Source organism: Cohnella sp. OV330, from assembly GCF_900112065.1.
Lineage (GTDB): Bacteria > Bacillota > Bacilli > Paenibacillales > Paenibacillaceae > Cohnella.
Genome location: NZ_FOKE01000004.1, coordinates 171,402 through 398,582 on the forward strand (window position 1 = coordinate 171,402; position 227,181 = coordinate 398,582).

Here is a 227,181-nt window from a genome sequence, read left to right on the forward strand (position 1 = left end):
CCCATCGGCTCGATCGTGCCGCTGATCATGATCGGCAGCGTGCGGCCCATGAGATCGAACGCCGCCCGAACGCCGATGCTCGCCGCCTTGACGTTAAGCGTGTCCTGACATGTCTCGATCAGGATCGCGTCCACGCCGCCTTCCATAAGCGCGACGACCTGCTCGCGATAATCCTCGACGAGCTGATCGAACGTCACGCCGCCCGTTACCGACAGCGTCTTGGTCGTCGGACCGAGCGCGCCTGCTGCATATCTCGGCTTGTCCGGCGTCGAATACTTGTCGCAAGCTTCGCGGGCGAGCCTCGCCGCGGCCAGGTTGATCTCTCTCGCCTTTTCGGGAATATCGTATTCAGCCAGCACGACCGACGTCGAGCCGAACGTGTTGGTCTCGATAATGTCGGATCCCGCCGCGAGATACTGTTCATGTATGCCGCGGATGACGTCGGGACGGGTCAGCACGAGCATTTCGTTGCATCCCTCGAGCTCTTCGCCTCCGAAATCTTCCGCCGTCAGGTTCGCCTGCTGAATCATCGTGCCCATGGCGCCGTCGAGGATCAGAATCCGCTTCTTCAACTGCTCTTGCAATGGGGCTTTCTTATCGGTTAAAGTCATATTTAGACGTATCATCCTTTTCCGGGTAACTTCATGGGTAAAAGCATTAACTTCTATAGTAGCAGAATGTTTTATTCACGAAAAGATCCGGTTGGATGTGTCGACAAATGGCGTAGCAAGGATTATAATTTAATCAACAAATACTTAAATTCATAGTGGGAAAGAAGGAATTGTAAATGGCAAAAGTTCGCGTGCGCAATACGAACGTATTGATCGAAGGGGAAGCCAACGTCCGTTCCTTCCTCGACAAGCAGGGCGTGCTTTACGAACACTGGAATCCGGCCAAGCTGCCTGAGCGCCTGCAAGAAAACTTCGACCTGAGCGCCGAGGACAAGGCAGAGATCCTGTCGACCTTCGATACCGAGATCCGCGACCTAGCGGGACGCCGCGGCTACAAGACTTGGGACATCGTCGTGCTGTCCGAGTCCACGCCGAACATCGAAGAGCTGCTGAAGAAGTTCGAGCAGATCCACACCCACACCGAAGACGAAGTCCGGGCGATCACGGCCGGCGAAGGCATCTTCATCATCCGCGGCGACGAAGAGACCGGATACTTCGACGTCATCCTGAGCGCAGGCGACGTCATCTCCGTACCGGAGGGCAGCGTTCACTTCTTCACCCTGACCGAGTCCAAGAAGGTCGTCGCCGTTCGCCTGTTCATCGAGACCGAGGGCTGGATCGCGCATCCTTACGAGGATCCGGCGTTCGTTAAATAATTCGTTTTTTCGCAACAAAAAAGCGCCGGCCCCGTTCACATCGGGGATCCGGCGCTTTCTTTCATTCGGCGGACAATTTGTCCAGAAGCGGCTGCAATTCGTTCAAGCTCGCGATCTCATAACTCGGCACGATCTCGTCGTTGCGAACGGCACCGTGCCGGTTGATCCAGATCGAGATCATCCCGACGCCGTTGGCGCCCTTGATGTCGGTCGTCAGCTTGTCGCCGACCATGACGCAGTCGCCTGCTTGAAGTCCAAGCCGCTGCAGCGCGTGCGCGAACAATCTCGGAGACGGCTTGCCTTCTCCGAATTGCCCGGAGATGACGATCTCGTCAAAGTAGGGGATCAGCTCGGGCGTCATCGCGAGCTTCTCCTCCTGCAGATCGGGCGAACCGTTCGTCAGGAGAAGGAGCTTGTAACGGCTCTTGAGCGCGTCAAGCACCTCGAACGTCTCCTCGTAGGCGAGCGGCAGCTTCCGGCGATGAGCCGGAAATTCTTCCGCGAGCTTAGCGCCGAGCGCTGGATCGTCTACGCCGAGCGCCTTGAGCCCGCGCGTCCAAGCTTCGCGCCGATAGTCCGGCACGATGGCCTCCATCCGCCTGAACATTTCATGCTCGCCGGCCTTGAAGTTTCCCCATAAGCCCTCGAACGGGTTGATTCCGATCATCTGCGTGAAAAGAAACGTCTCGTACGTCTCGTAGAGCGCGCGCGCTTCGCGTCTTACCGCCTCTTCCAACGCTGCCGCATCGACGCCGGCTACCTGCGAAGCCAGCTCGCATGTCGCCTCGAAGGCTTGCTTAACGCTGCGGTCATCCCAAAGCAGCGTATCGTCCAAATCGAACATAACCGCTTGAATCTTCATTCCCGTCCATCTCTCCCGTGCGCGATTCTTGAAAAGCATGTTTATTGAAATTCTTGCTTCTGGCTCTTTTACTTGGCGCGTGTCTCCCACTCGATCTGATGCTGGCCTGCGAACTCCTTGAGACGAACGGACATCGCGTCCAGCGGGTACCGGTTCATCAGCTTGGAGAACACCCAGTTGCCGCCTTTGACCGGTTCGATGACGATGTAGCCAGGCATCTGAACGATCTTCCGCACTTCGAGCGGCTTAAGCGTCTTGTATCCCGCGAATTTGCGCGTCTCCAGCCTATCCTTCGAGACGGCTAAATAAGGCCTGCGAAGGAAGTAAAACACGGCGAGGAGCACGTAACAACCGACCGTCGCCCAAAACATGCCTGCGCTCTGCTTAAAGTCGGCGGACCACGGCTGGAACATTAGAATGTAAAACACGATCAGCAGCACAAGCGTAAACGGCATGATGAAGCTCCGCCCCTTGAAGCGGTCGACCTGAGCCGCAGGCGCGGACAAGCCTTGCTTGCCCTCTTTTTTGCGTCGCTTGTTTATTTCCTTCGTATTGCGCTGTACGGCGCGTTCCCATGAACGTGACACTGCATTCCCTCCTATGTATAGGCAAAGCCGGCGTTAAGCCGGCTTTGCCGCGTTGCCGCATGAATAAGGCCGCACATCTAAAATTAACGCCATTAATTTTTGCGCTTGCAGAGGGCCGTATTAATGCTTAATCGTATCTGCCGGAGGTTCGTCCGTCCATTCGATCTGATCGAGTTGTTGCTTGAAGTTACGCTTGAAGTTATCCAAGTAAACCTGACGCAGCTTTTGCCGCTCGACGGCCTCTTCCTCGGTCAATCCGGTCGTCTTGTGCTTATGTGCCAACTCGTTAATCCGAGCGATCAGCTTGTCGAATTCCATAGGGTCACCTCCCGTGTTGCCTCTTCTCATTTGACAATATCGCAAAGGGAATGTCAAGGCGAGGCTAAAGCAAAAAGACCGATATGCATCGGTCGATTAAGATAGATTATTCGAGAAATGATGTATGGCGATCAAAGCGGCGTTAAGAACATTTGTTCTCAATGAGATGAATCTGACAATTTGGCCGGAAGCACCAAGCGTTGGCCGGAAGAGATGGAAGATGAAGTCAGTCCGTTGCGCTTCATGATCAGGTGTACGGCGGCCACCGTCTTCATGCCGGCGGGCTTGGCGCCTTCGGCAATCGACCAAAGCGTGTCCCCGCTGTCGACCGTCACGGTCGATTCGGATCCCATCGCCGGACGAACGGATTCCGGTTCTGCGGAAGCGGACATCATGGACAGCCCGGCGTATATCAGCAGCGCGACGATCGGAATCAAAATCAACCGAAGCCCTTTAATGGTAACGAACGATTGAAAAACGCGCGCCGAAGCCCCGCTCTTGGCCCGTGAAGAATCGACGGAGGCTCGCCCTGTTCCCGTCTTCCTATTCCCATATGTATAATCATTGGACTTCAACGAATCCGAACCGATAAGCTGTACTTGTACCATCTCATCCACCCCAAACGTTTGTTCTGATATGAGAATATCACGAACATATGTTTGAGTCAACCATTTTGCGAACACAAGTTCTCTAAGAACGAATGTTTGTACGAACTCCGGTTCTGTGTTATAATTTGTCATATGAATTTTTAAGTCAGTAGGAGGGCTTCGAGGTGTCGAAGATGTCCAACCGTCAATCCGCCATATTGGAATTCATTAAGAACGAAGTCAAGGACAAGGGCTATCCCCCGTCCGTTCGCGAGATCGGCGAGGCCGTCGGACTCGCGTCGAGCTCCACCGTGCATGGCCATCTCGACCGTCTTGAAAAGAAAGGCCTGATTCGCCGCGACCCGACCAAGCCTCGCGCGATCGAGATTACGGACGGCGAGCAGGATCCGGTCATCCAGTTCGCGCAGTCCGTCCGTTCCGTCCCGCTCGTGGGCAAGGTCACGGCAGGCGTGCCGATCACCGCGACGGAGAATATCGAGGAGTACTTCCCGCTTCCCGCCCAGATGGTCGGCGAGCAGACGGTATTCATGCTCTCCGTCAGAGGCGACAGCATGATCGACGCCGGCATCCACAGCGGCGATTATGTCATCGTACGCCAGCAGCAGACCGCCACGAACGGCGACATCGTCGTCGCCATGACCGAAGAAGACGAAGCGACGGTCAAGACGTTTTACAAGGAGCGCGACCACATCCGCCTTCAACCGGAGAACAGCACGATGGAGCCGCTGCGCCTGAACAACGTCAGCATCTTGGGCAAAGTCATCGGTTTAATTCGCAGCATTCGTTAAGCGTTCGACCCAGCAGCTTAACGCAGAACAAAGAAGCCTCGGCATCGCTAAGCGATCGCCGAGGCTTCTTTGTTCCGTCCGAATATCAATAAGTCGTCAAATACTGATCCCGTTCCCATTGGTGAACTTGGGTGCGATAGATGTCGTACTCGATTTCCTTCATCTCATAGAAGTGCGTAAGCGCGTGATCGCCGAGCGCTTCGCAGACGACCTCGTCGCGCAGCATCTCGGAGAGCGCTTCGCGCAGGTTGAGCGGCAGGCTCGGAATGCCGGCGTCGATCCGCTCTTCGTCGCTCATGACGTAGATATTGCGGTCTACGGGCGCCGGAAGCGCCGTCTTGTTGCGAATGCCGTCGAGTCCCGACTTCAGCATGACCGCCAGCGCCAGATACGGATTCGCCGCCGGGTCCGGGTTGCGTACTTCGACGCGCGTGCTGAGACCGCGCGAAGCCGGAATACGGATCATCGGGCTGCGGTTGCTCGCCGACCAAGCGACGTAGCAAGGCGCTTCATATCCGGGAACAAGACGTTTGAACGAATTGACGGTCGGATTGGTGATGGCGGCCATGCCTCGCGCGTGCTGCAGAATGCCGGCCATATAATGACGTGCCACCGTGCTTAGTCCGAGACGGTCGTTCGCGTCGTAAAACGCATTTTCCGAACCCTTGAAAAGCGATTGATGGCAGTGCATGCCCGAGCCGTTCATGCCGTAAAGCGGCTTCGGCATGAATGTCGCGTGCAGCCCGTGCTTGCGCGCGATCGTCTTGACGACGAGCTTGAATGTCTGGATCTGATCGGCCGCTTTGATGGCGTCCGCGTATTTGAAGTCGATCTCATGCTGTCCCGGAGCGACCTCGTGGTGAGATGCTTCGATCTCGAAGCCCATCTCCTCTAGCATGAGCACGATGTCGCGGCGGCAGTTCTCGCCGAGATCGGTCGGCGCGAGGTCGAAATATCCGCCTTGGTCGTTGAGCTCGGTCGTGGGATTGCCCTTCTCGTCGGTCTGGAAAAGGAAAAACTCGGGCTCCGGTCCGACGTTGAACGACGTATAGCCGAGCTCTTCCGCCTCTTCGAGCGCACGCTTCAAAATGCCGCGCGGATCGCCCGCGAACGGCGTGCCGTCCGGCATATAGACGTCGCAGATCAGGCGCGCGACGCGATCTTCCGTAACCCAAGGGAAAACGACCCAGGTGTCGAGGTCCGGATATAGATACATGTCGGACTCCTCGATCCGGACATAGCCTTCGATGGAGGAGCCGTCGAACATCATTTTGTTGTCCAACGCCTTCTGGAGTTGGCTTACGGGAATTTCCACGTTTTTGATGATGCCCATCAGATCGGTAAATTGCAAGCGGATGAAGCGTACGTTTTCTTCCTTGGCGATCCGAATGATATCCTCGCGCGAGTAGCTCATGACAGCCTCCTAAATGGTCGTTGTGGGTACAGTTACTATGCTACTTGTTCTTGTAAAATCGAGACAGCTCGCCCTGAATAAGCGATACTTGGCCCGGGCGCTTATTGCCGGACATGATCTGCTGCTTGAGCATCCGGTGAAGCTGGGATTCGGTCATCTCGCGACGCTTGACCTCGGACAGCTCGTTGATGATCGTCGCGTCGTCCGCGCTCTCCCCGACCGGATTCATCACCTGCTTGATGCCGGCGATGTTGACGCCTTTTTCGATCAGCGCCTTGATCTCGAGCAGACGCTCGACGTCGTTGAACGAGAACAGACGCTGATTGCCGGCCGTCCGCGCGGGTTGAATCAATTCATGTTGTTCGTAATATCGTATTTGCCGGGCGGTCAGATCGGTCAGCTTCATGACAATGCCAATCGGGAACAGCGCCATATTTCTGCGTATTTCGTCGCCAGCCATTTCGTATCAACCTTCCATCTGGGCGCGGAATTTTGCAACCTCTTCCATTGTAACCCCGGGCCGCAAAACGTGTCAAGGAATGTAAGGTTTAATTCCAATGAGCATACGCGGCCGCCGGCTGGCCTGACTATGGATCCCTCCGAACTGACATCCCTTCGAGCATGCCGCGATCCCTCAGCGTCTCCCACGCTTCCCGCACCGCCAGTTTCACGTGCGCGTAGGTCAAGCCGCCCTGCATATAAGCGATATAAGGCTCCCGGATCGGGGCGTCCGCGGACAGCTCCAGACTGCCGCCTTGAATGAAGGTGCCCGCCGCCATAATGACCGGATGCTCGTAACCGGGCATGTCCCACGGCTCAGGGACGACATGAGCGTCTACCGCGGCCGCGCGCTGCACCGCTTGGACGAAAGCGATCAGCGGCGCCTCCGATCCGAAGGCGATCGCTTGGATGAGGTCGGTGCGGGGCTCGTCCCATCCGGGCTTCGTCTCGAAGCCGAGCTGCGCGAATACGGCGGCGGCGAAGATGCTGCCGCGGACCGCCTGCGAGACGAGCAGCGGCGCGAGGAATAAGCCCTGGTAAATCGAGCGCGTCGTGCCGAGCATGGCGCCGACTTCCGCGCCGATGCCCGGCGCCGTCATCCGGAAGGCGGCCTGCTCGACGAGCTCCTGCTTGCCCGCGATATATCCGCCGCTCGCGGCAAGCCCGCCCCCCGGATTTTTGATGAGCGATCCGGCGATCAGGTCGACGCCGACCTCGCACGGCTCGCGGTCTTCCGTAAACTCGCCGTAGCAATTGTCCGCGAAAATAACGGCGTCGGGCTTCAACTCCCGCAGACGGCGAACTATTTCCGCGATCCGGTCGATCGTGAACGAAGACCGCCATTCGTAGCCGCGGGAGCGCTGGATCGCGAACACGCGCGTGCGGGGCGTCACGGCCGCGGCGACTGCCGCAAAGTCCACGCCGCCGTCCGCCAGCAGCGGAATCGACTTCGCTTTAATGCCCCAGTCGGCAAGCGAGCCGATCCCGTCCCCCGGCTTGCCGACGACCTTGCGCAGCGTATCGTAGGGCTCGCCGGTCACGAACAGCATCTCGTCGCCCGGACGCAGCACGCCGAACAGCGCCGTCGAGATCGTGTGCGTGCCCGAAGCAAAATGAGGCCGCACCAGTGCGGCCTCCGATCCGAACACGTCCGCGTACACGAGATCCAGCACCTCGCGCCCTCTGTCGTTATAGCCGTAGCCCGTCGAAGAGGCGAAGTGGTAATCGCTCACTTTATGCTTGCGAAAGGCGCGGATGACCTTCCAGTTGTTCCGTTCCGCGATGCGGTCCGTCTCCGCGAACCGACCTGCGACGAGCGTCTCCGCCCGGTCCGCCAGCCGCTGCCATTCCTGCTCCGATTGTAGTTCGTTCTTGCCGTCGTTTGCCCTCATGTTTCCCTGCTCCCATTTCCGAACCGGCTCGCGCTTACGATTAGACCGAATTCATGTTTTCTACAAAATAATGTTCAAGCGGCCGTCCGTACTTCTCCAGGTCGGCCGGGTTGATGCGAAGCTTAAGCAGCAGACGATCCTCGTCCGTCCCCTGCTCGAGCACTTCGCCTACGCGGTAGGCGAGGGCGGCCAACTCGCCGCGTTCCGCGGGGAGCGACAGCAGCCGGACGTCGCCGAGAAGCTTGTCCTCGATGCGGCGCACGAGCGTGTCCATGTCCCGCGCGCTGAACGCGCTGACGCGCAGCGCGTCCGGGCCGCCGGCGAGCAGTCCGATCGCCGCGGGCGGACATTCGTCGATCTTGTTGTACACGAGCAGCGTCGGCTGGCCGCCGGCGCCCAGATCCGACAGCACCTCGTCCACGACCGCACGCTGCCGGTCCCGCATCGGAGACGAGGCGTCCACGACGTGCAGCAGCAAATCCGCTTCGTTGACCTCTTCGAGCGTCGCCCGGAAAGCCGCTACGAGATCGTGCGGCAGATTCTGGATGAAACCGACCGTATCGGTGAGCAGCACTTCCTTGCCGCTGGGCAGCGACAGCGCGCGGGAAGTCGGATCGAGCGTGGCGAACAGCTTGTTCTCCGCGAGCACGTCCGCGCTCGTAAGCTGCCGCAGCAGCGTGGACTTCCCGGCGTTCGTGTAGCCGACGAGCGCGACCTGGACGACGCCGTTTTTTTTGCGGCGTTCCCGGTGCAGCTTGCGGTGCGCCATCACGCCTTCGAGCTGACGCTTCAGCTCGGATACGCGATTGCGGATATGACGGCGGTCCGTCTCGAGCTTCGTCTCGCCCGGTCCCCGCGTCCCGATGCCGCCGCCGAGACGGGACAGATTTTTGCCTTGTCCGGACAATCTCGGCAGCAGATACGACAGCTGGGCCAGCTCGACTTGCAGGATGCCTTCTCTCGTCTTGGCTCTGCCCGCGAAAATATCGAGGATGAGCTGGGTGCGGTCGATGATCTTGACATCCAGCTCTTCTTCCAGATTTCGAACTTGCACGCCGGACAGCTCCTGATCGAAAATCGCCGTCGTCACCGCTTCTTCGGCAATCCTCGCCTTGATCTCTTGGGCTTTGCCCTTGCCGACGAACCATCTCGTATCCGGGACGTCCCGGTTTTGCATCATCCGTCCGACGACCTCGACGCCAGCGGTATCCGCCAAATTCGCGAGTTCGTCCATCGAATGCTCGGGATCCGCGCCCGATTGACGCACGGCGTCGGTAACCAGGCTGACGAGCAGCGCTCGCTCGCCACGATCGGCACCCGTATCGTAAGTATTAGGCTTCATCTCTATCGGCTGCCTCCAGTGCTTCGAATCGTCACCCTATACTATACCCGCATTGCGGCCGTCTAATTGAACCCCCAGCCGAACGCGGGTCCCGTTGGAGCCCCGGCCGCGGGCAGCGGCTTCAGATCTTCCGGGCGTATGCCGACCAGCTCCTGCCTCGACGGCGAAGCGGACGGAAATTGCTGGAGCAGCCGCACCGCCTGGTTGCGAATCGCGCGTTCCAGCATATTGCGCACGTACCGGGCGTTGCTAAACGGATGTCCCGCCGCTTCTTTTTCCTGCAGCACGTTCTGCTTCAGCTTGGCGACCGCTTGGGGCAGCAGCACGTAATCGCGTTCTCTTGCCATCCCTTCGGCGATCTGCAGCAGCTGGTCCACGGTGAAGTCCGGAAAATCCATCTGGATCGGGAACCGGGACGGAAGCCCCGGGTTCGTCATCATGAACATGTCGATCTCCATCGGATAACCCGCCAGGATCAGCACGAACTGATTGCGATGGTCCTCCATCGCCTTGACGAGCGTATCGATCGCTTCCTTGCCGAAGTCTTTTTCCCCGCCCCGGGCAAGCGAATAGGCCTCGTCGACGAACAGTACGCCGCCGAGCGCCTTTTTCACGAGATCCCGCGTCTTCTGCGCGGTATGGCCGATATACTCGCCGACCAAGTCGGCGCGTTCGACTTCGACCAAATGGCCTTTGGTCAGCAGTCCCATGCTCTGGAAGAGCTTGGCGAGCAGCCTGGCGACGGTCGTCTTGCCGGTACCCGGATTGCCTCTGAAAATCATATGGTATACGTGCGCCTGGCTATGCAGCCCCGCATCGCCCCGGTACTGCGCGATCTGCAGCAGCGCGTAAATCTCGTAGACGAGCTCCTTGACGTTGTCGAGTCCGACCATGCGCTCCAGCTCCTGCTGCCACATGGCCCAAGGACCGGAGGACGGCAGACCGCGTCCCGAGGCCAGCGCCTCCGGACTGGATGCGGCACCGGTCGGCGACGCGTCCTGGCTGCGAAGCACCACGTTGATCTGTCTGGCGGGTCTCGCCGCGGCGGCGCTATCCCGCTCGCCCTGCGCTCTAGCATTCATGACTGGCTCACACCCCGCGGACGAAAAGTCGGCGCGTACGCCGCACTATCAGTCTATTCGAGCCGGTCAGGCATCATGCAACGGCACGTTCAGAGCCACTTCTGAAGCAGCCACTTGGTGTAGGCCAGCACTTCGCGCGACCGATGATAAGCCATATTCATGACCTTCGAATCCGTGACGCTTACCTGCGGACGCTCGTAATCAAGCGCCTCGGCGATGTCGAGCGATCTGGACCCGTGGTATTGATGCGTAACGATGACCGCGGTGCGCCAACCGTGCGCGTCCATGATCGCTTTTGAAAATTTCAGGTTTTCGTACGTACTCGTCGCCTCGGGCTCGATCAAAATCGCCGAAGCGGGCACGCCCCGCTGCCGCAAATAATCGCGCATGCCTTCCGCTTCGGTCAGAACGGCGCCTCCCGCGTCCAGTCCGCCCGTCACGATAAAGCGGCTGAATACGTTCGCCTTGTAGAGCGTCATAGCCTGGTCGAGACGCTCCTGCAACCCGGGACTCGGCTTATTATTCCACAACGACGCGCCCAGCACGATTCCGACGTCCGAAGTTGCAGGCAACCCTTTAGCGGGTTCGCCGTCGAATCGCCCGATGACGACAAACAGGCTGCCGCACCAAAGAAAAAGCGCCAGCAAGCCGGCGCTAACTACATAGACGGCCGTCCGAAGACGCTTTCGGCGCGGACGGACGACAGGCTTGGACGCGCTAGGTCCGGGATGCGAGGCCCCGCTCACGGCGTACCGCTCTCCCAGCCGAGACGTTCGAGAAACAGCTTGCGGTGTTTAAGGCTCATATCGAAATAAGGAAACTTTTTCTGACGGATCAGCGACAGCAGCCGCTGCGCGGTCCGATGTGCCATAGCCGAGTCGCGGGGGGTAATATGGCCGTCGTCAAGCGCCTCCTCCAGCTCGTCCTCGTCCAGCAGCAGCGTCTCTCCGGTCGGCAGCACGACGATGTCGAGATACAGGTCGTCGAACCAAGGCACCTGCTGGTCGGTCAGACCTTGCGTTTTGCAAATATCGATATACCATTGAACGACCTGGCCGCGCTGATCGAACATCGTCGTCACGACGAAGTGCTCCCCCCGCGGATAATGCTGCGTCCACAGATATCCTTTGTCCGCAAGGCACATCCGCTTGCCGTTATACTCTTTCCAGAGCGGATCGCGCAGGTCTTGAATCCGGTACAGCGTCACAAACCCGCGGAAATAAGGTTCGTCCATGGGGATGCATGCATAATTTTTTTTCAAGATGCGGCGCCAATTGGCCCGGTCGGAAAATTTTCGTTTCATAAATCCTCTCTCGTTCACGATAATCAGGTTTACACAAAGCTTACCACAACTTGCCTTCTTGAACCAGTTAAGCCCACCCTGCGCGACGGCAAGCGTCTGCCGGATTTCCGATCGACGGCAAAATTACCGCAGCGCCTTGCTCATCCTGACATGCAAAATGCCGGCGTCATAGAACGGTTCTTCGGAGATCGTCGTGTACCCCAGCTTCGCGTAAAAAGGCTCTGCGCTGCATTGCGCGTCCAGGATGGCGCTCTCGTATCCCATCTCCGCCGCGTCCCTCTCCATCGCCGTCACGATAAAACGGCCGATCGAACGGCCTCGGTAGGGGAGCCTGACGGCGATGCGCTGCAGCTTGGCTACTCCGGGCTCAAACGTTTTCCAGCGGGCGGCAGCTACGGGCTTTTCGTCGTCCGTCGCCAGAAAATGCCTGCAGGCACAAGGGGACGCATCGTATTCGTCAACCTCTTCCTCGGGCGAAACGCCTTGTTCCTGCACGAATACTTCCATCCGAACGGCCAGGCTTTGTTCCAATTCGCTTTGCTCGGTTATCAATTTGCATTCCACGCGCGATTCCTCCCGCTTATTCTCTCTCTGCAATGAACCTATTTTGTACAATAAACGAAAAAAAGACAAGCGCGGACGCGCTTGTCTTAAGCAGAGCGGGTTCGATACGGATTTAAGGAGCGACCTGACCCGCAGCGTCGGTCGCGGCGTCGGTTGCTACTCCGGTATCGTCTTTGTACTTCTTCTCTTTTTTGCCCTTCTGGTCGGCGGTCGCCGTACTGGTCGGCAGCACCGTCGGCGAGGCCGTCGCTCGGGCCACTGGCCCCGTCGACGCCGTCGCCTGCGGAGATGGCGTCGGCGTCGCCGAAGGTGTCGGGGTCGGGGTCGCGGAAGGCGACGTCGTATCCGTCGGCGTCTGTTGTCCGCCGTCCGGCGTCGGGTCGCCTTGATCGCCTCCGTCTCCTTCATCCGGAACGTCCGTGCCGTCGCTCGGCGGTTCGGTCGACTCTTCCGGGGTTGGCGTCGGCGTCGGCTCCAGCTCGGTCGTCACATCTACGGTGACGCGATTCGATTCGGCCCCCTCCGTTCCGGTTTTCGGATCGTACGGCTTCACGTAGTACGTGTACGTCGTGTCCGGCAGAATCGACAGATCTTCGGCCGACGGCGTCACGGACTCGACCAGCAACTTGAACTGGGATTCGCCGCTCGCCTGACGGTAAATCTTGTACGTGATATCGTCGCCCGGCACCGCGGTCCAGTTCAATGCGACCGATACCTGCTGGGAGTCGTAAACGCCGGTCAGATCCGTGATCGCCTGATCCGCCGTCGGCGTCGGGGTCGGCTGCTCCTGCGCCTGATCCGGCACGGGGAACGATTGCTTCGCTTTGCCCTCGAGCGCCTTTTTCATGACTTTGGAGAACAAAGCCGCCGCCTGGCCGCTGCTCTTTTTGACGTAATGGTCCTTGTCGGTCTTGTCGTAGCCCATCCAGACGGCCGCCGTGTACTCCGGCGTATAGCCGACGAACCAGACGTCGCGGTTGCCGCTGGAGCTGACGCCTTTGAGCCCGAGCTGCGTCGTGCCGGTCTTGCCGGCGACGGTCCGGCCGCTGATCTGCGCTTTCGTGCCCGTACCGCCGCTTACGACGCCCTTCATGATCTCGGTCACGTAGTAGGCGGTCATCGGCTTGATCACTTGATTGTCGCCGGGCGCCTTGAACGTATAGACCGCCTTGCCGGAGGCGTCGGTGATCTTCAGCACGGCGTGCGCGTCCTGCAGCTGTCCGCCGTTAGCGAACGTGCCGTAGGCGCGGACCATCTGAACAGGGGTAACGCCTTTGGTCAGCCCCCCGAGCGCGATTGCGAGGTTGCGGTCGTCCTTGTCGAGATCGATGCCGAGCTTGGCGGCGAATTTGACGCCCGTGGACACGCCGATCTCGTTAAGCAGCCAGACGGCCGGCTGGTTGATCGAGCCTTTGATCGCATCCTTCATCGCGATGGCCCCGACATAAGGGTTCTTGTTCGAATCCTTCGGGCAGTATTTGCCGTTGTTGTAACAGATCTTGTCGTCACGCAGCGTCGAATCCGGCGTATAATTCCCGGTCTCGAGCGCCGGTCCGTAGGAGACGATCGGCTTGAACGAGGAACCGGGCTGCCGCTGGCTCTCCACCCGGTTGAGCCCGCTCTTCTGGTAGTCGCGGCCGCCGACCATCGCCTTGAGCGAGCCGTCGTGCTGGTCCATGATGACCATCGAGCCCTGGATCGGGATGTCGTCATTGCTTGTCTCGAAGTTGGCGTCCTTGGAAAACTCGCTCTCCATCGCGCTTTGGGCGGCCGTGTCGATCGTCGTATAGATCGTATAGCCTCCCGACAGCAGCTCTTCCTCCGTCAGATTCAGCTTCTCGAGCGCTTCGTCGATCGCATAATCCGTGTAGCTGGCGAACTTGCTCGTATTCGTCATCGCCATCGAAGGCTTGTAGACGATCGCCGCGGCCGCCGCCCGCTCTTCCTCCGTGATGAGGCCTTGATCCGTCATGAGACGCAGCACGACGCCGCGGCGTTCCATGGAGTTGTCAGGATGCTTGTAAGGATTGTAAATGCTCGGCCCCTTCGGGATCGCGGCCAGCGTGGCGATCTGCCATGTCTTCAGCTGATCGAGATCGCCGACGCCGAAGTAAAACTTCGCCGCCGTCTTGATGCCGTATTGCCCGTTGCCGAAGTAGATCCTGTTCAGGTACAGCTCGAGAATCTCTTCCTTCGTCTTGTGCCGCTCGAGCGCGAGCGCGATCGACGCCTCCGTGCCTTTGCGGAACCACGTTTTGTCCGCGTTCAGGAACAGATTGCGGGCGAGCTGCTGGGTGATCGTGCTGGCGCCTTCGACCATGCTGCGGGCGACGACGTCCTTCGCGAGCGCCCGGCCGATGCCGAACAGGTCGACGCCGCCGTGCTCGTAGAACCGTTTGTCCTCGACCGCGACGAAGGCATCGCGGACGGCTTGCGGAATATCTTTGTACTGCACGTATTCGCGGTTGCCGCCCGCGATCGATATTTTGGCGATTTGATTGCCGTTTGCGTCGGCTACGATCGTCGAGCGGTCGAGATCGAGTTTGTTGAGGTTGGCCGACAATACGCGTTCGCCGTTTAAAATGACGAGCAGGTACGCGACCGCCGCGGCAAGAACAGCCAGTACGGCGATGCAGATGATCCAAATGAGAGCGACTTTGCCCCGACCGCGCTTGCGCGGGGGCTTGCCGCTTTTCCCGCTGCGGGACGGTTTCGGTGCTGACTGAGCCAATGGCTTTTCTCCCCTTTTACAGTACGATTTTTCTCTGTCTATACCATACCCGCTCAAAAGAAGAACAACCCAAGTGTTGGGTTGCCCTGTGGCCTGGCTATTCAATTAGACGCTGAAGGGGGGTGAAAGGTTTCGTTAACGGAGCTGCGCGCGCGCACGCGTCAAGCGTTGGCCCCGGCGTCCTGCTGCTGAAGGGATACGTTGCGCTGCGGCATGAACGTGCTGATGGCATGCTTGTACACCATCTGCTGCCGGCCGTCGCTGTCGATGACGATCGTGAAGTTGTCGAAGGCGCGGACGACGCCGCGAATCTGAAAGCCGTTGGTCAAGTAAACGGTGACGGGCACGCTATCCTTGCGCAGTTGATTCAGAAACGTATCCTGGATGTTTATGGACTTGTTCATTACCGGTATCCCCCATCGCCATTAATTTCTTGTGTAAGATTATATTCAAAGCTCATTTTAACTTTCCTGCTATTATAGCATAGATCATTGGATAAAGATCGGAGATTTTTGCGGCGCCGTCGGCGTCGATCCAAACCAAGTCCTGCATGTGGCGGAACCAGGAGAGCTGGCGCTTGGCGAACCGCCGCGTATCCCGCTTGAGCATCGTTACCGCATCTTCGTACGCGATGCGGCCTTCGAGGTACGCGGTCATCTCCTTGTAACCGAGCGCCTGCATGGAAACGGACGACGAGGACAGTCCTGCCTCCAGCAGCCCCCGTACCTCCTCCTCGAGCCCTTGCGCCAGCATGTCGTCGACCCGTTGGTCGATGCGCGCGTACAGCTTGGCCCGATCCATATGGAGTCCGAGCAGCACGAGGTTATACGGCGATTCCTTGCGGTCCCCGCGCGCCTCGCCAAGCTGCTCCGACGCGGGACGTCCTGTCGTCGCATGGATTTCCAGCGCGCGGATGACGCGCCGGACGTCGTTCGGATGGAGTCTCGACGCGGTCGCCGGATCGACGGCCGACAGCTTCGCGTGGAGCGCTTCGGCGCCTTCCGTATCGGCGATCGCCTGCATCGACGCTCGGAATTCGGGATCGCTGCCCGACGGCTGAAATCCGAACCCGTAGCAGACCGACTCGACGTACAATCCCGTGCCGCCGACGATAAAAGGAATGCGCCCGCGACCCTGAATGTCCCGGATCGCCTCCCCGCAGGCCGCCTGGAAGTCTGCTGCCGAGAACGGCTCAGCCGGATTCTTGATGTCGATCAGATGGTGCGGGACGCCCTCGCGCTCGGCGAACGGCAGCTTGGCCGTGCCGATATCCATCCCCCTGTATACCTGCATCGAATCCCCGCTGATAATCTCGCAATCGAACGTCTTGGCGATCGCGAGGCTCGCCGCCGTCTTGCCGACGGCCGTCGGTCCGACCAGCGCGATCAGCGGAGGCTTGTTGTTCGTCATTGAATCCCGATCACTCCATAGTCCACGGCCGAATAGGAAGTCCGGACGCGCCGGAACCCGTGCCGTTCAAATTCGCCGCTCGTCTTGTGGTCCTTCAGCACGACGGCGCGGCGGGCAACCCGTCTCGCCTCCGCGATCGCCTCGGCGGCGAGGGACCGGTCCTCCGCGTGAACACGGAGCGGCCTTAAGGAAGCCGAACCGAGGACGGGCTTCGCGAACATCGGGTCGAAGTAGACGATATCCGCGCTGCGGTCTTGCATGCCGCGCAGCGCCTGCAGGTGCTCGCCATGCCTCACGTTCACCCTGCGCATCGCCTCGTCGAGCTCGGGCATTCCGCTTTCGTACGCCTTCAGCCCTTCTCTGACGATCATGTACAGAATGCGCGACGCTTCGATGGCAGTCACGCTGCCGCCGTCCCCCGCGGCGAAGGACAGGACGAGCGCGTCGGCTCCGAGGCCCGCCGTGCAATCGACGACGACGTCGCCGGACCGCACGCCCGACGCTTCGATGAGCGCGTCGCCGCCGCCCTCGAGCAGTCGCTTGACCCTGATCTGCGCCATGCTTGGATGGTAGAAAAGCGGCTCCGCGCCGTCCGCTCTGTACCGCAAGCCTTGCGGTCCCGCGACAAGGATGCCGCCGGCGGCATCCTTGTACTTGCGGGCGAGCCCTGCCAGCGTCTCGCGGCGCCGCTCGGCGAAGCGGCAGCCGAGTTCGACCGCCAGCCCGCGAGCGTAGGCCGCCAGCGCCGGGTCCGGCTTTTCCGCGGTCGTCACGATCAAGACATCACCCGCTTGAACATTTTCTCGAGCTCGTACGTCGTGAAGCTGACGACGATGGGCCGGCCGTGCGGACAGGTATAAGGCTGCTTGCAAGCGGCCAGCCTGCGGAGCAGCGTCTCGCCGGCTTCGCGCGTCAGCGCTTGGTTGGCCTTGATCGAAGCTTTGCAGGAGCACAGGATCGCCGCTTTCTCGCGGATCTTATGAAGATCGATGCCTCGCTCCTTCAGGATCCACTCCGCCATCTCCCGCACGATGTCCGCCTCGTCCCCTTCGGGGAGCCAGTGCGGCACGGCCCGTACGATAAAGGTATTGCCCCCGAAGTCTTCGAGATATACGCCCGCGAGCTCGAACCAGGGGAGCTTGCCTCGGATGGCCGCATACTCGTCCGGCGCGAAGGAGAGCGTGACCGGGAGCAGCAGCTCCTGGCTCGCGGCCGCCGGATCGCCGAACTTTTCGTAGTAGATCTCATAATGAATGCGCTCGTGCGCGGCATGCTGATCGATCAGGTACAAGCCGCCGTCGTTCTGGGCGACGATGTACGTGCCGTGCAGCTGGCCGATCCAGTAGAGCTCGGGAAACTCGGGCTTCGTATCCGCGGCCGCGGCGCCGAACGCCGCCCGCCACACTTGATCGGGCAGCTTGCCTTGCTCCTGTCCCCGACTTCTGTCGTTCCAGGGATCGCGCGCCGGCGCGGCATAGCCGCCGCCGGTCGGACGCGCTTCGCGAACCGCGTCCTGGCGCGGGCCGGGCGAAGGCGCAACCGAAGGCGGGACGTACGGCGGTCGGCTGGCGGCGCTGTCCCGTTTTCTTTCCCCGTTTCCGGATAAAGTTGAATCCGCATTTTTTGATAAAGCGGACGATTCGTACGGCTGCCGGCCCTCTGCAGGCAATATTGGCTCGGCTCTGGCTGCCTCGCCGCTTGGCGCAGCCTCCAGTCGGGCTGTCGACGGTTGTTCGGCGCCCGTCTGCGTATCGCCCCGATCCGCTGCCGGTTCCGACTCGACCGGGGGAAGCTGGAACCGAATTTGCTCCTGCTGCCAGGTCTCGGGCTTCGGCTTGCGAACGGCCGTGCCCGAAGGGATATAGGCATATGACTCGAGCGCCTGCTTGACGGCCGCCTCGACAAACGCGCGCAGCTCGGTTTCTTTGCTAAAGCGGACCTCGAGCTTGGCGGGGTGAACGTTCACGTCCAGCAGCGACGGATGCATCCGCAGGTGCAATACGGACAACGGATAACGATTGATCGGAAGCAGCGTGTGATAAGCCTGAAGCAGCGGCTGGACGACGGCCGGGCTGCGCACGAACCGCCCGTTGACGATGATCGTCACCGCTGTTCGGCTCGCGCGCGTCTCGATCGGCATGGCGGTAAGGCCGGACAGCGAAAAATCTGGGCCGTCAGCCTGCACCTCCAGCATCGCCTTGGCGGGTCCCGAGCCGTAGATGGCCGCGACGACCTGCCGCAGATCGCCGTTCCCCGGCGTCCGCAGAAGGACGGAGCCGTTGTGCGAGAACGTAAACGCGACGTCCGGACGCGCAAGCGCCTGCCTGTAAACGACGTCGGACAGATGCGACAGCTCCGTCTGGATCGTGCGCATATATTTGAGCCGTGCCGGCGTGTTGTAAAAAAGCTCTTTGACCGACATGTCCGTGCCTTGCGGCGACGCTGCGTCCTCGTGGCGCTTGACCGTGCCGCCCTCGATCTCGAGCAGCCGGCCGAGCCCGCCGGATTCGGAGGCGCTCAGACAGCGGACTTTGGCGACGGACGCGATACTCGGCAGGGCTTCGCCCCGGAAGCCGAGCGTCGAGATCTGGAACAGGTCGCGTCCGCTCGCGATCTTGCTCGTCGCGTGGCGCTGGAAGGCGACGAGCAGGTCGTCCGCTTGGATGCCCGCTCCGTCGTCCACGACCCGGATCAGCGAGAGGCCGCCCTCCTCCGCGGTAATGTCGACGTGCTTGGCGCCGGCGTCTACCGCGTTCTCGATCAGCTCCTTGAGCACGGAAGCCGGACGCTCGACGACCTCGCCGGCCGCGATCTGATTCGATAGATGCTCGTCCAGCTGGATGATGATCCCCATGTTCGTCCCCCCTTCCTAGCTTTCGGCAGCGGTCGTCAAGCCGCCGAATCGTAAAGCGTGACCGTGCCGTCGCCTACTGCCGCCCAGGTCAGATTGGCGAACCACTTGGACAGCAGCCGCACGTCGATGTAGCTGACGCCGTTTTTGACGATGACGTGGCTGTCCGAAGCGGCAAGCCGATGCGTCGTTCCGTCCTTGTCGAGCACGATCTGCCGGGCTTTGGCATCGTAGCTCAGCTTCGCTTCGGAGGCGAGGGCCCCCAGCTTCGAGCTAACGTACCAGACGCCGTTTTTCTTGATGACGGATCCGGCGTCGGCCGTGCGAATGCCGTTGACGACGAGCGCGCCTCTGCCGACGGTCAACCTGACGTCCCCGCCTCCGGCAAGCCGATAAGCCGCAAGCAGCTGCTGGAGGCCGCCCGTGACGGCGACGTCGGGCGTCAGCCCGACCTTGTCCACCTTTTTGCCGCCTGGCGTCTTGTATTCTTGCACGGTCACCTTGAGCGTGCCGCCCGAAGCGACGGGAATGAGCTGCTGAATGACGCCTTTGCCGTACGTCTTCGTGCCGACCAGCTTGGCGACGCCGTATTCCTGCAGCGCGCCGGACAGCAGCTCCGTCGCGCTCGCGCTGCCGCCGTCGACGAGAATGTAAACGGGATAGTCGCGTTTCTCGCCGTGCAGCTCGATCGGGGTGTCCTTGCCGTCGCGGTCGGCTACGTGCGCCAGGATGCCGTCGGCGACGAACAGCGCGCCGATCTGCTGGGCTTGGTCCACGTAGCCGCCTCCGTTGCCGCGAAGGTCGACGACGAGGGACGTCATTCCCTGTCCTTCAAGCGATTGCAGCTGCGCTTTGAACTTGGCAGCGGCATCCGCGGAGAAGGAATCCAAGCGAAGGTAGCCGACGCCGGCGCCCATCAGGCGCGACGTCGCGACCGGCAGCTGCATCGAGGTCCGCGCGACCAGAAACTGCAGCTTGACCAACCCCCGCTTGACGCCGACGTTGACTGTCGAGCCTTCCTTGCCTGCGGCCATGACCTGGATCGCGTCGATCGACTTGCCCGCGGTCGCCGCGCCGTCGATCGAGACGAGCGCGTCGCCCGGCATTAGGCCGGCCTTGAAGGCCGGGCTGTCCGGCACGACGTTCTCAAGGTACGTGATCCCGTCGTCCTGAGACATGACGATGCCGATGCCGACGAACGACTGGTTGATCGCGTTGGAGAAGCTTTGCAGCTCTTCAGGCGAGAAATACTGCGTATACGGATCGTCAAGCGAGCCGATCATCGCTTCGATCTCGGACTCGTTCAGTTTATCGTCCGTAGGCTTGCTGATATGGTACTCTTCCAGCAGCTGGCGCACTTCGTTGACTTGATCCTGGGTAGCGGCGCCGGCGACCGCCGGAAGCCATAGGACGGACAATGCCAGACACAAAGCCGTCTTGAGCAGCATGCCCGCCGTTCCTTTTTGTTTTTTCAAATTCAATCCCCTTTTCCGATCAGTTGATTGCGAGCGTCGTTCAGCCATTCCAGCGCCTGCAGCGGCGTCATGCGCATGACGTCGAGCTTGCGCATCTTGTCGAGCAGCTTGTCCGCTTCGGACGGTCTCGACTTCGCCGTTTTCGCTTCGGCTGCGGCGGCGGCTTCTTCAAACATCGACAGCTGTTGGATGCCGCCGGCCGCTACCGCTGCCGCGGCCGGTTCGCGCTCCGCGACCGAATCTGCCGCCGCTTGTTCCGTAGACGAAGCAGCCGCGGCATACGCCGGGAACGAAGCCGGCGAAGCAACGGCGCCGTCTGTCGCGTCCTCCGGCGGGCTTGGCGCCGCGCCGGCGGCTTCGAGCAATCCGTACGCTCTCTGGACGATCGAATCCGGCAAGCCGGCGAGCTGCGCGCAGTAAATGCCGAAGCTGGAATCCGCCGCGCCGGCCACGAGCTTGCGAAGGAACGTGACGCCGTCCGCGCTTTCCTTGACGGCCATGCAGCCGTTGCGAAGCCCCCCGAGCGTCTCCTCGAGGTGGGCCAGCTCATGGTAATGCGTGGAGACAAGCGCCTTGCAGCCGATCCGGTCGTGCACGTATTCGATGACGGATTGGGCGATCGCCATGCCCTCGTCCGTCGAAGTGCCGCGGCCGAGCTCGTCGATGATAACCAAGCTGCGCTCCGTTGCCTGTTCGGTCATGATCTGAATGTCCTTCATTTCCACCATGAACGTGCTCTGCCCGCCAACGAGATCGTCGGCCGCGCCGATCCGCGTGAAGATGCGGTCGACCATCGGCAGCTCGGCGCGGGCCGCAGGCACGAAGCAGCCGATCTGGGCCATGATGCAGATCATCGCGACCTGCCGCATATACGTGCTCTTGCCCGCCATGTTCGGACCCGTGATGAGCAGGATCGGACCGCCTTCGCGCGTAAGCGATGCGTCGTTCGAGATGTAGGCGCTCCCTTCGGTGACGGCTTCAACGACGGGATGCCGGCCTCCCGATACGTTCAGGTCGTAGCCGTCGCTCCAGGTCGGCCTGACGTACCGCCTCTCCGCGCTGACCTCGGCCAGCGACTGCAGGACGTCGAGGCTCGCCACGCGTTCGGCCAACTGCTGCAGCCTGGGGATATGAAGGGCGATCTCGTCGCGCAGGGCGGCGAACAGCTCGTACTCCAGGTCCACCATACGCTCCTCCGCCTCGAGGATGAGCGATTCCTTTTCCTTCAGCTCCGGCGTGACGTAGCGCTCGGCGTTGGCCAGCGTCTGCTTGCGCTCGTACCGGCCCTCGGGCAGCGTGCCGAGATTGGCCCGCGTCACCTCAAGGTAGTAGCCGAACACTTTGTTGAAGCCGATCTTCAGCGACTTGATGCCCGTCGCCTCGCGCTCCCGCCGCTCGAGCTCGGCGATCCAGGTCTTGCCGTTCTTGCTCGCCTCGCGAAGCTCGTCCAGCCGCTCGTGAAACCCGGGACGGATCAGTCCGCCCTCGCGCACCGACACCGGCGGCTCTCCCGCGATCGCGTCCGCGATCGAAAGCGCGAGATCCTCGCAGGCATCAAGCGACCGCGACAATGCGGACAGCGGCCCGGAACCGAGCTCCGCGCAAATGTCCTTGAGCGCCGGAATGCGCGAGAGCGACGCCCCGAGCGCGTTCAGGTCACGCGCGTTGGCCGTGCCGTAGGCGATCCGCCCGACCAGCCGCTCAAGGTCGTAAATCTCCGACAGCGCGGCGCGCAGATCCTCGCGCAACATCCAGTTGCCGTGCAGCGCCTCGACGGCGTCGAGCCGCTCGTCCGCGGCCGCCCGGTCGAGCAGCGGCTGGTCGATCCACCGCTTGAGCTGGCGCGCGCCCATCGCCGTGCGCGTGCGGTCGAGCAGCCACAGCAGCGAGCCCTTGCGGGCGCGGTCGCGCACCGTCTCGGTCAGCTCGAGGTTGCGCCGCGTGAAGGCGTCGAGCGCCATGAATTGCTGCGGATCGTAGCTCTTGACCGCCCGCACGTGGGCAAGCGACCGCTTTTGCGTCTCGCCGAGATATGCGGCGAGACGAGCGACGGCCAGCTTTCTTACCGGCTCGTGCCTTTCCCACCGCTCTTCGGGGAACTGCTCGGCTAATCGTTCGCCCGGTTCCTGCGCTTGCGATCTGACCGTCGTGACCAGCGCTCTGCCCGACGCCCGGGACGCCTCTTCCAAAATGGCGAGCGCCCGCTCGTCGCCGACGGCCTCGGAAGGCCGATAGACGTTCAGCTCGTTTTTAACCGGCTCCGCGGACGCGGCGAACGAAGTCACGTACATCTCGCCTGTCGTCAGATCGCACGCGGCGAGTCCGAATCGGCCTTCGAGCTCGGCGGCGCCGACGATAAAGTTGTTCGCGCCGCCCGTGAGCGACTTCGTCTCCATCACCGTGCCCGGCGTGACGATGCGCACGATCTCGCGCTTCACGACGCCCTTGGCCGCCTTCGGATCTTCCACTTGCTCGCAAATCGCGACTTTGTAGCCTTTGTCGACCAGCCTTGCTATGTAACCTTCTGCCGAGTGATGGGGGACGCCGCACATCGGAATGCGCTCTTCCTGCCCCGCTCCCCTGCCGGTCAGCGTAATCTCGAGCTCGCGGGACGCCGTAAGGGCGTCTTCGAAAAACATTTCATAGAAATCGCCCAGGCGGAAGAACAAAAGGGCATCCTTCGCCTCTTCCTTCACGGACAAATACTGCTGCATCATCGGGGTATAGCCGGCCATAGAATCCTCCAATTTGTCGCACTGAACTCATCTATCTATTATACCAAGCTTTGCGAGGTTCGTCGTGGTCGGCGCGGAAACTGGCAGAAACTAGGGGCGAAAGGCAATTCGCGCATCGAAAAAAGCGGCTGCGCGTCCCCCGCCAGCCGCATGCTCCGTTTTGTCGCTTGCAGTCGCTTGCAGTGGCTTGCAGTCGCTCTTCCTCGCTCTTCGCCTTAGCGCTTCGCCCTTCTTAGACGTCACTCCGGAATCCGCCACTTGCGCCGGATATCCTCGCTCTCGTCCCACACCTTCCCGGCCTCGATCGCGTCGAAAAGAAAGCTGATCGCTTCGCCGTGCCTCGCATAAGCCGGCAGCGATTCGAGCGCGCCGCGGACCGCTGCGGCCGCCCGCCGCAGCGGCGCCAGCCGCCCTTCGTAGAAGGCGTCGCGCAGCGCGTCGTCGTCGAGCGGGCGACCGTCCCGCATCTCGCGCGAATGCTCGACGGCCAGCTTCGCGAGCGACAATACGCCGAGCGCGAGCCGCGGCGACACGAGCCAGCTCGGCGGCGTCCGGTATTCGAAGCCGCCGTGCGACTTCGTCCTGACGTCGCCGAGCGCGCCGTAGCGCGGCCGCCGACGTCCGGCTCCATTCGGCTCGAGCAGCCGCAGCGGCAGCGCGAGCGCGTTGTCGAGCGCCCGCAGGCGCTCGGCCGTAAGGGCAATGCCGCTGAAGTGCAGGTGCCCGCCCAGCGGCAAGCCCTTGACCGGCGCGGCGCCCGCGCGCCAGCGCAGTCCAGCGCCGGCCGTTCGCGCGGACGCCTCCTGCAGCAGGCGCCGGATGCGCTGCGCGAGCGCGGCGGGTTCCCGCGACGGCCGAGGCCGCAGCTCGGCAAGCGGCCATCGCTGCACGCCCCGCACGAACACCGAATCGCTGCCGGTCCGCTCCCCCGGACCGAAGTAACGCGAAGCCGGCACGATCCTTCCCGCGTCCGTGAGCATGACGAATTCCGGATCCGCGCCGATGAGCGCTTCCGGCGTGCCGTCCGCTGCCTCCTCCGCCCACCGTGCCGCGAATGCGGACGCCGCCTCGGCCAGGCTGCGCGCCCCCGCCTCGTCGGGTTCGCCGATTTCAATGTCCAAGCCGACGATGACGCCTCGGCGCCCCGACCCGTCGATCTGCCAGGTCACCGTACCGAACTCGAGCCCGAGCGCATAGATCGCGCGCGCGGAAGCTCTGCCCAGCCGGCGGGCCAGCTCGCGGCCGGACGCATGCTCGCCGGGCTCCGGCCGGACAATGGGCGCGTCCAGGCCGAAGACGGTGACGACGTACGTTTGCGACGGAGCGCGAAGCGTCCCCGGCGCGCCGACGCGATGCCGCCAGCCTGCGTTCCCGCCGATCGCGCCGCCGCTTTGAAGCGCCGCGGCTAGTCCTTCGCGCGCGAGGCGCCGATCGAGTTCCGCGGCCGACAGGGAACCGACCGCGCCGGCCGCCGCGTTCCAGGTCCAAGTCCCGGCATGTCCAGCCGCTGCGCCTCCCTTTTTATCCACGCAGCCTGTCCTTTCGCCCGACAAGCGCACGATCACGTCCGAAGCCCCCGGCCGGCTGTCGGCGCCTAGACGCTTCAGTCCGGCCGCCGCGAGCAGCTCGCCGATCGCGCCCTTGCCGTCGACCCATACCGTCCCTTGCTCGGCCTGACGGCTTTTAACGGGCCCGGCCTCAGCCGTCCCTGCGCCGTTATCGCCAAATCTTGCCGCGTTCATGCCGTGCTTCGAGCCGGATTCCCTCATCGCCGTCCCCCCGAACAACACGGGAAGGGCCGTCCCGCCGACGGTTGTACGTCGAAGCCGGATGACCCTTCCCTGATTCTGTCCCTGCCCCTGAGACCGGAACGCCGCCGGAACCGCGTACGGGCAGTAGCCCGAGCGATCCGCGCGATTTTTCCGGCATCGGGACGATTTTACCGAACGAAGCAGGCATCCGCCCTCGACACTTCCATCGCTTCTGCATAGACATAAGTATCGGCCGCGGCGGGCCGCTTACAGATCGTCTTCAAGCAGGTCGGCATCGAGGTCTTCGTAATCGCCGTCGTCCAGTGCAAAGTCCGCGTCCTTGCCGTCTTCGAAGTAGTTCGGATCCACGACCACGCAAACTTTGGTTTCCGCGACCATTTCGACCGCGTATTCGCGCTCCACGCGAATAAGCACGGAAGTTCCGCCTCCGCCGATCAACGCTTCCACGCAATTCGGTTCCTGCGTCGCATCCGCAGAGACCTCTTCCGTGGAGCTCCGATGACGGGGGTCTACATACGAGAGCGGCACGAGCTCCGAATACGAGACCGTCTCCTTGGCGACGTCGGTCTGGGAGTTCTTGTCGTACGAATACCAGATGTTGATATCGTAAGACCCGACCACCTCGATGCCGTCACCCGAACGAACCGCTTCGTACTGGTGATTGATGATCCATGCCCCGAGAATGCTGGTGGGATGGTGCGGCGGCGTGACCGAATGGGTTATCGTCGAGAATTTGCGGCCCTTGCCGCAGACTGCCTTCGTGATGATTTCCCTTCGCTGCAGCCGTTTATCCGCGAGCGTCATGCAATGACCTCCTCCATACAATCAATTCAATTAAAGTCTATGCAGGACATTCGTCTAGAGTGACAAAAACGTATCCTTGCATTGACGCTTCGTCTCTATGATTGTATGCCGGTCCTTGTTCATGAAGACCTGCGCATTTTTCCTCTTCGGCCCACTGTCAAATATCGCCGGAGCTCCCTGCACAGATGCAGCAGCGCCGCCCTGATCTCGAACTCCTCCCGCGTCGCGGGGAGCGGCATCGCCTTAAACTCCCGCTCCAGGGCGTCCAACGCCCGTTCGGCCTTGCCCTCGTAAAATTCGGACCGCACGTCCTGGATCAGACGGTCGAGCAGCGACGCGATCGCTTCGGACTGCGGCACGCTCGACGATACGAAGGCGATGTTCTCCATCATGAGCTGAATCATGTCGAGCTGCTCGCGCCGCATGGCGAAGTACGACAACCACGGCTCGTCCTGCCGGTTCAGCCGGTTTTCCTGCGACCGCTTCGCCGCCTGCAAGCCTTCCTCGATCGCGGCCTCCGCCCGGAGCAGCTCGTCGCCGCCCCAGACGGTCCCGGGATCGCGCAAAAACTTGGCCAACTCGCCGAGCGTCGCGACGAACATATCCTCGGTCGTCTGCCGCAGCGACTCGAGCGACTTGCGCTGCTTCGGCATGTACGCGAGATTGAACGCCGTCGCCGAGCCGAGTCCGATCGCGAGCAACGCCAGCTCCGTGCCGATCGTATGCCAGGATACGACCTCGCTGTGGAACAGATGGAATACGATGACCGCCCCCGTCACGATGCCTTCCTTCATCTTAAAGCGCGTGAGCAGCGGGAACGCGATCAAAATATAGAGCGCCAGCGTCCACACGTAAAATCCGGCCAAGACGAACACCGCCGATGCGACGGCCAGTCCGATGACGGATGCCGCGAATCGCGCGTATACCGTCATGATGCCGCGCCAGCGGGTCGTATCGACGCCCAGGATGGCGAGGACGCCCGCCGCCTGCGGATTGTCCACGTGCAGCAGCATCGCGATGTAGATCGCCGCTACCGTGGCGAGCGCTGTCTTCATGACGCGCAAGCCGACAAGGCGGTAAAGCGCGCGCGCCCCTTTCGTCACGTCCATGCCATTTCCTCCGATGTCGCGCGAATGCTTGTTTCCTCCATCGTACCCGTTTTTTCCGCATAAAAACAGACCCTCCGCCCCCTCAAGGACTTCAGGTCCGATTATCCGCGTCGCATTCGTCGCGTCGGCAACGTACTATTTCAATTGATATTCGGGCTGATAAGCCTTATAAACCGGATTTTCACCGCAAACCATCAATCCCTGGCCCCAGTTCACGTGCACGTCTTCGGTCGGCAGATCCATCGGATCGCGGTACTGGAAGAGGACGTTGCGCCGATTGCGCGTACTGCGGTTCACGTCGGAGCCGTGGATCGTCAAATAGTTGAAGAACAGCACGTCGCCCGCCGATGCCGGACAAGGGGTCGCCGCGGACAACGGGTATTCCCGGTGATCGAGATAATAACGGCCGACATGCGGCAGCAGCCCTTGCTTATGGGAGCCCGGAATGACGCACAGACAGCCGTTTTCCATATCCGAATCGTCCAAATGGACGCTGGCCGCGAGCATCGTATGGTCGGCATGCGGAAAGTAGGGCGTGTCCTGATGCAGGGGGAATGCGGCGCCTTTTTCGGGCGGCTTTACCAGCATCTTGCTGTGATGAAGCTGAACGTTCGGGCCGATCAACTGCGACAAGACGGCCGTCATGTTCGGGTGGACGGCTGCGCGGGTGAACGAAGCGTCGTGGTAATGGACGTCGTGGAAGCCTTTGAGCACCAGCTTCTTCAGTTCCTCCGGCGGCAGATAGTCGCCCTGCCAGGTCGCGTTGCCGTCGTACTTCGATTTGGCGGCACGGTCGATAATGCCGGTCACGGCGTTACGCATTTCCTCCACTTCTGCGGGAGAGAAAACACCGCGGACGAGCAAATACCCGTTATCCTTGTAAAATTGTACGTCTTCTGCTTTAATCAGCATATCCATTTGAATGGCCTCCTTCAATGTAAACGCTTGGAATACGATCAGTTTAGGAAATTTTCGGCCTCTTGTATTTGCAGAAGCCGGACGTCCGTTTGCACAATCGCGCCAAGAGGTGACATCTTTGACCGAAGACAACTTCCTTTTCGCAACCCGGATCTTAAACGAGAACTACAGAAGGTGCACAGACGGCGACGGCGTCGCCTTTCAGATTTATAACTGGGGACTCGATTGGCAGCATTACGACAATCCCGTTCACCGGCATTCGTTTTACGAAATATGCTACGTACTCGACGGAGCAGGCGAATATGAGGACGACGACATCACCTACAAGCTCGAGAGCGGCTCGCTATTCGCTTCTCTGCCAGGGCATTGGCACCAGATTCGCAGCCGGACGGGCCTGAAGCTTTTTTTTGTCGCCTTTGAGGTCGTCTCGGCCGCGTCGTCGCCGCAGGCCAGACAGTATGACGAAGCGCTGCTCGGCAGCCCCTCGCCGGTCGTCTCGATCCCCGAAGGAGTGACAGCGCTGTTGTGGCGTGCGTTATTCCGGCATGTCCTGCAGGATCAGGCTGAGAGCGAGCCGCTGACGAACAGCATGTGCGCGCTGCTGCTCAGGTCCTTTCCGGTGACGTTCGGACGACAGGACGGCACGCCCGTAACCACAGCGAGGGCATCCACCCGCTCCCGCACGCATCTCGTCCAGCTCGCCAAGCGCTATATTCGGGATAATCTCTCGGGCTCGCTTGGCCTGACGGAAGTGTCAGCCTACCTGAACGTATCCGCGCGCCATCTGTCCCGTATTTTTAAGGAAGAGCTCGGCCAATCGCTCGTGGACTACGTCACCCGGGAACGAATGCTCACGGCGGAAGGCTTGCTCAAAACGACGCTCGGCAGCGTCAAGGAAATCGCCGACCGCACGGGGTATCAGTCGGTACACTATTTCACCCGCGTATTTTCCGATCGCTACGGCATTCCGCCCGCCGAGTACCGCAGAGCGAAGATGCTTTCCGATTCTTAATGATCTCCCGAGGCCAGCCAACTCAAAAAGGGTTGAACAGGTTCGCCCTGTTCAACCCTTGCCGTTTCTATCAGCTTTTAACCAAGCCGGTAGATCTCCTTGTACTTCTCTTCTAAGTAATCGCACAAATAATCCGATCGCAGCGGCTCCCCGGTGATCCGCTCGATAATCTCGCCCGGCTCGAGCATCTTGCCGTGGCGGTACACCTTCTCGGTGAGCCATTCCTTGAGCGGCAGCAGGCGTCCGGCTGCGATATCCTCGTGCAGCGTCGGCAGCTCGCGCTCCGCCGTCTTCAGCATTTGCGCCGCGTACATATTGCCTAGCGAATACGACGGGAAGTAGCCGAACATGCCGCCCGACCAGTGGACGTCCTGAAGGACGCCTTCGCCCGCGTTCGAAGGCTCGATGCCGAGCGCCTCCTTGTACTTGGCGTTCCATACTTCTTCGAGCCGTTCGGGGTCGAGGTCCTCATTGAACAACATCTTCTCGATCTCGTAACGGATCATAATATGGAGGTTGTAAGTCAGTTCGTCCGCCTCGATGCGGATAAGCGACGGCTCGACGACGTTGATGCCGCGGTAGAACGCCTCCGCTTCGACGCCTTCGAGCTGCGCAGGGAACTCCTTCTTGAGCTCCGGCAGATAACGTTCCCAAAATCCGCGGCTGCGTCCGATCATATTTTCCCACAAGCGCGACTGCGATTCATGTATGCCCATGGACGTGCCGCCGCACAGCGGCGTGCCGTTCAGCTTGGGATCGACGTTCTGCTCGTACAACGCATGCCCGCACTCGTGGATCGTGCCGAACAGCGCGCTCGTCAGATCGTCCTCCAGATATCGCGTCGTGATCCGAACGTCGCCGGTGCTCAGGCCCGTCGCGAACGGATGCACGCTCTCGTCGAGCCTGCCCGCTTCGAAGTCGTAGCCCATCTGTCCGAGCGTGTAGAGGCTGAAGCGCTTTTGCGCGGCCTTGTCGAACGTGCCTTGCAAAAATGCCGTATCCGGCTTGTCTCCGCGCTGCGCGATATCCGCCGCGAGCGGCACGAGCCGATGGCGCAGCTCGCCGAACAGACGGTCCAGGTCCGCCGTCGTCGTGCCCGGCTCGTACATGTCCAGCAGCGTGTCGTACGGCGTTCCCTTCACGCCCCAGAGCGCGATAAAGCGGCGGTTATAGTCGATGATTTGCTTCAAATAGGGAAGGAATCCTTTAAAGTCGCTTTTGGCCTTGGCTTCTTCCCATTCGGTCTCGGCCTGGGAAGTGAGCACGACGTATTCGCGGTAAAGCTCCGGCGGAATTTTCAGGTTCCGCTCATAATCCTTGCGCGTCTCTTTGATCAGCTTGCGGTCGACGTCGGACAGTTCGCCGTCCGCGTCTGCCCCGTCCAGCTCGTCCAGCAATTCGCCCATCTCCGCGGACGTGGACAACCTGAACATCTCCGAGGATAGCGTACCGACGGCCTCCGAGCGCTGGGCGATGCCCTTGCGCGGCGCCCCTGTCCGCATGTCCCAATAGACGACGCCGAGCAGCTCCTCGTAATGCTTGATCTGGGTCGTCAGCGCACGAAACCGGACGATCGCCGAATCCTTCGTTGCGGCATTTTCGCTCATTCCGATCTCATCCCTTCCATTTCCAATTGAATAGCAGACCCCTTGATCATACCTGCCGCGATCTCTATAATCAACATAACGGTCTTATAACGCTGGCCGAAAGGAGCGAAGAGCGATGAGAATCGAATGGACGATCGAGGCGGCCGCCGCGCTGCAAGCGAAGTTCGACCCGCCGGTCCGCGTCTGGAAGCTGGTATCGGACAACGAAGGCTGCGGCTGCGCCGTGAACGGCGTGCCGTTTTTATGGGCGGTCGACGAGCCGGCCCCCGGAGACCTTCGCGCGGACGGCGAGCCGATCGAGCTATGGTACGAGCCGCGCCACGCAGTTTATTTCGACGATGTTCTGCGCATCTCTTACGACGGCGCGAACCGCAGCTTCAAGCTGTCGAGCGACGGCCAGATCTATACGAATTCGCTGGGCATCGTCGACCTGAGAACTTCCGCAAGCACTCATACTCGCTGATAGGAGCCACTCAAGATGACCAAATTGGATGAAGTACTTAGCTACAACCAAGAGTTCGTCGCCAACAACGAATACGAAAAGTACACCAACAACAACGCGCCGGACCGCCGTCTCGTCGTCGTCACGTGCATGGATACGCGACTGACGGAGCTGCTCCCGAAGGCGCTCAACATTCGCAACGGCGACGCCAAGATCATTAAAAACGCGGGCGCCATCATCACCGCGCCGTTCGGCAACATCATGCGCAGCGTCATCGTCGCGCTCTACGAGCTTAAGGGCGACGAAGTCATGATTATCGGCCACAAGGACTGCGGCATGACGGGCATCGATCCGAAAGTCGTCGTCGGCCATATGATGAAGCGCGGCATCCGCCAGGACACGATTCGCATGCTCCACAACTCCGGCGTCGACTTCACCCGCTGGCTGACCGGCTTCGAAAACGTCAAAAGCAGCGTGGAAAACAGCGTCGAAATCGTCCGCAATCATCCGCTGCTGCCGCCGGGCACCCCGGTTCACGGCCTGATCATCGATCCGGTGACGGGCGAACTCGAGCTTGTCACGGACGGCTACGCTTACCTGTCGGCGCAGACCGACGCAAGCGCGCTGCTCGACTAATCGGCCATCCCGGCATTCCGCTCCTTTTGCCGGCTGAGGATCGAGGCTTCTCTCGCTACAACGACGTCCGTCCGGTCTCTAACGAGATGACGATGAACGACGTTCGCATCCGCCGACTCGCCCGGGGACAACCATATGGCGCCGAGCGCCTCGGTCCGGCGTACGGCCGCCTCCAGCAGCGCGGGGTCCGCGATCGGGAGATTGAAGTCGTCGTAGACGACGCGGTCCGCGTCGGTCCAGCGCTCCCTTCGCTCTCCCAGCATCCGCTTGAGCTGCCGGCCGTTCAGGCCAAGCTCGTCCATACGGTCCGGCTCGATCTCCGAATCGGCCTTCGCGAGCAGCTTCAGGGCTCCGCTGCCATTGCCCCTGCGCGCATGGTACTGCATGACCGCGATCCGGATCAACACCAGCCAGCTGCCTTCATAGGCGGCTTCTTTTTTTTCCTTCCAATATTCCTCCATGATCTCGTGACACTCGAAATAATCGCGCGTGCCATGATATTGTGCCAAATAATGTACGAACGGCTCGGGAATCGGGAATAATGACATCATATCGCGGTCGTGCTCCTTTTTGCGGTTCCGATAGGAACTAGCATACGAAAAAACGAGGTAAATTGAAACCGAACGCGATTTTTCCCGTATTACCGATCGTATCTCATTCACACAGGAGGAATCGCACCGTATGTGGAAAAAAATGTTGCTCGTGTTTACGCTGTTCGCCTTCACGGCGGCCATCGTCATTCCTGCCGACGCAGCGGACGCCGCGCGTAAAGGATTCAGCTCCAGCAAGCGTTCGTATACGAAGACGCCGGCAAAGGCGCAGGACAACGTGTCCAGCAGCACGAACAAAAGCTCCGGAACGACGGCGGGGGCCGGCACGACGCCTAAACGCGGATTTACGAGCGGAGGCAGCTTCATGAAAGGCCTCATGATCGGCGGCATCGCCGGCATGCTGTTCGGCGGTATGTTCGGCGGCATGGGCTTCTTCGGAGACATCCTGGGCCTGCTCATCAATCTGGCCGCCATCTTCTTCGTAGTCGTCCTGATCATGGGTATCGTGAACGCCTTGCGCCGTCGCAGACAGCATCAGCCGCAAGGTCCGAACGATTCCCATCGCCGCTGGTAATCCGCTATGCGGCTGACGACGGACGAGATCGTAAACGCCGTATGCCTGCATACGTCGGAGCGGCAGCAAATACCCGCCACTTCCGTTGAAGTCGAGCTCTCGTGGGACGACGAGCAAGGCTTCACGGCGGAAGTGTGGGTCGAAGGACGCAGCCGCTACCTGGTCGAAGCCAATCTCAAGGAATCGATCGTTCGATATATGCTGACCGAGTACGGACGCCGCGTCTATCCCTCGTCCATCACGATGGTGGCGGACGAAGAGCTTGAAGAAATATTCGCGGACGTCATCGAAGAATAGCGGGTTATACAAGAAGGGCAGGCGGTCATTGACCGCCTGCCCTTCTGTCGTTTGCGTCAAGCTCTCAGCTTGCCCTCGCGCAGCGGCTCGAAGAAGCTGCGTTCGATCTCGCCCGCCGGAATCGGCTTGCTGAAGTAGTAGCCTTGTATCTCTCTGCAGGACTGATCGCGCAGGATGTCGAGTTGCTCCTTGGTCTCGATCCCCTCGGCAATGATGTCCAGCTTCAAATGCTCGGCCATCGATATGATCGTCGCGACGATCGCCCGGTCGCTCTCGCTCACCGTAATATCCCGAATGAAGGAACGGTCGATCTTGAGCTTGTGGATCGGAAAATGCTTCAGGTAGCTGAGCGAGCTGTAGCCCGTCCCGAAATCGTCCAGGCTGATGCGTACGCCGAGCGCGCTGAGCCGGTTCAAGATCGCCGTCGACACCTCCACGTCCATCATCATGCTCTCGGTAATTTCCAGGTCGAGAAAATGCGGCTCGAGTCCCGACTCCGACAAGATGTTTGCGATATGCTCGTCCAGGTTGGACTGATAAAATTGCTGCGAGGACAGGTTGACGGACACCGGCACGAGCGGTCCGCCCGCCAAGTGCCATTCGCGCATCTGGCGGCAAGCCTCGCGTAGTACCCAATCCCCAAGCGGTCCGACGAGCGCGATCTCCTCCGCGAGCGGGATGAACACGCCCGGAGAGATCATGCCTTTGCGGGGGTGATTCCAGCGCACGAGCGCCTCTACGCCGATCATGACGCCGTCCGACGAGCGAACCTGCGGCTGATAGTAGAGCTCAAGCTCGTTGTGCGGCAAAGCCTGCCTGAAGTCGCGTTCGAGCTCGAGCTTCTCGGTAAGCTTGTCGTTCAACTCGGGCTGGTAAAACCGATATCCGTTTTTCCCCTGCTTTTTGATCTCGTACATCGCCAGGTCCGCGTGCCGCAGCAATTGGTCGGGTTGTTCGCCATGCTCCGGGCAGACTGCGATGCCGATGCTGGCCGTCACGTAGTAATCCTGGTGTTGCAGCGGATAGGGCCGCTGGATCTGATGCACGATCTCTTCGGCAAGCGAGGACAGCTCCTCCCTGCTGCAAGCATCCATCACGAGGATCGCGAACTCGTCGCCGCCGAGCCGCGCGAGCTCCGCGCCGCTGCCCTCTAGCGCCAGCGCGATCCGCTCCGACACGTCCTTCAGGAATTGGTCACCGTACTGATGTCCGAGCGAATCGTTGATCAGCTTGAACCGGTCGATATCGAGCACCATGACGGCGAAGCAGCTGCGAATTCTGCCCAGCTCGGACGCGGTCTCGGCCAATCGCTCCTGCCACATGCGGCGGTTCGGCAAGCCCGTCAGATCGTCCTCGTACGCCATTTTGCGAATATGCTCTTCTTTGGATTTGTCCTCCGTAATATCCCGCAGCTTCATGTACATGCCGACGGCCCCGTCGCCGGAGCGAACGGTCGCGATTGAAACTTCCAGGCTTAACCGTTCTCCCTTGGCGTTGACGACGGTCGACTCGTACTGCTGTCGCTTGCCGTCCTTGACCAAAGCGAGAATATTTTCCAGCTCGTCGGTACGTTCGGAAACCGCGACGCGAAGAAGCTCCTCCAGCGGCATGCCGATCAGCGCGGACTGATCAACGCCGACGATGCGTTCGGCCGAAGGATTCAGGCCCGTGATTTTCCGGTCGAGGCTGAGCGTGATGATCCCGTCGGTCATGCTGTCGTAGATCGCTTTGTACCAATTCTGGCTCTCTTCGATCCGCAGCTGCTTGGCGGCGAACCGCTTGGCGATGACGATGCCTCCCAGCGACAAGCCGAGCGTCAACAGCGTGCCGACGACGACGCCGTACGCCATCATCCGCTGGTTCGAAAACATGTCCATGTTGCCGTGCATCATCGCGTGATCCATCTCGAAAGCGGCCGCGCTCATGCCCGTATAGTGCATGCCGGCGACCGCGGCGCCCATGATCAGCCCGCTCGCCAGCTTCTTGCGAATCGCGTAGCGCTTCTGCTGGCGATGATAGACGAACGCGAGCCATAGCGCGGCTATGGATGCGAGAAGCGCGATGACGACCGACAGCGTCACGATGAGCGGCGAATAGTCGATCTGCATCTTCATGGCGTCCATGCCGATGTAGTGCATCGCGCAAATGCCGGAAGCGAGAAAAACGCCCGCCAGCAATAGACGGCGATATCCCAAATTAGGCTTGGCCGCCAGGTTAAGCGCGACGAAGCAGCCTGCGATCGCGGCTGCGGCGGATATGAATACGAGCGCGCCGTCATACTTGACGGTCATCGGCAGGCGCAGGGCCAGCATCCCGACGAAGTGCATCGACCAGATGCCCATGCCCATGATGGCCGCGCTGAAGCCGATCCAGAGCGTTCTGTAGCCTGAACTCGCCTTGCCGATGCGGCCGGCGAGATCGAGCGTCGTATACGAGGCGAGCACGGCGATCAAATAGGAGAGCAAGACGAGAGAGAGATCGTATGATCCGTGCGTATGCGTCATGTTGGTGGCCTCCCTGCCAAATCTTGCGCTGCGAAAAATGAATCGCTCTTTTACCCATTATACGTGGAATCGAAGCATAGTACACCCAATTCTTGGCGTAATTCAGCATAATTCATCGATATTTGTCGATCAAGTGTTCCGTTTTATACTTTAATCGGAAATAAATCGCGAAAAAAAAGCCGTTCGCGATCGCGAACGGCTTCAAGCTGTTCCTATCGATTACCAGGCATAGGCGCGCGGCGCTTCGCCGGGTCCCGGGAAAATCTCGTCCAGACGCTTCAGCGTCTCTTCGCTAAGCTCGATGTCGACGACGCGCAGCGCTCCCTCGAGCTGCTCCATCGTGCGAGGCCCGATGATCGGCGCGGTCATCGCGGGATGCGCCAGCGTCCAAGCCAGCGCCAGATTCGCCTCGGATTCGCCCAGCTCCGCAGCGAGCTTGGCGAACGCTTCGAGCTGAGGACGATACTTGTCCACGCGCGATTGATCGCTCGCCCGCTTCGAGCCCGGCGCCGGGTTCAGCGCGCGGCCGCTCAGCAGGCCGCCGTCCAGCGGACTCCAGGCGATGACGCCGATGCCGTGCTCTTGCGCGGCCGGCAGTACTTCAAGCTCCGGAAGGCGCGTGATCAGGCTGTACTTGTGCTGCTCGGACACCAGTCCGAGCATGCCCTTCGATTTGGCTTCGTACTGGGCTTTGACAAGATCGCGGCCCGCGAAGTTGCTCGAGCCCACGTATCCGATCTTGCCCTGATACTGCGCGATGCGAAATGCGTCCCACAGCTCGTCCCACGATACGTTGCGATCGACGTGATGCATTTGATACAGCTCGATATGATCCGTCTGCAGCCTGCGCAGCGAGCCTTCAAGGTGGCGACGCAGCTTGTAAGCGGACAGTCCCGTTTCGCCGTTCGGCCCGTCGCTCGCGTCGCTCATGTCTCCATAGAACTTGGTCGCCAGCACGACGCGCTCTCTGCGTCCCCCGCCTTGGGCGAACCAGCGTCCGATAATTTCCTCGGTGCGGCCAGCGTTTTCGCCCCAACCGTAAATATTCGCCGTGTCGAAGAAGTTGATGCCAGCGTCGAGCGCGGCGTCCATCATTCTGAACGCTTCCTTCTCGTCCGTGTCCACGCCGAAATTCATCGTTCCGAGGCACAGCTTGCTGACCTTAAGGCCCGACTTTCCCAGTTGACTGAATTTCACTAGCGAATCTCCTCCTCGATATGAATTCCTTACTATTGTAACCGATCCCATAACAGTTAGGCCAATACCGGCCGATTTTCGTTGCTACGCCGCCGGGACGCCCGCTGCATAATCGCTCGGTAAGGGTAAACATTAACATCACTGGAGGTGCAGCCATGATTGTCACATACACGATTATGTTCGTCTTAATGATCGTCGCCGTCGGGTGGCTGATGTTCCGCGCGAGAGAGCTGAAGCGCAAATCGGACAGGCATTAACGCGCGAACGGCCCTCGCAAGGCCGAAGCTGCCGCTTATCCCGCGTGGGCCGTTTCATTTACTATCGATGCGAAACCATATCGCGAATCGGCTTGCGAGCCGGTCAAGAGACGGCTTTACTCGCCTTTTTGCATCCTTCCCGTCCGCAGTTTGCGTACGTGCCCGTGAATTCAAGACGATGGTCGGTCACTTGAAACCCGTATTCCCGCGCGAGACGCTGTTCCAGCTCTCCGAGCCAGTCTTCCTTGATCTCCTTCAGACGCCCGCAAACGGTACAGATCAAATGGTGATGCATATGCGCGCTCTCGTCGCTCCGCAGGTCGAACCGAGCGACGCCGTCGCCGAAGTTCATTTTTTCGACGATATGCAGCTCGGCCAGAAGCTCCAACGTACGATACACGGTCGCAAGGCCGATGTCCGGATGCACTTCGCGAACGAGCATGAACACTTCCTCCGCGCTGAGGTGATCCTGTTCGTATTCGAGCAGCACGCGAACCGTAGCCTCGCGCTGCGAAGTCAGCTTGTAGCCTTTGCTCAGCAGCTGCTTATTTATTTTTATCAGTTGGTCGTCGAACGTCGTCATCGGGATTGCCCCCTTCGTCCGCAGAACGGTTTAACGCCATGCAGATTATAATGATTCTAAACTATTATAACCGATGGTTTCAATAAAAGAAATCGTCGCGTTCGAATGAAAACGCTTGACATGATACATATTGTATCATACAGTTATAAACAAATAGTCCACTTAATATTAGCAAGGAGCTAAGCGATATGAGCATGGGAGACCGCCTTCGACAGCTTCGCCTCGAACGCCATCTGTCCCAAGAGGAAGTGGCGCGACAGGTCGGCATTACGAGATCCGCCTACAGTCATTATGAAATTAACAATCGCCATCCGGTTTACGAGACGCTCATCAAGCTGGCGCATTACTTCAACGTCTCGCTGGACTACATCATCGGCGGCGCCGGCGCGAAACGTCCCGAGCATCCGTCCGAACCCCAGGAGCACAAGATCCTCGAGCTGTTCAAGTCCATGGATCAGGAGCAGCGCCAGCAGTCGATCGGACTCCTGCTCGGCATCGTCGAGGGCGATCGAAAGAAACCCGTCAGGTCCGTCGCCAAAAGCAAATGATAGCGGCCGCAAGCGCGCAAAGCCCGCCGACGCACAATCCCGCGCATACGTCCGACAAATAATGGACGCTGAAATAGATTCGGCTCCAGCCTGTCGCCGCGATGAGCACGATCGAGAGCGCAAGAACGACGATTTTCCAAAAGCGGCCGCGCAGCGCGAGCGCTCCAAGCAACAGCCACCAGCCGTACAACGCTGCTGCGATCGTCGCGTTGCCGCTCGGATATCCGTTGCCGTCATGCGCGATGCCCCATGCGCCGTCCGGACGCTCGTATCCGAATGCGGACTTAAGCAGCATTTGCAGGACGTATGCAGCCAGGACGACGCCAACGAATGAGACGGCGATTTTCCAAGAGCGAAGCCGCCACCAGCATGCTGCGGACAACAGCGTAATCGCCGCGATGACTGTCGTCGAGCCCATGTCGTTCATCGTCCGCCACAAGCTCGTCCAGCCAGGCGCGCGGGTGGCCGACGCCGCATCCGCAGCCGCGCCGTCCCACGCGGCATAGCCGCCGGCCCTCAAGGACGTGATCGTCGCGAACAGCGCCGCCAGCGCGGCGATCGCGATCAAGATCGTTCTTTTTTGCGCGTTTGTCAAGGTCATTGCTCTTCCTCCCCATTCATTCGTACGGCAATCGGCAGCGTGATCGCGAAGGCGCTCCCCCCTTCCGGACGGATGCGCGCCTCGATGCGGCCGCCGTGCGTCTCCACGATCTCGCGCGCGATCGCGAGGCCCAGCCCGCTGCCGCCGGAAGAATAATTTCTCGCCTTGTCGTTTCTGTAAAATCGTTCGAACAGCTTCGGCAGATCTTCGGGCAACAGGCCCGAGCCGTTGTCGAGCACCGCGATCTCCGCCTCGAACGGCCACTCGCCGCGTCGCGCTTCGATGCGAATCTCTCCTCCGCGAGGCGTCGCTTGGATGGCGTTGTAGATCAGGTTGGACATGACTCGGTCCATTCGCCCCTCGTCGATCTTCACGCAGGCGGTCTCGATTGCCGGACCATGGGCCCGGCAGTCGAACGCAATGCCCTTGGTGATCATTTCCATGCGATAGTTCTCCGCAAGGCGTTCGAGCCAAGCGGGCAGCGGGACGAGCTCGTACGTCATTTGGGCTTGACGCGCCTCGAGCATGGACAGGTCGAATAAATCCCGGATCAGCTCGTTAAGCCCCTCCGCTTTTTTCAGCATGGCGCCGATGACCGCCTCCCGCTGCTCGGGATCGGAGATGACGCCGTCCCGAAGCGCCTCGAGGTACCCTTGAATGAGCGTCATCGGCGTCCGCAGGTCATGCGAGATATTGCTGACGAGCTGCCTTCGCGACTGCTCCGCCGCGTGCAGCGCCTCCGTACGCTCCGCAATGCGTTGTTCGAGCTGTCCGTTCCATCTGCGGAGCTCCGCAGACAGCTTTTCGGCCTTGGCGAACGTCCTGGAAAACCTCAGCGAGATCAGGAAGGAATTCATGACGACCAGGAACAGCAGCCCCAACGGAACCATATCGGGCGCGCGCCACCAACCGTTGTAAAAGAAAATGTCGCTGAGCACGGTGCCTACGAGCCCGGCCACGCCGATCAGGGAGAGAGCGGCGCCCTCACGCCCTCGTATCAGCGCCACGATAAGCAAGTACAGCGATGCGACGCTTAAGACGACCACGAACGCCTGATAGTAAAGGATGAGCGAGCTCGACTCGAGCAGCGGCAGCCCCCAGGTCAACGCCATCAAAGCGCCGGCTGCCGTGCACGCCACGAACGTCCATCTGCGCGTGATTTCTTTGCTGTACGTCCGGCGGAAATACGCAAAGCCGCTGAGGGCGCTCAGTACGAAAAAGCTGTACTCGAGTCGCCCCGCCGCCGTCCACGTCATTTCCGGCACAAACCTAGGGAGCAATCCTTCGCCGATGACGCTCATCCGGCCTGCGACGCAAATGCAGAGCATGGCGAACAGCAGATTGTCCAGCTCTTTTCTCCGCAGCGCGTACAACCCGATATGATAGATGCCGATCATAAGGAGGCAGCCCAGCACGATGAACTCCCTGGCCTCGTGCACGAAGGCGACCCGCTTGATCTGCTCGGGCGTGCCGAGAACGAGGGCGCTGCGGATGCCGCCCGTCCGGTGATGGAAATTCGCCAGCTCCAGCGTGAGAACGGCCGAGTTGCCGGAGGGCTGGAAGAAGACGATGTCCGGCATCTGGTAAGGCTTCGTCGAAGACTTCGATTCGCCGGGTACGCCCTTCGATCCGATAAGGGCGCCGTCAACGTACAGCGCGTAAGCCGTCGATAAATTCGGCAGCCGGATGCCGAGCATGCGAGACTCGGTCGGCAGATGGCGCAGCTCCAGCCGGTACGTGCCGTAACCCTGGCTCGGCAATCGGCCGCCTTGCCCGTCCGGCTGACCGCTCCATATGCCGGGAACGCGAATCGTCCGGTCGAACCCACTCCCTTGGCGCAGCGAGCCCCATGAAAAGCGCCATTCTCCTTCGAGCGAGAGCGTGCCGCTCTTTTCAAAGGAATAACCGTCGAGGTCGACGATGCCGTCCTTCGCGTCAGGCTTGCCGCTCGGACCGCCCTCGCCGAGCGCGAAGCCGCCCGCCAATCCGGCCAGCGCCACGACGAAGACAAAGACAAGCAGCGCACCTTGTCCCCGCCTCGTTTTTTTTGCTTTCATTTTCCATTCGCTCCTGCCTTGAAACGCTGTCCTCATCGTAAACGCGCATTGCTTATGCGTCAACGCTTTCAGTATAATAAGGTACAGTCGAACGTTGACATGGCATGGGAGGGAACTATCTTGAGCAAACCGATTGGCACCGTTCTCGTCGTCGACGACGAGCGCGAGATCACCGAACTGATCGGGTTGTTCCTGACGAAAGAAGGCTTCGCGGTGCATGCCGCGGAGGGCGGAGAGGAAGCGCTGCGCATCGCCGAAGCGCTAAGTCCGGATCTCGTCATCCTGGACGTGTCTCTCGGAGACATGGACGGCATCGAGGTGTGCAGGCGGCTGCGCGAAGGCGGCTGCGCGGACGTGCCGATCCTCTTCCTTAGCTGCAAGAGCGAGGATGCGGACATCGTCCTCGGTCTCACCGAGGGCGGCGACGATTATATTACCAAGCCGTTCAGTCCGAGGCAGCTCGTCGCCCGCGTACAGGCCCATATCCGCCGCAGGCGTCAGCGCGAACGGCCGCAAGCGGAAGAGCAGCATGGCCTGATGGCGTTTGGGAGCCTCGAGATCGATCCCGACCGCTTCGAGGTCCGGCGGGACGGCGAGACTCTCCCGCTGTCCGCCAAGGAGTTCGAGCTGTTGTGCGTCCTCGCGCGCCAGCCCAACCGGATCTTCGCGATGAACGAGCTGTACCGGCTCGTCTGGCATACGGACAGCATGGGCGACACCCGGACGTTGATGGTGCATATCAGCAATCTCCGCAAAAAGATCGAGCCCGACCCGTCGAATCCGGTGTATATCCACACGGTGCGCGGCTTCGGGTATCGCTTCTTGACGGATTGCCAATCGCTTCAAGACGCGCGCTGACCGATTAATTCGAATAGTAAAGGAAGTTAAACGGAACATGAGAATGGCAACCGACTGGCAAGACTACGAGCTCATCGACACCGGCGCGGGGGACAAGCTGGAGCGCTGGGGCGACGTGATCCTAAGACGCCCCGACCCGCAGATCATCTGGCCGCTCGCCAAGGAATCCGCCGACTGGCAGCGTCCGGACGGCCACTACTTCCGCAGCTCCTCCGGCGGCGGCCAGTGGCAGTTCAACAAGCAGCTGCCCGAGCGCTGGACGATCTCCTACGGCCCGCTCCGCTTCCACATCAAGCCGACCAACTTCAAGCACACGGGTCTCTTCCCCGAGCAAGCGGTCAACTGGAGCTGGATGATGAAGCGGATCAAGGAAGCCGGCAGGCCGATCCGCGTGCTTAATCTGTTCGCTTATACCGGCGGGGCGACCGTCGCCGCGGCCGCCGCGGGCGCGGAAGTGTGTCATGTCGACGCCGCCAAGGGGATGGTCCAATGGGCCAAGGAAAACGCGGCTCTCTCGGGCCTCGAATCCGCGCCCGTTCGCTACATCACGGACGACGTGTTCAAGTTCGTGCAGCGCGAGCAGCGCCGGGGCAAGCAGTACGACGCCATCATCATGGATCCTCCCTCCTACGGCCGCGGGCCCGGAGGCGAGACCTGGAAGCTCGAGGACAGCTTGTACCCGTTCCTTGAGGAGTGCAAGACCATCCTCTCCGACGATCCGCTGTTCGTGCTCGTCAATTCGTACACGACCGGCCTGTCGCCGACCGTGCTGCATAACCTGCTGCACATGTCCATCGGCCGCCGTCACGGAGGCAAGATCGATGCCGGAGAGATCGGCCTGCCGATTACGCGAAGCGGTCTGACGCTGCCTTGCGGCATATACGGACGATGGGAAAGCGCGGAATAGACGATAAAAAACCGAACAACCGCTCCAAGCCGAAGGCTCGGGCGGTTGTTCGGTTTTTTATAAGGTTTATAAAGTTTTCAAAGTCTTGTCCTGGCGGCGGACCACAGCTTCGTTCGGCCATGCTCCATCGTCCACAGCCTGTCTACCGGAAGCCCCCGCCGTTCCCATTCGGCGTCGAGCCGGTCCAGCGCCTCCTTGGGCGTATCGTCGGCCAGCCGGAACGATCCGTAGTGCATCGGTACGAAATAGCGAGCGCCGACGTCCGCGAATGTCTGTATCGCTTCTTCTGGCGTCATATGCGAGCCCCCCATGAACCACTCCGGTTCATAAGCGCCTATCGGGATAAGCGCGACGCGAATGTCTCCGTACTTCGCGCCGATCTGGCGGAAGCTATCGTCGTAACCGCTATCGCCGGCAAAATACAAACAGTCGGAATCATGGCGCATCACCCAGCCGCCCCAATGCGACGAATTGGTATCCCATGGCGTCCGCCTCGTCCAATGCTTGGCCGGCACGAAGCCGAACGTTACGTTGCCTACGCGCGTCTCGGACCACCAAGAGAGCTCTTCGACGCGCCCGAAGCCTTTACGCCTGAACCATCCGGCCAGACCGACCGGCACGAGCGCGATAAAATCGCCGGGCAGACGGCGCAGGCTGCCCAAGTGAAGATGGTCGTAATGCGCATGGGACAGGACGACGACGTCGATCGGCGGCAGCGACTCAATCGGCAGACCCGGAGGCGACAGCCTCGGGGCGAAGCCCATCCGCAACGCCCATACGGGGTCCGTCACGATATTGAGTCCGCCGAGCTGAACGAGAAAAGTCGAATGACCGATGAACGTCACGGTCGGCTCGGTGCGGTTCGCGGACAGCAAGGTCGTTTCCGGCTCTGCGCGGGGCACGACAAAAGACAGGTCTTTCTTTTTCGATCGGCGTTCCTTCTGCCACTGCCGCAGCTCCGCAAACGATTTAACGTTCGAAGAGCCGTCGGCATTTTCGTACTTTTTCGTCATCGTAACCCGAAGCTCCTTCTGAACGCCGTCATATTCCCTTCTATTTCCCTTCTATTGTAGCAATCCGGCGGCAAAGTGCACAGTCTCGCGGCAACTCTCCATCGGTCAGCAAAAAAGACGGCGCCGGATCGGCGCCGTCCCTTATCGAAGCGCAGGCTGGTGCCGGCGCCGGCCTTTCAATCAGCTTTTCGCTTGCTTGACGCGGTCCGCCAGCTGCAGCAGGTCCATCCCTTTTAACGCGCCTTCGATCAGCTCCGGCAGTTTGTCCGGGGAGCAGCCGAAGCAAGGGATGCCGAAGGTGGAGAGCTTCCGGGCGACATCCTCGTCGTAAGCGGGCGCGCCGTCGTCCGAGAGGGCGAGCAGGCACATCGTCCGCACGCCGGACTCGTGCATGTCGCGCAGCCTTCGGATCATCTCCGTTCGGTTGCCGCCCTCGTACAGATCGGAAATGAGCAGGAACAACGTTTTCTTCGGCTCGGTCACGAAGGATTCGCAGTAGGCGACCGACTTGTTGATGTCCGTTCCGCCGCCCAGTTGAATGCCGAACAGCAGATCGACGGGATCGTTCGCGCAGGCTTCGCTCAAGTCGACGACTTCGGTATCGAACGCGACGACGCGCGTCTCGAGCGAAGGCATGCTGGCGAAGATGGATCCCGCGATGGACGCATAGATGACGGAATTCGCCATCGAGCCGCTTTGGTCGATATCGAGGATGACCGTCCATTCCTTGCTTTTGCGCGCGCGGTCGAAGAAGTATACCTTTTCGGGTATTAGCAATCGGCGCTCGACGTCATAATGCTTTAAATTGCTGCGGATCGTCTTGTCCCAATCGAGTCCCGTCAGCGAAGGCAGCGGAGAATGTCGTCTTTTATTCAGGGAACCGGTCACCGCGCGGGTCAATTCCTGGGCAAGCCGCCTGACGATCTCGTCCACGACTTCACGCACCAGCGTCCGCGCCGTTTCCTTCGTCCGCTCGGGAATTTGCCCGCGCAGCGACATGAGCGTCGCCACCATCCCGATGTCGGGCTTCACCTGGGCGAGCAGCTCGGGCTCGAACAGCAGCTTGGTCAGCCCTTTGCGGTGAACGGCATCCGCTTGAATGACCGACACGATATCCGAGGGGAAAAAGGACCGCACGTCTCCCAGCCACTTCGCCAATCTGGGCGCAGAGGCGCCCAGGCCGGCTGCCCGCGGACTTCCGCCCGCCGCACCCGTTCCCGGCCCCCCGCCGCCGACTTCTCCGGCGGTTCCGTCGTAGATCGCGGCAAGCGCCTCGTCCATCAGCAGACTCTCTTCGTCCAGACGCGCGCCGCCGCCCGACGTGCCCCCTGCAGCGTCCAGCTTTTCCTCGGCCGCCGCGCCAAGAATCAGTCGCCACCGCTTCACTTGCTCCGCATCCATCGTCGGCTACAGGTCCCCGAAGTCAAAGTCGTTAAGTTCATCCAATCGCTCCTTTTCTTCCTGGTCCAGCGGGCGCTGCAGCGCTTCGCCGGATTGCTCCGCCCCCGTCCCCCAAATCTCGCCGAGCAGTTCGGCGATCGCCGCCTTCTCCCGCGGCTCGAAGCTGCCGAAAGCGCGCCGCAGAAAGACGAGCGAGCGTTTGAACGGTTCGGGATCCAGACCGCGGATATATTCATCCAGATGCCGCCACAAATAGTCGCGCGACAGCAGCGCATACCGATTGCGCATCGACAAGCCTTCAAACCATCCCGCTCCAAGATCGACCTCCATGCCCGGCGACAATCGGCGGGCGACCTCGTTCGAAAACGCCTCTTCGCCGGCTTCGTTGCGCTCGAGCAAAATGGAAAACGCATAACCCGATAGCCTCGGGTTGCGATCGTCGCGGACGGCAAGCGCTTTGAGCTTCTCCAGCCAGAGCCGCTCGTCAACCTGTGCGTAATGCTCCTGCGCGACCGCATTCATGGCGTGAATGGCGGACATCATTTCCGTAGCCGCGTCGTCGTTGCAGCCGGACGCTTCGAGCAGCATCAAGCAACCGCGCAGGAATAACTGCCGCAAGATCGGCAGCAGCGGCTCGGTATCGATGCGCCGTACCGAGCCGTACTGCATAAGCACCGACAGCTCGCGCTGCGTTTGGGCGATTTGCGCGAAGCTGCCCGCATCGACGGCGAGCCGCTGCAGCGCAGCGACCGCTTGGCCCGCGACCTGCGGAAGGCCGCATTCGCCCGCCTGCCGGATGAGTCTTGCGGCATGCGCGATATCGTCGCAAGCGAGCAATTGCTCGTGAATGGCATAGGCCGCCGCCAGCTCGACAGTCTCGCCCTTAATCGTCGCTTCGACGATCTCGATCTCCGCTTCCGGCGACCACTGCAGTACCCAATGCTCGGCCCAGGTCGCGTCCGTTTGCCGCCTATGCTGCTTGCGGGCGAAGCGAATGCCGAGCAGCGCCAATCGGTGGAGCAGGACGGAACGATGGAGATCGAGAAAAGCGGAATCCGCCGACTTGACGCTGCGATTTTCGCGCAGATCCAGCTCCAGATCCGCCGCGACGAGCGTTTTGTATTTGCCGAGCTTCAGCCGGGCAAGCTCGCGGTTCAGATCGTCTTGGATCGGCGTCTGACTGACGCCCTCGGGCAGGCTGCCGATCGCCGTGCCGATATCCGTCCTGGCCAGCGCTTCGGCGACGACGGACAGCTCGCCGTGTCCGAACAGAACCGTCGCCGCGTCCCGCAAATCCTTCCAGGTCGGATATTCGCCGCCCTGCATCGCGGAAAGCGCGTTCGCGAGCCGCACGCCTTCGATGACCGAAGCCGTCGAACGGTAGGTACCCTGCTCTCTCAGCCTTGCGGCGACCGAGGATAAATATAAAGCCGGGAGCCGATCCATCTCGCGCTGCCGCATGCATTGCCACATCAGCTCGAAGTAAGCGGGCGCCGCGTTGCCCGCTCCGTATCCGGAATGCGAGGACAGCTTGTAATAGGAATAAGGCATCAACGTCATCTTGGTCGGCACGCGCGGCAGAAACGCAAGCTCCTCGTCGGTTATCGGCGGCAGACGAAGGTCCAACGCCGACGTATGATAGGCGCCGGTCAGAACGACGACCCTGCCGGGATCGTGGCCGCCGTCCAGCGTCTCGCGAATTTTGCGCCGCATGTACGCCTCGCGAATCTCGTTATATGCCGCTTCATGCGGGGCTCGTCGGCGCTCTTCGCCTGCCGTCCATGCCCTCATTTCATCGGAAAATTGCGAGATCGATAGCCGATAAGCGCCATGGCGAAGCCGATGCTCGAAATGGCGCTCCCAGTACGACTCGAAATCAGGTTCGCCGGAAAGCTCGGCGATGCGCGCGTAAAAGTCTCGCTGCAGCGTCCTCGCCTCCGTCCGGCCAGGCATGCCGTCAGAGGTATCTCCCTTCGAAGCAGTCTCGTCGTCGTGTCCGTCGGCCTGCAGCGGATCCGCGTCCGCCGACCGCTCGTGCCGAAGCGCGTTCAGCGCCAGCGATACGCCGGTCGGCAGGTCGATGAATTCGGCTTGGCTGCCATTTCGCGCCGCCCACCGCAGTGCCTGGTATTCGGGCGAATACTCGGCAAACGGGTATAGCAGCGTACGCACGGGCAGCTGCGCCGTATAGGCGAGCAGCGCGACCGGCGGCACGACGCCCCGCGCGACGAGCTGGCCAGCCAGCTCGCCGGCGTCGCCGGGGCCTTCGATCAGCACCGCCGTCGGCTTCACTTCGCCCAGCAGCGCGAGAAGATGATACGAGCCGGCCGGCGACAAATGCCGAATGCCGAAATAATGAGGCTCGCGCGCGCCGTTCACCGGTTCATCTCCGAACAGGCGCCGTACAGGCTCCGCCAGGAAGCTCCCCGCTTTTTCATGACGTTTTCCAAATATTCTTTCCAGGCGACCCGGTCCTTTTCCTCATCCTTCACGATGGCGCCCTGCAAGCCTGCGGCCACGTCCTCGTCGCTGATCCGCCCGTCGCCGAAGCTCCCCGCGAGCGCCATGCTGCCGGTCAGCAGCGAGATCGCTTCGGCCGTGGAGATGACGCCCGACGGCGGCTTCACCTTCTCCTTGCCCTCGAGCGTCGTGCCGCTTCTCAGCTCCCGGAAGATGGTGACGACCTTCCGGATCGTGTCGTCGTCCGGCTGCGCCGCCTTGAGTTCGTAGCTGGACGAGATCTCGCTCACCCGCCTGCGCACGATGTCGATTTCCGTTTCCAGGCTGGACGGCGCGGGAAGCACGACGATATTGAAGCGGCGCTTGAGCGCGGCCGACATTTCGTTCACGCCGCGGTCTCTCGTGTTGGCCGTCGCGATGATCGAAAACCCGCGTTCGGCAGACGCTTCCCGGTTCAGCTCGGGAATGGCGATCGTCTTTTCCGACAGGATGGATATGAGCGCGTCTTGCACCTCGGAAGCGCAACGGGAAATCTCTTCGAAGCGGGCGATGCCTCCGCACTCCATCGCGCGGAAAATCGGGCTGCGGATCAGTGCTTGGTCCGACGGCCCTTGAGCAAGGAGCATCGCATAGTTCCAGGAATAACGAACGTGCTCCTCGCTAGTGCCGGCCGTTCCCTGTATCACCTTGGAGGAATCGCCGTGAATCGCCGCGGTCAGGTTTTCCGATAGCCATGACTTCGCGGTACCGGGCTCTCCGATGAGCAGCAGCGCCCGGTCGGTGAGCAGCGTCGCGATCGCCACCTCGACGAGCCGCTTGTTGCCGATATATTTGGGTTTGATCGTCGTGGCCCCTGCCTGGCCGCCCGTTATAAACGTGAGGACGGACTTGGGGGACAGCTGCCAGCCCGCAGGCTTGGCCTCCTTGTCCGCTTCCTTAAGCGCTTCGAGTTCCTCCGCATACAGCCGCTCAGCCGGCAATCTCAGGACATCTTGCTTTTGAGCCATCCCCATACTCCCCTTCCGTTTTCCTCTTCGGTCGATGTCGGCGCCTGTTCGATCTCTTCGATCAGCGTCATCCATTCATTGCGCAGCGATTCGTACGTCAGCTGTTCCCCGAACGCCCGCAATCGCGGCACGTACGATTTCGGCATGCTGGCGACGAGACGGCGCAGCTGCCCGTGCATGTAATACATATTTCTCGCAGCGCCTTTATCAAGCAGCTCCATGAAGCGCTCCGGCGCTTCCTTGTACCGGATTCGGAATAACGTCGCCAGCATATCCGAGACATCCTTGCCGCCCCATTTGGCTTCGCGCAGCTTGCCCGTCAAGTAAACGGCGATTTCTTTGTCGGCTCGCTGGGCGAACATGCACACGAGTCCCGGCTGATCCAGGCGGATAAATAGGGAAACCCATCGCGAATCCCACGCTTCCTCGCGCACGGCCGGCTCGCCGTAGCGGTCTTCGTCTTCATCGTAGGCATCATGGTAGACGACCTCGCGGATCGCGGCAAGCAGTTCCTTGGCCACCCGGGATTTGCCGCCGTTCATTTGGCCTGCATAACGATCGTACACCTCGGACGGTGATAACGTTCGGAACGCCGCCCGGAAGCCGTACCGGACAAACGGGCCTTTGCCGCCGTTCCCGAGCTCGATGGCCAGTTGGTCCGCTTCCGGCAATTCCATCTCGAGCAGCAGCTCGGAGGCCGCTTCCTGCGCGTTTTCCGTCTCGGGGACGAGATACGCGGCTGTGGTTAGCAGCTTTTGCGCGAACGGGTAGGCTTCGGCCGCCATCTTCTTGCCCGACCCCTCCAAAGCATGCAGCACGATCAGAAGCTGCTCGGACGCCTCCGTTCTCTCTTTGGCTTCGCCGTTCAGGTAGCTCGCCAACGCTTGCTCGCCATGACGGATCAGACGGGCCAATAGCTGCGGCGAACCGTTCTGCCTGATCGGCCCGACGGCGATTTCGCCGTCTTTTGAGACGGCGGCTTCGAACAATCGGTCCAGCGCCGGCGCCGATCCGATGCTCGCCAGCGAAGCGTATGCGGCCGCGCGAACGTCCTTCCGCTTATCCCGGCTGAGCGCGAGCAGCAGCGGCTCTTGATCGGCATACACGCCCAAGATCGAGATCGCCGCCAGCTTGACCTCCGTCGAACCGGAGGAGGCGCCTTCCGCGACGAGCCCGATCATCGCTTCGCCAAGCTGACGGTGGAGGAGCAGCAGCCTGCGACCGTCGCCTTTCCCGCCCTGCAGGTCGAGCTGGCTCTGCAGCACGGGAACGGCGCTCGCTCCGAAGGCGGGGATCAGCTTTTCTTGCACGAAATCGGGAATCTCGGCGTAGCTGTCTTCCAATGCCGCGCATACCGCCGGCAGCGCGCGCAGGTCCAGGAAGCTTCCGTCCTCGTAGGAAACCCGGATTTGCTCCAGACGCCCTTGGCCTTTGGTCGTCAGCGCTTCGATGAACGGGTGGAGCTTGCGGTACGGAATGTCCGTCGCCAGATCGACGCCGGCGCCTTGGATCGGCTGCGGTTCGCCGTCCACATCCGTTTTTCCCTGCGTATAAAGAACCGCGACGAGCAGCGTCGACAGATCGAGCAGCTTGGCCGGGCTGTCCTCCCTGCTCGCCGTCAGCAGCTCCTCGGCCGCCGCCGCCAGACGGTTAAAAACCGGCGCGGATTCGCCCAGCTTTTTAAGCCCGGGCAGCAGCCTGTTCAGCCGGAGGTCGTTGGCGGCCATGGCGCTCCCCGCGATGAACAAGCGGCGCGTCTCTTGCTGAAGCTCGAACAGCAAATCTATGCTCATAATCGTTTCTCCTCTAGTAGAGCAGCCGAATGAATCGGCTGTCCGTGACGATGCTCATCAGCTGCACGCTTAAGCGATTGTCGTCCAGCCGATGGCTGAACATGACCAGCGCCGCTTGGTCCCTTAGATCCTTCTCGTCGAGCAAGGCGATCAAGGCGGAGGTCGCACTTCCGTTGGTCTTCAGATCCGTGACCGGCAGCAGCTTCCCTTGCGCATCCCGAAGGCAGAGACCGTCCGCCGTCTTGTCGATGGAACGAAAAGCGACCAGCATGACGGGCGTTTTATCGGCCAGCGGATTTTTGATGATGTTTTTCACCTGCTTGACGACGTCCGCATACGACGCCGCCGCCGCCGCTTTGACTTTGCTATAATCGGCTTCGCCCGCTTCCCGCTGCGTAGCCGTCTCCCAGCGCACTCTGGCATTGACCTCGCCCGGATAGACGAACAGCTCCTCCGTCCGAACGACCGCGCGGACGGTATCCTCTTCCTTGAGCGCGCGGGCAGCCCGAAACGGTCGCAGGTGGCGGGTGCTGCGCACCGTGCCGTCGCTAAGGTCGACCCACCAGCCCGCATCCACGTATTCGCCGCGCGCCGCATCCGCGTACGACAAAAACGAGAGCTGAAGCAGCTCGGCGCCAGACTGCGCGCGCCCGTATTCTCGGAGCTCCGCCAGCTGCCAGGCGTGGCCGAGCTGCTCCTCCAAGGACGTACCCGTCTCCATCGGCAGCTCCGGATTTTCCATTCTCTTTTCCAGGTAGGAGACGCCCTTCTTCACCAGCGAGTGCATCAACAGAAGCTGCTCCATCGCCTGCGAATAAATCGCCTCGCGATCTCCTTCCGTCTGCATCGTATGTACGAACGCCCTGAGCTTAGCCTGAACGCCGGGGATAAAATGATTGCCGAGCTGCTTGGCTTGTTCTTCGATCATCTGGACCGTTTTTTTGTCCACGCTTCCCAGACCCGATTGGACGAGCTGCAAGACGAGCTTTTCCAGCAAACGAAGACCTTCGAGCTGACTGGCGAATTTTTTGACGAGCGCGGATTTGTTTACTTTGCGTTTCGCCGCAGGCGCATTCCCTTCGGACTCCGCCGCGTCCTTTTTCTTCTCCTCGCGCTTTTCCGCCTTGTCCCTCTTGTCGGCAATGTCTTGCGGGACTTCCGCGGGCGTAAAGGGACTGCCCATCGCGCGCGCGTAAAGCAATCCGAGCGCGTGCTTGCATGGAAATTGCCTGCTGGGGCAGGAGCATCGAAAGACCGGGCTCGCCTCGTTGACGAAGTCCACTGAGCATCGGTACGGTTCTTTGCCGCTGCCATTGCATTCTCCAAAGAGCAGCGTGGCGTCGGGACTTTCGTTCAGGACCGGAAAGCTGTTTTTCTTGATCAGGTCCCTCCCGTTTTTAATCGCGCCGGCGTTCGGCGCCAAGCTGTCGACGTAGGCTTCCGTAATCGTAGGCATGGTTGACCTCGCAATAGGTTGGGATGGCTATTCATTTAAATTATATGCTAGAAATGGATCGCTAAAGCTATAACTTCTTCTATTACCCTCTTAATTGGAAAAATAATCAGGAGATATCCACGCGAAAATTGCGCGCAGAACGATTTTAGCGAAAAAAAAAAGCCGAAGGCTCGGCTTGGGAATGGCAGTGTATTCGCGAACTGATAGGTGACGTTTGGTCCTCTTCGACTTCAGGATGTCGCCTGAATGGCGGTCGCTTCTTCGCCGGACGCGGACAGCTTTTTGTCTCTCGTGCCCGACACCTTGCCGATCAGATAGACGAGCAGCTGACGGTTGTGGGCGGACAGCCGGTCGAGCGAGCGGTTCACGATCTCGCTGCGGATGCGAAGTCCGCGTTCGCGCTCGGTGTGGCCGAAGTCCGTCGTACTGATCCACACGATGCGGCGATCGTTCTCGTCTCGGGTACGCTTAACGAGGCCGTTGCGTTCCATGCGGTCGAGCAGCGTCGTCACCGCCGCCGGCGTCGTCTCAAGATGCGGCAGCAGCTCGGAGGGCTTCATCGGCTCGTTCGCCTGCAGCAGCTCCAATACTTGAAGCTGTCCTCCGGTCAGGTGGGGGGACATCTCCGCCTCCATCTGCGATTGCCAATCCTTCGAAAGCTTCATCCAGCTCTTCACGAACTCTGCAGCCGGTTCCACCTCTGGATCACCTCTCCTCTTCAGAATGATGCCCGTGAATCTCTACTCCTTTAATTATATGCAAACCCGATGTCGAAAGATAGATTAAGCGCATTAATGATTTACGCCATAAATCCGCAAGGTGTGGTACGGGACGACAGCCTATGACATATAATGCTGACAGCTGGCGGTAACGGCCGCCCGGCGTGCGGATTGAAAAGAAGGAGAGGTCTTCTATGGCTGTGGAGGACGAACGCATACGGATGATCGGCATCATGGCGCGCGAAGCCGGTATTATAGATGATCCGGGGTGGCTAAGCCGGCTGACGGAGCCGGTCCCCCTTTGGTTCGTGTTGGAAATGATGCTGAAGTGGATCGACCGTTACGATCCGCAGGACGGTCCGTACGATTGAGGCAAGCAGACGAACACAGCCCCGGTCGCGAAGCGACCAGGGCTGCTTTTGTTGCTATCTGGAGTCTCGCATGCTGCTTTGCGCTGCAGTTACATGGTTTTTTCGGCTAACTCAGCACCACGAAACTAACAACCAGCAGCGAGTTATTAATGCGTCTGCGGCGGCAGCGGCTTGAGGAACGTCTCGACCAACGGATCGGTCCGCTCGATCGCGCCCACGGTTCTGCCGGTGCCTCTTCTGTCCTCGAGCGGCGTACCGTCGGAACGGAATTCGCCGTACGTGCCTCCGGCCGTCACCGTCACGATGCCGACGTCGTCCTTGACGTAATAGGCGGCGATGAGACGGGTGCCGTTCGGACGAACGCGCTTGCCTTCTTTAATCTCGAACGTCTGGATCCCCTTGCCGCCGCGACCCTGCGGCGGATAGTCGAGCAGCAGCGAGCGCTTGGCGTAGCCGTAATCGGAGATGACGAGAACCTCGCCCTCGTCGCCCGATACGTGGAGTCCGTCGGTAACGGCGTCGCCCTCGCGCAGCTGGATGCCCCGGACGCCTCCGGCGACGCGGCCTTGAAGGCTCACGTCGGCCTCTTGGATACGGATGCTGAGCCCCTGTTCGGTCACGAGCAGGATCTCCTGCGGCGTATCGCTGCGGAACGCGGAACGGACCTCGTCGCCGTCCGCGACCTTCACGGCCGCGATCGCCGCGCTCCGGTTGGTCGCATACTCGGCCATCAGCGTACGCTTGACCTGGCCGCGCTTGGTCACGAACACGAGCGCGGGCCCCTGCTCACCCTGGTCGGCCAGCGACTTCCATTCGCCGGCCTTGACCGGGATGACGGCCATGATCCGGTCGTCCTTCGGCAGCGCGATGAGATTGACGATCGCAGTGCCGTTTTCCTTCCACTTGAACTCGGAAATCTGATGCACGGGCAGTTGGTAGTACATCCCCTTCTGCGTGAACAGCAGCAGCGAATCCAGCGTATTCAGCTGCAGGCTCCAGCGCAGCTGGTCGCCTTCCTTGAGCCCCGTGCTGCCGAGATCGCCGCCGGACCGCGTGAACGACAGCATGCTCGTGCGCTTCACGTAGCCATGGCGCGACAGCGTTACCAGCACTTCCTCGGCCGGCACGGTCACTTCGAGATTGACCTTGAGCTCCTCGACCTCGCCCTGAATGACGGAGCGGCGATCGATGCCGAACTTGCCGCGGATCTCGCCGAGCTCGTCCTTAATGACGCCCATCAGCTTTTTCGGATTGTTCAAAATGCCGCGCAGCTGATTGATTTTTTTCATCGTCTCGGCATGTTCCTTCTGGAGCGAGTTGATCTCCAGATTCGTCAGCCGGTACAACTGCAGCGTCAGGATCGCATCGGCTTGCCGTTCGGAAAATTCGAACTTCGCGACCAAATTGTTTTGCGCGTCCTGGCGGTTTTTGGAAGCCTTGATCGTCTCGATGACGGCGTCGAGCAGGTTCAACGCTTTGACGAGTCCTTCGAGCACGTGGGCCCGGTCTTCCGCTTTTTCCAGATCGTATTGCGTGCGGTGCGTGACGACTTCGCGCTGATGCGCGACATAAGCCTCGAGCATCGCCTTTACGCCGAGCTGGCGCGGCGCCTTGTTGACGATGGCGACCATGTTGAAATTATATGCGACCTGCAGGTCGGTTTTTTTGAGCAAATAGGCGAGAATGCCTTCGGCGTCCGCGTCCTTCTTCAGCTCGATCACGATGCGCATCCCGGCTCGTCCGCTCTCGTCGCGAACCTCGGCGATGCCTTCGACCTTCTTTTCCAGCCGCAGCTGGTCGATGCTGTTGACGAGCTTTGACTTGACGACCTGGTAAGGAATCTCGGTCACGACGATCTGCTGCTTGCCGCCGCGCATGTCCTCGATCGCCGTCTTTGACCGCACGTAGATGCGTCCTTTTCCGGTCTCGTAAGCTTCGCGGATACCGTCCTCGCCCATGATCCGGCCCCCGGTCGGGAAGTCCGGTCCGCGCATGATCTTCATCAGATCGGCCACCGTCATGTCGGGATTGTCGATGAGTGCCGTACAAGCGTCGATGACCTCGCGCAAGTTGTGCGGCGGAATCTCGGTGGCGAAGCCGGAGGAGATGCCGCTGACGCCGTTGACGAGCAAGTTCGGATAGCGCGCCGGCAGCACGACCGGCTCCTTGGTCGTGTTGTCGAAGTTGTCCTTGAACAGAACCGTGCGTTTGTCGATGTCCCGCAGCAGCTCCATCGCGATCGCCGACAGCCGCGCCTCGGTGTATCGCATGGCCGCCGGCGGATCGTCGTCCATCGAGCCCCAGTTGCCGTGGCCGTCGACGAGCGTATGCCCCATCTTCCATGGCTGCGCCATGCGCACCATGCCCTCGTAAATCGACGAGTCGCCGTGCGGATGATAGTTGCCCATGACGTCGCCGACCGTCTTCGCCGATTTGCGGTACGGTTTGTCGGGCGTGTTGCCGGAGTCGAACATGGCGTACAAAATCCGGCGCTGGACCGGCTTCAGGCCGTCGCGGACGTCGGGAATCGCGCGGTCTTGAATAATATATTTGGAATAGCGTCCGAAGCGGTCGCCAACGACCTCCTCCAGAAACGCCGGCAAGAAGTTCTCGAGCAAGCTCATATCGGTCTCTCCGTTCTCATTCCTCGTATTCCGTGAAGTCGACGTTGTCGATGATCCAGCGCTTGCGCGGATCGACCTTGTCGCCCATCAGCGTGGACACGCGGCGTTCCGCCTTCGCGGCGTCCTCGATCTGCACCTGCAGCAGCGTGCGCGACTCCGGATTCATCGTCGTCTCCCAGAGCTGCTCGGGGTTCATCTCTCCGAGCCCCTTATACCGCTGGAGCTCGGCGCCCTTGCCGATTTCCTTGAGATAGTTCTGCAGCTGCTCGTCGGTCCAGGCATACCGGACGGTCTCGAGCTTGCCGGACTTGCGCGTCAGCTTGTAGAGCGGCGGCTGGGCGATGAACACCTTGCCCGCGTCGATCAGCGGCTTCATGTACCGGTAGAAAAACGTCAGGAGCAGCACTTGAATGTGCGCGCCGTCCGTGTCGGCATCGGTCATGATGATAATCTTGGAATAGTTGCACTCCTCGACGTCGAATTCGGGGCCGACGCCGGCGCCCGTCGCCGCGATGATCGCCTTGTATTCCTCGTTTTTCAGAATGTCGATTAGCTTGGCCTTCTCCGGGTTCATCGGCTTGCCCTTGAGCGGCAGGATCGCCTGGTACTTGGAATCCCGTCCCTGCTTGGCCGAGCCGCCGGCGGAGTCGCCTTCGACGATAAACAGCTCGTTGCGCGTATAATCCTTGGACTGCGCCGGGGAGAGCTTGCCGCCGAGACTGGCGCTCTCGCTCCGCTTCTTGCCGCTGCGGATCTCCTCGCGCGCCTTGCGGGCCGCTTCGCGTGCCTTCGAAGCCTGCACCGATTTGCGGATAAGCTGCTGGCCGACCTGCGGATTCTCCTCGAGGAACACGGCCATCTTCTCCGCCACGACGGCGTCGACCGCGCTGCGCGCCGAGGCGCTGCCGAGTTGGTCCTTGGTCTGGCCGACGAACTCGACGTCCGACATCTTGATGTTGATGACGGCCATCATGCCTTCGCGCAGATCGCTGCCCTCCAGGTTCTTTTCCTTCTCCTTGAGCTGGCCGATCTTCCGGGCGTATTCGTTCATGACGCGCGTGTACGCCGTCTTGAAGCCGGTCTCGTGCGTGCCGCCGCCCCGCGTCGGGATGGCGTTGACGAACGAGGCGATCGTCTCGGTGTAGCCGTCGTTGTATTGCAGCGCCACCTCGACCTCGATATCGTCGCGCTCTGCGGAGAAGTGGACGACGTCGTGCAGCACCGTCTTTTCCTCGTTCAGAAACTGCACGAATTGCTTCGCGCCGCCCTCGTAGTGGAATACGTCTTCCTTGCCCGAGCGCTGGTCCTTGACCGTCACCTTAAGGCCGGAGTTCAGGAACGCGATCTCCTGCAACCGCTCGGACAGCGTATCGTAGTTAATCGAGACATTGCCGTGGAAAACCTTCGGATCCGGCTTGAACGTCACCTTCGTGCCGGTCTTGTTCGTATTGCCGAGCACCTCGAGACCCGTGACGGGCTCGCCGACGCGCTCCTTGCCGTCCTTGTCGACCCAAGTCTCGAAGCGCATCCGATGCGTCTTGCCTTCGCGATAGATCTCGACCTCGAGCCATTGCGACAAAGCGTTCGTGACGGAAGCGCCGACGCCGTGCAGGCCGCCAGACTTCTTGTAGCCGCCGCCGCCGAACTTGCCGCCGGCGTGCAAAATCGTAAAGACGACTTGCGGCGTCGGCACGCCGGTCTTGTGAAGGCCGGTCGGAATGCCGCGTCCGTTGTCCTGCACGGTGACGGAGTTGTCGCCGTGGATGGTCACGTCGATCCGCGAGCAATGCTTGGCCAGATGCTCGTCGACCGCGTTGTCCACGATCTCCCAGACGAGATGGTGCAAGCCCGAAGAGGTGGTGCTGCCGATGTACATGCCGGGCCGCTTGCGGACGGCGGTCAGCCCCTCGAGCACCTGTATGTCGTCCGCTCCGTATGTCGTACCCGCCTGCGCCGCGCTCTCCGCATACAGGTCTGTTTGTTCGGTCACGAATGATCCCCCTTGCTGCTTCTAGCGTCCGTCAAGGACGCGCCTTCCGTTCATTTTAAGCTAAAAGGCAGAAAATGCACAAGGCGTCCGTAAAGTAATGATGCCCCGCAAATAAAAATAACCGCCTGCGCGACGCAGAAACGGTCATGTATGCTGACGTTTAGAGTGTAACCGGACTCGCGCCAGCTGGCAACGACGATTTTTTCGAGCAGCCGGATATCCGTCGTACGCTCGGCTTCTAAGCCAAAATATCCTGCCTCGTGAACACGGCGAACGACACTGCGATCGCGGCCGCCGCCCATACGGCCAGCACGACCAGAGAAAATCCGAGCGTCATGCCTTCGATCGGCGGCGGCGAGCCCTGCAAGTATACGGACAGGTCGAGATTGACGTTAAACAAATACTTGGCGCTATGCCAGGACGAAGCCATGTTGGCGAGGATCGAGCCGGAGATGACCGCCGCCATCATCGTTACGAGACTCGCCGCCGTGCTGCGGACGAGCACGGATACCATGAAGGCGATGACCGCTACCGTCATCGCGGAAAACCAGACGAGGCCGAGCTGCATGAGCATATAAGCCCCCTGCGTCACCGCATGCACGCCGCTCGTGTCCATATCCGAACCGTTCAACCTGAAGCCGACGAAGACGGGTTCGCGCCAGCCGCCGTAGCCGAAGACGAGGCCCGATACGAGATAGCTGACGGCGGCCGTCGTCACGAGAATCAAGGAGACGTACATCGTGAGCGTAACGAGCTTGGAGGCTAATACGCGCCAACGGCGTACGGGCCGGGTCAACAGCATCTTGATCGTCCCGCCCGCGCGTTCGGAGGAGACGATATCCGAAGCGACGGCCAGCACCATGAGCGGGATGAACAAGCCAACCGCATTTTGCAAAAACGTGTTGGTGAAACGAACCGCGTTCGGCGTGTTCGGATTGACGTCCCGGTCGAGGTAATATTGCAGCTGCTGCACGAGCGCGACCCGCCACTTTTTCCATTCCTCGGGAATCCGGTCGCTCGTAAGCGCGTTATTGTTGTCGGCAATGCGCTGACGCAGCTCCGCCCGCCAGTCCGTGTATTTGCCCTGGCTGCTCTGCGCGATTTTCATCTGCGCATACACGAATACCGGCACGAGCGCGAGCAAGATGAGGACGATGACGGCGAACCGCTTTTTCTTCCATACCTTGACCGTTTCGTTGCGGATCAGCTCAAGATCCCGACGCATCGCGTTCGCCTCCCGTCAGCGTGAGAAATAAAGATTCCAGCGTCGGCACGACGCGCTGCACCGCGAGCACGCCGGCGCCAGCAGCCGCGCAGCGGGCGACGACGCCCGGAATGTCGTCTTGACGCACGCGCGTAGGCACGGCCCCTGGCAGCGCGAGCAGCACCGACTCGTCCAGCAGCGCGCGATCCCGCTCCGCCACGTCGACGCGCGGATCCTCCGCCAGAATCCGGCGTCCGGCCTCGGGATCTTCGAACAGCCACAGCGTGTGCGCCTCCGCCTGGGCGATCATCTCGTTCACGTCGCCCACCGCGATCACCCTTCCGCCGTCGATGATGGCGACGCGGTCGCACAGGAGCTGAATCTCGCTCAGCAGATGGCTGGACACGAACACGCTCATGCCTTCCGCGGCCAGCTCGGCGATAAAGGCGCGCAGCTCCTTGATGCCCTTCGGATCGAGCCCGTTGGTCGGCTCGTCCAGGATGAGCAGCTTAGGCGCGCCGAGAAGCGCCTGCGCGATGCCGAGCCGCTGCCGCATGCCGAGCGAATACGTCTTGACCTTGTCGTGGATGCGCGCGTCGAGCCGCACGATCCGGGCCACCTCTTCGATGCGCGCGTCGCCGATGCCTTCCTGCATGCGCGCGAACAGATCGAGATTTTCCCAGCCCGTCATATAGCCGTACATCTCCGGATTTTCGACGATGCAGCCGACGTGCCGAAGCGCCCGCTCCGGGTGCTTGTTCACGTCCTCTCCGCAAACGAGCACGCGGCCCGACGTCGGCTTGATCAGATCGACGAGCATGCGGATCGTCGTCGTCTTTCCCGACCCGTTGGGTCCCAAGAAGCCGTAAATCTCCCCGGCACGGACGTCGAAAGAAATATCGTCGATGATCTTGCGTCCGCGGATCGTCTTCGACAGACGCTCTACGGAGAGCACGGGCGGCTCATGCCGAGCGAGCATCGCGCCTTCCGTATCGGTCGATTCCGAAGCCTTATCCATGAGGTCCCTTGCCTTCGCGTTCGTCCGCATCCCGCCGCCTCCTACCTATCAATTAAGCGCCTGCGCCACGCGAACCGCAATTCGGGCATAGCCCGCTCCGTTCGGGTGGAAATGGTCCGATGACAAATACCGCGCCGACTGCGCCTGGAACAAATCGACCGTCGGAACGACGACCATGTTGCCGTCGGCTTCGGCGAGCTTCGCCGCAGATCCGTTCCAGTCCGCTAAAATGGACGCGATCGGCGCCCGCAGCGGTGCGAGCTCGTAGAACGGGTTGTACAGGGAGACATAGGCGATCCGAACGTTCGGATTGAGCGAGCGAAGCTTCGCAAATACGGCCTTGAGCTTATCTTCGTTCGCCGGCAGACGCCGCTTCGCCAGCTCGATGTCGATGCCGCCGCCTTCCGCGATCGAACCTCCCGCTTGCTGCGAGGCGCGGAACAAGTCGTTGCCCCCGATCGTGAGCAGGACAAGATCGGCGCCCGCCACCGCGTCCTGCATCGCCTTGCCGTCCAGCAGCTCGTCCAGCCCCGCGGCTTCGAGTCCGCTGACCGCGAGATTGCCGTTCAGCCTGACCGGTTTGCCCAGCGAATCGGAGAGCTGCGCGAGACTGTCTTCCACGTAGCCTTTGCCAGCGACATCGCCGACGCCGCGCGTGAGCGAATCGCCGATCGCGATCGCCTTGATCTCAGGCAGGCTCGTCCATTCGCCGCCCGACTGCGGCGCCGAATGCGTCGGCGAAGGCAGCGCGAGTCCCGGGGAAGGCGCCCAAGCATCCTTCAGCGCCCACCCGAATCCGAACAGCAACAGCGTCGTGCAAAGCAGGCATACCGTTCCCAATATCGGCCAGAGCCGATCCTTTTTTCTTTTCAAGCCTCCGCCTCCTCTCCGTATCGCCATCGCTATCGAAATCTCCGACCTCGGCTTTCCGTTTCCCCCAATGTACCGAATCGGAACCGGTTTTTCAAATCGTGCCGCGGTTCCGTCCCCGATGCCCGTTAGCGCGCATACGCGAAAAGCTCCCGCCCGATAACCGGACGGGAGCGCTGCTTATTCGCCGCTAGGCAGACAAAAACCGATACTGCGCTTCGATCAAGTTGCGATAATGCCCCGGCCTGCGCATGAGCTCTTCGTGGTTGCCCCGATCGACGATGACGCCGTGATCGAGCACGAGTATAAGGTCCGCATGGCGGATCGTAGAGAGCCGGTGAGCGACGATAAACGAGGTGCGGTGCTCGAGCAGCGTCCCGAGCGCCTCCTGGATGCGGACCTCGGTCTCGGTGTCGATGCTGGCGGTCGCTTCGTCCATGATCAGGATGCGCGGGTCGGCCAGCAGCGCCCGGGCGAAGGACAGCAGCTGGCGCTGCCCCATCGACAGCGCGGTTCCGCGCTCCTGCACCTGCGTGTCGTAGCCGTCAGGCAGCTTGACGATGAAGTCGTGCGCGCGTACGGACCGCGCGGCCGCTTCGACCTCGGCGTTGGTAGCGTCCGGCCGGCCGTAACGGATATTGTCGCGGATCGAACCGGAGAAGATGAACGTGTCCTGCATGACGATGCCGATCTGTCGGCGCAAGCTGTCCAGCGTGGCGTCGCGGACGTCCGTGCCGTCGATGAGGACGCTACCTGCGGTGACGTCGTAGAAGCGGCAGAGCAGGTTCACGATCGTGCTCTTGCCCGAGCCGGTGTGCCCGACGAGCGCGACCGTCATGCCAGGCTTGATGTCGAAGCTGACGTCCTTCAGCGCGAGGCGGTCCGGATCGTAGCCGAAGACGACATGGTCGAACTGAACGCGTCCGCGGACGTCGGGCAGCGGCTTCGCGTCCTCCTTTTCGGCGACGATCGGCTTCTCGTCCATGTACTCGAAGATCCGCTCCGCCGAAGACATCGAGATGAGCAGCTGGGAGTACATCTGGCCGAGGCGGTTGATCGGCTCCCAGAAGTTGCTGACGTAAGTAATGAACGCGACGAGCACCCCGACGGTCAATTCGTCCTGCTGAATCAGGTGCGTGCCGTACAGCAGCAGGATCAGCGTCCCGATCGCGGAGGTGACCTCGATTACCGGCCCGAACAGCTGATTGAGCGCGGACGCGGTATTCCAGGAGCGAATGCTGCTGCCGTTCAGTTTTTCGAAAAATTGCTGGTTTTCCTTTTCCTGCGCGAACGCCTGCGTCACCCGCATGCCCTGGATCGCTTCGTTCAGATGCGAGTTGATCCGGGATTGCTTGATGCGCACGGTCTGCCATGCCATCCGCGTGCGCTTGCGAAGCGAGGAGGAGATGAAGATGAGCAGCGGAACGGTGATCATGACCGCAATCGCCAGCTTCGGCTGCAGCACGAGCAGGATGACGACGATGCCCGCGAGCTGGGCGATATCGATCGCCGAGTTCACGACGCCGTTGGAGAGCAGGTCCTGCAGCGCGTTGACGTCGTTCGTGATCCGCACAAGGACGGAGCCCGCCGGCCGCTTGTCGAAAAAGCGAAACGACAGCGTCTGAACGTGCTTGAACAGCGCCGAGCGAAGGTCGTAAATGACTTTTTGCCCGATATCGTTCGTATGCCGGATCGTATAGTTTTGCGCCCACCAGCGGAGGCCGTACATGGCGACCATCACGCCGAACACGATCGACAGGTATCCCATGCTGCCGTTGCCGCCGTCCGGATCGATGACCTTGTCGATCGCGAGACTGATTAAGTAAGGGATCGCGAGCCGCGTCAACATGCCGAACACCATCATGACGAAAACGACCCGCGTCACCGCGCCCTTATACGGCTTCAAATAATCGAACAGCCGGGCCATCTGCTTCCAGTTAAACGATTTTTCGATCAGGACGTCGTCCTGGTATTGAAACTGCCTGCTCATCCGCTCACCCTCCTGCCGCCTGCGGCATCCTCGCCGAGTTCGTCCGGCCGGTCGGCGTACTGCGTGCGGTACGTCTCCCGGTACAGTCCCGGCAGCCGCACCAGCTCCTCGTGCCTGCCGCGCTGTACGACATGCCCTTTATCCAAAACGAGAATCTCGTCGGCGTGGCGGAGCGAGGAAATACGGTGGGCGATAATGAAAACCGTCCGTCCCTCCATCACCTGCCGCAGCGCCAGCTGGATGCGGTGCTCCGTCTCCATGTCCAGCGCGCTCGTAGAATCGTCGAGGATCAGCACTTGCGGACGGATCAGGAACGCGCGGGCAAGCGCGATCCGCTGCTTCTGTCCGCCGGACAAGCCCATGCCGCGCTCCCCGACGATCGTATCGTAGCCGTCCGGGAGCTCCATGATGAAGCCGTGCGCGTCGGCCAGCTTCGCGGCTTGCTCGATCTGCTCCAGCGTCGCTTCGGCGCAGCCGTAGCTGATATTTTCCCGGATCGTCGTCGAGAACAGGAAAGATTCCTGGAACACGATCGCGGTCCGGCTGCGCAGCTCGTTCAAATCGAGCTGGCGGATATCGGCGCCGTCCAGCGTGATCGCCCCGCTCGTCACGTCGTAGGCGCGCAGCAGCAGCTGCACGACGGTGGATTTGCCCGAGCCCGTGCCGCCGAGCAGGCCGATGACCGAGCCGGGTCCTGCCGTCAAGTCGAAGCCCGTCAGCGCGGACGGCTGGTGCTCGTGGTTCGGATAACGGAAGTTCACGTCGCGATAACGAATGAGCCCCGAACCGTTCGGCTTCGGCTGAACAGGATGCGCCGGCGGCTGCACGTCGACGTGCCGGTTCAGCAGCTCGAGCAGCCGCTCTCCCGAGGCTTTGGACATCGTATAGTTGTTGATCTGGAAGCCGAGCGTCCACAGCGGCGCGACGATCATGCCCAGCATGCCGTTCAGAGCGACGAGATCGCCGAGCGTCATGTCTTGGTGGATGACGCGCCAGCCGCCGACGAGCAGCAGAAGGGCGATGCTGAAGCTGGCAACGAATTCGATGATCGGGAAATAGGTCGCCCATACAGCGGCGATCGATAAATTGTTTTCTTTGTACTGGCTGTTGCCTTCGTCGAACTTTCCGTACTCATGCTCCGCGCTGTCGTAAGATTTGACGGTTCTTACGCCCATGATGTTTTCCTGGACGCTGATCGTCAGCTTGCTGATCGCGATCCGGATCGCGCGGAAAATCGGATGGATCTGCAGTTCGAAGCGGATGGCGAAATAGCCGATAACCGGGATGATCGCAAGCGTCATAAGCCCCATCGTCCAGTCGACGTAGAACATCATGCCGAAGCCGAACAGCACCAGAAACAGCGTGTTGAGCAGCTGGGCGAAGCCGAACCCGATGAAGTTGCGGATGCCTTCGATGTCGGCGGTCAGCCGCGACATCAGGTCTCCTGTCCTTGCTTGGTCGTAAAACGAAAACGAAAGTTTCTGAAGCTTGTCGTAGCTGGCGTTGCGCATGCGGTAGGCGAGCCTGTTGCCGAGCCGTCCCCCGCAAAAGCCGTGCACGTACTGAAATGCGGCTTTGACGACAATCAGCGCGACCGCGAGCAGCGCGAGCGCCATGATGCCGTCGAAATTCTTCGGCCTGATGACATCGTCGATCAACGCCTTGAGGAGCAGCGGATACACGAGACCGATCGCCGTGGCGACGGCGAGTCCGAGTACCGAGCCCGTCAAAAAACCTTTGTCCGGCCAGAAAAATTGCTTGAGGCCTTTGAAAATATCCAAGCGACAGTCCTCCCCTGTGAGCATCCCCACGGAAGTGTAACAGGATTGTCACAACCGTTCAAACGCCGTATGCCCGAAGGAGAAACGCTGAGTACGTGCGAGAGCGATTAAGCATGGCAATGAGACCGATATCTCTTAAATCATCCTTTTTAAGCCCTTACATCCCGGTATGCGGCAGTAAAACAAGGGAATCGGGAGCAAAAGCAAGCAAAGGCCCCTCCCGCATCGCGTGACGATGCGAGAAGGGCCGATATGAGTAGAAACTAAGCGGGTAAAAAATCGCCTTAAACGCCCGATTTTAATTGTTGCCATTCGCTTTGCAGACGTCTCAGCGCGTCTTCCAAGCCCGGCGTCTCGAGCGCGCGCCTGACGCCGTCGGCGTAAGCGGCCAGCTCCGACGATAGCCGGACCGCGACCGCTCGAAGCTCGCCTTCGAACGCGGCGGCAAGCCGGTCGGCCCAGGCTTCCCGAATGCCGGCGAGCCAGGCGTCCGCCGCCTGGAACAACGCGGCCTCGGCCTCGTTCTTGAGCGCCCCGCTGCCCTCGCGCTCGAAGAAGTGCTTCGGACTGCGGAACGCCTGCCAGAGCTTGCGGCCGTCCCAATCCGGGCCCGATCCGAACGGCTCGGAAACCGGCAAGCCGAGCGCCGGCGCCGCGGGCGGCTCCGTCTCGAAGCCGCCGAGTCCCGCCCGGGCGATCCCGTCCTCGACCTGCCGGCCGAGAAGCCGGCCGAGCGCGGTCTCCATGCGAAGACCCGCGGAACGCAGCTCCTGCTGCAGATCCTCGCCTACGCCGCGCTTTAGGTCCAGCCAGCACGAGACGATGAGCTTGCGCAGATCGCGGCCGTCGTCTTGCAGCACGGACGGGTGGAACGCCGTCATGAAGTGCTCGCCGAAGCGGTACTGCACTCTGCGGCGCATATGGTACAGCTGCTCGCCCAGCTCCTCCACGAGCGGCTGGATGGCCGCCTCCGGCGGTCCGGCCGACCAAGCTTCCCGGAGCGACTCGGCGGCCCCCAGCATCGCTGCGGCGGACGCCTGGCGGCTTGCCGCATCCTCGCTCGCGGAACCGAGCAGGCCGTCGATGCGGGCGCCGATCCGATCCAGCTGCTTGCGCGCGGACGCCAGCGCCAGGCTGCCCAGCTCTTCGTCGGCGAATCGGCGGAAGGCGGCCTCGAAGTCCGCGAGCCCCGAACTCCGGCGGCCTGCCGCGTCGCCGGCCAGCTTGGCTTCGAGGCCGAGCAAGCTGGAGACGGGATAGATGCGGGGCTGCCGAATGCCGTGCTTCAGAAGCTGCGACTCGACATGCGCGGCGACGCCTGCCAGCTCCTCGGCCGAGGAGGCGAGGTCCGCGGCGTTCAGCACGAAAAACATCTTGTCGAGCTCGAAGGCGTCCTTGACGCTTCCGAGCTGGTGCAGGAAGCTTCGGTCCGCTTCGGTGAAGGCGTGGTTGTAATACGTGACGAACAGGACGGCATCCGCGTTTTTAATGTACTCGAAGGCGACGCCGGTATGGCGGGCGTTGATCGAGTCCGCTCCGGGCGTATCGACCAGCACCGCGCCGCTGCGCGTTAACGGCGAGTCGACGTGGAGGTCGGCCGAGGCGACGAAGCAGGACGCTTCCTCGTCTGCCACGTAACGGCGGTAATCCGCTCCCTCCGCCGTAAACGATGTCCCGAGCAGCGGTCCGTAACGCTCCCAGCCGCGGGCGGCCGCGCGCAAAAACGCCAGGTGCGGCCGACCGCGCGGATGAATGTCGTCCGGAGACATGCGCGCCGCCAGGGCAAACAGCTCGGCCGGGCCTGCCGCGGCCTCGATGTCGCGTTCGCGAACGCCCAGGCGCGCCAGCGAATGCGCCAGGTCGCTTCGCATGTCGTCCGCTTCCTTCATATAGATGCGGGCCGTGCCGTGAGGCGCGTCCTCCGCCGGAGCGACGATCCGGTTGATCGTCGCCGTCGTCGGATTGGGCGATACGGGCAGCGCCGGCTGTCCGACGAGCGCGTTGGCGAAGGACGACTTGCCGGCGCTGAAGGCGCCGAACAGCGCGATCGTGAAGCGGCTGTCGCGCAGCTGCGCCGCCTTGGCGGACAGCGCCTCGCGCTGCCGCGCGAGCTCGGGGAACGGCGATAGCATCGCTGCGCCGCGCTCAAGGACTTCCGCGGCCCCTGCGAAAGCGCCGTAAGAGGCGTTCTCGCCGGCCTCTGCCGCTTCTTCTGCCGCTGCTTCGCCGCCCGCGATCGACAAATTGACGACCGGCGCGGCGTCCGCCGGCACGGGCTGCGACGTTGTCTTCGCCGCAAGAGGCCGCGGTGCCGGCAGCTTCAGCCCGGCAATATCGGTCACGCCCGCCATCGGCAGCATCTCGACCAACTTGCGCTCCGCCTCGTTCGCCTCCGCGTCGAGCGCCCGCAGACGGTCGGCGGCGGCTTGCCTATCGCTCAGCTCGCCCAGCGAGCTTGCGAGCGCGGCGGCCGCCGCCTCGCGCTCAGGCTGCCGGCTCGCGACGATCTCCTCGAATCGCTCGAGCGCCGTTTTCCGCACTTTTCTTTTCCAATCCGCGCTCAGCTCGGACGCGTACTGAAGCGTCGCATCGCCGCCGGCGCCCGCTCCGGGCTTGACGAGCGACGCGATCCAGTCGGCGTCCGGCGCCGGGAAGGCCGCCTCCAGCGACGATTCCCAAGCCGCGTCGCCGCTGCCGGCATTGCGGGCCTCGCGGCGCAGCATCGCCCGGACGTGAACGTGCAGGTTCGCTTCCGCCTGCGCTGCGAAGTCCTGCGCGAGTTCGGCGAGCCTGCGCTCCCGCTCCGCTTCGGTCTTGGCGCCGCTGCCGAGCCAGCCTACCTTGAAGCCCGTCTGCCGGCTCTCCAATACGGCACGCGCTTTTTCTCGCGTCTCCGCCGGCGTGAGTCCGGTGTTCCCCAACAGCTGGTCGAGCTCGCGCTTCAAGCCGTCCAACTGTCGTTCGCCCGCCGTCCGCGCCGACTCAAGCTCTGCGGCTAGCGCTGCGCGCCGTTCGGCGAGCTCGGCAAGACCGCTCTCTCCGCCCGCCTGCGCGAGCAGCGTCTCCCGCCGCTCCGCTTGCCGCTGCAGGAGCCCTTCCTTGAACTCGCCGGCCAAATGCCGCGCCGAGCGGTCCGCGCTGTGGAGCAGCAGCTTCTCTTTTTCGCCCTTCAGCGCCTCGATGACGTTCAGCAGCTCGCTCATCTGCGAGAGCGGGTGATCGGGCTTCCGCATCGACAGGAACAGCAAGCCCGCCAGATCGATGCGCCACGCCTCGAGCGCGCTTGCGAGTCCATCGCGGAACGCTTCGAAGCGCACTTCGCTCTCGCGATGCTTGTCGATCTGGTTCACGATCAAGTACGTCGGCTTTCCCCATTGATGCAGCATGCGAAGAAATCGGAAGTTCACGTCGGACAATACGTGGTTGTAGTCCGTCACGTAAAAGACGACGTCGGCCAGATGCAGCGCGGACTCCGTCGCGGCGCGGTGCGCGCCGTCCGTGGAGTCGACCCCAGGCGTATCGACGAGCGCGAGGGAATCTCCGAGCAGCGGGATCGGGTAACGGACTTCGATCGACGACACGCCCTCTCCGTCCACGGCCAGATCGCCAAGACGTTCGACGGACACGCCCGGTATTTCCTTGACCGAGCCGTCTTTGCCGACGAACTCGACTTTGACCGCCGGCTCGCCGTTCGCGATCGTGACGACGTTCGCGCTCGTCGGGATCGGCGACGACGGCAGCAGTTGCGCGCCGCACAGCGCGTTCACGAGCGTCGACTTGCCTGCGGAAAAGTGTCCGCAGAACGCCAGCGTGGCGATGTCCAGCGACAGCTTGCCCGCGAGCTCCTCCAGCTTGCCGCCCGCTACGGCGTCTCCGGCATCGACCGCGGCTTTGGACATGCGTCGCAGCGCATCGCTATAAGTGGTCAAGCTGCCTTTCGCCGCGACGGGCCTTTCCGTCACGGTTTCCATTTTCCCCGCCGTCATGATACTGCTCCTCCTCGCTTGCGAACCGGTGCCTGCTTCATTCTTCGCTTACCCTCCGGACAAACGTCCAGCAGCGGGCAAATCTCGCATTTCGGACTCTGCGCCTTGCAATGGTAGCGCCCGAAGAAGATGAGCCGGTGATGCGTCAGCGTCCATTCCTCCCGCGGCACGAGCTTCATCAGCTTTTTCTCCACCTCGAGCACGGAGTCGTCCGGCTTCGCGACGGCGAGCCGCTTGGACACCCGCTCGACATGCGTATCGACCGCGATGGCGGGTACGTCGAAGGCGTTGGACATGACCACGTTGGCGGTTTTGCGTCCGACGCCCGGCAGCTCGGTCAGCCCTTCATGACTGGCAGGCACTTCGCCTTCGTACTTGTCGATCAAGATTCGGCTCAGCTTCTGAATGTTGGCTGCCTTGTTGCGGAACAGGCCGATGCGCCGAATGTCGTTTTCCAGCTCCTCGAGCGGAACGTCCAAGTAATCCTGCGGCTTATTATATTTCTCGAACAGCGTCGCCGTGACGCGATTCACCGTCTCGTCCGTGCATTGCGCCGACAGCAGCACGGCGATCGTCAGCTCGAACGGATTGCGGTGGTTCAGCTCGCAGTGCGCGTCCGGGAACATTTTGGCGATCTCGTCCAAAATATATCGCATCTTCGTTTTATTCATTGCTTGCTTCCATCTCCCATGCCTTGTTTCCCTTTAAAGCATTAACTTTCAGTGTAGCGGAAGTTCGGCGTTTCGACAAGAAAAACGGCCCCGCCGTTAAGCGGAGCCGTCATTCAACTTCCATTTTCGCATGTCATCGCTTATGGCTTCACGATCTCGATCGCCTTGCCGCGCAGGACGTAAACGTTGATCGGATCGCCGAAGTTCAGGCTATCGGTCGCGATCAGCGTATCGCCCTGGTGGATGTAAACTTGCGGGGACAGCGCGACCGAGTAGTTGTCGTCGCTCAGCGATTCTTTCTGATAATAAAACGTGTTCGACGTCTTGTCCGTGCGCCAGTACGTCTTGCTGACCGGCGTCACGACGTTCAATATCGTGCGATCGTTTTCGTCCTTGCGCAGCTCGACGCGGTCGTCCAGCTGGATCGCCGACAGCGAATTGGACGAGACGCCGTTGCGCACGACGAGCGGCGTCGTTCCAACGGTTTGCTTGACCGCGGCGCCGGCGCCGGTGCGAAGGTCGATCGTGCCTGCGGACGTATCGATCGCGACGACGCGTCCGAACGTCGACGGCACGATCTTGGCCAGCGTCGGCGTCGCGCCCTGCAGCGTCACGTTAAGCAGCGTCCCGGCGGCAAAGCCGGACAGCTGCGCCGCGTTGCCGCTCGCGTCCTGAAGCGCGAAGCCGGTGCCCACCGTCCATTCGGCGACCGAGCCGTCGGAAGCCTTGGCCTTCAGCTTGGCGGCGGCCGCGTCGACGGATACGACTTCGAACTGAACGGTCTTCACGACCAATAGTCCGACCGCATAGTTCTGCCCGCCGTCGAGCAGCGCGACGATCCTGTCGCCCGCCTTGATATCCGCGTAGGTGCGGTTCGTCTGTCCGTAAATCTCGACGGTCGGCGAAGTATAAGGAATCGTAACGGTCGAGTTGTTGTCCAGCAAGAGCTGAAGCGTCTTCGTCGTCGTGTTGTTCGACGACACCGTTCCCTTGTATTGGGCGACGAACGAAATGGACACGATGTTGGTGCCCGAATAGCCGATATCGACCTTGCGGCCTTTATAGAGCATGCTCGTGCCCGCGTCCGCGGTAATCGTCGTGCCGTTCAGATCGTAGCGAACGCCGGAGCCGAGCGTGAAGGTCTTTGGACTTCCAGTCGAGTCCTTGATCACATTGCCGGCATTATCTTGAAGAATGAGTAACTTCAAGTCGTTCAGATAAGTATTTACAACAAGTCCGTTCTGGACCTGAACGCTCCTCCCCGTCGCCTCGACCGCGGTGACCTTGCCTTCCGCGTTCAGCGTCAGCGTGACCGCGTCGCCCGGATACAGATCCGCCAGCGTCGCGCCGTTCAGTCCCGAGATTTTGACAGCGACGCCGGCAACATATTCCTTGCCGATGATGTCGCTCGCGCCGGCGACCCTGTACTGGATCGTCTGCGCGGACGTATCGATCTTGAACAGCGTGCCCGTCGCGCTCGCCGCGACGGCGCTCTTCGTGACCGTCACCGTCGTATAGAGTCCGCCTTTGATCTCGTAGGCGACCGTATCGCCGACCTTGATGTCGCCGATGGCCGCCGGCACGCCGCTGACCGTGCGCAGCACCGCGTTGGCGGCGAGCGTCCGCGTATCCGCGATCGATGTGGCGTCGTCCTTGATCTGGAGCTTGCGGCCCGCCGCGTCGACGCTAAGCACCGTGCCGGTGCCGGACCTTACGACGGCCGATTGGCCGGTCTTGACCGCGATGACTTTGCCGGATTGCGTATACGTATCGATCGTGAGCGTGAGATCCGCGTTTTCCGGCAGATCGGCAAGCGCGACCTTGTTGTTCTCGGCGTCCGTCACGGAAGGAAGCCGGGCCGGATCGTACGAATACGACTGCACGTCTTCGCCGCTAAGCAGCGTGATTGCGGACTTCGACGCGCTGACGACGACGAGCTTGCCCTGCACGGTTTTGACCAGCGGGGTATCGCTCGCTTGCTCGACGTACGCCGCGGAGCCGTCGGCTGCCGCGATGACGTTCACCGTGCCGTAAACCTTAAGCGCGTCCTGCGCGGTCAACGCTTCGCTGTCGAGACGCGAATACAGCGTGCCCGTGCCGACGGCGTAAGCCGTCGCCGTACCGTTTGCTTGCAGCACGGTGACCGCATTGGCGTCGGCGCCGAGCAGCATGCCTGTCGTTTGCTTCGAATAAGCGAGCTGCTTCGCGGCTTCCGCGCGGCTGAACAGCGTAGCCGCCGTCGCCCGGGTCACGACGCCCTTGGGCGCGAACGTATTGCCGCTAAGTCCTTTCACGAGATCCAGATCGACGGCGGCTTTGACGTAGCCGACCAGATCCTTGTCGATCGAGACGTTGTCGGCGAAGGAAGTCGTGCCGGCGGCAGCCGTCTTGCCGATCGTGCGGACGAGCAGCCGCGCGATCCATTCGCGCGTCGCGGGCGCTTCGCCCCAATTGACCTTGGAATCGGCTTCGGCGAGCGCGAACTCTTCGGTTCGGTTAAGCAGTCCTTCCTTCAGCGCGTAACTAACGTAAAGGTTGGCGTAGGAGCTGACGTTAAACGTGCTCGGGAACGCGGCTACGCCGGAATCCAGCGCCTTCTGTTCGAGGCCGAGGAAGCGAATCGCGATGATGACCGCATCCTGTCTCTTGACGCTGTCGTTCGGCGCGAACAGATTCGCGCCCTTGCCCGCGATCAGGCCTTGAAGCGCCAGCTTGGCGATATGCTTTTCTGCCCAGTGGCCGGCCACGACGTCGGTGAAAGGCGTTTTAGAGGCCGCGGAAGCGGTCGGTGCCGGACCGACGGCTGCGGCGCCGGACCAAAGCATTGCCAGCAGGAGAATGGATAATAGCCAATTACGTGGTTTGAGCGACATCGTGTGATCTCCCCGATCGTGCGGCGCGCCGGACTCGCCGGCCGTCACGCTAAATTAAGATAAGCTTTGACCGCGGCGGCAAGACCGGCGGCCGTGCGGTTCTGGAAGTCCTCGGTGAAAAGCTTCTTTTCTTCCGTCGAGTTCGACAGATATCCGGCTTCGAACAGCACGGCCGGCATCTTGGTCTCCCGCGTGACGGCCAGGCTCTTCTGGATGACGCCGCGATCCGTCAATCCCGTGGCCGGCGTCGCGTATTGCTTGACGACGTTGGCGAAGGCAAGGCTATCCGCGCGCGTATAGTAAACTTCGGTTCCGCTGACCGTATTTTTGGTGTTGCTGTTCGCGTGTACGGACAGGAACAAATCGGCCTTGACCGAGTTGGCCAGATTGTACCTGTCCCTAAGCGAAGGGAACGTATCCGCCGAGCGCGTCATCACGATCTTGATGCGGGGATCGGTCGCCAGCAGCGCTTGTACCTTTAAAATGACGGCCAGGTTGAAGTTTTTCTCGTACTTGCCGCTGACGCCGATCGCGCCGGAGTCCGATCCGCCGTGTCCGGCGTCGAGCACGACCGTATATACCTTGTTTTGCGGCTCTTCGGTAACCGGCGGCACCGCGTCCGCGCTGAGCTTGATTTTGAGTTCGCCCGCCGAGGCGTCGTTTTGAACCTCGTAACCGTAAGCGCCGCTCAAGTCAAGCACGAAGCGCAGGGCGTTCGGGTTGCTCTGGAACAGCGAATACCGTACCTGCGTAAGCACGGGATGCCCGGCTACGGGATAGACGCCGCTCTTCGCCGTCGTACCGTTCACGACGAGATTCTGTCCGAAGTCCGAAGCGAAGTCGGACTTGGGTACGTCGACTACGATACGATCAGGCCCCGTGAGCGAGGTGACGACCGGCTGCACCGTACCCTCGTAACTTAAAATCACGGTTTCGTTTTCAAAGCGGATGCCGTGAACGTAAGCGAGACTCGCGTAAGGGTCGGTGACCGTCGTGCCGGTGCCTCCGTCGGTCGTGCCCGCGCTTCCGCCAGTCGTGCCGGTGCCGGCACCCGTGGAACCGTCCGTCGCGGGCGGATCCTCGTCGACGACGCCGATCATGCCGCCGCCGGACGAATTCCCGCCGCTTCCGCCTGCGCCGCCCTCGTTCGACCCGCCCGACGTTCCGCCGGAATCGGCCTTGGACGTGTAGATGAACGCAGACTTCGTCTTGTTGTCCCAGACGATATCCGCGCCGAAGTTGTCCTTCACGAAGATGAGCGGTACCATCGTCGTGGCCGTGGCCGGCGTCGTCTGCTTGATGATGGGCGCCGCCTCGAGCTCGCTCTCGATGCCGTTGATGGTCGCCTTCTTGCTGCCGACGGTCATGGCGATGACCGAATTCCCGTTCGTAACCGTGACCGTCTTGGTCGCGTTTTCAAACTTGACGGTGAACCCCAGGTTCTCCGTGACGGTGCGGATCGGCAGCATGACGCGGCTGTCGATCAAGGCGGGCGGTTCCTTCGGCGTCAATACGACGCCGTCCAGGATCAACTGGGGCGTGACGGTCGCCGCTGAAGCGAGACCGGCGGCCGTTAACAGCATCGATACGACAAAAAACAGGGAAATCCAGTACCTCATGCTTCACCTCGGTGTCAATGATTGGGCCGTTCCAAAAGCGGCGCTTCCGCTAAAAAAGTCCTAAGCAGACCTTTCTATCGGAAGGGGCGCTTTTTGGCTTGTCCACCCTAATTTAGACGCCGGGCAATGTCAAAAGTTGCGAGTTAAAGCGGAAAAAAAGGCCTTCTTTCCCGAAAAGTGTCGACCCGGGAAAGAAGACCCATATAGCGTTCGAAATCGGCTTTTAAAATACGTTCGCCAGTCTCTTTTCGTTTTTCGCTTCGTATGCTGCGATCTCGTCCGCATGCTGCAGCGTAAGGCCGATGTCGTCCAGCCCCTGAAGCAGGAATTGGCGGCGGTGCTCGTCGAGCTCGAACGGAATGCGCAGGCCCTGATCGTCGGTGATGACCTTGTTCTCAAGGTCGACGGTCAGCTTGTATCCTTCGTTCGCTTCGGTGCGCTTGAACAGGTCGTCGACCTGCTCCTCGCTCAGCTTGATCGGCAGGATGCTGTTCTTGAAGCAGTTGTTGTAGAAAATGTCCGCGTAAGACGGCGCGATGATGACGTTGAAGCCGTAGTCGAGAATCGCCCAAGGCGCGTGCTCGCGGGAGGAGCCGCAGCCGAAGTTGGCGCGCGACAGCAGGACCGTGGATCCTTGATAGCGCGGCTTGTTCAGGTTGAACTCGGGGATGACGGCCCCCTGCTCGTCGAATCTCCATTCGAAGAACAGGTATTGGCCGAAGCCGCTGCGCTCGATGCGCTTCAGGAATTGCTTAGGGATAATGGCGTCGGTATCGACGTTCACGCGGTCGACCGGCGCGACGAGACCCGTGGATTTGATAAATGGTTGCATATGCGTATGTCTCCCCTCTTAAGCCGTCACTTCGGACTTGAATTCCCAGTTGCGAACGTCGGTGAACTTGCCCTTGATCGCTGCGGCGGCAGCCATCTCCGGCGACACGAGGTGCGTGCGTCCGCCGCGGCCCTGACGGCCTTCGAAGTTGCGGTTGGACGTCGACGCGCAGCGCTGTCCGGGCTGGAGAACGTCCGGGTTCATCGCGAGGCACATCGAGCAGCCCGCTTCGCGCCATTCGAATCCTGCGGCGGTGAAAATCTTGTCCAGGCCTTCCTTCTCGGCCTGAATCTTGACGCGGCCGGAACCCGGCACGACGATGGCGGTGACGTTCGGGCTCACGCTATGGCCCTTGGCTACGGAAGCCGCAGCGCGCAGATCCTCGATCCGGCCGTTCGTGCAGGAGCCGATGAACACGTAGTCGATCGGAATCTCCGACATCGGGGTGCCCGGCGCCAGATCCATGTATTCGAGCGCCTTTTCGGCGGCTTTGCGTTCGTTTTCGGTCGGCAGCTGCTCCGGATAAGGCACGATCGACGTGATGCCGGTGCCCATGCCCGGGCTCGTGCCCCAGGTGACTTGCGGCACGAGCGAAGCGACGTCAAGGTCGACTTCGGCGTCGTAGACGGCGCCTTCGTCCGTCGCCAGCGCCTTCCACTGCTCGACGGCGCGGTCGAAGTCATCGCCTTGCGGCGCGTATTCGCGGCCGCGCAGGTAGTTGAACGTCGTCTCGTCCGGCGCGATCAGGCCGGCGCGGGCGCCGCCCTCGATGGACATGTTGCAGACGGTCATGCGCTCTTCCATCGTCAGTCCCGTGATCGCTTCGCCGGTGTACTCGATGACGTAGCCGGTCGCGAAGTCGGTGCCGTACTTGGCGATCAAGCCGAGGATGAGATCCTTCGCCGTGATGCCGGCCGGGCGCTTGCCGATGAAGTTGACCTTCATCGTCTTCGCCTTGGATTGCTGCAGGCACTGCGTCGCGAGCACGTGCTCGACCTCGCTCGTGCCGATGCCGAACGCCAGCGCGCCGAACGCGCCGTGCGTCGAGGTGTGGCTGTCGCCGCACACGATCGTCTTGCCCGGATGCGTCAGGCCGAGCTCGGGGCCCATGACGTGAACGACGCCTTGGTCGATCGTGTTCAGGTCGTACAGCTTGACGCCGAACTCGGCAGCGTTGGTCGTCAGCGTGTCGATCTGCTGCTTGGAGATCGGATCGGTAATATTGAAGCGGTCCTTGGTCGGCACGTTGTGGTCCATCGTCGCGAACGTCAGGTCGGGACGGCGAACCTTGCGGCCGGTCATGCGCAGGCCTTCGAACGCCTGCGGAGACGTAACCTCGTGAACGAGGTGCAGATCGATATACAAAATGCTAGGCTTGCCCGCTTCCGAATGAATCACGTGATTGTTCCAAATTTTCTCGAACATCGTTTGTTTGCTCATTTTACATTCACCCCGTGTAGATATCCTCGTCTAGAATGATTCTATAATAACATTGGTTCTATCATTGTTCCAAGATATAATATCTATAAAGTTGATAGTCCAAACGAATAAGGAGAAACTTCCATGGAATTCAGATTGCTTCATTACGTCATCCAAATCGCCGCCGAGCGGAATTTCTCGCGCGCCGCCGAAAAGCTTCATATCGCGCAGCCTTCGCTCAGCCAGCAGCTGTCCAAGCTCGAGAAGGAGCTCGGCGTGCTGCTGTTCAAACGGACGACCAACAGCGTCGAGCTGACCCATGCCGGAACGGTATTCGTCGAAAAGGCGCAGCGAATCGTCGATATGACCGAGCAGCTGCGGCGCGAGATGGAGGATATCGCAGACCTGCGCAAAGGCCGGGTCGTCGTCGGCACCTTGCCGATCACGGGATCGCACATCTTGCCGCATGTGCTGCCCGCGTTCCGCGAGGCTTACCCCGACATCGAGATCGCGCTCGTCGAGGAGGCGTCGGCCACGCTCGAACAGTTGACCGCGAGCGGCGGCACGGACGTCAGCCTACTCACGCTGCCCCTGGTCGAACCGACCCTCGCCTACGATCCGATCCTCGAGGAAGAGATCTGCCTGGCGGTCCCCCGGGATCATCGGCTGGCGGCGAACGGCGCGGCCGAAGCGGACGTCGGCGCGCTCGCGGACGAGGCGTTCGTCATGCTGAAAAAGGGCCAGGGCTTTCGCGCGATCGCGGTCGGCCTTTGCCGCCAGGCGGGCTTCGATCCGCGCGTCGCCGTAGAGAGCACCAATATCGAGACGGTGCAATCGCTCGTCGCCGCCGGCATGGGCATCGCCTTCGTCCCGCAGATGATCACGCGCAGGGAGCACGACGGCCTGCAGCCGGTCTACTTGTCGCTGAAGGGACGGCCGACGCGAACGCTGGTCATCGCCTACCGGAAAGGCAGGTACCTGTCCAACGCGGCCGAGGCGTTCATCTCGACGTTCCGGGATACGATGCGCAAGCTGGAGCCTTCCCGAGCCGAGGGCGCATCCTTTTAATAGAGCGACGGCCTGCGGTCTTCGAATACGGGGATTCTACCGCGAACCTCGTCCGTTAGCGACAGATCGATCTCCGCGCGCAGAATCGTCTCTTCCTCGCCCGCTTCGGCGACGATCTCGCCGCAAGGATCCACGACCATCGAGTGGCCGAAAAAACGCGTCTCTCCGCTCGTGCCGCTGCGGTTGCAGGCGACGACATACATCTGGTTCTCGATGGCGCGCGCCTGGAGCAGCGTCCGCCAGTGGTGCAGGCGCGGATGCGGCCATTCCGCCGGCACGAACAGCACCTTCGCGCCGTCCAGCGCGAGCTTGCGCGCGAGCTCCGGAAAGCGGATGTCGTAGCAGATCATCGCGCCGGCCGGCACGCCTTCGAGCTCGAACCGTCCCGGCCGCTCGCCCGCTTCGAGATGCAGATGCTCGTCCATGAGCTTAAATAGATGAATCTTGGCGTACTCCGCGATCAGGCTGCCCGTGCGGTCGAAAGCGTACGAGGTGTTGGTCACGCCCCCGCCGAGGGCGGCGCGGCTGGCCGCGACCGAGCCCGCTACCACGTTCACGCCGTGCTTCCGGCTGAACGAGGAAATGAAGTCGATGGTGCGGGCGCCCTCCGCGTCGGCAATCTCGCGAATGCGCGCGAGCTCGTAGCCCGTATTCCACATTTCCGGCACGACGATGACGTCGGGCTTGCTCTCCCCGCCCGCCGCCCGCTCCAGCAGCGCCGCCAAACGTTCGAAATTATCGTCCGGATGTCCTGCGTGTATGTCCATTTGGATGAGAGCCAGCTTCAGCTTGTTCATTCATCATCTCTCCTTCGCTAAGACGGCTAAAGGTCGCGCCCTAGCCTGCAAGTAGCCTCATCGTAACCGATTCGCGGCACCCGGACAAGAAGCTCCATCTCCCCCTTTTCCGATTGTCCTACTCAATCTCTTGTGCTATTGTCATCGTAGACTGTATATTCAACGTGGTGCCTTAGGATAAGCAATTGGAATAGCAACTAATGAAAGCAACGGAGCGTGAAGCTGTATCATGTCCATCTCCATTCAACCCGCGGACCGGATGTCGGGACTGCCGGAGCAATTTTTCGCGGCGCTCGTCGGCAGGGCGAACGCCCGCGCGGCGACCGGACGCGACGTTATCAACCTCGGCCAGGGCAATCCCGATTTGCCCACTCCTTCGCATATCGTCGACAAGCTGAAGGAAGCGGCCGAAAATCCGCTTTACCACAAATATCCGCCGTTCCGCGGATTTCCTTTTTTGAAGGAAGCCGTAGCGAAGCGTTATAAAGAAGATTACGGCGTCGAGCTCGATCCCGCCACCGAAGTCGCGATCCTCTTCGGCGGCAAGACCGGACTCGTGGAGATCAGCCAGTGCCTGCTCAATCCCGGCGACGTCTGTCTCGTGCCCGATCCCGGCTATCCCGATTACTGGTCGGGCGTGGCGCTTGCGGGCGCGAGAATGAGCCAGATGCCGCTGCTCGCGAAGAACGGCTTCCTGCCCGACTACGAGGCGATTCCTGCCGAAGATCTGGCTCGCGCGAAGCTCATGTTCCTCAATTATCCGAACAATCCGACCTCTGCCGTAGCGACGCCTGAATTTTATGCGGACACCGTGCGCTTCGCGGAGCGGCACGGCGTCGTCGTGGCGAGCGACTTCGCCTACGGGGCGATCGGATTCGACGGCCGCCGGCCCGTGAGCTTCCTCGAGACGCCGGGCGCCAAGGAGGTCGGCATCGAATTTTATACGTTGTCCAAGACGTATAACATGGCCGGCTGGCGCGTCGGCTTCGCGCTCGGCAACAGCAAGATCATCGAGCTGCTCAACCTGATCCAGGACCACTACTATTGCAGCTTGTTCGGCGGCATCCAGGAAGCGGCCGCGCTCGCGTTGACCGGCCCGCAGCAGGCGGTGACGGATCTGGTCTCCGTCTACGAGCGCCGGCGCGACGCGCTTTACGACGCCCTGGCCTCGCACGGCTGGCAAGCGCCGAAGCCCGACGGCTCGTTTTTCTGCTGGCTGCCGGTGCCCGAAGGACACGACTCCGCTTCCTTCGCCAACCTGCTGCTGGAAGAAGCGGATATCGTCGTCGCGCCGGGGATCGGCTTCGGCACGCACGGCGAAGGCTATGTCCGCCTCGGGTTGCTGGCGCCGGAAGAACGGCTCCGCGAAGCCGCCGCGCGCATCGGACGGCTCGGGTTGTTCCGCTGAGCCGATCCGCCTAGCGGACGTTCGCTTTCTTTACAAGGCTTTGGGGCCGTGCTATTCTTAAACCAACCGGCATCGCCAGCCATGGCGGTGCCTCCGTCCTCGATAAAACGCTATGACGGGAAACGAAGGAAATTCGCGCCGATCAGAGAGCAAATTCCGTTGGCTGGGAGAATTTGCGCGGTCGCCCTCCTTCCCCCATCCCCGAGCGGCCGGCGAAGAGCCGGATGGAGCCCGCCATTACCGGGCGTTCAAGCGGACGTTTCCCCGCCCTCGCGGCAGGGAACGTCAACGAAGGTGGTACCGCGGGAGCCAGGCTCTCGTCCTTTGAACAGGACGGGAGCTTTTTTGTTTGCGTTTCAGCGCGATACGCTTAAATGTTGGATCATGCACACGGAAAGGAAGCGGTAAGGATGCGTCGCATCGTCGTCAAGATCGGCAGCAGCTCGCTCGCGGGCGAATCCGGAGGCCTGAACCGGGACAGCTTCGGCTACTTCGCCGCCGAAATCGCCGCCCTGCACCGCCAGGGCTTGCAAACCTTGCTCGTCAGCTCGGGCGCCATCGCGGCCGGCTACCGGGCGGTCGGTTACGAGGCCAGGCCGAAGCTCGTGCACGAAAAGCAGGCTGCGGCCGCCGTCGGCCAGGCGCTGCTCATGCAGGCTTATCAGGAGGCGTTCGCGCCCTACGGCATCGCTGCCGCGCAAATCTTGCTCACGCGGCCGGACTTCAGCCAGCGGCAGCGCGCGCAAAACGCGCAGCGTACGATCGAGGAGCTTTTGCGCCAAGGGGTCGTGCCGATCATTAACGAAAACGACACCGTCGCCGTCGACGAGATCAAATTCGGAGAGAACGATTCCCTTTCCGCGCTCGTCGGGAATCTCGTCAAAGCGACAGGCCTGTATATTCTGACCGACATCGAAGGGTTGTTCACGGCCGATCCGCGCAAGGACGCTTCGGCCGTGCGCATCGACCGCGTGGAGGTCATCTCCGAGGAGCTGTACCGGATCGCGGGCGGCGCCGGCTCGTCGGTCGGCACGGGCGGCATGCGTTCCAAGATCGAGGCGGCCCGCATCGCCATGGGCGGCGGCGTGCCGACGTTCGTCGGACGCTCGACCGAACCGGGCGACCTGCTGGCTGCGGTCGAAGGCCGTGGCAGGGGCACTTACTTCGCGGCCTCCCTCCACTCGCTGCCGGCGAAAAAGCAATGGATCGGCTTTTTGTCTGTCCCCCAGGGCCGCGTCTTCGTCGACCCCGGCGCCGAAGCGGCGCTGCTGAACGGCGGACGCAGCCTGCTGCCCGCGGGCGTCACGCATGTCGAAGGCGAATTCCACCCCGGCGACGTGGTCGAGGTCGTGAGCGGCGGCCGAACGCTCGGGCGCGGCGTATCGAACTACGACGCCTGGCAGGTCACCGCGGTGGCCGGACTGTCTAGCGAAGAAGCCGCGCGACGCGTAGAAGTCGGGCGCATCGAGATCATACACAGAGACGAATGGGTCACGACTTACGTACCCAAGGAGGCGAAGGGATCATGAGCGAAGCGAGAAACAAAGCGATCGCGGCCGGTACGGCGACGGCTGCCCTGAACAATCTGACCACTGCGCAAAAGAACGAAGCGCTCGCCCTGATGGCGGACGCGCTCGTCGCGAACCGGGACGATATCATCGCCGGCAACGACATCGACATCGAACGCGGACGGGCAGGCGACACGTCCGAGTCTCTCCTCGACCGGCTGCGCCTCGATTACAAACGCATCGAGGCGATCGCGCAAGGTTTGCGCGAGGTCATCGCCTTGCCCGATCCGGTCGGCGAGAAGGTCGCCGCATTCGAACGGCCGAACGGTCTTCGGATCGAGCAGCTGCGCGTACCGATCGGCGTCGTGGGCATCATTTATGAAGCGAGGCCGAACGTGACCGTAGACGCCGCCGGGCTATGCCTGAAAACGGGCAATGCCGTCGTGCTCCGCGGCGGATCCGCGGCCATCGAGTCTAACAAGCGGATCGTGGCGGCCCTTCGCGGCGCGCTGCGCAAGAGCGCGATCCCCGAAGACGCGCTGCAGCTCGTCGAGGATGCGAGCCGGGCTTCGGCCAACGAAATGCTGAAGCTGAACGGCCTGCTCGACGTCATCATTCCGCGAGGCGGCGCCGCGCTCATCCGCAACGTCGTCGAAAACGCCACCGTGCCCGTCATCGAGACCGGCGCGGGCATCTGCCACACCTATGTCGACGCGACGGCAGACTATGAGATGGCCGAAGCGATCGCGTTGAACGCGAAGGTTCAGCGCCCTTCCGTCTGCAACTCGATGGAGACGCTGCTGATCCACGCGGACTTCGCGGGCAAGCATCTCGAGCGGCTGGCCGACAGCTTCCGCCGGGCAAGCGTGGAGCTGCGCGCCGACGCCGCCGCAAAGGCCCGCGTATCGTGGGCGATCGAAGCGACGGACGAAGATTACGCGACCGAATACAACGACTATATATTGAACGTTCGCGTCGTGCATGATCTCGACGAGGCGCTGGCCCACATCGCCAGATTCGGCACGAAGCATTCCGAATGCATCGTGACCGAGAATCAAGCGAACGCCGACCGCTTCCTGCAAGAGGTCGACGCAGCCGCGGTCTATCACAATGCATCGACCAGGTTCACGGACGGCTTCGAGTTCGGTTTCGGCGCCGAGATCGGCATCAGCACCCAAAAGCTTCATGCGCGCGGACCGATGGGTCTGCCTGCGCTGACCTCGACCAAATACCGCATTCGAGGCCAAGGACAAATTCGGGGATGACGATTCATTCCATTAATGATTAAAGTCGTTAAATACATGACGGGAGACGAACAGCGATGAATGCAACTCAAGACAAACTCGCCCACTCTAAAATCTGCTTTTACGGCGCCGGGTCGATGGCGGAGGCCCTCGTCCGCGGTATAGTGGACACCGGGGCCGCGCCGGCAGGCAACATCACGGTGTTCAACCGCGCGAACGCCGAGCGGCTCGCGGAGCTTCGCGGACGCTACGGCGTCCTGACCGCGGACAACGAAGCCGCCAGGCAAGACGCGTTGCTGACCGCGGACGTCATCGTGCTGACGATGAAGCCCAAGGACGCCGCGGCGGCCCTTAAGGCGCTCGCGCCCGTGCTGCGCGAGGATCAGCTCATCGTCTCGGTCATCGCCGGTCTATCGACCGAGACGATCCAAGCGCTGACGCGCGCAGGCCAGCCCGTCGTGCGAACGATGCCCAACACGTCCAGCAGCATCGGGCTCGGCGCGACCGGCATCGCCTTCTCAGAAGGCTTGCCCGAAGACGCGCGGCGCCTCGCGCTCGACATGTTCGGCGCCGTAGGCATCGCCCAAGTCGTCGAGGAGCGGCTGCTCGAAGCGGTGACCGCCGTGTCGGGCAGCGGCCCTGCCTACATCTACTTCGTCATGGAGGCGATGATCGCCGCCGGCGTCGCGCAAGGCCTAACGCCCGAAACGGCGCGCGAGCTGACCGCGCAGACGGTTCGCGGCGCGGCAGAAATGGTTCGGCTTACCGGCGAGGAACCCGCAGAGCTGCGCCGCAGGGTCACTTCCCCGAACGGCACGACCCAGGCGGCCATCGAGACGATGCAGCGGCTCGGCGTCGAAGCGGCGATCTCGGCGGCGATGGACAGCTGCGCGGAGCGCGCCGGCGAAATGGGGCGCGCGATCGCCGAAGAGGCGCTGCGCGGCTGAACGCTCGCCCGACCTCTCGCATCAGGCTAACGGACGAAGCGTTTTATCCGATTTTGAACAGAAAGAAGGTATCGCAAAATGAGCGTCAACATGAGCCAGGCGTCCTATCGCCTATTCGACGACAAGGCGGACTTCGCCAAAAAAGCCGAAGGCATCGCCGTCGGCCTGACCGTCGGGAGCTGGACCGAGCTGCCGGAAGTCGCCAAGCAAAAAATGGAGAAGCATCTGGGCCGCGTCGTCTCCGTCGAGACCCATGAGCCGGCAGGCGCCGGCCCGGGCGAACGCTACGCCGATATTACGATCGAATATCCCGACGTCAACTTCAGCAGGGACCTTCCGGCCCTGCTCGTAACCGTATTCGGCAAGCTGTCGATGGACGGCCGCATCAAGCTGACCGGTTTGAAGCCTTCCGCCGAGTTCCTGTCCGCCTTCCCGGGTCCCAAGCTTGGACTCGCCGGCGTCCGGGATTATCTCGGCGTCAGCGACCGTCCGCTCCTCATGAGCATTTTCAAATCCGTCATCGGCTACGACCTGGCGGGCTTGAGAGAACAATTTCTCCAGCAGGCGCTCGGCGGCGTCGACCTGATCAAGGACGACGAGATTTTGTTCGAAAACCCGCTCACCCCGCTGGAGCGCCGCGTCGAGGCGTGCATGTCGGCCGCCCGTGAAGCGGAAAGCGTCACCGGACAGAAGCTGATCTACTTCGCCAACCTGACGGGACCGACGTCCAAGCTGCGCGAAAACGCCCTGCGCGCCATCGATGCCGGCGTCAACGGCCTGCTGTTCAACGTGCTGGCTTACGGCTTCGACGCGCTGGCCGAGCTGGCCGCCGACCCTGCCGTCAATGTCCCGATCGCGGCGCACCCGGCGATGGCCGGCGCCTACTATCCTTCGCCGCATCACGGCATTTCGGCGTCCGCCCTGCTCGGCACGCTCATACGGATCGCCGGTGCGGATCTGTCCCTCTTCCCTTCGCCTTACGGCTCCGTCGTCATGCCGAAGGCCGAGAACCTGGCGGTCCAGGATGCGCTCGTCAACGCCGAGCTGCCCCAAAAGGCCGTCCTGCCGGTGCCGTCCGCGGGCATCCACCCCGGCCTCGTGCCGCTGATCGTCCATGACTTCGGACGCGACGTCGTCGTCAACGCCGGCGGGGGCGTCCACGGCCATCCGCTCGGCGCGGCCGCCGGCGGACAAGCCTTCCGGCAGGCGATCGACGCCGTGCTCGCCGGCCAGGACCTTGAAGCCTATGCGTCCGCCGGCGGCGACCGCGAGCCGCTGAAGCTCGCGATCGAGCGCTGGGGGGTGCGCCGCCCTTGAGCAAGCGAACTTTTAACAAGCCGCCCGTCCTGTTCTGCGACTTCGACGGCACCATCACCCTCAGCGACAATATCGTCGCCGTCATGAAGCAGTTCGACCCGCCCGGCTGGCGGCCGATCGTGGATGACATCGTCGCGCTGCGCAAATCCGTGCGCCAGGGCGTCGGCGAGATGTTCGCCTTGATCCCCTCCGCCCAAAGGCAGGAGATCACGGATTACATCCTGTCCACGGCCGGCATCCGTCCCGGCTTTCAATCCTTGCTCGATTGGTGCAAGGACAACGGCGTCGAGTTTTACGTGACGAGCGGCGGCATCGACTTTTTCGTCTACCCGATGCTGGCGCCGTTCGACATTCCGCTCGATCATATTTATTGCAACGGCAGCAGCTTCGAAGGCGAGCGCATCGAGATTTTGTGGCCGCATGCCTGCGACGACGCGTGCGACAACGATTGCGGCATGTGCAAGACAACGGTCATCCGCCGCTTTCCGAAAGATCAGTACACGCGGATTCTAATCGGGGACAGCGTGACGGATTTTGCGGGCGCAAAGCTGGTCGACCTCGTGTTCTCCCGCTCCCACCTGACGGAGCGCTGCGCCGAGCTGGGACTGCCCCATGTGCCGTTCGAGACGTTCCACGACGTCGTCAGACATCTGGATGAAGGAGATTGGTAAAACGTATGAGCGACATTTTACTTGAAGACAAGCAGCGGGTATACCGCGAACTGGACGCGGTCAAATCGGACTTCGCTTCACGGGGCTGGTTCCCGGGCACGAGCGGCAATCTATCGATGCGGGTCGGCAGCTTCGAGCCGGACCGCTTCGCATTCGCGGTAACGGCGAGCGGCAAGGACAAGGCCGCTTCGACGCCGGAGGACTTCCTGCTCGTCGACCAGTCGGGCGCGCCGATCGAGTCTACGCGGCTCAAGCCGTCGGCGGAGACGCTGATTCATTGCGAGATTTACCGCCAGACGGGCTGCGGCGCCATTTTCCATATTCATTCCGTGTTCAACAGCATCGTCTCCGAGCTTTTCTGGGAGCGGCGCGCCGTTCCCGTCGAAGGCGTCGAGCTGATCAAAGCGTTCAACATTTGGGACGAGGAGGCCGTCATCGACGTTCCGATCGTTTCCAACTTCGCCGACGTTCCTCGCATCGTGCCGGAGGTCAAGGATCGCCTGGACAAACGGATCCCCGGCATTTTGCTGCGCAAGCACGGCATCTATGCCTGGGGCCGCGACGCGTTCGAAGCGCGCAAGCATCTGGAGGCGTTCGAGTTTCTGTTCGAATACGTCTACCGGATGGCGCTGTTGAAGCGCTGACCGATCGCCTACCATGCATGCAAAGAGCCCGCCTTCCTTACCGGAAGCGCGGGCTTGTTTTTTCGCATGAGATTAACTCACGACCTGCCGACGAGCCGCAAGCCCCTGTCTTTTTCCCGCTCGAAGCCGTAGAAGCGCGTGCCCTGATACGTTAACATGCCGGCATCCTGCTCCGCCAACAGCCCGTACTCGCCGCCGCTCATCTTGAATTCGATGCGCGCGCCGTCCGAGAGCTCGAACGTCGCGTAGTAGTAAGTATCCGACTGGTGATGGGAGATGCCGTCGTCGTGATGATGGCGATAATGGACGAGCGAACGCTTGGAGACGACGCGGGAGGCGACGGACAACAGCGGCTGCTTGTTGTTGTGGCTCCACTCTCCGATGCTACGGACGCCGAAGATCGCGATGATGCCGAGTACCACGCAGAACAGAACCGGAAGAATGACCTGCAGTTCGCCCAAAATGTCCAAATCGATCCGCTCCTCTCAGTTCCTGTCGCCGGCCTAGCCGCTTATACCTATATGTACGCGGCTCGGTCCGAAAACTTAACTGAAAAAAACGGAATCGCCATCCGGCCCGGAAACGAAACGATTAGGGCTTCGTAGACTTGACCTTGCTGACGTGACGGAAGCGGAGCGCCGACCAGACGGCATCGATCGCGACGTTGCTGACGACGCGGTAATCGGTCCGGGTCTCCATGATCCGCCACAGCAGATCCCGGTTCAAATCGGTCTGAACCTTGGCGGATTGCTTCGGATACGAGATCCAGCATACGGCGTCCGGCTGCAGCAGCGGGATGATTTTCGGCAGCGTTTTCAGCACGTCCTCGGTGTTTTTGACGAACACGAGCACAAAGTCGAATCTGCCCTCCGCCTGCGTCTCGGCGTCTACGCCGAGGTCGAAGCCTTCCGGCGCCCCGTATACGAGCGCCTTCCCCGTCTTGTAATACAATTTCTGATAAAGCGGCTTTTCCATCGTCGCATGCTCCTTCTTGTCATCTGGCTAAAGCGGCCGACCCTATCGGTCAACGCCCGGTGCGGAAGCGCTGGGCGTGCGCCCTTGCGTCCTCTACGCTGCGGACCCGATTGCGGCTCCATTCGAGCAATATTCTGTCCATATATCGAAAAGAAAGCTTGCCCGCGAACACCGATTCCTTGAGCGCGAACAAGATCAATTCCTCCGCGTACTTGTCCTGGTCGAGCCAGCCGGCGATCGTCTCCGCCTCCATCGGCGAGATCGGACGCCCGAACTCCCGCTCGAATACGGCGAACAGGCTGACCGTCTCGGCGTCCGGGCCGTCCTCCCGCGCCGATCGGTCTCCCGTTGCATAGTCCGCGGCTCCCGACGCGGCGAACGACGACGGAGACCCCGCCGCCCGAACGGGGGCTTCGCCCGACGCGACCAGCTGCGCGATCGCCTGGAACAGGCCGGCCAGGTTGTAGCGCTCGGCTCTGATGCCCGACACCGGGTCGCTCACCTCGTCGATCGCGATCAAGCCGCGGCGGATGAGCTTCTGCAGCGACTCGCCGATGACGGCGCCCGACGCCCCGAGCCGCTGTTGAAGCTGCTCCATCGTCGGAAAATCGTTCTGCTCCAGCTGCCTGAAGGCGACGACCTGGATCAGCAGCATGCAGTCCGTGTCGGTCAGCCCCAGCATCCGGTAGACGCGCAGCAGCGCGTAGGGAATGCTGGCCGCGCCGTCCATGTAAGCTTCGGCCAGGCTGGCCGCCATGCCGCTGGCGTCATTCATTAGCTGCAGCCTCCTCGGCCGCCTTCACGAGCCTAAATGTGTCGCGCGCGATAAGCAGCTCTTCGTTCGTCGGCACGACGAGGACCTCGACCTTGGAAGCATCCGTCGAGATTCTGCGAGAATCGCCGGAGCGGACGCGGTTGCGCGAATCGTCGAGCTCGATGCCGAGGAACGTCAAGCCTTCGCAGACCGCCTTGCGCAGCACGTCCGAGTTTTCGCCGACGCCTGCCGTGAACAGCAGCACGTCGATGCCGTTCATCGCGGCCGCGTAGGCGCCGACGTACTTGCGGATGCGGTAGGCGTACATCTCGAACGCGGTCCTCGCGGGCTCGCTGCCTTCGTTCATCGCCTGCACGACTTCGCGCATGTCGCTGCTGATGCCGGAGATCGCGATCAGGCCGCTGTGCTTGTTCAGCATGGAGTTGACCTCCGACAGCGTCAGCTCCTCCTTGTTCATCGCGTACGGCACGATCGCGGGATCCAGATCTCCGCTGCGCGTGCCCATCATGAGCCCCTCGAGCGGCGTCATGCCCATGCTCGTGTCGAACGACTTGCCGTCCAGTATCGCCGTGCAGCTCGCGCCGTTGCCGATATGGCAGCTGACGATCTTCAGCTCCTCGAGCGGCTTTTCCAAATATTCGGCTGCCCGCTTGCTCACGTAATCGTGCGACGTCCCATGGAAACCGTAGCGACGGATCTGATGCTTGCGGTAGAGCACCATCGGAATCGCGTACAAGTACGAGGTCTTGGGCATCGTCTGATGAAAGGCCGTATCGAATACGACCGCCTGCGGAACGTCCGGCAGGTTCGTCTCTACGGCAAGAATGCCCATCATATGGGCCGGGTTGTGCAGCGGCGCCAGGTCGAACAGCTTGCGAACCTCCAACTTGACGTCCGCGTCGATGAGCACCGACTCGCTGAACGTCTCCCCTCCGTGAACGATCCGATGGCCGACGGCCTGCACCTCGTCGATATTGCGCAGCACGCCGAAGCGGCGATGCGTCAGCATGTCGAGCACCTTGCGGACGGCGGTCGTATGCTCGAGAATCTCGCTGACCTCGCGTACCTCCGGCTGACCTTCGACCTCGTGCGTCAGGATCGACGACTCCATGCCGATCCGTTCCACGCGGCCTTTGGCGAGCACGTTTTCCGTCTTCATGTCGTACAACTGGTACTTCAGCGAGGAGCTTCCCGCGTTGATGACTAGCACGTTCATGACTGGCGCTCACCGTCCTTCGTATACTTGAAGAAGCCTTGTCCCGACTTCACGCCGAGTTGGCCTGCGCGAACCTTCTTCTTCAGGAGGATCGACGGCCTGTACTTGAGCTCCCCGTATTCCCTGAACATCCGGTCGAGCGCCGCCCATACCGAGTCTAGGCCGAACCGATCCGCCATCTCGAGCGGGCCGTAGTGAAACTGGTATCCGATGCGCATCGCCGCGTCGATATCCTCCGGCGAGGCCACCCCCTCCTGAAGCACGCTCAGCGACTCGTTGATGAGCAGGCAGATGAGCCGCGTCGTCACGAAGCCGGGCGACTCGAACACCATGATGCCCTTTTTGGACAGATCCCGCTCGATGAACTCTTTCGTCCGCTCGTACGTGTCGTCGGACGTCTGCAAGCCCCGCACGATCTCCACGACGTCGATCCGGAACGCCGGATAAACGAAGTGCATGCCGATCACGCGCTCGGGATGCTTGGTCACGCTGGCCAGCTCGGTGAGGCTGAGCGTCGACGTATTGCTCGCCAGCACGCGGCCTTCGGGTATAATATCGTCCAGCTGCTGGAAGACCGCTTTCTTGCTTTCCAGATCTTCGCTGATCGTCTCGATGATCAAATCGCATTCGGCGAGATGCTCTAGCGAAGGCTCGGCATGGATCCGATTCAATATGAGTTTTTTCTCCGCTTGCGTAATGGCCCAACGCTCGATCTGACGGTCGAGGTTTTTCTCGAGCGCGAGCTGCGCCTGCTTCAGGCGCGCGCCGGAGCTGTCGGTCATATGCACGTCCAGCCCTTTGGCAGCCAGCATCTCCGCGATGCTCTGGCCCATCGTCCCCGCCCCTACTACGCCGATCGTCCGAAACATCCGCCGTACTCCTTCCCCGATTGCGCGTTCTGCATCCAACCTGACTTTCCCATATTAACATACCCGCTCTCCGACATAAACCGACGCGGCCTGCGGAATCCGGGAAGGGTTTGCGTCGGTTTTGCGTCGGGAATGTGACAAGCGGGCATTCGTGCCTTTGCTGCATCCGGAAAACGTCGTTCGCCGTTCAAACGACGTTTATCCGTTTAGGATAGCTTCTCGTCGGCGAATCGTAAAACGTCGGACAAACAAGCGAGCAGCAGGTCGATCTCCTCCGCGGTTCCCACCGATATGCGCAGCCGATCGTGCAGTCCCCATCCCGTCCCGCTTCGGACGATGACGCCCCGCCTTAGCAATTCGCCGTATACAGATGCCGTCCGTCTACCGAAGTCCGCGAGCACAAAGTTAGACTGCGAGGGCACTGAGCGAACGCCGAGACGTTCGAGTCCTTCGCGCAGGCGAATGCGGCCCGCCGCGTTCTTGCGCAATGTCGCTTCAAGATGCGTCTCGTCGTCCAGAGCCGCGGCCGCCGCGGCCTGGGCGAGCGCGTTGACGTTGAACGGCTCCTTCACGGCGAGCATATGCGCGATGACGTCCGCCGGGCCTGCGGCGAAGCCCGCCCGGATGCCCGCAAGCCCGTAAGCTTTGGAAAAGGTCTGCAGCACGACGAGCCGGGCTCCTTTGCGGAGCAATTCGAATCCGTCGGCATAATCCGGCGCGTCCGCGAAATGCGAATAAGCGGCATCCAGCACAAGCAGACACCTTTCCGGCAGACGCGACAGCAAATACGCGAGCTCCGTCTTCGGCATGTACGTACCGGTCGGATTGTTCGGCGAGCAGACGAACACCAGCTTCGTGCGCGGGTCCACCGCAGCCAGCAGGTCGTCGGCTCGCAGCGCAAAGGAATCGGGCAGCGGCACCGCGATCGTCTCCGCGTTCATGAGACGCCCGCCGAAGGCGTATTCGCTGAACGTCGGCGCGTACGTCGCGATTCGATCGCCCGGCTCTAGATAAGCTTCGCAGATGAGCGTGATGAGCTCGTCCGCGCCGTTCGCTACGATAAACTGGGCGTCGTCCAGAGACAGCTTCGCCGCCAGCTTGCTTCGAAGCAGCCCGGCACGGTCGTCGGGATAGCGGTGCATATCCGGCAGCATATCGCGGACGGCTTGAAGGGCGAGCGGGGACGGACCGAGCGGATTTTCGTTGGATGCCAGCTTGACGACCCGTTCGAGTCCGTATTCGGCTCGGATGTCCGCGATCGAACGTCCGGGAACGTAAGGCTGCATGGCCGCGAGCGCCGCGCGGGGCGACGGGCCCGGCGCAGCCTGGTCCTGGGTCGTTGAAACGGATGGTTCGATGGACGGATTACGGTTTTGCATAGCATCGATCAGCTCCTGTACGCTTGATAATGCTATATTATATCACCGCGTTAACATAATAAAGCGTTAATGTAAAAAACAAGACTGTAATTCGTCCGTGAAGCACGAATTGCAGCCCTGTTGATGTACTTACTTCACGCTGCGTACGGTCGAATCGTCCACGAGCACCGTAGCGAGCTGTTTTTTCCAGCTGTCCAAATATTTGTCTTCCTTCGCCCACTGCGCCATGATCAGCGATTCGTTCGATTGAAGCGGAATGCGGAGCGGATCCTGCTCCCCGCCAAGCAAATGGTAAGGGTACACCACGAGCTCGCCGTCCAGCACGATCACGAGCATGTCCTCGTTGGGCGACGAAAATGCGTCCTTGGCGCCTGGCTCGATCTGAAGAATCTGCGACCAGGTCGGGTACAGCGTGTCGAACTTGTTGATCGATTCGGGCAGCGGGGTCGACAGCTCCGTCAGCGTCTTGTTCGCAAGGGGCGCGTAAGGCTGCCCGGCCGTGTCTGCCGCCGCCGCTACCCAGCTGCCCGTACGACGGATGATCGACCACTGCTCCGTATGCGCAACGGGCGCCGCAGCGTCCTTTTCCGCGACCGGCGTCTCGGTCGCCTCCGCGGTTTTCATCGCTTCTTCGAGCGAGACGTGCGGCTCGGATTCGGGCTCGAACGCCGTGCGCTGCGCGCCCGCCGCCAGCTGATCCATATCCTTCACCCATCGATAGACGCGGTTCGGGGCGTCCGACGGATTTTGCTCGACCGATACGTACTTGTTGCCCACGAACAGCAGCCGTTCGGCCAGCGGCGCCGCTGACGATTCGCGGAGCGCGCCGAGGTCGGTCTTGGCCGCATCTTTGCCCGTCACGGGGTAAGCGATCAGTTTCTGGGCGAGCGCCTGGCTGCCTGCGTCTGTCGATACGGCTTCGATCTTCCAAAAGTTCTGGCCATAAGGCATCACGATGCCTTCTCCCTGCGCCGCAAGCTCGAACTGCCCGTCCGTCGGCGCGATAAAGAGGGTCCGATAGCTGCTGACGACGTTGCCGTCTTCGCTTTTCGGGTCTGCGCGAAGACCGAGCAGCAGCGCTGAATGCAGCTCCGCGTCTGCGTCGGCGAATAGGGGCGCTTCCGTACCGGCGGTCTGGCCTGCCCGCTGCAGGTCCATCGAACCGGCAGGGCCGCCCGAGCCGAACGACCAATGCCACAAGCCTACGAACAGAAGCAGCACGGCCATCGCCGCGAGACCCGCGCCGTGCCAGCCGAACCGAAGGAACGGATGGCGACGTCCCACGGGACGCTCGATCGCTTCCTCGATGCGGGCGACCAGCCTCGCGTCAAAACCGTGCTTGATGAGCGGGCCGCGCGATAGCTGCTGCTTGAGGTCTTTATCATTCGGTTCCATGGCCGTTGCGCTCCTTCATTTTCGCGATTTTGCGACGAGCGTGAAACATCCGCGACTTGACGGTCCCTTCGGTCACGCCGAGCACGTCTGCGATCTCCTTCAGCGACAGCTGATGATGCGCGTAAAGGATCAGCACCTCCCGCGATTTGACCGGCAGCTTCATCACTTGCTTCCACAGGTCGTTCACGGCGTACTGCTCGATGACGTCGTCCTCGACGGAGCGCCGCTGGCCGGTATCGAGACTCCAGTCCGTAAGCGACACCCGGCGGATGAACGCCGAGCGCTGATGGTCGATCACCGTATTGCGCGTAATCGTGAGGAGCCAGGTCTTGATGGACGAATCGCTTCGGAACGTGTCCAGGTTTTTGAAAACCTTGACGAATACGTCCTGCGTAATGTCGTCCGCCACGTCCCATTTCCGCGTCAGGCTGTAGGCGAAATTCCACACCTCTTTGCCGTAGGCGGTCATCAGCTCGTGGAGCACCGTTTTTTTGTCGTCGGAATCGCTCATGTATTTTAGGTATTCGAAATTGGCGTCGGAGTTCTGCAAACAACCACCTCATTATTGGACGAAGACAAATGACTTCCGGTTCAAATTATTATGTTACCACAATTATTTGGTTCGGTCATTTCCTGTCGTCCCCGGGCGATGCAGGCCCCTTTCGGCAGGAATCCCGCAGGAACGAGAATAAAAAACGAGGCCGTCCCGCAGCCTTGCTCGGCTAAGCGGAACGGCCTCTTCGATGTCGGTCAGGCGGCTGCGGCGCTCAGATGCGCGCGGAGCTCGTCGCCCGACAGCGTCTCTTCGCGGATCAAAACGTCGAGCAGCTTCGCGAACGTCTCCATATGAGCGGACAACAGCTTGCGGGTGGCGTCCGTCAAAGCGTCCAAAATGGCTCCGTTTTCCTTGGACCACTGCTCCGCGGTCAGCGCTTCGGGATGAATGATCCCGAGATCCGTCATCCCCGACTCGATCAGCGTCTTGACGATATTGGTCGCCTGGTCGAAGTCGCCGCGCGAGCCGGTGCTCCGGCCGCCGTAGTGCAGCTCTTCGGCGACGGCGCCGCCGAGCGCGATCTGGATCTGCGCCTCGAGATAAGTTTTCGTATACAGGTAGCTATCCTTGCGCGGATGGTGACGGACATAACCGAGCGCCTGGCCCCGCGGCGTCAGCGACACCTGCGCGACGCTGCCCGGCCGCACGCGCTCTGCGACGATGGCATGGCCGAGCTCGTGAAGCGCCACGCGCTCCCGCTCCTCGCTCGTCGTCTCGCGGTCCATCCGCTCGCCCATCATGACTTTGTCGATCGCCTGCGCCAGATGCGGCGGACGAAGAACTTCGCTCTCTTCGCGCATGGCGTAGATCGCGGCTTCGTTCATGACGCTCTCGAGCTGCGCGCCGGAGAAGCCGAACGTCTCCTCGGCGACCTTCGCCAGCGATACCTCTTCGGCCAGCGGCTTGTTCCTCGCATGCAAGCGGAGAATATGCTCGCGTCCGTGCCGGTCCGGCATGTCGACTTGGATGTGCCGGTCGAAGCGTCCGGGACGGGTGAGCGCGTTGTCGAGCAGTTCCTTGCGATTGGTCGCGGCGATGATCAGCACGCGGACCGACTCGTCGCCTTGAATGCCGTCCATCTCGGTCAGCAGCTGGTTCAGCGTCTGGTCGTATTCTTTATTCTGGCTGCCGTCGCGCTTGCCGCCGATCGCATCGATCTCGTCGATGAAGATGATCGCGCTGTCGCGCTTCTGCTTGGCGGCCAGCGTACGCGCTTGGCGGAAGATGTCGCGGATGCGGCCGGCGCCGACGCCGACGTACATCTCGACGAACTCGCTGCCCGACGCCGCTACGAACGCCGAATTCGTGTGCTTTGCCGCAGCCTTGGCAAGCAGCGTCTTGCCCGTTCCCGGAGGGCCCGTGAGCAGGATGCCCTTCAGCGGACGAATGCCGAGCTTGGCGATCCGCTCGCGCTGGACGAGAAAGTCGAGCGCCTCGACGAGCTCGCGCTTGGCCTGCTCCTGTCCGCCGATATCCTCGAACGTCAAGTATGCGGGCGGACGCGAAGGTCCTTTGCGCGCCGCGCCTCCGAACGCCATGCCGCTGCGCGATTTGGCCATGAACAGCAGGCCGGTGACGAGCCCCGCGCCGAGCAGCAGCGGGAGCGCGGGCACGCCGATGAAAATCATGAAGACGATAAATACCGGCACGAAGCCGATCGCGATCTCTTTACCGTAGGATCTCCAATTACGCATTCGGCCACACCTCCAATTGCTCGCCCTGGCGAGGCAAAATCACGAACTTGGCGCTGCCGGAAAGACGCAGGCTGATATACACGTTTTCCTCGTCGATCTCGGTCGAAGCGGTGAGCCCCGGCGTCTGTGCCTGGAGCTTGGCCATCGCGTCGCGGATATCGGTATATTCCTTGCGGTCCATCGCCTGCGCGACGTCGAACAATGCCGAACGCCAAATTTTCTCGAGCGCTTCATTATTCGAATTTTCCGCGACCAGCTTCAAGCTCTTCGATCCGATCGCGCGTGCGCCTTCTTCCTTGACCGTTCTATATACATCCGCCAAATCCGCGGAATCGCTGAGCTTTACCTTGATCGTAACGTTGTCCGCATTCATGTCCGAGCTGGCCGATTCGACGCCCGGCACCTTGGCTGCAGCGCGGTCGAGCGGCTGCTCCACGCCATAATGACGATAAGCAAACCATCCGCCGAACAACAGCGCCACCGATACCACGGCCGTCGTCGCTATAGGAAGGATTCGCAATTTCATTTAGGCATTGGCCTCCTTTAGTCTGATGTAAAATGTAATCCTGTCTCCATTGCATCAACAATACATCAGCTAGTATATCATAATCTGATAGACTAAATATATATCAATGCTTAAAAAGTTGTGTCAAATATTTGCGTGCGGGGTAAATGATAGGTTGCATGCAAAAAAAGACCCGCGCCGCAAGGGCGTGGGCCGGAATCGAATCCTTATGAGACCGATAAGCTGCGAGACGAAAAAGGCTAGGAGACCAAATTATACGTCCTGAGCTCGCTTCCGTTCTTAAAGGAATAAAAGACGATCGCCTGCCGTTTCGTACCGGGATCGTCGATATAGCGAATCTCCCAGGCCGGCTGCCCCGAAAACCAACCGGGCAGCAGGCGCGCGATCTTTTTGCCCGGATGATCCGCATTGAACCGGCTTCGGATGCCGTCCTCGCCATAGCCGTCCGCGACTTTCTCCTTGACCGCGCCGTCCTCGCGCAGCCACACGAACCAGTCGGTATCGGAGGCGTCCTTGCCCTCCACGACCCAGACCGAATCGTCCCATACATGCTTGGAAACGGCGTCGACCTCGGTCAGTCCCGCTTCCTGCTTCGCCCTCGAGACCGCGGCCCTTTCCTCGCCCCGGTATCCGGCATCCGCGCTTCGGATATAGACGACGAATACGACCGCGATAAATACGAGAAAGCCGAGGGCGATCAGCGTCAAACGCCACCCCGTCCAGGCCGAATGGCGTCTCCGTTCGGAGATGCGGCTCGGCGTCATCCCCGCAGCCTCTCGAAGCAGCGCTGCGCTTCATAACGGATCCGTTCGACGTCGAGCGTCAGCAGCTCCCGGTCGCGCAATATGCGCCGGCCGTCGACCCATACGTGCGCGACGTCCGCGCCGCTGGCCGAATAGACGAGATGCGAAATATAATCGGTACGCGGCATAAAGTGCGGCTTGTCGATCGAGACGGCGGTAATATCGGCCTTAAAGCCCGGACGAAGGCTGCCTGTCACGTCGCCGAGACCGATCGAACGGGCGCCGTAAATCGTGCCCATGCGCAGCGCCTCGGCAGCCGGAACCGCCGTCGGATCGCCGGATACGCCTTTGTGGAGCAACGCCGCGAGCCGAATCTCTTCGAACAGGTCGAGATTGTTGTTGCTCGCCGCGCTGTCCGTGCCGAGCGAGACGGTCACGCCGGCGCGCAGCAGATCGGGCACTCTCGCGACGCCGCTGGCCAGCTTCAGGTTGCTGACCGGATTGTGGGAGACGGCGACGCGGCGCTCGGCAAGAAGCGCGATCTCGTCGTCGTTCAGATGCACGGCATGCGCGACGAGCGACGGGCGGGAAAAGAGGCCGAGCTTGTCCAGATGCTCGACGGGGCGCGCGCCGTATTGCTTCACGTTTAACGCGACTTCGGCAGCGGTCTCTGACATATGCGTATGCAGCGGCAGATCGAGCTCGTGAGCGGCCGCTACGATGCGTTCGATGTAGTCGGGCGGGCATGTATACGGCGAGTGCGGGGACATCATCACCTGGATACGGCCGTTCTCCGCGCCCTGCCAATCCTTGGCGAACTGGATCGCGTCGCTCAGCTTCGCGGTCTGGACGTCGGGCGGGCAGAGGCCGATGACGCCGCGCGTGAGCGTCGCCCGAAGTCCGGCTTGCGCGGCGACCTCGGCGACTTTGTCCATATGGTCGTACATATCGACGAAGGTGGTCGTGCCGCTCAGAATCATTTCCGCCGCGGCAAGGGACGTCCCCCAATAGACGTCCTCTCCCGTGAATTTCGCTTCCATCGGCCACATATGGTTTTCAAGCCAATCCTGCAGGACGAGATCGTCCGCCAACCCGCGAAGCAGCGACATCGCCGCATGACCGTGCGTATTGATCAATCCGGGCATGAACAGCAGTCCGCTGCCGTTCACGATCTCCTCCGCCTGGTCGCGAAGCTCCGCCGGAGCGGCGCCCTCTCCCGATGCGGCGATATAGCCGTCCTCGACGTAGAGCCACCCTTCGAAGATTTGCCGTTCCGCGGTCGGCTCCGCGAAAATTCCGTTCTCGATCAACCAACGTTTCATTGTTCCGCTCCTTCTGCGTCTTCGGATTTATCGGGGTCTTCCGCCCCGTCCGTATCCGAATCGTGATCCATATAATAAGCCAAGCTTAGCAGGTCGCTCGTGAAGTCCGCGTGGTGAATGCGAATGCCTGCGGGAATTTTCAACACCGTCGGCGCGAAATTCAGGATCGCGCGGATCCCGGCCTCGACGAAACGGTCCGCGACCTTCTGCGCTTCGCTGGCCGGCACGGTGATGATCCCGATCGAGATGTCCTTGTCCTTCACCTCGTCCGGGAGCAGCTGTATCGGGTTGACGGTCAAATTGCCGATCGACACGCCTTTTTTGGCCGGATCGTCGTCGAACACCGATACGATTTTCATATTATCCTTGAGGTACATATTGTAGTTGCAAAGGGCTCGGCCCAGATTGCCCGCCCCCACGAGCGCCACGTGGATCGGACGGTCGAGGTTAAGAATATGGCGGATCTTCTCGATCAGGTAACCGACGTTGTAGCCGACGCCCTTCCGTCCGAACTCGCCGAAATAGGCGAGATCCTTGCGGATTTGGGCGGGATTGAGATCGAGCTTGTCTCCGAGATCCTGCGAGGACACGGTCTGGACGTCGCTGATGCTGAGTTCGTTCAAGTAGCGCAGATAAATCGGAAGGCGTCTGACGACCGCTTCGGAAATTTTGATTTGCTTCAACTGGACACCCCTCCTTCCCTCGCATCGGTTTCCTGCTTCGGCTTTTTCGCCCTGGTCCGTTTAACCTTGACCTTTTCCGGAGCCGGCTCTGCCGGAGCGCCGGCTTCGCCGGACGGTACGGATGCCGTCTGGCCGGCTTCCCCTGATGCCGGACGGCCGGACGCATCCGGCATCGGTTCGGTGTCCGGTACCGGCGCCGGTTCGGTGTCCGGCGTCGGCGAAGCGTCCGCGGCAGGCGCCGCCGAAGGCGGGCGCTCCGCGTCTGCAGCGGCTTCGGCGCCTGCCGCATGGGCCGGATGCAGCCATTCCCGCACGCGAGGCACCAGGCCCGCTAGCGGCAGATGCTCCATCTTGGGCCCGGGCAGCGAATACAAAAAGTATTTGCCGTAGCTCGTATCGATGACGCGCGTATCGTACAAGATGACGATGCCCTTGTCGGAAGCGGTGCGCACGAGTCTGCCGAAGCCCTGCTTGAACTTGATGACCGCTTGCGGCAGCGACAGCTTCATGAACGGATTTTTGCGCTGCGCCGTGAGACGCTCGCTCTTGGCCTCCGTCACCGGATGGTTCGGCGGCTGGAACGGGAGCCGGACGATCGCGAGACAAGTCAGCGCATCGCCCGGAAGGTCGACGCCTTCCCAGAAGCTGCTCGTGCCGAGCAGCACCGAACGCGGCTGCTCCATGAACTGGCTCGTGAGCCGGCTTCGGCTGCTGCCGTCCATCCCTTGCCCGAGCACTTGGATATCGACCGGCGCGAGCGCGGACTTGAGCGGCTCGTATACGGTCTTCAGCATCTTGTGCGAAGTGAACAGCACGAGCATGCGGCCGCGGGTCTCGGTAGCCACCTCGGCCAGCGATGCCGTCAGCGCCTGCAAAAACGCGGCTTCGCCGTCTCTGCCTTTGATCGACGGAAAGTCCCGCGGAATGAGCAGCAGCGCTTGCTGCCTGTAGTTGAACGGCGAAGGAAGCTGCGCCGTGCGAAGCCTGCCTTGCTGCTCCGCTTCGTCGAGGCCGAGCTGCTCCTTGACGTACTGGAACGACTTGTCCACGGTCAGCGTCGCCGACGTGAGCACGACGCTTTCCTTTTGACCGAACAAGCCGTCCTTCAGCAATCCGCTCACGTCTGCCGGCACGATATACATCCATAGCGAGCGGCTCTTGTACTGGGTATGTCCTTCGATCCAATAGACGCACTCCGTCTCCGACATCGAAACGAACGACTGCAAGTCGCTTCGGACGCCGGACAGCTCTTTGACGGAGCCGTTCATGTCGGTCAGAAGGCTCTGCAGGGCAATGTCCTCGCTTCGGTCGCGGATCTCCGCCAGCAGCTTCTCAAGCGGCCGCACAAGATCGGAAAGCCGCAGCACGACATTGTCGCCGTCGACGCGGATCGACTCCCAATCCCGCGGCAGCGCGTCGGGCTTCAGCCGATAGCTGAGCCCCCCCGTCTCGTCCGCGGCCGCGCCGGATGCAAGCAGGCCGAACAGCCTGTCCGTCCATTGTTCCCACGATTCGCGAAGCTCCTGCACGCGCGGCAGCAGCTCCTCCAGCTTTTCCGCCCACGTCCCGCTCGCGCTCTCCGCCGTCCCGGTCAGTTGCGAGATCAGGCTCGGCAGCTGTCCCGTCCGCGCGTCCTTGGCGAGCCTGGCCAGCGCGGAAGGCAGCGCGCCGTACCCGATCCGTCGTCCGAGATGGTTGCTCGCCACCTCTTCCATATGATGGGCCTCGTCCACGATGAGCCGGTCGTAAGCGGGAAGGAGCCGGTGCTCCGCGCGCATGTCGGTGAATACCATGGCATGATTCGTAATGACGAGATCCGCCTTTAGCGCATCCTGCCGCGCTCGGTGGTAAAAGCATTTGCGGAACCAGGGACACTGACGGTTCAAGCAGGAGTCCGCGTCGCTCGCGACGGCGTTCCACTCTTCCTTGGACCGGCTGCCGAGATTGAGCTCCTCGGCTTCGCCGCGCTCCGTCTCCGACAGCCATACGGCGAGCTGGCCGCGCGCCACGGCTTCCTCGCGGGACAACGCGAACGCCGGCGTCTGCATCTGCTGCTCGAACTTGCGCAGGCACATGTAGTTGCTTCGCCCTTTGAACACCGCCGCCTTGAACGGTACGGGGAGCACGTCCTGCAGAAGCGGGAGATCCCGCTGGCGCAGCTGCTCCTGCAGTTGGATCGTATGCGTCGTCACGACGATTTTTTTATTTTCTTTTAATCCATAATAAAGGGAGGGCAGCAAATAGCCGAGCGACTTGCCCGTACCCGTGCCGGCTTCGACCAGCAGATGGGAATCGTCGGCGAGCGCCTGATGCACCTCGTCGTACATGATGCGCTGCCCTTCTCTTGGCTCATAGCCCGGGAACAGCTCCTTCATGCGATCGGCGACGGTGTCGAGATACGTCTCGAACGGCATGCCGGACAGCATTCGCTCCGCTTGCAGGCGCTGCGCCTCGCGTCCTTCGTCGTCGTCCGTCCAGTCGGCGATGCGCATGGCGAACTGACGATAGTATTGATAGCCGTCCGGTTCTTCGAACCATGTCGTATCCCGCTCCGCCCGAAGCGACGTCAGCAGCCAGCCGAGGTCGCTGCGCTCGCCGTCGGTCAGCTCGCACAGCCGTTCGAGCGTCAGCGTCGGCAGCGCCCTAAGCCTGCCGATGCAAGCCGTCAGAACCTCGGCCGTGGCGAGCGCGTCGCTGTCGGCCTGGTGGGGCCGGTCGTGCGCGATACCAAGACCGTGCGTAATCGCCGTCAGCCGGTACGAAGGCAAAAAAGGGAATACCAGCCTGGCGAGTTCGACCGTGTCCAGCACCCTGCCGGAAAACGGCAAATAACCGCTCTTGTCCAGAGCGGCCTGCAAAAAGGCAGCGTCGAAGCCGGCGTTGTGCGCGACGAGCACGGCATCGTGAAGGAGCGGCACCATCTCCGCTATCGCATCCTCGATCGCGGGCGCATCGGCGACGTCCGCGTCCGCGATGCCCGTAAGCGTCGTTATAAAAGAAGGAATCGCACGGGACGGCTTCACGAGCGATTGATATACGGAAGACACCGTGCCCGTGTCGTCCACGACCGCGATGCCGATTTGTATGATTTCATCGTGCTGGGACGACGTTCCCGTCGTCTCAAAGTCGAGAACCGCGAATTTCATGAATGACTTCCTTTCTTGCACTTCGCCTTCGCCGCGCCGCTCGGTTCGCCGCGCGAGGCAGGCTTAGCCTGGCATGAGCGCCGTCAGTTCGGCGCTGCCGAAGGAGAGCTGTACGCTGTCGGCATCGCAAAGACAGGCGTCCAAATTGTGCTTGGCGTCCGCGAAGCCGGGATCGAGCTCCATCGCCTTGCGGAAAAAATGCTGGGCCTGGGCCAAATTCGCTTGAACCGCCTGCACGCAGCCCATCGCGTTGTAGGCGATCGCTTGAAGCTTGGGCTCGTCGGCCGTTCCCGCCACGAGCTGAAAGTGCCGGTGCGCTTCGACGAATTCGCCGAGATGCATCCGGCTCATCGCCAGATACAGTCGCGCAAGGGACCATTCCGCGTATCGGGCGAGCAGTTGTTCGAACTGGCAGGCGCATTCGCGGAACATATGGAGCTTGAAGTATCCCTGACCCTTTACGAACGGGACGGGCCATTCGGCCGGCGGCACGGGGACCGCGGACTTGCCGTTGAAGCCCCCGGTATCGCCCGCTTGGCGCCGCCGCCTGTAATCGCCCATTTTTTCCTCGAGCGCGAGCCATGACTCAATGATATCATCACTCATCGATTTTAACACGTTCCATTGCTCTTCCAGCGCCAACTTTTCATCCGGCGACGAATTCGGATAGCGTTCGATCATCTCGTCCAGCACGTCGTTCATGGCGGAGAAAAAAGGCTGAATCACGGAAGAAGGCCCCCAGTCGCAGAAGAATTGTATTGCTCATTCTGCGTTTGCCGGAGGCCTTTCATACGCCTTAGACGACGGTCGAATGAGGCTCCTGCGCCATCATTTGAACGACGCGGTTGCCTTCGTCCAATATGGCGACCTTCGGCTTGTGCCGCTTCGCTTCTTCGGTTTCCATGTATCCATAAGCGATAATGATTACCTTGTCTCCGGGCTGTACGAGCCTGGCCGCGGCGCCGTTCAGGCAGATGACGCCGGAACCGCGCGGCCCCGGAATCGTATAGGTCTCGAACCGGGCGCCGTTGTTGTTATTCACGATTTGCACCTTTTCGTCCGGCAAAATATCGACCAGATCCAGCAAATCTTCATCGATCGTGATGCTGCCGACGTAATTCAGGTTGGCTTCGGTCACCGTCGCCCTGTGGAGCTTGGACTTCATCATTTGTCTCATCATAATGGCTGCGCCTCCGGAAGGGAAATCAGAATATTGTCGATAAGGCGCGTACGTCCGAAACGGACCGCCGCCGCGACGATGATTCGCTCGTTAGAACCGGACAGGGCGGCGTCCGGTGCGGGCGGCTGCAGCGCGGGATAGGTCAGCGTCTCGACATAGTCGATATCGGCGATAGGAGAAGCCGAGATGCCTTCCCTCACGGCCGCCGTCAATTGCGCTGCGTTCATGCCCGAATCGATCCAGGCCGGCACCTTGGCCAGCGTACGGGAAATCACGAGCGCTTCGCGCCGTTCGTCGGCCGACAGATATACGTTGCGCGAACTCATGGCCAGTCCGTCCGTCTCTCGGACGATCGGGCACGGTACGATCTCGACCGGTTGGTTGAGATCGGCGACCATGCGTTCGACGACGGCGACCTGCTGGGCGTCCTTCAGGCCGAAGTACGCGCGGTCGGGCTGCACGATGTTCAACAGCTTGGTCACGACGATCCCGACGCCGTCGAAGTGTCCGGGCCGGCTCGCCCCGCACAGGCGTTCCGTGACCCCCGAGACGGTGATCTGCGTCGCCGCCTGGGTCGGGTACATCTCGGTGACGCTAGGCATAAAGACGATATCCGCGCCCGCGCGGGCGGCTACGTCCAGGTCTCTGATCTCGTCCCTCGGGTACCGCTCGAAGTCTTCGTTCGGACCGAACTGAAGCGGATTGACGAAAATGCTAAGCACCGTCAGCCTGTTGTCTTGGGCGGATCTGCCGATCAAGCTCGCATGGCCTTCGTGCAAAAATCCCATCGTCGGCACGAAGCCGACGGATGCGGTCGCGCCGGCCTCCGCCCGATAGGCGCGAATCGCGGCGCGCAATTCCGCGATCGTACGGACGACCGCGGGCGTCGAAGTTAAAGTTGCCGTCATTGGGATTCGCCTCCGTACAGTTTGGTATTCGGCGATTCTTTGGGCTGCGCCTGCATCGGGAACGCATGATTTTCTTCCGGGAACCGTCCAGTCTTCACTTCGTTTACGTATTGTGAAACGGCCCCGCGTATCGTCTCGCCTACGTCGGCGTAGGCCTTTACGAACCGTTTGTCGCGGATGCCCGAGCCGTATCGGATGAGGTCGTGATAAACGAGAACCTGACCGTCGCAGCCCCGTCCGGCGCCGATGCCGATCGTCGGGATCGACAGCGCGCGCGATACGGCCGCAGCCGCGGGCTCGACGACCAGCTCGAGCACGACGGCCGCTGCGCCGGCTTGCTCGAGCGCCTTCGCGTCGGCCAGCAGCCGCGCGGCCTCCGCCTCGTCGCGGCCCTGCACCTTGTAGCCCCCGATCTGCAGCACGGATTGGGGAGTAAGCCCCAGGTGGCCGATCACGGGTATGCCTGCGGATACGAGCAGCGCGATCTCGTCCGCGAGCTCGGCTCCGCCTTCGAGCTTCACTGCATGAGCGCCGCCCTCCTGCATGAGCCGTGCGGCATTGCGGAGGGTCTGCTCCTTGCTCCCGCGGTAGGTCGCGAACGGCATGTCCGTTACGATCATGGTATGGGGAGCGCCCCGAACGACGGCTCTCGTATGGTAGATCATATCCTCGAGCGTCACCGGCACGGTCGTCTCATAGCCGAGCACGACGTTGCCGAGCGAGTCTCCGACGAGGAGAACGTCCACCCCGGCTTCCTCCGTCAATCTTGCGGAGGGGTAATCGTAGGCGGTCACCATGGCGATCGGCGAACCCTGGGCTTTCATCGATTTCAATTTTGGCGGCGTTAACGGTTGACTCATGTCGCTTAAGCTCCCTCCTGTGGGCGGCCAGCCATCCGAGCGCGCAAAAAAACCTTCGTTTGCCCATGAGCAAAGAAGGTGTCCATTCAGCAGGAACGCTTCACGTCCTTCTGTCTCGGTCCCTTGGGCTCAGAGCAGAATCCGCCGCGAATCATCACGGGTATTCGGTTCTTTTCGGTAAAGCTCGTCATTGGTTAGCATGTCTCTCAGTGCGGTTCGTCATGATACCGCCCGAGAGCTATATTATAACAGAGAGGGCGAGGGCCGTAAACGGCCCGATTCCTCCGATCGACGCCTTTGACGACCGTTCTAGCCCTTGGCGTCCGGCAGCGGCGCCGCATCGCCGATCTCCGCCGAATAGATCGTGCGCACGCCGCCGTCCGGCAGCTCGACGCGCAGTCCTCCGCTCTCGTCCAAGCCTCTCGGCACGCCTTCGAAAAATCCATGTCCGGCGTTCAAAGAAACCGTGCGGTTCAACGTCACCGAATAGGTCTCCCAAAGGATGCGGATCGGCTCGAAGCCTCGCTCCTTATACACGGCATACAGCTGCTCGAATTCGAGCAGCACGGCGGCGATCAGCGCCGTACGGTCGAACGCGCGCCCGGCCGCCATCTTCAGAGAGACCGCGCGCGCCAGCAGCTCCTCCGGATAATCGTCGGCATCCAGATTCACCGCGATGCCGAGTCCGACCGCGACATATCGCAAGCGTTCGTCCTCGGTGGCCGACTCCAGCAGGATGCCGCTGATCTTGCGGCCGTCCACGAGCAGGTCGTTCGGCCATTTGATCCCGATCGGCAGGCCGGTCTCGCGACCGAGGCTTCGGCAAAGCGCCACTGCGGCGAGCAGCGTAAGCTGGGGCGCCAGCTGCAGCGGAACGTCCGGGCGGAGCAGCAGGCTCATCGATACGCCGCGTCCGGGCGGCGACACCCACGAGCGGCCCATGCGTCCCCGGCCGTTGTCCTGGCGTTCGGCGATGACGAGCGTCCCTTCGGGCGCGCCCTCTTCCGCGAGCTCGCGCAGTACGTCCTGCGTAGAAGTGACGACCTCGCGAATATGCAGATGCCTGCCGAAAGCCGTAGTCCCGAGCTTGCTCTGGAGTTCTGCGGCATTCAAGCGGGAAGGCCTACCGGTCAGACGATAGCCTTTGCGAGGCACGGCTTCGATCGCGAACCCCTCGGCCTCTAGCTTGCGGATTTGCTTCCATACGGCGGTTCGGCTCACGCCAAGCAGCCGGCTGATCTCCTCGCCGGACACGAACGCGTCACGCTTGCCTTCAAGCAGCGTCAACAGCTGCGATTGTTCCATGGATGCTCCCCTTCCTGTCCGGACCATGTTGGCTCGATTGTTGAACCACGACGAACTACGAGAGGCGATGACGCTCCGGCTCCCTGAATCCGCGCCATCCCCTCCACTACGAGAGGCGATGACGCTTCCGGCTCCCTGAATCTGCGCCATCCCCTCCACTACGAGAGGCGATGACGCTCCAGTTCCCTGGATCCGCGCCATCCCCTCCACTACGAGAGGCGATGACGCTTCCGGCTCCCTGAATCTGCGCCATCCCCTCCACTACGAGAGGCGATGACGCTCCAGTTCCCTGGATCCGCGCCATTCCCATCACTACGAGAGGCGATGACGCTTCAGCTTCCCAGTTTGTGGCCACCTGCGCTTCCGGCGGCTTCAAGTCTTTTAACTCTCCTGTTGATCCCTTAAAAAGGCGACCCGCAGCGTCTCTGCATCGTTTTCCAGCGTCCCCATCGCGACCTGTTCGAGCAGCTGCCGCAGCGCGACCGCGATCCAAGGCCCCGGCGCCCTGCCGGCGGCCTCCGCCAGCTCGTCGCCCCGCAGCGCGAGGTCGGCGACCCGAACCGCGGGCATCGCAGCCATCCATCCGGCCGCGGCCGCCCGCAGCTCGCCTGGCACGCCGAACGCCGCACGGACATCCGGCGAATCGAATAGCGCTTGCCAGTCCGCCGCGGCCGCGGTACCCTGGTCAAGCACCCCGATCGTCCAGCTTCGGCGCCACGCCTTCGGATCGGATCCCGCAGACAAGCCCCTGTGCAAGCGAAGGAGGTCGCTGATCCGCTTGATTCTTTTCCCTGCGAAGTGTAGCCGCTTCATGGCTTCCTCCGCTTCCTCCGGAGCCGCGCCTGCGAGGAACAACGCCGCCCATCGCAGATCGGCCTCCGTATGTTCGGGCAAGTACCGCGAGAGCCTTGTACGCATCGTGGCTGACGTCACGATCGGCGCGTCGTCGGCGCCGCCGGCCGCTCCCTCAATCTGCCTAAGCCGCGCCAACCACGCCTCCGGCAGCGGTTGCTTGAACCGCTCCGGCAGCGAAGCGGTCAGGAGCAGCGCGAACGCGCGGCCGGGATCGCCGGCGGCCATCATCTTGTCGAGCTCGGCGCCGATACGCTCCATCGCGACGAGCCGAAGCTTGTCCCGACAGGCGAGCACCCCTGCCCAGGTCGGCGCGTCGACGGCTAAGCCGTAACGGGACGCGAAGCGTACGCAGCGGACGATCCGCAGCGCGTCTTCGTCGAACCGTCGGTCCGGTTCGCCGACTGCCCGCAGCCTTAGCGCACGCAGATCGTCCATGCCGCCGAACGGATCGACGATCGTCCCGTCGGCGCCCGCCGCCATCGCGTTGATCGTAAAATCGCGCCGGGCGAGATCTTCCCGGACGTCCCGCACGAAAAAAACGTCGTCCGGACGCCTGCCGTCGCTGTAGCCGGCTTCCTGGCGAAACGTCGTCACTTCAAAAAAAAAGCCCGAACGGCGAACCGTCACGGTGCCGTGCTTCAGGCCCGTCGGCAGCGCATCCGGATACAAACGCAGCACTTCGCCGGGATCGGCCGACGTCGCGATATCAATATCGCTAGCCTCGATCCCGAGCAAGGCGTCACGGACGCAGCCGCCGACGAAATACGCCTCGCTGCCCGCTCGGTTCAAGGCGTGAAGCACTTCAAGTCCCGCTTCCCATTGCGCGCCTTCGTAGATCATCAAGGCGGATCCCTCCTCTTATCGGCCGGGATCCGCCTTCCGGCGATCCACCGCCTTGGTCAGCGAGGTTCGCAGGCCGGCTCGGTGATCGGGGCCGGAATGCCCAGCACGTCGTAATAGATTTTCTCGTACTGCGCGGTGATCAGATCGTTGCAAAATTGCGTGCGAGAGCGCATTAGGCAAGCTTCCCTGAACTGCGCATACATCGCTTCGTCCGAGAGCAGCCGCACGGCATGCGCCGCCATCTCCGACGTATGTCCGATCGGAGCGAGAAAACCCGTCTCCCCGCTGACGACCAGCTCCGGAATGCCGCCGGCGGTCGAGCCGATCGTCGGCACCCCGCAGGCCATCGCCTCGAGCGCGACGAGACCGAAGCTTTCCTTTTCCGAAGGAAGAAGCAAGAGATCCGCGAGCGACAGCACTTCGGCGACATCGTCTTGCTTGCCCAGATAATGGACGCGATGTTCGAGTCCCATCGACCGGATTTTCGACTGAATCTTGGGCAGATCCGGTCCTTCTCCGACGAGCAGCAGCTTGGCGGGCAGCTCCGCGTGCACCTTCGCGAAGATGTCCACGACGTCCGACGTTCGCTTGACGGGCCGGAAGTTGGAAATATGCATAAGCACTTTCTCGTGCGGCTCCGCGAAATCCTTGCGCATATCGGATACTTCGCGCGGATAATATACGCGTTTATCCACGAAATTGTACGTCAACTCGATCGGCGTCCTTATATCGAGCAGCTCCTGCGTCTCGCGGATCAGATCCCGGCTGACGGCCGTGACCGCGTCGCTGGCTCCGATGCCGAGCCGGATGATGTCCTTAAGCGTTTCGTCCTGCGCCAGCACCGTGATGTCCGTCCCGTGCAGCGTCGTGACGATTTTCAGCTTGCCGCCTGACATCTGCTTGGCCAGCAGCGCGCAAATCGCATGCGGCACCGCATAGTGAACGTGCAGCAGGTCGAGCTCCTGCAGCTTCGCGACCTGGTGCATTTTGCTGGCGAGCGACAGATCGTAAGGCGGGTATCGGAAAACGTAATAGTCCGACACTTCCACCTCGTGATAATAAATGTTGCGCTGAAACTTTCCGAGCCGAAAAGGCATGCTTTGCGTAATAAAATGAATCTCGTGTCCCTTCTCCGCGAGCAGCTTGCCGAGCTCGGTAGCCACGACGCCCGAGCCGCCCAGCGAAGGATAGCAAGTAATGCCGATCTTAAGCGGTCTGAACATTTGCGAGTCCCTTCTTCCCGAGCGTGAGCGGCGGCCTGCCATGCAGGAATCCAAGCAGGAGATCCATGCAGGAGAACCGCCGGCGATCGTGATGTATGCCTATAGGCGTATTAAAATCCGTCCAGCTTCAGCGAACCTTTGGAAATGAAGCCTTCGGCGTAGGCGACGCGGTGAGGCGCGCCGAACAGCCGGTCGCGCGCGGCGACGTTGTCCAGGTAGCCCGCCGTGAGCGGCGTCGGCACCCAGTCCGGCGTCTCCTCCATCGGAGCGAACTGGGACCGGTAAGCGGACAGCGCGTCCATCTTGATCGGCTGGTACTCCGTAATATCGACGACCAGCTGCGGCGTATGCATATCGTTAATGAAATAGTAACAAAAAGCGTCCGGCGTCCATGCTTCCCATTCGGGCCGATAGCGACGCAGTTTCGCGTTGAACGCCGCTTCTTCGGCAAGCCGGCTGCATGCCGTATGATCCGGATGCCGGTCTTCGAAATAAGGCGCGAACACGACCCGCGGACGATGCCGGCGTATCGCTTCGACCAGCTTGTCCACCTGTTCGGAGCCGGCCTTCAATCCGCGGTCGGGCAGGCCGAGATTGCCCCGCACGGTCAATCCCAGCAGCTCGCTTGCCTTGGCCGCCTCCCGCTGGCGCGTATCGGGATCGCCGTTGGACGACATCTCGGCGAAGGTCAAATCGTACAAGCCGACGCGGCGTCCCGCGCGCGCAGCCTTGGCGATCGTGCCGCCCATCCCGATCTCGGCATCGTCCGGATGTGCCGCGAATACGAGCAAATCAAGCTGTACGGCGTCGTTCACGACTCGATACCGGGCTTGTACTTGTGTACGAGCTCACGCCACGCGAAGTCCCCGCGCTCAAGGCATTTGACGAGCAGCTCCGCCGTCGCGACGTTGGTCGCTACCGGGATGCCCTGCACGTCGGACAGACGAAGCAGCGCGATGATGTCCGGTTCGTGCGGCTGGGCCATGAGCGGATCTCGAAGAAAGATAATAAAGTCCATTTCGTTGGTCGCGACCATCGCGCCGATCTGCTGGTCGCCGCCGAGCGGCCCCGAAGCGAACCTGTGTACCTGCAGCGATGTATTTTCCATGATACGCCCGCCGGTCGTGCCGGTCGCGTACAGCTTGTGAGGTTTAAAAACATGCTCGTAGGCGATGGCGAAGTTCACCATCTCGTCTTTTTTGCGATCGTGTGCGATCAGTGCGATATTCAGCATCGTTGAACCGCGTCTCCTCTCCCGGGAGCGGGATATTTATGTGTGAAAGTCCATTTAATCCGTCGAGTAATCAGTCGAGCAAATGTTCGAAGCCGTAAACCAGGCCGGTCACGTCCACGATTTTCTTGACGGCCGTCGCGACCCCGGGCATGTAACCCGCGCGGTCGTAGCTGTCGTGCCGGATCTTGAGCGTCTGGCCGTGCCCGCCGAAGATGACCTCCTGCTGGGCGAAAACGCCCGGAAGCCGCACGCTATGTATCCGGAAGCCGCCGAAATAACCGCCGCGGGCGCCTTCGATGACTTCTTCTTCGTTCGGATTGCCTTGGCGCAGCTCGCGCCGCGTCTCTGCGATTCGCTCCGCGGTCTTGATCGAGGTGCCGGACGGCGCGTCCAGCTTTTGGTCGCCGTGGTACTCGATGATCTCGACATGCGGCATATACTTGGCCGCTTCGGCGGCGAACTTCATCATCAACAAGGCGCCGATCGAAAAGTTCGGCGCGATCAGGCAGCCGATGCCGCGTTCGCGGCACTCGCGGTCGATCTCGTCCATTTGCTCCTGCGTAAAGCCGGTCGTCCCGACGACGGGTCTGACGCCGAGCTTGATCGCAGTCATCGTATTGGGCATGGCGGACTTCGGGTTCGTGAAGTCGACGAGCACGTCCGGCCGGCTGTCGCGAAGCGACCGCTCCAAGTCGTCGGTCAAAACGACGCCCGCTTCGGGCAGGCCGACGAGCCGACCCGCATCCTCGCCGGACGCGGATCGGCCGATCGCGGCTACGAGCGTGAGCGTCGGATCCTCCAGCACCATTTTGACGACTTCGCGTCCCATTCTTCCCGCCGCGCCTGCTACGGCGACTTTGATTTGCTGCGACATCCGCGATCACCTGTTCCTTCGTCTAGTATAGTGAGTATAAATGAGCCGCCAGCGCCTCGCGCGCTCCATCTTCGTCTCTCGAAGCAGTCTGCCCGCTTCAATCAGCATCGGATTCATCTCCTTGGCGGTTCGCAGCGCTTCGATCGCCCGGTCGAGCTCGCCCGCGAGCCTGCACGCGATGCCGAGCAGCAAATACGCGCCTGCGTCGAGCGGATCGAGCTCGACAGCCTCCTGCAGCAGCTCGATGGCCGTATCCGGCTCGGGCTGCGGCTTCGCCAGCAGCGCCTTGGCCTGCCGGGCGAGCTGCCTCCCTTCGACCAGCCGGAGGTGCAGGCGATAGTCGGCCTCCCTCGGGGCGAGCCGCACGGCGCTGCGCGCATAATCGAGCGCCAAGTCGAGCTTCCCGCTCCGCGCGAGGCTGATGGAGCCTTTATAATAGTAGGAAGCATTGTCCGGCTCCGCCTCCACCGCCTGCCGGAACCAATCGACCGCGGCTTCGAAGTCCGAGGCCAGGATGGCTTCGTAGGCGCGGCGCAAGCAAGTTTCCCCGTCCTTCACATGTACCATCCTCCTCGAATTGGGGATGATACAGCATATGTATCTACGGGGTATCCGTGTGCTTCTTCGTCCATCTGTCCGCGTCGCGCGTGCCGAACTTGTGCAGGACGCGTTCGATGGCCCGGGTGAGGTCGATCCCTTCCCGGTTGGCAAAGCACAGGACGATGAACAGGACGTCGCCAAGCTCCATCTCGATGGAATTGTCGGCCTCGTCCGCCTTTTTCGGCTTTTCGCCGTATTTGTGATTGACTTCCCGCGCCAGCTCGCCCGCTTCTTCGGTCAATCTGGCCAGCATCGCCAGCGGCGAGAAGTAACCTTCCTTGAACTGCGTAATATAGGCGTCGACGTCTCGCTGTATGTCGGACAGATGCCGCTCGGCGAGAACAAGGTCCGCGATTTTGGATTCGGCCACGTGTACGGTCCTTTCCATCGGTTTCTTCTTATGTTAGCTTAAGATGTCTGCAAAAATCAAATGAATTTCAGCATGGAGGTATTGCGCATGACTCGGCAAAAGCTGTGGGCTTCGGTCCGTACATGGAGCATTTTGCTGCTCGGCACCGCGATTTACGGATTCGGGATCGTATATTTTATCGTGCCGAACCGGCTCATGGAGGGCGGGGTGACGGGCGTGGGCATCTTGTTGCTCTATGCGACGGGCCTGCCCGCTTCGCTCACGACGCTTATTCTCAACTTGCCTCTATTCTGGCTCGGCTGGCGCAAGCTCGGTTTCCGGGCGATGGTGTATACATTCGGCGGAACGCTATCGTTGTCCGTATTTCTATGGCTCTGGCAAGCGATGGTCGATCACGGCTGGCTAACTCCTTTTACGACGCAGCAGGACTTCATCCTCGTCGTGCTATATGCCGGCGTGACGCTGGGCGCAGGACTGGGACTCGTCTTCTACTCCGGGGGCACGACGGGCGGGGTGGATATTATCGCGCGGATCGCGAACCGCCGGGGCGGGATCAGCATGGGCCAATTCATTTTGCTCATGGACGTCGTCATTCTAGGCACCTCGCTCATCTTCATTCCGAAGGAAAAGGTGCTATATACGCTCGTCAGCGTTTTTATATCCGCCCGGGTCATCGATTTCGTGCAGGAAGGGGCTTATGCCGCCAAAGCCTTCACGATCCTGTGCCGGGAGCCCGAAAAGCTGGCCAAGCAAATCACGAGCGAGCTCGAACGCGGCGTCACCCTCATGAACGCGGTAGGCGCTTATTCGGGCGAAGCCAGAATGGCCGTTTATTGCGTGGTCAGCCGGTTCGAGGTTCGCAAATTAAAAAGCCTCGTCCGTCAGCACGACAGACAGGCTTTTATCGTCATCGCCGACGTGCACGACGTGTTAGGCGAAGGCTTCAGGGAAGAATGAGCTCATTTATTTTTTTCGCTGCTCGCCGCGGTATTTGCGCCATCCGGAATATGTCAGCACCGTGAGGATAAAAGCGCCGATCGCCGAGAAAAATCCGGCCGGCGGCGCCGCTGCGAGCGGTCCGGAAGCGGGCGCCTCCGCAGCAGGCGGGTAAAGATCTTCGACCGCCGCCCCGATCTGCGGCGCGAGCTTGGCCGCAAGCGACGGGTCTGGCGAAGCTGCCGACAGGATCCGTCCGGCATAGCGCAGGACGGCATCGGCGCGTTCCGCTTGTTCCGCCCTTCCCGTGGCGACGACGGCCGCTCGAATGAGGCGGTAATGTCCGCTTAGCGACGCGAGCCGCTCCGACGCATCGAGATTTGCCCCGCCTCCCACGGTTGAGATCGCGGTCCGAAGCGCAGCCGTATCCTCGCGCATCAATCTCCTGTATTCCAGCCATAGCCCTTGTCCCCGCGAAGACACCGCGTCCGCTGCCAGCCTCAGCGATGCCGATGCGCCATATACCTCTTCCGCATCCGGCGACAGCGCCGATACCGCCCGCCGCATCCTTTCCATAGCGGAACCTAGCGCCGCCGCGCTCTCCGGCGCAGGCAGGCTTTCAGGCGGGATCGCAAGCAGCGCTTCTTCTGCCTGCGTGACGCTTCGGAGCACGACGAGCGGATCGCCGGCGCTGACGGATCTATATAGGGTCTCCGCCGTCAAGCGGAACGCATCGACTGGATCTCGCGGAGCCGCCGCGCTTGCGGACGCTGCGGCTTGTCCGCCCAGCAAAGCTTCAAGCCACAAAATGAATACCGCAGCCACGATCACGCGGCGCGACATGCGAATGCGTATACCGTTCGTCGACATGGACATCCCTCCACTAATAGCTATGAAGGGATGTCCGGTTCTAGACCTCGCCCCGTACCGCGCTCGTACGTCTGGCGCGTTGGTTCGCGAATGATACGATCGCGGCTGCGCCGACGCTGAAGACGGTCAGCGCAAAGGTAAAGATCGAGACGCCGAGCAGCCGATCGTCGAGCGACTGCGGCAGGCTCGGATAGACGCCGAAGCTGTAATCGATCGTATCGTTAAGCAGCGTCCACGCGGCCGCAATCCCGACGGCGATCGTACCGTATAAGAAAAATCTGCCGTACACGACTGCGCATACCGCCATCGACAGGTGCGAAGCGATCAACATCCAATCCTGCCAAACGATCGGGCTGCCATAAGCGGCGCTAGCGAAGATGATCACCGTCGCCCATACGCCGTATTTAATGGAAGTAACGACCGCAAGCGCCTCTACGACGCCCCTTGCGCCTCTCGCAAGCTTGCTTTCCCCTTTGCCAAATGGCGATAGCCATAGCCACAACGCCGCGAACGTAAAGAACAGTGACGCCGTCGGGCTGTCGGGCACGAAAGGAATCTGCCATGCGGGATGGGTCTGCATCGTGTCGACCAGCTGATTTTTGTACCAATAATAACCGTAAATCGTCCCGAAAACATAAAAGACCATGAGCAGCGTCATCATCCAATTCTGCGTCAAAAATCGGCGCGACAGCAAAACGTTCGGATCCATCCATGCACCTCGGCCATCTCAAAAATCTGGAAAAGGGCCTGACCATGCCGGTCAGGCCCTTTGATCGTATGTCTTATTCGGTTGCGGCCTTCTGCTTCGCCAGCCAAGTCGCGACCTTGTCGATCTCTTCGTCGGACAGCGTACCCTTAAAGGCAGGCATGCCGTCTTTACCGTTGGTAACGATCTCTTTGATCTGATCGTGGTTCAGCGTATCGCCGATCCCCGCCAGCATCGGGCCGACCTGACCTTGAAGCTCGGTGCCGTGGCATGCGATGCACTGCGCCTTCATCGTGACGGAAAACGCTTCGTCCTCCGGCGCGACCAGCGCCGGTACCTTCTCCTTGCCGTAAATGAAGCGGCCCTTGCCTTCTGCGATCTGCTCTTCGGACTTCATCTCCCGCTCAATATGCTCGGGGATGGTGCCGTTCGCTTCAAGCTCTTTCGTATAGTGATGCCACGACACCCAAGTCAGGTAGACGCTGGCGATCAACGTGACGAACATGAGCGCAGAGGCGATCGGCCGCCGATAGAAGCGGCGCTCCTTGCCCGTATCGAGGAACGGAGCGAGGAACAGGGCGCCGAACATGATCGCCGGGATGCCGATCGTACCGAGCACGATGTAGTTCTCGGACGTGTACGGGTACTTCAGCAGCTGATAAATGAAAAGGAAGTACCAGTCCGGCATCGGGATGAACGCGCCGTTAAGCGGGTTCGCCGGATAGCCGAGCGGAGCGGGCTCCGCGATCGTCAGCGTCAGGAAGCCTACGAGCACGACGACGCCCGCCATCCATTCCTTCAGCAGGAAGTTCGGAATGAACGCTTCGGACTTGCCGGGAAACGCCGTGTAGTCCGGCGGAGCCGGCTTGTCCGGGTGCGGCTTGCGAATGCGCGAGTCGCCTACGAATACGATCTTCTCGTTAGAATTGCCTTTACCATGTGCCAATGCTTGCCACTCCTCTCTCTTACAGCGGCCCGGAAATGCCCTGTTTGCGAATCATGAAGAAGTGTGCGGCAAGCAGCGTGAGCAGCACGCCGGGCAGGAAGAACACGTGAATCGCGAAGAATCGAGTCAGCGTCTGCGCGCCGACGATCGTGCCGCCGGCCAGCAACTCCTTGATATATCCGCCGATCCACGGGACCGAACCCGCAATCTCCATGCCTACCTTGGTTGCAAAGTATGCTTTGTTGTCCCACGGAAGCAGGTAACCGGTGAAGCCCAGTCCCAGCATGACGAAGAAAATCAGCATTCCCACGACCCAGTTCATCTCGCGCGGCGCCTTGTAGGAGCCGGTAAAGAAGACCCGAAGCGTATGTAGGAACATCATGACGATAACGAGGCTGGCGCCCCAGTGGTGCATGCCCCGGACGATAACGCCGAAGGCGACTTGGTGCTGCAGATAGTCGACGCTGTAATACGCGTTGATGATATCCGGCACGTAATACATCGTTAGAAACATCCCCGAGAGGATCTGGATGACGGTAATAAAGAACGTCAGTCCGCCGAAGCAATATACGAACGCGGAGAAATGGTGAGCCGGGTTAACGTGCTCAGGCACCTCGTGGTCCGCGATATCTCTCCACATCGGCGTAACGTCGAGACGTTCGTCAATCCAGTTATACATGCCTTTAAACATGGACGAGACGCCCTCCTTCTATACCCGTGTGTTCGATTCCAGCGGTCCGAGATATACCCAGCCTTTATCGATCTTTACTTGGTATTCGTCAAGCGGCTTCGGCGCCACCTTGAGATTTTTGCCGTCTTTCGTGTATCTTGCACCGTGGCAAGGGCAGTGATACAGGTTCGGAGCTTCTTCGCCGCTCCAGCTGATCGTGCATCCCAGGTGCTTGCATACCGGGGACAATGCGAAAATCTTGCCGCTGTCGTCCTTCGCTACGAAAGCTTGGAGCTTCGGGTCGCTCTCGTACCACCCGTCGACCTGGTGAACCTTGAAGTCGATACTCTTCGGCTCCTTGGTCACGTCCTTCTCCTCGATGGCCTTAACGAAAGCGGTCTCAGCCTTCTTCTGCAGAAGCGGGTCTACAGCGAAGCGCAACATCGGCAAGATTGCGCCGCCCGCCATGAATGCCGTGGCTCCGCCGAGCGTATAAGATAGAAATTGACGTCTTGTCATTTCATTGCGCTTGATCGGCTTATGCGAGGTTTCATGCTGCTGATTGTGGTCCATTTTTTCTACCCCCTTTGCCCACCAAAATCGCGTCCGATACGGACTTTCACCTTTTGTTCACAAGGACATACCTATAATATCCCACGTGTCAAAGAGCGTCAAGAATGCCCGTTCCCGATTTGGACACATCTCGGTTTTGCGCGAACTAAAATGTTGTCATTTTGTCACATTTAACCGAGGGCGAACATGCTTTTGTTATGCCCCGTTCCATCGATCCTATACAGACCGCGGCCCGGACTCGCCTCACGCCTGCGGCGAACGTTTCCACATTTCCGACACGCTTCGCCTCAGCGTTTCCGCGTCCGGGACGCTCTCTTCGCCAGTCGGACTGGCGAATAGATCCGCCGACGGCACGCGCGTCGCGTCCCAGCCGGGCTTGCCGGACACGACGACGACGAATTTGAAGCCGCCCGATTTGAGCCGGGTACACAGCGCGTCGAGCGACGCTTCGTCGCCCGGACCTATGTAATGATGGGCCGGATAGGTGACCGTCCTGCCCTTGAACGCCGACTCGATCGGCGCCAGCCAGTCCCCCGCCGTGCCGACGAGTTCGGCCGCGGACGGAGGCGCCTCGCCGCCGAGCAGTCCCGTTACGGGCAGCAGCGCGGTGTCCAGATAAGGCTGCAGGTCGCCCCAGTTGTCTTCGTCAAATTCGCTGAATCTCATCGCTTCGACTTCCTTCCTTTCCGTATGCTTCCTCTATCCTACCCGATTCGGGCGCGCTTGCAAGCCATTTTTAATCCGTTTGCCGGCCAGCAAAAAAAGGCTCGTCCCGGCGCGCGGGCGAGCCTGCGTGATAAACGGGGCCGCTCCTAATGGAGGATGGCCTTGAGCTCTTCGGTCAACCGCAGGAACGATTCGGAATCTCCTTCTTCGAGCGCGTGGTCGATCTCGCCGTATAACTGCTCCTTGCGGTATTTGCGCAGCGCCTCGTCAAGCGTCATCTCGGCCGCGAGGCCGAGCATCGTCTCGTATGCGATTCTAATGTCCATGGGTTGCCCTCCTGATCGTTCGCGAGTCTTCCGGCGTTTACCGTATGCCTCGCGCTTATTTAGCGGCCTCAGCCGCATCGTGATTGGCCGACCTTCGCTTCCGTTCCAAATCCAGCTCCTTCAAAACGCGCACGAACGGCAGGAATCCGTCCGTTGTCAAACTGCGCCGTACGACCAAGGCAGCGAATCCTCGAATCCGATCTCGCTTCCGGCGACGAGCACGACGCCCTGCGGCGTCATCGTTACGACCGCTTCCCCTTCCGCCGTCTCTCCGAGCCTCAGCAGCCCCAGGTGAAGCATCATCGCCAAGGTGCGTTGTTCGAACACGCTTTTTTCCGTGTCGTAATAGTAGGGCTTCACGAGCGGCAGCAGCGTGGCGCCGAGCGAAGCGACGGTTACCCACGAATGCCTGGACAGCCGCATGACCCATTGCGCCAGCGCCTGCAGATTCGGGACGGGCAGCTTGTAGAGCCTCAGCCAGAACCGGTACAAATCCGCGGGATCGCAAGACGTATTGCCGTCCGCCATCTCCCGCCCCCGCTCCGAGAGCCGTAGCTCGCCCTCCTCTTCAAGAAGCAAGCCGGAATAGTAGGCATAGTCGTAGAGCAAGGAGAAGCGTTCCGGATATTCCTTGAAGCGCCGGCCGTACCCGAAGCGGAATGCGGTCTTCGCAGGCGCCTGCTCCAACACCGAGAACGTGTCCAGCAGTTGCTGCAGCTGCCTCTTATAGAGGTAGCCCTCGGCGGTGAGCGGCGTATCGTGGTCTCGGACGAACTTGAGCATCCGGACAAGGTCTCCGGCCATCATGCCCCGCTCGTCGCGGTACGCCGGCGGTTCGTCGCGAAGCGCGATGCCCCCGCGAAACTGGTCTTCGATCGCATCGCACAACTTTTTTTTCACGTCCTCCGGCACATGGAACAAATACCGCGTCTGCTGCGTGATGCCTCCGAAAAGCCAGCCGTAGCGCTTGAACCTCGCGATCGCGCTTCTTCGTTCGTCAACCGGGCTTTTCGGTTCCTCCGGCGGCTTTGCTTTTTTCCGGCTGCCCGAAGCCGCGCGATTAGAGGCCGGGCCGTTGCCGTTGGCAACGCCGCTCGTTTTAGCCGCGCCGATCTGCGCCTGCTGCTTGGCATCGGCCGCCTGCGGAGGCGCCGGATCGGCCGCGAGCGCGGCTCTAGCCGTCAAGTCCTCCAGACTGTAGGCCGCCCGCTTTTCGAAAAGAAGGGAGTTCAAAAACCGGAGATCGCCGAGACTCATCTCTTCGACGCGCCGCGCCAGCACTTCGCGCCGCTGCACGGCGCTCAAGATCGATTGGATCAGCTCGTTTTTGGAATGGCTGCTGCATTCGCATTGATAGACTTCCGCGATGCCGGACAACTGCGCGATGTCCGCATAACTGAGCATGTCCGCCAGATTCATCGGGATCCCTCCTAAACCGCTGATAGGAGCAGTATCGTCGCGATACCCCGCATTTAAACGTGCGCGGCTTCCTGCTAGCCCGCGCAAAAAAAGCCGACCGGGATCTGCCGGTCGGCTTCAATCATATAGATAAGGGCTTTGCGACACATCGACATCTTCGCGAGCAGCAGTCAAGTCTTCCAACCGAATCTAGCAAGGACATGCGCGAGGGAGGCCGCGCGAAAAGCGGTTCACGCCATCCCCAGGTGCGCCGTACAATTGTGCAGCGTGGGCACCCAGCCGCCGTCTTCGCGCTCCAAAATCGTCAGAGACAAGTTCGCGATTCGGCTGTCGTCAACGCCGCTGTCGAGCGCCTGCAGCAATTGCGCCAAAAAGCTGCCGTGCGTCACGACCAGCCAGCTCTCGCCCGGATGTCGCGAGGTGAACGCCTCTACGAAAGCCAAGCCTCTGGCTTTCACTTGCGTATCCGACTCCTGGCCGGGAACCCGTCCGCGCCAATCGGCGCCCCACCTCGCCACCCGCTCGTCCTCCGTCGTGCCCTCCGCTTCGCCGAAGCTTCGTTCACGCAGCATGGCGTCGCTGACGAGCGGCAGCTCCAGCCGCTCCGCGATCAGTTCCGCCGTCCGCCTCGCGCGCATCAGATCGCTGCTGACGATGCCGTCCCAGGTCGCCGGCTCCCGGCGAAGCCTGTCCGCCAGCAGAAGCGCTTGACGTTCGCCCTCCGCGCTCAGCGGAATGTCCGTTGCGCCTTGTATCCGGCCGGCTATATTCCAAGCGGTGACGCCGTGTCTTACCAAACCTAGTTTCATTCTGCCGCTCATGCTTTTTTCAACCTCGAATACCAATTTACGATGAGAAATGCCGTTAAAATGCCGAGTACCGACAGCATAATCCAATAGCCGGGCATCGCCGGCGACGAATTCAGCACGAACGGATCGCTCATGCGGGACACGGGCATATCGATCTGCAGCGCCCCGTGCATGTCGCCCGTGCCGGCCGCTTCCATGATGCTCGCCGACTGCGTCCGGTCCGCGTGCATGCGGTCGTAAAGCGTGAGCAAAATTCCGCTGCCGCATAACGCCAGTAGACAGGCGACGATCGTGACGACCCTTCGACGGAACGGTCCGGTGAACGTGTAAGCCCTGCGCGCAGGCGGCAGCAGCCAGCCGTCCTCTGCGTAAATTCGGCTCATCACGCTGGCGTTTACCGCCTGGGCTGCCTGCGCGGGCACCGACTCGGACTCTTCGAGCGCAACCTCGCGAATGAGCGCCGCGCTCTCCTCCCACCACCGGAACTCGGCAGCGCAAGCCGGGCAGCCCGCCACGTGCGCGTCGATCTCGCGCCGCCGCGGATCGCCCTCTTCGAGATCCCAATACGCTTCCATCTGCTGCTGAACGTGTCCGCACGTCAGGGTCATCTTGACTTCAACTCCTCGTAAACCTTCATCAAGGCCGGCTCAGGCTCGTGAAAGTACTTTTCCAATTGAATCTTCACGCTGGCTCTCGCGCGAAACAGCAGCGACTTGACCGCGCTTACCGTCTGTCCGAGGATTCCCGCGATCTCCTGGTAATCGAGCCCTTCATACTCTCTTAGCACCAGCGCGGATCGCTGCTTCTCGGGCAGGTTGTTGATCGCCTCGCGCACCATCGCCACTTTTTCGTTGCGGAGCAGCGTCTGCTCCGGCGCCGCCTCGTAAGGAGCGAGCGGCACGTAGGTCGTATCGTCGAGCGACAAATGGGCCGCCTTTTGCTTGCGAAGCTCGCTCAGCACCGTATTGCGCGAAATCGTATAAAGCCAGGTGGAAAACGAAGCGTCTACCTCCCGAAACGAATGCAGGCTCCGATAAGCCTTGTAAAAAGTCTCGGAGCACAGGTCTTCGGCCATCATCTCGAGTTTGGCGCCGCGCAGCATATGATAAATAAAAGACAAGATCTTCCTCTGGTACTTGGCCATCAACTCGGAATACAGCTCCGCGTTGCCTTCCTTGATTTCCCGAATCAGTTGAGAATCGGTCATCATTTTAACGCGACCTCCACCTTCCGGGGGACGTCTTCAGCCTGTATAACGTTATACCGGCGTTCGGACATAAAGTTGCGATTGCAGCCAAAATAATCATGGCATCCCCAGTTTTTTACATAAGATATCATCATTGTATCATAGTACGCACATGTAAAGAATTAAATTAGCCTTAAAAATTTCTCAATAAGTCGTTTAAACGAGCCCAAACGCGCCAAACAAAATAAAAACAGATGTATTTAACTTCTTGCGAACGTTAAAAAACAGAAAAAAAAACACCGCCACAAAGGGCGGTGCGAATGCAAGAAGCATTCGGGATTAGGATAGGAGTGGAGAGAAACCATACTGTACTTTTATTATATGTATCCGTTTTCATATTGTCAATAAGCGTTTTCATTTTTTTATTAAAAATAAAAACCGCAGGATCTTGTAGGACCCTGCGGCAATTCGAAGCTAAAAATAAACCGAGTATTGGAGCGTTCGGAGAAGCTCGACGGCGCGCTCAAGATCTTCGCCGTGGCGGAAGGATAAACGAAGCACCCCGGGCACGTCTTCCCTGCTCTCGATAATGTGCAAATTGCTGAGATTGATGCGGGCCTGCCCGAGCTCCGTCGCGATCCGTCCGACGATGCCCGGCTGATCGGGCACGTCGACATAGCATTCATGCAGCGAAGTGATCATGCCCTTGCGCCGTTCGGGCAGATTGTCGCGAAACCGGCCTGCGCCGCTGAACCGCTCGACGATGCCGGCACCTTCACGATCCTCGAGCAGCCGTTCGAACGCGGCGATCTCGCCGCGCCAGTCGGCGAGCAGCTTGAGCAGGACGTCGCGATTGCCGAGCAAAATGTCCCGCCATATGTATGGATCGCTGGAAGCGATCCGCGTAATGTCGCGGAATCCGCCGGCTGCCAGGCGTCGATATAAGTCGTTGGATTCATTGTAGCCCGCGATCTGGTTGACCAACGCGACCGCGATAATATGCGGCAGATGACTGATCGCGCCGACGATGTCGTCGTGGAGGCCCGCCTCGATCTTGACGATATTGGCGCGCGTCCAGCGAAGCAGCTCTTCGAGCCGCTCGATCGCCTCAGTCGGCGTGCCCGACGACGGCGTAAGTACATAGAACGCGTTTTCGTATAGATCAGGCGTAGCGGCTTCGACGCCGGATCGCTCCGATCCGGCCATCGGATGGCCGCCGATGAACACCGCGCCTTTCAACTTGAGGCTCTCCGCATACCTCACGACGGAAGCCTTGGTGCTGCCGACGTCCGTAATGATGCATCCGGGCTTCAGCGGCAGCTCGGACAGCCGCTTCAAATAATCGTCGAGCATGCCTACCGGAACGCACAGCACGATGACGTCTGCGTCCGCCGCCGCCGCTTCGACCGACGTCGTCGCTTCGTCCACGACGCCGAGCGCCAAATATTTGTCGACCGATGCCGCGTTCACCGAATGGCCGACGATGGTAAGCCCCGGCTTGCCCTTCCAGCATAGCGCCAGCGAACCGCCGATCAATCCGACGCCGAAGATGGCGATCCGGAGCGGGGCTTTTCCGTTAGGTGTCGTTTGCGACGTTTCGTGAACGGCTTTGCCTTCGATCATACCCTACGCTTGCACCCCGATTTCCTGCAAAACGGCTTCAAGCGCTTCCGCGACCTTCGCGTTCTGCTCGGCGCTGCCTACTGTGATGCGGATGCGCGTCGGATAGCCGCGCTGGCCGGCCCGGATGATGACGCCCTTGCGCAGCAGCGCTTCGAACACTTCAGAAGAAGGACGCTTTACGTCGACCATGATAAAGTTGCCGTGCGCGGGGAAGTAGTCGAGCCCCAGCCTGTCGAACGCCGCGCGAAGGAATACGAGCCCCTCGCGGTTGGCCGTGCGGCATTTCTCGAGAAATTCGTCGTCGTTCAGCGAAGCGAGCGCTGCCGCCTGGCCGAATCTCGACGTATTAAACGGCTCGCGCACCTGGTTGATCGAACGGATCAAGCCCGGCGCCCCGATGCCGTAGCCGATGCGAAGCGAGGCAAGCCCGTAGATTTTCGAGAACGTGCGCAGCAGGATGAGGTTTGGATAGCGCTTCAGCAGCGCCAGGCCGTCCGAATAGGACGGATCCTCCACATATTCGCAATAGGCCTCGTCCAATACGACGAGGACGCGGTCCGGCACTTGGTCGAGGAACGCCGTCAGCTCTTCGTCGCTCACGATCGTGCCCGTCGGATTGTTCGGATTGCAGATCCAAACGATCTTCGTCTTGTCGTTGACTTTGGCCAGCATCGCCAGCAGATCGTGCTTGCCGTCAGCGAGCGGCACTTCTACGCTGACACCGTTTTCGATCGTGACGTTGTGCTTGTACTGAGGAAACGTCTCGACGGCCATGACCGTCTCGTCGCCCGGCTGCAGGTAAGCGCGCGCGATCATCAATATAATCTCGTCGGAGCCGGCGCCGAATATAATTTGATCGGCGTTCACGCCCGTACGCGTCGCGATCGCGTTCGTCAGCGCGACGGCCGCGCCGTCCGGATAAATGCTGATTTGCTCAATCTCGCGGCGAATCGCGTCCGCCGCCTTCGGCGAGCTGCCGAAAGGATTTTCGTTGGAAGCCAGCTTGATGACCTCGTCGAGGCCAAGCTCGCGCTTTACTTCTTCGATCGGCTTGCCGGGTTGATAGACGGGCAAATCGACGATATTCGGTTTGGGCTGCATAGGATGGTTTCCTCCCTGGCTTCATCATAAAGGACGGAGCGATTGTCCGCTCCGTCCCAAGAACAACATGCCTCTATTGTGACATATCTCTATGTCGCTGTACAGATGCAAAGCTTTCAAGCGAGCGCCTGCCGCTCGCTGCCTTTTCCCGTCCCCACGCATCCGTCTGCTAGCTGCCGGCGTCCGCTCGCTTCCCTGCTAGGCTTTCTCGGGTTTGCGCGGCTTCAAATCCGCGATAAACGCCTGTACCGCAGCGAGCCCGGCCTCCGTCAATCCGGTATCGCCTAGCGCTTCCGGCGGCAGCGACGCTTCCACCTGGCGCACGATCGCGCTGCCGACGATAACGCCGTCGGCCACGCCGGCGAATCGCTCCGCCTGCTCGCGCGAGGAGATGCCGAAGCCGACGCAGATCGGCACGCTGGACGCGCGGCGAACCGTCGCCAAAAACCGGTCGATGCCCGCGTGAAAATCGGACCGCACGCCGGTCACGCCGAGCGACGACACGCAATAGACGAAGCCCTTCGCCTTGGAAGCGATCCGTTCGACGCGCGCCTCGGACGTCGGCGCCACGAGCGGGATGAGATGGACGCCCGTCCGCTCCGCGATCCCGCGCACCTCCGCGTCCTCTTCGAGCGGCAGGTCGGGGATGATGACCCCGCTGAAGCCGTGCTCCTGCAGCAGGCCGAAAAACCGCTCGAGTCCAAGCTGCAGCGCCGGGTTGAAGTAAGTAAACAAAATGAACGGCATCCGTACGCCTGCCGCGCGCGCCTTGCTCGCGACGCCGATGCAGTCGGTCAGCGAGATCCGGCGGCGGAGCGCCCGCTCGGAGGCGCGCTGGATGACGGGGCCGTCGGCCAGCGGATCCGAATAGGGCACGCCGAGCTCGATCATATGCGCGCCCGCCGCTTCTGCGGCGGCGATGAGCTTGACCGAGGTGTCGAGGTCGGGATCGCCCATCGTCAGAAAAGGAATAAGAGCCGTCTCTCCCCGCGCGGAAAGCTCCGCGAATACGGTGTCGATGGCGTTCGCCGTAGCCGTGCTCATGGCAGATCCCCTCCCAAATATCCGATAATCGACTCGACGTCTTTATCCCCGCGCCCTGACAGGTTGATGACGACCGTCTGTTCCTTAGGAAGCGTAGGCGCCAGCTTCAGCGTATGCGCCACGGCATGCGCCGATTCGAGCGCCGGGATGATGCCTTCCTTGCGGGACAGCAGCTGCAGGGCGTCTAGCGCCTCCGCGTCCGTGATCGGCACGTATTCCGCGCGCTTGATATCCTTCAGGTAGGCGTGCTCCGGCCCGATGCCCGGATAGTCGAGACCCGCGGAGATCGAATGCGCTTCTTGCACTTGTCCGCCTTCGTCTTGAAGCACGTAGCTCATCGATCCCTGGAATACGCCCGGCGTCCCCTTGGTCATCGTCGCGGCGTGCTTATCCGTATCGACGCCGCGGCCTGCCGCTTCGACGCCGATCAAGCGTACGGACGTATCTGCCACGAACGGATGGAAAATGCCCATCGCATTGCTGCCGCCGCCGACAGCCGCGACGATGACATCGGGCAGCCTGCCTTCCGCTTCGAGAATCTGGTCCTTCGTCTCGAGGCCGATGACGCGCTGGAAATCCCGAACCATCATCGGATAAGGATGCGGGCCCGTAACCGATCCGAGAATGTAATACGTGTCGTCGACGTGGCTGACCCAGTAGCGCAGCGTCTCGTTGCAGGCGTCCTTCAGCGTACGGGTGCCCGAGGTAACGGGTACGACCTCGGCGCCGAGCAGCTTCATGCGGAAAACGTTCAGCGCCTGACGCTTCGTGTCCTCCTCGCCCATGAACACCTTGCATTCGAGGCCGAGCAGCGCGGCGACCGTCGCGGAAGCGACGCCATGCTGGCCAGCGCCCGTCTCGGCGATGATTTTCTTTTTGCCCATCCGCTTCGCCAGCACCGCTTGACCGATCGTATTGTTGATCTTGTGGGCGCCGGTATGGTTCAGGTCCTCGCGCTTCAGATAGATCTTGGCTCCCCCGAGATGCTCGGTGAGGCGCTCCGCGTAGTACAGCGGCGTCGGACGTCCCGAATATTGCTTGAGCAAATAACGGACTTCCGCCAGAAAATCGGGATCGTCCTTGTAGCGGTTGTATGCTTCCTCCAGCTCGTACAGCGCGTTCATCAGCGTCTCGGGCACGTACCGCCCGCCGAAGGTGCCGAATCGGCCGTAAGCGTCCGGCACTTGAGTCGTCGTCATGATTGCTGCTTCACCCTTTCCGCGAATGCGGCGATTTTAGTCGCGTCCTTGACGCCGTTCGTCTCGACGCCGCTTGAAATGTCAACGCCGTCAGGCTTGTAGGCCGACAACAATTCCCTTACGTTGTCCGGATCCAGGCCGCCCGCCACGAACAAACGAATGCCCGCAGCCTTGGCCGCCCGCTCGTAGGCCGGAATCACTTCCCATGGAAAGGCGCGTCCCGTGCCGCCGCCGGCCGTGTCGATCAGCACGGCAGATACGGCGCCGGCGTAGGCTGCCAGCCGCGCGGGTCCGCTATAAGCCGCTTCGCCTTCGGCCGCAAATCCGCCCGATGCTCCGTCCTCGCCTCCAGCGGACAGCGCGCGCCATACTTCTACGTTAAAGCGACGGCCGACCTCCCGGCAAAAATCCGGCGTTTCCCCTTTGCCGTGCAGCTGTACGACGTCCAGCGGCGCTGCCGCGAGGGCGGCTTCTAGCGCCTCGATCGTCGGATCGACGAACACGCCGACGGCAAGCGGCGGACGACCTCCGGCCATGCCGGATTCGCGCGACGCGCGGATCAGCTCGCCCGCCAGCTCCGGCGTCACGTATCGCCGGCTCTTCGGCGCGAAAATGAAGCCGATGTAGTCGACGGGGAGGCCGTCCATCGATGCAAGCGTCTCCGCTTGCATGATACCGCAGATTTTTACCGCCGGACGCTCGGAAGAATTCGCGTCATCCAGCGGCGTCCGATTTTTTTCGTCCGTACCGCTCATCCTGCGGCTCCGGTCTTGACGACGGGACCGAGCAAGCCTTCGATCGCCGCGCCGACGTCCGGCTGCCGCATGAAGTGCTCGCCGACGAGGACGGCTTGCGCGCCCGCTTGGCCGACGAACGCGATATCGTCCTGCGAAGCGATCGCGCTCTCGCTGACGGCCGTGACGCCTTTCGGCATGAGCGCGATCAGCTGCTCCGTTACCGACAGGTCGGTCTCGAACGTGTGCAGATTGCGATTGTTTACGCCGATGAGCGTCGCGAGCCCGACTTCGAGCACCGTCTCGAGCTCGGGACGGTCGTGAACCTCGACGAGCACGTCCAGCCCGATGTCGCGCGCGAGCCGATGATAGGCGTCGAGCTGACGCTTGTCCAATATGGCCGCGATGAGCAGGATCGCGTCGGCGCCGATGAGCCGCGCTTCGTAGATTTGACGCTCGTCGATCGTAAAGTCTTTGCGCAGCAGCGGGACGTTCACGCCTTCGCGGACGCCGCGCAAATAATCGTTGCTGCCTTGAAAATACTGAACGTCGGTCAGTACCGAGATGCAATCCGTGCCGGCCGCTTCATAGGCTTTGGCCAGCTCGACCGGATGAAAGTCGGGCCGGATGAGCCCCTTGGAGGGGCTCGCCTTCTTCACCTCGGCGATCAGTCCGACCGGACGGCGGCGGCGGCCCGCCTGAAGCGTCGCTTCGAAGCCCAGGCAAGCGGGCAGGCTCGCGATCTCGCGCTCCGCGACGCTTAAGTTCATCGAAGACTTCAACGCCGCCGCTTCTTCTTTCTTAGTCGCTACGATCCGCTCAAGAAACATGTCCGAGTTCCTCCGTCCGCTGAATCCATTCCGCCAGCTTCGCGTTCGCTGCGCCCGAGTCGATCGTCTCCGCAGCGAGCTTGACGCCCTCCGCCAGGCTGTCCGCCCGACCGGCTACATAAATGCAGGCGCCGGCGTTAGCCAGAACGACGTCGCGGTAGGCCCCGCGCTCCCCGGCCAGAATGCGGCGCACGATGTCGGCGTTTTCGGTCGCGTCGCCGCCGATCAGCTCCCCGAGCGGCAGCGTCGTAAGGCCCAGGTCTTCTGGCGTAATATCGTAAGTCGTGACGACGCCGTCCTTCAGCTCCGATACTTGCGTCGGCGCGGACAGGCTGATCTCGTCGAGTCCGTCATGGCTGCCGACGACCATCGCGCGCTTCAACCCGAGCCTGCCGAGCACGGCGGCGACGACATCGGTCTTGGTCCTGTCGTACAAGCCCATCAGCTGACGATCGGCGCCCGCCGGATTCGCGAGCGGCCCGAGCATATTGAAGATCGTGCGGACGCCGAGCTCCTTGCGGGGGCCCGCAGCGTGCTTCAAGGCCGGATGGTACAGCTGGGCGAACATGAACGTGATGCCCGTATCGCGCAGGCAAGCCGCGGCTTGCTCCGCCGTCAACTGAATGTTAACGCCGAGCGCCTCGAGCACGTCCGCGCTTCCGGCTTTGCCGCTCATCGCGCGGTTGCCGTGCTTCGCCACTCTCGCGCCCGCGGCCGCGGCGACGATCGCCGACGAGGTGGAAATATTGAATTTATGAATGCCCGAGCCGCCCGTGCCGCACGTGTCCAGCAGGTCCTCGTGAGGAGCCGCCACCTTGCTTCCGAAGTCCCGCAGCGCCTCCGCGAAGCCGGTGATTTCTTCGATGCTCTCGCCCTTGAGCCGGAGCGCGACCATCGCCGCGCCGATCTGCGCGGGCGTCGCTTCGCCCCGCATGATGAGGCTCATCACGCCGTGCGCTTCTTCCTTCAGCAGATCGTGGCCGGCCATGAGCTTCGCCATCGCTTGCGGCATCGTGATATTCGCGTCTATTACCGTCATCGTCATACCCTCCCGAGCTATAGTTTGAGCCGATCAATCGTAGTCCAGATTCGTGCCGCGGTCGCCCGCCATGACGATCAGCCTGCCCTGCTTCGTCTTCGCCGGCGGAGGGAACATCGCTTCAGCGGCGCGGATCGCCTTGAGGCAGCCCTTGGCCTTATTGACCGTCTCTTCATATTCGCTCTCCGGCACGGAATCCCATACGATCCCCGCTCCCGCTTGCACGTAGGCTTTGCCGCCCTTGAACACGATCGTGCGGATCGTGATGCACGTATCCATGTTGCCGGAGAAGCCGAAGTAGCCGATGGCGCCCGCGTACGCGCCCCGCGCCTCGCGCTCCAGCTCGGAGATGATCTCCATCGCGCGCAGCTTCGGCGCGCCGGACACGGTGCCTGCCGGCAGGCAGGACAGGAACGCGTCGAAAAACGTTTTGTCCGGAGCGAGCTTGCCCGTGACGTTGGACACGATGTGCATGACGTGCGAGTACCGCTCGATCTCCATGTACGAATCGCACCGCACCGTGCCGAATTCGGAGACGCGCCCCAGGTCGTTGCGGCCCAGATCGACCAGCATGACATGCTCCGCGCGTTCCTTCTCGTCCGCGAGCAGCTCCTGGGCGAGGGCGGCGTCTTCTTCGGGCGTGCGGCCTCTCGGACGCGTGCCCGCGATCGGCCGAGTCTCGACGCGGTCGCCGTCGACCTTGACGAGCAGCTCGGGCGAGGCGCCTACGATTACCTCGTCGCCCAGTTTCAGCATGTACATGTACGGCGACGGGTTCATCGTCCTCAGCATCCGGTATACTTGAAGCGGATCGACCTCGGTCTCGATGTGGAAGCGCTGGGAGAGCACGACTTGGAAGATATCGCCCGCCCTGATGTATTCTTTCGCTTGGCCCACGTTCGCGATGAACTGCTCTTTGGTCAGGTTAGACCTGACATCCCCGAGTTCGGGATCGACGGGCGGCGTACCCACGGCGGGAGCCGATGGCGGCAGCGGCTGACGCATGCGCGCGATCGTATCGTCCATGCTCGCGGAAACCTTATCGTATTCTCGTTCGATCTCTTCTTCGGTTGCGCCGTCCGTCACATGCACGTTGCCGATGACGAGCACCTGCTGCTTGAAGTGGTCGAAAACGACGATGCGGTCGCAGAACATGAAGTGCATGTCGTCCATGTTCAGGTCGTCCTCGCGATGCGCCGGCAGCCTGCGCTCGTAATACTGCAGCAGGTCGTAACCGAAAAAACCGATCGCGCCGCCCGTAAACGGCGGAAGATCAGGCAGCGCGGGACTGCGATAGCCCCGGAGTCGCTCTCGCAGGAGCTTCAGCGGATCCGTCGTCTCGAACGTCTCCTCGCGTCCTCCCTGCTCGATCGTCACCTTGTTCGTTTTCAGCCGAAGCACCATGAACGGATCCGTGCCGATGAACGAATATCTCGCCCATTTGATGCCGCCCTCCACGCTTTCGAGCAAGAAGGCGCGCCCCCCCTGGCCGAGCTGCTGGAAGACGCGAATCGGCGTCTCCGTATCCGCCATCAACCTTCTGACGACCGGAATGACATTATAGGCGCCTGACAGCCGAATAACCTCCTGAAGTTCTTTCCCGCGCTGCTGTTCCATCTCTTGTATCTCCCCTCTCCAAATCCGCAACCGGTGCGGACCCGCCGATGCGCCGGCTCTGATGCCGGCGATTGAAGCACGAGCCTTGTAAACGCAAAAATCACCTCTGCGACCGCAGAGGTGACATCATAGATAAGGGATATGTAGACGCGCAATCGCCCGGACGTATGTCCCGGTCCGCTCGCTGCCTATGCCGACTTCACGATCCGCAAGGAACCGTATCCGGCCGCTCCGCTCATCTCATCTCTGCTCGTCTCACCCGCGCGTAAGTCGTCGTCCCTCCGGCCGACGGTTCTGCGCCAAGTAATGTTTCTACTATAGCATCGCCGGAGGGCGGGCGTCAACGGGCGGACGACAGATCCGGCCGGAGCTTGACCGCTTCGCCGAGATAGACATGGCGGATCTCCGCTTGCGTCGCATCCGTATTCACGTGGACCATGAGCCGGATACAGCGCTCAAGCCCGCCTTTGACGGGAATCTCCACCGAACACATCAACGGCACGAGTTCCCAGCCGGCCATTCTCCGAATCGCGCTCGCCGGGAACGTCGCGTCCAAATCCGGCGTCACCGTAATGAATACGCTGCAGATGTCCTCGGGGTGCGTGCCGTTCTCTTCTACGATCGCGTCCAGCAGCTCGATCGTCGCTTCTAATATAGGTGCTGCTTCATTGGCGTCCACCGTAATGGCGCCTCGAATGCCTCTCATGCTCATGCGCTTCAAGCCTCCTCTGTCAACCCATCGACGATCTCTCTTACCCATGCAGCGCTTACGTCGCGTCTAATCTCGACGCTGCCGATCGACGTCGGCACGACGAATACCATGCTGCCTTCGCTGAACTTTTTGTCGTGCTGCATCGCCTTCATGATCTCGGCGGCGTCAAGGTGGGCAGGTATGCGAACCGGCAGTCCGAACTTGCGGAAGATCGCTTCCGTTCGATTGGCGATCTCTTCGCCATAGCCGAATCGCGCCGCGAGACGCGCGGAGCCGACCATGCCGATCGCGATCGCTTCGCCGTGCAGCAGCTCGCCGTAGCCGGCCGCGGCCTCGAGCGCATGCCCGATCGTATGGCCGAGATTGAGGATCGCGCGAAGATCGTTTTCCCGCTCGTCCCTGGAGACGACGATCGACTTGACCTTGCAGCCTTCATAGAGCGCGTATCCGAGCGCGTCGGGCTCGAGCGCGAGCAGTCGCTCCGCGTTGCTCTCGCACCAGTCCACGAACGAGGCATCCCAGATGAGGCCGTGCTTGATCACCTCGGACAAGCCGGACCGGACTTCCCGGGCAGGCAGGCTTACGAGCGCGTCCAGATCGTACAGCACCGCTTCGGGCTGATGGAAGGCGCCGATGATGTTCTTCGCGAGGCTGTGGTTGACCGCCGTCTTGCCGCCGACGCTGCTGTCGTGCGCGAGTATCGTCGTCGGCATCTGCACGAAGCGAACGCCGCGCATGTAGACGGCCGCGAGGAAACCTGCCAGATCGCCTACGACGCCGCCGCCCAGCGCGACGACCGTCGATTTGCGGTCGAGTCCGCCCGTTAGCGCATCGGCGACGAGCGCGTCAAGCTGCGCAAGCGACTTGGACGATTCGCCCGAAGGCACGACGGACACGGTCACCTGGTAGCCCGCTTCCTGCAGGGATTCCTTGATGTTGTCCGCGTATAAGCCCTTGACGGACGCGTCGGTGACGAGCAGCAGCGGCGAGCCTGCAGGCAAGCCCAGCCGCTTAAAGTATTCGCCGGACTTCGCGTGCAGGCCGGACCCGATATAGATCGGATACGAGCGTTCGCCAAGATCGACGGTCAGCTCGCGGACTTCTCCTGCGGCGGCCATTTAATAGGCCCTCGTCTGCTTCATATAATTCTCGTAGTTCGCGCGGATCTCTTCCATGGAATCCCCGCCGAACTTTTCAAGAAACGCTTTGGCGACTTCCCAGACGACCACATTCTCCATCACGACGCTTGCCGCCGGCACCGCGCATGCATCCGAACGCTCGACCTGGGCGGTAAAAGGCTCGCGCGTGTCGATGTCGACGCTCTTCAGCGGCTTGTACAACGTAGGGATCGGCTTCATGACGCCGCGCACGACGATCGGCTCGCCGTTCGTCATGCCGCCTTCGAAGCCGCCCAAACGGTTGCTCGCCCGATGATAGCCTTTTTCTTCGGTATACAAAATCTCGTCGTGAACCTGCGAGCCGGGACGATCGGCCGCCTCGAAGCCGATGCCGATCTCGACGCCTTTGAAGGCGTTGATCGACACGACGGCCTGGGCGATCCGCCCGTCGAGCTTGCGATCCCACTGCACGTGGCTGCCGAGACCGATCGGCAGGCCCGTCACGATGCATTCGACGACGCCGCCGATGGAATCCCCGTCCGCCTTGGTCTTGTCGATCAGCTCGATCATCCGCTGCTCCGTCTCGGCGTCGATGACGCGTACGGAGGAAGCCTCCGTACGCTCGATCAGCTCGTCCACGCCGATGTCCGCAGGAAGCGGCGGCGCTTTGATCCCGCCGATGGAGACGACATGGCCGGCCACGCGAATCCCGAATTCAGACAGCAGCTGTCTTGCGACAGCGCCGACGGCCACTCTGGCGGCCGTCTCCCGCGCGCTGGAACGCTCCAAAATGTTGCGAAGGTCCTTCTGCTCGTACTTGATGCCGCCGTTCAGGTCGGCATGGCCCGGACGCGGACGGTGCACGCGCCGCTTGGCTTCGTCGCCGCCTTCGATCGGCTCGACGTTCATGACCGAAGTCCAATGCTTCCAGTCGTTGTTGGCGACGACGAGCGCGACCGGCGCGCCGGTCGTGCGGCCGTGGCGAACGCCGCCCACGATCTGAGCCGTGTCCTGCTCGATCTGCATCCGCCGTCCGCGGCCGTGGCCTTTCTGCCTGCGTTGAAGCTGGAAGTTAAGCGCCTCGAAATCCAGTTCGAGATTGCTCGGCAACCCTTCGATAATAGCGGTAAGCTGCGGGCCGTGCGTCTCCCCCGCGGTTAAGTAGCGTAGTGTCAAGTGAGTTCCTCCCCGAGTCTTGCGGCAACCTCGAATACTTTTGTTTATTATAGTACAGCGTTAAAGCTTTTGACAAGAAAAGAGCCCGCCCATACGGACGGACCGGGATTCGGCGCGGCCCTTCCCGGCGCTTCATCAGTCGCGGGAGCCGGCCATGTCTCGTCTGTCTTCGCCCGAGACGGATTTGTCCTTCGCCGCGAGGCGAGCTTGCACCGCTTCAGGCACCAGGCTAAGCAGAGACGGATGCTCTAGCCCCATGATTTGCGCGCATTCCTGCGCCGTGACGAGCCCGTTCCGATAGGCTTCGATCGCTTTGCGCTTGTCCATGACTCCCTCCGCTGCCACTTGATTGCTCCTAGTATCGCGCAGCGGAGGCCGCTTCATACGATGCGGCGGTAGAAAAAAGTATCGGCCGTCTCAAGCCCGTATTGGCCGGGCGAGAAAATCTGCTCGGTGCTGCCGACGAAGAGAATGCCTCCGGGCTTCAATGCCTTGGCGAACTTCTCGTACAGCTGCTGCTTCGCCTCTTCTGTGAAGTAAATCATGACGTTGCGGCAGACGATCAGGTCGAAGCCGTCCTGGAACGAATCGAAAAGCAAGTTTTGCTTCTGGAAACGGACGGCGCGCTTCAGCTTGTCGTCGACCTCGAAGACGTCGCCTCCGCCTTTGAAGTAAGCCTCCGCCATGACTTTCGGCACTTCCCGGATCGAGCGCTCGGGGTAGACGCCGTTTTTGGCTTTGGCGAGCACGCCATCGTCGATATCGGTCGCGAGCAGCGTCGCTTGGCCGAGGGCGCCGAGCCGATCGAGGATCATCGCGATCGTATAAGGCTCTTCGCCCGTCGAGCATGCGGCGCTCCAAACTTTAAGCTTCGGCGAACGCTTGATCATGTCCGGCAGAAATCGCTCCATCAACATGTTCCAGCGACTCGGGTTGCGCCAAAATTCGGAGACGTTGATCGTCATGCGGTCCAAAAATTCGTTGCGAAGCCGCGGTTCGTCCATGATCGCTTTAAAATAGGAAGAAAAATCGACGAAACCGTTTTTGACGCGCAGCGTCGTTAGCCGCCTGCGCATCTGCGTTTCTTTGTACTGCGAAAGGTCGATGGATGTCGCCTTGCGGACATTCGCGATAAAGTTGGCGAAATCCTCGTCCTCCGGCGTCATCCGCGCTAAATGTTCGCTCATGCCCATGCTCCCCGTCGCTTCGTAACGCTTGCTAAGTGCCTAAATCCAAACTTGAATGACTTTTTCGTAGTCGAGAAGCTCATCCTCGTCAAAAAAGATGCCGATCTCGCGAAGCGCGTTGTCGTGCGAATCCGAGCCGTGAATCAAGTTATAATTCGTATGTATCGCGTAATCTCCGCGAATCGTCCCCGGAGCGGCCTCGATGCCGCTTGTCTTGCCGATCAGCTGGCGGGCGGCCGCCACGGCGTCATCGCCCTCCCATGCCATGGCGAACACGGGTCCGGAAGTAATGAATGTAATGAGACGGTCGTAGAAGACCTTGCCCTTATGTTCTGCGTAATGCCGCTCGGCCAGTTCTGGCGTTACCCGCATCAGCTTGGCGGCGATCAGCTTCAATCCCTTGCGCTCGAAGCGGCCGACGATCTCCCCGATCAGCCCCCGTTCGACGCCGTCAGGCTTTACCATGAGATACGTGCGTTCCATCATTCAACCCCCTGTATTACGAAAGGCCTGTCCGGCGCATCCGCGGCATTTCCATCATTTTACCACAATCGTGCCGATTAATAGCTTCTTTGCGCCACAAATCTCGCGATATCGGCCAAATTTTTGCGCGCGGGGATGGACGGCAAGCCTTCGAGCAGCTTAAGCGCCTTGGCCATGTACCGTTCGGCCAGCGCCTCGGCCTGCCGAATGCCCGAGCTGCCCCGCACGAGCTTGACGGCCGCGCTCGAATCCGCCGTCCCTCCCGCGGCCTGAATGCTGGCGATCTCGCCCAGCAGCTTGCCCCGAAGCTCCGGCTCCTGCAGCGCGTAGAGCACGGGCAGCGTAATGTTGCCCTGCCTCAGATCGCTGCCAGGCGGCTTTCCGATCGCCTTCTCCGTGCCGCACAAATCGAGCAGATCGTCCGTGATCTGAAAAAGCATGCCGACGTTGTAGCCGTACCGGTACAGGATGTCGCACTGCTTTTTCGGCGCGCCCGCCGCCATCGCGCCCAGCTGGCAGCTGATGGCGATGAGCAGCGCGGTCTTGCGACGAATGCGCAACAAATAATTCCGGACGCTTTGCTCCGTGTTGAAAAAATCGCGAATCTGCTCCATCTCTCCGATGCACATCTGAACGATCGCGCCGGACAAAATCTGATGAATGCGGGGTTGCGCGAGCTCCGTCGCGATGACGAGCGACTTGCCGTGCAGATAATCGCCGGTGAACATCGCGATGCGGTTGTCCCACTTCGCTTTGACCGTCGGCTGTCCGCGGCGCGTGTCCGCGTCGTCGATCACGTCGTCGTGCACGAGCGACGCCATATGGATAAGCTCGAGCGGCACGGCGACGCGCTTGAGCTGGTCGAGCGAATATTGGCCGAACTTGCCCGACAGCAGCACGAACACCGGACGCAGGCGCTTGCCTCCCGCCTTCAGCAGGTGCAGCGCCGATTCGTTCAGTAGCGGCAGGTCGCTGGCGACGCTGCTTGCCAGCGCGTCCTCGATCGCCTGCAGATCGGATTTGAGTGAAGCGTAGAGCTGCATCAACTTCATATAGTCACCTTCGGTTCATTGTGGTGGTGCCGCTGGCGTCGCGATCGGTCCGGCCAAGCTCCATTCCTCGATCGCGACATTCTTGTCCATATGGCCGAGCTCTCGCGCGTATTTGAAAAACAAAGACAAGCCTTCGCGCTGTCCCGCCCCGAAATCGTGGTTCAGCCCGCCGAAGTATCCTTTCCAATACGCCTCGGTACCGCCGACGGATCGCAGCGCGTGCTCGATCACTGGCCGCATGTCGCCGTACGAACGCCGCTTGGAGTCGACCAATGCCCTGTAGATCTCTCCGATGTCCGCAGACTTCGCGGCGGCGGCCTCCCGCCTGACGGCCCATACCGCGAAGGTCATCCACATGCCCGTAAACCGATACCAGCTGTCCGACAAGTCGATGACTTCGTAGCCGTGGTTTTGCCAGGAGGCCCGAATGGCGTGGTCGCCGATGAGAAGCGCGGCGTCGGCATGCGTCAGCATCGAATCGAGGTCCGGTTCCGCGGTTTCGTATACCGGATGTCCGCCGTGGAATTTTTCCATCAAAATCTTTAATAAGTTCACCGAGGTAGCGGACGTGGTCGTCATGGCGATCCGGCCGCCGTCCAACACCTTTTTGAGCGGTGACTTCAGGAACAGCAGAATCGACTGTACGGGACCGCGTGCGCTCACCGACAGATTCGGAAGCAGCACATAGTCTTCGCTGTTAAGGCCGTAGGCGAACGAAGAGATCGCCGCCATGTCGATCGCGCCTTCGCGCAGCCGCCGGTTGAGCTCGGCGGGCATCGCCCGCACCAGCTTAGGCGCGCAGCTGAGCTGCTCGGGATCGAAGTGATGGAACACTGGCCATACGTTCGTATAGTCGATTCTGCCGATCCGGATCGGCTCCGTTCGGTCATGATTCATCGCGTTCGCCCCATCTGCTGTATAAATGATGATCAAGCCCCATGACGTCCATGATCTTGCCGGTCATGAACCTGACGACATCTTCAAGCGACTGCGGACCTTGGTAAAAAGCGGGCATCGCAGGAATGATGCGTACGCCGATCCGAGCGAGCTTCAGCATGTTTTCCAAATGAACCGCGTTCAGCGGCGTCTCGCGCGGCACAAGCAGCAGCGGACGCCCTTCCTTCATCGTTACGTCGGCTGCCCGCGTCATCAGGTTGTCCGAGCTGCCGTGAGCGATCGCGGAGAGCGTCCCCATCGAGCAAGGGACGACGACCATCCCCTCGCAACGAAAGGATCCGCTTGCGATTGCGGCGCCGATATCGCCGGGCGGATAGAAAACCAGCTCGCCGCCCTCTATGTCCGCGAAAGCCTCGGCCACGGAAGCGGCGCGCTTGGTCGCATTCCAGCCGAGCTCCTCCTTAAGCACGCGCCATCCGGCTTCGGAAATGACCAGATGTACATCGATGCCCGCTCTCAGCAGCTCCCGGCACAAGCTGATGCCGTACGCCGCCCCGCTCGCGCCGGTAATCCCGACCGCCCAACGACGAGGACGTTCCGCCTGCCTCACCATTTGTGCACCAACACGAGATCGATGAACGTGAAAACGAACAAGACCGTGCTGAGCACGCCGTTCATCGTAAAGAAAGCGGCATTCAGTTTGCTCAAATCGTTCGGCTTCACAAGCTGATGCTCATAATACAGCAGCACGGCCGCTACGATGGTGCCGGCCAAATACCACCAGCTGAGGTCCGTCATGGCCAGCAGCAAAATGAAGCCCGCGAGCGTGACGACATGCATAACCCTGGCGGTCATCAGTGCCGTGGCGATGCCGAAGCGCGCCGGGTAAGAGTACAAGCCTTCCTTGCGGTCGAAGTCGACATCCTGGCAGGCGTATATAATATCGAAGCCCGTCGACCACAAGGCGACCGCCGCGAAAAGCACAACCGCAGGCCAGGTGATCGTCCCGGTGACGGCCACCCAGCCGCCGAGCGGGGCGAGTCCGAGCGTGAGGCCGAGCACCAGATGGCAAGCCCATGTGAAGCGCTTGGTGTAAGAATAAATAACCGTCATAAATACTGCGACCGGCATCAGCTTAAGCGCCAGCGGGTTTAGTTGCGATGCCGCCCAGAACAGCAGAGCGAAGGAAACGATGACGAAAAGCACCGCTTCGGACGACTTCAACAATCCCGCCGGAATGGCTCTTCCCGCCGTTCGCGGGTTGCGGGCGTCGATGGCCTTGTCGATGATCCGGTTCAGACTCATCGCGGCCGTCCGAGCGCCGACCATCGCTAGCAGGATCCAACCGCACTGCGCCCAGGAAGGCAGCTCGCGGTTGACGGTGACGGAGCCTAGGATCGTGCCGACGTAAGCGAACGGCAAGGCGAATATCGTATGTTCAAACTTAATCATTTCAAGGAAAATCTTCAACTTCCGAATCATGCCCGTTCATTCCCTTTCTTCCCCATATGCAGCGCCGCGACGCCGCCGGCTAGCGGAAACGCGCGCACTTCCTGCAGGCCGGCCTCTCTGAACATCTCGGCAAGCCTCGGCAGGTCGGGAAAATCGGCCAGCGACTCGGGCAGCCAACGGTACTGGTCGTACTTGCGCGCCACGAGCTTGCCGAGCAGGGGCATCAACTTTTTAAAATAGAAATAATAAATGGCTTTAAACGGCTGCCAACCCGGCTTGGACATCTCGAGACAGACGACCTGTCCGCCCGGCTTGACGACGCGATGCATCTCGGAAAGAACCTTGGCGTAATCGGGCACGTTGCGAAGTCCGAAGCCGATCGTGACGTAATCGAACGTGCTGTCCGCAAACGGAAGTTCCATGGCGTTGCCCTGCACGAGCTCAATCTGCTTGTCCAACCCTTTTTGCTTGACCTTCTCCCGGCCGACGGCGAGCATGCCGGCGCTGAAGTCGAGTCCGACGGTTCGTCCGGTACGGCTCGCCTCGGCCAGCGCGATGGTCCAGTCGCACGTACCGCAGCAGAGATCCAGCGAAGTCTCGCCGTTTTTAACGTTCATCTTGCGCATGGTGAACTTCCGCCACGCCTTGTGGCGGCGGAAGCTGATAATGTCGTTCATCATATCGTACTTCGGCGCGATGCTCTCGAAGACGGAATGAACGTGATTCTGCTTGGACTTCGCATCCATTCTGGTCATCCCAACTCCTTGATCGCCGCGGCCGGCACCCACGCGGGTCCGTGAAGAAACGGCTCGATTAAACTCGCCAGCTCCGCCGCCAGTTTGTCGGACGGAAGCTTGGGCAGCATCGCTTGGAGCTGTCCGGCGGACTGTCTCAGCAGCGCGACAAGCTTGTCCGCCACGCCATATTTGTCCATCAGCTGGCGGAGCAAGCCGTGGTCGTCCGCCCGCTCCTCGAGCGCTCTCCGGTCCTCGGCGCTGCCTTCGCCCATCACATGCCACACGCCCCAGCTTCCGCTCAGCTCATCCGGGCGCTGAAGCCGGAGCAGCTCTTGGAGGAGCAGCTCGCAACGGGAAAAGCGCTCGACGAGCTCGGGCCACAGCTTGGCGTACATGCCGCTCATCAGATGGCCGAACGACATGAAAAGAACGCCCCGGATCGCTGAACCGTAGCTGACGTATTCTTCGGCGTTGATGCGCATTTGCTTCATTTTGCCGTACAAGGACATCTTGATCCGATTCACTTCGCATACCGCTTCGCTCAGCCGCTTGACCGTCTCGATCTGGCCGGCTTGGGACAGCAAATGATAGAAACGGCCGCTGAAATAGTCGCCTGCCAGCACCTTCATCTGCCTGGCGCGCATTTGCTTCGTTTGGGCTTTGGCGCCGCTCTCTTCGTTTTCGACGAGGTCGTGCGTATCGAGCCCCAGCTGGACCAAGGAAGTCGCGAGCGGATACAGCTCCGCCTGCCCGCCCAGCTCCTGCAGGTCCGCAAGCACGGCTTGAAGCAGACGAACGCGCCCTTCCGGGAACTCGGGCAGGTCCGTATGCCTAGTGATCATATCGTATTCTGTATATTTGCGGGCCAATTGCGCGATCGGTTTACGTGTCATGTTCAGCCTCCGGAGTTGCAAAACGCGGGTGTCGTCGCTTTTTCAATTTATTAATTATAACATAACCGTTTGCGCGCCGCATGAGACGCGCAAACCGTTCATTAAAACGCTAAATTTGCGAGCCAGGACCGCCCGGCTGCCGTCCAGCTCAAGCGATATCGGGAAGCCTGCGCCCCTTCGGACTGCGTGGATTCGTTCAGCGCCGCCCAATCCGTGGCCCTGATGTCAGCCGATGCGAGCAGCACCCTGCGCTCTCCCTCCGGCAAATAGATCCGGATCAGGAGTTGCCTGACATTGTTCACGCGCTCGAACGACGCTCTGGACAGCTCGTAAATGTCCCCTAGCAGCGCTGCGGTGCCGCTTGTACCCGGCGCGACCGCGAGATCCACGCTCAGGATACCGGGCTCCCATCTGACGCGGTTAAGCACGTTCGCGAGCGGCAAAGGATCGATCAGATCGGCGACGCCCTCGTCGACGAGACGTTCGCTGCGTATCGGAACGAAGAGCCCTTCCGCGCCCGATCGAGTGCGGTCAGGACGCGCAGGTTGAATTAGGCTTAGCAGCACGATGATGCAGACGCCGGCCGCAAGCAGCGCGATCCCGCTCCACCAATGACGCATCGATATCCCTCCCGTGACCGCCCCGGCCTTCGCTCCTTCCATTGTATAAATAAAAAGGGCAGGCTATGCCTGCTCTACGAGACATGCTTTTAATTGTCCGTCTCGACGATTCCGTACTTGGTCAAGACCGTGGCTTTGCCGCGGATCTTGATGGCGGACGTATGATCGGTAAATTGAGCGATCAGCACCTCGCCTTTGTCCAGCTTCTCCGTATGGTGGAATCGAGTATCCTGTCCGCGCGTCAATCCGATCACGTTGACGCCGCTTTCTTTGGCTTTGACGACGATATAGTCCGCTTGGTTAGGGATTTCCATATCCGCTGCCTCCTTGTCATCTTGTGACGGTTGTCTGCCTCAAAATCAGAACGCCTCTACTAATAAAAACAGCTCCCCGGGTCGAAGCCGCGGGAAGCAGTCTTGTTCACGTATGTAATGGTCGGAACGGCGGGATTCGAACCCACGACCTCACCCACCCCAAGGGTGCGCGCTACCAGACTGTGCTACGTCCCGGAATAATAGCGAACGTATGTGATTATAGCATGGTCTACGTTTCGCTTGCAAGCTTAACTAGATCGTTCGAATAAATATTTGGAGTGGCTGATCCCAGGTAGCCGACGGCGATCCAGCAGTGCCGTCGGCCATTCCTCTTAAGCTTTGGAAGGCTTGAGATTCAATCTGTAAACAGGCGCCTCGGAACCTTCCCGAAGGAAAGCGACCAAGTCTTTGTGGTGGGCCCTGGACACCGGCGCGCTGATGCCGCCTTCAAAAAACACGCGCCCGAGATCTCCGTCGTACCGCTGGATTTTATCCGTCTGCACCAAATAGCCGCGTTCGACTTTTCGGAAGCCCTCGCCGGACAAATAGCGGTCGAATTCTTCAAGGGAGCTGAGATGGCTGAAGACGCCGTACGATGTCTGAAACTTGATAACTCCGTTCTCGATGAACTGGAACAGCACATCTTCGAGCGGAATCTCGATCACTTCAACCTCTTTGCCGCGGCGAATGGAAACCGGAATCAATTTGCTCATCTGCGGAGCTCCTTCGGCATTGTAGGTTTGTTCAGGAATACGTAGCAGCCCGTAAATGCGAACAAGGAAGCGACAGCTACCAGCAGGGAACCTACCACACTGTATGCGCGTTTTTTCATTTTTCTTCACCTCCTTCCTTAAATGGCAGCAGAAGCGTCTGAACCGCGAAGGTCAAAGCGAGCAGATCGGATCGAATCCACAGATTCGAAACGACGATCGCGAGCCCGATCGCCTTGAGGATCGGATAGTGTCTCGGCTTGATCCATGCGTATTTGTCGAAGTTGGAAGGCGCGAAAATCGCGACCATCGCGAAGGCAAAAATCGTCAGCCCGAGCGACCATGCATTCGAGAGGTGGATATGGGGAATCAACGTCAAAACGATCGTGGAACCGACGATACAGCCGACGTTCGAGTGCAGGTGATATCCTCCCGTCGCGAGACGGAGAATCGCAAAAGATACGATCACGGCCAAGGTAGCCGCCGGCTCGCCGGTCACCAGGCCCAATACAAGCGTGACCGTCGCGATGAGCACCGTATTGACGATGATCTTGAGCGCGTATTCGATGACGTCCGCCGAAGGCGCCTGTACGCCCGCTTCGGTCATCCTGTAGTTGAGGCCTTCCGAGTATTTACGCAGCATCCTCATTGTCCTTCCTTAAGGCGATATAAAGAAACGGCGGCAAAGTCAATATAAATACGAGACTCGCGTAAACGACGTAATCTTCGAATTCATTGCGGAAGACGTAGGCCAGCACCATAAACGCGACGATCGCCGAAATAATGACGGCAATCAGCGTCGCATTGGTCCCTTTGAACTCCAGATCGTGTCTGCGCGAGGTCGGCACGAAGTCGAATCCCCAATTGAATCGCTTGATGATGCGGGCGACGACGAACATCAGGATGAACGTAAGCAGCTGCGCCGATACGCTGATCGCCTCGTCGTCCTTGATCGTCTCGACGGAGATGGAGTTGTACTGCCCCAATGCGAGGATCGTGACGCCTTGGACGACGATAAGCAGCGAAAGGCCTGCGAAATTCATAATGATCGAATAGAAAATCGGGACTCGAAAAAGAATCCATAAAATGATGACGTAGAGAAAGAATTGTATATAAGTCGAAAGGTTTACGGTCTCCGGATTCAATCTCGTAAAGTAGGAAACCTGGCTCATCATGAACGCAACGATGGATACGGTGATGAAGGCCCTCCTGTTGAGTCGGAAGCGAAAAAGGGAAAACATGACCAGGAAAACGCCGAAGCATTCGATGGCGGCTCCTACTATGAATGGTACATAATGCATTGGCTTTGAGCCCCTTTTATCTAAAATACTATAAAACGATAAAATCATCCACTGTTGGAAGATATTATTTTACAAAATCCACCTGAATACCTATTCTGATAAAATACTAACATTCGTGTCGATGCGTGTAAATCGCTTTATCGCAAAATATGGGCCGGCCCGCGAGGATCGCGAACGAATAGAAAAAGCCATCTTCGCCCTTGATACAGGCTAAGATGGCTTCCCGTGCGCAGCGTACCCGGCACGCGGTATGTAGCGCTAGCGCCAACGCTTAGGTCTTATTATTTAATTCCGTCCTTGAGCGCCTTCCCCGGCTTGAACGCGGGGATCTTGCCTGCCGGAATCTCGATCTCGTCGCCGGTCTGCGGGTTCCGGCCTTTGCGGGCGGAGCGTTCGCGAACCTCGAAGTTGCCGAAGCCGACGAGCTGTACTTTATCGCCGGATTGGAGCGCTTCGGAGATGACGTCGAAAACGGCGTCAACCGCGGATGTCGCGTCCTTCTTGGAAAGGTCGGCAAGCTCGGAAACCTTCGCGATCAGTTCGGTCTTGTTCAATGCATTCACCTCCCATACGGACAACTGGCGTAGTATCTGTTTATCCGTTTCAACGAAAATTATACACATGAAAACGGCGGCGCCGCAAGCGGCAAGCGGCAAGCGCGTTATTTTCACGCCCTGCGACGGCTCAAATGCACGAACGTGACGGTCAACGCCAGCACGAGGACGGCCCCTTTGATAATATCCGTCGTGTAATATTGAACGTGCAGCATCGTCAATCCGTTGATCAGGATGCCCGTCAGGACAGCCCCTACGAAAGTCCCGATAATGTTCGGACGGCCGGCGCCGAAAACGGAGTAGCCGACGAAGACGGCCGCGACGGCATCCATCAGCATCGGCGCGCCGGCGTCGATCTGGCCGGACCCGACGCGCGCGGTGTACAGGATGCCGCCGATGGCGGCGAAGACGCCCGAAGCGACGTAAGCCCATGCGCGGACGCGACGAACCCGGACGCCGGACAGACGCGCAGCCTCCTCGTTGCCGCCTGTCATCGTCGTCTGGCGGCCGAAGCGCGTGTATTTAAGAAACACATGCGCGCCGATAACCGCCAGGATCATTAAAATGACCGGGAAGGGAACGCCGAACAGCTTGCCTTGGCCGATCCAAAGAAAGTCGGGGTTCATGACGCCAGGCGCCTTGGTGCCGTCCTGGAACTGCATGTTGTTATAGATCGAATACCCCTTCGTGTAGGTCTTGTGAATGCCGCTCACGATGTACATGACCGCCAAGGTAGCCAATAGGTCGGGAATCCGGACCTTGACGATCAGAAAGGCGTTAAGCAGGCCTACGACGGCTCCGATGATCAGGGGCACGATGAGCACGACCGCCAGCGGCAGCTCGTACCAGATCATCATCGTGGCCGTGGCGACCGTCGTCAGCGATACCGTCGACCCGACGGACAGATCGAAGCCGTCGACCGTCAGCGAGATGGTCACCCCGATCGCCACGAAGGTGAGAATCGAGATCGAACGCAAAATGTCAACGAGATTTGAATAAGTGAAAAAGTACTCGTTGCGCAGCGAAAAAAACAAGATGACGAGCCCGATAAAAATAAGCGCGCCGTATTTGTACGAAAATTGCAACAGCCGGTTGTTCACGACAGATCCTCCTTGCCTGCGCTCGCGTAATAAAGAAGCTCTTCCATGGTGACGCTGCCGCGGGCGAACTCCTTGACGATCGCGCCGTCGCACATCACGAGGATGCGGTCCGCGAGCCCCAGCGCCTCGGCGAATTCGCAGGTCAAGTACAGGACGCCCTTGCCTGCCGCTGCCAGCTCGCCGATGATGCGGAAAATGTCGCGCTTCGCGCCGACGTCCACGCCTTTGGTCGGCTCGTCGAACATAAATACTTCCGCGTCTGTCGCCATCCATTTGCCGATCGCGACCTTCTGCTGGTTGCCGCCGCTTAAATAGCCGACGAGCTGGCCGGTCGAGGCCGTACGGATGCCAAGCTGGCCGACCATGCCTTCGGCGTGCTTGCGCTCCGACAGCCTGGAGAGAAAGCCGAGGGCGCCGCTCAGCTGCTTCAAAATCGGCAAACTCAGATTATGGAGGACCGAAGAACCGACTAGAATGCCTTCCTTGCGCCGCTCTTCCGGCACGAGCGCGATTCCGGCACGGACGGCGTCAGCCGGCGATGCGGCTCTCACCTTCTTGCCGGCGATTTTAACCTTGCCCCGGTCTGCCGGATCCGCTCCGAACAGCAGCCTCGACAGCTCCGTCTTGCCTGCGCCGACGAGGCCGACGACCGCGACGATCTCGCCGCGGCGAACGGTGAGGTTCACGCCCCGGACACGATGGCCGGCCGCGACGTCCTCGACCTCGAACAGCGTCTCGCCGATCGGCACGGTCGCTTTCGGATATTCCTCCTCGAAGCTGCGTCCGAGCATCGCTCGAACGATGTCGCCCGATTCCACCGCCGATGCCGGCTCGGACAGCACGACCTTGCCGTCGCGCATAACGGTAATCCGGTCGCTGACCTGCTTAACCTCGGGCAGCCGATGCGAAATAAATACGATGCCGATGCCTTGTTTTTTCAGTTCGTCCATGATGCCGAATAGCCGGTCCGCTTCTTCAAGGCTAAGCGGGGCCGTAGGCTCGTCGAGAATGACGAATTTGGCCTCCTGCACGAGGAGCCTGGCGATCAGCACGATCTGCTTTTCCGCCAGCGTAAGCTCGTCCGCCCTGCGCTTGACCGGGATACGCGATCCGATCCGGGCGAGCACCGCTTCCGCCTCCCGGCCGATGGCGCCCCAGTTCATCCACATCGGTCCCTTGCCTGCCGCGATCCGGTCGAGCATCATGTTTTCCGCCACGGTGAGATGCGGCACCAAGGAGGTGTCGACCTCTTGGTATACGCAGTGAATGCCTTCCGCCTTGGCGTCGGCAGGCGACGCAATCGACAGCTTCCGGTCTCCGACCTGGATCGTGCCGCCGTCCGCGGCGTAAGCGCCGGACAATATTTTCATCAGCGTGCTTTTGCCGGCGCCGTTCGCGCCGAGCAGGGCATGCACTTCCCCCGGACGCAGCGTAAAATCGACGCCATCGAGCGCGCTTACGCCGGCGAACGATTTCGATATGTTTTTCATCGCGAGCGCTAAGGCGTCGCTCATTTCCGCTCCTCCTTTCGATATATCTCTCCGATCGCAATACAGGACGGCGCGGTCAGAATCCCGCGCCGTCCTCGTGCCTACCCTATTTTACTTGGCGCCGACGGATTGCTCAAGCGCCTTGAGGTAATCCGTGTTGCCGGTGTCGCTCGCGCCCCATCCGTCCACGTATTGGGACAGATCGGCGGTCGTTACTTTCTTGTCCGTCGGCAGCGCGTCGCGGCTCACGTATACGGAGTCGAGCTGAACCGTCGGAGGCGTTTCGTCGCCGTGCAGCTTTTGGTACAGGTAACGGACTTGGACTTGACCGATCGATGCCGGATCGACGGCCGCGGAAGCGACCCAAGGGCTCGCCGGATCTTGAATCAGCGCGAGGTCTTCGTCGCTCAGGTCGATGCCGTAAATCTTGATCTCGTCGCGACCGGCTTGCTTGACCGCATTGGCCGCGCCTTTGGCGAATTCGTCCCAAGCCGCCCAGATGGCGGTGATGCTGCCCTTTTCCGGATATTGCTTGAGGATCGCTTCGGTCTTCGTCTGCGCGTCGAGCTGCGCGCCGTCCGCGGTGCCGAACGCCGCGATTTCTTTAATGTCCGGGTTAGCGTCCAAGAATGCCTTGTAGGCGATCTGGCGGGACTCCATCGGCGGGAAGCCGGCAACCCAAATCTTGACGATGCTGCCTTTGCCGCCCGAATCCTTCGAGAGCGCCGCGAGCGTCTGCTCGGCCATCTTCTGGTCGTTCTGCGCGATGCTCGTGACGCCGGCGTTGGTCAGACCCGAGTCGAACGCCACGACCGGGATGCCGGCCGCGATCGCCTTGTCCACGCCCGCGGTCAGCGCGCCTGCGTCGCCGTGGTCGAGCAGGATGCCGTCGTACTTCTGGGTGACGGCTGCGTCAAGGTTCGTCGCCATGACGTCGAGCTTGTTGTCGGAAGGAATGACGGTCAACTGGCCGCCGAACTTCTCGACTTGCTTTTTGACGCCGTCGACGTACTGGGCGGAAAACGTGCCCGTGTTGAGGCGCATGATCAGCGCGATCTTCTTGCCCTTAAGCGCATCAGCGTCTCCGCCGGCGTCGGATGCGGAAGGCGATGCCGACCCGGATGCCGAAGCGGACGGCGATACCGATGGCGAGCCGCTGGATGCGGCATTGTTATTGTTTTTGTTGCCGCAAGCGGCCAGGAGCAGAACAAGCGCCATCGTCAGCGCGAGCCAGGTCCCAAAACGAAATTGCTTTTTCACTAGAATGGCCTCCCTAATCTATTAAATCATTCTGTAAATAAATATAATCATTATTTCCAAGTATGTCAATGGGTTTTTGTGATTATAAAACTTTCAGCAGGCATACACAAGAATCTATTTTAGGCGAACGATGTCGATATAACAAGAATAAAATAAGAACCTGTCGTCCCCCTCCGGCCCCGCAACGCAAAAAAGCCCGCGCGCCTTATACGGCGGGCGGGCTTTGCATTTAAAGGATAATGGCGATGAGTCCGCCCGAGCCTTCGTTGATGATTCGGCCTAGCGTTTCTTGCAGCTTGTAGCGGGCGTTGTCCGGCATCATGGCGATCTTGCCTTGGATGCCCTCCCGGACGATGGAGTGGAGCGAGCGCCCGAAGATGTCGGAATCCCAGATCTTGATCGGATCCTTTTCGAAGTCCTGCATCAGGTAGCGCACGAGCTCCTCGCTCTGCTTTTCCGTGCCGATGATCGGCGCGAACTCCGATTCGACGTCGACGCGGATCAAATGGATCGATGGCGCGGTCGCTTTGAGCCGGACGCCGAAGCGCGAGCCCTGCCGGATGAGCTCCGGCTCGTCGAGCTGCATCTCCGCGAGCGTCGGCGCCGCGATGCCGTAGCCGGTCGTCTTCACCATCTCGAGCGCCTCGGCGAAGCGATCGTACTCCCGCTTGGCGTGGGAGAACTCCTGCATCAGCTGCAGCAAGTGGTCCTTGCCGCGGATTTCCGTGCCGACGACCTCCTGCAGGATCCGATCGTACAGTTCATCCGGCGCGTACAGGTCGATCTCGGCGACGCCTTGGCCCATGTTGAGGCCGCTGAGGCCGGCGCGGTCGACGAAGTCGTATTCGAGGAACTGCGAGACGACGCGGTCAACGTCGCGCAGACGGCGAATGTCGCGGACGGTGTCGCGGACCGAATTTTCGTAGCTCGACCGCAGCCAGTGCTGCTCCTGCAGGACCATGACCCAGCTCGGCAGGTTGACGTTGACTTCGTGAACGGGGAACTCGTAGAGCACCTCGCGCAGAACGCCCAGCACTTCGTCCTCGCCCATCGACGCCACGCTCAGCGTGATGGCGGGTATATCGTATTTGGCGGCAAGCTCGGCGCGAAGCGCCAGCGCTTCTTCGCTTTTCGGCCTCGTCGAGTTGACGATCAGCACGAACGGCTTGCCGACCTCCTTAAGCTCTGCAATGACGCGCTCCTCCGCCTCGACGTAGGAGCTGCGCGGAATTTCCGCGATCGTACCGTCGGTCGTTACGACGACGCCCAGGGTCGAATGTTCCTGGATCACCTTCCGCGTGCCGATCTCCGCCGCTTCCTGGAAAGGAATCGCTTCCTCGAACCAAGGCGTGGTGATCATGCGAGGACCGTTTTCGTCCTCGTAGCCTTTGGCGCCCTCGACCGCATAGCCGACGCAATCGACGAGCCTCACGTTGACCTCGAGGCCTTCGCCGACCTTGATCTGAACGGCGTTGTTCGGCACGAACTTGGGCTCCGTCGTCATGATCGTACGGCCCGCCGCGCTCTGCGGCAGTTCGTCGACCGCCCTGACGCGATCCGCTTCATGTGCGATGTTCGGCAGCACGACCGTTTCCACGAATCGCTTGATAAAGGTCGATTTGCCTGTCCGGACGGCGCCGACGACCCCGAGGTAGATATCGCCGCCCGTACGTTCGGCGATATCTTTGAAAATATCCACTTTTTCCACTGAGATTCCCTCCCCTTCGTAATCGCGAAGCCTGCGGTTCCGTCAGCGCGACGGACTCGTACATGAACTTGGACTAGTATCATTGTATGTGCCATGCCGGCGAATATGACGAGAAGTCGTAATTTTTGAAGCGCCCCGCCCGCCGTTCGCTCATCCAAATGATCTTATGACAGGAAGAGAGCGCCTATGTCCGAAGAAGCAACAAAAAAACCGTTCCGCAAGCGGAACGGTTCGGCTCGGCCATCGATGGCCGTGGCACATTATTTAAGATAAGCCCGCGGCTCGCCGTCGACCAAGCGATATACCGGCGATTTGACGGGGACGTAAAACGACTCGTCCGCCAGCAGCGCTCGCAGATCGTCCGCCTCGCTCGGCTTGGCTTGCGACTTTTCCAAAGCCTTGACGATATCGATGCCGTAATCCGCGTAGACGGTGCTGCCCGGATCGATCATGAGCTCGAGCACCCGGCCGGTGTACATGCTGCGGATAGCCGGATCGTCGATGCCGAGCGCCTTGTAATCGATGCTGCGGAAGTCCGGATACAGCTCGTCCGATACCGGCTGTTTCCCTTTATGCTTGAGCACGTAAGCGTTCACCTTCGACTGGACCGCGCCGATCGCCTGATAGACGGCCAGGTTCAGCAGCTTCACTTTGGGATCGCTTTCCTCGTCGATGATGAGAAATTGGCCGGAGCCGCCGCTCTCGAACGCTTCCTTCGGAATATCAGTTACGTAGCCCATCCGCTTCAGCTTGGCGAAGTCGAGACGGAACTTCTCGTATGGCGGCGTCCCCTCCGAAGCATTTTCGATCGGCAGGAGCCCCGTGTCCTTGCGGTAGCTGTCGACCGCGGCCTGGACGGCGCTCACCGCTTCCTTGGCCGACACTTGATTCGAAGGCGTGTATTCGTCCGGATACAAGCAGCCTGCCAGCGGCAGCAGCGCAAGCGCGACTGCGAACATGGCAGCTCGCTTAGCCGCCAGTCGGCCGTTAATCATCCATTGCGTTATGTTCAAGTCCAAAAGCCCCCCGTGTACGCCTTTATTATCGGCTTGTCGTTTACCATAGATCGTCCGAGCGCTGCCGTTCAAGCTGCCTGCGAACGGCTGCCTTGAGCGGGTCCTCGGGAATCTCGACCCGAAGAGAGCGTCGGACCCGAGCCTGGCATGACAACCTGACGCCCTGTTCCAGCAGCGGACCGAGCTTGCGCCGCTCAGCTTCCGTCGGCAGCGTGAGCGCGTCCTCGTATGCCGGAGGCACGTCCACCTTGCACATGAGGCAGCCGGCCACGCCGCCGCATCGCGTGCGCACCGACGCCCTCGCCCTTCTGGACGCTTCGAGCAATGTCGTGCCCGGCCTGACGTTCGCCACTTGCCCTTCCGGTCCGAACTCGACTTCGCAGCCGCCTTTATCGCCCATCGTCAGCGCCCTCCTCCGGCTTCGCGGCCGTTAGTCGCCGCAGCTCGCTCCTTATGTCGCCGGACAGCGACTGTCTCGCGGCTAGCCGCTGAAGCGCAGGCAGGTGCGCTTCCGGCTCGTTCCGGATTAGCCGGGCCGCTTCGAGCGCGCGGTCCCGGCGCTCGCGCAGCAGGTTAAAAATCAGTTCATGCCCGAGCGGCATAAGGCGGATCGGCCGGGCGCCATCGTATGGCGTCCAATCGTCCCCATGCGCGTATAAAAAGGCGTCGACTTCGGTCCGATAGCGAGAGCCGGGCGCTTGAACCTCGAAATCCCCCACAAGCTCGATCGTCACGCCGCCGTACCTGTAATGGGACAGCAGCGAACGATAGCGTCCCGTCTCGTCCCAAGCCGGAACGTCCGAGGCCCAGCCGGCTACTCGTTCATGAAGAGCGGCGGCAGCGGCGGCATCCGCATAAATGTCCAGGTCTCTCGGCGCCGAAGCGAGCCGCGCTCCCCGAAGCGCGAGTCCGGCGCTGCCTCCGACCACCCAGCGCGCGTCGCAGTCCCCGGTCAACGCCGCAAAAGCGGACAGTGCGCGCAGGAAGTCCTCGTCCGCTCCCGCTCCTACCATCGGCATGTCTTCAGCTCCTTAAAAGTACGTCCGGTTGACGGCCGAAATCGTGCCGCCCGCCGTCTCGATTCGCGCCTGACAGCCAAGTCGAAAGCCCGCATCCAGCTCGTCCGGTCCGAGACGGTCCCATTCGGCGTCGGTCGATTCCTCCAGATGCTCGCCGCCTTCCGTAACAAGACAGCGGCAGCGCGCGCAGGTCCCCCTCGAGCAATTGAACTGCCAATCGACGCCCGCGCCAAGCGCAAGCTCCAGCAGCGTAGCGCCGACTCGCGGCTCGAGACGCGCTTCGATCGTTCTACCTTTTAACGTCAGCATCGCCAATTCCTCCGGCTTGATTCTTCGTTGTCAGATGATCGATATAAGTCCGCACACCATGCCGACGAGCAGCATGATGAAGGAGACGAAGGAGATCGCGATGCGCAGCGCGCCCTTGGTCTTCGCCCTGGCGAGCATGATCAGCACCGCCGACAACACCATAAGTCCGATGCCGACGAACGACACCCACATTTTCATCATCGGATCCATTGCAAGATAACAGTCCCTTCCCTAACCCTGCAGCCATATGTATAACGAGGACCCTCGCGCGTAGACGCGAACGGCCGGTTTTCGATCCTATAAAACGGAACATATTATACCACATTCTAGGGTGACAATCGCGTTTCGGGCGCAAAAATGACGAAAACCGCCGTTGCTTCGCTCCGGCGGCCTCTCGCTTTTATTTAAAAATCTTGATTCTTTCCTCCAGCGGCTTGAACGTTTTCTCCCCCGGCTGCGCGACCGGTTTGCCGAACGGCATTTGCGCGATCAGCAACCAGCTGTCGGGCAATCCCCAGGTCCGCTTGACCTCTTCGTCGACGAGCGGATTGTAGTGCTGCAGGGAGGCGCCGAAGCCTTCCGTCTCGAGGGCCGTCCACACGACGAACTGATGCATGCCGGAAGAATGCGCCGACCACTTCGGGAAATTGTCCTTGTAGGACGCGAATTGCTGCTGCAAGCCTTCAATGACCGTCTGATCCTCGAAAAAGAGCACGGTGCCGTACCCGGCGGCGAAAGCGTTCATCTTGTCCTGCGTCGCTTTGAATTGCTCAGGGTCTGAGACGATTTTGCGAAGCGTCTCCGTCGTGATGTTCCAAAATTTCTTGTGCTCCTGCTTCAGCAGCAGCACGACTCTGGCGCTCTGGGAGTTAAACGAAGACGGCGTATGCTTGACCGCTTCCTTAATAATCTCCTCGATCCGCTCGTCCGGCACGACCGCTTCGTCGCTGATGCCGTAGAAGCTGCGACGCTGTCTGACGGCTGCCAGAAAGTGGTCGCGGACGTTCGTATCCATCGTCATGGCAGTCTGTCTCCCCTTCCGGCATTCGGTTTGAATTGATTCTGCTTCAGGTTGCCCGATTGCGCGAATTCAATGAATGGGATGCTTCGCCAGCTTGAAGCCATTCACGTTCTAAGACGCCGGACATGCGAAAAAGCCCCGCTCCCCGTGCAAGGGAGGGGGCTATCGCGGCTTCGCCTTTATTTTTTGAGCATCATTTTCATAAGTCCTTCGAGATTGCCGATGTTCAATCCGCTTTTTTTGACGGCGCCTACGATCTCCTTGATCGTGTCTTCCGATACCGGCACGCCCGCCGTGCCCGATACCTGCTTGATCAGCTGGCGGATTTGCGCTTCGTTTTGCATGATGTCCGGGGACACCTTTTGCGCGATTTTTTTGAGCGACGCTTCCGTTACGGGCTTGCCCGTCTTCTTGCTGACCGAATTAAGAACATCCTTGGAGATCTTCTTGTCCATGCTTCCCCTCCTCCGCAACTCATGCTTTGTATCCTATGAAGCACGGGGGGCGGCGGTGTGGGCTGGCATGAAGACGGGTGCGGCATTCGTTATGTACGGTTGAAAAGAACGGTCTCTTCGATCTCGTGCGTACGCACTCTTCCCATGAGCGCTTCTACCGCTTGCAGCGGAGCCTTTCCTTCGAAGAGCACCGCGTGGAGCTGCGCCGTGATCGGCATCTCGACGCCGTACTGGACGGCAAGCTTGGAGGCCGCGAGCGTCGTGCGGACGCCTTCGACGACCATCCCGATCCGCTCTTGGACCTCTTCGTAGCCAAGCCCCTGTGCCAGCAGCTCGCCCGCGCGATAGTTGCGGCTGTGTCTGCTCGTGCATGTCGCGATCAAGTCGCCTACGCCGGCGAGGCCCGCGAACGTCAGCATATGGGCGCCCATGGCGGACCCCAATCGGCCGATCTCGGCCAGGCCGCGGGTGACGAGCGCGGATTTGGCGTTGACGCCGAAGCCGAGACCGTCCGACAAGCCTGCGCCTAGGCCGATGATATTTTTGATGGCGCCAGCGGTCTCCGCGCCGATGTAGTCGGGATTCGTATAGACGCGGAAATAGGCATCGTTGATAAATAAATCCTGGGCGGCTTCCGCCTGCTCCAGCTCGCTGGCGGCGACGACGACCGTCGTCGGCAATCGGAGGACGACCTCTTCGGCATGGCTCGGCCCGGACAGCACGACGATCGAGCCTTCGGCGCGTCCCAGCTCTTCGGAGAGCACTTGGGACATCCGCTTTAAGCTGCCTGTCTCAAATCCTTTGGTCGCATGAACGACGAGCGCGCCCGGCTTGAGATGAGGCACGGCCGCCTTCGCGACCTCGCGCATGGCCGAGGATGGCGCCACGAACACGACGGCATCCGCTTCGCGAAGCGCCTCGGCCATGTCCGTCGTCGCCCGAAGCGACCTGGGCAGTTCGGCATCCTTCAAGTATTTGCGGTTCGTATGGGATTCGTTGATCTCTTCCGCTTGGGCGGCACCGCGCGTCCATACTTTGACTTGGTGGCCGTTGTCCGCGAGCACGCAGGCGAGCGCCGTGCCCCAGCTGCCGGCTACCAGGACGGTAACTTGGCTAGATGCCATGCGAATCCTCCTTCTTCTTGGCGCCGATTTTGTTCTCGGTACCGTTCATCAGCTTGACGATATTTTTGCGGTGACGGACGATGGCCAGCAGCGCTAATACGAGCGCCCCAAAAAAAACGGGACCGATCTCGCCCGCCAAGCCGAGAATGACCGGTACGAGCATGGCAAAAACCATCGATCCGAGCGATACGTACCGCGTAATAACGATAAGGATAATGGCTACGACGCCCGCTGCGACGACAGGCAGCGGCGCCAGGTAGATGAGTGCGCCCACTGTCGTCGCAATGCCTTTCCCGCCTTTGAAGCGGAAATAAAGCGGCCAGTTGTGCCCGGCGATCGAAGCCAGCCCGCAAGCGACCGCGAGCCAGGAGCCTTGCTCCCCGGCGATCGCTTGGCCGAGTGCGACGGCAACGAGCCCCTTGGCGATGTCCAGCAGGAAAACGGCGATCGCCGGTCCTTTGCCGAGTACGCGAAGCGTATTCGTCGCGCCGGCGTTGCCGCTGCCATGCTGGCGGATATCGATCTTGCGCAGCCAGCGGGCGAACAGGATGCTGAAGGAGACGGAACCGAGCAAATAACTGACGACGACGGCGATGACGGCTGGCAGCAATTCGGTTCTCTCCTATTCCTGATCGGACTTGCGACGCGTGAAGAGGCGCAGCGGCGTGCCCTCGAAGTCGAACGCGGCCCGAATCTTGTTTTCCAAATAACGCTCGTACGAGAAATGCATCAATTCCGGATCGTTCACGAAAATAAGAATCGTCGGCGGTTTGACGGACACTTGCGTGGCGTAGTTCACGCGCAGCCTGCGTCCTTTGTCCGTCGGCGGCGGCGTGATCGCCACCGCGTCCGCGACGACGTCGTTGAGCAGATGCGTCGGCACGCGCATCGCGTGCTGCTCGGCGACTCGATCGATGACGGGCAGCAGGCGGTGCAGCCTGGACTTCGTCAGCGCGGAAAGGAATACGATCGGCGCATAAGACATGAACAGGAAGTGATCGCGGATCGTATTGGTAAAGTGCTGCATCGTCTTGTCGTCCTTCTCGACGACGTCCCACTTGTTGACGACGAAGACGGATGCCTTGCCCATCTCGTGAGCGTATCCCGCGATATGCTTGTCCTGTTCGATGATGCCTTCTTCGCCGTTGATGACGACGAGCACAACGTCCGCGCGCTCGATGGCTTTCATCGACCGCATGACGCTGTACTTCTCGGTCGTCTCGTACACCTTGCCCCGCTTGCGCATGCCGGCGGTGTCGATCAGGACGTAGCGCTGGTCGTCCTTCGCGAACGGCGTATCGATCGCGTCGCGCGTCGTGCCCGCGATCTCGCTGACGATGACGCGCTCCTCGCCCAGGATGGCGTTCACGAGCGAGGACTTGCCGACGTTCGGACGTCCGATGAGCGCGACCTTGATCACATCGTCGTCGTACTCCTGGTCTTCGCCGGCAGGCAGACGCTCCACGCAAGCCTCGAGCAGGTCGCCGATCCCGATGCCATGCGAACCCGAGAGCGCGATCGGATCGCCGAATCCAAGACTGTAAAATTCGTAAATGTCGTCCATGCGTTGAAGGTTGTCCACCTTGTTCACGGCAACGACGACCGGCTTGCCCGAACGGAACAAAATTTGGGCGACCTCTTCGTCCGCGTTCGTAACGCCCGACTTGGCGTCGGCCATAAACACGATGAGATCCGCCTCTTCGATCGCGAGCTCAGCCTGCATACGGACGAGACGAAGCATGCCGTCTTCGCCGTCGATCTCGATACCGCCGGTATCGATAACGCTGAAGCTGCGGCCGTTCCACTCGCCGGTGCCGTAGATACGGTCGCGCGTAATGCCCGGCTTATCTTCGACGATGGCCAGGCGGTCACCGATTATGCGATTAAAAATCGTCGACTTCCCCACGTTGGGACGTCCTACGATGGCAATGACAGGTCTTGCCATGCTTTCACTCCTTAAGGGATTCCTCTGAATCATACAAAGAGTATCATAACAAAAATACCCCGCCTTGGCTAACGGTACCTCTGCATGCGCGCACCGGCGCGTTCGCTAATGCCGATCGACGATCATAAACAGGCCGTCCTTCAATTTATGAGCGGCGCAGTCCAGTATTTTTTCCAGCATATTCGCCAAGTTTTGCAGCTCCTCCTCCGACTTTGCGATCAATGCGGCTGAGCCTTCGGATATATTGGTCGGATCCGTCGTCACGAGCATGACGATTTTAGCCATGGGCGGGCTCTCCCTTCGTCTTGTTGGCCTTCGTAGGCCTGCGGACCGCCGATTCGAGCAGCGGGACGTCGCGCATCGCTTTTAGCGCCTTTTCCATCCCATGTTCCCTAGGCAGAATCAGCACGCCAAGCGCCCCGGTATCCAAATCGAGCTTCGCGATCGGCAAAAGGGAAGGTTCTCCGTCATCCCTATACACGCCGAGCCTTGTCGACAAATCGTGCAGGATCGCCTGCCTAAGACCTAAGTTAGAAAGGGTTACTTTCGCATCATCGCTCACGGGCGTGAGGATAAAGCCGATCGCCTGCTTTCGGATGATCTCGAGGTCCGATTCGAGCCCGACATTCATCATATAGACCGTTCCGACCGTAACGCTCGCGTTTTCCGCCTTCACCGGCGCGAACGATACTTCCGCGACATCCTTGATCGTTTTCCCTTTCATGAACCGCAGCACGACTCCGATGCATACGATCCCAAGCAGCACGCCCCAGATCCAGCCGAATATCGTCGCCGCAAAGCTCACCAGAAGCGCAGTCGCTATCGACAAATAGTTTCGTCCTTCGAAAACGACGGCAATGCCCTCAATATAGGTCGCGCCGCGCGGGACGAGCTCCTGGTGATCGATTGCGGTCAGCGTTCCCCTCTCCATGTTGCGCACTTCCCTGAATTGCTGCGCCGCGAGCGACAAAAACGTGATCGCCGTATAATCCTTGCTCATCAGCGCGGGAACGGCAACCGCGCCTAAGGCGCCGGCGATGAGCCCGAGCGCTAGATGTATGATTTTGCCGTGCGGATAGGCCGGGTACTGCCTGTAATCGCTACGCAGCATGACGACGCGTGCCAAAAAACCGAATAACGTGCCTAACGTCACGCCGATCAGTTCGTGATGGCCGGCCAGCCACTTTGCCGTAATCATGACCTTCTCCTCCTCTAGCCCGATTCCTTTCCATTCCTTAGTATGCGCAGCTTAATCGTCCTCAAAAGGATCATTTTCGAGACGCAAAAAGGCGCTGCAGAAAAGCTTCTGCAGCGCCTGTCGTCTATGTGGTTCGTTTTTTACTTGAACTTGCTCAGCTTGTCGCCGAACTTCTCGGCAAGCGTGAAGCTCATGCTTTCCGGAGCCGGGATGTTTGCTTCTTCGCGTCTGCCTCTCGGTTCGCGCGGCGCACGCTCTTGTTGAGCAGGCGCTTCTTCGGTCTCCTTGATGGAGAGCGATACGCGCTTCTCGGCCGGGTTGAAGTCCAAAATTTTCGCTTGAACTTCTTGGCCTTCCTTCAGCACTTCATGCGGCGTAGCGACGTGACGGTGCGCGATCTGGGAGATGTGCACGAGGCCTTCGACGCCAGGCGCGATCTCGACGAATGCGCCGAAGCTCACGAGACGCTTCACGACGCCGGTGACGACATCGCCGGTATTGAACTTGCCGTTGACCGATTCCCACGGACCCGGTTGAGCGGCCTTGATGCTCAGCTTGATCTTGCCGATCGACGTGTCGACGCTCAGAACCTTCACGTTGACCTTTTGGCCTTCGGAAACGACGTCGGCCGGATGCGCCACGTGGTTCCAGGCGATCTCGGAAACGTGAACCAGTCCGTCTACGCCGCCGATATCGACGAACGCGCCGAACGGAGTCAGGCGCTGAACCGTGCCTTCGAGCACTTGACCCGGTTGCAGGGATGCCATAACCGATTGCTTTTGCGCTTCGTAATCGGCTTCGAGCACTTCCTTCGCCGACAAAATCACTTTGTTGTTTTCGCGGTCGATTTCCTTCACTTTTACGCGAAGCGTACGACCCTTGTAATCGGAGAAATCTTCGACGAAGGTGCGTGCGACCATCGAGGCCGGGATAAAGCCGCGAACGCCTACGTCGGCGACCAGGCCGCCCTTGACGACGTCGGCAACCGTAACTTCGAACGCTTCGCCGTTATCGAATTTGCTTTGGAGATCATCCCATGCCTTCGCGCCGTCGATTTGACGCTTAGAAAGGACGAGGCTTGCCTTTTCGTCATTGATGCTGACGACCTTCGCTTCTACTTCCTGGCCGATCTGAACGGCGTCGGAGGCATTCTCCAGGTTGACGTTGGAGAGCTCGCGAAGCGGGATGACACCGTCGTATTTATATCCAAGGCTTACATAAGCTTGGTTGTCTTCGATTTTAACGATGGTTCCCTTCACGGTATCGCCCTTCTTCAGCGATACGACGTTCTCCAGCTCGTCTTGCGTTACCGTCTCTGCGGCATTGTCGGCAGCGACAGGCTCCTGCGCGGCGGATTCCTGGACATTGATTTCTTCAGACATGGAAATAACCTCCTCAGTTCTACCACAACTTTATTTAAACCCGCGACGCGGGGTTTAAATCACTTAAGTATAAAAATAGGACGAATGACCGTAGTATGCTCCGGAAGAATTAAATTATTGCGCGGGCTTGCCGGTATTCAGCATTTCCTTGATCTTCGACATCAGCAGCTCGGTAGCGGCTTCTTGGGCTTCCGGCGAACCGTCGCCCGCAAGCTTCTCCATATCGAGCGGCGCCCCGTACACGGCCTTCATTTTCGTAAAGGGACGATAGCTGCCGACAAGCGCTACCGGCACGACTGCCGAACCGGCGCGCAGCGCCATGCTCATCGCGCCCCGCTTGCCCATGAGACCGACGTCTTTGCGCGTCCCTTCGGGGAAGATCCCCATCACTTTTCCTTCGCGCAGAATGCCGATCGCCGTGCGGATCGCCTCTTTGCTGACGCCGCCTCGTTTTACCGGAAAAGCGCCCAGGTTCGCAATCAGCGCGCCTAAGCCCGGAATGTTGAACAGCTCCGCCTTCGCCATATAGTGGACCTTGCGTTCGACGCCGATTCCGAGCGCGATCGGATCGAGGAGGCTCGTATGGTTGCTGGCCAGGATCACGCCGCCCTCAGCGGGAATCCGCGACGCGCCTATGGCTTCAAAGCGGTACAGCAGCTTGAACAGGACTCTCAGCAGCAATCTCGCAAATCGGTAAAGCATCGGTCAATTCTCCCTTGCGGCGATCGCCTGCGCGGCCTTAAGGCCGAGCGATACGATCTCGTCCACGATCTCGGCGATCGAGCGCCCCGTCGAATCGATCAGCAAGGCGTCCGCGGCCTGACGCAACGGCGCGATATCGCGCTCGCTGTCCATCCGGTCGCGTAAAGCGATCTCTTCTTCGAGCTGATCGAGCGTTAAGCCGGGCTTTTCCCCAAGCTCCAAAAACCTGCGTGTCGCGCGCTCCCGCGGCGAAGCGGTCAAGAAAACCTTGAGCTCGGCGTCGGGAAGGACATGCGTCCCGATGTCGCGGCCGTCCATGACGACGCCCTTGGCGGCAGCCATCAGGCGCTGAAGCTCGGACATGCGGGTCCGGACGGCGGCATTCGCGGAAACGAGCGAGACGGACGCCGTCACTTCGCGCGTGCGAATCAAGCCCGTGACGTCCTTGCCGTCCGCCAGTACGATCTGGCCCCCTTCGCCGGGAAGCAGCGAGATGTCGAGTCCCGACGCGAGCGATGCCAAGCCGTCCTCGTCGTCCAACCGAAGCCCGCGGGACTGCGCGACGAAGGTGACGGCGCGGTACATGGCGCCCGTGTCCACGTAAACGTATTGAAGCTCGCTGGCGACCAGCCTGGCGACCGTGCTCTTGCCCGCTCCGGCCGGTCCGTCGATCGCGATGTTGATGCGGTGCGGATAACGTTCATTCATGAAGTAGCAACAAGCCTCCTAGAGCGCACAAACATTGATGCATCCGGTCGATTAGACAAGAGGTCCATCGGCCTGCGGCAAGGCGGAGACGAAGCTGCTCGGCAACGCCTGCTTAAGCATAAAACCAGCCGGCGACCGCCTGCGCACGAATGAACAAATTATACCACAGCATATATTCAGATGCAAAAAAGGCAAGCCGAATAGACGTGGGTCTATCCGGCTTCATAAGGTATTCCTTCGGCGCGTTCGGCGGGGACGATCAGCGTTCTGATCTCGGGTACGCGCAGCAGCAGCTGCGCGATTACGAGCAAGATCGCGCCGGCCAAAACCGCCGTGCGCAAGTATAAGTCGACGCGCTCCGCCGCCCGTCCGCGATCCGAACGCCTGCGGTCTCCTTCGCCGTTCATGACGCCACTGCCCCTCTACGCCTAATCTTTTCTGCGCTCGAGCTGCTTTTCGAAGCAATACCGGATGATCTTCTGCTGGTCGGTATCCTGGATGTCCTGAAACCGCATCATGACCAAATTGTGATGCGGCTCGACGGGTACGATCCGGACGATCTCGGCTTCGAATTGCGCATGCGAGACGGCGCCGGATTTATAGTTCAACAGCAGCCAGCAGCTTGCTTTCATATTCGGCGTGATCGGCCACTTGCGGTCGCACCTGAACGATACGCCGCCGCCGCCGACATCGTCGGTCAGCGCCGTAAACCGCAGCTTCTCCCCGAGACGGACGGCAATCTCGAGCTGCGCTTCGACGCGAAGGAAGCTTCTGCGCTGCTCCCTGGTGATTTCATCCGGATCGGGCTTCGGAATGACCAGCTGGCTGATGCCTTCCCTGCGTATCGAATGGACGTGGGCGCCGAACTGGTGCTTGACGCCCTCGGACGTAAAGTATGTAAGCTTGAGTTCGTCCCCGGGCTGGGTCCGATGAAGCCTGCGCGTCTGCTCGTCGATGGGGATATCCACGTACAAAAACCGCTCGTCCGCGTCCGTGACCCGTGATCTGAGCATGTCTGGCGCCCCGCCGTCGTTGGTCGCCGCATGGGGCTGAATGTAGAGCATTTGACCTATCTTGGGAAGCACGCTGCACCTCCATGCGACTGCTGTATAATGTCGAATAAATGCGAACCTCGTTCTAAAGTTCGTATTATCCTTTGCATTATAGCACGATCGCTTGTCCGGCGGCAGATGCCAGGCGGTCAAAATAGTTGAAATCGGCCGGACCGCTTACCGGTCCGGCGCGTTCAGCCGGAAAGGCTACAAAATCGCCCTTGCCGAATCCGGGATTTGTTCGACCTTCTCTTCGATGCCCGTGTCCGCATTAACGTATATGCGATACTGCGCCCCGTTGATTTTGCCCGTATATTCGTGGCACAGCACTTCTTTGTCTTCGTCGTTCTCGATGACGGCCAGATGATGGCCGGTTACCTGGAGTTTCGGATGAAGCACCGACTTGGCTTTGACTTCGTCGACGGACGCTTTGCCGACGGCGATGCCGGCTTCGTGGTAGACATGGTCGGCCGCTTGCAGGCCGACGGCCTCCCCGTTGTCCAGCGCGATCCGCACGGTCACTTTGTCGGGATAGATCAACACGCCGTTTTTCTCGGCTACGAAGGTGAATACCGCGACATGATCGTATTCGTCGTACGTGACCGGCGCCATGGAAGGATAGCCCTTCTCCTTCAAAAATTCGATCGCCTTCTGTTTGGCGGCTCCGACGCTTAAACTCCGAGTCTTGACGACGCGCGGATTCATGAACCACAGCAGCTTGCCGCCTTTTGCAGCAAAGTCCATAACGATCCGCGGCTTTCCTGCTTCCCTGGACACACCCTTATCCGCGCTCACGGTGGCCGTGTAGGTCGGATGATCCGTTTTGGCTCCGTTTTCGGTGATCTTAATCTCGCGGCCTGTATCCAGCGAAGCGATGCCTAGGAAATCGCGCGCATTGCGGCGAGCCTCCTCCGCAGAGATCCTCGGCCCCGAGACATGGCCGTGCGCGCGCTGAAGATGCTGGGAAGCGGATGAAGGTCCCCAGTCGTTTTCCGGATAGGAGGATACCTTTTTGTCCACGGTCTTGAAGCCGTCGATAATGGAATTGTCGGCCGTTTGATCGGCGCTCGCGATCGCGACCTCGACGTCCATCCACCGGAGATGGTCCGATAGGACCGCATCCTGAACTTTGCCCAGTTCCTTGTTGATATCGGCCGCTTTGGCGTAAAGGGACTGCATCGTTTGCGTCTCTTTGTCGGACAACGGCTCCTTCGTAAGGTCCCGGACCGACGTCCGGTACGCAAAATCGGAAATGCGAGTCAAAAAGTTTTCCGCTTGATTAAAAGGCAGCAACGTAAGCGGGAGTTGATTCACCTCGTTTTGCGCCTGGCTCGTGAGCCGCCACACGTTGACCAGTCCTTTGCGCTGCATGCGGTAAGAGGCGCTGTTCACCGCAAGCGTCTTGCCGAGCTGTTCCTGCAAGCTGCCCATATGGTTCGTCAGATCGTGGAATGCCCGCTGGTATTGGTTTTCCGCCTTGATCAGCACCGCGTTTTTCTCTTGATGCTCCTGGTATCCCCAAAAAACGGCGCCCGCGAACAGCAGCGCGCAAAGCGGAAACATTACTGCGCTCAAGCGTTTGTACATAAAAAACGGCCCCTTTCATTCCCAGACTACGGATTGCCGTTAGTGTGGGTATGAGGAGCCGCCTTTATGCATGCGTTTCTTCGATGTCGAATCGGTCCGCGTTGCCGCAGACGCACTGCCTGAACCCGGTATCGACCTTTCCGCGTTCCCGCTTGCCCCGCAAAATGAACTTTTCCCCGCAGGACTTGCATCTGATCGTCACTTTGACGCGCACGCTGTTCAATGGTTTCCCTCGCTCCCGGAACTATTAAATACCATTATGTCCAAATTCCGGGGCCTTAACCGCCTTCTTCGCGATGCATGAGCCTGAACGGAGAGACGTCGTTCGCGCTTTGGACGTACCGGATGCCGCGGAACCAAAGCAGAAGCATGAACGGCACGATGATCCACATCCACGTCCTGGGCAGCGACTGCATCAAAAAGTCGTAAATGCCGTGCCAAGCGATAGGCAGCACGAACGCCATCGACTGGAACAAGCGGGCTTGTTTGCCCTTGGAGAACTTCGCTTTGCCCATGAAGTAACCCATCACGACGCCGAACAGCGCGTGTCCGGATACCGGCAGCAGCGCGCGGACGAGCAGCGAGCCGAAGGTGGCAGGCTCGGCGAACGCGTACATCACGTTTTCGATCGTCGCGAACCCCAGCGAAACCGCGGTCGCGTACACGATTCCGTCGTACGGCTCGTCGAACTCGGTATGATTGAAGACGATATGATAGAGAACGAACCATTTGAAAAACTCTTCGACGCCGGCGGAGATGACGAAAGAGAACGCAAAGGGCGATTCGCCGAGCCAGATCATGAGCCCCCGCTGCACGATCATGATCGGCAGCACGATCAACGCCCCGGTCACGAACATTTTGGACACCATCGACAGCGGTTCCGTATCGTATCGGTCTTTCCAGTAAAAATAGGCGAGTAAAGCGAGGCCGGGCGCGATAGCCGCAGCCAGCACGGAGAAGATCAGCACGGCGAATCCCCTCCTTTCCTTCTGGTATCATAAGCGCAAAAAAGGACAGCCGCATTAAAAACGATCGCCGTTTTTATGCAGCATGTCCGTCTGGGAGCGCCGATTCAGGCGAAATGCTCCGTCAGCACTTGCACGGCATGGGCCGGGATTACCAACTGACCGTATTCTTCAAGCACGGCAGGCGTCACGGAGGTCGCGTCGCCGTATTCCGCGAGAATCGCGATAAGGGCGTTGTCGTTCGCGTTTTCGCCGGTGGACGGATCGAAGCACAAAATCCAATGGTTCTGGTATTTGTACATCCTGCCCTCGTCCGTGATCTGGGACTTCAGCATCTTCGCGGCGCCGATCGCGTCCTCGATGTCCCGGAACCGATATATGATGGCTTCGCTCTGTTCAAGCGTGACTTCCATTTCGTACACTTCTTCGTCGAGCTCTTCCTCGGCGCCAGCCTCGGTATCCCTCTCCATTTTGCCCCTCGTGACGATGACGACCATGCCTTGCGCGGGCATCGCGAACACCTCGACCGCCAGCGGGCCGGAAGCGTCGAAGCCAAGCTCGCTGTAAGCCTGATCCATCATTTCGCTGAAGAGCTCGTGAACTTTCGGAATTTCCCGCCACATGTCTTCCTTCTGGATCCCGCGTTCCGACAGATCGTCAAAGGTAAGGAAAATCCTAATCTTGTCTTGGCTAAGCCGCTCCATCCTCATGACAGGATCCTCCCTTCTGCACACGATGGGTGATAACAGCGTATGACGCGGCAGGCGATACGTGTGTATTTTGTGCTTTAACATATGTTATCACTTCTACCCTCGAAATGCACTAGCCAAAACCCACAATTTTAACTATAGAATGAACCGCTGACGCGACTTTTTCGGGCTGAAGGCGAGTCTGGCATAAAAAAACGGCGTCTGGCGCCTCCCTTCCGGGAATGCGCCGCGACGCCGCCGCGGGCCGTTTAAATCCGATGCTGTCCGCTCTCCGCGAGAATCTCGTTTACGTCTTCGCGTACGCCGGGATCTTTGGAGACGATGCTCGCGATCTCTCCGAGGCTGTCCCGGTCGGAATTTCTAGACGCCGTTCTCTTGAGGCTTTCGTTTGCTTGTTCGCCTCTGCGTTCGACATGATCCGAGCCGAAGCGCATGTCAAACATTTTGCCGATCGCGCCTTCTTTCATGCCGAAGGAGCGGTTTTTAAGCTCGCGGCCGAGCATGCCGGCAGCGACGGACAACTTCGGACTGCGGCGAATCGCGACAGTCAGCGCCGCGCCCACGATGCCGCCTATGACGAACGTAGCCATCTTCATGCTATCGCCTCCTCTACACGATTTTTGACCGCTGGTAAGCCTAACGCGAATCCACGCTTAGTTTGGCCTGCGCGAACCGTGTCATCCCGCTTAAATTCAGGAAGAAGATTGGACGCCTCGGGCGGCGGGTATGGTACAATCGTTAGAAGCTTCAGCTCAGCCGAAAGGAAGTCATGCACATGCCTAAAACCGCCAAAGGCTGGTGCGCCGCCGGCGTGCTGGCCGTCGCTCTGACCGCATGCGGCGGCAACGGGGACGGGGAGGCATCGCCTTCCGCCGTTCCGACCGCAGCTTCAACGCCGGCGCCCGCCTTGACAGCGTCCCCGAAGACGCCTGCTGCAGACCCGTCGCCTACCGCGTCTCCATCCGCCACGCCTTCGCCCTCGCCTTCTTCGACCGCGCCGGCAACGCCGCAGTCCGCCGAGAAGACGTACAAGATGAACAAAAATTACGATATCGTGCCGATCGACAAATCCGCGAACAGCGCAAAAGTCGTGCTTCTGACATTCGACGACGGTCCGAAGGACGAAAAAACGCTGAAGCCGATCCTCGATACGTTGGATAAACATCATGCCAAAGCGATCTTTTTCGTCAACGGCTACCGGGTCAAGGCGCACCCGGAGCTGCTCAAAGAGATTGACCGGCGCGGCCAAACGATCGGCAACCATTCGTACGAGCATATCCTGCTCGGCAAAGAAAACGCCGAATCGATCAAAGCGCAGATCGGGAAGGTCCAGGATATCGTCGAAGCGACGGTAGGCAAGCGCCCCGTGTTCTTCCGGCCGCCCAACGCTTCCGCGAACGACGACGTACACAAGATCGCGGCCGACAACGGACTCCTGTTCATGACTTGGTCGAACGGATCGTTGGACTGGACGATGTCCGGCACGAAAATCAAAGACAAAACGAAGGCGATCATCGATAACGTGACGGATCAGCTCCATGCGGGCAGCAACATTTTAATGCATGAGCTATCCTGGACGGCCGATGCGCTGGACCAGCTGCTGACTACGCTGGAAGGCAAGGGGTACGCATTCGTCGACCCTGCGGCCATCGACACCGGCTTCTGAACTTAAAAGCGACGCCTTTCCGTTTCGATGAATCGATCGGAGGCGCCGCTCTTTTTTTTAAACTGCGGAATAATGCTCGTATCCCCACCAGAGCAAAAAGCCGACAAGCCCCGAGAACAAGGCGAGCAGCAAGCGGTAAAACCATTTGCTGTAGCTTTTGCGGGCCGACGGATGCACGGCCGCCCTGGGCGGCATGCCGGTCTCGGGCAATCCCGATGCGGCCGCGGCTTCCGCAATCGCGAGCTCCAGCTGTTCGATCGACAGCGGTTCGCGATCGGCGACTTCCTTCTCGTCCGGCGACAACGCATGTCGCTTGGCTTCTACGTATTTATCCCATGCTGTCGGAAGACGCTCCTCGCTCATTACTCCTCTTCCCTCCGGTACCGAATGATGATCCCCATCGTCAGATCGACTAAAAAGTGGGTAAAAATGGGTGCCCAAATCGTTCCCGTGAACGTCATCAGCCAGCCAAGGCCGTAGCTGATGGCGAATACCATGCCCGTCGGAATCCAGTGTCGAAGGTATCTGACGTGAATGGCGGCGAATACGATGCTCGTCCAATAAGGTCCGAAGGCATGCTGGATCGCCCCGCGGAACAATAATTCTTCGCAAATGCTGACGACCGCGCACAGCAGCGCGATGTGCCACAACGGCCGATTGCGGAAGATTCGCTCGTTGACGCCGCCGTCGTCCTTCGCTTCGTCCGGTATCCACCGGGATATGCCGATGTCGAACGCGACCACAAGCGCGGCCAAGCCGGCCGCCCAATAGAGAAACGACGGCGGACCTTGAAAGCGGAATATTTCCAATATATTCTGCCCCTGAAAAAACGCCCAGGCCAATCCGATAATGAAAGTAAGCGCCTGCGTGGCGTACAAATTGATGAGCAGCATCTTATCGCTGAGTTCGTCTACGGTCACTTTTCTTAGTTTAATGTTTTTGATGTCGAATTTACGCATGTTACCTCGTCTGATGTAAATTTTTGTTATGTACGTATGCTAATCATTTCCTTATACTTAAATTAATCATGTCGATCTACACAAGGAGTCTTAAATGGAAAAACGTCTCTCACGAACGGACCTGATCTTCGCCCTGGGCTTTTTGTTTTTTCTGATCGTCGCGATCGCCGCCTTCTTCAGCGGCGTCAAAGTCGGCACCGACCGTACGGAAGCGCTCTACGCGAAGCCGGCCGGCGCCCAGGCGTCCAAAGCGGCCGAATCTCCCAATGCGTATTCCCAGCAGGATCTCGTATCCTTCTATCATAACGTATTTCAGCCGCATCGGGAATGGATGGCCGAGTGGTCCGCGGCCCGCACGCGCTGGCAGTCGGACGATACTGTCGATCGAGCTTCCTCGCTGAAGGAGCTGGCGAAGCTGGCGGCGAGCAAGTACAACGAGTCTAAAGTGACGACGGTATCCAGCCTGACGCCCGGTCTCATGAACGCGCAGAACAATTATTTGAAGAGCCTGAAGCTGTATGAGAGCAGCTTCGGACAGCTCGCGGCGCATGCCAACGAAGGTTCGGCCGCAGAAGCGCTCGCGCGCGTCTCCAAAGACGCTTACTTTACCGAGGCGGTCCGGCTCGGACTGCTCGCGCAAAGCCAATACTACGACTCGATGCTCAAGTGGGGCGCCACGGTCAATTTGTCCTTGCCCGACGCCTATGAGCTGCCGAACGTGCTCGCGAACACGGAATGGTCCAAGCTCCCGCTGCTGGTCAAGAACACGGTGACCGCGCAGTACATGTTCTTAAACCGAGCCCAGTACGATTACTTGCCGCAGGACCTGACCGCGAGGATCGACCAATTCATCAATTCGGGCCAAGCCGCCAAGATGAAACAAAAAACGATCCGTTCGATCGTCGACATGCTCAACAGCACGGACGCGATTCGCAGCGGGGACTATTTGTCCCTTAAATCCAGGTATTACGCCAAGGAGCTCGTGCCGCTGCTGCCCTTCTTCTCTTCGGACACGTAATATTACGTCGAACGGGCAGCGATTGTTCCACATTTTCCATTGCATTTTCAAGTCGCGTTGCTTTACAATAAGAATCGCCGCTTTTACGAGATCACCCTCAAAACGCTGTTGGTCCGGTAGGGCCGCGGGGGTTTTAGGGTGTTTTCTATATATTCATCACTTCGTAGTACAGGGGGATTACTATGTTTAAAGTGTTGGTATCGGATCCGATCAGCGATCTCGGCATCTCGCTCCTCGTCGAGGCAAGCGATATTTCCATCGATAAGAAAACCGGTCTGTCCGAAGACGAACTCGTCGCCATCATCGGCGAATACGACGCGCTGCTCGTACGCAGCCAGACTCGCGTCACCGAGCGGATCATGACCGCGGGCAAGTCGCTTAAGGTCATCGGCCGCGCCGGCGTCGGCGTGGACAATATCGACCTCGACGCCGCCACGAAGCGCGGCATCGTCGTCATCAACGCGCCGGACGGCAACACGATCACGACCTGCGAGCATACGTTCGCGATGATGATGGCGCTCGCTCGCCACATCCCTCAAGCCTACGCCAAGACGATCGGCGGCGAATGGGACCGCAAGTCGTTCGTCGGCGTCGAGCTTCGCAACAAGACGCTGGGCGTACTCGGCATGGGCCGGATCGGCAGCGAAGTCGCGGCGCGCGCCAAGGCGTTCGGCATGAACGTGCTCGGCTATGACCCGTTCCTTACCGAAGAACGCGCAGACAAGCTGGGCGTGACGCTGGCCACCGTCGACGAGGTCGTGCGCGGAGCCGACTTCATCACCGTCCACACCCCGCTGACGCCCGAGACTCGCCATATGATCGGCAAAGCGCAGTTCGAAGTCATTAAGCCCGGCGTACGGATCGTCAACTGTGCGCGCGGCGGCATCATCGACGAGCAAGCGCTGATCGAAGCCATCGATGCGGGACGCGTCGCGGGCGCCGCCTTCGACGTATTCGAGGAGGAGCCGCCTGCAGCCGACCATCCGTTCCTGAAGCACCCCAAGGTCATCGTCACCCCCCATCTTGGCGCTTCTACGGTCGAGGCCCAAGAAAACGTCGCGATCGACGTTTCCGAGCAGCTGCTGCACATCTTGAGAAACGAACCGTATAAAAACGCCGTCAACATGCCCCCTGTACCCGGCGACCTGCTTGCGAAGCTCGAGCCGTACTTCACGCTCGCCCGCAAGCTCGGAAGCTTCGCCGCGCAAATTACCGATGGTCCGGTCAAGGAGATCAACGTCTCTTATGCCGGCGAACTGGCCGACGTAGACACGCAGCCTTTGACGCGTCAAGTCGTACAAGGCGTGCTCGCCCATCACCTCGGCTCCGACCAAGTGAATGCGGTCAACGCCATGCACTTGGCCAAGATGCGCGAAGTCAACATCGTCACCACTAAGTCCCAGGCAGCCAAGGGTTTCACCAACCTGGTGACGGTCACGCTGAAAACCGGCCGCGAAGAACGCTCCGCCGCGGGCGCTCTGCTTAATGGCTTCGGTCCACGCATCACGCAAATCGATAAGTATCCGGTCGACGTCGAATCGCAAGGTCACCTGGTGCTGATCTCTCACCACGATAAGCCAGGTATCATCGGCCGCGTCGGCACGCTGCTCGGCACGAACGACGTCAACATCGCGACGATGCAGGTCGGCCGGAAGATCGTCGGCGGTGCCGCTATCATGGTGCTCGGCGTCGACAAAGCCGTTCCGAAGGACGTTCTGTCGCAGCTCGAAGAACTGCCGGACCTCAACTCGGCCAAGGAAATTCAGCTTATCTAACGCTTCACGATTAAAGACCGCCAGGCGATTGCGCCTGGCGGTCTTTTGCGGTTCAGACGGTAAACGAGATCGTCTTTTCTATCGGTTCTTTTTGGAATGGCTTGGCGTGCGCGGTAAAATGGAACGTAACGCCGGTCAGGTCGTCCGGCAATGCAGGGCTGACGATATATTCTTGAAAAAGGTGGCTGCCTGAGCTGCCGCCGTCGGCCTTCCTGCAGTCATAGCCTGCACCGACTTCAAGCTCGTAGAAGGTGCGGATACGCATTTCCAAAGACGCGGAAGTCTCGCTGGCATCGACATGCATGGTAACCGCGCTCGCATTGACGTACTGTCGAACGGAAGCTAAGGTGTATAACTCCCCACCAAGCTCCTGCGACAACAAGACCGGAATATATTTCCTAAATCCCTCCGGCTCGACGACTGGCCTGAATACCGATTCGTTCATCAGCAATCCGAACACCGACTTGAGAAAATCCTCGTACAGTCCCAATTCGCGCGCACGTTGTTCGACCCATTCCAGCGGCGGGAATCCGGCATGACCCCCCGATATTTCCTTTCGGTCCTTCAGAAGCCGGCATAACTGCTCGTCGATCGCTATTACGCGCTCGTCATAATGATCCGTAGGGCGCTCGAATAGCATTCGTTTCATGTATCCATCGTCTCCCGGCTTGGATTTGAAATTTATTGAATCGATGTTGGTCGATCCGCCAAAAGTTCGTCTCGTTCGCCGCTATTCCCCTGCCGGAAGCAGCAGCTTGAACTCGGTCCCTTCTCCAAGCGCGCTCGATACGCGGATCGTGCCTTCGTGCGCCTCGACCAGGTTGCGGACGATCGCAAGACCCAGTCCCGTTCCGACCTTGGAGTCGCGCTTGCGCGCCTTGTCCGCCTTGTAAAAGCGTTCGAAGATGTACGGAAGGTCCTCTGTTGGGATGCCCTCGCCTTCGTCCTTGACGACAATCTCGATTTGTCTCGCGCCTTTGTCGCCGAGCTTCGTGCACGCGCTGAGCGTGACGGACGCGCCTGACGCCGTGTGGCGCAGCGCATTGTCGAGCAGATTGGTGAGCACCTGCTCGAGCCGATCGGGATCGGCGCGCCGGAGAAGCAGGCCGCTGTCCTCGCCGGAACGAATCAGCTCGATACCCCGTTCCTTCGCCAGCGCCGAAAACTTCCGTTGTACGCGCTGCAGCAGCGCGTTCACGTCGACCTCCTGCATCGTCATGTCCAAATAACCGGCCTCCAGGCGCGCAAGGTCGAGCAAATCCTTCACTAGCCTGCCCATACGCAGCGATTCGTCGTGTATGACCTGAACCAATTCGCGCCGCTCCTCGGGCGTCTGAGCAATATCGTCGAGCAGCGCCTCGCTGTAGCCCTGCACCATCGCGACAGGCGTCCGGATTTCGTGCGACACGTTGGCGACGAAGTCCTTGCGCATCTTGTCGACCCTGAACTCTTCGGTCACGTCGCGCAGCACCGCGACCGCTCCGCCGCCGCTGCCTTCGCCGGAGGCCACCGGCGTCATGACGACCGACCATACGCCGCTTTGCACGTGGATTTTGCCGGTGTGCGTCGTGCCTTTGGAGATGAGCGTATTATAAATGTCGCGGAGCGGATCCGGCACGGTCTCCCGTTCGTCCGCTTCTCCCTCGTCTTCCCATTTAAGGCCGCGCCAAATGTCGAGCAGGTGCTGTCCCTCCGGATTCGTCAGCTTGACCCTGCCGTTCGCGTCGAACAGCAGCACCGCGTCGCTCATGCTGCGCAGAACGCCGTCGAGCTGATCGCGTTCGTGCTGGATGTCTCGGATGAGCGTGTTGAGCTCGGAGGCCATCTGGTTGAAGCTGTTGGCCAGCTCGCCGATCTCGTCCCAGGAGCGGACGACGAGTCGCGTCGAATACTCGCCCTGCGCGACCCGGTTCGCGGCCTGCTTCATCTCCCGCAGCGGCTGCGTAATCTTCGTGAGCAAGAAAAACGCGAAGAACGTCGTAAGCAAGAAGCCTACGGCGCCCGAATAAATGAATAGATGCTTGATCTCGGCCAGCGAGTCCTCGCTGACCGTCACGTCGACGATCTTCAAAAGGAACAAGCCGACCGTCGAGATGACGACGGCGACCAGCAGGATGATCGTCAGCCACAGCTTGCCGACTACGGTTCTCCAGATCGCCATCGCTTACTTGGCGACCTCGAGCTTGTAGCCGACGCCCCATACGGTCGTGATCATCGCGGCGGCTTCGGTCGAGACGCGGTTCAGCTTTTCGCGCAGCCGCTTGACATGCGTATCGACCGTGCGCAGATCCCCGAAAAAGTCGTAGTTCCAGACATCCTTCAGCAGATCTTCGCGGGAAAACACTTTGTCCGGCGAACTCGCCAAATAGTGGAGCAGCTCGTACTCCTTGGGCGTCAGGTTCACTTCTTGTCCGCCGGCGGTGACGCGATGCGCGTCATGCTCGATGACCAGATGCGGGAACACGATATTGTTGCTCGTATTGAGCTCCTTGGACAAGAAGGCGGTGGCGGACGATCTCCGCAAGATCGCCTTGATGCGGAAGATAACCTCGCGCGGGCTGAACGGCTTGACGACATAATCGTCGGCGCCGGCTTCGAAGCCCTGGACGCGGTTCACTTCTTCTCCCTTCGCCGTCAGCATGATGACCGGCGTTGCCTTGGATTGGCGCAGTCGGGAGCATACCTCCATGCCGTCGATGCCGGGCAGCATCAGGTCGAGCACAATCAAGTCGTACTCTTCCTCGAGTGCCAGCTTGAGCGCAGTCTCGCCGTCCTCGGCTTCTTCGATGACATAGCCTTCCTTTTCCAAATACATGCGCAGCAGGCGACGGATGCGTTCCTCGTCGTCCACCACCAGTATGCGATTTCCGGCGCTCATTATAGGGTTCGGCCCCTTTCTTCACATTAACTCAGCTGTCCTTAGTATAACGGTTATACGCCTGCGTAGGAATGCAGGCCGGCTATGACGAGATTGACGCCGATCAGCGTGAACAGCACCACGATAAAGCCGATGACCGCAAGCCATGCCGACCGGGTACCTTGCCAGCCTCTGGAGAGCCGCAGGTGAAGATAGGCGCTGTAGAACAGCCAGGTGATAAGCGCCCATACTTCCTTCGGATCCCAGCCCCAGAATCTCGACCAGGCGATCTGCGCCCAGATCATCGCGAAGATGAGCGCGCCGAGCGTAAATACCGGGAACCCGATCGCGATCGCCCGGTAACTGATCTCGTCGAGATCCTCCGGATCGATGTCGGACAGATGCGGATGGATGACGGCTGCGATCGGCTTGCGCGCGATCAGCCGCAGGAGGCCGTACAGGATCGCGCCGGACAGCAGCGACCAGATAACGGTGTTCAGCTTGCGACCCGCGTTGACGCCGTTCATCCAGGACGGCGCTTCGAACAGCGGATCCTTGATGCCGAGATACGGCTGCATGGACAGCTTTTCGCTATTGTAAGGCGCCACGATCGGCGGCAGGCCGTATTCGACCGTCTGCGTAACGCTATTCTCGACGCCCTGCTGATTGATGCTCACTTTCTCCTGCTGGAACTTGGCTTCGTAGCCGCCTCCGCGGAAGGCAAATACGGACACGAGGAAGCCGATGATCACGACCATGAAAAACAGGACGAACTCGACCCATCGCTGCTCGCGGCGGCCGGCTTTGTCGGTTCGCGAGAAGTCGATGACGCGCAGCAGCTGCACGAGCGCGGCGGCGAAGCCGACCGCGAAGAACGCTTCGCCCGTGGCGGCCGTCGTCACGTGAATTTTAAGCCAGTAGCTGTTGAGCGCCGGGATGAGCGGCTGCACTTCCGACGGGAACACGGCCGCATACGCGATGATGATGACGACGAGCGGGATGGCGAACGCGCCGAGCAGGTTGTTGCGGTAGATCAGGTGGACGATGATGAAGGCGAAGACGATCGCCATCGCCAGGAACGTCATGAACTCGTACATATTGCTCGTCGGGATATGGCCGCCGCCCTTCCAGCGGGTGAAAAAGAAGGTCAGGTGGCATACCCAGCCGGCAACCGCCAGAATGAAGCCGAAGCGGCCCCAACGGCGATTGTGGAGCTCGGGCTCCCGGTTGCTCCAGCGCTTGCCCGCCACCGCGATCGCATAGCAGATGAACGAAGCGCAGTAAAGGTAAAAGGCGGCCTGGAATGCGGTGCTGCTGATATCAAGCCAGTTCAACGTGAATTCCTCCTGTTATCGAGCGCCTTCGGATCGACGGCGATGCCGCATTTGGCGAGCGCCGACGCCGTTTCGTTTCGAATGCCGTACGTATTCTTGTTCGTATGCGCGCCTAACGTAAGCCTGCCGCCGTCGATGCGCAGCCAGATGCGCCGGTGATGCCAGTAGAAGCCCATCACGAGACCGATCATCGAGATCGCCGCGCCTACCCATACGTACGGCATCGCCCTGTCGACCCGAACGTTAAGGAAAGTCGTGTACTGCGAGAACTTCACGTTTTCCATTTTGCCGACTTCGAAATTGAAGCGCCCCGAATTGCTGCCGAGCTTTTTGAAACTGTCGTTGATCTGCTGCTGGACGCCCTTGTCGTCGGCGCTCGGCATCGGGAAGTAGATGTACAACTCTCCCTCTTCGGCCAGATCGGGTCCCGTGATCCGGAAGACGAATGCCGGATTGTTGAAGTCGCGGGACTTGGTCATCGGACGGCCTTCCTCGTCGAGTCCGAAGTCGGGGTACACGTCGTTCAGCGTCAGCGTGTAAGGACCTGCCTCCGATTTCTCCGCCGGATCGTCCATTTTCAGGTCGAACGGTCCGTAGGACTGCCCGCTCTTGGCATCGAGCAGCATCGGCTTGACTTCGATGAGCCGGATTTTTTGCTCGAAATTGTACTGATACAGCTTGAGCCCCTTGTATTCGAGCGGCGAATTCACCTCGATGTCGTGGGATTCGACCTTCTCAAGCACAGGATCGTGCAGCGGATCGTCGTTGCAATACTGCGTGCACGCGTACAGCGTCGCCTCGGTCTGGTAAAGCTTGGCGCGAAGCGTGCCCTTCAGTTGGTCCGGAAGCTCCTCGTCCTTGTAGTAATCGACGATGAACTTATCGTTGCCGACGTAATAATTCGTACCGGGAATCTGCTTGACCTGATACTCGTCGATGCTCACGTATTGGTCCATATGCCAAGCCGGTACGCTTCTGCCCAGCACCGCGAGCAGGAACAGGATCAATCCGATGTGGTTGATGTAAGGCCCCCACCGGCTGAACCGGTTTTTCTCGGCGAGCAGCGCGGTGCCTTCCGTCCATACGCGATAACGCTTGCGCTTCAGTTGGGCGCCGAAGTCCGCGACCCACTTCTCTGCATCTCCCGGGATATCGGCCTCCAGCACGGTCTGCTGGCGGGTCAGGAATGTCAAATGCTTGCGGACCTGCTGCTTGGACAGCGCTTTGTAGAGCGGCAGCACGCGGTCGAGGCTGCAGATGACGAGCGACGTGCCGATCATGACGAGCAGGCCGATGAACCACCAGGATTCGTACGTGCGGGACAAGCCCAACGCCTGGTACACCGCGCCCCAAGTGCCGTACGTTTCTTTGTAAAATGCAGCAGGGTCGTCCAGATTGATAAAGGTGCTCTCTTGCGGGTAAATGGTGCCGATCGCGGCGCCGACAAGCGTGAGAATGATGAGCCAGATCGCGATCTTGACCGACGAAAAGAAGTTCCATACGCGATCGATGACCGCCGGGTTCTTCTTCTGCGAGCGCCTGGCCGCGCCGTCGTAGCGCATCTCCAGGGGCGAATCGAGCGGAAGATCGTCCACCAGCGGCTTGCCGCAGGATTCGCAGAGCACGGTTCCCGTCGGATTCTGGTGACCGCACTCGCACTTGGTATTGTGTATCAACTCTTGCTGCCTCCTGTCAAAGCCCTAATCCTTGCCGAGCAGCAGCGCGATGCGGGAACCGATCGTCTCCTCGCTCATCGGGCCGCCGATGACGATATCTTGAATCTTGCCGTCGGCCGAGATGAAGAAAGTCGTCGGATACTCCTTCAGGCCGTATTTGCGTTCCGTTTTTTTGTTTTTGTCGAGCAGCACGGGGAAGTTGATGTCGTAAGATCTAAGGAAGCTGCCGACGCTGACGCGGTCCTCGCTCAGGTTGATGCCGACCAGCTGGACGCCCTGATCTTTCCATTTGTCGTATTGCGCCTGAAGCGCGGGCATTTCGTTGCGGCAGGGCGGACAGAACGTCCCCCAGAAATTGACCACCAGCGGCTTGCCCCGATACGAATCCAGACTATGCGCCTGGCCGTCGAGGCCGAGCAATTCGAACGCAGGCGCTTTGCTGCCCGGTTTAAGCGCTTTAGTCGGCGTCAAAAAGGACTGGCCGATCGCGTATCCCCCCACAAGCAGTACGACGGCCAGTATGATGTATTGGATCGGTTTGCGATAACGCTTCACTTTGTCACCACCGGCGTCTTTTCTTCCATTATAGCGAAAATACCGGATTCGCAGGCAAGCGCCCGGAGCTCCGGTTTTGAACATTGTGTGACACGCCGCGACGCGGGTGTGTCCTGTGCCGGAACCTCCGGTTTACTCGCCTCGCTCCGCTTTTTTCGCGGCGTCGCGCAACGATTGAACCTCGGCCTCCGACAGCTTGCGATATTTGCCGCGCTGCAGGTTGTCCAGGGTGAGTCCGCCGAACGAGACGCGCTTCAGGCGGATGACCGGATGATGAATCGCTTCGAACATGCGCCTCACCTGCCGGTTGCGCCCCTCGTGAATCGTGATCGAGATCGTCGCTTGCTTGCCTTCCGGATCGACGTCGTGATATTCGATCTCGGCGGGCGCGGTGATGCCGTCTTCGAGCTTGATTCCCTTCTGGAGCTTGTCCAGCGCATCGCCGTGCGGCACTCGCTCTACGGTAGCCAAGTAGGTCTTCGCCACATGGTGGCGCGGATGGGTGAGCAGATTGGCGAGCTCGCCGTCGTTCGTGAGCAAGAGCAGCCCCTCGGTGTCGTAGTCGAGCCGGCCGACCGGGTATACGCGTTCCTTGACGCCCTTGAGAAAATCCGTTACGACCGTGCGGCCCTTTTCGTCATGCATGCTCGTGATGACGCCTTTAGGCTTATTGAACAGCAAATAAAGCTTGCTCTCGGATTTGATTTTTTTGCCGTTCACCGCGATGGCATCCTTGGCGGGATCGGCCTTGACGCCGAGCTCCTTGACCACCTCGCCGTTGACCGTCACCTTGCCGGCCGCGATGAGCTCCTCGCATTTACGTCTCGATGCGACGCCAGCGTTCGCGAGTATTTTCTGCAATCGTTCTTCCACTGATGGTTCACCTCACCCCCCATCATACTCCGATGGCGGGTTTTGCACAACTTGGGCGAGGAATCCTGAGGGAGGGGTCTTTAAAAAAGGAGCCAACAGGCGAAAACGGCCGCGAAAAATCCGACGGCATCGGAAAATAAGCCGACTTTGAGCGCATATCGGGCGTTGCGGATGCCGACGGCGCCGAAGTATACCGTTACGACGTACAAGGTCGTGTCCGTGCTGCCCTGCACGACGGAAGCGATCCGCCCGATCAGGGAGTCCGGACCGTAGGTTTTGATGAGATCGGTCGCAAAAGCGAGGGAACCCGCGCCCGTAATCGGGCGAAGGAGGCCGAGCGGAAGCACCTCGGCGGGGATGCCGAGCGCGCTGAATAACGGGGCGACCCAGCCGATCAGCATGTCCATCGCGCCGGAAGCGCGAAACATGCTGATGGCGGTCATCATGCCGACGAGATGGGGAATGATGGCGATCGCCGTCTGGAAGCCGTCTTTGGCTCCGTCGACGAACGTCTCGTAAACCGGGACTTTGCGGAAGGCGGCGACGAGCGGGATGAGGACGATAAACATGGGGATCGCCCAAGCGGAGAGTGCGTGCAAGGCGGCAACCATGGCGAACGCTCCTTTCTCCCTCGGAATCTAAACTTGAAGCCTAAATCTAGGCGTCTAGAACGATGCCGGCGGCTGTGCTGTCGCTTGTCCCGGCGGACGGCCGGCGACCGAAGCGGACGGCGGCTGAACCGGGGGCGCTCCGCGCTTTTTTCGGCGGTACCAGCGGTCGGCCGCGATGGCGGCTCCTGTCGATATGGCGGTCGCGAGCAGCGTCGGCCCGATAATATCCGCTGGATGCGCCGAGCCAAAGTTCATCCGAATGGCGATGAGCGTCGTCGGCACGATCGTGATGCTCGCCGTGTTCAGCGCCAGCAGCGTGCACATGGCCGGCGTCGCGACGGCCGGATTCGGATTGAGCTTCTGAAGCTCCTGCATGGCGCGTATGCCCATCGGCGTGGCGGCGTTGCCCAGTCCGAGCAGGTTCGCGCTCATGTTGGACAAGATGTAACCGAGCGCCGGATGATCCTTCGGCACGTCCGGGAACAGCCAGCGAACGACCGGCGCCATGAACAGCGACAGACGACGGACGATGCCGGATACTTCGGCGATTTTCATAAGTCCCATCCAAAAGACGAGGATGCTGATTAAGCCGAAGCATACGGTGACGCCGGTCTGGGCGCCGGAAAAAGCGGCCTCGGTCACCTGCTGGACGCGCCCGTTGGCGGCGCCGAAAACGACGCTGAGCGCGATCATCCCGAGCCAGATCCAGTTGACCATAAGGCCGCCTCCCTTTATTTGGATTGTCGTTCGGGCGTCGGCGCCTGAGGCAGCAACTCGACGGCGCCGATAGGCTCGCCGTTTAACCGGTACGAAATCCTGCCCCGGTAGCCTAATTTGTAATCGGTCGTATCGGGCCCATACAAATCAAGGCGGAGCTGAATCTTCTCCCGCTCGCCGGCGGCGAACGGATAGCTTAGCGTAGAAGCGGCTACGAACGGATAATATTGCACGGCAGCGCCCTTGGAGATCACCTGCTCCATCCGATACGCGGCAAAGCCGTAGTCGAGCAGCTTGGCATGATCGTTCCAGTCGTTCCCGTCGTTAAGCGTCACGGCGGCCAACTGCCTGCCGCCGCGCGTCGCCGAGCTGACGAGCGTCCGCAGCGCCTGCTTGGTATAGCCCGTCTTGACGCCGTCGGCGCCTTCGTACAGATGGAGCATCTTGTTTTTGTTGACCCACTTATAATCCCATTCCTCTTCGGGATTCGGCGCCGTCTTGACCTTGGTGCCGACGATCTCGCGGAAGGTCGGGTCGTGCAGCGCATAGGCCGCCAGCTTCGCCATGTCGTTCGCGCTGGCATAATGCCCTTTTTGATCCAGACCGCTCGGATTGGCGAAGTGACTGTTCGTCATTCCGATTTGTTCGGCTTTCGCGTTCATTAAAAAGACGAAGCCGTCCAAGGAACCTCCGACGTGCTCGGCGATCGCCGTCGCGGCGTCATTGCCCGAGCGCAGCATGAGCCCGTACAGCATGTCCTTCAGCTTCATTTTCTCCCCGGCCTTCAGATAGATCGAAGAGCCTTCCTTGCCGGCGGCCCGGCTGCTTACGGTCACGATGCCGTCCAGATCGCTATGCTCGATCGCGATGATCGCGGTCATGATCTTGGTCGTGCTCGCGATCAGCATCGGCTCGTCGCCGCGGCTGCTATAAAGCAGGCGGCCGCTCGTCACGTCGATCAGCGCGGCCGCCTTCGCATGGGTCGACGGTTTGCCGGGTTCGGACTGCGCGGGCTTCGCCGTCAATGCCGGCGTGCGGTCCTTCCCGTTCGGCGAAGCGGATGCTGACGGGATGGCCGGCGAAAGGAACAGCGACATCGCGGCTACCGCGACCGCCGCCATCGCCAAGGCGCGTGAGCGTCGACGGCTTTTCGTTCGAGCTTGCATTAACGGTTTCCTCCCTGCGGGCTTGCTTGTCTGCCAACCGTCTCTCCATTGTATGCGGGCATGTCCGCGCTTATGCGACCGCCTCCGGCCGCATGGCTCGCACATGAAGAAGCGCAAGGCGGACACCCGGTACGGGCAAGCCTTGCGCTGATGTTCGCCGTTCGCTCGCGCGCAGGGGCTCAGTGCGAGTTCAGATCGGGATCCGGCTTGATCGATGCGATCCGGGGCTCCTCGATCCGCTCGTCCTTGTCGCCGCGGAACATGCGCTGAAGCTTGTCGACCCAGCTCGGCGCCGCGTCGATCAGCCGTTCGAACAGATGCGTCTGATTGTCAAGCGGCACGACCTTGACCCCTTGGGCGCCTACGACGAGAAACGCGATCGGGCTGATCGATACGCCGCCGCCGCTGCCGCCGCCGAACGGCATTTGCACGCTCGCGTTGTGGCCGCCTTCTTGTTGGTTCTGTCCTTGCTTGCGCTTGCCTTGCTCCTCCATGCCCTGGAATTCGGAGCCGCCGGCCGCGAATCCGAAGCCTACTTTGCTGATCGGCAGGATAACGCTGCCGTCCGGCGTCTGAACGGGCTCGCCGACGATCGTGTTGACGTCGACCATTTCTTTGATGTTTTCCATTGCGGTTTGCATCAAGCCTTGAATCGGATGTTCGGACATGCTCTCGCTCGCCTCCTATGCTGTTTGCTGCGCGGCATTCGGATAAATGAAGCCTTCCGCCAGCTATAGGTTAACCGCCGCTTGCGCGGAATATGTAACCCGGACACCCCATATCGGCATGCGCCGTTCGCTTTGCGATCCGATCGGGCTTTAGGTTCTGGACGCTTGTCCCGGGACCGCGCGCCAATCCCGGTATGCCTTGCGCAGCGCCGAACCGTACCGAAGACGCGGCAACAGCCTCAGACCATGCGCAAGCACGGCGCTCGTCCGGATTCGAAAATCCGCTTCCCATACGATAGACAGCTCGATTCCGGCGTAGACCGGCTCCACTTGACCGTGCGGATGCGTTCTCAGCTTGACGAAGCGATCCAACACGCCTGTCGCGATCCCCATGATCGACCAACAAAGCCCCGTCGCTACGGCGGTCGACGCCGCGTCGCCCGTCCCGATCCGGATATCCATCCGATAGCGCGTGCATTCGATTTTGCGGAGCCCTTCGAACATCCACCCTCTAAGTTCCCTTACGGACGCGAGGATCTCCCGGATCGCGAGTTTAAGTCGCCGGAGACTTCGCAAGTTGATCAGCCTTTTCCCCGAATTAGACGACGTCTGTCCGGCGCCCGTCGCCTCCGTCTGTTCCTTTACATGATACGATAGGCCTGTCTTCGATAGTTTGATCGTAGGGATCTCAACGTTAATACGGTACAGTCCATACAGCGCGTGCACGATCACGACGAGCTGGTCGAGCTTGCCGCTGCGGGAATATCGGATCCGGACGCGGACGAAAGATAGACAGGCGGCGACGACGGCTGCCAGGAAGCATGCCGCCGCGGCCCAATACCAAAAAACCATACGCTCCCCCGCCTTTCGCATGGGGATAGTATGGCCTCGGCACATGGGTTCATGCGCATCATTTAGATTATAATTCCCAATCGTCGGACTTCGGCGCAGGGGCCGGCAAGCGCTCTTCTTCCTCTTCCTCGCCTTCGTCCGCGCGGATCCGCCCCGTCGAAGTCGCATCTTCTTCGTCGTCGGCAGGCAATCCTTCAAGCAGGGCGCGATCCAGGTCGTCGAGCGACAGCTGCCTGCCCTCGATCCGCTCGAACAGCATCCGCGTGCGCTCCTCCATGTCTTCGTCCGCATCGGCCGCGACGACGGGATCCGGCAGGTCCTCGATGCCGGACAAGCCGAAATAGTCGAGAAAAGCTTTGGTCGTCCCGTAGAGGATCGGGCGCCCGATCTGTTCGGCGCGGCCGACCTCTTCGATCAAATCTTTGGCGACCAGCGTCTGGAGCGGCCGCTCCGCCTTGACGCCGCGGATCTCTTCGATCTCTACCCGGGTGATCGGCTGGCGATAAGCGACGATGGACAGCGTTTCAAGAGCCGCTTGCGAGAGCGGCGTTCGCGCCGGCGAATAAGCGAGCTTTTCGAAATAAGCCGCATGCTCGGGCGCCGTCGTGAGCCGGTACGTGCCCGCGATCTCCGCGATGCGTATGCCCCGCTTGCGCCGGGTGAGATCCTTTTGCAGATCCTTGACGATGTCGGTGACGACGTCGCCGTCCACCTCTACGATTTCCGCGATCGTTTTTTTCGTAAGCCCGTCTTCTCCCGCGACGAACAGCAGCCCTTCAAGTACCGATTTCAAGGTCGAATAATCCATCGTCGTCGGCCTCCCTTCCCGTCCACGTCAGCACGATCTCGTCGAACAGCCCGCTCTGATGGCAGCTGACCCAGCGCCGCTTCATGAGCTCCAGCACGGCCAGAAAGGTGGCTACGATCTCCTCGCGCACCGGCGAATCGCCGATGAGCTGGGAAAACATCACTCTCGCTTCCCCTGCCGCGCCGCGCGTCTTGAGCACCGACATGATGTCGCGGATCCGATCCTTGACGGAGATCTCGTCCCGCTGGATGGCGGAGATCCGGTTTCTGCCGGATGCGCGCCTCAGCGCCTTGCGGAATGCCCGAACCAAATCGTCGACATGGAGCCCTTCGACCGGATTGCGCTTAACGCTCGGCTCGAACGGCGACAGGTCGTAAGGCTCGCGCGTAAACACCAGGCTGCGCTCAAGCTCGTGCTCGCGCAATTGCCCGGCGATCGCCTTGTATTTTCGGTATTCGATCAGCTTGCGGATGAGCTCTTCGCGCGGATCCTCGCCGAAGTCGTCGACTTCCGTCAGCCAAGGCTCGTCCGTAATCGGCGGCTTGGGGAGCAGCTGTCTGCTCTTCATCGACAGCAGCGTGGCGGCCATCACGAGAAATTCGCTCGTCACGTCCAGCTCCAGCTCCGTCATCGCCTCGAGATAGGACATGTATTGGTCGGTAATGTCGCTGATCGAGATGTCTTCGATGGCGATCTCCGCTTTGTCGATCAAATGGAGCAGCAGATCGAGCGGGCCTTCGAACGCTTCCAGCTTGTATAAAACGGTCGTGCCGATGTCAAATCACCCTTCCCCAGCGTTCAAGCGAAGCCCCGGACAGCGCCGAAGGCGACGGAGCTTTTCCGCCGCCTTCCTGCGCTTCCGGCGGTCGGCCGGTCCGTTCAGCCTTGCAGCGCCCGCGTCAGGTTGGCCATCTCGATCGCCGTCGCCGCGGCTTCCCAGCCCTTGTTGCCGGCTTTCGTGCCCGCACGTTCGATCGCCTGCTCGATGCTGTCGACGGTCAGCACGCCGAACACCGTGGGGACGCCGGTCTTGAGTCCGACCGCGGCGACGCCCTTGGCGGCTTCGTTGCAGACATAATCGAAATGCGGCGTGGAGCCGCGGATGACGGCGCCGAGCGTGATGACCGCGTCGTACTTGCCGCTCTCCGCCATCTTCTGCGCGATCAGCGGAATCTCGAACGCGCCGGGCACCCAGGCGACCTCCACCTCGTGATCCTCGGCGCCATGGCGCTTGAACGCGTCGAGCGCGCCGCTCAGCAGCTTGGAGGAGATAAACTCGTTGAAACGACCTACCACGATGCCATATTTTAACCCTTGGGAGATGAGATTGCCTTCATATACAAATGCCATATTCATTCATCCTCTCTTCGGCGCAAGGCCGGTCTGTTCGTTTTGTTCGATCGTCGGAATCGGGGCGAGTTGCTCCTCTTGGTCTTCTGCGAACGAGAGCAGGTGACCCAGCTTGGAACGCTTCGTCCGCAGGTACGATTTGTTGTCCTCGTTTTCGGTCATCTGGATCGGCACGCGCTCCACGATTTCCAATCCGTAACCTTCGAGGCCGCGAACCTTGCGCGGATTGTTCGTTAGGAGCCGGATGCGCCGGACGCCGAGATCTTTGAGAATCTGCGCGCCGATGCCGTAATCCCGAAGGTCGGGCGCGAATCCCAATTTAATATTCGCCTCGACGGTGTCCAATCCTTCTTCTTGCAGCTGATAGGCGCGAAGTTTGTTGAGCAAGCCGATGCCGCGGCCTTCCTGGCGCATATAGAGGAGGATGCCGCGCCCCTCGCGGGCGATCTGGCGCATCGCCGCCTCGAGCTGCGGACCGCAATCGCAGCGGTGCGAATGGAAGATATCGCCGGTCAGGCATTCCGAGTGCACCCGCAGCAGCACGGGCTCGCTGTCGTCGATGACCCCTTTGACGAGGGCGACATGCTCTTTGTTGTCCACCTCGTTGGAGTAGGCGACCATTTCGAAATCGCCGAAGTCGGTCGGCATGCGGACGGCGACTTCCCGCTTCACGAGCTTTTCCTTATCGTTGCGATAGCGGATCAACTCTTGTATCGAGATCAGCTTCAGGTCGTGCTCCTTGGCGAAAAGCTGCAAGTCGGGCAGCCGCGCCATCGTCCCGTCTTCTTTGATGACCTCGCAGATGACGGCTGCCGGGGCCGAATCGCAGAGGATCGCGAGGTCGATAGCGGCTTCCGTATGGCCGGAACGACGCAGAACGCCCCCCTTTTTCGCGATCAGCGGGAAAATATGACCCGGCTTGCGAAAATCGCCCGGCTTGGCCTCCGGATCGATCAAGCCCTTTACGGTCATGGCGCGTTCATATGCGGAAATCCCCGTCGTCGTGGAAATATGGTCGACCGATACCGTGAACGCCGTACCGTGATAATCCGTATTGTGGCTGACCATCGGCGGAAGCTCGAGCTGCTCCGCCCGTTCCTGGGTGATCGGCGCGCAGACGAGCCCGCGCGCCTTCGTGATCATGAAATTGATCACCTCGGGCGTCGCCTTCTCGGCGAGCGCGATGAGGTCGCCTTCGTTTTCCCGGTCTTCGTCGTCCACGACGAGCACCATCTTGCCTTGCTTCAAATCTTCTAGCGCAGACTCGATCGTATCGAAAGTCCAATTTTCCATGGCCCTTTTCCCCCTTGTACCGTCCAAGTCAGAAGCCGAATTCTCTCAGCTTCGCTTCCGTGAGCCCGGATGCAGCTGCAGCCGCCGGCGCGGATGGCTGGCCTCCGTGTCTCTCATGCAGCAGATGATCGATATATTTGCCCAAAATGTCGTTTTCTACGTTGACCGAAGCGCCCGGCTGCTTGTTCGCGAGCGCCGTCTCCGCCAAAGTGTGCGGGATAATCGATACCGCCAGCGTCCCCGACGTCCGGTCCGCATCGATGACGGTCAGGCTAATGCCGTCCAGCGTGATCGAGCCCTGCGGCACGACGAGACGCAGCAGATGCGGCTGTTCCGGCCGCAATCTGAATACGACAGCGTTCGCTTCATGCGTGCGGGACACGATCAATGCCGTGCCGTCCACATGCCCTTGTACGATATGGCCGCCGAAACGGCCGCCTGCGAGCATCGCCCGTTCGAGATTGACGGGTTCGCCCGGTTTTAAATGCTTGAGATTGGTATGCCTGTACGTCTCCGGCATGACGTCCGCGCTGAAGCCGCCGCCGTTGAAAGAGACGACCGTCAGGCAAACGCCGTTCACGGCGATGCTGTCGCCGAGCTTCACGTCCTCCAGCACCTTGCGCGCGGACACCGTCACCAGCAGCGCCTCGCCGCGGCTCTCGATCCGCTGCAGCTTGCCGACCTCTTCGATGAGTCCCGTGAACATCCGCTAACCTCCTTCTCCGCGCCGCTCGGGATAGCCGGTGACGCACCAGTCATCCCCGTAGCGCTCGATCGACGCGATCTTGATATTCGCCGCGTCTCCCATTTGTTCCGGCCCGCTGAACGCGAAGCCCGAAGGCGCCCCGTCGCCGACGATCTTGGGCGCGTAGAACAGCATCATCTTGCCGACGAGGCCGGCCTCGAGCAGCGAGCCGTTCAGCACGCCGCCGCCTTCGGCCAGTACCGAGCCGATGCCGCGTTCGCCGAGCGCCTTAAGCCCCGCCTTCAGGTCGACGCGCGGGCCCGGCCCGCAACGGACGATCTCGGCGCCCGATTCGGCGAGCCTGCGAGCAACAGCCTCATCGGCCTCGTCCGTCGTCAGAACGACGGTAGGCGCGACGCCGTTCAGCACGCGGGCGTCCGGCGGCGTGCGCAGCCGCGAGTCGACGACGACGCGGACGGGATGAAGCCCCGGCACCGCTAGCCGCGTCGTCAGCTCCGGATCGTCCGCCAGCACGGTTCCCGCGCCGACCATGATCGCATTATGGCGGTGACGCAGCGTGTGGACGGCTTCGCGGGACGACGGGCCGGTAATCCATCGGCTGTGTCCGGTGCGCGTGGCGATCCTTCCATCCAACGTAAGCGCGGTTTTCACGGTCACGAACGGCATGCCGGTGACGATAAAGTGGTTAAACGCCTCGTTCAGCGTTCGCGCCTCCTCGCCTAAAAGGCCTACATCGACGGCGATGCCGTTTGCCCTTAGCTTGGCGATGCCGCTGCCCGCGACGAGCGGGTTCGGGTCCTCCGCCGCCACGACGACGCGGCTGACGCCTTCCGCGATCAGCCGATCGCAGCAGGGCGGCGTCCGTCCGTAATGGCTGCACGGCTCGAGCGTGACATATGCCGTCGCGCCGGACGCTTCGGCGCCCGCCATATTGAGCGCGTGAACCTCCGCGTGCGCTTCGCCGCGTTTCAAATGCGCGCCGATCCCGACGATGCGTCCTTCCTTGACGACGACGCAGCCGACCATCGGATTGATCCCCGTCTGGCCGGCGGCCCCAGCCGCGGCTTGAAGCGCGAGGCGCATGTAGAACGCGTCGTTCAGCAGCTCCATCCCTCGTCACTCCTTCTTAATCGCTGACTTTGCAACTTGCTCGAAAACGCAAAAAACCCGGAGTTCCATCCCCCGGGTCGAATAGTCGCACAGCATTAAACAGACCTACTGTATGTATGAAGAAGTCGTCCGGCTCGAACGACGAAAAATCGCCGCATTCAATTGTGAAAAGTAGCACAAACACAATCGATGCCGATCAAATTTCGCATCATCCATTACCGCACTGCCTGCCTCATGAACACGTTCGGCCGTGCTGCGCTTCCTTCTCCCATCCAGACTGTCACTGTCGGTCCCGGATTTTCACCGGGTCCACCGCCTCGCGCCGTCATCGGAATGAAGGGCGCTAATACGGGTCACGGACTGACGGCTGTCCCCGCGATCGTGTCGCAAGGATGCCGATCACCGCCGGTGGGGAATTGCACCCCGCCCCGAAGGTAAGCATCAAAAATCGTTCGTCATCCGCGGAATCCTCGTCGGTCAAGACTGACAACCTATATCCGAGTCCGAGAATCGGATTGAACGATTTATAGGCATGTTAGCACCATTAATGAAAAAAAGCAAGGATTTTCATCCTTTCCCATGGCGACCGAAAGGAACTTTGAACTTCACGCAAAAAAACCCGCTGCATGAGCGGGCCTGCTGAAAATCGGTTACTCGGTTACCGAAATGGACTCGAACTTGTCGCCGCCGCGCAGCGCGTCGACATGCTCCATGCCGGAGACGACCTTGCCGAAAACGGTGTGTACGCCGTCGAGGTGCGGCTGCGGCGAGTACACGATGTAAAACTGGCTGCCGCCCGTATTCTTGCCGCGGTGGGCCATCGCAAGAGCGCCGCGCTCATGCTTGTTCGGGTTGATCTCGCAGTCGATCTCGTAGCCGGGACCGCCCGTACCGTTGCCGTTGGGGCATCCGCCCTGGGCGACGAAGCCCGGGATGACGCGGTGGAAGCTCAGGTTATTATAGAAGCCCGTGTTGGCAAGCTTCTCGAAGTTGGCGACCGTGTTCGGGGCGTCCTTGTCGAACAGTTCGACGACGACCTCGTTGCCGTTGGCCAGTTTGATCGTAGCTTGCTTAGACATGTAAGATCAACGCTCCTTCTCATTCGCTGTTTTTGACTTGTCCCATCATACTACATTTTGAGAAAAAAGGAAAAAGGCCGCCGCAAGCGGCGGCCAACCTCGCAATGCTAAGTTTGCGATGCCTATGCCTTTCCCCAAGCTTTGCTTAACCGCGAACCGCTTGCTTTTGGAGACGTTCGGGCAGCAGGTCGTTGCGGGCGATATCCTCGAACGATTCGCGCGCGACGACAAGGTCTGCTTGTCCGTCCTTCACGAAGACGACCGCGGGACGGCGAATGCGGTTGTAGTTGCTCGCCATCGCATAGTTGTAAGCGCCGGTGCAGAACACCGCGAGCACGTCGCCGGACTGTACGGGAGGCAGCTTGAGGTCCCAGATGAGCATGTCGCCGCTCTCGCAGCACTTGCCCGCGACCGACACGAGCTCCGTCGCTTCGTCTTCGGGACGGTTGGCAAGCACCGCCTCATACTTGGATTCGTACAGCGCGGGACGCGGATTGTCCGTCATGCCGCCGTCGACGGCGATATACTTGCGAACGCCGGGGATGTCCTTGCTCGTGCCGACCGTGTAAAGCGTCGTGCCGGCGTCGCCTACGATGCTGCGGCCCGGTTCGACCCAGATCTCCGGCAGCGGGTAGTCGGCTGCGGTGAACGAGGAAATGATGGCGCCCGTAATCGCCTCGACGTAAGTCGCCACCGGCAGCGGCGCGTCGCCTTCGACGTAGCGGATGCCGAAGCCGCCGCCCAGGTTGATGACGGAAAAGGTTTTGTCCAGCTTCGCGCGCACTTCGAGGGAGAACGCGGCGACCTTTTCGACCGCCATGCGGAAGCCTTCGACCTCGAAGATTTGCGAACCGATATGCGAGTGCACGCCAAGCAGGTTGAGCTGCGGCTGGCGGAGCGCCTCTTCGACGGCGCGAAGCGCCGTGCCGTTGCCGATGTCGAAGCCGAACTTCGAATCCTGCTGACCGGTGGAGATATAGTCGTGCGTATGCGCCTCGACGCCCGGCGTCACGCGCAGCAGGATGTTGACCTTCCGGCCGCGCTCGGCGGCGATGGCGTTCAGCAGCGCGAGTTCGGTGAAGTTGTCGACGACAAAGCAGCCGATGCCGGCGTTCAGCGCCATCTCGATCTCGTCCGGCGTTTTGTTGTTGCCGTGGAAGTGAATGCGCTCCGGCGGGAATCCCGCCTGCAGCGCCGTATACAGCTCGCCGTCCGATACGACGTCGAGGCTCATGTCCTCCTCTTCGGCGACGCGGCACATGGCCATGACGCAGAAGGCCTTAGATGCGTAAGCGACTTGGAACTTGAGGCCGGTCGCCTTGAATGCCTCGACGTATTCGCGGGCGCGCTGGCGCACGAGCGCCTCGTCTACGACGTAAAGCGGCGTGCCGAACTTCGCGGCGAGGTCAAGCGTGTCGACGCCTCCGATCTCGAGATGTCCCTTGTCGTTAATGCGGCTGGTACCGTGAAAGTACATGTATGATTTCCCCTTTTCGGACTGGAATTCGATCGCGGCGTACGCATGGACGGGTCGTAACAACCGTCTTCATACGCGATAATCTGAGTATATCCCAGGATGCGATTCGGGGAAATGGAGGATTTGGCGCATCATTTGCATTCCTTCGCGCAAGCGCCGTCCCGCCTTATTCTGCGGGTTGCTTTCCGCTTTGCTTCGGCCTGTAGATCGACGGCCGCATACGGATCTTCGGCAGCGGCCTGCGCAAAAACACGTTGAACAGCGCCGGACCGTTAAAAGGAATGAACGGCCACATATAAGGCGTGTTGTACGAACGGATCATGACCAGGGCGATGAGCATGATCGCCGCGCCGGCGGCAAAGCCCGGCAGCTGGAACAAGAACACGGCGACTAGCAGCACAAGCCGGACGATTCGGTTGGCCAGCCCTAGCTCGTAGCTGGGCGTTGCGAAGGTTCCGATCGCGGCCACCGCCATGTACAAGATGACTTCGTTGATAAAGAGCCCCGTTTTGACGGCGATGTCCCCGATCAAAATGGCCGATACCAGCGACATCGCGGTCACGAGAGGCGTCGGCGTATGAACGGCGGCGAGCCGCATCAGGTCGACGCCGATCTCGACCAGCAGGAACTGCAGGATGAGCGGCAGATCGCCGGTTTTATCCGCTCCGAGGAACCACAGCCATGACGGCCGAAGCTCCGGGGACTGCGCGTACATGTACCACAGCGGCATAAGAAACATGGACGCCAGCAGGCCGAAAAAACGGATCCAGCGCAAATAAGTTCCGATAAAGGGATTTTGCCGATTTTCTTCAGCATGCTGGATCAAGTCGAAATAAGTGGTCGGAAGCATCATTACGCTAGGGGACGTGTCGACGAGGACAGTCACGCTGCCTTCGAGCAAGTGAGAGGCAACGACATCCGGCCGTTCGGAATAACGCACGAGCGGAAAGGGATTCCACCCCGTCTTGACCGTGAGCTCTTCCAGCTGCTTGTCCGCCAGCGGAATGCCGTCGATCTTGACCGCTTTGATCTTGTCCCGCACCGATTCGACGAGCTTCGTATCCGCCACGTCGTCGATGTACACGATCGCGACGTCCGTTTGCGTGCGCTCGCCCACCTTCGTAATCTCAAAGCGGAGCTTCGGGTCGCGCAGCCGGCGGCGGATCAAGCCGACGTTGGTTAAAAGACCCTCCGTGAAGCCGTCCTTGCTGCCTCGAACGACTTTTTCGAGCTCGGGTTGGTCGGGTTGCCGTCCCGGATACTGCCTGACGTCCATCAGCAGCGCCCGCGGCTCGCCGTCCACATAAAAAGCGGCATTTCCCACGAGCACGTCGTTCACCATTTCGGTAAACGAATCGATCTCGCGGATTTGAATCGAAGGCACGTAGTATTTCAGGAAACTTTCCAGGGCGTCGTGATCGACGCTGTCCGGGGTCAGATAGGATAGACGCTTTAATATTTCGGTCAATGCGGTGTCTTTGGCGAAGCTGCTCAAAAACAAAAGCCCCGTACGCTTTCCGCTAAATGTCATTTCCCTGATTTGCACATCGAAGGAAGCCGACATGCCAAGCGTTTCCTTGACTTTATCCAGCCAATCGTCGATTTCGGCGGGTATGACATCTTCCTTTTTCTTATCTCCGGCAGAATGCCGCAGCCGCTTCTCGTTACGATCATCGTCGTGCTTTGCGAACTTTTCCTTGCCCGTGCGTTTTTTCCTGTCCGGATCGGTCGGTATCAACGGCCGAATCGACGGTTTTTCCGCTTCTTTCGATTCGGTATCCAAGCGAGGTCCGCCCTCCGTCTTCAGCTCCATGCTTCCGTGTTCCGTCATGTCCATGCTTGCCAGTCCCTCCTGTCATTCATGCATCGGTTGAAAGAGCAGCCAATCCGCCAACGAGCCCGCCACTTTGCCGAGCACCATCGCGATCAGCAGCGCGAACAGATACGGACCGAGCCGAAGCCGCTTGGCGACGATCGGGATGACATTGAGCACCTCGGTCAATGCGGCAGCCAGCATGCCGACGAAAATGCCCTGGAAAATAGCAGGCGCTAGCAGCCATGCTTTTCCAAGCGACAGCCGCCAGTCGAATAGGTCCGCGCAGTTGAATCCCATGACGCCCGCGAGAAGCGCCGACTCGAATAACGCCGAGCGCCGGTAAGCCCGCGTCAGCTGCACAAGCCTCGGCACGAGATCCAGTACGATCAGCAGCGCGACGAACGCGCTCCCGACCGCGAAGCCGCCGGACAGGCCGACGATCGCGACGAGCGCTTCGCCTCCAAGCTCACGCATCCGGCTCTCCTTCCCGCGCTCTTGCTTTGGCATACTCTTCCGTAATGACATAGTGATTCACGTTTTCCTGGTACATGAACATCTCGACCTCCAACGGATTCGGTTCGTCGTTCAGCCTTTTGCGGAAGACGCGGTTGAAAAAAATGAGCATGCCGAGTCCGACGCCGAGCGAATACGGAACTTCGAACAACCACGCGTGACGGTCCGGACGGCCCGTCAGCAGCTCGATGATTCGCCGTTGGACGACAGGCATGTCCACGTCCGCATGAAAGTTCATGATGGCCATACCCGATCCGAAAAAGAGCAGCAGCCAAGCCGCGACGAGCAACGCATATCTCGGCTTCACCTTGCCGCTTGGCGTCATTTCGAGCAAAACATGCGGTTCTCCGAACGTTTCGACCGTGAGGTCGGGGTCAAATCGACGAATCAGCCTCACGATTTGGAGCATGTCGATCATAAGCAAATTTCCGTCTTCCGGACGCATTTTCCAGACGATCAATTCCCGAATTCGGTCTGCAAAACGGCGATCGGTCTCGATCGAAGCAATGTCTCCCAGCTTGATTACCGCGCCAGGCAGCACGTCGACGCGCCGCCGCAAGCGTAAATATACGATACCAGCCTTCAACCGCCGCACCTCCAGCGATCGTTTCCATGTAGTATGAAGCAACGCCAGGCATCCCATCCGCTCCCAATGCAAAAAAGACCGCGCGTCCCGTTAACGCGGGCGCACGGTCTTGGCTAACAAATTACCCGCGCTTTCAATCGCGCGATTATTGAGCGATTTGCTCCTTGATGCTTTGCAATATTTTTTTCTCCAGCCTGCTCACCTGCACTTGGGAGATACCCAGCCGGCCCGCGACCTCGGATTGCGTCTGATCCCGGAAATACCGCAAATACACGATCAATCGCTCCCTTTCCGACAAAGCCTGAATGGCCTGCGTCAGGGCGAGCTTGTCGAACCACTTCTCCTGCGCGTCGTCCGAGATCTGGTCCATAAGCGTGATGGGATCGCCGTCGTTCTCGAATACCGTCTCGTGAATCGAAGTAGGCGGCTTGTTGGCCTCCTGCGCGAACACGATTTCTTCGGGCGTAACGCCGAGACGTTCGGCGACCTCGCCGATGGTCGGTTGCCTCCCTAGTACCTTGGAGAGCTCGTCCTTCGTCTTTCGCACCTTGCCCGCCATTTCTTTGAGCGACCGACTGACCTTGAGCGTTCCGTCGTCTCTCAGGAATCTTTGAATCTCGCCGATGATCATGGGAACCGCATAAGTAGAAAATTTAACCTCGTAAGAGAGATCGAACTTGTCCACCGACTTCAGCAGCCCGATGCATCCGATCTGGAACAAATCGTCCGGATCGTAGCCGCGGCCGGCGAAGCGCTGCACGACGGACCAGACGAGTCTGATATTGCTCGACACCAACGTGTCGCGGGCCGAACTATCGCCCGATTGACTAAGCGCGATGAGCCTTTTGACCTCCGCATCTTCAAGATAACCCGGCGGCGAAGATCGTTTCCATTCGATATCCATGCCCCCAACCCCTGCCGCGGTATTAGTTGAACAATGCTTTTTTGGACTCGATGCGCTTCTTCATTTTGAGGCTTGTCCCTTGGCGCGGCGCGCTCGTCGCCTCGAATTCGTCCATGAAGTTTTCCATGATCGTGAAGCCCATGCCCGAGCGCTCCAGCTCCGGCCTCGAAGTGAACAACGGCTGACGCGCGATATCGAGGTCTTCGATGCCCCGGCCTTCGTCGCGGATCAAGATCGAGATCGTATCGCCCGCAATCTCTACTTCGAGATGAACGATGCCCGCAGGGTCGTTGTCATAGCCGTGAATAATGGAGTTGGTGACCGCCTCCGATACGACCGTCTTAATATCGTTGATCTGTTCCATCGTCGGATCGAGCTGCGACACGAAGGCCGCGACCGCGACCCGCGCGAAAGCTTCGTTTTCCGATCTTGCGGCAAAGGAAAGTTTCATATGGTTGTCGATGCTCATGATACGACCTCCAGACCGGCCAGCGCCGAGCGTTCATTGTCATAGAACGATAGAATCTTGAACAAGCCTGACAACTCGAACAGCCGTTTGACGTTGTCGTGCGCATCGCAAACGACCATGCGGCCGCCGCGTCCTTTCACGAGCTTGTAGCGTCCCAAAACGACGCCGAGTCCCGAGCTGTCCATGAATTGCAGGTCTCTCAGGCTGAGCACTACGTGGTCGCATCTCCCTCGCAGTATCGCATCCTCCATCTTGAAGCGAACGATATCCGCCGTGTGATGGTCCAATTCCCCTCTCAAGCGAACGATGAGCACGTTGCGCTGTTGCTCCAGTTCCACCTGCAAACTCATTACGATTCTCCTCTCATGCGCCTTCAAGTTTATGGTAGATGCATATCTTTCTACGAATCGCTTCCGCATTCCTGCTCTCCGACAAAACTAGAAGAAGCCTTCGAAAAGGCGACAAAATACGCAAAGCAGCGGAGACGATTATTCGTCCCGCCGCCTTGCATCCGTTCATTTTCCGCCCAAAAACAGCTTGCCCGTCGACCGCTTGAGCAGCGTCCAATACCCCGCCTTGTCCACATGCACCGGCGCTTCGATCGGGAACTCCGCGAGCACCTCGTTGCCCCGGTACACGATCAGCTTGCCGACCTGCTGACCGGCGGTGACCGGCGCCATGACCTTGTCCTGCAGCGCCAGCTCATGGCGGATATCCTTGCCGCCCTCGCCTTTGCGTACGAGCACGCTGTAGGAATGCTTCGCCGTCAGAGGCAGCTCGGCGGATTCGCCTTTTTCGATCTTTAGCTTGCCGATCGCATCGCCGGCCTTATAGATCTGTACGTTCGAATATTGCGAAAACGCGTAATCCAGCAGCTTCGAGACTTCCGCGTTGCGAGTCTTCGTGTTGGGCTCTCCCATCACGACGACGATCATGCGGAGATTGTCCCGCTTCGCGGTGGCGGACAAGCAGAACTTCGCTTCGCTTGTAAAACCGGTTTTCAGACCGTCCGCGCCTGGATAAAAGCGAACCAGCTTATTCGTGTTGACAAGCCAGAACGGCTTTTCCTTGTCTTTACGAAGGTAGTCTTGGTAAGCTCCTGTGTACTTGGTGATCTCCGGATGCTTCAACAGCTCTCTCGACATGACCGCGATATCGTGCGCGGACGATACATGGCCCGCCGCCGGAAGTCCGTTGCAATTCGCGAATCTGGTGTCTTTCATGCCGAGCTCTCCGGCACGCTTGTTCATCATCTTCACGAACTCTTCCTCGCTGCCTGCCAGCTTTTCGGCCAGCGCTACCGAAGCGTCGTTGCCGGAAGCCATCGCGACGCCCTTAAGCATGTCGTTCACCGTCATCTGCTCGCCCGGCTCAAGGAAAATTTGCGATCCGCCCATCGAAGCCGCATACTCGCTGGTCGACACCTGATCCGTCAGCTTGATCCGATCGTCGTCGATCGCTTCCATGACGAGCAGCATCGTCATAATCTTAGTGATGCTCGCCGGCGGCAATGCCGAATGGCTGTTCTTTTCGTAGACGACGGTACCGCTGTCCGCATCCATGAGCACGGCTGATCGAGCGTTCGCGGCTAGGTCCGTTTGCGGACCGCTGGATGGCGGAGCGGCGCTTTCCTTCGCCCAAGCCGATGCGGGGAGCAGCAGCGATGCCGCGATGCTAAGCGTCAGTGCCCGCCCCCAAGGACGTCTGTGAAATTTTCGTTGCTGGTGGCTCAAGAATGATGTCCCTCCTGCCGGCCGGCCGAGTCGCCGCCCTGGATTCGTCTTGAGACCTAGTGTGCCCGCAGCATCTGCATCATATTCCAAGTTGTGGGGCGTATCTTAAAATCGCCGAGAAAGGAATGGATATCGGAGCAAAAAATATGGCTGGAATTATATGGATAATTGCATCCATTTATCCCTTTTCAACACGCTTCCGGGCTTATCCCCTTCGCTCAACAATGATACGCAGCGACACGTTTTTCGAAGGTAATAAAGCTGTAGTTTTTGAGCGTAGTTGCTTAGATGTAATCAATGTTGGGAAGCAATCCTGTGAGTTAATTCTACCATTCGGCGTTAAAATGTTAGTCCTCAAAAACGAAAACCACGTTCATGAAGTAGCGAGCGTTATCGCGAACGAAAATCTTATTTTTCCATTCAAAATAAACTGCAAGCCGTTTTAAGCAGCCCGGCAGTCATTTATGTACCTGCGCTTTTCCTGCGTCAATTCACGGTAAGTTATGGACCGTATATAACTGCACAAGCGCAAGAGATGGCTCTGCATCTGCTTTCGGCTGCGAGAGAAGTTGAAAACGAATGATTGATGATTCAAATAGGCCTGCAGATGCTTGGGTCCAAGACCTTGAAGAGTATGGTCAAACCAATTTATGGCGTGCGTCAAGACGGCGGATAAGGGCCTCAGGCTTCTCATCCCGCGATAAGCGAAGGTCTTCACCGTTTTAAATTCGGCTTCAACATGATACTCGGAAAAAACGTCGTAAACGTATCGAGTCAACAATCGCGATTTGCCTGCCAAGCGAGGATCCATTTGAACCAGCTTCACGAATTGAACGTCCTCTCCGTCCATTTCAGCTCCGATCACGATGGGCTGGTCCGTCGGCTCCGTAATCAGACTTGAATAGCACCGCCATCCATATACGCCCCCTGTCACGGCAACGGAGCCTGCAAGTTTTATGTCATCAGCCTCCAAAGTCAATGCGTCTCTCAGCTTGTGCCCGATCAGCCAGGCGGTCTTGTACGTCACGCCAAGTATCTCGGCGAGATCGACCGATGTCGATTCGTCTCCGATCCATTGCATGGCCCTGAACCAGTAGCGCAACGGCGTACGCGTACCGTGCATGACTGTTCCTGCCGTAACCGACGTCTGATGCCGACAGGAGGAGCATACATACAAAGGATGTTTACGGGTCCGAATGACCGAGCAATGCAGGTAATGACAAACGGGACAGCGAAATCCGTTAGGCCAACGCGACTGTCGAAGCGCTTCGACGCATTGATCCTCCGTCCACGATTCCCAGGGCCCTTCCGGAAATACGTTCGTCACCATGTAATCACCTTTCGAAATAGGAACTTATGTTCTTATTTTATGATTAACATGCGTGCGCTGTCAACCCTTTCCAACCATTCTGCTGAGCGAACGGAATAAGCCTAGAAACGTGTCAGAAAGAGTAATTCGCCAATGGGGATCCTATTTTTTCCATCCAAATAAAGAATAAAGACCCTTCCTATTAGGGAGGGTCTATCGCGGAGCGCTTTGTTTATTATTGTACGATCCCGTGAAGCAGCGGTCTGTCCGGCCCCCGCTCTGCGCCAAGCCGGTAGGAGGCTCGTACGGCTTGGATAGCGCTAGCCGACCGCTCGTCGTCGGCTCGAACGTACAGCATGGCGAGCAAGTCGCCTTCGCGAACGAAGTCTCCTGGCTTGGCCGCTAGTTCGATGCCGACCGCGTAGTCGATCGCGTCGTCCTTGGTCGCGCGGCCTGCGCCGAGCGTCATGGCAGCAAGTCCGACAGCTTCGGCCTCGATGCCCAAAACGTAGCCTTCTTCAGCAGCCGGCACGGGCAGTCGAAGCGGCGCCTGAGGGAGTCTCGACAAATCCTCCGCGACGCCGGGATCGCCGCCCTGCGCCGCTACAAAAGCGGCGAACTTGCGCAGCGCTTCGCCGGAGGAAATAGCCGATTCAAGGCGACTTCGCGCGGAATCGGTGTCTTCCGCAACGCCGCCCAGCACGAGCATATGGCTGGCGAGCACGAGCGAAACCTCTCTCAGGTCATCGGGTCCTTCGCCACGCAGCACCTCGATCGCCTCGCGAACTTCGAGCGCATTGCCGATCGTTCGGCCGAGCGGTTGGTCCATGTCGCTGATGACCGCGACGGTGCGGCGTCCGACCTGGCTGCCGATGGCAACCATAGCCGAAGCGAGCTTGACGGCGTCTTCCGGCGTTTTCATGAACGCTCCGTCTCCCGTTTTGACGTCCAGCAAAATCGCATCCGCGCCGGCCGCGATCTTTTTGCTCATGACGGAGCTCGCGATGAGCGGGATGGACTCGACCGTGGCGGTCACGTCGCGAAGGGCGTACAGCTTCTTGTCGGCGGGCGCGATATTGCCGCTCTGTCCGATGACGGCGACGCCGATCTCGTCCACCTGCGCGAAGAAATCATCGCGGCCTAGCTCCGTTCGGAACCCCGGTATCGATTCGAGTTTGTCGATCGTACCGCCCGTATGGCCGAGCCCTCTGCCGCTCATCTTCGCGACCGGCACGCCGCAAGCCGCGACGAGCGGCGCGACGATGAGCGTCGTCTTGTCTCCGACGCCGCCCGTGCTATGCTTGTCCACTTTGACGCCTGAGATCGGCGACAGATCCACGGTATCCCCCGAGTTAGCCATCGCAAGGGTCAAGGCGGCCGTTTCCTTGTCGGACATGCCCATATAACAGACCGTCATGGCCCAGGCGGAAATTTGATAATCGGGTATCGTGCCGTCTACGAGGCCCGCGATCAAAAAGCCGATCTCGCTATCGGTCAGCTCGCCGCCGAACCGTTTTTTTCGTATGATGTCTACGGCTCTCATGGTCGCAGCGACCTCCTTCACTTGTTTGACTGTAGATTATAGCTTCGGTAGAAGAGCCAGAACCAGCTGGATAAACTGCTGTTTGACGCGTTCCGTCGTCTCCATGACTTCTTCGTGGGACAGCGGCTGATCGAGAATGCCGGCCGCCATGTTGCTGATGCAGGAAATGCCGATCACCTCGAGACCGGAATGCCGGGCTACCAGTACCTCGGATACGGTGGACATGCCGACGGCGTCGGCACCGATGACCCGCAGCATCCGGATCTCGGCCGGCGTCTCGTAGTTCGGTCCGAGGAGGCCTGCGTACACCCCTTCGCGCACCGGAATGCCGAGTTCGGCAGCCGTCTCCTTGGCGATCTGGCGCAATCTGCGCGTGTAAGCGTCGGACATGTCGGGAAAACGGACGCCGAGGGCGTTGTCGTTCGGACCGACGAGCGGATTGCGCCCCGTGAGGTTCAGATGGTCGGATATAATCATCAGGTTGCCCGGCTCGTATGCCATGTTAACCCCGCCGGCCGCATTCGTCACGAACAGCGTCTTGATGCCCAGCATCTTCATGACCCGAACGGGCAGCGCAGTGCGCTCGGGCTCATAACCCTCGTACATATGGAAGCGTCCGCGCATCAGCGCGACAGGACGTCCCTGCAACCTGCCGACGACGAGTTCTCCCGCGTGACCTTCGACCGTCGATACGGGGAAGTGCGGAATGTCCTCGTAGGGAATCGTAACCGCCTGCTCCATGTCGTCTCCGATGACGCCAAGGCCGGAGCCGAGAATGAGGCCGATCTCCGGGCGCAAATCCGTGCGTTCTGCGATATAGGCCGCAGCTTCTTCAATGATCTGGATGGTTGGATAGACCAATGGAATTCGCTCCTTTAAATTACCCCTAGATGATTAAATCAGCTTATCCAAAAAGCTGGTCCCGTGCGTCGTCTTCGAGACGCCGAAATTGTCGGCGATCGTCGCCGCAAGATCGGCATAGGTCGCGAGCGTCCCCAAGTCGCCGGGCCGTTGCAGCGAGGGACCGTACGCAAGGATCGGCACGTATTCGCGCGTATGATCGGTTCCCGGATGTACGGGATCGTTGCCGTGATCCGCGGTAATCACGATCAGATCGTCGGGTCCAAGCCGTTCGAGCAACGCGGGAAGAGCGGCGTCGAACGCTTCGAGCGCGCGGGCGTATCCGGCCACGTCGCGCCGATGCCCATAAAGGGAATCGAAATCCACGAGGTTCGTGAACAACAAGCCTTCGAACGAGCCTTCCAGCTGACGAATCGTGGAATCGACGCCATCCTGGTTGCTTTTCGTCGGAATCGCCTTCGTGATGCCTTCCCCGCAAAAAATATCGTTGATCTTGCCCACGGCGATCACGTCCTTGCCCGCCTTCTTGAGCGCATTCAGAACGGTCGGCTCCGGGGGCTTGACGGCATAATCATGCCGGTTCGGCGTGCGCTGGAAGCTGCCGGGCTTGCCGACGAAAGGCCTGGCGATGACACGGCCGACGGAATATTCGTCTTTGTTGGTCAGCCTCCGCGCTATGCGGCAAGCTTCGTACAGCTCTTCGAGCGGGATGACGTCTTCGTGTGCGGCGATCTGAAATACGCTGTCCGCCGACGTGTAGACGATCCACGACCCGCTCCGCATTTGCTCCGCGCCGAGCTCGTCCAAAATTTCCGTGCCCGAAGCCGGCTTGTTGCCGATGACGCTGCGTCCCGTTTCGGCCTCGAACGCCTCGATCAGCCCTCTCGGAAAGCCGTTCGGAAACGTCCGGAACGGTTTGTCTATCTTCAGTCCCATCAGTTCCCAATGCCCGGTCATCGTATCTTTGCCGACCGACACCTCCGCCATTTTGCCGAAATACGCCTTGGGGGCTTCGTCCGGCTGCCATTCGCCCAGTGGAGCGATGTTGCCGAGGCCCAGCCGCCTAAGATTAGGCAGCGACAGTCCGGTAGGCCCGGCCGCGATATGTCCCAAAGTATGGGCGCCCGCGTCTCCGTAATCGGCTGCGTCGGGAAGCTCGCCGATGCCGACGCTGTCGAGCACGATGACGGCTATTCTTTTAAACGGCATGCTTGTCGTCCTCCCTCGTCTCCGTTAATCGCTCACTCTTGCGCATCGTCCTGCCCGCCGCGATTGCGGGGATGAAAGCTGTCGTATACGTCTCTAAGCTTAGCCTTGCTGGAAGGCTGATACACCTGCGTCGCCGTGAGATCCGTATGCCCGAGCATCTCCTGAACCGAACGAAGATCGGCGCCGTTGTCGACGAGATGATAGGCGAAGGAATGTCTGAGCGTATGCGGAGTCACTTCGGTGCTGACGCCTGCCGATGCCGCGTGTTTCTTGATCAGTTTCCAGAAGCCCTGCCTGGTCATTCGGCTGCCCAGGTGGCTGACGAACAAGGCATGTTCTACCGCCCCGTCGCGCAGCAGCCTCGGTCTGGCTTCCTGCATGTATTTTATCATCCAATCGCGGCACATGGAACTGATCGGGATCATTCGTTCCCGACCGCCCGTTCCGCGGCAGGCCAATAGACGGAGATCGGTTCGCACGTCCTCTACGTTCAAATTCGTAAGCTCGGTAACGCGCATGCCCGTCGCATACAACGTTTCGAGCATCGCGCGGTCCCGTATGCCCGCCTCGTCGCTGAGGTCCGGCGCCTCCAGCAGACGTTCGACGTCCGATAAAGAGAGCGCCCGCGGGGATTTTCGCTCGGCTTTGGGCGCGGCGAGCCGCAACGAGGGATTGGCCGCCGTCAAGCCGGTCTCGAGCGCAAACTGAAAAAACGCCTTAAAGGAGACGATCCTGCGGGAGATCGTGGCATTCGTTCTCCCTTGCTCCTTCAGCCGGTGAATATACGCGGACAAATGATGAGGCTTGATATCCGCCGTAAGGACGATGTCATGATGCGCCTGCAGCTCGCGCGAGAGATCCTCAAGGTCGCGACGGTATCCGTCCAGCGAATTGGCTGCCAGATGCCGCGTCGCCTTCAGGTGAGACAGAAACGGATGGATGTCTTGGTTCATTGGGCGGTTATTCCTTCCTCGTTTGCCTATACCGCATAATTCCACGTCAGACGCCGCGATTCCTCCCTCGGCCGCTATTCGCCGAGCCAGTAAAACAGCCGGAGCCTGTCTGCTTGAGACGAAGGGGCCGCATTCGTGCCGTCGGCGCCGAACACCTTTTCGGCACGCCCCTCGGGCACTCTGTACGGATCGAGCGGCGACAACGCGGTTTGCAGCCAGCCGTACGCGTAATGGGCGGCCACGGTCAACGACAAAAACAGAAGCGTAAATTGCAGGCGATCCCACCATTTTCCGATCGATCGATCCATTTGCCTTCCTCCTTGTTATCGCTCGTCCCTTTCTACAATCACCGTATGTTCGCGCGAGGCCGATCATGCCCGGGCCAATGACCCGGACGCTGCACCATCAGCCCCCTCCGGCCGTACACTGCTCGCGTACGATAACGCCGGCGAAGCCGATCCGGGGGGCCAACTGTCATGAAGGAGACGATCCGCAAGCTTGCCCGGCAGATGAAAGCAGGGCGCAAGTCGCCTGGGCGAACGACGAGAAGCGTCATCGTGCTCAAGCACAAAAAGGGCTATGACGACTGTATAAGGCATCTAAAGGCGGCGGGAATTCGTCCCGTAAAAGCCGTACGGCGATGCCGTCTGATCGGATGCGAAGCGCCTCGCGGCGTCGATTGGAAGGCGTTAAAGCGTCATCCCAGCGTAGCCTATATCGAGAAGGACCGGCTCGTCAAGGCGCACGGCCGGGCGGTACGTTCAGGGCAGACCGGAGGCGCGCCCATAAAAGCCGAATGCCGAATCGATCCCGCCAAAATCCCTTGGAACATCGCCCGAATCGAGGCGCCCCCCGTTTGGAAGCGGACGAAGGGCCAGTGCGCGAAGCTCGCCGTCGTCGACACGGGCATCGGACCGAATCCCGACTTGACGGTCGCCGGAGGCGTCAATACGATCGACGGCGGATCGTTCAAGGACGACAACGGACACGGTACGCATGTCGCGGGCATCGCCGCGGCTACCGGGCGCAAGCGAATTTACGGCGCGGCCCCTAGGGTGAGGCTATACGCCGTCAAAGCGCTCGACCAATTCGGCGTCGGCTTCGTCTCCGATATCGCCGAAGGCATCGACTGGTGCGTCAAGAACCGCATGGACGTCATCAATATGAGCTTCGGCCTGGCGGGAGAAAGCCGCGTCCTCCGCGAAGCCGTCGCCCGCGCGAGGCGTAAAGGCATCCTGATGACGGCCTCAGCCGGCAACGACGGCCCGAACAATGCGCGCATCGACGCGCCGGCGAGATATCCCGGCGTGCTGGGCATCGCGGCCACGACGAAGGGCAACCGCGTCGCTTCGTTCTCGAGCCGCGGAAAAGGGATCGCGCTGGCCGCGCCCGGCGTAAACATCCTGTCCACCGCTCCCGGTCGCGGCTACGTGCGCATGAGCGGCACGTCCATGTCCTCGCCCCATGCCGCCGGCGGAGCCGCCCTGCTCCGCTCGCTGGCGCCAGCCAAGCACGCAGCGTGCATCGCGCGCAAGCTCGTCGCCGCCGCCAAGCCGCTGCCGGGCGGCCGCAGAGCGGTCGGCGCCGGCCTGCTGCAGGTGGCGCCCGCCGCCGCGGCGCTCCGTTCGAAGCAGGCCCGCCGCGCTCGCGCGGGTGGCGGCGTGCGCGCCAAGCGCATCCGGCCTTAACAGCCTTAACTGATAAGGGCAAGCCGCATAAGCTGCGCCAACAGGCTTCTTATTAGACGCCAAAAATCCCCGCGCCTTCTTAGCGGCGAGGGGATTTTGGCGTGTTACTCAGACTTGTTTAAAGCAGCGACTCGATGTCCGCAGCCATCGACTCCGGCGTTTCCTTCGGTTCGACGCGCTTAGCGACGCGGCCTTCGCGGTCGATGACGAACTTCGTGAAGTTCCAAGCGATATCCGCTCCGCCCGTCTCGCTCTTCAAGTATTTGAACAACGGCAGCGCATTGTCGCCGTTAACGTCGGACTTGGCGAACAGCGGGAACGTCACGCCGTAATTCAGCTTGCAAAAGCTCTCGACTTCCGCCTCCGTGGCGGGCTCCTGCTCCGCGAATTGATTGCAAGGAAAGCCTAGTACGACAAGGCCTTGGTCGCCGTATTTCTCGTAGAGCGCCTGCAGGCCTTCGTATTGGGGCGTCAGGCCGCATTTGCTGGCGGTGTTGGCAATGACGAGCACCTTGCCTTGATATTCGGACAAATCGACTTGCTCGCCCCGGATGGAAGGCGCTTTGAATTCGTATACGGACATGGTTTATTCCCCTCTCTGATCGGCGGCTCCGACCGGCTGCAGCGCGGTCATCAGCTCGCCCATTTGGCTGCGTATTTTCAATAACATCTCGACGTTCACGCCCGACTGGCAAAACACCTTTTCCGGCACCTCCAGCGCTTTTTCCTTCAGCGCCTTCCCCGCTGACGATAAACGGATCAACAGCTGGCGCTCGTCGCCCGCGTCCCGCGCGCGGGTGAGCAGGCCTTGCGCCTCAAGCTTCTTAAGCAACGGCGTCAACGTGCCTGAATCGAGATACAAGCGCTCGCCAAGCTCCTTCACGCTGACGGCGTCCCGCTCCCACAGTGCGAGCATCGCGATATATTGCGTATAGGTCAAGCCCAGCTCCTTGAGAACGGGCTGGTACAGCCTCGTGATCTCTTTGGCGCAGGCGTAGACGGCAAAGCAAGTTTGATTTTCCAGCTTCAACGCTTCTTCGAAAGACATGGAACCTCCTCTCCTCTCTGCGATGGCATGTCTATAGCAAGACCACAGCATGCACAATTAAATTGTCTGCAATCGAATCAAATCCAATATTATATTTCCCGCGGTCCGGTGTCAATCGCTTGACTTTTTATTTTAATTGCATACAATTTAATTTGACGAGATTAAACAAGGAGGAGTTCCCATGTCGCTCTACGATATTGAAGTCTCCGATGCCCGAGGCGCCGTACATCCGCTGTCCGAATACAAAGGTCAAGTGCTGCTGATCGTGAACACGGCGACCAAGTGCGGCTTCGCGCCCCAGTTCAAAGGCCTCCAGAAGCTGTACGACAAATATAAAGACGAGGGCTTTGCCGTACTTGGGTTCCCTAGCAATCAATTCGCGAACCAAGAACCGCTTGAGGGCGAGGCGATCGCCGAAGCGTGCGAGCTGAACCACGGCGTGAACTTCCCGCTATACGCCAAGATCGACGTTAAGGGCAAGGACGCGCACCCGCTGTTCAAGCATCTGACCCGCGAAGCGCCGGGATTGCTCGGAACAAGGAAAATCAAATGGAACTTCACGAAATTCCTCATCGGACGCGACGGTAAAGTCATTAAGCGCTACGCCCCGACGGATACGCCCGAAAAAATCGAGGGCAGAATCCGCGACCTGCTTTAATCATACCCATAAATGCGCTAAGCCCCGGCATATACCATGCCGGGGCTTAGCGCTTGCTATTTCATTTTAACCGATATTCGTCAGATGCCGGAGGCCGCCGCTTCTTCGGCGCTCTTCGCCGCGGCGTCGTTCTTCGCCTGGCACTTGGCGCAAATGCCTTGAAAATCGAGGCGGTGGTCAAGCACATTGAAGCCGTATTCGCGCTCCAGCCGCTCTTCGAGCGGCGTCAGCCAATCCTCCATGATCTCGGTCATCGTCCCGCACTGCACGCAGATCAAATGATGATGATGGTGCTTGTTCGAATCGGTGCGAAGATCGTAGCGCGCGACGCCGTCCCCGAAGTTCATTTTTTCGACGATATGCATCTCGCTGAGCAGTTCAAGCGTACGGTATACCGTGGCGAGACCGATCTCCGGCGCCTTGTCCTTCACGAGCATAAAGACGTCTTCGGCGCTCAGGTGGTCCTCTTCGTTCTCCAAAAGTACCCGGACCGTCGCCTCCCGCTGCGGGGTCAGCTTGTAGCCCTGCGACTGCAGCTGCTGCTTCACTTTGTCAATACGGGCTTCCATGTCCTTCCCCCTCCGCCCCAAAACACACTTGATTTCATTATAGGGGGAGCCTATTCTGGAAGTCAAACACGCTTCGCCGGCAAGCGCCGCCATCCTGCAAAATCCGCGGAGGCAGCAGCTTTCACAGCCAGTCGGGCAGGCTGGATATAATGTGGGGAACGACGAACGCTTCCCACATCGCGGCGATGCCGAGCACGAGGAAAAGCGCGGCGGACGTGCCCGTATGCGAAGCCAAAGGCGGCAGCAGCCGGCCTCTGCCGAGAAAGAGCCGCTCGCGTCCGACATAGTAGGCAAAACGGATCGCCGACACGCTCGCGATCGCCAGCGCGGGAATCACGACCAGATTCTGCGGCGCGACGACGGCAAGCGACACGGCTACGCCCTTCCAGGCCAGATGCCGCACGGTCAATCCGACCGCGAACCCGATCAGCACCCCTTTTAAAAAATCCAATGCCAGCACGAAAGGGCTGCCGACGACGGAAATGCCGAGAAACCAGATCAGTCCCAGCCATTTCAAGTGGAAAAAGAGACGATCTCGAAAGACGTCTATCGGCGCCTCGGCGCCGGCGGACGTCCCGCCCAGATACGCGCCGAGCTCGTCCGACAGGCTCTGCTGCTGTTCGAGCGACAGCGCGTTTACGACGAGCGCCCCGAATACCGCCCCGACGGCGATCAGCACGCCGACGAACAAATACAGATTGAGCTTGCCGCCAAGCGGCCTGTCCATCGCGCCGCGTATCATCGGTCGCTCGCCTCCCGCCGCATAGGCTTGTTCCAACGCCTATACGTATGCCGCTCGCGCCGCCGTTATTCGCGAACTTCCGGTTTCGCGACCGCTTTTTCGCCGATACGGCCGTAAGTCCCTCCGCTCCCTGCCGTCAGTGTCAGCCGACCGGCGCGCGCGTCCAGGATCGCGCCAGCGATTCGCTCGCCGGCCACGGCCGCGATGCGCCCTCGATCGAGCCGGTGCAGGATGTCCATCTCCGTGCCGGCTTCCCGCAGCAGCCGCTCTCTCATCTTAGGCCCTACGCCCGGGAAAAAGCCAAGCGGTACTTGGTGCCTGTACGGCGGCCTGCCGGCGGGCCGGATAGGCGTCTCCCGGTCCGCAAGCCGGGCGATCCGCGCGTCGACGCCGGTCACGAGACGCGGACTGCCGCAGGAAGGGCAGACGTCGTCGGATGCGCCGGCCGGCAGCGGCGAGCGGCAGGAAGGACAATAGCTGGCATGATACTTGCCCAGCTTCGGGTGCAGACCAAGATTCGCGGTCACCCGCCTGCCGTCTTGTCCCCGGAGCGCTGCGGCGAACTCGGCGAAGGAGGGCTCGCCGATCAGCAGCTCGTTGCATTCGCGACCGATCATTCCCGTCGAATGCGCATCCGAATTCGTCAGCACCGGGTAACGGTCCAGCTGAGACAGCTTGCCCGCCATCTCGCTGTCCGCGCTGAGGCCGAGCTCGATCGCCGCGATGCCGTCCGGATCGAGCCGATCGGACAGACGATCCGCCGAACAGCCGAGCAGTCCGCGATGCGGCGTGAAGACGTGGGCGGGCACGAGCAAGCCGCCCCGATCGAGCAGCTCCCGCTGGAGCTCGCGACCGGTCGCGCGGATGCGCTGCGAGCTTAACGTCACGTTTTTCATCCGCGGCGACATCCAGTCCGTCCATTCCTTCATGGCGGCGAGCGACGGCAAATATGCGAGCAAGTGATAAGGCCCGCCGCCCCAGCCCGGCTCGCGGACTTCGATCTCCGCGCCGGGCAGGATCACAGTGTCCCGGTAGCGAATGCCGCCGTCCGCCACCTCCGCCATCTCGCCCGCATCCAGCAGTCGGTCGATATCGGCCTGCACCGCGGGAGAATGGCAATCGATTACGCCGAGCAGCGCGATCCCCTTGCGCTCCGACGCTTCCTCCGCGATCGCCTGGAAGGTAAGGCCGCGGCTCGCGCTGATTTTCACCGGACGGCCGTCCCCGCTGCTGCCGATATGCACGTGCATGTCTGCGAAGCACGGACGCAGCCCGCTCACGCCCCGAATTCCCCGGTCTGCCGCCAATGGCGCCAGACGAGGACGCCGATCAGCGTTTTGGCGTCGCAGATGCGGCCGTTCGCGATATATTCGTCCGCTTGCTCGGGCGTCAGCGACTCGCCGTTCAAAAACTCGTCCTCGTCCGGGTTCAGCTCGCCCGCTTCCAGGTCGTCGGTGAAATACAAATGGATCAGCTCGTCGGCGAAGCCCGGCGACGTCGCGAACGTCCGCACGAACCGAATGCTTCGCGCCCGGTAGCCCGTCTCCTCCTCCAGCTCGCGAATCGCCGCTTTTTCAGGCTGCTCCCCGGCATCCAGCTTGCCGGCCGGAATCTCCACCTGCATGCGCTCGAGCGGCTTGCGGAATTGATCGACGACCAGCAGCTTGCCTTCGTGCACCGCGATGACGGCGACGGCCCCCGGGTGCTTCACGATCTCCCGCGTCGCCGTGCCTCCTCCCGGCAGCCGGACGGTATCCACCTGCAAGGAAATGATTTTTCCTTCGAATCGTTTGTCCGTCGACACGGTTTCTTCGTAGAAAGGATGCTTGTCGCCACCCGCATGTGACTGCTCGACGCTCATTGTTGTTGCCCCCTGCACTTAAATTTGTTGTCATCTGCCGGTTCGCCGGCGCATAGATCAACCATATAGGCTTGTCCGGCCGAATGCAAGATCGCTAGACCGGCCGGCGGCGCTTGCCGAGGGGGGCAATATCATGCTGAAGCGATACGCGGAGCCGGACCGGATCCGGTGGACAGGAAAAGCCTGGGAGATTAAAAGCGCGCTGCGCGTCCTCGAACGTCAAAAAGGCGGGAACGCCCGCCTCAAGGATGTGCTGCCTGAAATGACGCTCCATGCGTCTCGTCTCGAAGGCATGAGAAAGCGCTAATGGAGCGAGGCGTCATTCATCTGACGTACTGTTACTTGTATCGCTCGAGCAGGTCCGACAGCTTGGAACGGATCGCTTCCCGAAGCGCCTCCGGTTCTTGGACGCTCGCCCCCATGCCCAGGCCCAGAAAGAAGTCGGCATAGAAAGGAAGATCGCTCGCGGGCACGTCCCGATCGATGGTCCCGCTGCCATCCTCCCGCACGTCCAGCATCGGCGCGAGCCACAGTTCGGCTTCGCAGCGCTGCACGCCCGCCCGGCTGAGCTCGGCTCGAAGCCTGACGGGATCGATCGGCTCGGCCGCTTCGCGCCGGCTGAGCGCTACCTCGCCAAGGTCGCGCGGCGGCGTGCCCGCCGGGTCCGGTACGGCCTCGCGAATCCGGTCGCAGCGGAAGACGCGGAAGCCCGAACGAAGAAAACAGTAGGCCGTACAATACCAAAGTCCGTTGTTCGCGTAAATGCAGACAGGTTGAATCCGCCTGTCGTGCTCCCCTTCCTCCGCGGATACATAGACGATCGACAGCACCTGCTGCCGAACGGCCGCATCGAGCAGCGCGGCCAGGCATGGCGCGTCGCCGCGACGCGCGGGCGTCACGAAATCGACCCGATGCTTCATGCCGTCGATCCGGTCCCTGACGTCGCCTGGCATATGGAGGTAAAACTTGTTCAGCGCCGACGCCGATTCGGTTTCGAAAGGAAGCGAAGCATAGTGGCGCAGCGCATGCACCGCGAAAAACATCGACACCGCCTCTTCTTCGGTAAAGGCGATCGGCGGCAGCACGCGTTCCCTGACGACCTGATAGCCGCCGTGGGGACCTACCTCCGAATAGAGCGGCACCCCGAGCTCGCTCAGCTCCTGCAGATCCCTTAGAATCGTGCGCTTCGATACGCCGAATTCGTCGGCCAGCTCCTGCACCTTGAACCGCCGTTTGCGATTGACGGTCATCATCAGCTCCATCAGCCGCTTGGATTTGGGCATCGGACGATCCTCCTTGTAATAAAAAGCTTGCCGGGTTCATGACAATTGTTGTCACCATTATGTCTTATGATGGGAACCGCAAGCAACCTTTCGGCGGGAGTGATTCATCGATGTTCAAATACGCTTTGCTTTTTTTCCTCGTCATGTTCATGATCGGAACGGATACGTTCCTCATCTCGCCGCTGCTCCCCGAGCTGCAGGCCGCATTCGGCGTCCGGACCGAGTTGGCCGGCTGGATGCTCGGCGCCTATACGCTTGGCTCCGCCGCGTTCGCCCTGATCGCAGGGCCGCTGTCGGACGGCTGGAACCGGCGAATCGTTCTGCTGTGCGGCCTGATTGCCTTCTCCGCGTCGACGTTCCTCTGCGGATTCGCCGACAGCTTCTGGACGATGTGCTTGTTCCGGCTGGCTGCCGGCATCAGCGCCGCGTTCACGGCTCCCCAAGTTTGGGCCTCCATCCCCTCCGTCATGCCCGCGTCCAAAATCGCCAAGACGATGGGCGTCGCCTATGCCGGACTTGCTGCGTCTCAAGCGTTCGGCGTGCCGATCGGCAGCCGGCTCGCGTCCGCCGGATGGCCGGTGCCGTTCTGGACGATCGGCGCGGCGTCGCTTGCGCTTGCCGCTTTCGCTTTCTGGCAGCTGCCGGACATCAAGCCTGCGGCGGCAGTCGGACGCATCGCGATATTCAGCCGCTATCGGCCGTTGATTCGCAGCGCCAAAGCTCGCGGCGGCTTTACCGCCTATCTCCTTCTGCACCTCGGCGGAGGCACCGCGTTCGCTTTTGCCGGCAAGTGGATGTCCGACCGCTTCGGACTGACCGTCGGACAGATCGGCATCGCCATGCTTTTCCTCGGGCTGGGCAATATGCTCGGCTCCACGGTCAGCGCGGCTGCGTCCCGCCGCTTCGGCGCGGCTGGCACCGTGTACGCCGGCATGCCGTTGCTGATCGCGTTGTATGCGCTGCTGCCCCGGCTTCCGCATCTGTCCTTGGCGACGGTTTGCTACGTGATCATTTTCGCCGTGCTCGGAATCCTCTTCCCGATCGTCATGGGCGCGCTCACGTCGCTCGACGCATCGCTCCGCGGCACGATCTCGAGTCTCGCCAACGCGACCATGAACGGCGCGAATACGGTCGGGGCTTGGGTCGCCGGCCTGCTCTACGTTCAGCTCGGCGGGTATATGCCGATCGGGTTTTTCGCATCGGTTAGTCTCGCGCTCTCTCTTGCCGCATTCGCGGCGAGCGGCGTCTTCGTCCGCCGTCAGGAGCGGGCGGACAGCCGCGGGCAAGCTTGACGCCCCGCGCCTGCCCTCCTGCGTCGCAAAAGTCTCATTCCGGCATTTCGCGAAGCGGAATCGACACGGTCTCGGGCTCGGTCGGCGTCAGGCTGCCGCCTTTGGGCTCGATCGTGAGCAGCACGGATTCCCATTCCTCGGGGCGTATGTTCGCGGCATACAGATGCGCGCGGCTGTCATGGAAGCTCAGCAATCCAAGATTAGCGCTCGTTGCCCCGGACCTGGCCCATGCTTGGACGTCAGTGCGGGCAGAAGGCAAAAGCCCCTCCATCAGCAAAAAGAGTTCGTGCGTGCGCGCGTTCACCCATAACGTCTCTTTCGCTCCGGCCGGCAGTCCGACCTTCATCCCGGCGAGCCCGCTCTCTCCGGATTTGTAAACGACCGTATCCGGTTCGCCGAGAACCGAAACGCCTTCCGGCTCATGCAAACGCGCATAGCCGGCGGGGCTTAATACGTTTCCTGCTTCCTGCGCGTCCTCTCGCGCAAACGGGTGGAGCAGCAGAAGCGCGACCGCGACAGTCGCGCCGAGTCCGCAGGCCGCGGCGAATGCCGGTCTCCGCGCTGCCGCAAGCAGCGCGCGCGTCGCGCGTCTGGCATACGCGTATATGCCGGCACGCAGCAACAAGCTGCGTCGCCGACCCGCCGACAACGCCAACGCTTCGCCTGGCCGCGCGGCGAAATCCGCCGACGCGGCCTTCCGCCTCGGCGCAGCCCGATCGGCAGGCCGATACGCATCGCGCCCGGCAGGCAGATTCGAAGGGCCGCGCTCGCCGCCCAGCAGGGCAGCCCACTGCGCGTATACGTCGCCGCAATCGCGGCATCCGTCCCCGTGCGCCAAGAGCGCTTGCGCGTCCCGCGCGTTTAGCCTGCCGCTCAGCAGATCGACCCAGCGTTCCTCAGGAACGCCGCACGAACGTTCATTCATGCCCGCCGCCTCCTTCCCCGGCGCCCCAGCCCATGCGGTCGAGCGCCTTGCGCAAGTGACCCAAGCCGTAGCGCACGCGGGATTTGACCGTGCCTAGCGGGACATGCCAAGCATCGGCCAGCTCTTTGTGGCTGCGCGGCGTGAAGTACGCGGCCGCCAGCGCCTCGCGCTGCACGCCCGGCAGCTGGCCGAGCGCGCTGCGCACCGCTTCGCGCTCCATGCGCGCCAGCACCGCCGTCTCCGGCTGCGCGCTCGCCGCGCTCGCGGCGGACGCGTCCTCGGCCTCGCCGCGGAGCACCGTCCGGCTGCGCTTGCGGATCCGGTCGAGGCATCTGCTTTTTACCTGCACGGCGAGCCATGCTTGCGCCGAACCGCGAGAAGCGTCGTATCGGCCCGGACTTCGAATGACGCCAAGAAGCACGTCATGAACGGCGTCCTCCGCCTCCATCCGGTCTCCGAGCAGGTGGCAAGCCAGCGGCAGGAGATGGGGCACGGCCTGCTCGTACAGCTTTTCGAAAGCCCGCGGATCGCCTTCCTCCATTTTTTTCAGCCATTCGGCCATCTCCAGGACAGCCTCCGCCGAAGTCCCGTTCATGTCGCTCGTTCCCCTCCGTCGACAGTCGTTTTTACTATATTCATAGCAGATCGAGGCTGGTCAGCGTAATGCGAAAACGCGATTTTTATCTGATTTTAAGCTTGTTTTAAGCGATTTTTTATGTAAAAAATCGGCCCAAAATTAAATCCGTGATGTTCCTTCCCGCGTACTCCAGGTGAAAAAAAGATTGCCGGGAGGTCTTGAAAATCATGTTCAAACCAAGATTGGGAAAATGGGCTAGCTTCGCGACGACACTGCTGATGGCGCTCGGCGTGCTCGGGATCTCCGCGCCCGTATCGGCCGCAGGAACCGCCAAGCTGTACACGCCTTATGTCAGCCTGTCGGCCGCGCCGGGCGAATCGATCACGTACGACGTCGACCTGATCAACGACGGCGACGGCATTCAGACCGCGGCGCTGAGCTACACGGCGCCGTCCAAGGACTGGAAGACCGATCTGACCGCAGGCGGTCATCCGATCTCCGAGGTCGCGGTCAAGCCGCACGAGTCGCAGACGGCATCGTTAAGCGTGCTCGTGCCGTTCGAAGTCGCGAAGGGCAGCTACGCGCTCCAGCTGAACGCAGGCGCATTCGGCAGCCTGACGCTCAAGATCAACGTGACCGAGCAGGGCACCTACAAGACGGAGCTTAGCGCCGAGCAGCCGAACATGGAAGGCCACAGCGATTCCACCTTCACTTATAACTTGACGCTTGCGAACCGGACCGCCAGCAAGCAGCAGTACGCCTTGACCGCCGAGCCGCCGGCCGGATGGGACGCGCGGTTCAGCTCCGGGGGCAATAACGTGACGGCCGTCGACATCGAGCCGAACGCGACCTCGTCGATCACGCTGACGCTGACGCCATCCGAAAAAGCAGAGGCGAATACGTACAAAATCCCCGTCCATGCGGCCAACAGCAGCACCTCCGCCGACGTCACGATGGAGGCGGTCATCACGGGCACCTACGGCATCGACCTGACGACAAGCAACCAGGTGCTCAGCGCAAACGTAACGGCCGGCGGGAAGCGGACGCTGGAGCTTGCCGTCAAAAACACGGGCACAGCCGAGCTGACGAACGTCAGCCTTACCAACACCGCGCCGACCGATTGGGAAGTCACGTTCGAGCCGAAGACGATTCCGTCGATCAAAGCGGGCGAATCGGTGCCCGTCACGGCCACCATTCACAGCTCGGACAAATCGCTGTCCGGCGATTATGTCGTCGGGCTGACTGCGCAGGCAGCCGAAAAATCGGCCGACGCCGCCATCCGCGTAACCGTCAAAACCTCGGTGCTGTGGGGCTGGATCGGCGTGCTCATCATCCTCGTCGTGCTGGCCGGCGTCTATTGGCTGTTCCGTAAATACGGGAGGCGTTAAGCCATGGAGGAAACCGTAATCGAACTTAGCCGCCTGACCAAGCGTTACGGTGAATTCACCGCCGTATCCGAGTTGGACCTGTCCATTCGCAGAGGAGAAATATTCGGCCTGCTCGGGCCGAACGGCGCAGGCAAAACGACGACCATTCTCATGATGCTCGGGCTCGCCGAGCCCACGAGCGGGCATGCCAGCGTGTGCGGCATCGACGCCACGCGCAATCCGATCGAGGTGAAGCGCAGAGTCGGATACATGCCGGACGACATCGGCTTCTATGAGGACCGGACCGGGCTCGACAACCTGATGTATACGGCCATGTTGAACCGGGTGCCCGAAGCCGAAGCCAGGCAGCGGGCGATCGAGCTGCTCGACAAAGTAGGGCTTGGCTCCGCGGCCGGCAAAAAAACGGGCGCCTACTCTAGGGGCATGCGGCAGCGCCTCGGCCTCGCCGACGTGCTGATCAAGCGGCCCGAAGTCGTCATCCTCGACGAGCCGACGCTCGGGATCGATCCCGAGGGCGTACGCGAGCTGCTCGCGCTCATACGGGAGCTCAGCCGCGACGAGGGGCTCACCGTGCTGCTGTCTTCGCACCATCTGCACCAAGTGCAACAAATTTGCGACCGCGTCGGCCTGTTCGTCGGCGGCCGGCTCATCGCCTCCGGCGACCTTGCCGCCTTGTCGCAGCTGCTGGACGGCAGCTCGCCCTATGCCGTCGAGCTGGACGTCGGCGGCTGGTCCGAAACGCTCGGTTCCGCGCTGCGCGGGCTAGCGCGTGTGACCGCCGTCGACCTGCAGGAGACGGATGCCCTCAGCGCCGCGGACCGGTCGGACGGCGTGGTCACCGTCCGCGTAACCGGCACGGACGACATCGCCGCCGAGCTGGCCGCGGCCGTCGTCGGCAGCGGCGCCTCTCTCCTCGGCTTGCGCCCGCTGCGCTACGGGCTAGACGAGATTTATCACCGTTACTTTGAAGGAGGGAATCCCGTTGGCCAACTTCATTGAAAAGCTAAGGCCCGCGCTCGCCGGAACAGGAGAGCGGCGTCTAGCGGCGTCCGCGCTCCGCGGCCCCTCCCCCTTCTGGGTCATGGTCCGCAAGGAATTCGGCGATCATATCCGCAGCTGGCGGTTCGTCATCCTGCTCGCCATCGTCGTCCTGGCATGCGCCGGCTCGCTGTACGCGTCCGTCTCCGCGCTAAAGGACGGACAATCGGCGAGCGCCGCGTCAGGCGAAGGCAGCTCCAGCTTTCTGTTTCTGAAAATGTTCACCGAAACGGACGGCTCGCTGCCCGGCTTCCTGACGTTCCTGTCCTTTCTGGCGCCGCTGATCGGCATCGCGCTCGGCTTCGACTCCGTCAACACGGAGCGCAACAAGGGCACGCTCAGCAGACTGCTGTCCCAGCCCTTGTACAGGGACGACTTTCTGAACGCCAAGTTCGTCGCCGGCCTCTTGCTCATCGCGGTCGTCATCTTCTCCCTCGGCTTCCTCGTCATGGGCATGGGCTTGTTCACGATCGGCTACCCGCCGACGCCCGAGGAGTTTTGGCGCGTCGTCGTCATGCTGCTGATCACGGTCGTCTACGTCGGCTTGTGGCTGAACCTCTCGCTGCTGTTTTCGGTCCGCTTCCGCCAGGCGGCGACCTCGGCGCTTTGCGGCATCGCGCTGTGGATCTTCTTCCTCGTCTTCTATGGCATGATCGTGAGTCTCGTCGGCAATGCGACTTCGCCTGCAGAGACGGCCGCCGCCAGTGTCGTCATCAGACATCAAGACTGGATGATGCTGCTCTCGCGGCTGTCGCCCGCCTATTTGTTCCAGGAAGCCGCCTCGACGCTGATGCTGCCGGATACGAGGACCCTTAATCCTTTTATCACCCAGGATCAAGCGTACCTGGCCATTAATGCGCCGCTCTCGTTCGGCCAAAGTCTCCTGCTCGTATGGCCGCAGGTAGTAGCAATCGTGGCGGAGACGACCGTATCGTTCGCCGCCGCTTACGTCGCTTTTATGCGCCAAGAGATCAGGTCGCGCTCCTAGGCGGGCCCCCGTTTCGCGAATATATGCCTCTGCGAGGACCGGAGGGGGGCTTATCCCCTTCGCTCATCTACTCCCTCAAGCACCGGATGGGGCTAATCCCCTTCGCTCATCTACTCCCTCAAGCACCGGATGGGGCTAATCCCTTCGCTCATCTACTCCCTCAAGCACCGGAGAGGGCTTATCCACTTCGCTCATCACCTTTCACCCCTGCCAAGTGAGCGAACGGGATAAGCCCCATCCGGTGCGCAAATACCGGGCCGAATTGCTACCCAGCGATTCGGTCCTCTTTTATATATATTGACATGATATATATCAGATCGATATAATAGCTCTACACTCAGGCATGAAGGAAAGGAAGATCCGCCCCATGAACAGTCAAGACGTCATTTTAGGCTTGCTGCACCGAGGCCCTCTATCCGGCTACGAGATCAAGCAGAAGCTCGAGATGCCGCTCTCGTTTTTTTTCGACGCCAGCTTCGGGACGATCTATCCGACGCTCGCGAAGATGGAAGCGATGGGCTACATCGTGAAGGAAAGCGTCGTGCAGGAAGGTCGCCCGAATAAAAACGTATACTCGCTGACCGCGGAGGGCAAGACGCAATTCGAGCATTATTTGCATTCCCCCGTCGAGAAGGACAGCTATCGCTCCGACTTCCTCGTTCGGATGTTTTTCGGCGAATATTCGGACGAGGAGACGCTCGCCGACTGGATCCGCGACGAGATCCGCAAAGCGGAGTCGGCGGCCGCGCACCTGGACCAGATGAAGTCGGATTGGGCCGAAGGTATGCCGGCGTCGAAGACGCTGTGCCTGGCTATCGGCATCGAGCTGAACGCATCCAAGGGCCATACGCTGCGCGAGGCGCTCAAGCGACTTACGGGTTCGGAAGCCTAATGCCGAATTCCGATTGAAGAGAGGAGAATATTTACCGATGTCGACCGTATCCAAAAAAACGGGATTGATCGTGTTATCCATGGCGCTCGGCCTGCTGATGGCTTCGCTGGACAACACGATCGTGTCCGCCAGCATGAACAAAGTGATCGAGAACATCGGCGGATTCGAAAAAGTATCTTGGGTGTTCACCGCCTACATGCTCGCTTCTACCAGCACGATGCTCATTTTCGGCAAGCTGTCCGACATGTTCGGACGCAAACGATTTTATTTGATCGGCATCGGCTTTTTCCTCCTCGGCTCCGCGCTGTGCGGGATGGCGCAGTCGATCGACCAACTGATCTGGTTCCGCGTCATCCAAGGCATAGGCTCCGGCTCTGTGTTCCCCATCTCCTTCTCCATCATCTTCACGCTGTTCGCGGACCCGAAGCAGGCCGCGAAGCTGTCCGGCGTGATGGGCGCCGTATTCGGCCTATCCTCCGTGGCGGGTCCTCAGCTCGGCACGTTGATCTCCGAGCACATGAGTTGGCGCTGGTGCTTCTACGTGAACGTGCCGATCGGCATCGCTTCGATGCTCGTGCTCGTTTTCTCGCTTCGCGAATCGAAGGCGGATAAAAAACCGCGTATCGACTATTGGGGCGCCTTTCTGCTTGTCGCCGCCACCGTCTCCACGCTCATGGCGCTCGAACTCGGCGGCAAAGATTATGCCTGGGCCTCCTGGCAGATCCTTGGTTTGTTCGCGCTTGGCGCGATCGCCGGCGCATCGTTCCTCGCCGTGGAGCTGAAGGCGGAAGAGCCCGTGCTTCCTTTGTCCATTTTTAAAAACCGGCTCGTGCTCGGCGTCAGCCTGCTCTGCTTCTGCCAAGGCGTCATCATGTTTTCGGCCATTGCCTATCTTCCGCTATATGCGACGGCCGTTCTCGGAAAATCCAACTCGAACGGCATCTTGACGCCGATGATGGCTTCATTGATCGCCGGAGCGATCGTATCGGGATTTTTCGTCGCACGCTTTCGTTTCCGTACCGTGTTGTTCGCCAACATGGCGCTCGGCGTCGTTGCCGCCATTCTGCTTATGAACCTTTCTCCCGACATGGCTTATTGGCAGGTCATCGCCATCATGATCTTGCTCGGCCTCGGCGTCATCGGTCCGCTCATGAGCCTCGGCCAGACTGCGGTCGCCATGTCCGTTCATCCGCGCTATATCGGCATCTCCTCCTCGGTCGTCGGCTTTTGGCGCAACATCGGCGGCGTGATCGGCGCATCCGTCATGGCCGTGCTCGTCAATGCGAGCCTCAAGGACAGCTCGCGCGAAGCGATCGCCAAGTTCAGCATCCCTTCGGATCAAACCGGTACGCTGGCGAATCCGGAGACGGTCATCAAAGGCGCATCCAAACTGCCTGCGGACCTGCTCGCCTTCATGCGCGGCGAGATCGGCGGCGCGATCTCGCACGGCTTCGTCTTGTCTCTCGTCGTCATGATCGCAGGCGCGATCGTCGCGCTCTCGGTGGGCAATGCGCGGTACCGGAAGCAGGCCGACGCGATGCAGGCGCCGGATCCGGAAACTTCTACGCGTGCTACGATTGTCGGATAAGCGGCCAAACGCGCAAAAAGGGACGGGCGCCAAACAGGCCGCTTCGTCCCTTTTCCATTTTTTATTCAAGCGCATAAATGCGCGCTTCGTGCGGACGAAGCGTCAGCACGCCCGCTTCCTCATCTTCGCTCCGCACCGGGTAATTGCCGAGCAATAGCCGTCTTTTCCGAATTTCGGCGCTCCCCTGCAACGCAAGCTTCGCCGGTTCGTCTCCGTGGTTGAGCGCGATCAGCCAGCATACGCCGTCCAGCGAGCGCGTATAGACGTACAGATGCTCGTCGTCCGCATACGCCGGCCATTCCTCGAAGTCGCCGTACACCATCACGTCGTTTTCTTTGCGGAGCTTGATCAGCTTCCGGTAATACGTATAGATGGAATTCGGATCGACGAGGTCGCGCGCCGCATTCAGCTCGCGGTAATTCGGATTGACTTTGATCCAGGGCGTGCCAGACGTGAAGCCCGCATTCGGCGAGTCGTCCCACTGCATCGGCGTACGCGAGTTGTCCCGGCTGAGCGGCTGTAGGCGTTTAAGCGTTTCGACCGGATCGTTGCCCTTCCCGACTTCCTCCGCATATCGGTTGCGCATCGCGATATCGTCGTAATCTTCGATCGACTCGAAGCGGACGCCCGTCATTCCGATCTCCTCGCCCTGGTAAATGTAAGGAATGCCGGGCAGCGTGTGCAGCATCGTTGCCAGCAGCTTCGCCGACTCCACGCGATAAGCGCCGTCGTTGCCGTAGCGCGTCACCTGCCGCGTATGGTCGTGATTGTTCAAAAATTGCGAGTTCGAGCCTTTGCCCCACAAGCCTTCGTACCAGCGCCGCTGTATGCGCTTAAAGCGGAGCATGTCCCATTCCGGCATCTCGTCGCACACCTCGAAGTGGAACAGCATGTCTAGCTCGCCCCGATCCTCGCCGACGAACTTCAGCCCTTCCTCCGGCGCGACGAATGCCGCTTCGCCGACCGTCACGATATCGTAGCCTGCGAAAGTCTGTTCATTCATTTCCCGCAAAAAATCGTGCAGGCCCGGATTGTTCGTCAAATACCGGATGTCCTCGGGGCGCTCCGCGTCCGGATAGCCTTCGGGCTTCGCCAGCAGCGCGATCGCGTCCAGCCGGAAGCCGTCGATGCCGCGGTCCAGCCAGCGGCGCATCATGCCGTAAACCGCCTGCCGGACGTCCGGATTGCGCCAGTTCAGGTCGGGCTGCTCTACGGCGAACGAATGAAAATAATATTGCCCGGTCGCAGCATCCCATTGCCAGGCCGAAGGCGCAAAGTACGACCGCCAATTGTTCGGCGGCCCGCCTTCTTTGGCATCCTTCCATATATACCAGTTCCGCTTCGGGCTGTCCTTGGACGAACGCGATTCGATAAACCACGGATGCCGGTCCGACGTATGGTTGACGACCAGGTCCATGATCAGCTTCATGCCGCGCTTGTGCGTCTCGGCGAGCAGCCGGTCCCACGTCTCCATCGTACCCGCTTTGGGCATGATCGCTTCGTAATCCGATATGTCATAGCCGTTATCGAGATCAGGCGATTCGTATACCGGGTTCAGCCAGATAACGTCGACGCCTAGATCGCGGATATAATCGAGCTTTTGAATAACCCCTTCAAGGTCGCCGATGCCGTCGCCGTCGGTATCGAAGAAGCTTCTCCAATAAACCTGATAGACGACGGCTTCTTTCCACCACACTCTTTTTTTCGCAGCCACTGCGCTACCCCCAAGCTGAAGTCTTGTCTCGATGTCAACCGTCCCTTTTTACGCTTACTTGACCGCGCCGGCGGCGATGCCCTTGATAATGTACTTCTGGGCGAACATATAAAATACGACGACCGGAATGATCGTAAGCGTGAGACCGGCCATCGCCAGATTCCACTGGATCGTGAATTCGCCGAAAAAGTAAAACGTAGAGAGCGGAATCGTGCGCAGCGCTTTGTCGGACAGCGTGAGCGAGGGCAGCAGGTAGTCGTTCCACATCGCGATGACGTCCAGGATGGCGACCGTGATCGTTATGGTTTTAAGCATCGGAAAAACGATCCGCCAGAACACGCCGAATTTGCTGCAGCCGTCCAGCGTGGCCGCTTCCTCGAGCGCCACGGGAACGGACTTAATGAAGCCGTGGAACAAGAAGACCGCCATGCTGGCATGAAAGCCGATATTCATATAAATGAGGCCGCCGCGCGTATTGAGCATCGGAATATGCAGCGTTGTCCGGATCCAGTCCATCACCTGCATCAGCGGCATCATCAGCGTCTGGAACGGGATAAGCATCGTCGAGACGAATACCAAAAAGATGATCCGGCTTAGCCGGTCGTCTGTACGTACGAGCATCCAGGCCGTCATCGAGGCGAGGACGACGACGAACAGCACGGATACGATCGTGATGTAAAGCGAGTTGCCGAAGGCGGTCAAGAAATTCATCTTGTCCATCGCCTTCGAATAATATTGGAAGCTATAGGACGAAGGAAGCGCGAGCGCGCTCCTGTACAGCTCGGCCCGGTCCTTGAACGAATTGACGAGCATCAGATAGATCGGGGACAAGAAGGCCAGCGCCAGCGCGATCAGCAGCGTGCTGACGGTCGTTCGGCTCGCTCTGTTCATTAGTACTGGACCTCCTTCTTCTTCGTGATGACGACCTGCGTCAGCGTGACCGCGGCCACGAGAATGAAGAATACGATCGCTTTGGCCTGACCGAGACCGTAATTGCCGTAACCGAAAATTTCGTTAAAAATATTCATGGCGAACAGCTCGGTCGAATTGTTCGGTCCGCCCTTGGTGAGCGACAGGTTAACGTCGAAAATTTTGAATGCGCCGGATAGCGTCAGGAACAGGCAGATCGTAAACGATGGCATTAGCAGCGGAAACACGATGCGGGTCAAACGCTGCCATAAATTAGCTCCGTCAACCCGGGCAGCTTCGCCAAGCTCGTCGGGAATGCCCTGGATGCCGGCAATGTAGATAATCATCGTGTAGCCGGCCATTTGCCAAGTGAATACGATGACCATGGCATACAAGGCGGTCTGCGGATGGATAAGCCAATTGAAAAACACGGAATCGAGCCCCGTCTTGTCGCCGAGGAACTTGAATACGTCGGTGAAAATGAACTGCCAAATATAGCCTAGGATCAGGCCGCCGATTAGATTCGGCAGGAAAAACATCGTCCGGGCCGCATTGCTGACGCGAAGCTTCATCGTTACGAGCAGCGATATGGCAAGCCCGAGCACGTTGACGAGGACAAGCGCGAGCACGGTGAATTCGATCGTTCGCCATGCGGAGCTAAGAAACCGTTCGTCCTGCAGCAGCGTCGCATAATTGTCCAGTCCGACGAACACTTTCGGGTTCGCGGGGATGCCGTCCCAGGAGACGAAGGAATAGCCGATGCCGATGATGAACGGCAGGATGACGACCGTCGTGAAGACGAGCAGCAGCGGTGCGGTGAATAAAGCAAACCAGCCTTTATTGTTCTTGGACAAGGGAATCACCTCGATTCGAATGAATGACGTTGACCCGGCGACAACGAAAGCCTAACGCCAGTATCGGGTTAGGCTTTCGTCTTAAGCCTTCGGTCAAGGCTTTTTTTATTTCGCTCCGTTCGCCCAAGCTTTATCCAGGTTTTGCAGGAACTGCTCGCCCGTCATGTCCTTGGAGAGGAAAAATTGCTGGGCGGCAGGGGCCAGATCGTTGACAATAATCCCTTGCGGGAAGTAGTTGAGCGCCCACGGGATCGTGTTGCCCGCCTTCGTCGCTTCGAACACCGTCTGAGACAGCGGGTCCAGATCGCCCGCATCGATATTCGTCATGGCCGGAATGAACTTGAACTCGTTCACGATCGCGTTCTTGCCGGCGTCGCTTGTGAGCATCCAGTTCAGAAACGCTGAGGCTGCTTTCACTTGATCGGCATCGGCTTTGTTGTTAACGACCCAATTGCTCGCTACGCCGACCGCGATCTTGTCGTTGCCGGCGATCGGCAGCGCCATCATCCCGATGTCGAAGCCCAGGTCGCCGTAATCCTTCAGCATGCCGTAGCTCCAGTTGCCCTGGTGGACCATCGCCGTCTTGCCGGTCGCGAAGTCGCCCATTTGCGAATCGTACTTCACTTCCATCGGATTGACGGCGTTCGCGCGGATCGCTTCCATTACTTTGGCGAATTCCTGGAATTCCTTCGTATCCGCCATCTTCACTTCGCCTTTGTTCAGCTTGTCGATAAAGCCTGTCGGATCGGCCTGCAGCGCAAACGGCGTGTTAATGATATGTCCGATCAGGAAGTAAGCTTCCTGCGAGAGGCTAAGCCCGTTCTTGCCCTCGGCCTTGAACTTCTCGAGCGCCTTCGTCAGCGCGTCGACGTCCTTGACGTCCTTCGGATCGATCAGGCTCTTGTTGTAGACCAGACCGAAGCCTTCTACGCCGTACGGCACGCCGACGATCTTGTCGCCGTCCTTGAGCGCCATGTCCGGCGCAATATTCTTAGCGAATGGCTCGTTGGAAAGGTCCGCGTAATACGACTTCAGCTTCTCCGCTTCCGCCCCCGTCCCTACGCTGAAAATAGTCGGGCCTTCGCCCGCGGCAAGCTTCGCCTGCAGCTGGGTCATGTAGGCGTCTCCGGCGGAGCCCCACACTTCCACTTCGTTGCCCGTTTCTTTTTTGTACGTGTCGGCCAGCTTCTCCAGCGGTTCCGCGATCTCGACTTTAGATTGGAACAGCGAGATTTTTTTCAGCTTCTCGGGCGCCGCCGAAGCCGTCCCCGTGGCGCTCGCGCTTCCGCTGGCGCCGGCAGTTCCGCTCGCGCCCGCATTGTTATTGTCGTTCGAGTTGCCGCATGCCGCGAGCATTCCGACGACGGCAGTCGCCGTCAGTAAAACCGAAACATTTTTTACTAATTTCAAGTAAAACGCCCCCTGCTTTTATTGGTTTAAGTAAAATAAATCGCCACCGTTGACTATATACCCACTATAATGACTTTTGAAATCGCTGTCAACGATGAAGGAAGCGTTTTTACGAAGTTTTTAAGTAAAATTATTAGTAAAATCTCGTAAAACGTCTCAATACAATAAGTCTACTTTACTGTTTTTCTCCATCTTATCGATGCGCCCATCTTAAAAGGGCCGGTTTCGGCAGCCTGTCCGCCAATCAGCTCAAGCAATTTTTTGGCCGCGATATATCCGCTTTCGTATCTGGGTATCGCGACCGTCGTCAGTCCCGCCATTTCCGCGATCGCCGAATCGTCGAAGCCGGTGACGGACACGTCCGCGGGCACGCGCACGCGGTGCTCCTCGAACGCTTTGATGGCTCCGAGCGCCATGCTGTCGTTAGCGCAGACGACGACATCGGGCAGATCGTTGCTGAGCAGCATGAGCTTCGCGGCCTGATATCCGCTGTTTTCCCGGTAGTTGCCGTGATAATAGTATTTTTGATCAAAAGTCATTCGATTATTCGCCAGGGTATCCGCAAAGCCGGCAAACCGCTCCTTGTTGTCCAGCGTATGGCTCATTCCGCCGATGTAGCCGAAGCGCTTCATGCCGCGGTCGACGAGCGCCTGAACAAGCTCGCACATGACGGGATAATTGTCGACGACGACGCTTTTGGCGTTGGCCTGGCCGCCTTCCATGATCCGATCCATGACGACGACCGGCATCTCCTTCGCGACCACTTCCGCCAGAAAGGCGTCGGTCATGCTCCCGTCGAGGCAGATCGCGCCGCCGGCGAAGCTGGCCCGCATGAAGTCCGCGCTCGACTTGTTCGTGCAGACGACGAGATTGAAGCCGTTCTCCGTCAAGCAATCGCTAATCCCTTCTATAATTTTCATATAAAAATCCCGGTCGAAGTCGCTGAAAATAAAGAGCACCGTATTGCTTTGCCCCGCCTTGGCCTTCTTCCCCGCGCCGCTCGTATCGTAGCCGTATTCTTCGCAGATCCGCAAAATGCGCTCACGTGTCTCCCGGCCGACGTTTTTTCGTCCGTTCAATACGTTCGAGACGGTCGATATGGATACGTCCGCGATTTTGGCGATGTCCTTTAAGGCAATCATCGTCGTTCTTCCTTTCGGCAAGCGTTTTCCTTTTATGATAACGCACCCTGATTTTTTTGTAAATTTACTTATAAATTTTACTAACTAAGTTTCGGTAATTCGAAAGAAAGCGTGTCCGATCCGACAACATCGGGTAAAATAGAGCGTAACGCATGACGCTCGAGGGGGTCGCCTTTGGACTTGAATCGGTTAAACGCGGCGATCGCGCCTTATTCGCTCCGCAGCTGTATAGTCAGCCGGCGGGGCCGCCTCGTATTCGAGCAATACCGACAGCCGGACATGGCGCAAGAGCCGGCCAAGATCAATTCATGCACGAAAAGCGTCCTGTCCATCCTGCTCTGCATCGCGTTCGATCGCGGCCTGCTGCCTGCCCCGGCCGGCGTGCCCATCTCCTTGTTTTTCCCGCAGCTGGCCCGCGATCCGGATCCGCGCAAACGGGAAATGACGCTGCTGCACCTGCTCACGATGACGTCCGGCATTCGTTGGCAGGAGTTCGGGGGCTTGAACAGCTTTCCGCGCATGACGCGCACGCCCGACTGGGTCGGACATGTCCTGGCGCAGCCGCTCTTCGAAGCGCCCGGGCATAAAATGACTTACAACTCGGGCGTGTCGCAGCTGCTGTCCGCGATTCTGTCCCAGGCGGCGGGCATGACCGTCGCTGCGTTCGCCGAACGATCGCTGTTCGGCCCGCTCGGCATCGAGGCCTACGCTTGGGAGACCGATCCGCAGGGCATCCATACGGGCGGCTTCGGACTTCGTTTGCGTCCTGCCGACCTGCTCAAGCTGGGGCAGCTTCAGCTGCAACGCGGAAGCTGGGGCGGACATCGGTTCTATTCCGCCGAGCTCGCCGATACTGCCGTGCAGCCTGTCGTGCAGGCGAGTCCGCCCTATGACGGCGCTTATGCCTGGCATTGGTGGTGCGGGACGTATAAGCCGGGCGATCTCCCCGGCAAACGCGCTACAAGCGTCGAGCCCTGGGACGTTCCGCCGGATGAGCCCGGCCGAACGGCGACGGACAGCTCCCCGTCTCACGCCGGAGAGGAAGCCGAAGGGTCGTCCGCCGCGTCTTCGAACATGAGGCCTGGAACGATCTCATACTATTACGCGCGCGGCTTCGGCGGTCAATACATCTACGTCGTTCCCCAAGCGGAGCTTGTAGCGGTGTTGACGCAGGACAGCCGCAAACGCAAGCAGCCGGATTGGTTCGCGGAGGCGATTGCGCCCGCCCTCTTGCCACGTTGACCGATCGGCTGCGGCCCATGCGTTGCATCGGGACTCGCGGTTCATTGTCAGAGAACCTTCTGAAGTTGTCATTGCGCGAGCCCGCTAACCTTCGGCGCTATCCTGCAAAAGGGCAACATTCAAGGCAGGTATGAAGGAATTTCACGAGCTATCGCGCAAACATGCACGATAGCTCGTCTTTTTAAGCGAGAGCCCGGGTGTTTCGGGTAAAAATCCTGTACTTTTGCGCGATAGGCGTAAGCGACGAAAGGGTGCGGCTCTCCATCGTGTCCTTTTGACCGATAGCCCCTTGTACGTTTCTTCACTTTTCAATCGATTGATGGACTGCGTTGTGCTGTATAGTAAAAAAAGCCGGATCGTCCGGCGGCTCGAGCCGCCGGACGATCCGGCTTTTTGAATGGATAGCGCTTGAATCAATGACGTTTCGCTTCTTCGACGATGGCCAGGACAAGCTCCGTCACCTTAACGATGTCGTCGGCTTTGATCCGTTCCTTCGTCGTGTGGATATCTTCGTAGCCGACGGCCAGATTGACGGTCGGCACGCCGTTGCCGTTGAACATGTTGGCGTCGCTGCCGCCTCCGGACGAGAACAGGCTCGGCGTCAAACCGACGCTGCGAATCGCCGCGCTCGCGATCTGGATGACTTCGTCCGCTTCGGTGTAGCTGTAAGCCGGGTAGATCACTTCGCTCACGAAGTCGAACGTCGCGCCCGTCTCTTCGCAGGCGCTCGCGACGGCCTGGCGCATGAGCTCCGCCTGCGCATCGAGCTTCTCGTTCGAGCGGCTGCGCACTTCGGCGTAGATCTTGATTTTGTCGACGACGACGTTCACTTCGCCGCCGCCCTCGAAACGGCCGATGTTGGCGCTCGTCTCTTTGTCGATCCGTCCGAGCTTCATCTTGGAGACGGCCTTGGACGCGACCTGGATGGCGCTGATGCCGTCCTCGGGATTGACGCCTGCATGCGCCGCCTTGCCGTAAATCGTGATGTATTGGCGGGAGTTCGTGATGGCTGCGGCCGCGATCTCCCCGACCTTGCCGTTGGAATCGAGCGCATAGCCGAACTTCGCCTTGAGGCGCGAGCCGTCCATCGCGCGGGAGCCGAGCAGGCCGGACTCTTCGCCGACCGTGATGACGAACTGGACGGCGCCGTGCGAAGCGCCCGTCTCCTTCAGCACGCGCAGCGCCTCGAAGATCGCGGCGAGGCCCGCCTTGTCGTCGGCGCCGAGGATCGTCGTGCCGTCGCTGCGGATATAGCCGTCGTCGTCGAGCCGCGGCTTGATGCCAAGGCCCGGCGCGACCGTGTCCATATGCGACGTGAACAGCAGCACGGGCGCGGATTCGGCGCCAGGCGTCGCCGGCAGCCAGGCGAACAGGTTGCCCGAGCCATGGCCGATTTTCTCCGCGACGTCGTCTTCCTCGACCGTAAGGCCAAGCGCCTCGAACTTCGCGATGAGCGCCTTGCGGATGGCTTGCTCGTGCTTCGTCTCGCTGTCGATCTGCACCAATTCCATGAATTCTTCGATCAGGCGTTCTTTTTGGACCATGCGGATCCTCCTCGTAAGCGTGCGTCAAATCGGTTAAAATAAGGAATATGCTCATTCATCATATTGCCGTAAAGGATGGTTCCGATGAACAACACGCGCTGGTTTAAAATCGTCGTCTACGTTATGCTGATCGCCATGCTGGCCTCTACCGTGCTGCTGTCGATCGGATCGCTGCTTCAGTGACGGACCGCAAGCTCCCGTAACCGAATACGTCCCGGAAATGCGGGAGCACCCGCTCCGCGATCTCCTCGACCTCGAGCGTCAGGCCCGTCTCGGCTTCGAGCGAGGTGACCCCGTATTCCTGGATGCCGCACGGCACGATGCCGCCGAACCCCTCTTGCTCTACGCCCCGCTTCACGTTGAAGGCGAATCCGTGGCTCGTCACGAAGCCGCGTCTCGTACGCGCCCGGTTGAACTTGACGCCGATCGCAGCCACCTTGCGGTCGCCGATCCAGACGCCGGTATACTCGGGCTTTCTGCCGCCGACGAGTCCGAACTCCGCGAGCAGGCGGATCAGCGCCTCTTCAAGATCTCTCAAGTACTTGTGCAAATCGAGCCCCTCGGCGTCCAAATAAAGCAGCGGATATCCGACGAGCTGTCCCGGGCCGTGATACGTAATATCCCCGCCGCGGTCGATCTCGAATACCGAGATGCCCCGTCGCTTGAGCTCGTCCGGCGACATCAGCAGATGCTCGGGATGACGGTCCGTGCCGATCGTATAGGTCGGCGGATGCTCCAGCAGCAGCAGCGTATCCTCGCGCTCCCCCGCGCCGATGTCCCGGATCAGCGCCTTTTGAAGATCCCACGCTTCCCCGTACTCGATACGGCCCAGCTTGGCCGTGTCCAGCATGCTCATGTCCATCTCGCCTCCCCGTTAACCTCCCTATTGTAGCGCAAGCCCCGTGCTGCCGCAAACGAGCGAAGCGGGCAAGCTCCGTGACAAAAGGCCGCCCGCTGGCGCGCCTTGCGCGCTCGCGGGCGACCTCTCGCCGAATCGGTTCAAGCCGTATATCAATAAAGCTTGGTGTCGAGGCTGTAGCTCTCGAGGTTTTCTTTGACCCGCTGCAGGAACCGCCCGCAAATGACGCCGTCAAGAATACGGTGGTCGAGCGACAGGCACAGGTTGACCATCGAACGCACGCCGATCATGTCGTTGATGACGACGGGGCGCTTCACGATCGACTCGAACGTCAAGATCGCGGCTTGCGGATAATTGATGATCGGCTGCGACAGGATCGAGCCGAACGAGCCCGTGTTGTTGACCGTGAACGTACCGCCCTGCATATGCTCGAGCTTGAGCTTGCCGTGACGCGCGCGGTTCGCCAGGTCGTCGATCTCGTGCGCGATGCCGGCGATGTTTTTCTGGTCGGCGTTCTTGATGACCGGCGTGATGACCGAATCCTCGGTCCCGACCGCCAGCGCCATGTTGATGTCTCGCTTCACGATGATCTTGTCCGTCGCCCATACCGAGTTCATGATCGGATAATCCTTGATCGCGCCGACGGCGGCCTTGACGAGGAACGGCATGTACGTCAGGTTGATGCCTTCCGTCCGCTTGAACTCGTCCTTCAGCTTGCTGCGCAGCACGACGAGATTCGTCACGTCCACCTCGATCATCGTCCAGGCATGCGGAATCTCGGTCACGCTCTGGCGCATGCGCGTCGCGATCGTATTGCGGATCGGGGTGACGTCGATGAAATATTCGCCGCGGCCGGGCACTTCGTGACCCTCGATCTCGATCGTCGGGATGCGCGGCGATTCGGACAGGTGAAGACCGCCCGAGCGTACCTGCACGCGGGGATCCATCTGCTCGAACGGCTTCGCGGACGAAGGCGCTGCACTGGCGGTCGCCGGCGCGGCCGGCGTCGGAGCGGCTTGCTGCGCGGGTGCGGCCGAGGCGGCGGGAGCCGCCTGCGTCTGCGGGCCGGCAGCGACGCCGGACGATGCCGCAGCCAGCACGTCGGCGCGCGTGATGCGGCCGCCCATGCCGGTGCCCGCCAGGCGGGCGAGGTCGATGCCGTGCTCGGCGGCCAGCTTCAGCACGGCCGGGGAATAGCGTTGGCGCATCTCTTGGCCAGCGGCGCCTGCTGCGGCAGAAGCCTGCCTCTGCGCCGGCGGCCGGTCGTTCGCTTCGCGTTCGGCCGCGCGCACCGCGTCGTCGGTCGGCTGAAGGCCGGCGGCGAGCGCGCCGCCCGGAATCTCCGCGTAGGCGTCGGCCTCCTCGGTCTCGATCAGGCAGATCGCGCTGCCGACGTTCACCGTCTCGCCGTCGCCCGCCAGCACTTTAACCAGCACGCCGCGGGCCGTGGACGGCAGCTCGGCGCTTACCTTGTCCGTGATCAGCTCGCAGAGCGGCTCGTACATTTCGACGTAGTCG

General features: G+C 60.4%; 228 protein-coding genes, 1 tRNA gene, 1 pseudogene and 1 riboswitch (2 of these 231 running past the window's edge). Of the genes and pseudogenes, 34 read left to right on the forward strand and 196 right to left on the reverse strand.

Annotation, left to right across the window (positions count from 1 at the left end; genetic code table 11):
* Positions 1 to 611, reverse strand: partial view of a methionine synthase gene (metH, locus tag BM235_RS10685; RefSeq protein WP_090112596.1) — the 5' portion only. 2,839 nt of this gene lie to the left of the window's left edge; only the first 611 of its 3,450 coding nucleotides appear in the window; it begins with the start codon at positions 609 to 611; its stop codon lies off the left edge, out of view.
* 176 nt (positions 612 to 787) lie between these two features.
* Here metH and BM235_RS10690 point away from each other — a divergent pair, with 176 nt between their 5' ends.
* Entirely contained in the window at positions 788 to 1,327 is a 540-nt protein-coding gene (locus BM235_RS10690) for a cupin domain-containing protein (RefSeq protein WP_090112598.1), read from the forward strand.
* 61 nt (positions 1,328 to 1,388) lie between these two features.
* Here BM235_RS10690 and BM235_RS10695 read toward each other — a convergent pair whose 3' ends face one another.
* The 4 genes from BM235_RS10695 to BM235_RS10710 form a co-directional block, all read right to left on the reverse strand.
* Positions 1,389 to 2,189 carry an HAD family hydrolase gene (locus tag BM235_RS10695; RefSeq protein ID WP_090112599.1) on the reverse strand — a complete coding sequence of 267 codons (801 nt, stop codon included), beginning with the start codon at positions 2,187 to 2,189 and terminating at the stop codon, positions 1,389 to 1,391.
* 68 nt (positions 2,190 to 2,257) lie between these two features.
* The gene (locus tag BM235_RS10700) at positions 2,258 to 2,776 is read right to left on the reverse strand and encodes a hypothetical protein (RefSeq protein ID WP_090112600.1); all 519 of its coding nucleotides are present in this window, start codon (positions 2,774 to 2,776) and stop codon (positions 2,258 to 2,260) included.
* A gap of 120 nt (positions 2,777 to 2,896) precedes the next feature.
* On the reverse strand, positions 2,897 to 3,094 hold the full coding sequence (locus tag BM235_RS10705) for a DUF896 domain-containing protein (protein ID WP_090112602.1): 198 nt from the start codon (positions 3,092 to 3,094) through the stop codon (positions 2,897 to 2,899).
* A 158-nt stretch (positions 3,095 to 3,252) separates the two neighbouring features.
* Positions 3,253 to 3,702 carry a LysM peptidoglycan-binding domain-containing protein gene (locus BM235_RS10710; RefSeq protein WP_177244220.1) on the reverse strand — a complete coding sequence of 150 codons (450 nt, stop codon included), beginning with the start codon at positions 3,700 to 3,702 and terminating at the stop codon, positions 3,253 to 3,255.
* Positions 3,703 to 3,866: 164 nt separating this feature from the next.
* Here BM235_RS10710 and lexA point away from each other — a divergent pair, with 164 nt between their 5' ends.
* The gene (lexA, locus tag BM235_RS10715; RefSeq protein ID WP_090112606.1) at positions 3,867 to 4,490 is read left to right on the forward strand and encodes a transcriptional repressor LexA; all 624 of its coding nucleotides are present in this window, start codon (positions 3,867 to 3,869) and stop codon (positions 4,488 to 4,490) included.
* An 85-nt stretch (positions 4,491 to 4,575) separates the two neighbouring features.
* Here the strand turns inward: lexA and glnA are convergent, their stop codons facing one another.
* From glnA to BM235_RS10810, 19 genes are all read right to left on the reverse strand, one after another.
* Entirely contained in the window at positions 4,576 to 5,904 is a 1,329-nt protein-coding gene (glnA, locus tag BM235_RS10720) for a type I glutamate--ammonia ligase (RefSeq protein ID WP_090112608.1), read from the reverse strand.
* Positions 5,905 to 5,944: 40 nt separating this feature from the next.
* Positions 5,945 to 6,364, reverse strand: coding sequence for a MerR family transcriptional regulator (locus tag BM235_RS10725; RefSeq protein WP_090112609.1), 420 nt, complete (start codon positions 6,362 to 6,364; stop codon positions 5,945 to 5,947).
* Between the two features lie 127 nt (positions 6,365 to 6,491).
* On the reverse strand, positions 6,492 to 7,796 hold the full coding sequence (locus BM235_RS10730) for a methionine gamma-lyase family protein (protein ID WP_090112611.1): 1,305 nt from the start codon (positions 7,794 to 7,796) through the stop codon (positions 6,492 to 6,494).
* Between the two features lie 40 nt (positions 7,797 to 7,836).
* A complete protein-coding gene (gene hflX, locus BM235_RS10735; protein WP_090112613.1) occupies positions 7,837 to 9,138 on the reverse strand; it encodes a GTPase HflX in 1,302 nt (433 codons plus the stop codon).
* Positions 9,139 to 9,200: 62 nt separating this feature from the next.
* Positions 9,201 to 10,220 (reverse strand): AAA family ATPase, encoded by a 1,020-nt coding sequence (locus BM235_RS10740; protein ID WP_090112615.1) that lies wholly within the window; start codon positions 10,218 to 10,220, stop codon positions 9,201 to 9,203.
* A gap of 89 nt (positions 10,221 to 10,309) precedes the next feature.
* Positions 10,310 to 10,966 carry a YdcF family protein gene (locus BM235_RS10745; protein WP_255374308.1) on the reverse strand — a complete coding sequence of 219 codons (657 nt, stop codon included), beginning with the start codon at positions 10,964 to 10,966 and terminating at the stop codon, positions 10,310 to 10,312.
* The gene (locus BM235_RS10750; RefSeq protein WP_090112617.1) at positions 10,963 to 11,523 is read right to left on the reverse strand and encodes a ribonuclease FAU-1 family protein; all 561 of its coding nucleotides are present in this window, start codon (positions 11,521 to 11,523) and stop codon (positions 10,963 to 10,965) included. Before BM235_RS10750 ends, BM235_RS10745 begins: the two co-directional genes overlap by 4 nt.
* 123 nt (positions 11,524 to 11,646) lie before the next feature.
* Positions 11,647 to 12,087: a GNAT family N-acetyltransferase gene (locus BM235_RS10755; protein ID WP_255374309.1), complete on the reverse strand. Its 441-nt coding sequence runs from the start codon at positions 12,085 to 12,087 to the stop codon at positions 11,647 to 11,649.
* A gap of 112 nt (positions 12,088 to 12,199) precedes the next feature.
* Positions 12,200 to 14,818, reverse strand: coding sequence for a transglycosylase domain-containing protein (locus tag BM235_RS10760; RefSeq protein WP_090112619.1), 2,619 nt, complete (start codon positions 14,816 to 14,818; stop codon positions 12,200 to 12,202).
* A 161-nt stretch (positions 14,819 to 14,979) separates the two neighbouring features.
* Positions 14,980 to 15,222 carry an RNA chaperone Hfq gene (gene hfq, locus BM235_RS10765; protein WP_090112621.1) on the reverse strand — a complete coding sequence of 81 codons (243 nt, stop codon included), beginning with the start codon at positions 15,220 to 15,222 and terminating at the stop codon, positions 14,980 to 14,982.
* A gap of 52 nt (positions 15,223 to 15,274) precedes the next feature.
* Positions 15,275 to 16,228 carry a tRNA (adenosine(37)-N6)-dimethylallyltransferase MiaA gene (gene miaA, locus BM235_RS10770; protein ID WP_090112623.1) on the reverse strand — a complete coding sequence of 318 codons (954 nt, stop codon included), beginning with the start codon at positions 16,226 to 16,228 and terminating at the stop codon, positions 15,275 to 15,277.
* A complete protein-coding gene (locus BM235_RS10775) occupies positions 16,225 to 17,001 on the reverse strand; it encodes a class I SAM-dependent methyltransferase (RefSeq protein ID WP_369803507.1) in 777 nt (258 codons plus the stop codon). The genes miaA and BM235_RS10775 overlap by 4 nt, the downstream gene beginning before the upstream one ends.
* Before the next feature lie 2 nt (positions 17,002 to 17,003).
* Positions 17,004 to 19,082: a DNA mismatch repair endonuclease MutL gene (mutL, locus tag BM235_RS10780; RefSeq protein ID WP_090112627.1), complete on the reverse strand. Its 2,079-nt coding sequence runs from the start codon at positions 19,080 to 19,082 to the stop codon at positions 17,004 to 17,006.
* Between the two features lie 35 nt (positions 19,083 to 19,117).
* Positions 19,118 to 20,554: a S41 family peptidase gene (locus BM235_RS10785; protein WP_158543742.1), complete on the reverse strand. Its 1,437-nt coding sequence runs from the start codon at positions 20,552 to 20,554 to the stop codon at positions 19,118 to 19,120.
* Between the two features lie 2 nt (positions 20,555 to 20,556).
* Positions 20,557 to 23,289 carry a DNA mismatch repair protein MutS gene (gene mutS, locus BM235_RS10790; protein WP_090112630.1) on the reverse strand — a complete coding sequence of 911 codons (2,733 nt, stop codon included), beginning with the start codon at positions 23,287 to 23,289 and terminating at the stop codon, positions 20,557 to 20,559.
* A 239-nt stretch (positions 23,290 to 23,528) separates the two neighbouring features.
* Positions 23,529 to 25,058, reverse strand: coding sequence for a putative amidoligase domain-containing protein (locus BM235_RS10795; protein WP_090112633.1), 1,530 nt, complete (start codon positions 25,056 to 25,058; stop codon positions 23,529 to 23,531).
* Positions 25,059 to 25,307: 249 nt separating this feature from the next.
* On the reverse strand, positions 25,308 to 25,865 hold the full coding sequence (locus tag BM235_RS10800; protein WP_090112635.1) for an outer spore coat protein CotE: 558 nt from the start codon (positions 25,863 to 25,865) through the stop codon (positions 25,308 to 25,310).
* A gap of 119 nt (positions 25,866 to 25,984) precedes the next feature.
* The gene (locus tag BM235_RS10805) at positions 25,985 to 26,974 is read right to left on the reverse strand and encodes an aromatic acid exporter family protein (protein WP_090112637.1); all 990 of its coding nucleotides are present in this window, start codon (positions 26,972 to 26,974) and stop codon (positions 25,985 to 25,987) included.
* A 135-nt stretch (positions 26,975 to 27,109) separates the two neighbouring features.
* The gene (locus tag BM235_RS10810) at positions 27,110 to 27,883 is read right to left on the reverse strand and encodes a phytanoyl-CoA dioxygenase family protein (protein ID WP_090113531.1); all 774 of its coding nucleotides are present in this window, start codon (positions 27,881 to 27,883) and stop codon (positions 27,110 to 27,112) included.
* 127 nt (positions 27,884 to 28,010) lie between these two features.
* Here BM235_RS10810 and BM235_RS10815 point away from each other — a divergent pair, with 127 nt between their 5' ends.
* Positions 28,011 to 28,904, forward strand: a complete 894-nt coding sequence (locus tag BM235_RS10815; protein WP_158543741.1) for a helix-turn-helix domain-containing protein — start codon at positions 28,011 to 28,013, stop codon at positions 28,902 to 28,904.
* A 77-nt stretch (positions 28,905 to 28,981) separates the two neighbouring features.
* On the opposite strand, the gene BM235_RS10820 is transcribed toward BM235_RS10815, so the two are convergent.
* Entirely contained in the window at positions 28,982 to 30,511 is a 1,530-nt protein-coding gene (locus BM235_RS10820; RefSeq protein ID WP_090112643.1) for a carboxypeptidase M32, read from the reverse strand.
* A 115-nt stretch (positions 30,512 to 30,626) separates the two neighbouring features.
* Between BM235_RS10820 and BM235_RS10825 the strand changes: the two genes are divergently transcribed.
* Positions 30,627 to 30,974 (forward strand): iron-sulfur cluster biosynthesis family protein, encoded by a 348-nt coding sequence (locus BM235_RS10825; protein ID WP_090112645.1) that lies wholly within the window; start codon positions 30,627 to 30,629, stop codon positions 30,972 to 30,974.
* A gap of 15 nt (positions 30,975 to 30,989) precedes the next feature.
* The gene (locus BM235_RS10830; protein WP_090112647.1) at positions 30,990 to 31,589 is read left to right on the forward strand and encodes a beta-class carbonic anhydrase; all 600 of its coding nucleotides are present in this window, start codon (positions 30,990 to 30,992) and stop codon (positions 31,587 to 31,589) included.
* Here BM235_RS10830 and BM235_RS10835 read toward each other — a convergent pair.
* Positions 31,586 to 32,140 carry a DUF309 domain-containing protein gene (locus BM235_RS10835; RefSeq protein WP_158543740.1) on the reverse strand — a complete coding sequence of 185 codons (555 nt, stop codon included), beginning with the start codon at positions 32,138 to 32,140 and terminating at the stop codon, positions 31,586 to 31,588. The genes BM235_RS10830 and BM235_RS10835 overlap by 4 nt on opposite strands.
* A 130-nt stretch (positions 32,141 to 32,270) precedes the next feature.
* Between BM235_RS10835 and BM235_RS10840 the strand changes: the two genes are divergently transcribed.
* Both BM235_RS10840 and BM235_RS10845 read left to right on the forward strand, forming a co-directional pair.
* Positions 32,271 to 32,714 (forward strand): hypothetical protein, encoded by a 444-nt coding sequence (locus BM235_RS10840; RefSeq protein WP_090113533.1) that lies wholly within the window; start codon positions 32,271 to 32,273, stop codon positions 32,712 to 32,714.
* Positions 32,715 to 32,720: 6 nt separating this feature from the next.
* Complete coding sequence (locus tag BM235_RS10845; RefSeq protein WP_090112651.1) at positions 32,721 to 33,011, forward strand: DUF2653 family protein; 291 nt, start codon at positions 32,721 to 32,723, stop codon at positions 33,009 to 33,011.
* A gap of 56 nt (positions 33,012 to 33,067) precedes the next feature.
* Here the strand turns inward: BM235_RS10845 and BM235_RS10850 are convergent, their stop codons facing one another.
* From BM235_RS10850 to BM235_RS10860, 3 genes are all read right to left on the reverse strand, one after another.
* Positions 33,068 to 35,515 (reverse strand): bifunctional diguanylate cyclase/phosphodiesterase, encoded by a 2,448-nt coding sequence (locus tag BM235_RS10850; RefSeq protein ID WP_090112653.1) that lies wholly within the window; start codon positions 35,513 to 35,515, stop codon positions 33,068 to 33,070.
* A gap of 219 nt (positions 35,516 to 35,734) precedes the next feature.
* Complete coding sequence (locus BM235_RS10855; RefSeq protein WP_090112655.1) at positions 35,735 to 36,712, reverse strand: aldo/keto reductase; 978 nt, start codon at positions 36,710 to 36,712, stop codon at positions 35,735 to 35,737.
* 360 nt (positions 36,713 to 37,072) lie between these two features.
* Positions 37,073 to 37,552 carry a ferric iron uptake transcriptional regulator gene (locus tag BM235_RS10860; protein WP_090112657.1) on the reverse strand — a complete coding sequence of 160 codons (480 nt, stop codon included), beginning with the start codon at positions 37,550 to 37,552 and terminating at the stop codon, positions 37,073 to 37,075.
* A gap of 188 nt (positions 37,553 to 37,740) precedes the next feature.
* Here BM235_RS10860 and BM235_RS10865 point away from each other — a divergent pair, with 188 nt between their 5' ends.
* Positions 37,741 to 38,100: a helix-turn-helix domain-containing protein gene (locus tag BM235_RS10865; RefSeq protein WP_090112658.1), complete on the forward strand. Its 360-nt coding sequence runs from the start codon at positions 37,741 to 37,743 to the stop codon at positions 38,098 to 38,100.
* On the opposite strand, the gene BM235_RS10870 is transcribed toward BM235_RS10865, so the two are convergent.
* Positions 38,075 to 38,701, reverse strand: a complete 627-nt coding sequence (locus BM235_RS10870; protein WP_090112660.1) for a phosphatase PAP2 family protein — start codon at positions 38,699 to 38,701, stop codon at positions 38,075 to 38,077. The two genes, BM235_RS10865 and BM235_RS10870, sit on opposite strands and share 26 nt — an antisense overlap.
* Positions 38,698 to 40,758: a sensor histidine kinase gene (locus BM235_RS10875; RefSeq protein ID WP_158543739.1), complete on the reverse strand. Its 2,061-nt coding sequence runs from the start codon at positions 40,756 to 40,758 to the stop codon at positions 38,698 to 38,700. The genes BM235_RS10870 and BM235_RS10875 overlap by 4 nt, the downstream gene beginning before the upstream one ends.
* A 120-nt stretch (positions 40,759 to 40,878) precedes the next feature.
* On the opposite strand from BM235_RS10875, the gene BM235_RS10880 reads away from it, so the two are divergent.
* Both BM235_RS10880 and BM235_RS10885 read left to right on the forward strand, forming a co-directional pair.
* Entirely contained in the window at positions 40,879 to 41,616 is a 738-nt protein-coding gene (locus BM235_RS10880) for a response regulator transcription factor (RefSeq protein WP_255374310.1), read from the forward strand.
* A 37-nt stretch (positions 41,617 to 41,653) separates the two neighbouring features.
* Entirely contained in the window at positions 41,654 to 42,523 is an 870-nt protein-coding gene (locus tag BM235_RS10885) for a class I SAM-dependent methyltransferase (protein ID WP_090112664.1), read from the forward strand.
* A gap of 77 nt (positions 42,524 to 42,600) precedes the next feature.
* On the opposite strand, the gene BM235_RS10890 is transcribed toward BM235_RS10885, so the two are convergent.
* The 7 genes from BM235_RS10890 to BM235_RS10920 all read right to left on the reverse strand — a co-directional run bounded on the left by BM235_RS10890 (position 42,601) and on the right by BM235_RS10920 (position 52,351).
* The gene (locus BM235_RS10890) at positions 42,601 to 43,536 is read right to left on the reverse strand and encodes an MBL fold metallo-hydrolase (protein ID WP_090112666.1); all 936 of its coding nucleotides are present in this window, start codon (positions 43,534 to 43,536) and stop codon (positions 42,601 to 42,603) included.
* 180 nt (positions 43,537 to 43,716) lie between these two features.
* Positions 43,717 to 44,937: a VWA domain-containing protein gene (locus BM235_RS10895; RefSeq protein ID WP_090112668.1), complete on the reverse strand. Its 1,221-nt coding sequence runs from the start codon at positions 44,935 to 44,937 to the stop codon at positions 43,717 to 43,719.
* Positions 44,938 to 44,943: 6 nt separating this feature from the next.
* On the reverse strand, positions 44,944 to 47,316 hold the full coding sequence (locus tag BM235_RS10900; protein WP_090112670.1) for a DUF5682 family protein: 2,373 nt from the start codon (positions 47,314 to 47,316) through the stop codon (positions 44,944 to 44,946).
* Complete coding sequence (locus BM235_RS10905; protein ID WP_090112672.1) at positions 47,313 to 48,404, reverse strand: ATP-binding protein; 1,092 nt, start codon at positions 48,402 to 48,404, stop codon at positions 47,313 to 47,315. Before BM235_RS10905 ends, BM235_RS10900 begins: the two co-directional genes overlap by 4 nt.
* Entirely contained in the window at positions 48,380 to 50,197 is a 1,818-nt protein-coding gene (locus BM235_RS10910) for a HEAT repeat domain-containing protein (RefSeq protein ID WP_090112674.1), read from the reverse strand. Before BM235_RS10910 ends, BM235_RS10905 begins: the two co-directional genes overlap by 25 nt.
* A 13-nt stretch (positions 50,198 to 50,210) precedes the next feature.
* Complete coding sequence (locus tag BM235_RS10915; protein ID WP_090112676.1) at positions 50,211 to 51,653, reverse strand: SWIM zinc finger family protein; 1,443 nt, start codon at positions 51,651 to 51,653, stop codon at positions 50,211 to 50,213.
* Positions 51,654 to 51,883: 230 nt separating this feature from the next.
* Positions 51,884 to 52,351, reverse strand: coding sequence for a MarR family winged helix-turn-helix transcriptional regulator (locus BM235_RS10920; protein ID WP_369803500.1), 468 nt, complete (start codon positions 52,349 to 52,351; stop codon positions 51,884 to 51,886).
* Between the two features lie 215 nt (positions 52,352 to 52,566).
* Here BM235_RS10920 and BM235_RS32030 point away from each other — a divergent pair, with 215 nt between their 5' ends.
* Positions 52,567 to 52,743 (forward strand): hypothetical protein, encoded by a 177-nt coding sequence (locus BM235_RS32030; RefSeq protein ID WP_158543738.1) that lies wholly within the window; start codon positions 52,567 to 52,569, stop codon positions 52,741 to 52,743.
* 146 nt (positions 52,744 to 52,889) lie between these two features.
* Here the strand turns inward: BM235_RS32030 and gyrA are convergent, their stop codons facing one another.
* The 13 genes from gyrA to leuC form a co-directional block, all read right to left on the reverse strand.
* A complete protein-coding gene (gene gyrA / locus BM235_RS10925) occupies positions 52,890 to 55,367 on the reverse strand; it encodes a DNA gyrase subunit A (protein ID WP_090112678.1) in 2,478 nt (825 codons plus the stop codon).
* A gap of 16 nt (positions 55,368 to 55,383) precedes the next feature.
* A complete protein-coding gene (gene parE, locus BM235_RS10930; RefSeq protein WP_090112680.1) occupies positions 55,384 to 57,357 on the reverse strand; it encodes a DNA topoisomerase IV subunit B in 1,974 nt (657 codons plus the stop codon).
* A gap of 238 nt (positions 57,358 to 57,595) precedes the next feature.
* Entirely contained in the window at positions 57,596 to 58,582 is a 987-nt protein-coding gene (locus BM235_RS10935; RefSeq protein WP_090112682.1) for an ABC transporter permease, read from the reverse strand.
* On the reverse strand, positions 58,566 to 59,540 hold the full coding sequence (locus tag BM235_RS10940; protein WP_090113541.1) for an ABC transporter ATP-binding protein: 975 nt from the start codon (positions 59,538 to 59,540) through the stop codon (positions 58,566 to 58,568). Before BM235_RS10940 ends, BM235_RS10935 begins: the two co-directional genes overlap by 17 nt.
* Positions 59,541 to 59,627: 87 nt before the next feature.
* Positions 59,628 to 60,452: a GDSL-type esterase/lipase family protein gene (locus BM235_RS10945; RefSeq protein WP_158543737.1), complete on the reverse strand. Its 825-nt coding sequence runs from the start codon at positions 60,450 to 60,452 to the stop codon at positions 59,628 to 59,630.
* Positions 60,453 to 60,639: 187 nt separating this feature from the next.
* Complete coding sequence (locus BM235_RS10950; RefSeq protein ID WP_090112686.1) at positions 60,640 to 62,439, reverse strand: ABC transporter ATP-binding protein; 1,800 nt, start codon at positions 62,437 to 62,439, stop codon at positions 60,640 to 60,642.
* The gene (locus BM235_RS10955) at positions 62,436 to 64,220 is read right to left on the reverse strand and encodes an ABC transporter ATP-binding protein (protein ID WP_090112688.1); all 1,785 of its coding nucleotides are present in this window, start codon (positions 64,218 to 64,220) and stop codon (positions 62,436 to 62,438) included. The genes BM235_RS10950 and BM235_RS10955 overlap by 4 nt, the downstream gene beginning before the upstream one ends.
* A 284-nt stretch (positions 64,221 to 64,504) precedes the next feature.
* Entirely contained in the window at positions 64,505 to 68,206 is a 3,702-nt protein-coding gene (locus BM235_RS10960; protein ID WP_090112690.1) for a dynamin family protein, read from the reverse strand.
* Positions 68,203 to 68,877, reverse strand: coding sequence for an endonuclease III (gene nth / locus BM235_RS10965; protein WP_090112692.1), 675 nt, complete (start codon positions 68,875 to 68,877; stop codon positions 68,203 to 68,205). The genes BM235_RS10960 and nth overlap by 4 nt, the downstream gene beginning before the upstream one ends.
* A gap of 140 nt (positions 68,878 to 69,017) precedes the next feature.
* Positions 69,018 to 71,750: an S-layer homology domain-containing protein gene (locus BM235_RS10970; protein ID WP_090112694.1), complete on the reverse strand. Its 2,733-nt coding sequence runs from the start codon at positions 71,748 to 71,750 to the stop codon at positions 69,018 to 69,020.
* A gap of 44 nt (positions 71,751 to 71,794) precedes the next feature.
* The gene (locus BM235_RS10975) at positions 71,795 to 73,369 is read right to left on the reverse strand and encodes an N-acetylmuramoyl-L-alanine amidase (protein ID WP_090112696.1); all 1,575 of its coding nucleotides are present in this window, start codon (positions 73,367 to 73,369) and stop codon (positions 71,795 to 71,797) included.
* A 223-nt stretch (positions 73,370 to 73,592) separates the two neighbouring features.
* Entirely contained in the window at positions 73,593 to 74,201 is a 609-nt protein-coding gene (leuD, locus tag BM235_RS10980; RefSeq protein WP_090112698.1) for a 3-isopropylmalate dehydratase small subunit, read from the reverse strand.
* Positions 74,202 to 74,219: 18 nt separating this feature from the next.
* Positions 74,220 to 75,641: a 3-isopropylmalate dehydratase large subunit gene (gene leuC, locus BM235_RS10985; RefSeq protein WP_090112700.1), complete on the reverse strand. Its 1,422-nt coding sequence runs from the start codon at positions 75,639 to 75,641 to the stop codon at positions 74,220 to 74,222.
* Positions 75,642 to 75,764: 123 nt separating this feature from the next.
* Between leuC and BM235_RS10990 the strand changes: the two genes are divergently transcribed.
* On the forward strand, positions 75,765 to 76,688 hold the full coding sequence (locus BM235_RS10990; RefSeq protein WP_090112702.1) for a LysR family transcriptional regulator: 924 nt from the start codon (positions 75,765 to 75,767) through the stop codon (positions 76,686 to 76,688).
* On the opposite strand, the gene BM235_RS10995 is transcribed toward BM235_RS10990, so the two are convergent.
* Positions 76,685 to 77,485, reverse strand: a complete 801-nt coding sequence (locus BM235_RS10995) for a carbon-nitrogen family hydrolase (RefSeq protein ID WP_090112704.1) — start codon at positions 77,483 to 77,485, stop codon at positions 76,685 to 76,687. The two genes, BM235_RS10990 and BM235_RS10995, sit on opposite strands and share 4 nt — an antisense overlap.
* Positions 77,486 to 77,714: 229 nt before the next feature.
* Here BM235_RS10995 and BM235_RS11000 point away from each other — a divergent pair, with 229 nt between their 5' ends.
* From BM235_RS11000 to mtnB, 7 genes are all read left to right on the forward strand, one after another.
* A complete protein-coding gene (locus tag BM235_RS11000) occupies positions 77,715 to 78,893 on the forward strand; it encodes a pyridoxal phosphate-dependent aminotransferase (protein ID WP_090112706.1) in 1,179 nt (392 codons plus the stop codon).
* A gap of 410 nt (positions 78,894 to 79,303) precedes the next feature.
* Positions 79,304 to 80,422, forward strand: coding sequence for a glutamate 5-kinase (gene proB / locus BM235_RS11005; protein ID WP_218161355.1), 1,119 nt, complete (start codon positions 79,304 to 79,306; stop codon positions 80,420 to 80,422).
* Positions 80,419 to 81,666 (forward strand): glutamate-5-semialdehyde dehydrogenase, encoded by a 1,248-nt coding sequence (locus tag BM235_RS11010; RefSeq protein ID WP_090112709.1) that lies wholly within the window; start codon positions 80,419 to 80,421, stop codon positions 81,664 to 81,666. Before proB ends, BM235_RS11010 begins: the two co-directional genes overlap by 4 nt.
* Positions 81,667 to 81,722: 56 nt before the next feature.
* Complete coding sequence (proC, locus tag BM235_RS11015; protein ID WP_090112711.1) at positions 81,723 to 82,592, forward strand: pyrroline-5-carboxylate reductase; 870 nt, start codon at positions 81,723 to 81,725, stop codon at positions 82,590 to 82,592.
* Between the two features lie 78 nt (positions 82,593 to 82,670).
* Complete coding sequence (locus BM235_RS11020) at positions 82,671 to 83,909, forward strand: 2,3-diketo-5-methylthiopentyl-1-phosphate enolase (protein ID WP_090112713.1); 1,239 nt, start codon at positions 82,671 to 82,673, stop codon at positions 83,907 to 83,909.
* Positions 83,906 to 84,580: a 2-hydroxy-3-keto-5-methylthiopentenyl-1-phosphate phosphatase gene (locus BM235_RS11025; RefSeq protein ID WP_090112714.1), complete on the forward strand. Its 675-nt coding sequence runs from the start codon at positions 83,906 to 83,908 to the stop codon at positions 84,578 to 84,580. Before BM235_RS11020 ends, BM235_RS11025 begins: the two co-directional genes overlap by 4 nt.
* Positions 84,581 to 84,585: 5 nt before the next feature.
* The gene (mtnB, locus tag BM235_RS11030) at positions 84,586 to 85,224 is read left to right on the forward strand and encodes a methylthioribulose 1-phosphate dehydratase (protein WP_090112716.1); all 639 of its coding nucleotides are present in this window, start codon (positions 84,586 to 84,588) and stop codon (positions 85,222 to 85,224) included.
* A gap of 77 nt (positions 85,225 to 85,301) precedes the next feature.
* On the opposite strand, the gene BM235_RS11035 is transcribed toward mtnB, so the two are convergent.
* The 26 genes from BM235_RS11035 to BM235_RS11160 form a co-directional block, all read right to left on the reverse strand.
* On the reverse strand, positions 85,302 to 85,694 hold the full coding sequence (locus BM235_RS11035; RefSeq protein WP_199408932.1) for a DUF2500 domain-containing protein: 393 nt from the start codon (positions 85,692 to 85,694) through the stop codon (positions 85,302 to 85,304).
* A 121-nt stretch (positions 85,695 to 85,815) separates the two neighbouring features.
* Positions 85,816 to 86,199: a hypothetical protein gene (locus BM235_RS11040; protein WP_090112719.1), complete on the reverse strand. Its 384-nt coding sequence runs from the start codon at positions 86,197 to 86,199 to the stop codon at positions 85,816 to 85,818.
* A 49-nt stretch (positions 86,200 to 86,248) separates the two neighbouring features.
* Entirely contained in the window at positions 86,249 to 86,974 is a 726-nt protein-coding gene (locus BM235_RS11045; protein ID WP_090112721.1) for a DnaD domain protein, read from the reverse strand.
* On the reverse strand, positions 86,967 to 88,190 hold the full coding sequence (locus BM235_RS11050; RefSeq protein WP_090112723.1) for an acetate/propionate family kinase: 1,224 nt from the start codon (positions 88,188 to 88,190) through the stop codon (positions 86,967 to 86,969). Before BM235_RS11050 ends, BM235_RS11045 begins: the two co-directional genes overlap by 8 nt.
* Positions 88,187 to 89,059, reverse strand: coding sequence for a 3-hydroxyacyl-CoA dehydrogenase family protein (locus BM235_RS11055; protein WP_090112725.1), 873 nt, complete (start codon positions 89,057 to 89,059; stop codon positions 88,187 to 88,189). The genes BM235_RS11050 and BM235_RS11055 overlap by 4 nt, the downstream gene beginning before the upstream one ends.
* A 206-nt stretch (positions 89,060 to 89,265) precedes the next feature.
* Positions 89,266 to 90,438, reverse strand: a complete 1,173-nt coding sequence (gene hisC / locus BM235_RS11060) for a histidinol-phosphate transaminase (RefSeq protein WP_090112727.1) — start codon at positions 90,436 to 90,438, stop codon at positions 89,266 to 89,268.
* A 129-nt stretch (positions 90,439 to 90,567) separates the two neighbouring features.
* Complete coding sequence (locus tag BM235_RS11065; protein WP_090112729.1) at positions 90,568 to 91,833, reverse strand: hypothetical protein; 1,266 nt, start codon at positions 91,831 to 91,833, stop codon at positions 90,568 to 90,570.
* The gene (locus tag BM235_RS11070) at positions 91,820 to 92,344 is read right to left on the reverse strand and encodes an RNA polymerase sigma factor (RefSeq protein ID WP_090113544.1); all 525 of its coding nucleotides are present in this window, start codon (positions 92,342 to 92,344) and stop codon (positions 91,820 to 91,822) included. Before BM235_RS11070 ends, BM235_RS11065 begins: the two co-directional genes overlap by 14 nt.
* Positions 92,345 to 92,583: 239 nt before the next feature.
* Complete coding sequence (locus BM235_RS11075) at positions 92,584 to 94,083, reverse strand: AAA family ATPase (protein ID WP_090112731.1); 1,500 nt, start codon at positions 94,081 to 94,083, stop codon at positions 92,584 to 92,586.
* Positions 94,076 to 94,609, reverse strand: coding sequence for a hypothetical protein (locus tag BM235_RS11080; RefSeq protein WP_090112734.1), 534 nt, complete (start codon positions 94,607 to 94,609; stop codon positions 94,076 to 94,078). The genes BM235_RS11075 and BM235_RS11080 overlap by 8 nt, the downstream gene beginning before the upstream one ends.
* A gap of 239 nt (positions 94,610 to 94,848) precedes the next feature.
* Entirely contained in the window at positions 94,849 to 95,373 is a 525-nt protein-coding gene (locus BM235_RS11085) for a cell wall elongation regulator TseB-like domain-containing protein (RefSeq protein ID WP_090112736.1), read from the reverse strand.
* Positions 95,370 to 96,674 (reverse strand): amidohydrolase, encoded by a 1,305-nt coding sequence (locus tag BM235_RS11090; RefSeq protein ID WP_090112738.1) that lies wholly within the window; start codon positions 96,672 to 96,674, stop codon positions 95,370 to 95,372. Before BM235_RS11090 ends, BM235_RS11085 begins: the two co-directional genes overlap by 4 nt.
* Entirely contained in the window at positions 96,671 to 97,357 is a 687-nt protein-coding gene (locus BM235_RS11095; protein WP_090112740.1) for a redox-sensing transcriptional repressor Rex, read from the reverse strand. The genes BM235_RS11090 and BM235_RS11095 overlap by 4 nt, the downstream gene beginning before the upstream one ends.
* Positions 97,354 to 100,503 (reverse strand): ATP-dependent DNA helicase DinG, encoded by a 3,150-nt coding sequence (gene dinG, locus BM235_RS11100; protein WP_090112742.1) that lies wholly within the window; start codon positions 100,501 to 100,503, stop codon positions 97,354 to 97,356. The genes BM235_RS11095 and dinG overlap by 4 nt, the downstream gene beginning before the upstream one ends.
* A gap of 63 nt (positions 100,504 to 100,566) precedes the next feature.
* Positions 100,567 to 101,229 (reverse strand): hypothetical protein, encoded by a 663-nt coding sequence (locus tag BM235_RS11105; protein ID WP_090112744.1) that lies wholly within the window; start codon positions 101,227 to 101,229, stop codon positions 100,567 to 100,569.
* A 70-nt stretch (positions 101,230 to 101,299) separates the two neighbouring features.
* Complete coding sequence (gene panD / locus BM235_RS11110) at positions 101,300 to 101,683, reverse strand: aspartate 1-decarboxylase (RefSeq protein WP_090112746.1); 384 nt, start codon at positions 101,681 to 101,683, stop codon at positions 101,300 to 101,302.
* Entirely contained in the window at positions 101,680 to 102,591 is a 912-nt protein-coding gene (panC, locus tag BM235_RS11115) for a pantoate--beta-alanine ligase (protein ID WP_090112756.1), read from the reverse strand. Before panC ends, panD begins: the two co-directional genes overlap by 4 nt.
* A complete protein-coding gene (gene panB / locus BM235_RS11120) occupies positions 102,588 to 103,451 on the reverse strand; it encodes a 3-methyl-2-oxobutanoate hydroxymethyltransferase (protein WP_090112757.1) in 864 nt (287 codons plus the stop codon). Before panB ends, panC begins: the two co-directional genes overlap by 4 nt.
* Positions 103,452 to 103,760: 309 nt before the next feature.
* On the reverse strand, positions 103,761 to 104,756 hold the full coding sequence (locus BM235_RS11125; protein ID WP_090112759.1) for a biotin--[acetyl-CoA-carboxylase] ligase: 996 nt from the start codon (positions 104,754 to 104,756) through the stop codon (positions 103,761 to 103,763).
* Positions 104,757 to 105,137: 381 nt separating this feature from the next.
* The gene (locus BM235_RS11130) at positions 105,138 to 106,451 is read right to left on the reverse strand and encodes a hypothetical protein (protein WP_090112761.1); all 1,314 of its coding nucleotides are present in this window, start codon (positions 106,449 to 106,451) and stop codon (positions 105,138 to 105,140) included.
* Between the two features lie 59 nt (positions 106,452 to 106,510).
* The gene (gene bshA, locus BM235_RS11135) at positions 106,511 to 107,677 is read right to left on the reverse strand and encodes an N-acetyl-alpha-D-glucosaminyl L-malate synthase BshA (RefSeq protein ID WP_090112762.1); all 1,167 of its coding nucleotides are present in this window, start codon (positions 107,675 to 107,677) and stop codon (positions 106,511 to 106,513) included.
* Between the two features lie 110 nt (positions 107,678 to 107,787).
* Complete coding sequence (bshB1, locus tag BM235_RS11140) at positions 107,788 to 108,492, reverse strand: bacillithiol biosynthesis deacetylase BshB1 (protein WP_090112763.1); 705 nt, start codon at positions 108,490 to 108,492, stop codon at positions 107,788 to 107,790.
* Positions 108,489 to 108,911 carry a methylglyoxal synthase gene (locus tag BM235_RS11145; protein ID WP_090112765.1) on the reverse strand — a complete coding sequence of 141 codons (423 nt, stop codon included), beginning with the start codon at positions 108,909 to 108,911 and terminating at the stop codon, positions 108,489 to 108,491. Before BM235_RS11145 ends, bshB1 begins: the two co-directional genes overlap by 4 nt.
* A 70-nt stretch (positions 108,912 to 108,981) precedes the next feature.
* Complete coding sequence (dapB, locus tag BM235_RS11150) at positions 108,982 to 109,785, reverse strand: 4-hydroxy-tetrahydrodipicolinate reductase (RefSeq protein ID WP_090112767.1); 804 nt, start codon at positions 109,783 to 109,785, stop codon at positions 108,982 to 108,984.
* Positions 109,786 to 109,791: 6 nt separating this feature from the next.
* Positions 109,792 to 110,343, reverse strand: a complete 552-nt coding sequence (locus tag BM235_RS11155; RefSeq protein WP_158543736.1) for a tetratricopeptide repeat protein — start codon at positions 110,341 to 110,343, stop codon at positions 109,792 to 109,794.
* 43 nt (positions 110,344 to 110,386) lie between these two features.
* On the reverse strand, positions 110,387 to 110,773 hold the full coding sequence (locus BM235_RS11160; protein ID WP_090112771.1) for a nucleotide pyrophosphohydrolase: 387 nt from the start codon (positions 110,771 to 110,773) through the stop codon (positions 110,387 to 110,389).
* A gap of 69 nt (positions 110,774 to 110,842) precedes the next feature.
* On the opposite strand from BM235_RS11160, the gene BM235_RS11165 reads away from it, so the two are divergent.
* Positions 110,843 to 111,712 (forward strand): YitT family protein, encoded by an 870-nt coding sequence (locus BM235_RS11165; RefSeq protein WP_255374313.1) that lies wholly within the window; start codon positions 110,843 to 110,845, stop codon positions 111,710 to 111,712.
* Positions 111,713 to 111,718: 6 nt separating this feature from the next.
* Here the strand turns inward: BM235_RS11165 and BM235_RS11170 are convergent, their stop codons facing one another.
* The 65 genes from BM235_RS11170 to BM235_RS11485 form a co-directional block, all read right to left on the reverse strand.
* The gene (locus BM235_RS11170) at positions 111,719 to 112,561 is read right to left on the reverse strand and encodes a sporulation protein YpjB (protein ID WP_158543735.1); all 843 of its coding nucleotides are present in this window, start codon (positions 112,559 to 112,561) and stop codon (positions 111,719 to 111,721) included.
* A gap of 40 nt (positions 112,562 to 112,601) precedes the next feature.
* Positions 112,602 to 113,270, reverse strand: coding sequence for a DUF1405 domain-containing protein (locus BM235_RS11175; RefSeq protein ID WP_090112777.1), 669 nt, complete (start codon positions 113,268 to 113,270; stop codon positions 112,602 to 112,604).
* 73 nt (positions 113,271 to 113,343) lie between these two features.
* Positions 113,344 to 114,213, reverse strand: coding sequence for a menaquinol-cytochrome c reductase cytochrome b/c subunit (locus BM235_RS11180; protein WP_090112779.1), 870 nt, complete (start codon positions 114,211 to 114,213; stop codon positions 113,344 to 113,346).
* Positions 114,214 to 114,232: 19 nt separating this feature from the next.
* Positions 114,233 to 114,904 carry a menaquinol-cytochrome c reductase cytochrome b subunit gene (qcrB, locus tag BM235_RS11185; RefSeq protein WP_090112781.1) on the reverse strand — a complete coding sequence of 224 codons (672 nt, stop codon included), beginning with the start codon at positions 114,902 to 114,904 and terminating at the stop codon, positions 114,233 to 114,235.
* A gap of 18 nt (positions 114,905 to 114,922) precedes the next feature.
* The gene (locus BM235_RS11190; RefSeq protein ID WP_090112783.1) at positions 114,923 to 115,456 is read right to left on the reverse strand and encodes a ubiquinol-cytochrome c reductase iron-sulfur subunit; all 534 of its coding nucleotides are present in this window, start codon (positions 115,454 to 115,456) and stop codon (positions 114,923 to 114,925) included.
* Positions 115,457 to 115,699: 243 nt separating this feature from the next.
* A complete protein-coding gene (locus BM235_RS11195) occupies positions 115,700 to 116,122 on the reverse strand; it encodes a DUF2487 family protein (protein WP_090112785.1) in 423 nt (140 codons plus the stop codon).
* A 146-nt stretch (positions 116,123 to 116,268) separates the two neighbouring features.
* Positions 116,269 to 116,448: an IDEAL domain-containing protein gene (locus BM235_RS11200; protein WP_090112787.1), complete on the reverse strand. Its 180-nt coding sequence runs from the start codon at positions 116,446 to 116,448 to the stop codon at positions 116,269 to 116,271.
* 156 nt (positions 116,449 to 116,604) lie between these two features.
* Entirely contained in the window at positions 116,605 to 117,867 is a 1,263-nt protein-coding gene (locus tag BM235_RS11205; RefSeq protein WP_090112789.1) for a hypothetical protein, read from the reverse strand.
* Positions 117,868 to 118,097: 230 nt separating this feature from the next.
* A complete protein-coding gene (locus BM235_RS11210; protein ID WP_255374314.1) occupies positions 118,098 to 118,688 on the reverse strand; it encodes a histidine phosphatase family protein in 591 nt (196 codons plus the stop codon).
* On the reverse strand, positions 118,685 to 119,284 hold the full coding sequence (locus tag BM235_RS11215; RefSeq protein WP_090112799.1) for an anti-sigma factor family protein: 600 nt from the start codon (positions 119,282 to 119,284) through the stop codon (positions 118,685 to 118,687). Before BM235_RS11215 ends, BM235_RS11210 begins: the two co-directional genes overlap by 4 nt.
* Complete coding sequence (locus tag BM235_RS11220; protein ID WP_090113550.1) at positions 119,281 to 119,883, reverse strand: RNA polymerase sigma factor; 603 nt, start codon at positions 119,881 to 119,883, stop codon at positions 119,281 to 119,283. The genes BM235_RS11215 and BM235_RS11220 overlap by 4 nt, the downstream gene beginning before the upstream one ends.
* A gap of 453 nt (positions 119,884 to 120,336) precedes the next feature.
* Positions 120,337 to 121,485, reverse strand: a complete 1,149-nt coding sequence (locus BM235_RS11225) for a prephenate dehydrogenase (protein WP_090112801.1) — start codon at positions 121,483 to 121,485, stop codon at positions 120,337 to 120,339.
* A 3-nt stretch (positions 121,486 to 121,488) separates the two neighbouring features.
* Positions 121,489 to 122,586 (reverse strand): histidinol-phosphate transaminase, encoded by a 1,098-nt coding sequence (hisC, locus tag BM235_RS11230; protein WP_090112802.1) that lies wholly within the window; start codon positions 122,584 to 122,586, stop codon positions 121,489 to 121,491.
* A gap of 198 nt (positions 122,587 to 122,784) precedes the next feature.
* Complete coding sequence (trpA, locus tag BM235_RS11235; RefSeq protein ID WP_090112811.1) at positions 122,785 to 123,630, reverse strand: tryptophan synthase subunit alpha; 846 nt, start codon at positions 123,628 to 123,630, stop codon at positions 122,785 to 122,787.
* A complete protein-coding gene (gene trpB / locus BM235_RS11240) occupies positions 123,627 to 124,829 on the reverse strand; it encodes a tryptophan synthase subunit beta (RefSeq protein ID WP_090112813.1) in 1,203 nt (400 codons plus the stop codon). Before trpB ends, trpA begins: the two co-directional genes overlap by 4 nt.
* A complete protein-coding gene (locus BM235_RS11245; RefSeq protein WP_090112814.1) occupies positions 124,826 to 125,584 on the reverse strand; it encodes a phosphoribosylanthranilate isomerase in 759 nt (252 codons plus the stop codon). Before BM235_RS11245 ends, trpB begins: the two co-directional genes overlap by 4 nt.
* On the reverse strand, positions 125,581 to 126,393 hold the full coding sequence (gene trpC, locus BM235_RS11250; RefSeq protein ID WP_090112815.1) for an indole-3-glycerol phosphate synthase TrpC: 813 nt from the start codon (positions 126,391 to 126,393) through the stop codon (positions 125,581 to 125,583). The genes BM235_RS11245 and trpC overlap by 4 nt, the downstream gene beginning before the upstream one ends.
* A complete protein-coding gene (trpD, locus tag BM235_RS11255) occupies positions 126,383 to 127,432 on the reverse strand; it encodes an anthranilate phosphoribosyltransferase (RefSeq protein ID WP_090112817.1) in 1,050 nt (349 codons plus the stop codon). Before trpD ends, trpC begins: the two co-directional genes overlap by 11 nt.
* Before the next feature lie 33 nt (positions 127,433 to 127,465).
* On the reverse strand, positions 127,466 to 129,049 hold the full coding sequence (trpE, locus tag BM235_RS11260) for an anthranilate synthase component I (protein WP_090112819.1): 1,584 nt from the start codon (positions 129,047 to 129,049) through the stop codon (positions 127,466 to 127,468).
* Between the two features lie 340 nt (positions 129,050 to 129,389).
* Complete coding sequence (gene aroH / locus BM235_RS11265; RefSeq protein WP_090112821.1) at positions 129,390 to 129,761, reverse strand: chorismate mutase; 372 nt, start codon at positions 129,759 to 129,761, stop codon at positions 129,390 to 129,392.
* Positions 129,762 to 129,766: 5 nt separating this feature from the next.
* The gene (aroB, locus tag BM235_RS11270; RefSeq protein WP_090112823.1) at positions 129,767 to 130,879 is read right to left on the reverse strand and encodes a 3-dehydroquinate synthase; all 1,113 of its coding nucleotides are present in this window, start codon (positions 130,877 to 130,879) and stop codon (positions 129,767 to 129,769) included.
* A complete protein-coding gene (aroC, locus tag BM235_RS11275; RefSeq protein WP_090112825.1) occupies positions 130,880 to 132,055 on the reverse strand; it encodes a chorismate synthase in 1,176 nt (391 codons plus the stop codon). It lies immediately after the preceding gene.
* 135 nt (positions 132,056 to 132,190) lie between these two features.
* Positions 132,191 to 132,400 carry a hypothetical protein gene (locus BM235_RS11280; RefSeq protein WP_255374315.1) on the reverse strand — a complete coding sequence of 70 codons (210 nt, stop codon included), beginning with the start codon at positions 132,398 to 132,400 and terminating at the stop codon, positions 132,191 to 132,193.
* Positions 132,401 to 132,435: 35 nt separating this feature from the next.
* The gene (locus tag BM235_RS11285; protein ID WP_090112830.1) at positions 132,436 to 133,248 is read right to left on the reverse strand and encodes a CheR family methyltransferase; all 813 of its coding nucleotides are present in this window, start codon (positions 133,246 to 133,248) and stop codon (positions 132,436 to 132,438) included.
* A 33-nt stretch (positions 133,249 to 133,281) separates the two neighbouring features.
* The gene (gene ndk, locus BM235_RS11290) at positions 133,282 to 133,725 is read right to left on the reverse strand and encodes a nucleoside-diphosphate kinase (RefSeq protein ID WP_090112839.1); all 444 of its coding nucleotides are present in this window, start codon (positions 133,723 to 133,725) and stop codon (positions 133,282 to 133,284) included.
* Positions 133,726 to 133,802: 77 nt separating this feature from the next.
* Positions 133,803 to 134,777, reverse strand: a complete 975-nt coding sequence (locus BM235_RS11295) for a polyprenyl synthetase family protein (RefSeq protein WP_090112841.1) — start codon at positions 134,775 to 134,777, stop codon at positions 133,803 to 133,805.
* Positions 134,778 to 134,792: 15 nt separating this feature from the next.
* A complete protein-coding gene (locus tag BM235_RS11300) occupies positions 134,793 to 135,674 on the reverse strand; it encodes a menaquinone biosynthesis protein (RefSeq protein WP_090112843.1) in 882 nt (293 codons plus the stop codon).
* A complete protein-coding gene (locus tag BM235_RS11305; protein WP_090112845.1) occupies positions 135,664 to 136,287 on the reverse strand; it encodes a UbiX family flavin prenyltransferase in 624 nt (207 codons plus the stop codon). Before BM235_RS11305 ends, BM235_RS11300 begins: the two co-directional genes overlap by 11 nt.
* Entirely contained in the window at positions 136,281 to 137,156 is an 876-nt protein-coding gene (locus tag BM235_RS11310; protein ID WP_090112847.1) for a UbiA-like polyprenyltransferase, read from the reverse strand. The genes BM235_RS11305 and BM235_RS11310 overlap by 7 nt, the downstream gene beginning before the upstream one ends.
* Positions 137,153 to 137,872 carry a demethylmenaquinone methyltransferase gene (locus BM235_RS11315; RefSeq protein WP_369803508.1) on the reverse strand — a complete coding sequence of 240 codons (720 nt, stop codon included), beginning with the start codon at positions 137,870 to 137,872 and terminating at the stop codon, positions 137,153 to 137,155. Before BM235_RS11315 ends, BM235_RS11310 begins: the two co-directional genes overlap by 4 nt.
* A 5-nt stretch (positions 137,873 to 137,877) precedes the next feature.
* On the reverse strand, positions 137,878 to 138,756 hold the full coding sequence (locus BM235_RS11320) for a heptaprenyl diphosphate synthase component 1 (protein ID WP_090112850.1): 879 nt from the start codon (positions 138,754 to 138,756) through the stop codon (positions 137,878 to 137,880).
* A 101-nt stretch (positions 138,757 to 138,857) separates the two neighbouring features.
* Positions 138,858 to 139,376, reverse strand: coding sequence for a hypothetical protein (locus tag BM235_RS11325; protein WP_090112852.1), 519 nt, complete (start codon positions 139,374 to 139,376; stop codon positions 138,858 to 138,860).
* A gap of 89 nt (positions 139,377 to 139,465) precedes the next feature.
* Complete coding sequence (gene mtrB / locus BM235_RS11330; protein WP_090112854.1) at positions 139,466 to 139,690, reverse strand: trp RNA-binding attenuation protein MtrB; 225 nt, start codon at positions 139,688 to 139,690, stop codon at positions 139,466 to 139,468.
* Positions 139,691 to 139,808: 118 nt separating this feature from the next.
* Positions 139,809 to 139,885: transfer RNA gene (locus tag BM235_RS11335), tRNA-Pro, on the reverse strand.
* A 137-nt stretch (positions 139,886 to 140,022) separates the two neighbouring features.
* The gene (locus BM235_RS11340; RefSeq protein ID WP_090112856.1) at positions 140,023 to 140,403 is read right to left on the reverse strand and encodes a LytTR family DNA-binding domain-containing protein; all 381 of its coding nucleotides are present in this window, start codon (positions 140,401 to 140,403) and stop codon (positions 140,023 to 140,025) included.
* Positions 140,400 to 140,522 carry a cyclic lactone autoinducer peptide gene (locus BM235_RS11345; RefSeq protein WP_090112858.1) on the reverse strand — a complete coding sequence of 41 codons (123 nt, stop codon included), beginning with the start codon at positions 140,520 to 140,522 and terminating at the stop codon, positions 140,400 to 140,402. Before BM235_RS11345 ends, BM235_RS11340 begins: the two co-directional genes overlap by 4 nt.
* The gene (locus BM235_RS11350) at positions 140,519 to 141,043 is read right to left on the reverse strand and encodes an accessory gene regulator B family protein (protein WP_158543734.1); all 525 of its coding nucleotides are present in this window, start codon (positions 141,041 to 141,043) and stop codon (positions 140,519 to 140,521) included. Before BM235_RS11350 ends, BM235_RS11345 begins: the two co-directional genes overlap by 4 nt.
* Positions 141,033 to 141,701, reverse strand: a complete 669-nt coding sequence (locus BM235_RS11355) for a hypothetical protein (RefSeq protein ID WP_090112862.1) — start codon at positions 141,699 to 141,701, stop codon at positions 141,033 to 141,035. Before BM235_RS11355 ends, BM235_RS11350 begins: the two co-directional genes overlap by 11 nt.
* Positions 141,702 to 141,982: 281 nt before the next feature.
* A complete protein-coding gene (locus BM235_RS11360; protein WP_090112863.1) occupies positions 141,983 to 142,255 on the reverse strand; it encodes an HU family DNA-binding protein in 273 nt (90 codons plus the stop codon).
* A gap of 113 nt (positions 142,256 to 142,368) precedes the next feature.
* The gene (locus BM235_RS11365; RefSeq protein WP_090112864.1) at positions 142,369 to 143,355 is read right to left on the reverse strand and encodes an ABC transporter permease; all 987 of its coding nucleotides are present in this window, start codon (positions 143,353 to 143,355) and stop codon (positions 142,369 to 142,371) included.
* On the reverse strand, positions 143,352 to 144,869 hold the full coding sequence (locus BM235_RS11370; protein WP_255374316.1) for a sugar ABC transporter ATP-binding protein: 1,518 nt from the start codon (positions 144,867 to 144,869) through the stop codon (positions 143,352 to 143,354). Before BM235_RS11370 ends, BM235_RS11365 begins: the two co-directional genes overlap by 4 nt.
* A gap of 87 nt (positions 144,870 to 144,956) precedes the next feature.
* Positions 144,957 to 146,105 carry a sugar ABC transporter substrate-binding protein gene (locus tag BM235_RS11375; protein WP_255374317.1) on the reverse strand — a complete coding sequence of 383 codons (1,149 nt, stop codon included), beginning with the start codon at positions 146,103 to 146,105 and terminating at the stop codon, positions 144,957 to 144,959.
* Positions 146,106 to 146,334: 229 nt separating this feature from the next.
* Positions 146,335 to 147,813 carry a stage IV sporulation protein A gene (spoIVA, locus tag BM235_RS11380; protein WP_090112865.1) on the reverse strand — a complete coding sequence of 493 codons (1,479 nt, stop codon included), beginning with the start codon at positions 147,811 to 147,813 and terminating at the stop codon, positions 146,335 to 146,337.
* 260 nt (positions 147,814 to 148,073) lie between these two features.
* On the reverse strand, positions 148,074 to 148,826 hold the full coding sequence (locus BM235_RS11385; RefSeq protein WP_090112867.1) for a hypothetical protein: 753 nt from the start codon (positions 148,824 to 148,826) through the stop codon (positions 148,074 to 148,076).
* Positions 148,827 to 148,869: 43 nt separating this feature from the next.
* On the reverse strand, positions 148,870 to 149,229 hold the full coding sequence (locus BM235_RS11390; RefSeq protein WP_090112869.1) for a 2Fe-2S iron-sulfur cluster-binding protein: 360 nt from the start codon (positions 149,227 to 149,229) through the stop codon (positions 148,870 to 148,872).
* Positions 149,219 to 149,848 carry a nucleotidyltransferase family protein gene (locus tag BM235_RS11395; protein ID WP_090112870.1) on the reverse strand — a complete coding sequence of 210 codons (630 nt, stop codon included), beginning with the start codon at positions 149,846 to 149,848 and terminating at the stop codon, positions 149,219 to 149,221. The genes BM235_RS11390 and BM235_RS11395 overlap by 11 nt, the downstream gene beginning before the upstream one ends.
* A gap of 12 nt (positions 149,849 to 149,860) precedes the next feature.
* Positions 149,861 to 150,157 (reverse strand): 2Fe-2S iron-sulfur cluster-binding protein, encoded by a 297-nt coding sequence (locus tag BM235_RS11400; protein ID WP_090112872.1) that lies wholly within the window; start codon positions 150,155 to 150,157, stop codon positions 149,861 to 149,863.
* A gap of 30 nt (positions 150,158 to 150,187) precedes the next feature.
* Entirely contained in the window at positions 150,188 to 150,367 is a 180-nt protein-coding gene (locus BM235_RS11405) for a DUF2768 family protein (RefSeq protein ID WP_090112874.1), read from the reverse strand.
* A gap of 190 nt (positions 150,368 to 150,557) precedes the next feature.
* The gene (locus BM235_RS11410) at positions 150,558 to 151,178 is read right to left on the reverse strand and encodes a nitroreductase family protein (RefSeq protein WP_255374318.1); all 621 of its coding nucleotides are present in this window, start codon (positions 151,176 to 151,178) and stop codon (positions 150,558 to 150,560) included.
* 179 nt (positions 151,179 to 151,357) lie between these two features.
* A complete protein-coding gene (locus BM235_RS11415; RefSeq protein WP_090112876.1) occupies positions 151,358 to 151,633 on the reverse strand; it encodes a stage VI sporulation protein F in 276 nt (91 codons plus the stop codon).
* Between the two features lie 89 nt (positions 151,634 to 151,722).
* Complete coding sequence (locus BM235_RS11420; RefSeq protein ID WP_090112888.1) at positions 151,723 to 152,757, reverse strand: NAD(P)H-dependent glycerol-3-phosphate dehydrogenase; 1,035 nt, start codon at positions 152,755 to 152,757, stop codon at positions 151,723 to 151,725.
* Complete coding sequence (gene plsY, locus BM235_RS11425) at positions 152,747 to 153,367, reverse strand: glycerol-3-phosphate 1-O-acyltransferase PlsY (RefSeq protein WP_090112890.1); 621 nt, start codon at positions 153,365 to 153,367, stop codon at positions 152,747 to 152,749. Before plsY ends, BM235_RS11420 begins: the two co-directional genes overlap by 11 nt.
* A 12-nt stretch (positions 153,368 to 153,379) precedes the next feature.
* A complete protein-coding gene (gene der, locus BM235_RS11430; protein ID WP_090112892.1) occupies positions 153,380 to 154,702 on the reverse strand; it encodes a ribosome biogenesis GTPase Der in 1,323 nt (440 codons plus the stop codon).
* A 105-nt stretch (positions 154,703 to 154,807) separates the two neighbouring features.
* Positions 154,808 to 154,987 carry a capping complex subunit for YIEGIA gene (locus BM235_RS11435; RefSeq protein ID WP_090112894.1) on the reverse strand — a complete coding sequence of 60 codons (180 nt, stop codon included), beginning with the start codon at positions 154,985 to 154,987 and terminating at the stop codon, positions 154,808 to 154,810.
* Entirely contained in the window at positions 154,980 to 155,900 is a 921-nt protein-coding gene (locus BM235_RS11440; protein ID WP_090112896.1) for a YIEGIA family protein, read from the reverse strand. The genes BM235_RS11435 and BM235_RS11440 overlap by 8 nt, the downstream gene beginning before the upstream one ends.
* Before the next feature lie 140 nt (positions 155,901 to 156,040).
* On the reverse strand, positions 156,041 to 157,282 hold the full coding sequence (gene rpsA / locus BM235_RS11445) for a 30S ribosomal protein S1 (protein ID WP_090112898.1): 1,242 nt from the start codon (positions 157,280 to 157,282) through the stop codon (positions 156,041 to 156,043).
* 114 nt (positions 157,283 to 157,396) lie between these two features.
* Positions 157,397 to 157,984 carry a lysophospholipid acyltransferase family protein gene (locus BM235_RS11450; RefSeq protein WP_090112900.1) on the reverse strand — a complete coding sequence of 196 codons (588 nt, stop codon included), beginning with the start codon at positions 157,982 to 157,984 and terminating at the stop codon, positions 157,397 to 157,399.
* Between the two features lie 3 nt (positions 157,985 to 157,987).
* Positions 157,988 to 158,692, reverse strand: a complete 705-nt coding sequence (gene cmk, locus BM235_RS11455; RefSeq protein WP_090112901.1) for a (d)CMP kinase — start codon at positions 158,690 to 158,692, stop codon at positions 157,988 to 157,990.
* A 212-nt stretch (positions 158,693 to 158,904) separates the two neighbouring features.
* A complete protein-coding gene (locus BM235_RS11460) occupies positions 158,905 to 159,099 on the reverse strand; it encodes a hypothetical protein (protein WP_090112904.1) in 195 nt (64 codons plus the stop codon).
* Between the two features lie 21 nt (positions 159,100 to 159,120).
* Positions 159,121 to 159,777, reverse strand: coding sequence for a flagellar brake protein (locus BM235_RS11465; RefSeq protein ID WP_143106670.1), 657 nt, complete (start codon positions 159,775 to 159,777; stop codon positions 159,121 to 159,123).
* Between the two features lie 174 nt (positions 159,778 to 159,951).
* Complete coding sequence (gene ypeB / locus BM235_RS11470) at positions 159,952 to 161,331, reverse strand: germination protein YpeB (protein ID WP_090112908.1); 1,380 nt, start codon at positions 161,329 to 161,331, stop codon at positions 159,952 to 159,954.
* 64 nt (positions 161,332 to 161,395) lie between these two features.
* Positions 161,396 to 161,554, reverse strand: coding sequence for a hypothetical protein (locus BM235_RS32035; protein WP_158543733.1), 159 nt, complete (start codon positions 161,552 to 161,554; stop codon positions 161,396 to 161,398).
* Positions 161,555 to 161,609: 55 nt separating this feature from the next.
* Entirely contained in the window at positions 161,610 to 162,299 is a 690-nt protein-coding gene (prsW, locus tag BM235_RS11475; RefSeq protein WP_090112910.1) for a glutamic-type intramembrane protease PrsW, read from the reverse strand.
* A gap of 104 nt (positions 162,300 to 162,403) precedes the next feature.
* Complete coding sequence (locus BM235_RS11480; RefSeq protein WP_090112912.1) at positions 162,404 to 163,006, reverse strand: genetic competence negative regulator; 603 nt, start codon at positions 163,004 to 163,006, stop codon at positions 162,404 to 162,406.
* A 248-nt stretch (positions 163,007 to 163,254) separates the two neighbouring features.
* Positions 163,255 to 163,602 (reverse strand): hypothetical protein, encoded by a 348-nt coding sequence (locus tag BM235_RS11485; protein WP_090112914.1) that lies wholly within the window; start codon positions 163,600 to 163,602, stop codon positions 163,255 to 163,257.
* Positions 163,603 to 163,781: 179 nt separating this feature from the next.
* Here BM235_RS11485 and BM235_RS11490 point away from each other — a divergent pair, with 179 nt between their 5' ends.
* Entirely contained in the window at positions 163,782 to 164,672 is an 891-nt protein-coding gene (locus BM235_RS11490; RefSeq protein ID WP_090112916.1) for a polysaccharide deacetylase family protein, read from the forward strand.
* Between the two features lie 57 nt (positions 164,673 to 164,729).
* Here BM235_RS11490 and BM235_RS11495 read toward each other — a convergent pair whose 3' ends face one another.
* Together BM235_RS11495 and BM235_RS11500 are read right to left on the reverse strand one after the other, a co-directional pair.
* Entirely contained in the window at positions 164,730 to 165,035 is a 306-nt protein-coding gene (locus BM235_RS11495) for a hypothetical protein (protein ID WP_090112918.1), read from the reverse strand.
* Complete coding sequence (locus tag BM235_RS11500) at positions 165,035 to 165,631, reverse strand: CPBP family intramembrane glutamic endopeptidase (protein ID WP_090112920.1); 597 nt, start codon at positions 165,629 to 165,631, stop codon at positions 165,035 to 165,037. The genes BM235_RS11495 and BM235_RS11500 overlap by 1 nt, the downstream gene beginning before the upstream one ends.
* A 94-nt stretch (positions 165,632 to 165,725) precedes the next feature.
* On the opposite strand from BM235_RS11500, the gene BM235_RS11505 reads away from it, so the two are divergent.
* Both BM235_RS11505 and serA read left to right on the forward strand, forming a co-directional pair.
* A complete protein-coding gene (locus BM235_RS11505; protein WP_090112922.1) occupies positions 165,726 to 166,649 on the forward strand; it encodes a hypothetical protein in 924 nt (307 codons plus the stop codon).
* A gap of 182 nt (positions 166,650 to 166,831) precedes the next feature.
* A complete protein-coding gene (gene serA, locus BM235_RS11510) occupies positions 166,832 to 168,424 on the forward strand; it encodes a phosphoglycerate dehydrogenase (protein WP_090112924.1) in 1,593 nt (530 codons plus the stop codon).
* A 52-nt stretch (positions 168,425 to 168,476) separates the two neighbouring features.
* On the opposite strand, the gene BM235_RS11515 is transcribed toward serA, so the two are convergent.
* The 34 genes and pseudogenes from BM235_RS11515 to BM235_RS11675 form a co-directional block, all read right to left on the reverse strand.
* Entirely contained in the window at positions 168,477 to 169,073 is a 597-nt protein-coding gene (locus BM235_RS11515; protein WP_090112926.1) for a chorismate mutase family protein, read from the reverse strand.
* Between the two features lie 81 nt (positions 169,074 to 169,154).
* Positions 169,155 to 170,585 carry a HAMP domain-containing sensor histidine kinase gene (locus tag BM235_RS11520; protein WP_090112928.1) on the reverse strand — a complete coding sequence of 477 codons (1,431 nt, stop codon included), beginning with the start codon at positions 170,583 to 170,585 and terminating at the stop codon, positions 169,155 to 169,157.
* A gap of 3 nt (positions 170,586 to 170,588) precedes the next feature.
* Positions 170,589 to 171,305 carry a response regulator transcription factor gene (locus BM235_RS11525; RefSeq protein WP_090112930.1) on the reverse strand — a complete coding sequence of 239 codons (717 nt, stop codon included), beginning with the start codon at positions 171,303 to 171,305 and terminating at the stop codon, positions 170,589 to 170,591.
* Between the two features lie 50 nt (positions 171,306 to 171,355).
* Entirely contained in the window at positions 171,356 to 172,615 is a 1,260-nt protein-coding gene (ccsA, locus tag BM235_RS11530) for a cytochrome c biogenesis protein CcsA (RefSeq protein WP_090112932.1), read from the reverse strand.
* On the reverse strand, positions 172,612 to 174,291 hold the full coding sequence (locus tag BM235_RS11535) for a cytochrome c biogenesis protein ResB (protein WP_090112934.1): 1,680 nt from the start codon (positions 174,289 to 174,291) through the stop codon (positions 172,612 to 172,614). Before BM235_RS11535 ends, ccsA begins: the two co-directional genes overlap by 4 nt.
* 24 nt (positions 174,292 to 174,315) lie before the next feature.
* Positions 174,316 to 174,846: a redoxin domain-containing protein gene (locus BM235_RS11540; protein WP_255374323.1), complete on the reverse strand. Its 531-nt coding sequence runs from the start codon at positions 174,844 to 174,846 to the stop codon at positions 174,316 to 174,318.
* 132 nt (positions 174,847 to 174,978) lie between these two features.
* Entirely contained in the window at positions 174,979 to 175,719 is a 741-nt protein-coding gene (locus BM235_RS11545) for a pseudouridine synthase (RefSeq protein ID WP_090112937.1), read from the reverse strand.
* Between the two features lie 80 nt (positions 175,720 to 175,799).
* Positions 175,800 to 176,330, reverse strand: coding sequence for a spore maturation protein (locus tag BM235_RS11550; protein WP_090112939.1), 531 nt, complete (start codon positions 176,328 to 176,330; stop codon positions 175,800 to 175,802).
* Between the two features lie 54 nt (positions 176,331 to 176,384).
* On the reverse strand, positions 176,385 to 177,047 hold the full coding sequence (locus BM235_RS11555) for a nucleoside recognition domain-containing protein (RefSeq protein ID WP_090112941.1): 663 nt from the start codon (positions 177,045 to 177,047) through the stop codon (positions 176,385 to 176,387).
* A 14-nt stretch (positions 177,048 to 177,061) separates the two neighbouring features.
* Positions 177,062 to 178,213, reverse strand: coding sequence for a D-alanyl-D-alanine carboxypeptidase family protein (locus BM235_RS11560; RefSeq protein WP_255374324.1), 1,152 nt, complete (start codon positions 178,211 to 178,213; stop codon positions 177,062 to 177,064).
* A gap of 179 nt (positions 178,214 to 178,392) precedes the next feature.
* A complete protein-coding gene (gene ytfJ, locus BM235_RS11565) occupies positions 178,393 to 178,881 on the reverse strand; it encodes a GerW family sporulation protein (protein ID WP_090112943.1) in 489 nt (162 codons plus the stop codon).
* Positions 178,882 to 179,031: 150 nt separating this feature from the next.
* Complete coding sequence (locus tag BM235_RS11570; RefSeq protein ID WP_158543732.1) at positions 179,032 to 179,733, reverse strand: DUF2953 domain-containing protein; 702 nt, start codon at positions 179,731 to 179,733, stop codon at positions 179,032 to 179,034.
* A gap of 67 nt (positions 179,734 to 179,800) precedes the next feature.
* The gene (scpB, locus tag BM235_RS11575) at positions 179,801 to 180,541 is read right to left on the reverse strand and encodes an SMC-Scp complex subunit ScpB (RefSeq protein WP_090112947.1); all 741 of its coding nucleotides are present in this window, start codon (positions 180,539 to 180,541) and stop codon (positions 179,801 to 179,803) included.
* Positions 180,510 to 181,253: a segregation and condensation protein A gene (locus BM235_RS11580; RefSeq protein WP_255374325.1), complete on the reverse strand. Its 744-nt coding sequence runs from the start codon at positions 181,251 to 181,253 to the stop codon at positions 180,510 to 180,512. Before BM235_RS11580 ends, scpB begins: the two co-directional genes overlap by 32 nt.
* A 167-nt stretch (positions 181,254 to 181,420) precedes the next feature.
* The gene (gene ribE / locus BM235_RS11585; RefSeq protein WP_090113562.1) at positions 181,421 to 181,891 is read right to left on the reverse strand and encodes a 6,7-dimethyl-8-ribityllumazine synthase; all 471 of its coding nucleotides are present in this window, start codon (positions 181,889 to 181,891) and stop codon (positions 181,421 to 181,423) included.
* Positions 181,892 to 181,897: 6 nt separating this feature from the next.
* A complete protein-coding gene (locus tag BM235_RS11590) occupies positions 181,898 to 183,184 on the reverse strand; it encodes a bifunctional 3,4-dihydroxy-2-butanone-4-phosphate synthase/GTP cyclohydrolase II (protein ID WP_090112951.1) in 1,287 nt (428 codons plus the stop codon).
* A gap of 28 nt (positions 183,185 to 183,212) precedes the next feature.
* The gene (ribE, locus tag BM235_RS11595) at positions 183,213 to 183,890 is read right to left on the reverse strand and encodes a riboflavin synthase (protein WP_090112953.1); all 678 of its coding nucleotides are present in this window, start codon (positions 183,888 to 183,890) and stop codon (positions 183,213 to 183,215) included.
* A 3-nt stretch (positions 183,891 to 183,893) separates the two neighbouring features.
* Positions 183,894 to 185,000: a bifunctional diaminohydroxyphosphoribosylaminopyrimidine deaminase/5-amino-6-(5-phosphoribosylamino)uracil reductase RibD gene (ribD, locus tag BM235_RS11600; protein WP_110468869.1), complete on the reverse strand. Its 1,107-nt coding sequence runs from the start codon at positions 184,998 to 185,000 to the stop codon at positions 183,894 to 183,896.
* A gap of 256 nt (positions 185,001 to 185,256) precedes the next feature.
* Positions 185,257 to 185,440: riboswitch (FMN riboswitch) on the reverse strand.
* Positions 185,441 to 185,650: 210 nt separating this feature from the next.
* Complete coding sequence (locus BM235_RS11605; protein WP_090112954.1) at positions 185,651 to 186,079, reverse strand: peptidylprolyl isomerase; 429 nt, start codon at positions 186,077 to 186,079, stop codon at positions 185,651 to 185,653.
* A gap of 145 nt (positions 186,080 to 186,224) precedes the next feature.
* A complete protein-coding gene (lysA, locus tag BM235_RS11610; protein WP_090112957.1) occupies positions 186,225 to 187,556 on the reverse strand; it encodes a diaminopimelate decarboxylase in 1,332 nt (443 codons plus the stop codon).
* Between the two features lie 166 nt (positions 187,557 to 187,722).
* Positions 187,723 to 189,393 (reverse strand): spore germination protein, encoded by a 1,671-nt coding sequence (locus BM235_RS11615; protein ID WP_255374327.1) that lies wholly within the window; start codon positions 189,391 to 189,393, stop codon positions 187,723 to 187,725.
* 18 nt (positions 189,394 to 189,411) lie between these two features.
* Entirely contained in the window at positions 189,412 to 189,846 is a 435-nt protein-coding gene (locus BM235_RS11620; RefSeq protein ID WP_090112959.1) for a stage V sporulation protein AB, read from the reverse strand.
* Complete coding sequence (locus tag BM235_RS11625) at positions 189,839 to 190,471, reverse strand: stage V sporulation protein AA (protein WP_369803501.1); 633 nt, start codon at positions 190,469 to 190,471, stop codon at positions 189,839 to 189,841. Before BM235_RS11625 ends, BM235_RS11620 begins: the two co-directional genes overlap by 8 nt.
* 145 nt (positions 190,472 to 190,616) lie before the next feature.
* Positions 190,617 to 191,375 (reverse strand): RNA polymerase sporulation sigma factor SigF, encoded by a 759-nt coding sequence (sigF, locus tag BM235_RS11630; RefSeq protein ID WP_090112963.1) that lies wholly within the window; start codon positions 191,373 to 191,375, stop codon positions 190,617 to 190,619.
* 22 nt (positions 191,376 to 191,397) lie between these two features.
* Positions 191,398 to 191,844 (reverse strand): anti-sigma F factor, encoded by a 447-nt coding sequence (gene spoIIAB / locus BM235_RS11635; RefSeq protein ID WP_090112965.1) that lies wholly within the window; start codon positions 191,842 to 191,844, stop codon positions 191,398 to 191,400.
* Positions 191,841 to 192,194: an anti-sigma F factor antagonist gene (gene spoIIAA / locus BM235_RS11640; RefSeq protein WP_090112966.1), complete on the reverse strand. Its 354-nt coding sequence runs from the start codon at positions 192,192 to 192,194 to the stop codon at positions 191,841 to 191,843. Before spoIIAA ends, spoIIAB begins: the two co-directional genes overlap by 4 nt.
* A 165-nt stretch (positions 192,195 to 192,359) precedes the next feature.
* The gene (locus BM235_RS11645; RefSeq protein WP_090113566.1) at positions 192,360 to 193,529 is read right to left on the reverse strand and encodes a D-alanyl-D-alanine carboxypeptidase family protein; all 1,170 of its coding nucleotides are present in this window, start codon (positions 193,527 to 193,529) and stop codon (positions 192,360 to 192,362) included.
* A 490-nt stretch (positions 193,530 to 194,019) separates the two neighbouring features.
* Positions 194,020 to 194,700 (reverse strand): hypothetical protein, encoded by a 681-nt coding sequence (locus tag BM235_RS11650; RefSeq protein WP_255374329.1) that lies wholly within the window; start codon positions 194,698 to 194,700, stop codon positions 194,020 to 194,022.
* Positions 194,701 to 194,736: 36 nt separating this feature from the next.
* Positions 194,737 to 194,907, reverse strand: a pseudogene (locus BM235_RS32950) (transposase); the annotation flags it as partial.
* 214 nt (positions 194,908 to 195,121) lie between these two features.
* Entirely contained in the window at positions 195,122 to 196,429 is a 1,308-nt protein-coding gene (locus BM235_RS11655; RefSeq protein WP_090112971.1) for a pyrimidine-nucleoside phosphorylase, read from the reverse strand.
* Between the two features lie 36 nt (positions 196,430 to 196,465).
* On the reverse strand, positions 196,466 to 197,290 hold the full coding sequence (locus BM235_RS11660; protein ID WP_090112972.1) for a purine-nucleoside phosphorylase: 825 nt from the start codon (positions 197,288 to 197,290) through the stop codon (positions 196,466 to 196,468).
* 33 nt (positions 197,291 to 197,323) lie between these two features.
* Positions 197,324 to 198,499, reverse strand: coding sequence for a phosphopentomutase (locus tag BM235_RS11665; RefSeq protein WP_090112975.1), 1,176 nt, complete (start codon positions 198,497 to 198,499; stop codon positions 197,324 to 197,326).
* A gap of 32 nt (positions 198,500 to 198,531) precedes the next feature.
* The gene (gene xerD, locus BM235_RS11670) at positions 198,532 to 199,452 is read right to left on the reverse strand and encodes a site-specific tyrosine recombinase XerD (RefSeq protein ID WP_090112977.1); all 921 of its coding nucleotides are present in this window, start codon (positions 199,450 to 199,452) and stop codon (positions 198,532 to 198,534) included.
* Between the two features lie 74 nt (positions 199,453 to 199,526).
* Positions 199,527 to 199,760, reverse strand: coding sequence for a DUF4227 family protein (locus tag BM235_RS11675; protein ID WP_090112979.1), 234 nt, complete (start codon positions 199,758 to 199,760; stop codon positions 199,527 to 199,529).
* A 168-nt stretch (positions 199,761 to 199,928) separates the two neighbouring features.
* Here BM235_RS11675 and BM235_RS11680 point away from each other — a divergent pair, with 168 nt between their 5' ends.
* Positions 199,929 to 201,140 (forward strand): S8 family peptidase, encoded by a 1,212-nt coding sequence (locus BM235_RS11680; RefSeq protein WP_090112981.1) that lies wholly within the window; start codon positions 199,929 to 199,931, stop codon positions 201,138 to 201,140.
* A 118-nt stretch (positions 201,141 to 201,258) separates the two neighbouring features.
* Here the strand turns inward: BM235_RS11680 and BM235_RS11685 are convergent, their stop codons facing one another.
* Both BM235_RS11685 and BM235_RS11690 read right to left on the reverse strand, forming a co-directional pair.
* Positions 201,259 to 201,723, reverse strand: a complete 465-nt coding sequence (locus BM235_RS11685) for a glutathione peroxidase (protein WP_090112983.1) — start codon at positions 201,721 to 201,723, stop codon at positions 201,259 to 201,261.
* 3 nt (positions 201,724 to 201,726) lie between these two features.
* A complete protein-coding gene (locus tag BM235_RS11690; protein ID WP_090112985.1) occupies positions 201,727 to 202,188 on the reverse strand; it encodes a MarR family winged helix-turn-helix transcriptional regulator in 462 nt (153 codons plus the stop codon).
* A gap of 181 nt (positions 202,189 to 202,369) precedes the next feature.
* Between BM235_RS11690 and BM235_RS11695 the strand changes: the two genes are divergently transcribed.
* Positions 202,370 to 202,846: a glutathione peroxidase gene (locus BM235_RS11695; RefSeq protein WP_090112987.1), complete on the forward strand. Its 477-nt coding sequence runs from the start codon at positions 202,370 to 202,372 to the stop codon at positions 202,844 to 202,846.
* Between the two features lie 80 nt (positions 202,847 to 202,926).
* On the opposite strand, the gene BM235_RS11700 is transcribed toward BM235_RS11695, so the two are convergent.
* The 4 genes from BM235_RS11700 to BM235_RS11715 form a co-directional block, all read right to left on the reverse strand.
* Entirely contained in the window at positions 202,927 to 203,415 is a 489-nt protein-coding gene (locus BM235_RS11700; protein ID WP_090112989.1) for a ferric iron uptake transcriptional regulator, read from the reverse strand.
* 121 nt (positions 203,416 to 203,536) lie between these two features.
* A complete protein-coding gene (spoIIM, locus tag BM235_RS11705) occupies positions 203,537 to 204,157 on the reverse strand; it encodes a stage II sporulation protein M (RefSeq protein ID WP_090112991.1) in 621 nt (206 codons plus the stop codon).
* Positions 204,158 to 204,222: 65 nt separating this feature from the next.
* On the reverse strand, positions 204,223 to 205,407 hold the full coding sequence (locus BM235_RS11710) for an endonuclease Q family protein (RefSeq protein WP_090113570.1): 1,185 nt from the start codon (positions 205,405 to 205,407) through the stop codon (positions 204,223 to 204,225).
* A 26-nt stretch (positions 205,408 to 205,433) separates the two neighbouring features.
* On the reverse strand, positions 205,434 to 206,018 hold the full coding sequence (locus BM235_RS11715; RefSeq protein ID WP_090112993.1) for an NUDIX domain-containing protein: 585 nt from the start codon (positions 206,016 to 206,018) through the stop codon (positions 205,434 to 205,436).
* A gap of 133 nt (positions 206,019 to 206,151) precedes the next feature.
* Between BM235_RS11715 and BM235_RS31650 the strand changes: the two genes are divergently transcribed.
* Positions 206,152 to 206,325 (forward strand): Z-ring formation inhibitor MciZ, encoded by a 174-nt coding sequence (locus BM235_RS31650; protein WP_143106671.1) that lies wholly within the window; start codon positions 206,152 to 206,154, stop codon positions 206,323 to 206,325.
* A 31-nt stretch (positions 206,326 to 206,356) separates the two neighbouring features.
* Here the strand turns inward: BM235_RS31650 and BM235_RS11720 are convergent, their stop codons facing one another.
* Complete coding sequence (locus BM235_RS11720) at positions 206,357 to 207,301, reverse strand: helix-turn-helix transcriptional regulator (RefSeq protein WP_090112995.1); 945 nt, start codon at positions 207,299 to 207,301, stop codon at positions 206,357 to 206,359.
* 110 nt (positions 207,302 to 207,411) lie between these two features.
* Here BM235_RS11720 and BM235_RS11725 point away from each other — a divergent pair, with 110 nt between their 5' ends.
* Positions 207,412 to 208,593 carry an MFS transporter gene (locus BM235_RS11725; protein WP_090112997.1) on the forward strand — a complete coding sequence of 394 codons (1,182 nt, stop codon included), beginning with the start codon at positions 207,412 to 207,414 and terminating at the stop codon, positions 208,591 to 208,593.
* A gap of 34 nt (positions 208,594 to 208,627) precedes the next feature.
* Here BM235_RS11725 and BM235_RS11730 read toward each other — a convergent pair whose 3' ends face one another.
* Together BM235_RS11730 and BM235_RS11735 are read right to left on the reverse strand one after the other, a co-directional pair.
* A complete protein-coding gene (locus BM235_RS11730) occupies positions 208,628 to 209,518 on the reverse strand; it encodes an anti-sigma factor (protein ID WP_090112999.1) in 891 nt (296 codons plus the stop codon).
* Positions 209,511 to 210,113, reverse strand: coding sequence for an RNA polymerase sigma factor (locus BM235_RS11735; protein WP_090113001.1), 603 nt, complete (start codon positions 210,111 to 210,113; stop codon positions 209,511 to 209,513). The genes BM235_RS11730 and BM235_RS11735 overlap by 8 nt, the downstream gene beginning before the upstream one ends.
* Positions 210,114 to 210,322: 209 nt before the next feature.
* Here BM235_RS11735 and BM235_RS11740 point away from each other — a divergent pair, with 209 nt between their 5' ends.
* The 5 genes from BM235_RS11740 (at position 210,323) to BM235_RS11760 (ending at position 215,989) form a co-directional block, all read left to right on the forward strand.
* Complete coding sequence (locus tag BM235_RS11740) at positions 210,323 to 211,483, forward strand: COG1470 family protein (RefSeq protein ID WP_090113003.1); 1,161 nt, start codon at positions 210,323 to 210,325, stop codon at positions 211,481 to 211,483.
* A 3-nt stretch (positions 211,484 to 211,486) separates the two neighbouring features.
* A complete protein-coding gene (locus tag BM235_RS11745; protein ID WP_090113005.1) occupies positions 211,487 to 212,482 on the forward strand; it encodes an ABC transporter ATP-binding protein in 996 nt (331 codons plus the stop codon).
* Complete coding sequence (locus tag BM235_RS11750; RefSeq protein ID WP_255374330.1) at positions 212,466 to 213,509, forward strand: ABC transporter permease; 1,044 nt, start codon at positions 212,466 to 212,468, stop codon at positions 213,507 to 213,509. Before BM235_RS11745 ends, BM235_RS11750 begins: the two co-directional genes overlap by 17 nt.
* A 367-nt stretch (positions 213,510 to 213,876) precedes the next feature.
* Positions 213,877 to 214,401 (forward strand): PadR family transcriptional regulator, encoded by a 525-nt coding sequence (locus tag BM235_RS11755; RefSeq protein WP_090113006.1) that lies wholly within the window; start codon positions 213,877 to 213,879, stop codon positions 214,399 to 214,401.
* A gap of 37 nt (positions 214,402 to 214,438) precedes the next feature.
* Complete coding sequence (locus BM235_RS11760) at positions 214,439 to 215,989, forward strand: MDR family MFS transporter (RefSeq protein WP_090113007.1); 1,551 nt, start codon at positions 214,439 to 214,441, stop codon at positions 215,987 to 215,989.
* Positions 215,990 to 216,050: 61 nt separating this feature from the next.
* Here BM235_RS11760 and BM235_RS11765 read toward each other — a convergent pair whose 3' ends face one another.
* The 5 genes from BM235_RS11765 to BM235_RS11785 form a co-directional block, all read right to left on the reverse strand.
* On the reverse strand, positions 216,051 to 217,703 hold the full coding sequence (locus tag BM235_RS11765) for a glycoside hydrolase family 13 protein (RefSeq protein ID WP_090113008.1): 1,653 nt from the start codon (positions 217,701 to 217,703) through the stop codon (positions 216,051 to 216,053).
* Positions 217,704 to 217,757: 54 nt separating this feature from the next.
* The gene (locus tag BM235_RS11770) at positions 217,758 to 218,594 is read right to left on the reverse strand and encodes a carbohydrate ABC transporter permease (protein ID WP_090113010.1); all 837 of its coding nucleotides are present in this window, start codon (positions 218,592 to 218,594) and stop codon (positions 217,758 to 217,760) included.
* Positions 218,594 to 219,466, reverse strand: a complete 873-nt coding sequence (locus tag BM235_RS11775) for a carbohydrate ABC transporter permease (protein ID WP_090113012.1) — start codon at positions 219,464 to 219,466, stop codon at positions 218,594 to 218,596. The genes BM235_RS11770 and BM235_RS11775 overlap by 1 nt, the downstream gene beginning before the upstream one ends.
* Before the next feature lie 105 nt (positions 219,467 to 219,571).
* A complete protein-coding gene (locus tag BM235_RS11780; RefSeq protein ID WP_090113014.1) occupies positions 219,572 to 220,876 on the reverse strand; it encodes a sugar ABC transporter substrate-binding protein in 1,305 nt (434 codons plus the stop codon).
* A gap of 170 nt (positions 220,877 to 221,046) precedes the next feature.
* Complete coding sequence (locus tag BM235_RS11785; protein ID WP_090113016.1) at positions 221,047 to 222,018, reverse strand: LacI family DNA-binding transcriptional regulator; 972 nt, start codon at positions 222,016 to 222,018, stop codon at positions 221,047 to 221,049.
* Between the two features lie 180 nt (positions 222,019 to 222,198).
* Here BM235_RS11785 and BM235_RS11790 point away from each other — a divergent pair, with 180 nt between their 5' ends.
* Positions 222,199 to 223,260, forward strand: coding sequence for a serine hydrolase domain-containing protein (locus tag BM235_RS11790; protein WP_369803502.1), 1,062 nt, complete (start codon positions 222,199 to 222,201; stop codon positions 223,258 to 223,260).
* A 413-nt stretch (positions 223,261 to 223,673) separates the two neighbouring features.
* Here the strand turns inward: BM235_RS11790 and BM235_RS11795 are convergent, their stop codons facing one another.
* Positions 223,674 to 224,804 carry a M20/M25/M40 family metallo-hydrolase gene (locus tag BM235_RS11795; RefSeq protein WP_090113021.1) on the reverse strand — a complete coding sequence of 377 codons (1,131 nt, stop codon included), beginning with the start codon at positions 224,802 to 224,804 and terminating at the stop codon, positions 223,674 to 223,676.
* Positions 224,805 to 224,888: 84 nt separating this feature from the next.
* Here BM235_RS11795 and prli42 point away from each other — a divergent pair, with 84 nt between their 5' ends.
* Positions 224,889 to 224,987 carry a stressosome-associated protein Prli42 gene (gene prli42, locus BM235_RS11800; protein ID WP_090113023.1) on the forward strand — a complete coding sequence of 33 codons (99 nt, stop codon included), beginning with the start codon at positions 224,889 to 224,891 and terminating at the stop codon, positions 224,985 to 224,987.
* Here the strand turns inward: prli42 and lipB are convergent.
* The gene (gene lipB, locus BM235_RS11805; protein ID WP_090113025.1) at positions 224,950 to 225,666 is read right to left on the reverse strand and encodes a lipoyl(octanoyl) transferase LipB; all 717 of its coding nucleotides are present in this window, start codon (positions 225,664 to 225,666) and stop codon (positions 224,950 to 224,952) included. The two genes, prli42 and lipB, sit on opposite strands and share 38 nt — an antisense overlap.
* A gap of 149 nt (positions 225,667 to 225,815) precedes the next feature.
* Positions 225,816 to 227,181 carry the 3' portion of a dihydrolipoamide acetyltransferase family protein gene (locus tag BM235_RS11810; RefSeq protein WP_369803503.1) on the reverse strand. Its footprint extends 89 nt past the window's final position, so the window shows 1,366 of its 1,455 coding nt (coding positions 90-1,455); the start codon falls outside the window, past its right edge — the gene reads right to left on this strand; it ends in the stop codon at positions 225,816 to 225,818.

Excerpts from the sequence above, each read along its gene's own strand:
- BM235_RS10875 (WP_158543739.1), bottom strand. The coding sequence starts at position 40,758 with ATGAAAGCAAAAAAAACGAGGCGGGGACAAGGTGCGCTGCTTGTCTTT.
- BM235_RS11695 (WP_090112987.1), top strand. The coding sequence starts at position 202,370 with ATGTCGCTCTACGATATTGAAGTCTCCGATGCCCGAGGCGCCGTACAT.
- trpB (WP_090112813.1), bottom strand. The coding sequence starts at position 124,829 with ATGACGACGACTCAAGTGCCGGACGCTTACGGCCGATTCGGCACCTTC.
- BM235_RS11210 (WP_255374314.1), bottom strand. The coding sequence starts at position 118,688 with ATGAGCGGCAGAATGAAACTAGGTTTGGTAAGACACGGCGTCACCGCT.
- BM235_RS11020 (WP_090112713.1), top strand. The coding sequence starts at position 82,671 with ATGAGCGTCAACATGAGCCAGGCGTCCTATCGCCTATTCGACGACAAG.
- trpC (WP_090112815.1), bottom strand. The coding sequence starts at position 126,393 with ATGTTTCTTGAGCGGATCGTAGCGACTAAGAAAGAAGAAGCGGCGGCG.
- cmk (WP_090112901.1), bottom strand. The coding sequence starts at position 158,692 with ATGAATGAACGTTATCCGCACCGCATCAACATCGCGATCGACGGACCG.
- BM235_RS11685 (WP_090112983.1), bottom strand. The coding sequence starts at position 201,723 with ATGTCCGTATACGAATTCAAAGCGCCTTCCATCCGGGGCGAGCAAGTC.
- BM235_RS11175 (WP_090112777.1), bottom strand. The coding sequence starts at position 113,270 with ATGGATCCGAACGTTTTGCTGTCGCGCCGATTTTTGACGCAGAATTGG.
- BM235_RS11390 (WP_090112869.1), bottom strand. The coding sequence starts at position 149,229 with ATGGGCGATAAAGGCGGCTGCGAAGTCGAGTTCGGACCGGAAGGGCAA.
- BM235_RS11655 (WP_090112971.1), bottom strand. The coding sequence starts at position 196,429 with ATGAGAGCCGTAGACATCATACGAAAAAAACGGTTCGGCGGCGAGCTG.
- der (WP_090112892.1), bottom strand. The coding sequence starts at position 154,702 with ATGGCAAGACCTGTCATTGCCATCGTAGGACGTCCCAACGTGGGGAAG.
- BM235_RS10940 (WP_090113541.1), bottom strand. The coding sequence starts at position 59,540 with ATGCTCGCTCGGCATGAGCCGCCCGTGCTCTCCGTAGAGCGTCTGTCG.
- BM235_RS11485 (WP_090112914.1), bottom strand. The coding sequence starts at position 163,602 with ATGAAGATGGCTACGTTCGTCATAGGCGGCATCGTGGGCGCGGCGCTG.
- BM235_RS11550 (WP_090112939.1), bottom strand. The coding sequence starts at position 176,330 with ATGGTTGCCGCCTTGCACGCACTCTCCGCTTGGGCGATCCCCATGTTT.
- BM235_RS11200 (WP_090112787.1), bottom strand. The coding sequence starts at position 116,448 with ATGGACATTAGAATCGCATACGAGACGATGCTCGGCCTCGCGGCCGAG.
- BM235_RS11340 (WP_090112856.1), bottom strand. The coding sequence starts at position 140,403 with ATGAGCAAATTGATTCCGGTTTCCATTCGCCGCGGCAAAGAGGTTGAA.
- trpD (WP_090112817.1), bottom strand. The coding sequence starts at position 127,432 with ATGACGGTAATAGACGCGAATATCACGATGCCGCAAGCGATGGCGAAG.
- BM235_RS11405 (WP_090112874.1), bottom strand. The coding sequence starts at position 150,367 with ATGGATCCGATGATGAAAATGTGGGTGTCGTTCGTCGGCATCGGACTT.
- leuD (WP_090112698.1), bottom strand. The coding sequence starts at position 74,201 with ATGCAACCATTTATCAAATCCACGGGTCTCGTCGCGCCGGTCGACCGC.
- aroB (WP_090112823.1), bottom strand. The coding sequence starts at position 130,879 with ATGGCCGCCGCAGGAGAAGTCCGCGAGCTGACCGTCGATCTTGGCGAA.
- BM235_RS10935 (WP_090112682.1), bottom strand. The coding sequence starts at position 58,582 with ATGCGTCGGGATCTTGAGCTGATCCGCAACGAAACGGTCAAGGTATGG.
- BM235_RS11400 (WP_090112872.1), bottom strand. The coding sequence starts at position 150,157 with ATGCTGACGTTAAAAGGTAGAACGATCGAAGCGCGTCTCGAGCCGCGA.
- BM235_RS11490 (WP_090112916.1), top strand. The coding sequence starts at position 163,782 with ATGCCTAAAACCGCCAAAGGCTGGTGCGCCGCCGGCGTGCTGGCCGTC.
- BM235_RS10950 (WP_090112686.1), bottom strand. The coding sequence starts at position 62,439 with ATGAGCAGGCAGTTTCAATACCAGGACGACGTCCTGATCGAAAAATCG.
- BM235_RS10860 (WP_090112657.1), bottom strand. The coding sequence starts at position 37,552 with ATGACGACGTTCGACGACCAACTGATAAAAATAAATAAGCAGCTGCTG.
- BM235_RS11145 (WP_090112765.1), bottom strand. The coding sequence starts at position 108,911 with ATGCTGAATATCGCACTGATCGCACACGATCGCAAAAAAGACGAGATG.
- xerD (WP_090112977.1), bottom strand. The coding sequence starts at position 199,452 with ATGAACCAAGACATCCATCCGTTTCTGTCTCACCTGAAGGCGACGCGG.
- BM235_RS11725 (WP_090112997.1), top strand. The coding sequence starts at position 207,412 with ATGTTCAAATACGCTTTGCTTTTTTTCCTCGTCATGTTCATGATCGGA.
- BM235_RS11710 (WP_090113570.1), bottom strand. The coding sequence starts at position 205,407 with ATGCACGTGCATATCGGCAGCAGCGGGGACGGCCGTCCGGTGAAAATC.
- BM235_RS10730 (WP_090112611.1), bottom strand. The coding sequence starts at position 7,796 with ATGAGGGCAAACGACGGCAAGAACGAACTACAATCGGAGCAGGAATGG.
- BM235_RS11770 (WP_090113010.1), bottom strand. The coding sequence starts at position 218,594 with ATGAACAGAGCGAGCCGAACGACCGTCAGCACGCTGCTGATCGCGCTG.
- spoIIM (WP_090112991.1), bottom strand. The coding sequence starts at position 204,157 with ATGATACGCGGCGCGATGGACAGGCCGCTTGGCGGCAAGCTCAATCTG.
- BM235_RS11295 (WP_090112841.1), bottom strand. The coding sequence starts at position 134,777 with ATGAAGTTGATGCAGCTCTACGCTTCACTCAAATCCGATCTGCAGGCG.
- hflX (WP_090112613.1), bottom strand. The coding sequence starts at position 9,138 with ATGAAGCCTAATACTTACGATACGGGTGCCGATCGTGGCGAGCGAGCG.
- BM235_RS10690 (WP_090112598.1), top strand. The coding sequence starts at position 788 with ATGGCAAAAGTTCGCGTGCGCAATACGAACGTATTGATCGAAGGGGAA.
- bshA (WP_090112762.1), bottom strand. The coding sequence starts at position 107,677 with ATGTTCAGACCGCTTAAGATCGGCATTACTTGCTATCCTTCGCTGGGC.
- glnA (WP_090112608.1), bottom strand. The coding sequence starts at position 5,904 with ATGAGCTACTCGCGCGAGGATATCATTCGGATCGCCAAGGAAGAAAAC.
- BM235_RS10910 (WP_090112674.1), bottom strand. The coding sequence starts at position 50,197 with ATGAGCATAGATTTGCTGTTCGAGCTTCAGCAAGAGACGCGCCGCTTG.
- BM235_RS11370 (WP_255374316.1), bottom strand. The coding sequence starts at position 144,869 with ATGAGCGACGCCTTAGCGCTCGCGATGAAAAACATATCGAAATCGTTC.
- BM235_RS11785 (WP_090113016.1), bottom strand. The coding sequence starts at position 222,018 with ATGATTGCCTTAAAGGACATCGCCAAAATCGCGGACGTATCCATATCG.
- BM235_RS11480 (WP_090112912.1), bottom strand. The coding sequence starts at position 163,006 with ATGAGGATGGAGCGGCTTAGCCAAGACAAGATTAGGATTTTCCTTACC.
- BM235_RS11300 (WP_090112843.1), bottom strand. The coding sequence starts at position 135,674 with ATGAATCATGACCGAACGGAGCCGATCCGGATCGGCAGAATCGACTAT.
- mtnB (WP_090112716.1), top strand. The coding sequence starts at position 84,586 with ATGAGCGACATTTTACTTGAAGACAAGCAGCGGGTATACCGCGAACTG.
- BM235_RS10870 (WP_090112660.1), bottom strand. The coding sequence starts at position 38,701 with ATGACCTTGACAAACGCGCAAAAAAGAACGATCTTGATCGCGATCGCC.
- BM235_RS10975 (WP_090112696.1), bottom strand. The coding sequence starts at position 73,369 with ATGAGGTACTGGATTTCCCTGTTTTTTGTCGTATCGATGCTGTTAACG.
- nth (WP_090112692.1), bottom strand. The coding sequence starts at position 68,877 with ATGAATAAAACGAAGATGCGATATATTTTGGACGAGATCGCCAAAATG.
- BM235_RS11515 (WP_090112926.1), bottom strand. The coding sequence starts at position 169,073 with ATGAAACGAATGCTATTCGAGCGCCCTACGGATCATTATGACGAGCGC.
- BM235_RS10890 (WP_090112666.1), bottom strand. The coding sequence starts at position 43,536 with ATGACGAAAAAGTACGAAAATGCCGACGGCTCTTCGAACGTTAAATCG.
- BM235_RS11000 (WP_090112706.1), top strand. The coding sequence starts at position 77,715 with ATGTCCATCTCCATTCAACCCGCGGACCGGATGTCGGGACTGCCGGAG.
- qcrB (WP_090112781.1), bottom strand. The coding sequence starts at position 114,904 with ATGTTTAAAGGCATGTATAACTGGATTGACGAACGTCTCGACGTTACG.
- BM235_RS11085 (WP_090112736.1), bottom strand. The coding sequence starts at position 95,373 with ATGACGCCGAGCCGCATCTCCGAACGGAGACGCCATTCGGCCTGGACG.
- gyrA (WP_090112678.1), bottom strand. The coding sequence starts at position 55,367 with ATGAGCTTGCTCGAGAACTTCTTGCCGGCGTTTCTGGAGGAGGTCGTT.
- BM235_RS11745 (WP_090113005.1), top strand. The coding sequence starts at position 211,487 with ATGGAGGAAACCGTAATCGAACTTAGCCGCCTGACCAAGCGTTACGGT.
- BM235_RS10795 (WP_090112633.1), bottom strand. The coding sequence starts at position 25,058 with ATGAGGGAATCCGGCTCGAAGCACGGCATGAACGCGGCAAGATTTGGC.
- BM235_RS11495 (WP_090112918.1), bottom strand. The coding sequence starts at position 165,035 with ATGAGCGAGGAGCGTCTTCCGACAGCATGGGATAAATACGTAGAAGCC.
- BM235_RS10915 (WP_090112676.1), bottom strand. The coding sequence starts at position 51,653 with ATGCCTACGATTACGGAAGCCTACGTCGACAGCTTGGCGCCGAACGCC.
- BM235_RS11075 (WP_090112731.1), bottom strand. The coding sequence starts at position 94,083 with ATGCGTAATTGGAGATCCTACGGTAAAGAGATCGCGATCGGCTTCGTG.
- BM235_RS11740 (WP_090113003.1), top strand. The coding sequence starts at position 210,323 with ATGTTCAAACCAAGATTGGGAAAATGGGCTAGCTTCGCGACGACACTG.
- mutL (WP_090112627.1), bottom strand. The coding sequence starts at position 19,082 with ATGGGGATCATCATCCAGCTGGACGAGCATCTATCGAATCAGATCGCG.
- spoIIAA (WP_090112966.1), bottom strand. The coding sequence starts at position 192,194 with ATGAGTTTGCAGGTGGAACTGGAGCAACAGCGCAACGTGCTCATCGTT.
- BM235_RS11650 (WP_255374329.1), bottom strand. The coding sequence starts at position 194,700 with ATGCACGGTACGCGTACGCCGTTGCGCTACTGGTTCAGGGCCATGCAA.
- BM235_RS11680 (WP_090112981.1), top strand. The coding sequence starts at position 199,929 with ATGAAGGAGACGATCCGCAAGCTTGCCCGGCAGATGAAAGCAGGGCGC.
- BM235_RS11795 (WP_090113021.1), bottom strand. The coding sequence starts at position 224,804 with ATGGTCCAAAAAGAACGCCTGATCGAAGAATTCATGGAATTGGTGCAG.
- BM235_RS11435 (WP_090112894.1), bottom strand. The coding sequence starts at position 154,987 with ATGGCTAAAATCGTCATGCTCGTGACGACGGATCCGACCAATATATCC.
- BM235_RS11225 (WP_090112801.1), bottom strand. The coding sequence starts at position 121,485 with ATGATCGAAGGCAAAGCCGTTCACGAAACGTCGCAAACGACACCTAAC.
- panC (WP_090112756.1), bottom strand. The coding sequence starts at position 102,591 with ATGACGGCAACTTTAACTTCGACGCCCGCGGTCGTCCGTACGATCGCG.
- BM235_RS11505 (WP_090112922.1), top strand. The coding sequence starts at position 165,726 with ATGGAAAAACGTCTCTCACGAACGGACCTGATCTTCGCCCTGGGCTTT.
- BM235_RS11215 (WP_090112799.1), bottom strand. The coding sequence starts at position 119,284 with ATGACCCTGACGTGCGGACACGTTCAGCAGCAGATGGAAGCGTATTGG.
- BM235_RS10845 (WP_090112651.1), top strand. The coding sequence starts at position 32,721 with ATGCGGCTGACGACGGACGAGATCGTAAACGCCGTATGCCTGCATACG.
- BM235_RS11420 (WP_090112888.1), bottom strand. The coding sequence starts at position 152,757 with ATGGCATCTAGCCAAGTTACCGTCCTGGTAGCCGGCAGCTGGGGCACG.
- BM235_RS11715 (WP_090112993.1), bottom strand. The coding sequence starts at position 206,018 with ATGAGCGTCGAGCAGTCACATGCGGGTGGCGACAAGCATCCTTTCTAC.
- proC (WP_090112711.1), top strand. The coding sequence starts at position 81,723 with ATGAATGCAACTCAAGACAAACTCGCCCACTCTAAAATCTGCTTTTAC.
- BM235_RS10750 (WP_090112617.1), bottom strand. The coding sequence starts at position 11,523 with ATGAAACGAAAATTTTCCGACCGGGCCAATTGGCGCCGCATCTTGAAA.
- BM235_RS31650 (WP_143106671.1), top strand. The coding sequence starts at position 206,152 with ATGCTGAAGCGATACGCGGAGCCGGACCGGATCCGGTGGACAGGAAAA.
- scpB (WP_090112947.1), bottom strand. The coding sequence starts at position 180,541 with ATGGATTATTCGACCTTGAAATCGGTACTTGAAGGGCTGCTGTTCGTC.
- BM235_RS11165 (WP_255374313.1), top strand. The coding sequence starts at position 110,843 with ATGACTCGGCAAAAGCTGTGGGCTTCGGTCCGTACATGGAGCATTTTG.
- BM235_RS11720 (WP_090112995.1), bottom strand. The coding sequence starts at position 207,301 with ATGCCCAAATCCAAGCGGCTGATGGAGCTGATGATGACCGTCAATCGC.
- BM235_RS11350 (WP_158543734.1), bottom strand. The coding sequence starts at position 141,043 with ATGCTGCGTAAATACTCGGAAGGCCTCAACTACAGGATGACCGAAGCG.
- BM235_RS11675 (WP_090112979.1), bottom strand. The coding sequence starts at position 199,760 with ATGGATCGATCGATCGGAAAATGGTGGGATCGCCTGCAATTTACGCTT.
- BM235_RS11065 (WP_090112729.1), bottom strand. The coding sequence starts at position 91,833 with ATGGAACCGAATGATAAAGACCTCAAGCAGCAGCTATCGCGCGGCCCG.
- BM235_RS11285 (WP_090112830.1), bottom strand. The coding sequence starts at position 133,248 with ATGGGCATGAGCGAACATTTAGCGCGGATGACGCCGGAGGACGAGGAT.
- BM235_RS11010 (WP_090112709.1), top strand. The coding sequence starts at position 80,419 with ATGAGCGAAGCGAGAAACAAAGCGATCGCGGCCGGTACGGCGACGGCT.
- BM235_RS11220 (WP_090113550.1), bottom strand. The coding sequence starts at position 119,883 with ATGACCGATTCTCAACTGATTCGGGAAATCAAGGAAGGCAACGCGGAG.
- BM235_RS11415 (WP_090112876.1), bottom strand. The coding sequence starts at position 151,633 with ATGGACAAGAAGATCTCCAAGGATGTTCTTAATTCGGTCAGCAAGAAG.
- BM235_RS11560 (WP_255374324.1), bottom strand. The coding sequence starts at position 178,213 with ATGCAAGCTCGAACGAAAAGCCGTCGACGCTCACGCGCCTTGGCGATG.
- lysA (WP_090112957.1), bottom strand. The coding sequence starts at position 187,556 with ATGTACTTTCACGGTACCAGCCGCATTAACGACAAGGGACATCTCGAG.
- BM235_RS10850 (WP_090112653.1), bottom strand. The coding sequence starts at position 35,515 with ATGACGCATACGCACGGATCATACGATCTCTCTCTCGTCTTGCTCTCC.
- serA (WP_090112924.1), top strand. The coding sequence starts at position 166,832 with ATGTTTAAAGTGTTGGTATCGGATCCGATCAGCGATCTCGGCATCTCG.
- BM235_RS11570 (WP_158543732.1), bottom strand. The coding sequence starts at position 179,733 with ATGGTTTTTTGGTATTGGGCCGCGGCGGCATGCTTCCTGGCAGCCGTC.
- BM235_RS10805 (WP_090112637.1), bottom strand. The coding sequence starts at position 26,974 with ATGGACGTGACGAAAGGGGCGCGCGCGCTTTACCGCCTTGTCGGCTTG.
- BM235_RS10800 (WP_090112635.1), bottom strand. The coding sequence starts at position 25,865 with ATGACGCTCGCGGATAAACGGCTGCAGCGAAGGGAAATCATCACGAAG.
- BM235_RS10885 (WP_090112664.1), top strand. The coding sequence starts at position 41,654 with ATGAGAATGGCAACCGACTGGCAAGACTACGAGCTCATCGACACCGGC.
- hfq (WP_090112621.1), bottom strand. The coding sequence starts at position 15,222 with ATGAACAAGTCCATAAACATCCAGGATACGTTTCTGAATCAACTGCGC.
- panB (WP_090112757.1), bottom strand. The coding sequence starts at position 103,451 with ATGAGTCAACCGTTAACGCCGCCAAAATTGAAATCGATGAAAGCCCAG.
- BM235_RS11690 (WP_090112985.1), bottom strand. The coding sequence starts at position 202,188 with ATGTCTTTCGAAGAAGCGTTGAAGCTGGAAAATCAAACTTGCTTTGCC.
- BM235_RS11310 (WP_090112847.1), bottom strand. The coding sequence starts at position 137,156 with ATGATTCGGAAGTTGAAGATTTTCCTTGAAATGATTAAGTTTGAACAT.
- BM235_RS11055 (WP_090112725.1), bottom strand. The coding sequence starts at position 89,059 with ATGTTTCGGACGATCGGCGTAGTAGGGGCGGGGACGATGGGCCAGAGC.
- BM235_RS11735 (WP_090113001.1), bottom strand. The coding sequence starts at position 210,113 with ATGAACGGGACTTCGGCGGAGGCTGTCCTGGAGATGGCCGAATGGCTG.
- BM235_RS10725 (WP_090112609.1), bottom strand. The coding sequence starts at position 6,364 with ATGGCTGGCGACGAAATACGCAGAAATATGGCGCTGTTCCCGATTGGC.
- BM235_RS10895 (WP_090112668.1), bottom strand. The coding sequence starts at position 44,937 with ATGGATGCGGAGCAAGTGAAGCGGTGGCGACTGATTCTTGGCGCGGCG.
- prli42 (WP_090113023.1), top strand. The coding sequence starts at position 224,889 with ATGAACAACACGCGCTGGTTTAAAATCGTCGTCTACGTTATGCTGATC.
- aroH (WP_090112821.1), bottom strand. The coding sequence starts at position 129,761 with ATGAGCATGAGAGGCATTCGAGGCGCCATTACGGTGGACGCCAATGAA.
- BM235_RS32030 (WP_158543738.1), top strand. The coding sequence starts at position 52,567 with ATGGCTGTGGAGGACGAACGCATACGGATGATCGGCATCATGGCGCGC.
- BM235_RS11615 (WP_255374327.1), bottom strand. The coding sequence starts at position 189,393 with ATGGACATGACGGAACACGGAAGCATGGAGCTGAAGACGGAGGGCGGA.
- BM235_RS11305 (WP_090112845.1), bottom strand. The coding sequence starts at position 136,287 with ATGGTGAGGCAGGCGGAACGTCCTCGTCGTTGGGCGGTCGGGATTACC.
- BM235_RS11605 (WP_090112954.1), bottom strand. The coding sequence starts at position 186,079 with ATGTCTAAGCAAGCTACGATCAAACTGGCCAACGGCAACGAGGTCGTC.
- BM235_RS11520 (WP_090112928.1), bottom strand. The coding sequence starts at position 170,585 with ATGGCGATCTGGAGAACCGTAGTCGGCAAGCTGTGGCTGACGATCATC.
- BM235_RS11170 (WP_158543735.1), bottom strand. The coding sequence starts at position 112,561 with ATGTCGACGAACGGTATACGCATTCGCATGTCGCGCCGCGTGATCGTG.
- ypeB (WP_090112908.1), bottom strand. The coding sequence starts at position 161,331 with ATGTACAAACGCTTGAGCGCAGTAATGTTTCCGCTTTGCGCGCTGCTG.
- trpE (WP_090112819.1), bottom strand. The coding sequence starts at position 129,049 with ATGGAACAGCAGCGCGGGAAAGAACTTCAGGAGGTTATTCGGCTGTCA.
- miaA (WP_090112623.1), bottom strand. The coding sequence starts at position 16,228 with ATGACGAACAACAAGCCTCCGCTGATCGCGCTGGTCGGACCGACGGCC.
- BM235_RS11190 (WP_090112783.1), bottom strand. The coding sequence starts at position 115,456 with ATGGACCACAATCAGCAGCATGAAACCTCGCATAAGCCGATCAAGCGC.
- BM235_RS11320 (WP_090112850.1), bottom strand. The coding sequence starts at position 138,756 with ATGACACGTAAACCGATCGCGCAATTGGCCCGCAAATATACAGAATAC.
- BM235_RS10695 (WP_090112599.1), bottom strand. The coding sequence starts at position 2,189 with ATGAAGATTCAAGCGGTTATGTTCGATTTGGACGATACGCTGCTTTGG.
- BM235_RS11315 (WP_369803508.1), bottom strand. The coding sequence starts at position 137,872 with ATGGATGCGAAGTCCAAGCAGAATCACGTTCATTCCGTCTTCGAGAGC.
- BM235_RS11125 (WP_090112759.1), bottom strand. The coding sequence starts at position 104,756 with ATGGAACAATCGCAGCTGTTGACGCTGCTTGAAGGCAAGCGTGACGCG.
- BM235_RS11160 (WP_090112771.1), bottom strand. The coding sequence starts at position 110,773 with ATGGAAAGGACCGTACACGTGGCCGAATCCAAAATCGCGGACCTTGTT.
- BM235_RS10740 (WP_090112615.1), bottom strand. The coding sequence starts at position 10,220 with ATGAATGCTAGAGCGCAGGGCGAGCGGGATAGCGCCGCCGCGGCGAGA.
- BM235_RS10825 (WP_090112645.1), top strand. The coding sequence starts at position 30,627 with ATGAGAATCGAATGGACGATCGAGGCGGCCGCCGCGCTGCAAGCGAAG.
- BM235_RS11050 (WP_090112723.1), bottom strand. The coding sequence starts at position 88,190 with ATGAACGTGCTAGTCATCAACGCGGGAAGCTCCTCGCTGAAGTACCAG.
- proB (WP_218161355.1), top strand. The coding sequence starts at position 79,304 with ATGCGTCGCATCGTCGTCAAGATCGGCAGCAGCTCGCTCGCGGGCGAA.
- BM235_RS10820 (WP_090112643.1), bottom strand. The coding sequence starts at position 30,511 with ATGAGCGAAAATGCCGCAACGAAGGATTCGGCGATCGTCCGGTTTCGT.
- BM235_RS10995 (WP_090112704.1), bottom strand. The coding sequence starts at position 77,485 with ATGAACAAGCTGAAGCTGGCTCTCATCCAAATGGACATACACGCAGGA.
- BM235_RS10835 (WP_158543740.1), bottom strand. The coding sequence starts at position 32,140 with ATGATGTCATTATTCCCGATTCCCGAGCCGTTCGTACATTATTTGGCA.
- BM235_RS11395 (WP_090112870.1), bottom strand. The coding sequence starts at position 149,848 with ATGCCGATGGTAGGAGCGGGAGCGGACGAGGACTTCCTGCGCGCACTG.
- rpsA (WP_090112898.1), bottom strand. The coding sequence starts at position 157,282 with ATGTCTGAAGAAATCAATGTCCAGGAATCCGCCGCGCAGGAGCCTGTC.
- BM235_RS11440 (WP_090112896.1), bottom strand. The coding sequence starts at position 155,900 with ATGATTACGGCAAAGTGGCTGGCCGGCCATCACGAACTGATCGGCGTG.
- BM235_RS10990 (WP_090112702.1), top strand. The coding sequence starts at position 75,765 with ATGGAATTCAGATTGCTTCATTACGTCATCCAAATCGCCGCCGAGCGG.
- panD (WP_090112746.1), bottom strand. The coding sequence starts at position 101,683 with ATGATGAGACAAATGATGAAGTCCAAGCTCCACAGGGCGACGGTGACC.
- BM235_RS10960 (WP_090112690.1), bottom strand. The coding sequence starts at position 68,206 with ATGACGGCGGGGAAAATGGAAACCGTGACGGAAAGGCCCGTCGCGGCG.
- hisC (WP_090112727.1), bottom strand. The coding sequence starts at position 90,438 with ATGCAAAACCGTAATCCGTCCATCGAACCATCCGTTTCAACGACCCAG.
- BM235_RS11760 (WP_090113007.1), top strand. The coding sequence starts at position 214,439 with ATGTCGACCGTATCCAAAAAAACGGGATTGATCGTGTTATCCATGGCG.
- BM235_RS11555 (WP_090112941.1), bottom strand. The coding sequence starts at position 177,047 with ATGGTCAACTGGATCTGGCTCGGGATGATCGCGCTCAGCGTCGTTTTC.
- BM235_RS10705 (WP_090112602.1), bottom strand. The coding sequence starts at position 3,094 with ATGGAATTCGACAAGCTGATCGCTCGGATTAACGAGTTGGCACATAAG.
- ribE (WP_090112953.1), bottom strand. The coding sequence starts at position 183,890 with ATGTTCACGGGACTCATCGAAGAGGTCGGCAAGCTGCAGCGGATCGAG.
- ndk (WP_090112839.1), bottom strand. The coding sequence starts at position 133,725 with ATGGAACGCACGTATCTCATGGTAAAGCCTGACGGCGTCGAACGGGGG.
- BM235_RS11355 (WP_090112862.1), bottom strand. The coding sequence starts at position 141,701 with ATGCATTATGTACCATTCATAGTAGGAGCCGCCATCGAATGCTTCGGC.
- BM235_RS11730 (WP_090112999.1), bottom strand. The coding sequence starts at position 209,518 with ATGAATGAACGTTCGTGCGGCGTTCCTGAGGAACGCTGGGTCGATCTG.
- BM235_RS11620 (WP_090112959.1), bottom strand. The coding sequence starts at position 189,846 with ATGCGTGAGCTTGGAGGCGAAGCGCTCGTCGCGATCGTCGGCCTGTCC.
- BM235_RS11700 (WP_090112989.1), bottom strand. The coding sequence starts at position 203,415 with ATGGAAGCCCGTATTGACAAAGTGAAGCAGCAGCTGCAGTCGCAGGGC.
- BM235_RS11245 (WP_090112814.1), bottom strand. The coding sequence starts at position 125,584 with ATGAGCGGTACGGACGAAAAAAATCGGACGCCGCTGGATGACGCGAAT.
- ribD (WP_110468869.1), bottom strand. The coding sequence starts at position 185,000 with ATGGAGCTGCTGAACGACGCGTTCTACATGCGCCTCGCGCTTCAAGCC.
- BM235_RS11130 (WP_090112761.1), bottom strand. The coding sequence starts at position 106,451 with ATGATCTACGAAGGCGCGCAATGGGAAGCGGGACTTGAAGTGCTTCAC.
- BM235_RS11500 (WP_090112920.1), bottom strand. The coding sequence starts at position 165,631 with ATGCGTAAATTCGACATCAAAAACATTAAACTAAGAAAAGTGACCGTA.
- dapB (WP_090112767.1), bottom strand. The coding sequence starts at position 109,785 with ATGTCGCAGCAAATCAAAGTCGCCGTAGCAGGCGCGGCGGGAAGAATG.
- BM235_RS10905 (WP_090112672.1), bottom strand. The coding sequence starts at position 48,404 with ATGGCTCAAAAGCAAGATGTCCTGAGATTGCCGGCTGAGCGGCTGTAT.
- leuC (WP_090112700.1), bottom strand. The coding sequence starts at position 75,641 with ATGAGCAAACAAACGATGTTCGAGAAAATTTGGAACAATCACGTGATT.
- BM235_RS11665 (WP_090112975.1), bottom strand. The coding sequence starts at position 198,499 with ATGCCGTTTAAAAGAATAGCCGTCATCGTGCTCGACAGCGTCGGCATC.
- BM235_RS11325 (WP_090112852.1), bottom strand. The coding sequence starts at position 139,376 with ATGCGTCATTGGTGGAGCGGGATCGCGCTGCTTGCGGCCGGCGTCTGC.
- sigF (WP_090112963.1), bottom strand. The coding sequence starts at position 191,375 with ATGGATATCGAATGGAAACGATCTTCGCCGCCGGGTTATCTTGAAGAT.
- BM235_RS11195 (WP_090112785.1), bottom strand. The coding sequence starts at position 116,122 with ATGAGATTCAGCGAATTTGACGAAGACAACTGGGGCGACCTGCAGCCT.
- BM235_RS11590 (WP_090112951.1), bottom strand. The coding sequence starts at position 183,184 with ATGGAAAATTGGACTTTCGATACGATCGAGTCTGCGCTAGAAGATTTG.
- ytfJ (WP_090112943.1), bottom strand. The coding sequence starts at position 178,881 with ATGTCCGAACATCCGATTCAAGGCTTGATGCAAACCGCAATGGAAAAC.
- BM235_RS10840 (WP_090113533.1), top strand. The coding sequence starts at position 32,271 with ATGTGGAAAAAAATGTTGCTCGTGTTTACGCTGTTCGCCTTCACGGCG.
- mtrB (WP_090112854.1), bottom strand. The coding sequence starts at position 139,690 with ATGGAAATCCCTAACCAAGCGGACTATATCGTCGTCAAAGCCAAAGAA.
- BM235_RS11450 (WP_090112900.1), bottom strand. The coding sequence starts at position 157,984 with ATGCTTTACCGATTTGCGAGATTGCTGCTGAGAGTCCTGTTCAAGCTG.
- BM235_RS11070 (WP_090113544.1), bottom strand. The coding sequence starts at position 92,344 with ATGAGCGATTCCGACGACAAAAAAACGGTGCTCCACGAGCTGATGACC.
- BM235_RS11205 (WP_090112789.1), bottom strand. The coding sequence starts at position 117,867 with ATGAATCTGGCGGACATGCTCAGTTATGCGGACATCGCGCAGTTGTCC.
- dinG (WP_090112742.1), bottom strand. The coding sequence starts at position 100,503 with ATGAAATTCGCGGTTCTCGACTTTGAGACGACGGGAACGTCGTCCCAG.
- ribE (WP_090113562.1), bottom strand. The coding sequence starts at position 181,891 with ATGGCATTTGTATATGAAGGCAATCTCATCTCCCAAGGGTTAAAATAT.
- hisC (WP_090112802.1), bottom strand. The coding sequence starts at position 122,586 with ATGCAGCCCAAACCGAATATCGTCGATTTGCCCGTCTATCAACCCGGC.
- BM235_RS11755 (WP_090113006.1), top strand. The coding sequence starts at position 213,877 with ATGAACAGTCAAGACGTCATTTTAGGCTTGCTGCACCGAGGCCCTCTA.
- trpA (WP_090112811.1), bottom strand. The coding sequence starts at position 123,630 with ATGAGCACGGCTACGGCGAACGCCATCGACACCGTATTCGCGGAGCTT.
- BM235_RS10710 (WP_177244220.1), bottom strand. The coding sequence starts at position 3,702 with ATGGTACAAGTACAGCTTATCGGTTCGGATTCGTTGAAGTCCAATGAT.
- BM235_RS11040 (WP_090112719.1), bottom strand. The coding sequence starts at position 86,199 with ATGGAAAAGCCGCTTTATCAGAAATTGTATTACAAGACGGGGAAGGCG.
- BM235_RS11410 (WP_255374318.1), bottom strand. The coding sequence starts at position 151,178 with ATGACGATGGATACGAACGTCCGCGACCACTTTCTGGCAGCCGTCAGA.
- mutS (WP_090112630.1), bottom strand. The coding sequence starts at position 23,289 with ATGGCCGGCTATACCCCGATGATGCAGCAGTATTTGTCCGTGAAGGAA.
- BM235_RS10865 (WP_090112658.1), top strand. The coding sequence starts at position 37,741 with ATGAGCATGGGAGACCGCCTTCGACAGCTTCGCCTCGAACGCCATCTG.
- BM235_RS11080 (WP_090112734.1), bottom strand. The coding sequence starts at position 94,609 with ATGAAATTGCGAATCCTTCCTATAGCGACGACGGCCGTGGTATCGGTG.
- BM235_RS11045 (WP_090112721.1), bottom strand. The coding sequence starts at position 86,974 with ATGAATGACGCCAGCGGCATGGCGGCCAGCCTGGCCGAAGCTTACATG.
- BM235_RS11345 (WP_090112858.1), bottom strand. The coding sequence starts at position 140,522 with ATGAAAAAACGCGCATACAGTGTGGTAGGTTCCCTGCTGGTAGCTGTC.
- spoIIAB (WP_090112965.1), bottom strand. The coding sequence starts at position 191,844 with ATGAGCATCGACAACCATATGAAACTTTCCTTTGCCGCAAGATCGGAA.
- BM235_RS11460 (WP_090112904.1), bottom strand. The coding sequence starts at position 159,099 with ATGAACGGCGAAGGAGACCGCAGGCGTTCGGATCGCGGACGGGCGGCG.
- BM235_RS11090 (WP_090112738.1), bottom strand. The coding sequence starts at position 96,674 with ATGAAACGTTGGTTGATCGAGAACGGAATTTTCGCGGAGCCGACCGCG.
- BM235_RS10970 (WP_090112694.1), bottom strand. The coding sequence starts at position 71,750 with ATGTCGCTCAAACCACGTAATTGGCTATTATCCATTCTCCTGCTGGCA.
- BM235_RS10830 (WP_090112647.1), top strand. The coding sequence starts at position 30,990 with ATGACCAAATTGGATGAAGTACTTAGCTACAACCAAGAGTTCGTCGCC.
- lipB (WP_090113025.1), bottom strand. The coding sequence starts at position 225,666 with ATGGACATGAGCATGCTGGACACGGCCAAGCTGGGCCGTATCGAGTAC.